137 protein-coding genes, 1 tRNA gene and 2 pseudogenes are annotated in these 166,675 nt (G+C 50.9%); 71 read left to right on the top strand and 69 right to left on the bottom strand.

Going from position 1 to position 166,675, the window contains the following annotated elements; translation table 11 throughout:
• The 6 genes from CFLAV_RS12070 to CFLAV_RS12045 all read left to right on the top strand — a co-directional run.
• A partial coding sequence (locus CFLAV_RS12070; RefSeq protein WP_007415006.1) for a CgeB family protein occupies window positions 1–523 on the top strand: 523 nt, incomplete at its 5' end.
• Window positions 520–1,785 (top strand): CgeB family protein, encoded by a 1,266-nt coding sequence (locus CFLAV_RS12065; RefSeq protein ID WP_007415005.1) that lies wholly within the window; start codon window positions 520–522, stop codon window positions 1,783–1,785. The genes CFLAV_RS12070 and CFLAV_RS12065, both read left to right, overlap by 4 nt.
• Complete coding sequence (locus CFLAV_RS12060; protein ID WP_007415004.1) at window positions 1,782–2,879, top strand: CgeB family protein; 1,098 nt, start codon at window positions 1,782–1,784, stop codon at window positions 2,877–2,879. The genes CFLAV_RS12065 and CFLAV_RS12060 overlap by 4 nt, the downstream gene beginning before the upstream one ends.
• A gap of 3 nt (window positions 2,880–2,882) precedes the next feature.
• Window positions 2,883–3,734: a sugar phosphate nucleotidyltransferase gene (locus CFLAV_RS12055; protein WP_007415003.1), complete on the top strand. Its 852-nt coding sequence runs from the start codon at window positions 2,883–2,885 to the stop codon at window positions 3,732–3,734.
• A complete protein-coding gene (locus CFLAV_RS12050; RefSeq protein ID WP_007415002.1) occupies window positions 3,731–4,468 on the top strand; it encodes a TIGR04290 family methyltransferase in 738 nt (245 codons plus the stop codon). The genes CFLAV_RS12055 and CFLAV_RS12050 overlap by 4 nt, the downstream gene beginning before the upstream one ends.
• Window positions 4,469–4,818: 350 nt before the next feature.
• Window positions 4,819–6,582 carry an ABC transporter ATP-binding protein gene (locus CFLAV_RS12045; protein WP_007415001.1) on the top strand — a complete coding sequence of 588 codons (1,764 nt, stop codon included), beginning with the start codon at window positions 4,819–4,821 and terminating at the stop codon, window positions 6,580–6,582.
• Window positions 6,583–6,593: 11 nt separating this feature from the next.
• Here the strand turns inward: CFLAV_RS12045 and CFLAV_RS12040 are convergent, their stop codons facing one another.
• The 3 genes from CFLAV_RS12040 to CFLAV_RS12030 form a co-directional block, all read right to left on the bottom strand.
• Window positions 6,594–7,085 (bottom strand): DUF6789 family protein, encoded by a 492-nt coding sequence (locus CFLAV_RS12040; RefSeq protein WP_007415000.1) that lies wholly within the window; start codon window positions 7,083–7,085, stop codon window positions 6,594–6,596.
• Window positions 7,086–7,142: 57 nt separating this feature from the next.
• A complete protein-coding gene (locus CFLAV_RS12035; protein ID WP_007414999.1) occupies window positions 7,143–8,318 on the bottom strand; it encodes a zinc-dependent alcohol dehydrogenase in 1,176 nt (391 codons plus the stop codon).
• A gap of 129 nt (window positions 8,319–8,447) precedes the next feature.
• A complete protein-coding gene (locus CFLAV_RS12030; protein WP_160164567.1) occupies window positions 8,448–9,362 on the bottom strand; it encodes an SRPBCC family protein in 915 nt (304 codons plus the stop codon).
• Between the two features lie 284 nt (window positions 9,363–9,646).
• Between CFLAV_RS12030 and CFLAV_RS12025 the strand changes: the two genes are divergently transcribed.
• Window positions 9,647–10,105, top strand: a complete 459-nt coding sequence (locus CFLAV_RS12025; RefSeq protein ID WP_007414997.1) for an Hsp20/alpha crystallin family protein — start codon at window positions 9,647–9,649, stop codon at window positions 10,103–10,105.
• Window positions 10,106–10,343: 238 nt separating this feature from the next.
• On the opposite strand, the gene CFLAV_RS12020 is transcribed toward CFLAV_RS12025, so the two are convergent.
• Together CFLAV_RS12020 and sufT are read right to left on the bottom strand one after the other, a co-directional pair.
• Window positions 10,344–10,419: transfer RNA gene (locus CFLAV_RS12020), tRNA-Ala, on the bottom strand.
• 121 nt (window positions 10,420–10,540) lie between these two features.
• Window positions 10,541–11,089 (bottom strand): putative Fe-S cluster assembly protein SufT, encoded by a 549-nt coding sequence (gene sufT, locus CFLAV_RS12015; protein WP_007414996.1) that lies wholly within the window; start codon window positions 11,087–11,089, stop codon window positions 10,541–10,543.
• Between the two features lie 128 nt (window positions 11,090–11,217).
• On the opposite strand from sufT, the gene CFLAV_RS12010 reads away from it, so the two are divergent.
• The 3 genes from CFLAV_RS12010 (at window position 11,218) to CFLAV_RS12000 (ending at window position 15,257) form a co-directional block, all read left to right on the top strand.
• Window positions 11,218–12,213: a glycosyltransferase gene (locus tag CFLAV_RS12010; RefSeq protein WP_007414995.1), complete on the top strand. Its 996-nt coding sequence runs from the start codon at window positions 11,218–11,220 to the stop codon at window positions 12,211–12,213.
• An 11-nt stretch (window positions 12,214–12,224) separates the two neighbouring features.
• Window positions 12,225–13,682, top strand: a complete 1,458-nt coding sequence (locus CFLAV_RS12005; protein ID WP_007414994.1) for a [protein-PII] uridylyltransferase family protein — start codon at window positions 12,225–12,227, stop codon at window positions 13,680–13,682.
• Window positions 13,683–13,802: 120 nt separating this feature from the next.
• A complete protein-coding gene (locus tag CFLAV_RS12000) occupies window positions 13,803–15,257 on the top strand; it encodes a [protein-PII] uridylyltransferase family protein (protein WP_007414993.1) in 1,455 nt (484 codons plus the stop codon).
• A gap of 16 nt (window positions 15,258–15,273) precedes the next feature.
• On the opposite strand, the gene CFLAV_RS11995 is transcribed toward CFLAV_RS12000, so the two are convergent.
• Window positions 15,274–15,930 carry a DUF4339 domain-containing protein gene (locus tag CFLAV_RS11995; protein WP_007414992.1) on the bottom strand — a complete coding sequence of 219 codons (657 nt, stop codon included), beginning with the start codon at window positions 15,928–15,930 and terminating at the stop codon, window positions 15,274–15,276.
• Window positions 15,931–15,996: 66 nt separating this feature from the next.
• On the bottom strand, window positions 15,997–16,914 hold the full coding sequence (locus tag CFLAV_RS11990) for an MBL fold metallo-hydrolase (RefSeq protein ID WP_007414991.1): 918 nt from the start codon (window positions 16,912–16,914) through the stop codon (window positions 15,997–15,999).
• 155 nt (window positions 16,915–17,069) lie between these two features.
• Here CFLAV_RS11990 and rpoN point away from each other — a divergent pair, with 155 nt between their 5' ends.
• Window positions 17,070–18,566, top strand: a complete 1,497-nt coding sequence (rpoN, locus tag CFLAV_RS11985) for an RNA polymerase factor sigma-54 (protein WP_007414990.1) — start codon at window positions 17,070–17,072, stop codon at window positions 18,564–18,566.
• A 26-nt stretch (window positions 18,567–18,592) separates the two neighbouring features.
• On the opposite strand, the gene def is transcribed toward rpoN, so the two are convergent.
• The 3 genes from def to CFLAV_RS11970 are packed head-to-tail and all read right to left on the bottom strand — an operon-like array spanning window position 18,593 to window position 21,301.
• Complete coding sequence (gene def, locus CFLAV_RS11980; protein ID WP_007414989.1) at window positions 18,593–19,168, bottom strand: peptide deformylase; 576 nt, start codon at window positions 19,166–19,168, stop codon at window positions 18,593–18,595.
• A gap of 42 nt (window positions 19,169–19,210) precedes the next feature.
• Window positions 19,211–20,332, bottom strand: a complete 1,122-nt coding sequence (locus tag CFLAV_RS11975; protein WP_007414988.1) for a PfkB family carbohydrate kinase — start codon at window positions 20,330–20,332, stop codon at window positions 19,211–19,213.
• Between the two features lie 48 nt (window positions 20,333–20,380).
• Window positions 20,381–21,301 carry a ParB/RepB/Spo0J family partition protein gene (locus tag CFLAV_RS11970; protein WP_007414987.1) on the bottom strand — a complete coding sequence of 307 codons (921 nt, stop codon included), beginning with the start codon at window positions 21,299–21,301 and terminating at the stop codon, window positions 20,381–20,383.
• A gap of 286 nt (window positions 21,302–21,587) precedes the next feature.
• Here CFLAV_RS11970 and CFLAV_RS11965 point away from each other — a divergent pair, with 286 nt between their 5' ends.
• The 7 genes from CFLAV_RS11965 to CFLAV_RS11935 all read left to right on the top strand — a co-directional run bounded on the left by CFLAV_RS11965 (window position 21,588) and on the right by CFLAV_RS11935 (window position 27,008).
• A complete protein-coding gene (locus CFLAV_RS11965) occupies window positions 21,588–22,022 on the top strand; it encodes a DUF309 domain-containing protein (protein ID WP_007414986.1) in 435 nt (144 codons plus the stop codon).
• A 67-nt stretch (window positions 22,023–22,089) separates the two neighbouring features.
• A complete protein-coding gene (locus CFLAV_RS11960; RefSeq protein WP_040548216.1) occupies window positions 22,090–22,626 on the top strand; it encodes a GbsR/MarR family transcriptional regulator in 537 nt (178 codons plus the stop codon).
• 22 nt (window positions 22,627–22,648) lie between these two features.
• Complete coding sequence (locus tag CFLAV_RS11955; protein ID WP_007414984.1) at window positions 22,649–23,089, top strand: thiol-disulfide oxidoreductase DCC family protein; 441 nt, start codon at window positions 22,649–22,651, stop codon at window positions 23,087–23,089.
• 107 nt (window positions 23,090–23,196) lie between these two features.
• On the top strand, window positions 23,197–23,631 hold the full coding sequence (locus tag CFLAV_RS11950) for a hypothetical protein (RefSeq protein WP_007414983.1): 435 nt from the start codon (window positions 23,197–23,199) through the stop codon (window positions 23,629–23,631).
• A gap of 12 nt (window positions 23,632–23,643) precedes the next feature.
• Entirely contained in the window at window positions 23,644–24,426 is a 783-nt protein-coding gene (locus CFLAV_RS32220) for a DUF2071 domain-containing protein (protein ID WP_007414982.1), read from the top strand.
• A gap of 316 nt (window positions 24,427–24,742) precedes the next feature.
• Window positions 24,743–25,357: a glycerol-3-phosphate acyltransferase gene (locus CFLAV_RS11940; RefSeq protein WP_160164565.1), complete on the top strand. Its 615-nt coding sequence runs from the start codon at window positions 24,743–24,745 to the stop codon at window positions 25,355–25,357.
• Window positions 25,358–25,361: 4 nt separating this feature from the next.
• Window positions 25,362–27,008 carry an aminotransferase class V-fold PLP-dependent enzyme gene (locus tag CFLAV_RS11935; protein ID WP_007414980.1) on the top strand — a complete coding sequence of 549 codons (1,647 nt, stop codon included), beginning with the start codon at window positions 25,362–25,364 and terminating at the stop codon, window positions 27,006–27,008.
• 12 nt (window positions 27,009–27,020) lie between these two features.
• Here the strand turns inward: CFLAV_RS11935 and CFLAV_RS11930 are convergent, their stop codons facing one another.
• Complete coding sequence (locus tag CFLAV_RS11930; RefSeq protein WP_007414979.1) at window positions 27,021–27,389, bottom strand: rhodanese-like domain-containing protein; 369 nt, start codon at window positions 27,387–27,389, stop codon at window positions 27,021–27,023.
• Window positions 27,390–27,470: 81 nt separating this feature from the next.
• Between CFLAV_RS11930 and CFLAV_RS11925 the strand changes: the two genes are divergently transcribed.
• From CFLAV_RS11925 to CFLAV_RS11915, 3 genes are read left to right on the top strand one after another with little or no spacing between them, the layout of a single operon-like run.
• A complete protein-coding gene (locus CFLAV_RS11925) occupies window positions 27,471–28,394 on the top strand; it encodes a DMT family transporter (RefSeq protein ID WP_160164564.1) in 924 nt (307 codons plus the stop codon).
• A gap of 30 nt (window positions 28,395–28,424) precedes the next feature.
• Window positions 28,425–28,790: a cupin domain-containing protein gene (locus CFLAV_RS11920; RefSeq protein ID WP_007414977.1), complete on the top strand. Its 366-nt coding sequence runs from the start codon at window positions 28,425–28,427 to the stop codon at window positions 28,788–28,790.
• 56 nt (window positions 28,791–28,846) lie between these two features.
• Complete coding sequence (locus CFLAV_RS11915; protein WP_007414976.1) at window positions 28,847–29,215, top strand: hypothetical protein; 369 nt, start codon at window positions 28,847–28,849, stop codon at window positions 29,213–29,215.
• A gap of 72 nt (window positions 29,216–29,287) precedes the next feature.
• Here CFLAV_RS11915 and CFLAV_RS34875 read toward each other — a convergent pair whose 3' ends face one another.
• Complete coding sequence (locus tag CFLAV_RS34875) at window positions 29,288–29,476, bottom strand: hypothetical protein (RefSeq protein WP_150107375.1); 189 nt, start codon at window positions 29,474–29,476, stop codon at window positions 29,288–29,290.
• Between the two features lie 174 nt (window positions 29,477–29,650).
• A complete protein-coding gene (locus CFLAV_RS11905) occupies window positions 29,651–30,376 on the bottom strand; it encodes a YggS family pyridoxal phosphate-dependent enzyme (RefSeq protein WP_007414974.1) in 726 nt (241 codons plus the stop codon).
• A 109-nt stretch (window positions 30,377–30,485) separates the two neighbouring features.
• Here CFLAV_RS11905 and CFLAV_RS11900 point away from each other — a divergent pair, with 109 nt between their 5' ends.
• The 3 genes from CFLAV_RS11900 to CFLAV_RS11890 all read left to right on the top strand — a co-directional run bounded on the left by CFLAV_RS11900 (window position 30,486) and on the right by CFLAV_RS11890 (window position 33,677).
• Complete coding sequence (locus CFLAV_RS11900) at window positions 30,486–30,905, top strand: EVE domain-containing protein (protein WP_007414973.1); 420 nt, start codon at window positions 30,486–30,488, stop codon at window positions 30,903–30,905.
• Between the two features lie 208 nt (window positions 30,906–31,113).
• The gene (locus tag CFLAV_RS11895; protein WP_007414971.1) at window positions 31,114–31,461 is read left to right on the top strand and encodes a DUF485 domain-containing protein; all 348 of its coding nucleotides are present in this window, start codon (window positions 31,114–31,116) and stop codon (window positions 31,459–31,461) included.
• A complete protein-coding gene (locus tag CFLAV_RS11890; protein ID WP_007414970.1) occupies window positions 31,458–33,677 on the top strand; it encodes a solute symporter family protein in 2,220 nt (739 codons plus the stop codon). The genes CFLAV_RS11895 and CFLAV_RS11890 overlap by 4 nt, the downstream gene beginning before the upstream one ends.
• 19 nt (window positions 33,678–33,696) lie before the next feature.
• On the opposite strand, the gene bioA is transcribed toward CFLAV_RS11890, so the two are convergent.
• The 4 genes from bioA to hpf all read right to left on the bottom strand — a co-directional run bounded on the left by bioA (window position 33,697) and on the right by hpf (window position 38,189).
• Window positions 33,697–35,139, bottom strand: a complete 1,443-nt coding sequence (bioA, locus tag CFLAV_RS11885; RefSeq protein ID WP_007414969.1) for an adenosylmethionine--8-amino-7-oxononanoate transaminase — start codon at window positions 35,137–35,139, stop codon at window positions 33,697–33,699.
• 3 nt (window positions 35,140–35,142) lie between these two features.
• Window positions 35,143–36,336 carry an 8-amino-7-oxononanoate synthase gene (gene bioF / locus CFLAV_RS11880; protein WP_007414968.1) on the bottom strand — a complete coding sequence of 398 codons (1,194 nt, stop codon included), beginning with the start codon at window positions 36,334–36,336 and terminating at the stop codon, window positions 35,143–35,145.
• Window position 36,337: 1 nt separating this feature from the next.
• Entirely contained in the window at window positions 36,338–37,618 is a 1,281-nt protein-coding gene (locus CFLAV_RS11875) for an amidohydrolase family protein (protein ID WP_007414967.1), read from the bottom strand.
• Between the two features lie 178 nt (window positions 37,619–37,796).
• Window positions 37,797–38,189: a ribosome hibernation-promoting factor, HPF/YfiA family gene (hpf, locus tag CFLAV_RS11870; RefSeq protein WP_150107374.1), complete on the bottom strand. Its 393-nt coding sequence runs from the start codon at window positions 38,187–38,189 to the stop codon at window positions 37,797–37,799.
• A 179-nt stretch (window positions 38,190–38,368) separates the two neighbouring features.
• Here hpf and CFLAV_RS11865 point away from each other — a divergent pair, with 179 nt between their 5' ends.
• The 5 genes from CFLAV_RS11865 to CFLAV_RS11845 all read left to right on the top strand — a co-directional run bounded on the left by CFLAV_RS11865 (window position 38,369) and on the right by CFLAV_RS11845 (window position 42,805).
• On the top strand, window positions 38,369–39,163 hold the full coding sequence (locus CFLAV_RS11865; RefSeq protein WP_040548204.1) for a ParA family protein: 795 nt from the start codon (window positions 38,369–38,371) through the stop codon (window positions 39,161–39,163).
• A 165-nt stretch (window positions 39,164–39,328) separates the two neighbouring features.
• Complete coding sequence (locus tag CFLAV_RS11860; RefSeq protein WP_202796891.1) at window positions 39,329–40,444, top strand: MlaE family ABC transporter permease; 1,116 nt, start codon at window positions 39,329–39,331, stop codon at window positions 40,442–40,444.
• A gap of 2 nt (window positions 40,445–40,446) precedes the next feature.
• Window positions 40,447–41,226 carry an ABC transporter ATP-binding protein gene (locus CFLAV_RS11855; RefSeq protein ID WP_007414963.1) on the top strand — a complete coding sequence of 260 codons (780 nt, stop codon included), beginning with the start codon at window positions 40,447–40,449 and terminating at the stop codon, window positions 41,224–41,226.
• Complete coding sequence (locus tag CFLAV_RS32215) at window positions 41,223–42,224, top strand: MlaD family protein (RefSeq protein ID WP_007414962.1); 1,002 nt, start codon at window positions 41,223–41,225, stop codon at window positions 42,222–42,224. Before CFLAV_RS11855 ends, CFLAV_RS32215 begins: the two co-directional genes overlap by 4 nt.
• A gap of 83 nt (window positions 42,225–42,307) precedes the next feature.
• A complete protein-coding gene (locus CFLAV_RS11845) occupies window positions 42,308–42,805 on the top strand; it encodes a PqiC family protein (protein ID WP_040548201.1) in 498 nt (165 codons plus the stop codon).
• 394 nt (window positions 42,806–43,199) lie between these two features.
• On the opposite strand, the gene CFLAV_RS11835 is transcribed toward CFLAV_RS11845, so the two are convergent.
• From CFLAV_RS11835 to CFLAV_RS36920, 19 genes are all read right to left on the bottom strand, one after another.
• Window positions 43,200–43,979, bottom strand: a complete 780-nt coding sequence (locus CFLAV_RS11835) for a hypothetical protein (RefSeq protein ID WP_007414960.1) — start codon at window positions 43,977–43,979, stop codon at window positions 43,200–43,202.
• A gap of 172 nt (window positions 43,980–44,151) precedes the next feature.
• A complete protein-coding gene (locus CFLAV_RS11830; RefSeq protein WP_007414959.1) occupies window positions 44,152–44,916 on the bottom strand; it encodes a 2-phosphosulfolactate phosphatase in 765 nt (254 codons plus the stop codon).
• Window positions 44,917–44,963: 47 nt separating this feature from the next.
• Window positions 44,964–45,845 carry a DNA-3-methyladenine glycosylase family protein gene (locus CFLAV_RS11825; protein ID WP_007414958.1) on the bottom strand — a complete coding sequence of 294 codons (882 nt, stop codon included), beginning with the start codon at window positions 45,843–45,845 and terminating at the stop codon, window positions 44,964–44,966.
• Between the two features lies 1 nt (window position 45,846).
• Window positions 45,847–48,051: a glycosyltransferase family 39 protein gene (locus tag CFLAV_RS11820; protein ID WP_007414957.1), complete on the bottom strand. Its 2,205-nt coding sequence runs from the start codon at window positions 48,049–48,051 to the stop codon at window positions 45,847–45,849.
• A 65-nt stretch (window positions 48,052–48,116) separates the two neighbouring features.
• Window positions 48,117–48,653, bottom strand: a complete 537-nt coding sequence (locus tag CFLAV_RS11815) for an adenine phosphoribosyltransferase (RefSeq protein ID WP_007414956.1) — start codon at window positions 48,651–48,653, stop codon at window positions 48,117–48,119.
• Between the two features lie 25 nt (window positions 48,654–48,678).
• The gene (locus CFLAV_RS11810) at window positions 48,679–49,737 is read right to left on the bottom strand and encodes a sigma-70 family RNA polymerase sigma factor (RefSeq protein WP_007414955.1); all 1,059 of its coding nucleotides are present in this window, start codon (window positions 49,735–49,737) and stop codon (window positions 48,679–48,681) included.
• A 162-nt stretch (window positions 49,738–49,899) separates the two neighbouring features.
• Window positions 49,900–50,580: a zinc metallopeptidase gene (locus CFLAV_RS11805; RefSeq protein WP_007414954.1), complete on the bottom strand. Its 681-nt coding sequence runs from the start codon at window positions 50,578–50,580 to the stop codon at window positions 49,900–49,902.
• Between the two features lie 223 nt (window positions 50,581–50,803).
• Window positions 50,804–51,946, bottom strand: coding sequence for a M24 family metallopeptidase (locus tag CFLAV_RS11800; protein ID WP_040548280.1), 1,143 nt, complete (start codon window positions 51,944–51,946; stop codon window positions 50,804–50,806).
• 37 nt (window positions 51,947–51,983) lie between these two features.
• Window positions 51,984–52,610, bottom strand: coding sequence for a uracil phosphoribosyltransferase (upp, locus tag CFLAV_RS11795; protein WP_007414952.1), 627 nt, complete (start codon window positions 52,608–52,610; stop codon window positions 51,984–51,986).
• A 3-nt stretch (window positions 52,611–52,613) separates the two neighbouring features.
• Window positions 52,614–53,786 (bottom strand): signal peptide peptidase SppA, encoded by a 1,173-nt coding sequence (gene sppA, locus CFLAV_RS11790; protein ID WP_083808874.1) that lies wholly within the window; start codon window positions 53,784–53,786, stop codon window positions 52,614–52,616.
• Between the two features lie 80 nt (window positions 53,787–53,866).
• Window positions 53,867–54,742 carry an alpha/beta hydrolase gene (locus CFLAV_RS11785; RefSeq protein ID WP_007414949.1) on the bottom strand — a complete coding sequence of 292 codons (876 nt, stop codon included), beginning with the start codon at window positions 54,740–54,742 and terminating at the stop codon, window positions 53,867–53,869.
• A gap of 30 nt (window positions 54,743–54,772) precedes the next feature.
• Window positions 54,773–55,876 (bottom strand): aminotransferase class I/II-fold pyridoxal phosphate-dependent enzyme, encoded by a 1,104-nt coding sequence (locus CFLAV_RS11780; protein ID WP_007414948.1) that lies wholly within the window; start codon window positions 55,874–55,876, stop codon window positions 54,773–54,775.
• A 57-nt stretch (window positions 55,877–55,933) separates the two neighbouring features.
• Window positions 55,934–56,296, bottom strand: coding sequence for a hypothetical protein (locus CFLAV_RS11775; protein ID WP_007414947.1), 363 nt, complete (start codon window positions 56,294–56,296; stop codon window positions 55,934–55,936).
• Window positions 56,297–56,309: 13 nt separating this feature from the next.
• Complete coding sequence (locus CFLAV_RS11770; RefSeq protein ID WP_007414946.1) at window positions 56,310–56,792, bottom strand: MogA/MoaB family molybdenum cofactor biosynthesis protein; 483 nt, start codon at window positions 56,790–56,792, stop codon at window positions 56,310–56,312.
• A 6-nt stretch (window positions 56,793–56,798) separates the two neighbouring features.
• Window positions 56,799–57,251 carry a cyclic pyranopterin monophosphate synthase MoaC gene (gene moaC / locus CFLAV_RS11765; protein WP_007414945.1) on the bottom strand — a complete coding sequence of 151 codons (453 nt, stop codon included), beginning with the start codon at window positions 57,249–57,251 and terminating at the stop codon, window positions 56,799–56,801.
• 3 nt (window positions 57,252–57,254) lie between these two features.
• On the bottom strand, window positions 57,255–58,016 hold the full coding sequence (gene panB / locus CFLAV_RS11760) for a 3-methyl-2-oxobutanoate hydroxymethyltransferase (RefSeq protein ID WP_007414944.1): 762 nt from the start codon (window positions 58,014–58,016) through the stop codon (window positions 57,255–57,257).
• 9 nt (window positions 58,017–58,025) lie between these two features.
• Window positions 58,026–59,042, bottom strand: coding sequence for a bifunctional heptose 7-phosphate kinase/heptose 1-phosphate adenyltransferase (locus CFLAV_RS11755; protein ID WP_007414943.1), 1,017 nt, complete (start codon window positions 59,040–59,042; stop codon window positions 58,026–58,028).
• A 66-nt stretch (window positions 59,043–59,108) separates the two neighbouring features.
• A complete protein-coding gene (locus tag CFLAV_RS11750; RefSeq protein ID WP_007414942.1) occupies window positions 59,109–59,897 on the bottom strand; it encodes a thiazole synthase in 789 nt (262 codons plus the stop codon).
• 237 nt (window positions 59,898–60,134) lie between these two features.
• Window positions 60,135–60,269 carry a hypothetical protein gene (locus CFLAV_RS36920; RefSeq protein ID WP_272941472.1) on the bottom strand — a complete coding sequence of 45 codons (135 nt, stop codon included), beginning with the start codon at window positions 60,267–60,269 and terminating at the stop codon, window positions 60,135–60,137.
• Window positions 60,270–60,310: 41 nt separating this feature from the next.
• Between CFLAV_RS36920 and hisA the strand changes: the two genes are divergently transcribed.
• Window positions 60,311–61,078, top strand: coding sequence for a phosphoribosylformimino-5-aminoimidazole carboxamide ribotide isomerase (hisA, locus tag CFLAV_RS11745; protein WP_040548271.1), 768 nt, complete (start codon window positions 60,311–60,313; stop codon window positions 61,076–61,078).
• A 20-nt stretch (window positions 61,079–61,098) separates the two neighbouring features.
• On the opposite strand, the gene CFLAV_RS11740 is transcribed toward hisA, so the two are convergent.
• Window positions 61,099–62,907 carry an ABC transporter ATP-binding protein gene (locus tag CFLAV_RS11740; RefSeq protein WP_007414940.1) on the bottom strand — a complete coding sequence of 603 codons (1,809 nt, stop codon included), beginning with the start codon at window positions 62,905–62,907 and terminating at the stop codon, window positions 61,099–61,101.
• 220 nt (window positions 62,908–63,127) lie between these two features.
• Between CFLAV_RS11740 and CFLAV_RS11735 the strand changes: the two genes are divergently transcribed.
• On the top strand, window positions 63,128–63,382 hold the full coding sequence (locus tag CFLAV_RS11735) for a hypothetical protein (RefSeq protein WP_007414939.1): 255 nt from the start codon (window positions 63,128–63,130) through the stop codon (window positions 63,380–63,382).
• Between the two features lie 71 nt (window positions 63,383–63,453).
• Here CFLAV_RS11735 and CFLAV_RS11730 read toward each other — a convergent pair whose 3' ends face one another.
• Both CFLAV_RS11730 and CFLAV_RS11725 read right to left on the bottom strand, forming a co-directional pair.
• Window positions 63,454–64,122, bottom strand: coding sequence for a response regulator (locus tag CFLAV_RS11730; protein ID WP_007414938.1), 669 nt, complete (start codon window positions 64,120–64,122; stop codon window positions 63,454–63,456).
• The gene (locus tag CFLAV_RS11725; protein ID WP_040548190.1) at window positions 64,119–67,169 is read right to left on the bottom strand and encodes an ATP-binding protein; all 3,051 of its coding nucleotides are present in this window, start codon (window positions 67,167–67,169) and stop codon (window positions 64,119–64,121) included. The genes CFLAV_RS11730 and CFLAV_RS11725 overlap by 4 nt, the downstream gene beginning before the upstream one ends.
• A 210-nt stretch (window positions 67,170–67,379) precedes the next feature.
• Between CFLAV_RS11725 and CFLAV_RS32210 the strand changes: the two genes are divergently transcribed.
• From CFLAV_RS32210 to CFLAV_RS11710, 3 genes are all read left to right on the top strand, one after another.
• Window positions 67,380–68,186 carry a type II secretion system protein gene (locus CFLAV_RS32210; RefSeq protein WP_007414936.1) on the top strand — a complete coding sequence of 269 codons (807 nt, stop codon included), beginning with the start codon at window positions 67,380–67,382 and terminating at the stop codon, window positions 68,184–68,186.
• A gap of 221 nt (window positions 68,187–68,407) precedes the next feature.
• Window positions 68,408–73,426 carry a PVC-type heme-binding CxxCH protein gene (locus CFLAV_RS11715; RefSeq protein ID WP_007414935.1) on the top strand — a complete coding sequence of 1,673 codons (5,019 nt, stop codon included), beginning with the start codon at window positions 68,408–68,410 and terminating at the stop codon, window positions 73,424–73,426.
• 98 nt (window positions 73,427–73,524) lie between these two features.
• Window positions 73,525–74,829, top strand: a complete 1,305-nt coding sequence (locus tag CFLAV_RS11710; protein ID WP_007414934.1) for an SGNH/GDSL hydrolase family protein — start codon at window positions 73,525–73,527, stop codon at window positions 74,827–74,829.
• 40 nt (window positions 74,830–74,869) lie between these two features.
• Here the strand turns inward: CFLAV_RS11710 and CFLAV_RS32205 are convergent, their stop codons facing one another.
• The 4 genes from CFLAV_RS32205 to CFLAV_RS11690 form a co-directional block, all read right to left on the bottom strand.
• Window positions 74,870–77,917, bottom strand: coding sequence for an immunoglobulin domain-containing protein (locus tag CFLAV_RS32205; RefSeq protein ID WP_007414933.1), 3,048 nt, complete (start codon window positions 77,915–77,917; stop codon window positions 74,870–74,872).
• Between the two features lie 5 nt (window positions 77,918–77,922).
• Window positions 77,923–78,780: a serine hydrolase gene (locus CFLAV_RS11700; RefSeq protein WP_150107373.1), complete on the bottom strand. Its 858-nt coding sequence runs from the start codon at window positions 78,778–78,780 to the stop codon at window positions 77,923–77,925.
• Between the two features lie 17 nt (window positions 78,781–78,797).
• Window positions 78,798–80,105 carry a GumC family protein gene (locus tag CFLAV_RS11695; protein ID WP_007414931.1) on the bottom strand — a complete coding sequence of 436 codons (1,308 nt, stop codon included), beginning with the start codon at window positions 80,103–80,105 and terminating at the stop codon, window positions 78,798–78,800.
• A 364-nt stretch (window positions 80,106–80,469) separates the two neighbouring features.
• On the bottom strand, window positions 80,470–81,285 hold the full coding sequence (locus CFLAV_RS11690; protein ID WP_007414930.1) for a GumC domain-containing protein: 816 nt from the start codon (window positions 81,283–81,285) through the stop codon (window positions 80,470–80,472).
• Window positions 81,286–81,452: 167 nt separating this feature from the next.
• Between CFLAV_RS11690 and CFLAV_RS11685 the strand changes: the two genes are divergently transcribed.
• The 6 genes from CFLAV_RS11685 (at window position 81,453) to CFLAV_RS11660 (ending at window position 88,385) form a co-directional block, all read left to right on the top strand.
• Window positions 81,453–82,772, top strand: a complete 1,320-nt coding sequence (locus CFLAV_RS11685; RefSeq protein ID WP_007414929.1) for a Gfo/Idh/MocA family protein — start codon at window positions 81,453–81,455, stop codon at window positions 82,770–82,772.
• 34 nt (window positions 82,773–82,806) lie between these two features.
• Window positions 82,807–84,354, top strand: coding sequence for a sulfatase family protein (locus CFLAV_RS11680; RefSeq protein WP_007414928.1), 1,548 nt, complete (start codon window positions 82,807–82,809; stop codon window positions 84,352–84,354).
• A 337-nt stretch (window positions 84,355–84,691) separates the two neighbouring features.
• Entirely contained in the window at window positions 84,692–85,537 is an 846-nt protein-coding gene (gene ku / locus CFLAV_RS11675) for a non-homologous end joining protein Ku (RefSeq protein ID WP_007414927.1), read from the top strand.
• Between the two features lie 198 nt (window positions 85,538–85,735).
• Window positions 85,736–86,326: a signal peptidase I gene (gene lepB, locus CFLAV_RS11670; protein WP_160164563.1), complete on the top strand. Its 591-nt coding sequence runs from the start codon at window positions 85,736–85,738 to the stop codon at window positions 86,324–86,326.
• Between the two features lie 67 nt (window positions 86,327–86,393).
• Entirely contained in the window at window positions 86,394–87,491 is a 1,098-nt protein-coding gene (gene bioB, locus CFLAV_RS11665) for a biotin synthase BioB (RefSeq protein WP_040548255.1), read from the top strand.
• A 120-nt stretch (window positions 87,492–87,611) separates the two neighbouring features.
• Entirely contained in the window at window positions 87,612–88,385 is a 774-nt protein-coding gene (locus CFLAV_RS11660; protein ID WP_007414924.1) for a M14 family metallopeptidase, read from the top strand.
• A gap of 15 nt (window positions 88,386–88,400) precedes the next feature.
• On the opposite strand, the gene gcvP is transcribed toward CFLAV_RS11660, so the two are convergent.
• The 5 genes from gcvP to lpxB form a co-directional block, all read right to left on the bottom strand.
• Complete coding sequence (gene gcvP / locus CFLAV_RS11655) at window positions 88,401–91,340, bottom strand: aminomethyl-transferring glycine dehydrogenase (protein ID WP_007414923.1); 2,940 nt, start codon at window positions 91,338–91,340, stop codon at window positions 88,401–88,403.
• Window positions 91,341–91,413: 73 nt separating this feature from the next.
• Complete coding sequence (locus tag CFLAV_RS11650; RefSeq protein WP_007414922.1) at window positions 91,414–92,760, bottom strand: cytochrome P450; 1,347 nt, start codon at window positions 92,758–92,760, stop codon at window positions 91,414–91,416.
• Window positions 92,757–93,764, bottom strand: coding sequence for a lysophospholipid acyltransferase family protein (locus CFLAV_RS11645; RefSeq protein ID WP_007414921.1), 1,008 nt, complete (start codon window positions 93,762–93,764; stop codon window positions 92,757–92,759). Before CFLAV_RS11645 ends, CFLAV_RS11650 begins: the two co-directional genes overlap by 4 nt.
• Window positions 93,764–94,810, bottom strand: coding sequence for a lysophospholipid acyltransferase family protein (locus CFLAV_RS11640; protein WP_007414920.1), 1,047 nt, complete (start codon window positions 94,808–94,810; stop codon window positions 93,764–93,766). The genes CFLAV_RS11645 and CFLAV_RS11640 overlap by 1 nt, the downstream gene beginning before the upstream one ends.
• A complete protein-coding gene (gene lpxB / locus CFLAV_RS11635; protein ID WP_272941471.1) occupies window positions 94,797–95,981 on the bottom strand; it encodes a lipid-A-disaccharide synthase in 1,185 nt (394 codons plus the stop codon). The genes CFLAV_RS11640 and lpxB overlap by 14 nt, the downstream gene beginning before the upstream one ends.
• A 193-nt stretch (window positions 95,982–96,174) precedes the next feature.
• Between lpxB and CFLAV_RS11630 the strand changes: the two genes are divergently transcribed.
• From CFLAV_RS11630 to CFLAV_RS11600, 7 genes are all read left to right on the top strand, one after another.
• Window positions 96,175–96,795, top strand: coding sequence for a hypothetical protein (locus tag CFLAV_RS11630; protein ID WP_007414918.1), 621 nt, complete (start codon window positions 96,175–96,177; stop codon window positions 96,793–96,795).
• Window positions 96,792–97,367, top strand: coding sequence for a prepilin-type N-terminal cleavage/methylation domain-containing protein (locus CFLAV_RS11625; protein WP_007414917.1), 576 nt, complete (start codon window positions 96,792–96,794; stop codon window positions 97,365–97,367). Before CFLAV_RS11630 ends, CFLAV_RS11625 begins: the two co-directional genes overlap by 4 nt.
• On the top strand, window positions 97,364–98,314 hold the full coding sequence (locus CFLAV_RS11620) for an ABC transporter ATP-binding protein (RefSeq protein WP_007414916.1): 951 nt from the start codon (window positions 97,364–97,366) through the stop codon (window positions 98,312–98,314). Before CFLAV_RS11625 ends, CFLAV_RS11620 begins: the two co-directional genes overlap by 4 nt.
• 5 nt (window positions 98,315–98,319) lie before the next feature.
• A complete protein-coding gene (locus CFLAV_RS11615) occupies window positions 98,320–99,159 on the top strand; it encodes an ABC transporter permease (protein ID WP_007414915.1) in 840 nt (279 codons plus the stop codon).
• Between the two features lie 413 nt (window positions 99,160–99,572).
• The gene (gene gyrB, locus CFLAV_RS11610; protein WP_007414914.1) at window positions 99,573–102,134 is read left to right on the top strand and encodes a DNA topoisomerase (ATP-hydrolyzing) subunit B; all 2,562 of its coding nucleotides are present in this window, start codon (window positions 99,573–99,575) and stop codon (window positions 102,132–102,134) included.
• 74 nt (window positions 102,135–102,208) lie between these two features.
• On the top strand, window positions 102,209–104,890 hold the full coding sequence (gene gyrA, locus CFLAV_RS11605) for a DNA gyrase subunit A (RefSeq protein WP_007414913.1): 2,682 nt from the start codon (window positions 102,209–102,211) through the stop codon (window positions 104,888–104,890).
• A 139-nt stretch (window positions 104,891–105,029) separates the two neighbouring features.
• Window positions 105,030–105,632: a TIGR04282 family arsenosugar biosynthesis glycosyltransferase gene (locus CFLAV_RS11600; RefSeq protein ID WP_007414912.1), complete on the top strand. Its 603-nt coding sequence runs from the start codon at window positions 105,030–105,032 to the stop codon at window positions 105,630–105,632.
• 24 nt (window positions 105,633–105,656) lie between these two features.
• Here CFLAV_RS11600 and pdxH read toward each other — a convergent pair whose 3' ends face one another.
• The 3 genes from pdxH to CFLAV_RS11585 are packed head-to-tail and all read right to left on the bottom strand — an operon-like array spanning window position 105,657 to window position 108,911.
• On the bottom strand, window positions 105,657–106,307 hold the full coding sequence (pdxH, locus tag CFLAV_RS11595) for a pyridoxamine 5'-phosphate oxidase (RefSeq protein WP_007414911.1): 651 nt from the start codon (window positions 106,305–106,307) through the stop codon (window positions 105,657–105,659).
• A 38-nt stretch (window positions 106,308–106,345) separates the two neighbouring features.
• On the bottom strand, window positions 106,346–108,301 hold the full coding sequence (locus CFLAV_RS11590; RefSeq protein ID WP_160164561.1) for a beta-N-acetylhexosaminidase: 1,956 nt from the start codon (window positions 108,299–108,301) through the stop codon (window positions 106,346–106,348).
• A 55-nt stretch (window positions 108,302–108,356) separates the two neighbouring features.
• Window positions 108,357–108,911 (bottom strand): LeuD/DmdB family oxidoreductase small subunit, encoded by a 555-nt coding sequence (locus CFLAV_RS11585; protein ID WP_007414909.1) that lies wholly within the window; start codon window positions 108,909–108,911, stop codon window positions 108,357–108,359.
• A gap of 380 nt (window positions 108,912–109,291) precedes the next feature.
• On the opposite strand from CFLAV_RS11585, the gene serS reads away from it, so the two are divergent.
• Window positions 109,292–110,593 (top strand): serine--tRNA ligase, encoded by a 1,302-nt coding sequence (serS, locus tag CFLAV_RS11580; protein ID WP_007414908.1) that lies wholly within the window; start codon window positions 109,292–109,294, stop codon window positions 110,591–110,593.
• Between the two features lie 71 nt (window positions 110,594–110,664).
• Entirely contained in the window at window positions 110,665–112,113 is a 1,449-nt protein-coding gene (gene glgA / locus CFLAV_RS11575; RefSeq protein ID WP_007414907.1) for a glycogen synthase GlgA, read from the top strand.
• Window positions 112,114–112,222: 109 nt separating this feature from the next.
• Here the strand turns inward: glgA and lepB (CFLAV_RS11570) are convergent, their stop codons facing one another.
• The 8 genes from lepB (CFLAV_RS11570) to tilS all read right to left on the bottom strand — a co-directional run bounded on the left by lepB (CFLAV_RS11570) (window position 112,223) and on the right by tilS (window position 121,250).
• The gene (gene lepB, locus CFLAV_RS11570) at window positions 112,223–112,750 is read right to left on the bottom strand and encodes a signal peptidase I (RefSeq protein WP_272941474.1); all 528 of its coding nucleotides are present in this window, start codon (window positions 112,748–112,750) and stop codon (window positions 112,223–112,225) included.
• Window positions 112,751–112,755: 5 nt separating this feature from the next.
• Window positions 112,756–113,448 (bottom strand): S26 family signal peptidase, encoded by a 693-nt coding sequence (locus tag CFLAV_RS37845; RefSeq protein ID WP_007414905.1) that lies wholly within the window; start codon window positions 113,446–113,448, stop codon window positions 112,756–112,758.
• A 23-nt stretch (window positions 113,449–113,471) separates the two neighbouring features.
• On the bottom strand, window positions 113,472–115,262 hold the full coding sequence (gene lepA, locus CFLAV_RS11560) for a translation elongation factor 4 (protein ID WP_007414904.1): 1,791 nt from the start codon (window positions 115,260–115,262) through the stop codon (window positions 113,472–113,474).
• Between the two features lie 214 nt (window positions 115,263–115,476).
• Window positions 115,477–116,895: a phosphoglucomutase/phosphomannomutase family protein gene (locus CFLAV_RS11555; RefSeq protein ID WP_007414903.1), complete on the bottom strand. Its 1,419-nt coding sequence runs from the start codon at window positions 116,893–116,895 to the stop codon at window positions 115,477–115,479.
• 17 nt (window positions 116,896–116,912) lie between these two features.
• Window positions 116,913–117,296: a ribulose-phosphate 3-epimerase gene (locus CFLAV_RS36915; RefSeq protein WP_040548179.1), complete on the bottom strand. Its 384-nt coding sequence runs from the start codon at window positions 117,294–117,296 to the stop codon at window positions 116,913–116,915.
• Window positions 117,286–117,654, bottom strand: coding sequence for a ribulose-phosphate 3-epimerase (locus CFLAV_RS36910; RefSeq protein WP_007414901.1), 369 nt, complete (start codon window positions 117,652–117,654; stop codon window positions 117,286–117,288). The genes CFLAV_RS36915 and CFLAV_RS36910 overlap by 11 nt, the downstream gene beginning before the upstream one ends.
• A gap of 135 nt (window positions 117,655–117,789) precedes the next feature.
• Window positions 117,790–119,820, bottom strand: coding sequence for an ATP-dependent zinc metalloprotease FtsH (gene ftsH, locus CFLAV_RS11540; protein ID WP_007414900.1), 2,031 nt, complete (start codon window positions 119,818–119,820; stop codon window positions 117,790–117,792).
• Between the two features lie 65 nt (window positions 119,821–119,885).
• A complete protein-coding gene (gene tilS, locus CFLAV_RS11535; RefSeq protein WP_160164559.1) occupies window positions 119,886–121,250 on the bottom strand; it encodes a tRNA lysidine(34) synthetase TilS in 1,365 nt (454 codons plus the stop codon).
• A gap of 769 nt (window positions 121,251–122,019) precedes the next feature.
• Between tilS and CFLAV_RS36490 the strand changes: the two genes are divergently transcribed.
• The 3 genes from CFLAV_RS36490 (at window position 122,020) to CFLAV_RS11510 (ending at window position 127,088) form a co-directional block, all read left to right on the top strand.
• Complete coding sequence (locus tag CFLAV_RS36490; RefSeq protein ID WP_040548171.1) at window positions 122,020–125,322, top strand: PAS domain S-box protein; 3,303 nt, start codon at window positions 122,020–122,022, stop codon at window positions 125,320–125,322.
• Window positions 125,232–126,107: a sensor histidine kinase gene (locus tag CFLAV_RS11520; protein WP_237712393.1), complete on the top strand. Its 876-nt coding sequence runs from the start codon at window positions 125,232–125,234 to the stop codon at window positions 126,105–126,107. Before CFLAV_RS36490 ends, CFLAV_RS11520 begins: the two co-directional genes overlap by 91 nt.
• Window positions 126,108–126,662: 555 nt before the next feature.
• On the top strand, window positions 126,663–127,088 hold the full coding sequence (locus CFLAV_RS11510) for an acyl-CoA thioesterase (protein ID WP_007414895.1): 426 nt from the start codon (window positions 126,663–126,665) through the stop codon (window positions 127,086–127,088).
• Between the two features lie 47 nt (window positions 127,089–127,135).
• Here CFLAV_RS11510 and CFLAV_RS11505 read toward each other — a convergent pair whose 3' ends face one another.
• Complete coding sequence (locus tag CFLAV_RS11505; RefSeq protein WP_007414894.1) at window positions 127,136–127,996, bottom strand: DUF1559 family PulG-like putative transporter; 861 nt, start codon at window positions 127,994–127,996, stop codon at window positions 127,136–127,138.
• 298 nt (window positions 127,997–128,294) lie between these two features.
• Here CFLAV_RS11505 and CFLAV_RS11500 point away from each other — a divergent pair, with 298 nt between their 5' ends.
• The 11 genes from CFLAV_RS11500 to CFLAV_RS11450 all read left to right on the top strand — a co-directional run bounded on the left by CFLAV_RS11500 (window position 128,295) and on the right by CFLAV_RS11450 (window position 138,888).
• Window positions 128,295–128,825 carry a PH domain-containing protein gene (locus tag CFLAV_RS11500; protein WP_083808866.1) on the top strand — a complete coding sequence of 177 codons (531 nt, stop codon included), beginning with the start codon at window positions 128,295–128,297 and terminating at the stop codon, window positions 128,823–128,825.
• Between the two features lie 515 nt (window positions 128,826–129,340).
• Window positions 129,341–130,144, top strand: coding sequence for an RDD family protein (locus CFLAV_RS11495; RefSeq protein ID WP_007414892.1), 804 nt, complete (start codon window positions 129,341–129,343; stop codon window positions 130,142–130,144).
• Window positions 130,145–130,151: 7 nt separating this feature from the next.
• Complete coding sequence (locus CFLAV_RS11490) at window positions 130,152–130,748, top strand: hypothetical protein (RefSeq protein WP_007414891.1); 597 nt, start codon at window positions 130,152–130,154, stop codon at window positions 130,746–130,748.
• A gap of 20 nt (window positions 130,749–130,768) precedes the next feature.
• Window positions 130,769–131,362 carry a hypothetical protein gene (locus CFLAV_RS11485; protein ID WP_150107372.1) on the top strand — a complete coding sequence of 198 codons (594 nt, stop codon included), beginning with the start codon at window positions 130,769–130,771 and terminating at the stop codon, window positions 131,360–131,362.
• Window positions 131,363–131,380: 18 nt separating this feature from the next.
• The gene (locus tag CFLAV_RS11480; protein ID WP_007414889.1) at window positions 131,381–131,707 is read left to right on the top strand and encodes a hypothetical protein; all 327 of its coding nucleotides are present in this window, start codon (window positions 131,381–131,383) and stop codon (window positions 131,705–131,707) included.
• Entirely contained in the window at window positions 131,704–133,377 is a 1,674-nt protein-coding gene (locus CFLAV_RS11475) for a DUF4129 domain-containing protein (protein ID WP_007414888.1), read from the top strand. The genes CFLAV_RS11480 and CFLAV_RS11475 overlap by 4 nt, the downstream gene beginning before the upstream one ends.
• The gene (locus CFLAV_RS11470; protein ID WP_007414887.1) at window positions 133,377–134,708 is read left to right on the top strand and encodes a DUF4350 domain-containing protein; all 1,332 of its coding nucleotides are present in this window, start codon (window positions 133,377–133,379) and stop codon (window positions 134,706–134,708) included. The genes CFLAV_RS11475 and CFLAV_RS11470 overlap by 1 nt, the downstream gene beginning before the upstream one ends.
• Window positions 134,709–134,712: 4 nt before the next feature.
• The gene (locus tag CFLAV_RS11465; RefSeq protein ID WP_040548166.1) at window positions 134,713–135,672 is read left to right on the top strand and encodes an AAA family ATPase; all 960 of its coding nucleotides are present in this window, start codon (window positions 134,713–134,715) and stop codon (window positions 135,670–135,672) included.
• On the top strand, window positions 135,669–137,063 hold the full coding sequence (locus tag CFLAV_RS11460) for a DUF58 domain-containing protein (protein ID WP_007414885.1): 1,395 nt from the start codon (window positions 135,669–135,671) through the stop codon (window positions 137,061–137,063). The genes CFLAV_RS11465 and CFLAV_RS11460 overlap by 4 nt, the downstream gene beginning before the upstream one ends.
• Window positions 137,060–138,088: a stage II sporulation protein M gene (locus CFLAV_RS11455; RefSeq protein WP_007414884.1), complete on the top strand. Its 1,029-nt coding sequence runs from the start codon at window positions 137,060–137,062 to the stop codon at window positions 138,086–138,088. Before CFLAV_RS11460 ends, CFLAV_RS11455 begins: the two co-directional genes overlap by 4 nt.
• Before the next feature lie 8 nt (window positions 138,089–138,096).
• Complete coding sequence (locus CFLAV_RS11450; protein ID WP_007414883.1) at window positions 138,097–138,888, top strand: RDD family protein; 792 nt, start codon at window positions 138,097–138,099, stop codon at window positions 138,886–138,888.
• A 41-nt stretch (window positions 138,889–138,929) separates the two neighbouring features.
• On the opposite strand, the gene CFLAV_RS11445 is transcribed toward CFLAV_RS11450, so the two are convergent.
• The 3 genes from CFLAV_RS11445 to CFLAV_RS11435 form a co-directional block, all read right to left on the bottom strand.
• Window positions 138,930–140,279: a DUF1501 domain-containing protein gene (locus CFLAV_RS11445; protein ID WP_007414882.1), complete on the bottom strand. Its 1,350-nt coding sequence runs from the start codon at window positions 140,277–140,279 to the stop codon at window positions 138,930–138,932.
• A 16-nt stretch (window positions 140,280–140,295) separates the two neighbouring features.
• Window positions 140,296–141,783 carry a DUF1800 domain-containing protein gene (locus CFLAV_RS11440; protein WP_050785710.1) on the bottom strand — a complete coding sequence of 496 codons (1,488 nt, stop codon included), beginning with the start codon at window positions 141,781–141,783 and terminating at the stop codon, window positions 140,296–140,298.
• A gap of 193 nt (window positions 141,784–141,976) precedes the next feature.
• The gene (locus tag CFLAV_RS11435; RefSeq protein ID WP_007414880.1) at window positions 141,977–142,402 is read right to left on the bottom strand and encodes a response regulator; all 426 of its coding nucleotides are present in this window, start codon (window positions 142,400–142,402) and stop codon (window positions 141,977–141,979) included.
• A 434-nt stretch (window positions 142,403–142,836) separates the two neighbouring features.
• Between CFLAV_RS11435 and CFLAV_RS11430 the strand changes: the two genes are divergently transcribed.
• Genes CFLAV_RS11430 through CFLAV_RS11415 form a run of 4 tightly spaced genes read left to right on the top strand, consistent with a single transcriptional unit; the run spans window position 142,837 to window position 146,784 of the window.
• Window positions 142,837–144,018: an ABC transporter ATP-binding protein gene (locus CFLAV_RS11430; protein ID WP_007414879.1), complete on the top strand. Its 1,182-nt coding sequence runs from the start codon at window positions 142,837–142,839 to the stop codon at window positions 144,016–144,018.
• On the top strand, window positions 144,015–144,947 hold the full coding sequence (locus CFLAV_RS11425) for an ABC transporter permease (RefSeq protein ID WP_063816426.1): 933 nt from the start codon (window positions 144,015–144,017) through the stop codon (window positions 144,945–144,947). Before CFLAV_RS11430 ends, CFLAV_RS11425 begins: the two co-directional genes overlap by 4 nt.
• A complete protein-coding gene (locus CFLAV_RS11420) occupies window positions 144,944–145,738 on the top strand; it encodes an ABC transporter permease (protein ID WP_007414877.1) in 795 nt (264 codons plus the stop codon). The genes CFLAV_RS11425 and CFLAV_RS11420 overlap by 4 nt, the downstream gene beginning before the upstream one ends.
• An 11-nt stretch (window positions 145,739–145,749) precedes the next feature.
• Window positions 145,750–146,784, top strand: a complete 1,035-nt coding sequence (locus CFLAV_RS11415) for a polyamine ABC transporter substrate-binding protein (RefSeq protein ID WP_007414876.1) — start codon at window positions 145,750–145,752, stop codon at window positions 146,782–146,784.
• Between the two features lie 266 nt (window positions 146,785–147,050).
• Here the strand turns inward: CFLAV_RS11415 and CFLAV_RS11410 are convergent, their stop codons facing one another.
• The 4 genes and pseudogenes from CFLAV_RS11410 to CFLAV_RS32200 form a co-directional block, all read right to left on the bottom strand.
• Window positions 147,051–148,715 carry a cyclic peptide export ABC transporter gene (locus tag CFLAV_RS11410; protein WP_040548163.1) on the bottom strand — a complete coding sequence of 555 codons (1,665 nt, stop codon included), beginning with the start codon at window positions 148,713–148,715 and terminating at the stop codon, window positions 147,051–147,053.
• Window positions 148,712–149,530: a thioesterase domain-containing protein gene (locus CFLAV_RS11405; protein WP_160164558.1), complete on the bottom strand. Its 819-nt coding sequence runs from the start codon at window positions 149,528–149,530 to the stop codon at window positions 148,712–148,714. The genes CFLAV_RS11410 and CFLAV_RS11405 overlap by 4 nt, the downstream gene beginning before the upstream one ends.
• Window positions 149,433–149,786 (bottom strand): annotated as a pseudogene (locus tag CFLAV_RS37840) (phosphopantetheine-binding protein); the annotation flags it as partial. The gene CFLAV_RS11405 and the pseudogene CFLAV_RS37840, both read right to left, overlap by 98 nt.
• Before the next feature lie 333 nt (window positions 149,787–150,119).
• Window positions 150,120–159,107, bottom strand: a pseudogene (locus CFLAV_RS32200) (amino acid adenylation domain-containing protein); the annotation flags it as partial.
• 826 nt (window positions 159,108–159,933) lie between these two features.
• Here CFLAV_RS32200 and CFLAV_RS32195 point away from each other — a divergent pair.
• The 3 genes from CFLAV_RS32195 (at window position 159,934) to CFLAV_RS11380 (ending at window position 164,227) form a co-directional block, all read left to right on the top strand.
• Window positions 159,934–162,237: a PAS domain S-box protein gene (locus CFLAV_RS32195; protein ID WP_050785709.1), complete on the top strand. Its 2,304-nt coding sequence runs from the start codon at window positions 159,934–159,936 to the stop codon at window positions 162,235–162,237.
• A gap of 243 nt (window positions 162,238–162,480) precedes the next feature.
• Window positions 162,481–163,665 (top strand): hybrid sensor histidine kinase/response regulator, encoded by a 1,185-nt coding sequence (locus tag CFLAV_RS11385; protein WP_007414871.1) that lies wholly within the window; start codon window positions 162,481–162,483, stop codon window positions 163,663–163,665.
• Window positions 163,598–164,227, top strand: a complete 630-nt coding sequence (locus CFLAV_RS11380; protein ID WP_083808862.1) for a response regulator — start codon at window positions 163,598–163,600, stop codon at window positions 164,225–164,227. The genes CFLAV_RS11385 and CFLAV_RS11380 overlap by 68 nt, the downstream gene beginning before the upstream one ends.
• Before the next feature lie 14 nt (window positions 164,228–164,241).
• On the opposite strand, the gene CFLAV_RS37590 is transcribed toward CFLAV_RS11380, so the two are convergent.
• Window positions 164,242–164,409 (bottom strand): hypothetical protein, encoded by a 168-nt coding sequence (locus CFLAV_RS37590; protein ID WP_202796889.1) that lies wholly within the window; start codon window positions 164,407–164,409, stop codon window positions 164,242–164,244.
• Window positions 164,403–165,695, bottom strand: coding sequence for a ribonuclease catalytic domain-containing protein (locus CFLAV_RS11375; RefSeq protein WP_007414869.1), 1,293 nt, complete (start codon window positions 165,693–165,695; stop codon window positions 164,403–164,405). The genes CFLAV_RS37590 and CFLAV_RS11375 overlap by 7 nt, the downstream gene beginning before the upstream one ends.
• Window positions 165,696–165,801: 106 nt before the next feature.
• Here CFLAV_RS11375 and CFLAV_RS11370 point away from each other — a divergent pair, with 106 nt between their 5' ends.
• Window positions 165,802–166,572, top strand: coding sequence for a glucose 1-dehydrogenase (locus CFLAV_RS11370; RefSeq protein WP_007414868.1), 771 nt, complete (start codon window positions 165,802–165,804; stop codon window positions 166,570–166,572).
• Window positions 166,573–166,675 lie beyond the last annotated feature (103 nt).

The raw sequence follows: 166,675 nt of genomic DNA, 5'->3' as shown, positions 1-166,675 counted from the left end.
TCTAGGTTTCCTCGGCAACCGTCTGCCAGATCGTGAAACCAGGGTGGAAGCATTCTTTCTTCAGGTTGCCCAAAAAATGCCTAACCATTCTTTCCTCCTTGGAGGCAATGGATGGGATGACAAGCCAAAATCCAAAAACGTTCGTTATGTCGGACATGTCTACACACGTGACCATAATGCCTTCAATCGTACGCCAAAAGCTGTCATTAATGTGAATCGAGAGAGCATGGCCCGATATGGCTTTTCTCCCCCAACACGAGTGTTTGAGGCAGCGGGTGCCGGAGCCTGCCTTATAACAGACCATTGGGAGGGCATTGCCCTGTTCCTTGAACCGGGCAGCGAAGTTTTAGTCGCGAGAAATGGTGATGAAGTTGCTCAACATATTTCCGAGCTCTCTGCCGAAAGGGCGCATTCGATTGGCAGGGCAGCGTTGCGTCGCATCCTTTCTGAGCACACCTACGCACACCGTGCCCTTCAACTGGAGAATTTGCTCGCCGGAAAATATCAGGAGGTGGCTTCATGAGCAGCGTATCCGGGACAGTCATGAATGAAACGGTGACGACTGCCAATCATTCGGAATCTGCAAGAAATTCCGTTCGGAAGCTAAGCACTCGGTCAAATGCCCGGCTTAAAAATGGACACGGAAAAGTTGGGGCGCGAATCACCCGGCTATCAGAGCTTTCGCAAATCAGGCCATTGCGCATTGTTATACTGGGGCTTTCGATTACTTCATCCTGGGGCAATGGACATGCGACCACTTATCGGAGTCTAATCCGTGAGCTGGCCGCCCGCGGACACCAGGTGCTTTTTCTGGAACGGAATGTTGAGTGGTATGCCTCGAATCGGGACCTTCCGAACCCGCCTTACTGTAAAACTGCACTTTATCAAAACATCACGGAGCTAAAGCGGCGGTTCACAAATGACATTCGAGAAGCGGACTGCGTGATGCTGGGTTCCTACGTTCAGGAAGGCGCCATGATTGGGAAGTGGGTGACCAAATTAGCAGGAGGCATCACGGCCTTTTATGACATCGATACGCCAGTAACGCTCAGCCGTCTGGGTAATAGTGATCTAGACTATCTTTCCAAAGCCCTCATTCCCCGGTATCATCTTTACCTTTCCTTCAGCGGTGGCCCGATGCTTGAAAAAATAGAGGAGAAATTTGGCTCGCCCATGGCTCGCCCGCTTTACTGTTCCGTAGATCCAGACCTTTATTTTCCAGAATCATCTTCAGCACGATGGGATCTCGCTTATATGGGGACATATAGTGAGGATCGCCAACCGGCATTGGAATCGTTGCTGATCAAGCCAGCCCGACAATGGAGGGAGGGCCGCTTTGTGGTTGCCGGGCCGCAGTTCCCCGGGACCATTGAATGGCCTCGGAATGTCAAACGCATTGCACATCTGCCTCCAGGCAAACACCGAAGCTTCTATAACGCCCAAAAGTTTGCACTCAATGTTACCCGCACACGGATGGTGGAAGCAGGATTTTCACCGAGTGTGCGGCTCTTTGAAGCGGCGGCCTGCGGTACCCCGATCATCAGTGATTACTGGAATGGTTTGAGCACGGTCTTTGCCGTAGGAAAGGAACTGCTCGTTGCAAAATCAGACAACGAAACCTTGCAATACCTTCTCGACCTGCCGGAATGCGAACGTCTCCAGATTGGTGAACGTGCACGGCGCCGGGTTTTGGCTGAACACACCGCAGCGCATCGAGCACGCGCTTTGGAGGGATATATTCAGCAGTTGGTTTCAAAACCTAAACAACTAGAGGACCATTCATGAAACTGGTTATTTTTGGGCTTACGATCAGTTCGTCCTGGGGAAACGGCCATGCAACCTTATGGCGCAGCCTATGTCGCGCCTTGATGAAAAGAGGCCATCAAGTGGTATTTTTTGAAAGGAATGTTCCTTACTACGCGAACCATCGCGACCTGAGCGAGATTCCAGGCATGAAGTTGGTTCTCTATGCTGAATGGGAAAAAATCATGCAAACTGCAAAAGTTGAACTCTCGGATGCAGACGTAGGCATGGTCACTTCCTATTGCCCGGACAGTATTCCCGCCTGCGAACTTCTTCTTTCCTCGACCGTCACATTAAAAACTTTCTACGATCTCGATACCCCGGTGACTTTGCATGCTTTGAAGAATGGCAGGGAGGTGTCCTATATACCTCCGCAGGGTTTTGCTGATTTCGATCTGGTCCTGAGTTACACAGGAGGATCGGCCCTGGAGGAACTCAAAACGAGGCTCAGAGCACGTCGCGTCGCCCCCCTCTACGGCTGCGTAGATCCGGAAGCTCATCATCGGGTGCCCCCAGTCCAGACATACCGCGCCGACCTCTCTTACATCGGTACCTACGCTGAAGACCGGCAAACCAGCCTCCATTGTCTTCTTATTGAACCGGCCCGCAGTTTGAGGAACCAGAGATTTGTCATAGCAGGAGCCATGTATCCGGAACAATTCCCTTGGACCGACAACATCTATTTTGTCCACCATCTGCCGCCACCTGAGCACCCGGTCTTTTATTCCTCCTCCCGTATCACCCTAAACGTCACGCGCCGAGCCATGGCTGAAATGGGATTTTGTCCATCCGGACGGCTTTTTGAGGCCGCAGCCTGTGGCACGGCAATACTCAGCGACTGGTGGTCGGGGCTAGATCAATTTTTCGAACCCGGTTCAGAAATCATTGTTGCAAACCAGACTCAAGACGCCATCAACGCCCTGGAAATGTCCGAGGAGGAAATTTCCAGAATTGCGACAGCTGCGCAGCAAAGAACACTGGATCAATACACGGCAAATCATCGTGCAAGGGAGTTGGAGGCAGCTTTGGAATCTGTTTTGCACTACAAAACAAACGTTGAATTCACGGAGGCATAAATCATGTGGGGTATTATTCCAGCGGCAGGCGCGGGCAGCAGGATTCAACCGCTCGCTTTCTCAAAAGAGTTGCTCCCGGTGGGAAGCCGGTTGGACGGTGACACCGAACGTCCTCGCGCTGTGAGCGAATACCTGGTTGAGCGCATGCTCTCCGCCGGTGCGGACAAGCTATGCTTTGTCATTTCACAGGGCAAATCGGATATCCTGGAATATTATGGCGGCAGTTTTGGGACGGCAAATATCAGCTATGTCGTGCAACCGAAGCCTTGCGGGTTGTGCGACGCCATTTTTCGCGCACTGCCTTTTATTCAACCCGAGGAGCAGGTTCTCATCGGCCTGCCCGACACAATTTGGTTTCCAGCGGACGGTCTGAGCAATCTGCCCGATGATGTTCTCTCATTTTTACTTTTCCCGGCAAAACGTCCCGAATTCTTTGATGCAGTTGTCACTGACGAAGAAAATCACGTCAAAGAAATCCAGGTGAAACAAAAGAATGCGGCATCTCCCTGGATTTGGGGTGCATTCAAAATGCCCGGCTTCGTGCTGCACAAGCTCTTTCAATTATGGCGCGATCGTGAATGTGTGGATGAATACATGGGTACTCTGGTAAATGCCTTCCTGGCTCAGGGAGGAGAGGCATACGGAGTCCACGCGGGAGAGGCCTATGTAGATGTCGGCACACTGCATGGATATCGGGAGGCCATCAAGCTTCTCACCGGGAAACCTCTGGCGGGCGCGGCTCACTGCCGGGCTCGATCGCGGGTAACGTCAGTAAAAAAAGGATCACCACGGCAATGCCGCTCAGCATTGAGAAGCAAGTCTCGGAATCCGGAAATGAATGAAACGCGACGATGAAAAACGTAACTTCTACTCTGCCCAACGTTCTGACTCAGGATGAAATTCAGCTCAGAGTTAAGCAACTGGGCAAGTGGTTTCATAACCTGGATCTTAAAGGTGTTTCAACTGCGCCGGACCATTTCCTTGGAGATTATCCGCGCATCAAATGGCAAAGTATTGCTGACATATTACCCAGGAATCTAAGTGGCAAAACAGTGCTGGACATCGGTTGCAACGCTGGCTTTTACTCGATTGAAATGAAACGACGCGGAGCCGACCGCGTACTCGGTATCGATCATGACGACTGCTATCTTGATCAAGCGAAATTTGCAGCTGAGGTATGTGGAGTGGATGTTGAATTCCAAAAACTTTCAGTCTATGACCTTGGGCAATTAGGCGAAAAGTTTGATCTGGTACTTTTCATGGGAGTTCTCTATCACCTGCGCCATCCCTTGCTTGCTTTAGATTTGATCTACGAACATGTGGCTAAGGATGTGCTGCTTTTTCAATCCATGCAGCGCGGCAGCAACACCATTGAACCAATCAAGGATAATTACTCATTCTGGGAAACAGAGGTCTTCAACGCACCGGGCTATCCAATATTGCATTTTGTGGAAAAGAAATATGCAAATGATGCAACTAATTGGTGGATACCTAATTGTGCCTGCTCGGAAGCCATGCTTCGCAGTGCTGGCTTTGAGATTGTGGAGCATCCTGAAGCCGAGACATTTGTTTGCCGCCGTAAGCAATGAGGCGATATCTGTAGTTTTGATCCTTTAGTCTGTGTGCGAAAAATTGAAACGCGCCAACCCGATTGGAAAGCTGCCAAATCCTTTTGCCTTAAATTTGATCCAAACTCGCAAGATTTAGGCGGGCCCGGGAATTGCAAATCTAATCATGAAATAATCTGCAAATGACTTCTGTTTATCGCTAAATATTTGATTTCGCGTTCAAATGAGGAAAGTTTGAATATGCGCAGTTATTTCAGTATTAGGCTTTGGCGCACTGACTCCGCTGGCAGAAAAAGACTCCAAAATTTCTCAATTACAGTTTTTTTGTGAATGATCGAGGAAAAAACAGAGCATCCAAAGTACGTGGCCGAATGCGGCGGGCATTAAAGCTGGCTTTTCCTTTCAGGAAAGCCGTTTTGGGCATTTTGCTTCTTACTTTACTGGTGGCAGTGATCAATGCCATCGAACCACTTGTTCTAAGGTATATTTTTGATAACCTGACCACCCATCAGCTAATGCGCTCGCTTATGATTGGCATAGGCGGTTTGGTGGGGTTGGGTATCTTTCGTGAAATTGCCACAGCTTTCTCCAACCAGATGACCTGGCATTGTCGACTCGGCCTGCATTACAATCTCTTGGATTCAACCGTTGAGAGACTCCATCGTATGCCCTTAAGTTTTCACCGCAAAGAAGGTGTCGGGGCAATCATGACTAAACTGGACCGAAGCATTCAAGGATTCGTCGGGGCTGTCAGTCAAATTTTGTTTAATATATTTCCAGCGGTTCTCTATTTGCTGATTTCCCTGGTCATCATGTTTTATTTAAACTGGAAGCTGGCTCTTTTAGTCCTGGCCTTTCTTCCTCTTCCCGCCGCCATCGCGGCGTTTGCAGGCCCCGAGCAAAACCGCCGCGAGCGAAGGCTCCTTGATAGATGGTCCCGCATCTACTCTCGCTTTAACGAAGTTCTATCGGGCATTGTCACTGTCCGCAGCTTTTCCATGGAGGAAGCTGAAAAAAGGCGGTTCCTTGAAGATGTTCACGAGGCAAATCAAATTGTGGTCCGTGGGGTCGGTATTGATGCCGGAGTTGGAGCAGCCACAAACCTGGTTGTCACGGCTGCACGCATCGCGGCAGTTGCCTTTGGAGGGATGCTTATTGTGCAGGGAAAGTTAACCGTGGGCACGTTAATAGCCTTTTTGGGTTACGTTGGCGGCCTCTTCGGCCCGGTTCAAGGATTAACCGGCATCTACCAAACCATACAAAAGGCTTATGTCTCTCTGGATGAAATATTCTCCATTCTTGATGAACAGGAGCATTTGGGGGATGCCATCAATGCCAGGGAAGTGATACATGTGCAAGGCGAGGTCATCTTTAAAGGCGTGCATTTCCGTTATGAAGAAGCTTCGCGTCCCTTGTTGCGTGGGATAGATTTGGTCGTCAAGTCTGGTGAAACCTTGGCCATCGTAGGCCCGAGCGGTTCCGGCAAGACCACTCTCATGGCTTTGTTAATGCGCTTTTACGATCCTGATGAGGGTGCCATTTATCTGGACGGAGAGGATCTGAGAAAACTGAAACAACGCTCTTTGCGAACCAATATCGGCACAGTGTTGCAGGACCCGCTTCTGTTCAACGACACGGTCCGTAATAACATCGCATACGGGCGCCCTGAGGCTTCACTGGCCGAGATAGAAGCGGCGGCCAAGGCAGCCAATGCTCATGACTTTATTTCTCACCTGCCCGAGGGTTATGAAACGATGGTGGGAGAACGTGGTAGTCGGCTTTCCGTTGGTGAACGACAACGGATTACTATTGCGCGTGCGCTCATCAAAAATCCGCCCATCCTGGTGTTGGATGAAGCGACTTCATCCCTGGATGCAGAATCAGAAGCTCTGGTGCAAGAGGCCTTGAATCGCTTGATGAAGGAGCGCACGACGTTTGTCATCGCGCATCGCCTTTCCACTGTGGTGAATGCCAATCGCATTATCGTCCTCAAACATGGATTGGTTGTCGAATCAGGAACCCATGCAGAACTAATGAAATTGGGCGGATACTATGCTGCTTTAGTAAAGCGCCAAACGGGTGGACTTATCCATAATGAAGGCGAATGGAGTCAATCACTCGCGACGAAAACATAGGAAAAAATTTGTTAGCGTAATAAAACGGTGGATTTTCGAGGTTCACCTTTCATGAGGTTAGCCAGGACCGCACCATAGACCATATGTGCTGCTATCATGGATTTTACCCGACCGGGCCGATCACGTTCCGGTGGCGGTAGAATATTGAAAGCCGGAATCCAACCTTTGTAGCTTGCAGCCCATACCAGAAGTCCATAACCGATACCATGGAGAATCTGTAGCTTCTTTGAAGAAGACCTTGGTTGGATCAAGGCAAAAGCCCCGCCGGCCACCATGCCAAATCCTAAATGTGCAGCGACAGCTGAAGCATTCAGCTTCAGTTTTTGTTGTTCGGATTGCTCGCTTCCTGCGAGGGCGAAAGCAAATTCGGCAATACGCTTTGGCGGATGTTCTCCCTGAATGCCCAGCTTTTTGGAGCCGAACATGAACAAACTCATCCAGATCGTGGCGAGACCACCGGCCACCGCACCTTGAATCAAGCGGGAACTTTGCTTCCTGTCCATAACATGAAATCTGCTTGTCAGCCAGCTTCAAGGAAGTCAGCCGAGGCGATTGGCGAATCAGCTCCAAGGCTTCAGCACAATCTTCACACAATTATCCTCCTTGTTTTTGAATATCTCATAACCGTGTGGTGCCTCGTCAAGCTTCATGTGATGAGTGATTACGAAAGTCGAGTCAATTTCCCCCTTTTGAATTCTCTCCAGCAGCGGGCGCATATAACGCTGCACATGGGTCTGTCCGGTCTTGATAGTCAATGAACGATTCATGATCGCACCAAAAGGCACTTTATCCAAAAAGCCCCCATACACTCCGGGCACTGACACGGTGCCTCCATTGCGACACGACATGATAGCCTGGCGCAGAACAATCGGCCGGTCCGTTTCCAGCATGGCGGCCTGCTTCACCCGGTCGTAAGCGCCAGCGAGGCCATGGGCATGGGCTTCCATGCCTACCGCATCAATGCAACGATCGGGGCCGCGACCCCCAGTCATCTCCTCCAGGGCGTCATATACATCCACACGTTCATAATTTAGCGTCACTGCTCCGGCTTTCTCCTCTGCCATTTTCAATCTTTCTGGAAAGCGATCAATGGCTATCACCCGTTCCGCTCCCAGCAGGTATGCGCTCTTGATTGCGAACTGGCCAACTGGTCCGCATCCCCAGATTGCCACCGTATCTCCAGGCTCGATGTCGCATTGCTCTGCTGCCATATAACCTGTGGGCAGGATGTCGGACAGGAACAGCACCTGATCATCTGGCATTCCCTCTGGAACCTTGATCGGGTTGACATCCGCATACGCCACACGGGCGTACTGTGCCTGCCCACCGGCATATCCTCCCAACAGGTGTGAGTAACCATAAATTCCTGCCGGTGAGTGTCCCCACATTTCTTCTGCCAGGGCAGCATTTGGATTGGAGTTTTCACAGAGGGAGAACATTTTCTTTTGGCAGAAAAAGCAGTTCCCGCACGCAATCGGAAAAGGAACCACCACCCGGTCTCCCACTTTTAGATTCTTTACCGCGCTCCCCAACTCAACCACCTCACCCATAAATTCATGGCCCAAAATGTCTCCCTTTTCCATGGTCGGAACATAACCGTCATAAAGATGAAGGTCAGATCCACAGATTGCTGAAGAGGTAATCTTTACGATGGCGTCCCGTGGATTAAGAATTTGTGGATCAGGAACATTTTCCACCCGCACATCGTTTTTCCCATACCAACAATTTGCTTTCATCGCTCTTTCCTTCGTTTAAATTGGTTAAGTCATGCTTGTTTCCTCCAGATTGGAGAACAACTTTCCCTGGATCGTTTCAGGTTAGCCTGCTGATATTGCTCCTTGATAAGGCGGCTTCCGGCAGCTTGTTCATGTCCGAATAAAGTCGTCAAATTTCCAGGAAGTGCTCCGGGAGCGTCCTGCCGGTTGTCCAGACGTGGTTGGAATTTCTCCCGTTTCCATCATCTGCTTGAAGCGATGCAAATCAACATTCAGTTGCATTTCCGGTTCTTCCCCGAACAGTTTCGCAAATCGTGCGCCGAGAATTCCTGCTGGCGGACGATAATCCATCACTGCTCGTATCACCGTCCCGCGTCCACCCGGCGCAGGTTCAAAGTGCACCGCCCCGGCGTTGTCCACATCAGCCCCCTCCAGTGATCGCCAGGCGATATACTCATTAGGTTTTTCATCCACGATTTCTGCATCCCACTCCACATTGAATCTTGCCGGTCCCTTGGCTATCCAATGCCAGCGATTTTCTCCGGTTTCTTTGACTGATATCAAATGATTCATGAAGCGGGGCAGGCTTTCGAAATTGTGCCAGAAGTTGTATAATTCTTCGGGTGGACGATTAATGGTAATGCTCTTCTCCACATGAATGGCGCCGCTCTTCGCCCGACTGCGGGTTACCCGCTGACTGCATATCACATCTAAAGCGGTGACACCCAGCACTGCCGCAGTGGCCACACCCAGCCTGTTCCTTTTTGAATTCGCCGAGCCCATCTGCTTCAATAAAAACGTCAAATCCATCGCATCTCCCGCAACCCGCGACCAAAGCCACACTTGAGGCCGGCGTTGATTCAGAATGCCAAACCCGCTGGCCATCTCCCGCAAACCAAATGCTCGCAAAGTTCCTTTTTGATCTTCGTCCGCTCCAATCAATCTCCCCACACCCTGAGGTGCCAGCACTTCCGCCAGTCCCAATCCAATGCTGAACCACCCCAATCTGCGTGCGAGTCGCTCAGTGGCATCATCGACATTATTTGCTACTTGAAATGATTCCATGATATTCCTCTCCCTCTTCAGAATTAATGCGTTTTCGAACTCGAAAACTTTGCCCATCCTTGACTCAAATACGGCTTTAATGTCCGTCAAATCAACAGGGGTGATGAACCCAGAGAGGGAAAGATATTCTCCAGCGCCCACTTGAACTGCCGCCATAAAGATATTTGTGAAGGCTTATACCAACCCTTGCGACCGCTTTTGAGCAGAATATATTTTAATCGAGAAGAATCACAAAGAAAGGAGTACCTACTAAACTTGTAAAACGTGAACAACCAAATACAAATGTGCTGGCCCCCGTGTCACTGGCTTGGTCGCCGTTGCGGCAACTGAGTCGGTTGCAGGACGAGATTAATTGGCTGCTTGAGAAGCCTTTTGACGGGTGGTTGACATCCACTATGCCTCTCTTTGATGCAGGATGGATCCCCGTGGTTGATGTCTATGAGGACAAAGACAACGTCGTGGTGAAAGCCGAACTTCCGGGCGCGAAGAAAGAGGACATTGACGTGTCCGTTTCTGGAACCATGCTCAACCTTGCCGGTGTGCGCAAGGAAGAGATTGAGTACGAAGGCACCGAAGGCTATCGGGCCGAGCGTTATTTTGGCCGCTTCCAAAGGGGCATCGTTCTGCCGGTACCGGTGGAAGGAGATAAGATCCAAGCCGAATACAAGGACGGAGTCCTGACAATCACCTGCCCGAAGACCACGGAGGCCAAACGCAAACAGATCGAAATCAAAGTGGAGTAACGCGCCAACCGCCTGGCGACGGTTGCTCTCGCGCGAAGTGCCAGTGCACAGCCGCCAGGCAAACAGCGATGTGCTAATGAGGGGGAATTCTATAAACCGACTGGATAAAAAGGCCGAGAGCCTCAATATCCCCGCGTTTTGCGTTTAACACACCCTTAAACACCAGTGATATGGCAGATCACCAGCGGATGTATTGTTACTTGCAGATGGAAATAACGTAAACCATTGAACAAAAGGATGGTGGAGCCGAGGGGATTCGAACCCCTGACCCCCACAATGCCATTGTGGTGCTCTACCAACTGAGCTACGACCCCATCCAAAGGGCGGCGAAAATTTATTGGCGGGACGAATGTTTGTCAAAACAAATTGTCCACCTTTTCCGAGAAATACTCATCAAGGCTATTAAACTCAGGTCTCTGAACAAGAATTTACTCTTTACTCCAAACCAAGAATCTTACGGCCCTGTTCCGTAATCATGGATTGATGCCAGGGAGGATCCCAGACAATTTCAACCACCGCTTCTTCAACTCCAGGCAGATTCAAAATCTTCTGCTGTGCATCACCAGCAATAACCCCGCCCATACCGCAACCAGGAGCAGTCAACGTCATTTTGACTGAAACCAGGCTATTCCCTGATGTCATGGGTTCAATATGCAGGTCATACACCAGGCCCAGGTCAACAATGTTGACCGGAATCTCAGGATCGTAACAGGATCTTAGCGTCTCCCAAACAAGCTTTTCATCCACAGAACCTTGAGTTTCCGGGCTGGCTGGAGCAGCTTGGGAATCATTTTGGAGTCCCAAAGCATCGGCGTCTTTGGATGCGACTCGAAATAGTCCGCCCCGGGCGTGAATAGTAAATGTTCCGCCTAAAGTTTGCGTGATATCGACGGGGGTCCCGGACGGCAAGGTAACGGTTGTGCCAACGGGAATTTGAACAGCTTCACAATCCCGCGTTAGTTCAACCGAGGTAACATTATGCATAAAATTCAGGTGTCAGCCACTCAGGCTGAAGATTCTTTAATGTAAAGGATAGTTGATGAGGGTGCCAAGTATTCTGTCTGCCAACTTTGAACCTTGAACTTTATGGGGTGCGCCTTAGTTTATGCGCCGTGAGCGAAACGCTTCCGAGTGTGACAGTTGTGATTGCCGCCAGGCCCGGCCAGGCGGAGATCAAAGCTGTTGTTGCCGGGCGTCAGTTGGATTATCCAAGAGATAGACTTGAGATTCTGGTGGCGCGCGGAAAGCAACCTTCAGTGCAACGCAACCAGGCCATCCGTGCGGCCCAAGGGGAACTTATTTATTTTCTGGATGACGACTCTGTTCCACCACGCGAAAACTTGCGTAAAACGATCGGCGTTTTTGCCGATCCCCTGGTAAAAATGGTCGGAGGACCCAATTTGTGTCCGCCAGACGCTCCATTCATCGAACAAGTATTTGCTTTGGTCCATGCGAGCTTCCTCGCTTTTGGACCAAGTCGTGCCAGATATGCCGCCGTGGGCAAAGTTCGAGAATCTGGTGAGAAGGAATTGATTCTTTGCAATTTGATTGCACGAAAAGATTCTCTGCTAGAACTGGGAGGCTTTGACGAGTCGCTATATCCCAATGAGGAAAATGCCTTGATGGATGAGGTACAAAAACGTGGCGGGAAGTTGCTCTACGATCCTCAGCATATCGTCTATCGCAGGCCTCGGCATGATCTCAAAGCATTTTGCAAAATGTTGCTGAACTACGGGCGGGGCAGGGCGGAGCAGTTCAAGCTGCATCCCACGATGGGTTCCGCACCCAATTTTGTTCCGCCATTATTTTGTATTTATCTGGTACTGTTGGCAGTCTATATGGTGTTATTCGCATTTTCCTTCCGGCTGCCATCCTTACTCGCGAAAATGGCCTTGGTGCCCTTGGGAGTCTACGCGCTGGCACTGATCGTTCAGGCGATGGCTCTTATTGGCAAGGGAGGAATCCTAAAGAGTTTCTGTGCAATTCCCTTTATGTTCCTAACGCATCTTCTATATGGGATCGGTTTTCTGCGCGCACTCTTCAAACCTATAAAAAGTCCTGAAGCCCGGCCCAAGGTGGAAGTTGTGCTCGAAAGAATTCAGTTGTAATTATTTTGGTCATGAAGAATCCGGTTTGGGAAAAAGCCATCAAGTCCAGTCCTGTCCCACAAAGAGCAAGGCATGAGCTGGGACTTCTTGCTGCCACGAACGCAGTCAGCAGCCTGGAAAACGCCTCCGAGGAACAGGCCCGAATTGTCTGCGCATTATTGAGTGGTTCCCAGGCACTCAGCGGATGGTTGGTGTCAAATCCTGAATTGATTTCGGTTCTGACTCCTGAGCATTTGCAGTTTGCACGCCGCGAGCAGGGCCTGCGGCGGGAGGTGAACGAATGGATGACGCCTCTGCTGAAGGCGCAGGATTATTCGGGGGGGCTCAAACAACTCCGCCTTTTCAAGCAACGGGAGACTTTGCGCATTGCCGCCCGGGATTTGGCCAGATTGGGTGGAGTGGTCGAAATTACGCGCGAGATTTCCGATCTGGCCGACGTCTGCCTGAGCACCGTTTTTCAAATCTGTAATCAACAACTCATCGAAAGACTGGGCCAGCCTTACCATCAGGACATGGACGGTCGCTGGCTTCCGACCAGGTTTTGTGTGTTTGGAATGGGTAAGCTCGGTGGCCAGGAACTTAACTACAGCTCTGACGTGGATGTGATTTTCGTCTATAGCGACGAAGGGCAAGTTTTCAAGGCTCCTCCAGCCAAGCCGAAAGCGGTTTCCGGAAGTTTTTCAAACCATCAATTTTTCATTCGTCTGGCGGAGACGTTCATTGCAGAAGTTGGCCGGATGACCGCCGAAGGCACACTTTATCGGATTGATCTGCGCTTGCGACCTGAAGGCGACGCCGGACCGCTCGTCAGGTCTCTGGGTAGTTATGAGAATTACTATGCGCAGTGGGGACAAACCTGGGAGCGGATGATGCTGATAAAAACCCGTTGTGTGGCCGGGGATCAGGCTCTGGCCGCGGAATTCCTCGAAATGATTCAACCATTCCGCTACCCGCGCTCATTGGGTGGAGGAGTTATTCGAGAAATAGCGGCAATGAAGGATCGCATCGAAACGGAGGTCGTCAAAGCCGGCGAACTGGACCGCAACGTCAAGCTCGGACGAGGTGGGATTCGAGAAATTGAGTTCGTTGCACAAACGCTTCAGCTGATAAACGGCGGCAGGATTCCTTTTTTGCAAGGTGCACAAACTCTTCCAACTCTGGACAAACTGGTAAGCTACGACTTGCTTCCCTCTGCCGAAGCCAAGGTTTTGAAGGAAGCCTACTATTTCCTGCGCGACGTGGAGCATCGCCTCCAAATGGAGAACAACCTACAGACTCACACCATCCCAGTATCGCGAGCGGCACAGGAATGTCTGGCCGGATTGATGGGTTACTCGAGTTTGAAGGAGTTTGAATCTGCCCGAAAGAACACACCCAAAACGTCCGCCGGATTTATGGTAAATTACTTAAATCTGAGGGCGCGGAGCCGGAGGAGATTTTGCCTCGCGAATTCGATAGGCCGAAGCTGATGGAAAGCGATTCTGGAAAGGAACTCCTTCAAACAGATTGACCGAGCTTTCAAACTACTGGGTGAATTTGTTTATGGCCCGGGATACGTGCATGTCAGTAACCGGACGGTGGATCTGGCTATGCAGTTATTGCCCAGGTTTTTTGCACTTTGTCCCAAGCCGGACAAAAAGCCTGCCGACAGAAAAGTAATTGAAAGAAGATTGTCCGATCCCGACCGGGTCCTAACCCGCCTCGACAACTTTATCGCTGCTTATGGCGCTCGATCAACCATGTTTGAGCTATGGAATAGCAACCCTTCCATTTTCGAGCTGCTCCTGCTGCTTTTCGACCGGTCTGAGTTTTTGGCCGAGGTGGCGATTCGGACACCCGATCTCGTTGATGAGTTGGTTATGAGTGGTCGCTTGCGACAGCGGAAAAGCTCCGAGGAAACACTGGTTGATCTTCGTTATGGGAAGGATGATCCTGACCAGCGACTCTGGCTGCGTCGATACCATCAAGCTGAACTGATGCGAATTGGGTTGCGCGACATTCTTGGTCTGGCTGATTTCGAACAGAATCTTACCGAACTTTCCGGTCTGGCTGATGCGTGTCTCCGATACGCATTGGAAGTGGTTTTGCGTAAACATAAAATCAGAAGTTCGCCGTTCGTGATTGTCGGACTCGGCAAGCTGGGTGGCTCCGAGATAAATTATGGTTCGGATCTGGACATCACCTTCATCACTGATGTTTCACCAAAAGATCTGCCTAAACTTCAAAAAATGGCGACTGAGGTAATGGACATGCTTTCGGGAAGGACAGAACAAGGAATTGTTTTCCTGACCGATGCCCGGTTGCGTCCCGATGGAGAGAAGGGTTTGCTGGTTAACACCCTGGAGGCATACGAGGATTATTATCGGCACCGCGCGCAATTGTGGGAGATTCAATCGATTTCCAGGATCCGTGCTGTGGCAGGAGATATGGAATTGGGCCGACGCTTTCAGGAGTTAGTTGCGGTCCTGACAGATTTTCGTCCAGCGAATGTGGCTGCTAATTTCGTGGAAACTGCGAAACGGACTTCGAAGAAGCACAGTAAATTGCAGAAAGCCAAACCTGGAGCCTCAGCAAAAACCAAATCTGGTTTGGTCGCTTACGTACCGGCGTGGAAGGAAAAGATTCGGCACATGCGTTATCGCATCGAAAAGGAGCGCACGCCGGCAGGTCAGGATACCCTGGCTATTAAGACCGGGCTTGGTGGATTGATGGATGCGGAGTTTATAGCCCAGACGCTCTGTTTGGCGAATGGTTGGCAGGAACCGAATACTCTTAAGGCGCTCGAAAAGGGCAGGGACAACGGTGTCATTGATAAGCAGGACGCTCACCTGTTGATTGAAAACTATAAGAAACTTCGTCGCATTGAAGGAATCTTAAGACGCTGGAGTTTTGAAGGTGAAACCGTCCTGCCAACGGAAGAGGCTCCTTTTTATCGTGTATCCATTAGGTGCGGTTTTTTTTCTCCAGAGGAATTTCGCAAGGAATTGCAGAGAATACGCAGTGCTATTCGCCAGGTTTACGAGAAAGTTTTGGTATCTGAATAGTCAGACACCCTCTGATTTACTTTTGGGTTGGTGGAAAAGTGGAAAGATAATCGGCGCAGGCACCTTTTAACCACACACGTTCGTCAATTCTGCTGGCATGGACAGTTGTGTTTGAAATGGCCGCGTAAACCAATGACGCCAGAATGCCGATTCCCCCGGCAAGTGCGGGCCATCCATTCTTGAGGCTAATTGCAAAGCCGATCAAAACCAGTGACAAGGCAAATATGCCCCAACTTATCCAGATGCCGTTTCTTCTCTTTGTGGAATGGAGATCGCATAGCCCGACTTCAATGACAGCAGTTTTTCGAATGGCCATCGCGACAATCGCATAAACCAGCACGCCGGCAACAATTAGTAAATAATAGGCGGGGCTGTGCCAGTAGAGCTTTCGTTTCAACCGGATTTTGGACTGAGCGTTACATTTTATGCAACGATCCGGCAGTTGGGCACTATGGTCCATAACCAGTAATTTTTTACTGTGCCAAATTCGTAGCTGAGGAGGTATTGGAGGGGGAACGGAGGCATCGAGCCTGCCATAGGGTAACCAACCTGGTAGTCCAGCCCGCCATACCAACGTTTCTGAAGTAATTTGTCCTGAGCTAACCAACAATTTAAATTGAGCGTCAATCACCGGCCCTGTTTTCTGACCGTTGCGCGAGTAAAACCATTCCATAAAGATTTTTGAGATTGGGGCAACGGTTCAATCACTGCAATGGAAAAACGATTAACCAGACCTGACCTAGAACAATGTCTGTTGAATCTGGATCGGGGACTGAACAGGTGGTTGGGGTGCGGCTAATGGTGCCGGAGGGACCAGTGTCAAAGTTGAGCAGGGGAGGTCTTGAGATGTCACCTCGATGCGGACATGAGTGGCGCCAATTTTCTGCAATTTTTCGTGCATCGTGCGTTCCGCAATTTCAGGGCGGTTACACTCGCGGCTAAGATGGCCCAAATACAGGTGCCGCAGGTCAGCCGACATGATTACTTCAGCAGCATCAGCAGCTTCTGTGTTCGAAAGATGCCCATGGCGCCCGGCAATGCGTTGTTTCAAACTCCAGGGACGGCTGGACTCCTGCAACAGTTTGAGATCGTGATTGGATTCAAGCACCAGAACATTGGACGCACGCACGCGCTCCAGAACCAACTTGGTGGCATGCCCGAGATCGGTCAAAAAGCCAATCTGGCCGGCGGTGGTACGCATAAAAAATCCCACCGGGTCGCTGGCATCGTGGGGGATGCTGAAAGTTTCGATAATCACATCGCCCAATTCAAAGCTGCTGCCGGTTCCAAAAATACGGCAATCAAGCTTGGTTTGAAATTGGTATTCGATGGCGTCTTTCGTAAGGCGGTTGCAATAAACGGGAATGTTCAGTTTCGTGGCCAGGCCCAACAAGCCGTTAATGTGATCCGTGTGTTCGTGCGTGATAAGAATCCCTGAAAGGCCTTCGGGTGCCCGGCCAATGGTAGCCAGGCGCTGGCGAATCTGGCGGACACTGAATCCCGCATCAATAAGAATGCGGGCATCCTCGGTCTCCAAATAGGCGGAGTTACCGCTTGATCCGCTTCCAAGAATGGTCAACTGAACGGCCACAGCCTGACCGTAAGGGTGCCAAAGGGGCGGAGCAACTTTTTTCCATCGGGAGAATGCTTTTTGCATGCTCTTTAGCCTGGCGTCGGGTCGAATTTATTTTCCCGAGACAATTAATTTAGGATTGACAATCACAAATCACTGTATGGCACGAAGGCGGCTAAAGCAATTATCAGACCAGTTCATGCTTGAGCTATTGGGATTATTCCTTAGAATCTATTTACATGGCACAAGGCTTACAACTGGCACAGCGCCTGACGCAGTCACTGGTGTTATCGCCCCAGATGCAGCAGTCACTGGCATTATTGCAAGCGCCGACGCTCGAACTTAAGGCGTTGGTGGAAACCGAATTGCAGCAAAATCCGGTCCTTGAGGAAGTGGCGGCCCCGGAAACGGATCAGTCTGAGCGGGCAAAAACAGATGATGGAGAACAGGTTGAAGCCGTTGATCCGACAGAGCCGCCGGCAGATGTGACTTTTGATCCGGCGACGGAAAAGGCCGATCCTCAAACCGAGGAGTTTTTGGCGGAGTTTGAGAAATTATCCCAACTCGATCAGGAGTGGCGCGATCATTACGCCTCAACCAATGCTCCTACACGCCAGTCGGCTGATGAAGAGGAGAAACGGCAGTTCATGTTCGATTCCCTGGTGGCCGGAACTTCGCTTCAGGAGGTGCTTTTGGAACAAGTTCGGGAATCCGGTCTTCCTGAAGATTTGCGGCCGATTGGGGAGATGCTCATTGGCAATATTGATGACTACGGATATCTCAAGGCGAACATTGATGAGCTTTCCTTTTCCACCAATATCCCGGCGGTCAAAATCGAGGAAGTTCTGAAGGTTATCCAGACGTTTGATCCTCCAGGAGTCGGTGCCAGAGATCTGCGTGAGTGTCTGCTTCTTCAGTTGGAACGAGCAGGTGATCAGGAATCAATTGAATACAAGATCATTCGTGATTACATGGACGCGCTGGGCAAAAGGCGCATACCGGAGATTGCCCGCGGTTTGGGGTTGGAGGTAGATGAAGTGCAGGAGGCAATTGCCAGCATCGGACGGCTGGAGCCTCGTCCTGGCCGGGCTTTTCTGGCGGATAACCACCAATACATTCTCCCTGAAGTTTTTGTAAACAAGGTCGGAGATGACTTTGTGGTAACCACCAATAATGAGCAGATTCCTCATTTGCGCATCAGCAACACATACAAGGATCTCATGGCGCAATCGGGTAACTCCTCCGAGGTAATCAATTATATTCGCGAGAAGATTCGCGCCGGAAAATTCCTCATCAAGAGTCTGCATCAACGGCAGCAAACAATTCTCAACATAGCCATTGAAATCGTAAAACGTCAGCGCGAGTTCATGGAAAAAGGCGTTTCCCTGCTGAAACCAATGACGATGGTGCAAGTGGCAGAAGCCGTGGGGGTACATGAAACCACGGTCAGTCGTGCTGTCTCCAGCAAATACATGCAGACACCGCAAGGCATCTTCGAAATGAAGTATTTCTTCACCGCAGGCATCCAGACTGCTTCCGGCGAAGGTCTGTCCAACACCAGCGTGAAGGACATGATTGCGGAGATGTTCAAGAAGGAAGACACAACCAAGCCACTTTCAGACCAGGAAATCGTCAAAATGCTGCAGGAAAAGGGAATCGTAATCGCCCGCCGTACCGTTGCGAAATACCGCAGCGAATTAAACATTCTACCTTCCAATTTACGGAAGGTATATTAAGCCAAAGCGGAACAGGCCTTAAAGCCTTATTCCTTTGACTTTTTCAGCTCTGCCTTCGTGCGTGCCTGAAGCTCCTCCAACTCGGGCTTGAGTTCCTGTTTCGTTTCCGTGTCCATCCGATCTATGAATAGAATTCCATTGAGGTGATCGGTTTCGTGCTGCACGGCGCGAGCCAGCAATCCGCCGGCCCGGAATTCGATACGCTCGCCATTCTCATTCATCGCAACCACATCCACCGTTTCCGGTCGGGTGATTTCGGCGAAAATTTCTGGAAAACTGAGGCAACCTTCTGTGCCTGCAACCTTCGGGCCGACAGGTTTTACTTCCGGGTTAATCAAAACCAAAGGCATAAACTTCTCCACACTGGCTGGCTTGCCATTGAGCTCAAGCGTGGAGGGACGATCGGTGATTCCACGAACATCGATGACGGTAATTTGGACCGCCCTGGCGACCTGTTGCGCTGCCAGGCCGATGCCACGAGACTCATACATGGTTTCGAACATGTCCTTGATGAACTGTTTGATCTCCGAAGTCACTCGCGTGACCTTTTCACCCTTTTTACGCAAAACAGGGTGGCCATATTTGATAACTTTCAAGCTCATTTGCTGATGTGATAGTATCGATGTAAATGCCTGGGCCAATCCCTATTTTGCAGGCCAGTTCTGTAGCATCTGTAACAGATCCTTGATGCCGGGGCTGTGGGCGGTGCGCACATAGTGACCGCTGGTGGTTACACCGAGTAAAACGCAAAGTTCATTTTCAAAACCGAGTAATTTGCCCAGGCAAAACCCGGAGTTGAAATGATCACCCGCACCAGTTGTGATGAGGGGTTTGGCCACGTACGGTCCCTCAACCAATGATACAACCTGCTTGCTTGAGGCCAGAGCATAGGTAACTGGATGCACAACCACTGTGCTAACGGGGACCAAACGATTTATCTCTGCGGTCAGTTTGGCCATGCCCTCGGGTGAATGATCACTTGTTTTTACCCCCACAACCTCACCAATTGCGACAGCTTCCTTTTCATTCAGGCCGAGCACCACGTCGAAATATTTTTCAAAGCCTGCAATCAACTGAAGCGCACGCGAAATGTCTTCCCTGGTTCTCTTTTCAGGATCAGCCAAATCAATGAACATGGTGCGCCGTCTGCCATTCAGAGCGGGGCAGAGCTCTTTCTGAAGCGAAGCCCAAACATCACTCATATATGGAAGCATGGTCCAATTGACAAATCCCACCAAATCAGCACTCCTAAATTTGGATTCGAATTTCTCCCGGCCAAATCGCGCCTGTATATTCGGCCAGGTTACATCCTTCAGAGGATAATGTTTGCCCAGCATGATCTTGCCATCTTCAAATTCGAGGGCATCCGTGTGTCCGGGTTCAGCGATGGAATAGACCTCCGCCTGTTGGGCAAAGTTTGAGAAGACCGGATGCAAGGTGGGATAGCCAAGCGTGCCGAGGTAGGTGACACGCAATCCAAAGCTTGCCAGGGCATTGGCCATGATGGGGCCATTACCACCGAGTTTAATTACCTGATTTACCAACTCAATGTTGGTGCTCATTCCCGCCGCTCCGTGCAGGCGTTCGGCGAGTTTGGCTATGGTGGGAAGACGCTGATAGTTCTCGGCGTTTTCACGTTTATCTACAACATGAATGATTTCATCGACAAAGCCATCAAGGCCAACGAAGGCGGAAAGTGTTGAAGGGCGATTGCTGGCAGCAAGCAACTGCTGTGCACAACGGTCACGTAGTTCGGGCGAGTTCATCAAGGGATAATTTTTGCGTATTTTAAAATGCAGGTAAAGTCGCGAGGATCAATCCACCTTTACACCGACGATTTGCAGCAGCCTTTCCAATTCGTCATCACTAAAGAAGGCGACCTCCAGTGAACCTTTGCCCTGGGCATATTTCAGGCGGACCTTGGTGCCAAAGCGTTCGCGCAGTTTGCTTTCCAGGTCCAAAATATTTGCATCAGGTGCGACGGGCGAGGGTGGAGTGCTGGTGGTCGCACGGCCCAAGGCCTGAAGGTGGGCCACCAGTGTTTCCGTCTGGCGGACGTTCAAGCCGTCTCTGATGACTTTGTCAGCGGCTTGCTTTTGTAATTTCTCGCTGGGAAGCCCCAGAATAACTTTCGCGTGGCCTACGGAAAGCTTGCCATTACGAATTAGCTCCTGGATGGAGGGAGCCAGTTTCAGCAACCGGAGCGCGTTCGCGACGACGGCGCGGCTTTTGCCTACTTTAGTGGCGACATCATCCTGCTTTAGTTGGAATTGCTCAATGAGCTGTGAATAGCCCTGGGCTTCTTCCAGTGGATTAAGGTTTTCCCGCTGCAGGTTCTCAATTAGGGCCAGTTCCAAAACTGACTTATCGTCAGCCTCGCGCACGATTACAGGGACTTCCGCCAAGCCGAGCAATTGAGAGGCCCTCCAGCGACGTTCGCCGGCTATGAGTTCAAAGTGGTCGCCCCGATCACGAACAATCAGGGGTTGAACGATACCCTGTTCCTTGATGGAGTCGGCTAGTTCGCGTAAAGCCTCATCTGAAAACGCCTTCCGAGGCTGAAAGGAGCAGGGACGGATGCGATTCAAAGAAATGCGTTGCACTCGATCCCGCGTGTCGGGCACGGGTGCTGCGCTGGTCGTAATGGCCGCTGGAGCAGAGGTGGTAGGCTTTCCAGGAGTATTGGAGCCTCCCAACAGTGCGCCGAGACCGCGGCCCAAAGCTGGTTTTGCCATAAGCTCAGAGTGTCGCAGGGTGGGGGTGGTTGTCAACTTTAGCCGGTTGGTCTAAACAGGTCAGACGCAGCTCAATGCCAGCGCAATCCGATGGAAAAACACTTGGTTTTGCGAATCCGCGCAGCCCCGGAATGCCACCTCCGCTAATGCTTCATGGATTAATGCGCCCAGCGAGCATGCTTTAGACGAACCATCCACGAATGACGTAAACTACCCGCAATAAGGTAATTGTCAGAAATTTAAGCTGGTATTGCGGCAAACGAAGCAGATGGATTAGAGTTTTTGAATGAGCAAAAAGAGCGCGAAGATTGCAGCGTTAATCGAGGCCTGCCGAGGCCAGGAGCTGGATGCACATTACCTCGGTTATTTTGAATGCTTCAATCAAGGTTTGTACTTCGAAGCTCACGATGTCCTGGAAGAACTTTGGCTGGTCGATAGAAAAGGGCCGAATTACTCATTTCATAAGGGTATGATTCAGCTTGCCGGCGCCTTTGTGCATCTACAGAAAAACCGGCTCAAGCCTTCGGCTGCACTGTTCAAATTGGCTCAAGCCAATCTGCAAAAATATCCGGCAGTGCATGAACGACTGGACTTGTCAGTTGTACTGCAACTCATTGAAGATTGGGTTTATAAACTCGAAGCCGCGAACTTCAGCAGCAATCCTTTAAACTCGACCAGTTCGCCCAAGCTATATCTTACGGGTTCCGTGAAGATTCAGTAGCCACATAAAATTGTTGACGTGACGCTTCGTGTTATGGTAATTTCTGAATAGACAGAAATAGGTGAATATGCCTGCTCTATCAACAGTTCAACAAAAGTTCATCCTCCATTGGGGGGAGATGGGCACTCGCTGGGGCATCAATCGCACTGTGGCGCAAATTCATGCTCTGCTCTACATCTCACCCAAACCCTTGCACGCTGAAGATATCGCCGAAACCCTGTCAGTGGCTCGTTCGAATGTGAGCACCAGCCTTAAGGAACTTCAAGGGTGGGGTATCATTCGAATGGTTCATGTCCTGGGGGATAAGAGGGATCATTTCGAGTCGATGAAGGATGTGTGGGAAATGTTTCGCCTGGTTTTGGACGAGCGGAAGCGGCGGGAAATCGACCCGACTCTCGCCATGCTGCGCGAGTGTATCGCCGAAAGTGAGCAGGAGAAGGAAAAGGACCCGTACACGAAGGAACGGCTCAGGGAGCTTTCCGATTTTTTCGAGACCACCAGCAATTGGTACACGCAGATTCGCCAATGGCCAGCCAGTGCACTGGCAAAGTTCGCCAAACTGGGTGATAAAGGGTTAAAGCTTTTGGGATTATCCGCGAAGTAAAATTTTTTACGAAAGGATTTCTGTGAATACGGAAATTACAGAAAGATATAAAGGGTGGGTGGTTTACGATGCTGATTGTGCTTTGTGCCGCACATGGGCGGGACGCACCTATCGAATTCTCCGAGGTCGCGGTTTCAGGCTCGTTCCTTTTCACGTGGAATGGGTTCGAAAGGAACTCGGGCTGAAGGAAGGCCAACTGCCGGATGAAATGCGGTTGCTTAATCAAGATGGGAAAAACATCGGTGGAGCGGATGCAGTGGTTGAAATCGCGCGAACGATTTGGTGGGCATTTCCTATTTATGCAGTTTCACGCTTTCCAGGTATGCTCCTGGCTTTTCGCACCATTTATCGAACATTGGCGAAACGTCGCAACTGCATAGGCAAGGTTTGCAGACTCCCACAGCACGATGCAAAGCATGCCCCAGAGCACAGCATCACCAGTGCATTTTTCGAATTACCATGATCCATCTCGCCGCGCGGATCAACCCGATCCAATACCGTTGGCGACTTGGACGCAAGGTGCAGATTCAGAGGGATTGATGCTCACGTGGCGGCTAGTTCAAATGACTTATGGACATGTCCAGTTCCAATCTTGAGGTTGCCCTTCAAATTGCAGCCGCGATGCAGCTTGGGATTGCGATATTGAACCTGTTCCTGGTTCGCCTAATCAAATGGAAGGTCGAATTGGGCAGGATGCCGTTACTCATTCGTGAGGTTTTTCATGTGCACTCATGGTTTATCTCTGTCACGCTCACGATCTTTGCGGTGATGACACTTCGCTTTGCAGGAGAAATGAGCAGTCACGTGGCAAACTCGGTTTACAGGTGGCTGGCAGGCTGCATCGGCATCTTTTGGGGGTTCAGGACTATTCTGCAAGTGGCTTACTATAGTTCGAGCCACTGGAGAGGAAATATCCGGCGCATCTGGATTCATATCGCCTTGTTGTTTATGTATGGCGGGTTTGCGGTCGCCTATTTGATATCTGCTTTTGGAGTAATCAAATGAAGGACGAAACTTATGAAAGCCACTCTCAATCGGGAAGAGGGAAGGGGGCCGCAAGGTGAAGATGCGAGACAAAGGTTGCTGTCCAGGCGAGGTGAACCATTATTCTACAGCGATTGGTTAAGGCCGTTGTTCATCCACTATGAAGTGGATCCTGAAGTGCTGCAAAGAGAGGTGCCATTTCCCCTGGATTTGCGGGATGGCAAAGCGTACGTGAGTGTGGTGGCATTTACGATGGCAAGACTCCGCCCCGTGTTTGGAGGAAAGATTGCAGAGTTGGCGTTTCTGCCAATTGCCTCGCATGGCTTGCTGAATGTAAGGACGTATGTGCAGCATGAGGGAGAGCGCGGCATTTACTTCCTGTCCGAGTGGATTCCCAACCGACTAAGCGTGGCGCTCGGTCCAAGGACATTTGGCTTGCCATTTCTGTCGGGGAAACTCAGCTATTTGCACCATCATGAGAGTGGGATGGTCCAAGGTGAAGTAACATCCAATAAGAACTGCTTCGCGTACGCTGCAACATTTGATTCGGAAGTTAAATTCGATCTTTGCGCGCCTGGGTCATTGGATGAATTTCTCGTTGAAAGGTACACAGCTTTCACATGCGTCAAAGGGAAGAAGAGATTCTTCAGGATTTGGCATCCGCCATGGTCGCAAAAAAGGGTGAATGTATCGGTTCTCGAAGAGGGCCTGTTAATGAACAAATGGTCTTGGTTTAAGGGAGCAAGTTTAGTGGGAGCGAATTATTCGGAAGGTGCCAAAGCGGTGTGGATGGGACGACCGCATCGAATCCATTAGGATTCTGTTGTGAGGAACGCGATGGTCACAACAAAAGGGCCAACTTTGAAAGCGGCGTTTTCTTGTTAAAATTAGACTAGCTCCTGCTTATTTGTTTGATTATTCTCCTGCAAAAGCCATTCCTAGGGTGCGCTTCAAGTATCGATTAATTCGATACCTGCGACAGTTTTATGAATTAACACCCCAGGCATGATTTTGGTATTCTGTTCAAAGAGTTACAGTCGCAAAATGTTCAAGCTTGAGAACAGAACTATCGGGGCGTTTGGTTTCTTGATTTATGCTGTGGTTTCAACAGACATTCGGGCCATCAATGCAAGTGAGTCAACTCACTTGGATCTTGATTGCCAGTTATTTTCTGGGGTGTATCGCAACGGGCTTTTACTTGGTGCGCATCCGCATCGGCAAGGATGTCCGGGAAATGGGTAGCGGAAACATTGGTGCCAGAAATGTTGGTCGTGTCCTGGGCTCATCTGGGTTTTGGATAACCCTGGTGGGAGATTTTGCGAAGGGGGCGGCAGCAGTCTGGGTGGCCAGATACTTTACCGCAGATAACCATGTAACGGCACTCGCGATGCTTGCCGCGGTTCTTGGTCATGTCTGGCCAATTCAGCTAAGATTTCGTGGTGGAAAGGGGATTGCGACTTCCTTGGGTGCACTCGCGGTTTGCGATTTCCATCTGGCTCTTACTTTTGTTGGTTTGTTCGCGGTTATTTATCTCATCCTGCGCCGCACCACTCTCGGCGGCCTGGTAGCTTTCGCCTGTCTCCCCCTGGCCAGCATGTTTATGGATCATGATCCGCTGAAAGTTGTGTTGATTTCGATATTGGCGGGCCTCGTCCTGTTGGCACACCGAAAGAATTTGGTAGAGGAAATCACTTCCTTCGTATTACGCCGAAACCCCGAAACGAAAGCGGATCAACCAATCAAATAACCTCATGGAAACGCGCGCTCCACTTATTTTCAAGATCGCCAACGAGGACTGGGAAATTGATCTGATCCATCAACTCAATTACAAGACATTCGTCGAGGAAATCCCACAACATGCCCCTTCCGCGAGTCAACGGTTGGTGGATAGGTTTCATGCGGAGAATACTTATTTGATTTGCCTGAGCGGTCGAAAACTAGTGGGAATGCTGGCGGCTCGCGCCAACCGCCCGTTTTCACTCGACCAAAAGATGAGCAATCTGGACTCCTACCTGCCACTTAATCGATCTCTTTGCGAAATTCGCCTCTTGTCCGTCGATAAGAAATACCGAACCGGCCAGGTGTTTCAGGGTTTGCTGTCCTTAATATGGCAACATTTTGTGGAGAACGGCTATGACATGGGAATCATCTCTGGGACCACCCGGCAATTGAAGCTATACAAGCACCTGGGTTTTATTCCTTTTGGACCTTTGGTTGGTCCTGAAGGAGCCCAGTATCAACCGATGTATTTGAGCATCGAGTCGTTTGAGGCTGGCGTTCGAGAATTTCTTAGTGCGCGGGCGCCACGCCACGTCCAACGTCCAACGGTGAATTTTCTGCCGGGACCTGTTGCCCTCAGTCGAAACGTCCGCAGGGCTTTTGAAGCGGCGCCCGAGTCACACCGTTCCGAAGGCTTTGTAACGGACTTTCAAGCGACCAAACAGATTCTTTGCGAGCTTACCGGCGCGAAGAATATGGAAATTCTTCTCGGTTCAGGCACTTTAGCCAATGACGCAGTGGCAGCTCAGTTGTCCCTGGAGCAAAAGCCCGGCCTGATCGTCACTAACGGTGAGTTTGGTGAAAGATTGGTGGATCATGCGCGGCGTCAAGCGTTGGATTTTGAGTTGGTGCAATATCCTTGGGGGAAATCATTCGACTTGGAACTCATCAAACAGCGTATCGCCGCGGTTCATCCGAGTTGGCTATGGTGTGTTCATTGTGAAACCTCTGCCGGTTTGGTAAACAACCTAGAAGCGTTGAAGCGGATTTGTGCGGAACACAACGTGAAGCTCTGCGTGGATGCGATTAGTTCGATTGGCACGCTGCCCGTAAACCTTGAAGGAGTGTTTCTTGCCTCCTGCTCGAGCGGCAAGGGATTACGATCATTCCCTGGCTTGGGAATGGTTTTCTTTAATCATCAAATTGAACCTTCCACCAAATTGCCTCGTTACCTCGACTTGGGATTATATGCGAAGAACCTGGGAGTGGCTTTCACACACTCATCCAATTTGCTCTATGCCTTAAATGCCGCGGTCAAAAAGGTCAATTGGGCCGAGCGATTTTCTCTACTAAGTCAAACCTCAGCATGGCTGCGGAGCAAATTGAAAGAAATTGGATTCAACCTCCTGGCGGAAGATCATGAGGCTTCTTCCGCAGTGGTTTCAATCTCACTTCCGTCGCAGATCAATTCTTTAAAAGTAGGTGCACAACTTCAGGAAGCCGGGTTCCTGTTAAGCTACAATAGCGACTATTTGCGAAGGCATAATTTGATTCAGATTTGCATCATGGGCGAGTTTACCCAGGAAAAGTTGGTCTCACTGCTGAACCATCTGAACCGAATTTGTTTCCGCCGGACGCAATCCACGCCAACTCCGAACGTTCCGATTGCCGGGAGTTAGAACTGGCCAGGCTTAAGTCTTCATCGGCCATTGGCCTTGCAGCATGGCTTTGTACCCCCCTGCCAGCGAATAGACATTCTTGTAGCCCATCTTCTGGGCATTGTCTGCGGACATGATGGAACGAAAGCCGCCGCCACAATACATGATCAGCTCTGTATTCTGATCGGGAATGGCTTTCTCGATATCACGTTCCAGAATGCCTTTTCCCAGGTGCATCGCTTCAGCAGCATGCCCTTTCTGCCATTCGGAATCCTCACGCACGTCGATAAGGACGGCCTTGGGATTTTTCGCAAGGCGTTCGCGGGCCTGCTCGATGGTGATTTCTTTGACGCGTGGTTGCGCCTCGTTAACGATCTTCAAGAACCCAGGTGAATGATCCATGGATAAAAGTTAATGAGTGGACCACAGAGGTCAAATGAATTTCCAATTGCCTGGAGGACACGTAAACCGCTTACTCATACGGTGTCTGGAACAAAGTCGAACGGAATTATTACCAGCTGGTTGATGCTGGCGGTATTTTTGTGGGGTGCGAGCAATGCAGGAAGCAAGTTCGTCCTCGCTTCGTGGCCGCCAATCTGGGTTGGAACCACACGATTTTTGTGTGCGGGATTATTGATGCTCGCCATTTTACGCTGGACCACGTGGCTAGGAGTTCCCAAACCGATTAAACCCGCGTTGAAGCGGGATTTGTGGCTGCGGGGGGGATTGAGTCTGGCGATTTACATTGTCGCATTCAATTGGGCCATGCAACTTACGTCGGCCTCACACGTCGCCTTATATCTCGGAGCTTCTCCAGTTTGGGCACTTCTTTGGGAGGAAAGGCCGTCCAGAAACTGGCGGTCTGCTCAAAGATATGGGGCTACCCTGCTGGCTTTGAGCGGGGTAGTGGTCTTGGTATGGCCATCCTTGAAGTTTGGCAACACCAGGTTGGGCGGTGAAATGCTTGGGTTGACTGCCAGCATCATGTGGGCAAATTATGGTCGTCAGGGACGAGTTTTGGCTGCCTCGCTTACCGGTGCCGAAGTGAGCGCGCATACCATGTGGCGGGCTGGTTTGCTGCTGCTTCCACTGGCTTTAATTGAAATCTTCGGGCGCGAACTGGTCTGGCGGGCAGATTTGGTGCTCGTGCAGACTTATTGTTTTGTGGGTGGCGGCGTGTGTGCCTATGCACTTTGGAACAACGCACTCATGCACTGGCCGACGAGCCGGGTTTTTTTGTTTAACAATTTAATTCCCCTCAGTACGATGTCATGGGCTTATTTCTGCCTCAACGAACCATTCACCAAAACCTTTCTGGAAGCCATGGTTTTGATCGTGAGCGGAGTCGTTTTAGGCCAGGTGAAATGGGAGAAAGTAATGGGACGATGGTGGGCTCCCATGGATTAATGATTACCACGAAATACCAAAGGACGAATCATGGATATAAGAAACATTGCAGAAATGCAGGCGTTCAAAACCAAGGATGGATCGGAAATCCGGGAACTCCTGGCTTACCGGAATTCAATCATCAAAAATCAAAGTCTGGCAGAGGCGCGTGTTCCGGTAAATCAAAGTACGCAGGAGCATTATCACTCCAAGGCAGAAGAAATTTATTTTATTACATCGGGCGTTGGAAGGATCCGGATTGAAAACGAAGTCCGGGACGTGAAGGCGGGCGACGCGATCGCCATTCCGCCGGGGCAAAAGCACAAACTTTGGAATACGGGCCAGGAAACGCTCAAACTGCTCTGCTGCTGCGCTCCGGCATATGAGCATAGCGACACAATCATAACGGAGCCTTAGGATTGCCTGTTATTTTGTGAGTTGACCAGAAAGCGCTCGAACACTTTACTCCTGCCATGCGATTCTTGATATTTCTGTTACTTTTAGGTGGCATGCTTGTCACTGGATGTGCTGGAAGGAGAGCAGGCAAGGCTCCCGAGGGAACCCTGGGAACTGCCTATCCGCGGAAACCGAATGAAAAATTTATCGTAACCCCCGAGAACATGATGACGGGACGGGTCGCGATGGTAGGGGAGAATGCCCGATATGCAGTGCTTAGTTTTCCAGTTGGCACCATGCCAGCGAACGACACACGCTTGAGTGTCTATCGCCGTGGACTGAAAGTTGGAGAAGTAAAAGTAACCGGGCCACAACAACAGGAAAACATCGTTGCTGACATCGTCAATGGTGAAGTGCAACCAGGAGACGAACTGAGGGGGAATTGATTGCTTGAAAAGACGGTGCGCATGGCCAGCTTGAAATAAAACCATGCGTTCCGAGGCAGCTTAGGCTTCCGGTTATTTATGGGCGCCTGTGGCTTTGGCAGTTCCCTGTTTTTGGTAGGGAGAGTGGAGGTTAAAATAGATTCCACACAAGGGACGTTCTTCGTCCGTCTGGCTGAGAATGATCGTTACCTGCCGGTCCAGAGCAATTCCATGCCGGAGAGTGGGGCCGCGAGTTTCATAAGCCTTAATGGCTTTTTGCATGAGCGAATACAGTGACTCTTCAAATTTGTCCGGCGTTTTATCTATGCATATGATGTACTTTTCATATGCCTTGAGAGCTTCTGCTAATTCAGTTCTGAACATTTCAACGGTCACAACGATATTTTACCGTGATCTGGCAAAAGTTAAATCTAAAAGTTGAAGCCGAACGCCAATCTAGACCTCACCGTTTTGCTTGGTCTCCCTGGTATCCTTGGTAGCCCTGGCACGCGGACCAAATAAGGCGGTACCGATGCGAACAATGGTGGCGCCTTCTTCAATGGCTATTTCGAAATCGCCGCTCATCCCCATGCTCAGATGCGGCAACGGCGCACCAAGAATTTTTTCGCATTCTTCCTTTAGCAGGCGGAGTTTCTGGAAGATGGGGCGCACTTTCTCGGGCTCAGGAGTCCACGGGGCAATGGTCATCAGGCCGTGAATTTCAATTTTGTGCAGCGCATTGATCTGGAGGAGTTCCGAAAGCAATTGGTCAGGCCGGTAGCCAAATTTGCTCGACTCGCCCGCAATGTTGACTTCCAACAATATGGGCATTGTTTTGGCTGACTTGTCAGCCCATTTATCGATTTCCTGAGCCAGGGCAAGGCTATCGACACTTTGGATCATCTGAAAGAAGTGGACTGCATCACGGCATTTATTGGATTGCAAATGACCGATCATATGCCAGCGGAGATTGGCGGGACATTGTCCGATTTTTGCCTTGGCTTCCTGCACTTTATTTTCGCCAAAGAGAGTTAATCCCAGTTTGCTGGCTTCCCGGATGGCAGCCGGCAACTGCCCCTTGCTGACTGCTTGAAGTGTAACCGTCTCCGGCTGCCGTCCGGCCCTTTCACAAGCAGCGTTGATTCGTTGTTGAATTTTTTCCAGGTTTTCAGCTAAAGCCATGATGAAATTAAGCCATAGAATGGAGCGGTGGAAAACAAGGAATTTTCCGGGTAAATCCGGAAGGCATGGCGTTGCAAGAATTTGTGGAGATAGGTAAAACAGGAGAACTATGGCGAAAAACTATTGGCTCGTAAAACAGGAACCCGAGGCTTATTCCTGGACAACCTTCGTGAAGGACGGAAAAACCGCTTGGACCGGGGTAAGAAATTTTCTGGCTCGCAATAATCTTCGATCCATGAAAAAAGGGGATTTCGTGCTTTTTTACCATAGCGTCAGTGAGAAGCAGGTTGTGGGGTTGGCCAAAGTGGAAAAGGAAGGCTATGCCGATCCAACTGCGACGGAGGGAGATTGGGTCGCGGTGGACTTGGTTCCCGTAAAAACTTTAGGAAAACCGGTGACCCTCGAGGTTATTAAAGCGGATAAAATTTTGAAAGATATGCTGCTTGTCCGTCAGTCGAGATTGTCGGTCACTTCCTTAAATAAAGAACAGTTTGAGCATCTGATGAAGCTGGCTGAAACCAAATGCTAGCCGATACGATTAACAAAGGCATTTCTGGTTTATTCTTTGAGATTGGACGTGTTGGCTTTAACGACCATGACAGTCTTCATTTTCCGGCGAAGGCCCATTCCTGATCATTGATGGAGGAATAATCCGGGACTGAATGCCGATATGGCCATCTGCTTTACGAAGCTAATGCTTGGACTTCGAAAGGCTTTTTGGTAGAAAATTACCATTCATGAAAAAGCCGAAGAGACTTGACCCACATAGTGAAGAGTTTTTGCATCTGCTGATGCGGCGGCAACTCACACTTTCAGTTGCTTGTGGAGCTGCCTTTCTGATGGCGCTGCTCGGACTGCCATTGCTCAATTACTTTTATCCGGAATTGATGGCAACACGCATGGCAGGTTTCACGCTGACCTGGCTCATTCTCGGAATTTTGTTCTTCCCATTCGTGTGGGTAATCGCCTGGGTGTTCATCAAACGTTCCATTTCGTTGGAGCAGAGTGAAGTTACGGCGATTGAAAAGGCGAAACTCAAGTATCCGGTCGAACAGGAAGAGGAAGTGCAGGAACACAGATTATGAACCTTATGCTCGCCATGGTGGTCGATCCCTGGATTCTGATCTTTTCGCTCGTAACTGTGCTGGTAACCGTCGGCATGGGATTTTGGTCTGCGAAGAAATCAAAGACGGCCAGTGACTTCTTTGTGGCTGGACGGTCGGTTTCCGTAGGTTGGAATGCTTCCGCCATATCCGGAGAGTATCTCTCTGCAGCTTCATTCATGGGCGTGGCAGGCATGGTGATGAAAAATGGTTACGATGCCCTCTGGTATCCGGTGTGCTATGCCTGTGGTTATCTCTTTTTGTTGCTCTTTATTGCCGGTCCATTGCGAAGGTTCGGAGCGTATACCATTCCGGACTTTGCTGAAGGCAGATATGACTCACCGGTATTTCGTAAAATCGCTGTCATCTTCGTTCTCTTTATTGGGTTCTTCTACACCATGCCACAGATGAAGGGTGCAGGGACGACGCTCTCGTACATTTTCCCCGGATTGGATTACAAGGTGGGAGTCATTGTGGTGGGAGCCGTGATCACGATAAACGTGGCCCTTGGTGGAATGAAGGGGATAACCCTGGTGCAGGCGGTTCAGTATTGGATCAAGATGTTTGCGATTTGCGTGCCCGTTTTTGTGTTGATGAGTGTGTATGGATTTTACGGAAGCCAAATTTCCGTTAATGGTCCTGAGCTGCCCGCAAAGGATAAGCTTCTCAATGTCGCGCCCAAAGATACCGATGGTCCAGAATTGTTGCGACGGGCTGAAGCGACTCACCGTGTAGAGAAATGGCAGGTATATCCGGAGAGAAAAGCACTCCCAGAGAAGGCCCCAAGAGACGATGCCTGGTTGAATCCGTTTGGATCTCTGACCACCAAAGCGGTGAAGACGGCTTCGGCTGCGATTACACCCGATGCCAGTCAGTTCAAACAGGTGCCTACGAAACCAGGTGTTACACCGGAGGAAGTAGGGCTGTTTGATCTCGGTAAAATGGACGCCAAGCAGGCACTGGCGATTTATGGTGAGTTGACCGGGCGCACTTTATTACCCCGCGATAATCCACATCAGGAAAAGCTCGACCAAAAACTGGATGGTCAACTTACCCAATGGAAGGACCTGGCACCTCTAAATCTGGGCCTGCAATCGAACGCAAAGAAACCGACCACCGGAACCGAATTCAAAACGTTAGTGGACGAAGCTTTTGGAAAGCTCGGTTTAAGTTTCGTGCCAGTCGAAGAAAATTTCTTCAGGATAGTAAAGACCAGCGAGATGGAGCAATACAAGGCAGCCTTGACGAAACAGGTGCAGCAGGAATGGTTCGACAATCATCAAAGGCCCTATTCACTACTCTACACTTACTCACTGATTATCGCCTTGGTCTGTGGGACCGCAGGTCTGCCGCACATCCTCGTGAGATTTTATACAAATCCTGATGGAGTCGCCGCAAAACGCACCACCATGTGGGTGATGATTTTGATCGGGGTGTTTTATGTGTTTCCGCCGGTGTTCGGAGTTCTGGGAAGGAATTTATTGCCTGAGCTTTACTCTGCCGTGGGGGCAAAGGGGACGGACAAAGTCGTTTTGGAGTTGCCCAGTTTATTGAACCAGAAATATCCAGGTCTAGGTTCCATTCTGAGTGGGATTACCTGTGCCGGAGCCTTTGCGGCATTCATGAGCACTTTCAGCGGACTGCTGGTCTCGATGACTGGCGCTTTGGCGCATGATGTTTATGGGCGCATTCTCAAGCCACAATCCACAGCGGAGCAAAGACTCAAGGCTTTCAAAGTATGTGCCGTGATTATTGGCATCATAGCCATCCTGCTGGGAACGCAGGTCGAGAAATTCGACATTAATTTCATGGTGGGACAGGCGTTTGCAATTGCCGCAGCCAGCTATTTTCCGTTGCTCTTTCTAAGCACCTGGTGGCGTGGGATGACGATGAAAGGCGCAGCCTGTGGAATGTTGGGTGGCGGACTGCTGGCCTTGGGCGGCATTTCACTGACCAGCTTTAGCGATCTGAAGTTGCTGCCGTTGGAGCACTACTGGCAGGCCAATCCATTGATTAGAATCCTGTGCGAGCAACCAGCTATATGGGCTGTTCCTTTGGCGATTGGATTGATGATTATTATTTCAAAGCTGACCAGCAAAGATGTCCCGAAAGATATCCGCATGAAAATGCTGGTTTTGCACGCTCCCGAAAAACTTGGGCTGAAGCAGGAATACATACAGGACCAGCAGATGCACTGAGCGGGCGATGACCGAAGCGCTATCTCTTCTGTGTTGAAAAAGTTTCCTGAATGGATTCCCCGAGCGCACGCACCATGGTCCGCGCTTGAGACAATGTGCTGCAATAGGGAGGCATCAGGACGACCACGCTCCCGATTGGACGTGTGAGCACACCTCGTTTAGCCATGGCTTCGCAGACTCGAATGCCGGCACGTTCGCGAAGATGAAATTGTTCCCGGGTGGTCCAATCTTTTACCAACTCAATGCCAGCCACCAAACCGACCTGGCGAATATCACCCACTTGTGGAAGCGACCAAAGTTTTTGCAATTCCACGCGCAAGGTCTCTTCAAGTCTCTGCCTTGCCAAAAGGCTTTGCTTGCTTTCCAAGACATCCAAGCTGGCTAAAGCGGCAGCAGCACCGAGTTGATTGCCCGTAAAACTGTGGCCGTGAAAAAACGTTTTAAACTCTGAATAATCGCCCAGGAAGGCATCAAATACCGCCTGGGTGGTGAGCGTGGCTGCCATCGGTAGATAACCGGCGGTCATTCCTTTGGCGACCGCGAGGAAATCAGGTTGAACACTTTCCTGGTGGCTGGCGAAGAGCGAACCGGTGCGTCCGAAACCAGTCATGACTTCATCGGCAACAAGTTGAGCACCGTGGCCACGAACAATCTCAGCAACACGGCGGAGCCAGCCCGTGGGTTGGGGAATCATTCCAGCAGCGCCTTGCATCAGCGGTTCAACAACCATGGCGGCGTAGGGATTCCCCGTTTTCTTTTGCGCAGCAAATTGCTCTTCGACGATGCCGGTGCACTCGAAGTTGCACTTACGATAATCCCGCGCATCGGCGCGCTCCGGTTTGGCGCGATTAAATGGACAGCGGTAACAATAGGGAGCCATCACCTTATCCGTTTGAAAGAGGAGGCCTGAATACGCCTTATGAAATAGATCGATATGCCCCACGCTGACCGCACCGACAGTGTCCCCATGATAGGCGCCTTCCAGAGAGAGGAACTTTGGCTTCTTGCTGCGACCGGAACGACGAGCATATTCGTAGGCAAGCTTAAGAGCCACTTCCATGGCAGTGGAACCATCATCTGAATAGAAGATTTTGCTCAGTTTGGGATTTAATAAGGAAGACTTTGAGCTCCCGCGAGGAGCATTGGCGGAGGGTAACGCATTGGCGACGGTTATAAGACGTTGAGCGAGCAGGGAAGCTGGTTCATTGGCGAAACCCAAAGCGGAGGAATGAGAGATTTTTCCTAGTTGCTTTTTAATGGCGGCATTGATCTTTGGATGATTATGGCCATGTAGATTTGTCCAAATGGACGAGTTGGCGTCGAGATATTCCTTTCCTCGCGCGTCCTTGAGAACAACACCGTGGCCAGAAGTGATCACGATCGGCTCCTGTTTCAGCCAATCGCGCATTTGCGTGAAGGGATGCCAAACGTAATCATGATCGAGTTGGGCCAGTTTGTGCATGATTTAGATGGAAAACGCCAACGCCTTGAGGAGCTGTGCAATATCTTCTGTCGTATGACCGGCGGTGAGGGTGACGCGGAGCCTGGCTGAACCACGAGCAACAGTAGGATATCGAATTGCAGGAACAAAAAGCCCTTGTTCGCGAAGTTTGGTTGCCAGGGAGACAGCCTTGACTTCTTCACCAAAGATCAGCGGAACAATGCTGCTGGAGAGAGCCTCAAAATTCCAACCTGCCTTATTGAGCCCCTCCATCAAACGACCAAGAAGTTGTCGCAACCTGGCGCTTCGTTCAGCACCTTCTGAAGACTGCACCAACTGAATGCCGGCTGTCGCAGCAGCGGAGGCCGCAGGAACTGGCGCGGTTGAAAAAATAAAGCTGCGGGCGCGATTGACCAGGTAATCGATAAGCACTTTTGAGCCGCAAATGTAACCGCCGCTGGCCCCAAGAGCTTTTCCCAACGTGCCCATCTGAATTTCAATACGATCTGAGACCATTGCTTCCTCGGCGAGGCCGCGTCGGTTCGGACCAAACAAACCGGTGGCATGAGCTTCATCCACCATGAGCCACGCGCCATATCTTTCTTTCAGCTCGACAATTTCCCGAAGTGGAGCGAGATCACCATCCATGGAGAAAACGCTCTCGGTAACAACTAGTGTTCGTGGGCGCTGAGTTCCAGAAACTACAGAAATGCGTTCATTTGCCCAGCGGAGGATTTCTTCCAGTTCGTTCAGATCATTGTGGGCAAACACGCGGAGCTTGGCGCCGCAGAGGCGTGCGGCGTCCACGATGCAAGCATGAACCAGCTTATCCAAAATAATTACGTCATCCTTCCCGAGCAGAGCGCAAATAGTGCCCACAGCCGCAGCATAACCGGAAGAGAAGGAAAGCGCAGATTCCGTACCCTTGAAAGCGGCAAGGGCTGCTTCCAGTTCGAAATGGGGCGTCAACGAGCCACAGATAAGGCGTGAAGCTCCGGAACCGGCTCCAAACTTTTCAATCGCTTTGATCGCGGCTGCCTTTAAATCTGGATGGTTTGCGAGTCCGAGGTAATCGTTAGACGAAAAGTTCAGGAACGGTTTGCCGTTCAGTTCAATCCGAGGCGATTGAGGTGAATCCACCTGTCGAAGTTCGCGATATAATCCTTGATCGCGAATTTGGTCCAGGCGGCACCGCAATTCATCGTTGAAATCTTTCACGCTATTTATGACTCCCTGGAGTAGGTGTGTCTTGCAAGCCGAGTGGCTGAATAGCCCAACGTCCGTTGATCATACTGCTGGTCACGTCCCCAGGATGTTCCAGAACCGCATCATAAACAGCTGAGGTCCTCCCCGAGTACGGAATGGCAATGAGATCGGCAAAGGCTCCAGCGACGAGTTGACCTGCTTCGCCTTTCATGCCCAAAGCCCTTGCTCCGTTGATGGTGGCCATTTTGAGAATGGTTTCAGGGGACAGGTTGGGGGATGTGGCGGCCAACTCGCGCATTTCTTCGAACATGTTCAGTTCGACGGTTTTCTTGCGACCTTGGTAAACACTGGCCAAGCTGTCAGTGCCGAGGCAAAGGTTCACCCTGGCTGCGGTCAGTTCATGCAAGGGAAAGGCTTGGTGTTTGAAATAAGCATGACTACGGGGGCAATGCACAACACTTACTTTGCGTTTTCCGAGAAGCAGGGCGTCGCCGGGAGCAGTATAATTTACATGGACTGCCAGGAGATTCTCGCATAGGGCACCGGCGCGTTCCATGTGTTGGATGGGTGAGCCGAGGCCGCAGTCAGACATATCGCGTTCATTGCGCGCGAGCCAATCAAAAAGCTGCCCGCGGCGGTGCATGAACATGTCGTACTCCTGGTCGGATTCGGATACGTGAGTCACGACCCGGAGGTGTTTCTGTCTGGTCACTTGGGTGGCAAGATTTAGCAATTTTGGAGCAGTAGAGTAAGGAGAATGGGGCGACAAGCCAACCCGGCAACGATAGATGGGCAGGGAACGAAGCTTCTCCATCGCCGTTTGCACAATTTCCTCCGGAGGACGACGACTTTTTACGCCTGTCATTTCCAGGAAGGAGAAGATGCGCATTGGAGTTGAAGCCCAAACGTCCGGGAGGAGCTCAGGAATGGCCTCAATGTCGCCCACAGTGGTGGTGCCGGTGCGGAGAAGCATCTTTGCCCCCTCGATCCAGGAGAGAGCAAATTCTGAATAGGACCATGTTCCCTTGCCCGCAGTGATTAGTTTGATCCAATCCGTAAACACCTTCGGAGGTGGAAACTGCCCAGCCATGTGAGTGTAATCCAGGTGACAGTGCGCATTGATTAACCCAGGTAAAAGGATGACGTCACCCAAATCAATGGCTCGACGCTGGCTTGTGCGAGAAACATCCTTCCATGGGCCCACGAAGCGGATTCGATGGCCGGAAATGGAAATAGCGCCGTCCTCAATCGGAGGTCTGGAGACAGGAAGGATGGTGCGGGCACGTACGAGCATCTGGAAAAAGTCAATGTGCTCCGCGCAAATTACAGCAGCAAGCAGAGTGGGAGTTGTTGTGCAAAATAGTTCTCAAGAGATTACCGAAAGGGAAAAGGTCAAGTTATCCAAGGCCAGGGAAGTGATGCGGGTAAGGCATCCAACTTCCCCTTTTCCCAAATGAATTATGGACTGCAACTTAAATTTCTGCTTCCTGGCGACTGCGTTTGGTGCGTGAGGCGACCGTATGCTTGCGCGCTTTATGTTTGCTTTGACGCTTACGAATTTGCTGTTCAATTTTTTTGGTAACCAAATCAATGGCGGCGTACATATCGCCTTCAGAATCCTCCGCAAACAAATCAGGTCCTGGGACAGCTAGACGCATGGAACATTTGAACTGACGGTTTACAGCTTTCGTGGAATCGTGGTCCAAAGTAACCCGGGCGTTGATGGCGAAGCGGTCGAAATGCTCGAGTTTATCTATCCGGCTTAAAATATGATTTTCAATGGCTTGAGTCAGGGTCAGATTGTGCGTCGTCAGAATCAATTTCATACCAGTACTTTGCGACGGGAAATGAAGAAAATCCAGCAAAAGTGTTTATCTAATTTTGTTAAAATTATTTTAGAATTCAGAAATAGGGAAACCTTCCAGACTTACACAGCACTGTAAAATGAAAATAGACGCAGTTAATGCGTTTTTTTGAGGCCTACGCGCGGTGAAAAATGTGCGAAAACCTTGAATAAGCCATCGGTTAACATTACATCTTCACCGTGCCAACGAAAGTCATAGCGGTTGCCAATCAAAAAGGCGGGGTGGGTAAAACCACTACTGCGGTCAATTTAGCTGCCTGTATAGCGGCAATGGGAAAAAAGGTTCTACTGTTCGATCTGGACCCCCAGGCCAATGCCACCAGCGGTGTAGGCGTTGAAAAGACGGAGGGCGGCAGTGCTTACAAACCGTTACTGGGCGAAGGCACTTTGTTGGAAAAGGTGCAAAAAACCGCCTATAAAGGATTGGATATCATTCCCGGCGAGGTGGATCTGTGCGCAGTGGACATTGAACTTGCTCGGACGGAGAATTACTTGCTGCGAGTGAGTCAGGCTCTAAAACCGGTTATTGATTCGGGTCGCTTTGACATAATACTTTTGGATTGCCCCCCTTCGCTGGGCATTCTCACCATGAATGCATTTGCTGCTGCGGATGGTCTGTTGGTTCCATTGCAATGCGAATATTTTGCCTTGGAGGGTATTTCCATGGTAAACCGGATTTTAACCCAGTTGCGTGATAATGGCGTAAATGCACGGCTTGAACTGCTCGGGGTGGTCATGACCATGTATGATGGACGGACAAAACTGGCTCAGACCGTCGTCAGCGAGGTGCGGGAACATTTTGGCGACAAGGTTTTTGAAACCATGATTCCGCGCACAACAAAGTTGGCAGAAGCTCCAAGCTTTGGAAAACCGATCATTTACTATGACAAATATAATCCCGCCTCGGCCGCTTATGAATTATTGGCGCAAGAAGTAGCAGAAAGGTTACAAGCTGGAGAGCGAGCGACCGAATAAGGCTTGCTCGCGGGCTTGCAATCGTGGCGGGGAAATGGCCCTATTCCTCTGGACGCGTTCCCTAGATAGTAATACTTTTGAGCAAGTGGTTGGGACGCTGGAAGTTGGGAAATAGAGGAAACAGGCATGCCGGAATCGACGGTTTCTAAAGATTCACAACCTAAATTGGAATTTCGCTCTCCTGAAACTGGAAAGCTGCAGGTTGTGGCATCCGGTGATTGGAAATCAGGAGAGGTCTTTCCTGACGTCGGAGGTGTGTCCAATAAACTCGATGTGGACGAATCGATCCGGGCGCTTTCGTTCGACGTCTCGAAAGTTACCTCGTGGAGCTCTGGACTGATTGGCCTGGTCATGCGGTGCCGGGAACTTGCAATGGAGCGGAAGATCGCATTCGATCAAAGCGGCCTTCCCCAATCCGTGCAACGCCTGATAGTCCTCGCGCTCGCCGTTCCGGAAAAGAAGGACGCCAGATCTCTTCAGACCAGGCCTGGCATTTTTGAGAAGATCGGACTTGGGGTGCTTGGGTTGAGACGTTCCGGGGAAGAAACCCTGAAATTCATTGGGGATTGCACCATTGCATTTCTCGCCCTTGCCAAAAGGAAGGCAAGATACCGGTGGACCGAAGTTTGGTTGATCATGCAGCAGTGTGGACCGGATGCACTTCCAATCGTCGCCTTAATCAATTTCCTTGTCGGAGCGATTCTGGCATTTGTTGGCGCTGTGCAGTTAAGTAAATTCGGAGCTGCCATCTACGTGGCTGATTTGGTGGGAATTGCAACAATGCGGGAAATGGGCGTCATTATGATGGCGGTAATTATGTGTGGTCGGACCGGTGCCGCCTTTGCAGCTCAACTGGGTACCATGAAGGTGAACCAGGAGATAGACGCCTACAAAACCCTGGGGATCTCGCCAATTGAGTTTTTAGTCATGCCCAGGATAATGTGCCTTTGGCTCATGTTTCCAGTTCTCTGCATCTTTGCGGACCTTATGGCCATTGTCGGGGGAGGCGTTGTTGCCCTGGCCATGCTTAATTTCTCGTTCGCAGAATATTGGCAGGAAACTGTGGCAGCGGTCACGTTGACGCATTTCTTCATTGGCATCGTGAAGAGTTTTGTATTCGGCGTACTGGTGGCCATGACATCCTGCCTGCGCGGCATCCAATGCGGGAACGATGCCGCGGCCGTTGGATTGGCCACGACTTCCGCAGTCGTTACGGGAATCACCGTCATCGTCATCGCCGACGCAATTTTTGCAGTGATTTTGAACGTATTCGGAATTTAAACATGGGCGAACAACCAAAAATCGAAGCCAAAGATATGGAACTCCGCTATGGTGCCTATGTCGTGATGCGCGATGTGAACGTCCAGATCAAAAGGGGAGAGATTTTCATCATCATGGGCGGGAGCGGCAGCGGGAAGAGCACGTTGCTGAAAGCGATGACTGGCTTGCTGGAACCTGCGCGAGGAGCGGTTTACTTTGATGGCGTTAATTTCACTGCAGCCCCTCCTGAGCAGCGCAATGAAATGGTTCGACAATTCGGGGTCCTGTTTCAAAGCGGCGCGTTGTGGAGTTCAATGACGTTGGAGGAGAACGTTGCTTTGCCTTTGGAACAATTCACCCGGCTTGCACCGGCGCAAATTAAGGAGATCGTGCGGCTAAAGCTCGCACTGGTCGGGTTGAAGGGTTTTGAAGAGTATTATCCTTCGCAGATATCGGGAGGAATGGCCAAGCGGGCCGGTCTTGCCCGTGCCATGGCCCTGGATGCAGACATTTTATTTCTGGATGAACCGTCGGCGGGTCTCGATCCGATCAGTTCACGACGTTTGGACGAATTGATTCTTCAATTGCGCGACAGCCTGCAGACCACGGTTGTTGTGGTGACTCATGAATTGGCCAGCATTTTTGCAATCGGGGATAACTCCATATACTTGAGTGCCCAGGCGAAGACGGTGACCGCCAGGGGAAATCCCAGGCGATTGCTTGAGGAAACGACCGATCCGGAAGTTAAAGAATTCTTATCCAGAGGTGCAGAAAACCTGGGAAAAAAGGAGGCCGTCTTATGAGCATGAAAGCAAATCCAGCCAAAATCGGCGCATTCGTGGTAGGTGGTTTGGTCCTGCTGGTGGGGACAATCGTCCTCTTTGGATCCGGCAGATTCTTTTCACACCGTGTCCCATTGGTGGTATACTTCTCGGATTCGGTTAATGGTTTGGTGGTGGGTGCGCCGGTAAAATTTAAAGGGGTTCCGGTCGGCACGGTCAAGAGGATACAGATCAAAGTGGACGACACCGGGGAAGCCTCGCGAATTCCAGTGGTAATTGAAATTGATGAGAAGCAGGTGCTCTCAAGCGGGGGCACTTCAGAGATTTTCAAAAATCCAAATTATGTAAAGGACCAGATCAACAAAGGATTGCGAGCCAGCCTGGAGTCAGAAAGTTTCATCACTGGAAAACTTTATATCGCCCTGGATTATTATAAGAACGCAGGGCCGCCACAGTTTGTGCAAAAGGAAGGTCCCTATCAGGAAATCCCTTCCATTTCCACAGGCTTGTCCGAATTCATCAAATCGATTGGTCGCATTGATATTGTGGGAATATCGACGAAACTGGATGAGACACTCACACAACTGAACCAGTTGGTGGGACAATTGCAAGTGAAGCAGATGAGCGAAGGAGTGGTGAAAGTCCTGAATTCCGCCGACAAACTGATCAATTCCAGTGATCTTAAGGATGCCATCATCTCGCTTGGAAAAACCTCTGAGGAGACGCGAAAGGTGCTTACCAGACTGGACCAACAGCTTGATCCTCTTACGACCGGCATTAACACTACAACCGCTGAGGCGACCAAAAGCCTCACCGAACTGCGGCAAACATTGGAACAAATACGCGGCTTGGTGGGGAGCGATTCGCCGCTCATCGGTCAGATAGATGGTGCCCTGCAGGAATTTTCGGATGCCTCGCGCTCGGTCCGTATTTTGTCAGATTATCTTGCACGGAATCCCAAAGCCATTCTTACCGGCAAAAAAGGCTCTGCCCAACTCAATGAACATCCACAAAAATAGTCTCGCAATATTGTTGGTTTTAACAGGCGCATTTGGAACGGGATGCCTGGGCTTGAAACCGACTGCTGATCCCACCAAATTTTATGTGCTCACCAGCGAGCGCGGCAAAGGCGAACTCAAGTCCAGTCGAAACATATCAGTGCAACTCGGCCGCGTTGATTTGGCTTCGTATGTGGAGAATCCTGGGATTCCCGGTACGCAAAGGCGAGAACCAGATCGATTACCTTCAGTATTATAATTGGGCGGAACCCATTCACGCTGGAATTGAGCGGACCATGCGTGAAAACCTTTCCGAGGAGTTGGGAATTTTGGTTGGACGCAATTCGGTTGCGCGGAGTTCAGACGAGAATAACTTTGAAGTGCGCATCAACATCTCACGATTTGAACTGACGGACAAAAACCAAGCCATCGTTTCCGGGGATTGGATGATTTTGCATGGCAACGGTGTCAGAAAAGGACGGGTTGAGTTGCGAAAGAATTTCCCGGGCTCAAAAACCGACGCGGGACCGGGTGTTGCCGCCCTAAGCGGGGCGTTGTCGGAGTTGTGCCAGCAGATTGCCAAAGAAATTCAAGGGCAGTAAGGCATTCCGGGAAAATCAACGCCGTCGAGAACCGGAACGAGAAACGGTGGAGACGAGTTTAGTTTGGCTGGCAGCAAAGATTAAGCGCCATTAACCAACTTTGTCTCGACGAATGGGATACGTTCGCTTCCCGGTGTACATTTCCTTCTCTTTGAGAAGCTTTCTTCTGTGAAGAACAACGTCCACAATTACAAGAATGGCGAAAGCAACGGCGATAAATATGGCAAGCACACAGAGGCCCAACGCGGGATTGTCCTCGAAGTGTCGAAGGATTACTGCAATACGATGTTTAAATGTGTCCACTGTCTTTCTACTACCCCTCCTTAATCAACAAAGAGGGAAGACAAGAATAGCCGCAGCTTTTAGAAAAGGCAATTTGATTGTTAAGAATCTCCTACCAATAATAATTCAGTCCGACAATTTCACCCGGTTTGAGGTTGGAAAAGCGTGCGCAGAGAGTGGTGGCGTACGATCCCTGTCCGCCGGGGGTGGGTTGCGGAGCGCTGAATATCGGTATGGCATCAGCGTTGATTTTGCGCCAGACTGCATTATTAGTGGCCTTTATCCGGGTGGTGGCTGAGGATAGCAAGAGGGTCACCTGGGCAATGTAGTCCTCATCGTTCGGGTAGACGGCTGCGTATGCGTTTGGAGCGAAGTGAAATCCACGGAGCGTACGATCCTGCAAGGGTAAATCCTCCGTAATACGCATCCCGGTGATAATGGTATAAACATCTCCTTTTTCGGCATTGAGCTCCACATTAAAAGTGATCTCATTGTTTTTGAGGCTGATGGGCTGTTGGGGGTTGGAGCCTTGAAAATATTCCAGCTTTTTTCCGAAATGGTTGTGCAGGCTTTCCGTGAAAGAATTGTCTGACGCAGCTACTTTGCGCAACGCACGAATAGTGTAAACATATCGGAAAGTCGTGGTTCTACTCACCGGTTTTTCCTGTGGCAGGTCTTCCATGTCGATGAGGACTGTTGCTGACTCTATGATATAAGGACGATCATGGGTCAAGCCGGAATGAATAGCGGACTTCAGATTTCCAGACTGAAGGCTTTGACTCCAGGCTGGGAGAAGAGGCCAAAGCGGGTCATAGCCCCGCAGGCGGAGCATGAAGCAGGCTGCAAATAAGGTGATCAAGACGGTCAGAACTAACTTTGGCCAGCGGTTCATGTCAGCAGACTAAAGACTTGGAAATCCGTTCGCAAGATGCCACTGATGCGCTGGTTGAATTGGAACTTTCCTGGCATTGAGCTTAAAAGCTTCATGATCGCTGTCATAGAAAAGCTGCAATTCCGGGTTCACGGATTTGCACGGGTCACTGACTGCAAGGATACAGTTTCAATCATCTGAAAGTAGCTTTGATTTTACCGTCGGCTTCAAGTGCTGCCACCAAAGCGTAAACATTTTTTTGCAGACACCAGGGGACATCCTCTCGCAGATCGGGCATTGCAAGCAACCTGCGCCCATTCCGTGAGTGTTTCAAAGCGTTTAGGAGATTCTTGGAGTGTTGCAGGTAGATTTGGTGCGCCACGATGACGGAGTCGGCCATAAGCATTTCATCGTAATCCGGCCACAGCTCCTCCACCAGCGCGCCGACACCCAGGATATCTTCGAAGGAGGCTTGGTCGCCGGTTCCGCTGCACACCAACAGGAGTTCTTTAGGGCGATGCCGGCGCAAATAGTCGGACGTGGCAGTCAGGTTTAGGAGTGAACCCACCAAAACCGTTTGCGCGCCCGTACAAGCTCGCAAGGCACGAGAGCCATTGGTGGTCGAAATCACGATGGTGTGACCTCGAATTCTCTCCGGCGTAAATTCACGCGGCGAATTACCGAGGTCAAAGTCAATTCCACCGGTGAGATTGGCCTGAATCCGCAAGCCGTCACGCTCGCCCGCGAGCAGAACTTCAGGATGCTTCTGTCGCCATGATAGCGCCTCAGGAATATCAGAAACGGGAATCAGCGCGTTTGCTCCGTGCGCCAGGGCAGTGACGATCGTACTGGTAGCCCGAAAGACATCAAACACCACACACGTTGTTGCGCTGAGATCGCGCCTGGATAGTGCGTCGAACTCAGCCGGAGCAAAGAGCACTTCAAAGTTGGTTGACATGTCGAAATCAGAATTGCGTCTGGCGAGAATACTTCAAGCAACAAAAATCACGGTCGGTCCGATCTCCTGGAGACTTGTTTGGTCCGCATATAATGAAAAAGGTACTGTTGGGCATATCCAGCGTTGGGACCAAAGTAGGTCTGTGTGAACTTTTCCAGCCTCTTGCGGCTTGGACGACGTTTGGGAAAGTAAAGATGCTGTAAAGCCTTCATCACCCAAACATCGACCGGAAAAGCTGCCTGAAAACCGTAGGCAAATAGGAGCACGCAGTCTGCTATTTTTCGTCCGACGCCGGGCAGCTTTAACAATTCTGCACGCGCATCGTCCACGTCCATCCCGTACAACCGCTCCAATATCACCTCACCCGAGTGGATCATACGTGCAGTTTCCCTCAGGTAAGGGGCGCGGAATCCCATTTTACAATCCCTTAGTTCTGCTTCAGTGGCTGCGGCCAGTCGCATGGCAGATGGGAAGGCATATGCTGGACTGTGCCCCGGCGGAACCGGGACCGGTTCTCCGAACCGGATGCAAAGCAACTCCACAATCTGCTGAATTTGCACGATCTGCTTGGTAGATGATAAAATAAACGAGGCCAGGCACTCCCACGGATTCTGCCTTAACAGTCGCAAACCATGGCACGCTCTGATGGCATTTCCCAACGGTTCGTCTTTGGGGAAGGTGGCCAGCACGCTCTTCAGTTCCAGATGAGTTTGCAGAAAATCGACAAGCCAACTCCAATCTGTGACCGGCTCAGCAACCTCGGCGATAATTGAATTGGAAGAAGACCGGAGTCGAACCCAATGATTTCCGATCACGCCAATCCATGAATTGTGCTCTTCACGCCAACGAAAAGCCTGCCCGGAGGAAAGCGTGCCCGGCAGATCGTAATCTGTAGCTGGAATGATTATTTCACGTTCGGTAATCCGCATCTTAGCGTAAGCCCCGGCATTCGCAAATTTGGATGCGTCGGATTCGCTGGTCCCGGTAAAGCACATAGACTGCGTCTAAATCCGTTACTGATTCGAACTCATCTTCCAATTGCTCGGGTGGTGATGGAGGAGGGGGACCTATCAAGTCGAGTTCCTGAACGTAGATGGCGTTCTGCCCTTTTCGACTTTCGTATCCAGGCCAGAAGTAAAATTGGTTCACCGGTTCCTCGCTGGTAATGAAGTAAACCAGCGGATCATCGGCAGTCGCACACTTCCTCGCTTCCGGTAGATTGAAAGCAATCTGGCTGGCGATCCCATAATGACCGCCGATGATAAAGACAGGTTTTCCTTCCTTACTCAGCTTTTGCCGGGCGTCCTCCACAACTTGAGCTGTGTCGGTCCATGCCGTTAGCCTTCGCAAGGGATCCTTATTAGGCGGCAAGGTATAGCCTGCCACACCCACTATGCGGTTTATAAGCTTTGTCTCATGAAGAAAGATTGTAGCCAAGCTGCCTAACACCAATCCAGTGACCAGCAATAACAATATCCTTCGTGAGCCTTGCTGCCACCTGAGATCATAATAAACGACCGCGAGACAGAACATCGGAATAATGGAGGGAGCGATCCAGTTGGGCAAAACGCGCGCATGGAACGTCAGCAGAAAATAAGCTGCCACGATGGGCGCTCCCATGCTGAAAAAATACACCAGAATTGGTTTCTCAGATTTATACCTCCAGAAAACGAAGGCCGCGAAAATCGTGGGAATCAAAAAGAATGGATTGAGAAGAACAAGTTCCGCGCCAATAAAATTCAGGGTAAACTGTTGAAAGGAATGGAGCAGTTGAGCAGGTGAAAGATTCCAATCCTGCTGCAAGCTCCCGTCATTGGCCACATGTTGGACGGTGATCCAATGGTGCTGATAATTCCAGATCAAGACGGGCAGGGCACAAATCAGGTTGATAAGCAAGGCCACATAGGGGCCTGGCTTGCGCAGCTGTTTCCGTGCAGGAGGCCATAAAACAAATAACAACACCCAGCTTGCCAGTTGAAACAGGCCGGTATATTTGCTCAGAAATCCCAGCCCCATCCAGAGTCCAACCCAGCTCCAATTGCGGATGGTGGCATTTTCTTGAACCGCACTCCATCCGGCAATCATGGCCAGGGTGTAAAACATCACGGACAATGGATCAATGGTCATCAGTATCGACCCGATCAACATGAAAGGGATGGCGAGACGAAGAGCAGACATCCAGAAGGCGGCGCGCGCCCCGACCGTTCGGGCCATGAACCTAAGCAGCGCGACACTGACTATGGTGGAAATGATGGGCGAAAAGAAACGGACTCCAAAGACATTGTCTCCCCAAATGTGCGTGCCGAGCCATTGGACATAGGCGATTAACGGCGGCTTGCTATAATAAGAGAGTGCAAGGTGTTTGGACCACAGCCATTGATAGGCTTCGTCTTCAGAGATTTGGAGCCTGCCAGACGCTATGTAAATAAGCCGGGCAAACAATTGAGCAAAAATCAAGACGTAGCCCAGACGGATTAGGTGCTGGTCGAGGGTGCCCGGAGTTGCCAGTTGAATCTGACTTTCAGAAATTTTTGCATCGGGTTGCAACAAGGAAGGTAATTTCTGCCACCAAAGCGGAAACCATCTTTTTCCCGCTGAGATCCAAAGAAAATTCAAGGTCCAAACCAAGGCAGCGGCCGAGCCAGCGCCGAGGATGGCGCCGACCAATACATCGCTGGGATAATGCATTCCGCAGTACACCCTCGAGAAGGCGACCAGGCACGCAAGGGGCAGCATGAAGCGCCAACTCCGGCGATAGAAGATGAAGGTAATCATGGCAGCTGTGAACCAGTTGGTGGCATGCGATGAAGGCATGCTAAAACTGTTCGAAACACCCATGCCGTGAGGAATGTGGACGGCCGCCAGGGTGTTGAAAGGACGAGGACGCGCGATGGCGTGCTTAATGGAATTTGAGAGAAGGGAATCTCCCAGAAGAATACCGAGCAGCAAAAAGGCAACGCAGATGCGCCCGCGAGCACCACCAGCAATGACCAGAATTGCACAAACCAACAACAACGCAGGCAAAAATAAAGGATTGCCGCTAAGGAACGGCATCACCACTTCAAATAAGCTGTTGCTCAGTGTTGAATTAACAAAATGAAACAGCTGAGCATCCAGTGCTTGCAACCAGTGCATCAGGAAAGACTCTAATCGACGCAAACCGCTTGCAAACTAAATAAAATGCAAGCGGCCGGCGGGAATTAATAAGAGATGATGGAGCGGACCGGATAATTCTGCAGCTTATCACGGCCGGCCAGGAACTTGAGTTCAATGAGAAAGGATATCTCAAGAATTTCGGCCCCCACCTTTTGCAGGAGAGAAGCGGCCGCAGCAGCCGTCCCGCCGGTGGCAAGCAAATCATCTATCAGGAGCACTCGACTGCCTGGTTTGACCGCGTCGATATGGATGGCGATCGCGTTGGCGCCGTACTCCAGATCATAACTCTGTTCGTGAGTCTGATAAGGCAGTTTCCCTTTTTTTCGGACAGGAACGAAACCAGCTTCGAGCTTTAAAGCTGCAGCTGCGGCAAAGATGAAGCCGCGGGCATCAATGCCGACAATGGCATCCACCATTCCGGGTTTGAAGTTTCCGATCAGGAGATCGATGCTGCCAGCGAAGAGACGCGGATCAGCCAGCACTGGTGTGATGTCTTTGAACTGGATTCCAGGCTTGGGAAAGTCAGGAATATTCCGTATGGCGCTTTCGATATCCGAACGCGTCGGCTTTGCTTGTGTCATGAGTGGTTATGGTTGAATCAGGTTCTCAAGCCTTTTTGGCTTCGATCTTTTCTATCATCTTGCGTAATTTTTTCAGAGCAATATTTTGGATTTGTCGAACGCGCTCACGGGTGACGCCAAATTTTTGGCCGACTTCCTCGAGCGTTTTCTGGTTTCCGCCATCCAGACCAAAGCGTGCGCGAAGTATGGTTGCCTCCCTTGGATCCAGGGTTTTTACCAATTCCTGCAGCATCTTGGTCACCGTTTTCTCTTCCAGTTGCTCGTATGGCGTGTCGGCGTTCTCATCCTGAACGACTTCCGCAAAATTGTTCGAGTCTTCATCGCCGATCGGGGCATCCAGAGACGCCGGGCGGATGGCCGCAGTGCGCATCTGGCTGACTCGCATCGCTGAGATGTTTAATTCGTCGGCTAATTCCTCATCGGAAGGTTCACGGCCAAGGATCTCCTGAAGCTTCAGGGCCGTTCGACGCATCTTCGAAATCTTATCCACCAAATGGACTGGAAGTCGAATAGTTTTCGATTGATTTGCCAGGGCTCGCTTGATGGATTGTTTAATCCACCAGGAACCGTAGGTGGAGAGTTTACCACCTTTGGCAGGGTCAAACCGCTCCACAGCCTTCATCAACCCAATGTTGCCCTCGCTGATGAGGTCCAGCAGTGGAAGCCCGATCCCTTCGTAGTCGCGCGCAATCTTTACAACCAGTCGCAGATTCGCCTTGATCATGAGTTCGCGGGCCTTCTTGTCGCCTTTTTTGATGCGAGCTGCCAGTTCAATCTCTTGCTGTGGAGTCAGGAGTTGAACCTGACCGATCTCCCTGAGATAGAGCTTGATGGCAGTGTCACCGTCGTAGGAGGTGCGTTCCCGTTCGTGTATGGGAGCCAGATCTTCCACAACCGCTGGTACCGCATCAATCACGGGACTGGATTCCTCCAATTCAACCGGTTTTGACTTGGCAGAAATTTCATGCCGTGGTGCAGGCATGTGAGGAACGGATACTGTAGTTGCCCGGGCCCGCTTATGTTTGCTGCTCAGTCGGGATTGATCCCGGTGGATCTTGATGGGGCGTTTGGATTTTGCAGCCATATGAGATTTAAAAATAAGAGTCAGTCCCCGCTCGCAAGTGTCCAGATAACGTTTTTAGTTCGCTACTCTGTCCCAAGTGAATAACAAGAATCCGAGCGCGTGTGTATGGGGAATAATGCCCACGGAACCCCGGGAAACAGGGGCATCTGTGCGTGGAATGGCCTATCTTCGATCATTGCGGGCTATCATCACGAACTGAAGGAGCTGCATCATGGAGGTCACGAGGGCGGCCACGTAGGTCAACGCCGCAGCGCTCAAAACCTTGCTGACCGCAGGTCCTTCCTCCGCTCGCACGAGACCGAGTTTCAATAATTGTTGTTTGGCCCGGCGGCTGGCGTCGAATTCAACGGGCAGGGTGACCAATTGAAAGAGAGTCATTACAGCAAATATGCCGATTGCGATCGGGATAAGTCTGCTCAGATGCAAAATAAAGCCCAGGATGAAAAGTCCCATCCACGCCATGCTGGCGATTTGTGTCACCGGAACCAACATCATGCGCAGATTGAACAAGGCATAGGCAGCCTTCTGTTGCAGTGCATGCCCGGCTTCGTGCGCAGCAACTCCAACTGCAGAGATGGATTGCCCATGAAAATTCTCAGAAGATAGAAAAAGCGCTTTTTTGCCCGGGTCAAAATGATCGGTTAAACGTCCGCCAATTTCCTCCACCGGCACGTTAACCAACCCCGCATCACTAAGAATTTCCCGGGCTGCCTGCGCTCCCGTTAAACCGGAATAGGTTCGGACTTGTAAATATTTATTGTACGCTGCCGTTAGTTTAATTTGAGCATAGATACCCAAAAGAAATCCCGGGATAAGCAGCCACCAATATGCACCAAAAATCATAAGTTTCCTTTATTGCCAATCACGCTCCAATCTAATCCAAAATCACCTTTTTGAAACCCGGGATCAATAATCCATCCAGAGATAGACTTCGCGAGCAGGAGAAAAGGAAAATTTATAAGCTAAACTGGCTATGGATTAGCCAGTTAGGAATTTGGCTGCCAAATGGATTGGTGGCAGGAAGTGCAGCTATAAAGCTACAGAAGGCAAAGGCTGGGAGACGGGCTCAGACTTCGAGCACCTTTTCAAAGCGGGTCAGATTTTTTGATTTGCCGGTTGTAATCAGCGCTACATCCTCAATTCGCACACCGCCAATTTCTGAATAATATAGGCCTGGTTCCACCGTGATCACCTGGCCGGCCTTCAGAACCCCAGTCGAGGTGGCTCCAACGCGGGGTGACTCATGAATTTCCAGGCCGAGCCCATGCCCAGTGCCATGGAAGAAGCCTTGCATACGCCCATCGATTTTCCCAGTTTTGTAACCTTGCTTGTTGAACAAGCTCAAGACAGCTTCATGCACTGTTGCGGTGGGGGTGTTTGCTCGCATCAAAGTAAAGGCGAGTTTTTGGCCTGCATACACTGTATCGTAAAGTTTCCTTGCTGCCTCGGTGGCCCGCCCTTTCACGACGGTCCGGGTAATATCCCCAAAATAGCCGGTCTTTTGTGCACGGGGGAAAATGTCCAAAATGATCAACTCATTGGCACGCAGAGGGCCATACCCGCGCTCATGGGGATCACATCCCTGCCTGCCGCCAGCGACGATCGTGTTAGCCGCGAAACCACCTGCCTGCAATACGGCAGTGTCAATGATGGACCGGAGTTTTTCCGAGGTCAGAGGAGAGTTTTGGTGGAGGAGGCGATTACCTTTGCCTACCTTTGAAGTTTTTAATGCCTCAATTCCAGCTGCCATTCCGATTTCAGCCATCCGCAGTGCAGCAGTGAGCTTTCTAACCTCGTCAGCGGTTTTAATTTCCCGCTCAGGAATAAAATTACCAAGCTCAGGCTTTACACTTATACCCAAGTTTTTGAGTTGGGTGGCGAGACCAAAAGGAAAATTGTTAGGGACAAAAACCGAGCTGGTTTTGTTTTCGCGTAAAATCAACTGAATGACTCCAGCAAAATCGGGTGTTTTACCTTTGCTGCGCAGATTCTGGTAGTAATCACTCAGAGGAAGAACCTGACAACGAGGGGCTTGCTTTCGAGCCCGGTCAATCTCCAGATCGCTCATCACAATGAATTCCCGGCCGCTGAGGCGAAGATAAATGAATGGGTCCGGAACGAACATGCCAACCGTATACAACATGTTGGCGTCGTGTTCGCTATCGGCGACCATCAAAAGATTCTTTGTCTTTGCTTTGCTAGGAGCCATGGCAGTTCGAGAATGGAGTGATTGGAAATTGATGGGATTAAACGCCGAATAAACGGTCACCTGCATCACCCAGCCCAGGAACGATATACCCTTTGGCGTTGAGCTTCTTATCGATTGAGGCAGTGAAGATCGGCAGGTCAGGGTAACTGGCGCGAACCCTGCGGATTCCTTCCGGTGCGGCCACGAGGTTTACCATGCGGACATGTTTGGCTCCGAGCTCAGATAACAAATTCAAGGCCGCAACAGAGCTGCCTCCGGTTGCCAGCATGGGATCGATCAAAATCACTTCAAATTTGCTCAGATCCTTTGGCAGACTTTGGTGATAGAAAAGGGCCTGGAGACTTTTTTCCTCGCGTTTCAAACCGATGAATCCGACTCGCGCATGCGGGATTAATTGCAGGATGGAATCGAGCATGCCCAGACCGGCGCGAAGGACAGGAACGAGAATAACCTCACGGCGCAGACGTGAACCGCGCGTCCTGGCAAGAGGGGTCGTAACGGTGGTTGGTTCAACGGCGAAGGTGCGGGTAGCCTCGTAGATCATCAAAGCTGCAACCTCACTGAGAACCCTACGGAACTCCTGAGGTTCAGTGCGTTCATCCCGCAGGCGCGTGAGGTTATGTTGCACCAATGGGTGCGAGATTACGGTAACACTTTTGTCCATGCTTTAGTGAATATAGGTGGATGAGAGAAAATATAGATATCCGGCTTTGATATTGGGAGCATCGATGCCGATATCCAGCTTGATGGTTGCGGATTTGGCATTGCTCTCGCCGAAAAGACGAAAGAGATTTGAGAGGTCAAAGAGGGGTTGGTATTGGATTAAGTTGGCCTGGTCCTTGGAGACGTGACCCAATTCCTCGGCCTTGGTCACTGCGACTTCAAGATCGCCAACCTGATCCACAAAGCCCAACTTTTCCGCCTCTTTTCCAGATAGAATGCGACCATCGGCGTAGTCTTCCCAGTCAGAACTTAATTTCCTTCCTTGATGTGCCTTGTAGGCTGCATTGCGACCAGATCGCACTACATCCTTAAATTTGTTGAAGGTTTCATCAATGAGGGCCTGCACCATTTTTCGTTCCTCCGGCAGGACTTCTTCCGGACTTTTAGTGCCGCTCAACATATCCTTAAATTTACCGCTCTTGTAAACTTCGGGACGCACGCCAACCTTGTCCAATAGGCTGCGATAGTTGAAGCCATGCATGATCACCCCGATACTGCCGGTGATGGTCAATTCATTGGCAACAATCCAATCGCATGGGGCTGAAACATAATAACCGCCGGAAGCGGCCAGACTGCCCATGGATACAACGACAGGTTTTTTTGATTCCGTGCGGAATTTGGTAATGGCATTGGCAATTTCGTCTGAGGCAAGGACTTCTCCGCCGGGCGAGTTTACTCTCAAGATGACAGCTTTTACGAGGTCATCCGCCTTGGCGCGTCGCAACTGCTCCTTGATGGAGGAAACCATGCCGATGCTCCCTTGTTCGGAGGCACCGCCGGCAATCACACCTTCAACATCAATGACAGCGATCTTGTTCTCAGCATCATTGTCCCGCATCACAACTTCTTCCATGCGGGGGCCGCTGGATGAACGAGCTGATTTTCCGCCGCCCTTCAATCCACTAGTGAGAGAATGGCCAATGTTCAGCAGAACGCTCAAACCCAGGAGCACCAACAACACAATGGCGAAGACCATCCAGCCGGTTCCCTTTCGCGCAGGTCCCGGCATGGGAGATGGGCGCACAAAGGGAGGGGGATTATTGGAGATCGGAGGTGGCGGCGGAACCGAATGTCCTGGCGTCGGCGGATTATTTTCCGGAGGCAAATTACTATCCATGGCATGAAAACTACTTCAAAGAAGCTGGAGGGGCAAGTGCATTGCAATGTCTTGCGGCGGCGATGGGTTAACTTATTCAACTACTGGCCCGCATAATCACGCCAAAGCCATCGAAGTGATTCAGGCAGAATCGCACCGCCATGCTTGCCGTTGTGGGCGCCATCTCCAAAAACGAATTTGTAATCATATTTGGCGAACTTCAAGGCCGCGGCCATTTCCTGGTTGGCGAGCGGCCAGTTTCCATGGGCGTTGTCCAGGTCGTTGGCGCCATCCTGAAGAAAAACCCGAATGGGCTTGGGAGAGGTTTTGCGAATAAGGGATGGATAAACATATCCGCCGCGGATGTTGGTGAAGCTGCCCACGTGACTTATTACTTTGCTGAAGGTGGTGGGACGTTCCCAGGCAGCGGTAAATGCACAGATACCGCCTGAACTGGCGCCACAGATGGCGTGGCTTTCGGCATTGGTAGCCAGATTGACCTTCTTCGAGACTTCCGGAATTATTTCTTCCAATAGAAAACGGGCGTATTGGTCGCTCGGTGTGTCATATTCAAAGCTCCGATTTTTGCTGGCCGGTTTTCCCGATTCACCAGCGGGAATTTCACCTGGGTTGATAAAAATTCCAACTGTTACGGGCATTTCCTTTTTGTGGATCAAATTATCGAAGACTACCGGGACGCGGTAATCACCATTCGTGTTCACATAGGATCCACCATCTTGAAACACCATGTAACAAGCAGGTTTCTCAGGCGAGTATTGGGCCGGGACATAGACCCAATAGTCGCGTTCCGTTCCGGGAAAAACTTTGCTTGTCCAATGATACTTGGTAACCGTTCCCTGGGGCACGCCTTCATGGGGCCTGGAATCTTCACCGAGTTTGTAATTGTCGGCCGAGAGCGCGGGTATGGTTGAGAGAAGCAAGGTTAACTGGAGCAGGGCAATGAACTGATATTTCATATAAAATTTTGAGTAGGAATCGGCGCTCAATCACCGTTGGCAAAGGGAAGAAGCAAGGACATCGATGAGATTGTTCAACTGCCTTTCAGTGTGTTCACTCGAAACAACAAAGCGAAAGTAGCCGCTTTCAGGTCCTCCCGGGTATTTGATGAACGGAGGATGAATTCCAGCCTTGAGGAGGTTTGATTTTAAACGCCCGGCCGCCAGCGCGTTTTGAGGAATGATGGGAACCACCGGACTGGGCGTGTTTACGATATCGTAACCGGCGTCGCGAACCTTCGTTTTTAGATATTCAGTATTTGCGTTCAAACGCTGGCGTAGCGTCTTGTCGGTTTTGAGCAGCTTTACGGACACCGTGGCAGCATGGGCCAGTGGTAGAGGTAACGGAGTATTGCCGACGAAGAGTCTGCTCTTATCGATTATGGTTTCCTTTAATGAAACCGGTCCGAGCACGGCACCCCCATACACTCCAAAAGCTTTGCTTAAAGTGGTTGTTTGGATGATTTGCTTCCGGCTCACTCCGGCGAACTCAGGAGTCCCACGACCCATTTTGCCCAGCACTCCGGCGGCATGGGCATCATCAATCAGGAGGACTCCTTCGGCAGGAATGAACTGCAAGTAGTCCTTAACCGGCGCAATACTTCCATCGTGCGAAAACATTCCGTCTGTCATCACGATCGGTTTAATTTTTCCCAACCGTTGGAAAATGCGGCCCAGATCTTCGGGGTTGCGATGTTTGAATTTGATAACCGGGCAGTCCAGCAGTTTAGCGGCATCGACCAGACAGCCGTGGGCGCGCTCATCAATCAGCGCATGGGAATATTGACCGGTGCAGGCTTGTCCCACCATCAGGGTGGGGGCATATCCGTTCGAGGCGAGGAGAGCGCTTTCCGCAGCAAAGAATTGCGCCAGCGCCTTTTCCAACCGGCCATATACTTCATGGTTGCCCGTGGTGAGTCTTGAGGCCGAGACGTTGAGACCGTAATTAACCACTCCCTGTTGAACCGCTTTCAAAACTTCAGGATGGCTGGCCAGCCTGAAATAATCGCAGCCAGCAAAATAAGAAAGCTTGCGGTTCTTAAAACGCACGTAAGTACGATCAACCTGCTGCAATGGCGGCGGAACAGTTGTCATTCTTGAGTTGGTATAGGGGAGTCGGGATTTAAGCGCACGACAAAAGTAATTGCTGCCTCAAGGAGCAAGCTCGATCCGGTCTCCCGCTTCCAAAGGAAAGTCATAGCCACGAAGCACGCGAATGGGATCTACCTTCACCGCTTCACCATTACGCGTTACCGTGATACTCACAGGATTGCCCAAACCCTGGTATGAAGCTTCAATCAGTGCCTTGGCAAGCGTGAGTTCGATCGTCCAGGGAATCGTATGATTGGCAACGTTACCGAGGACCAGCACGGTGAACTTGGGTGCCTGACCTTGAGCTGTGCCTTGTTGCTGGCCGGTCCAATAAGCTTTTACCTCTCTCCTGCGGGCTTCCTTCTCCGAGGTGCATCCAGCCACTGAAATGGCGAGAATTAGAAAGCAAACCATGCATTTCATAACTACGTCTAGTTTAGCAACTGGTGGGAACTTCCTGCAACACTTCAACGCAATGTGGAATTGCACCGACCACGAAGCTTAGGCATTCGGTGGCACCACTGGGTTTGCCGGGCAGGCAGATTACCAGAGTCTTTTCCACCACCACCGCAAGGTTGCGTGATAGGATGGCGTTCTTTGTGATCTTCATGGATTCCAGGCGCATGACTTCGCCGAATCCCGGCAACTCGCGGATGGCGATTTCGCGGACTGCTTCCGGGGTAACATCACGCAAAGCTACTCCGGTGCCGCCCGTCGTCAGAATAAGCTGACAACCTTTGGCTATCTGCTCCCGAATGGCACGTTGAATGTCACGCTTTTCATCGGGAACCAAAGACTCCGCCAAGACCTTCCAGCCATAATCCAAGGCAGCTTTTTTAAGCGCCGGCCCGCCAAGGTCGTCATAAAGGCCTTTTGAAGCACGATCCGAAATGGTGATAATTCCAACCAGAAGTTGCATAAAGAATTATTTTTTTGTTTTCGAAATCAATTTTATATCGGTAATTCGCATTTGCTTATCCACCGCTTTACACATGTCGTAAATGGTCAAAGCGGCTACACTAACCGCAGTCAACGCTTCCATTTCAACACCGGTCTGGGCGGAAATCTTCGCAGAAGCTTTAATTATAATGCGGTCCCTGGTCTCGGGGAACTCAAAATTAACCTCACAGTGGGAAATAGGTAGAGGATGACAAAGAGGAATCAACTCGCCGGTTTTCTTTGCCGCCATGATGCCTGCCAACCGGGCTGCCGCGAGAACATTTCCCTTTGCAATGTTTTCTGACTGTATGAGTTTGAGCGTGTCGGTTTGCAACCAAATTTCACCGGAAGCGACGGCTTCACGCAATTGGACCGGTTTTGAGGAAACATCCACCATGCTGGCTTCACCCCGGGAGTTGATGTGCGTAAGTCTGCCCATATATTAGAGGGATTTTTTCCAGTCCTGGACGGCGGCACGCATTTGCTCGGCTCCATTCATTCTCGGGGTCACGAACCGTGGCGTAAACCAGGGAAACATTCCAACCAGATCATGGGTGACCAGAATCTGGCCATCACATTCCGAGCCTGAGCCTATGCCGATGGTTGGAATCGGAACGCTGCGCGTCAACTCTCCAGCAACGGTTTTGGTTACCAATTCCAGGACGATGCCAAAAGCGCCTGCTTCAACCAAACTTTGCGCGTCGGCCAGCAACGATTGCCGTTCGGCTTCAATTTTGCCTTTGATATGATAACCACCTTCTTCGCGAACATGCTGCGGCAGCATCCCCAGATGGCCCAGGAAGGGGATTCCGTCCGCGACAATGGCGCGCACTTGCTTCTCGATGCTATGGCCACCTTCAGCTTTAACGGCTTCGGCGCCAGCCAGCATCAGGCGACGCGCACTCTGAAGAGCGTCCTCCACGGTCTCGTAACTCTTGAATGGAAGATCGGCTACCAGGAGAGCACGGGGTTTGGCTCGTGCAGCAGCCCGGACGTGATGCTCCATCTCCTCCATGGTGACCAAAGTTGTGTCTGAATATCCGAGGACGACCATACCCAGGGAGTCGCCAACCAGGAGCAGAGGAATCCCGGATTCATCCAGGAGTCGCGTCATGGGAAAATCGTAAGCGGTGAGCGCGGCGATTTTCTCACCACGCTGTTTCATCGCACGAATATCTTTGGCCGTGATCTTATCCGCACTCATCAAATGAAATTAGGCTCTTTGAAAGCTTTTGACCAGTTCTGCAGGTGAGGTAACGGCAGTGCCCACCTTGCCGACGACGATGCCTGCAGCATGATTCGAAATCATGGCGGCTTCCACCGGAGATGCCCCGCCCGCAATGGCGAGGGTAAATGAGGCAATCACAGTATCGCCAGCGCCAGATACATCGAAAACTTCCTGAGCCTGGGTGGGGATATGAAAGGGTTTCTGACCTTCGCGGCAGAGGAGCATTCCAAGTTCTCCCAGCGTGACCAGAAGAAGAACGGGTTTCAGTGCCTTCAGTAATCGTTCTACCACCAACATCAGGTTTTTGTCGGCCAATGGATTTGGGTCCTTGGTATCATCCGGAAGATTTGCCAATTCAAAGGCTTCCTTGCGATTTGGTGTGATCAACGACAACCCGGTCAGGTTCAATTGATGTACCGGTTTCGGATCCAAACTTAGCCAGACGCCATGTCGCCGACAAAGGAGCCTGGCTCCATCGAGGAGATCCTGGGTGACCACACCTTTCCCATAATCGCCGATAATAACCGCGGCAGTGGTCGTGATTTGTGCTTCCAATGCAGCAAGAAGGCGACGAGTCATTTTATGATCGAGTCTGCCCCGGGTTTCCCGGTCCAGCCGCACCACCTGTTGCTGATGGGCGACGATTCTGGCTTTCACGCTGGTAGCGCGAGTGGCATCGGGCAGCAAGCCCGTACAACCGATTCCCGTTTCAGTAAGCAATTGTTTCAACTGCAAGGCTGCCTGATCGCGGCCAACCACTCCGAATAAATCTGTGGGAACCTGGAGAGCCGTGAGGTTGCGAGCCACATTGGCAGCTCCGCCCGGAATGAAACTTTCGCGGTCAAAATCCACCACCGGAACAGGAGCTTCGGGTGAAATCCGCGCCACATGACCCCAGATAAAATGGTCGAGCATGACATCACCGATTACAAGCGTGCGTGTCCTGCTTGCGGCGGCGAGTATGTTGCGAACCCTTGCCAACGATAAAGCATTTTGCTTCATACGAAACCCAGATGTTTATCAACTTCCGAAATAATGTCGATGAACCATTTTTTGAAAAAAAGTAGTTCAGCCTAAAAAAGCCGTAAGCGGACTGGTGGGGCTGGCGGCATCTTGTTGTGGACCGAGCCCAATTTCATAAGCTGCACGTCCAGCTTCGACCGCACTCTTGAAAGCGATGGCCATGCGGTTTGGATCGCTGGCAATGGCGATGGCGGTATTTACCAGGACTGCGTCGGCTCCCAACTCCAGCGCCTCGGCGGCGTGACTCGGGGCGCCAATTCCGGCATCAACAACCACCGGCACTGTGGCTTGTTCAATAATGATGCGAAGTTGATCACGGGTTTGCAGACCGCGGTTGGAACCGATTGGCGAACCCAAAGGCATGACAGTGGCGGTACCCGCTTCCTGCAGTCGTTTGGCGAGTACGGGGTCGGCGTTAATATAGGGAAGCACTGTGAAACCTTCTTTGACGAGGATTTCAGCGGCCTTCAGAGTTTCGATTGGATCCGGCAGGAGATAACGCGGATCAGGATGAATTTCGAGCTTTACCCATTTAGGCAAACCTGCAGCCACTGCCAGGCGGGCCAAACGAACAGCTTCCTCCGCGTTCATTGCACCACTGGTATTGGGCAAAAGCAGGTACTTTTTGGGATCAATAAATTCGAGGATGTTGGCGAATGGATCACCTTTGCCAGTGAGGTCAGCGCGTCGAAGCGCGACAGTGACCATTTCTGTCCCGCTTGCGGCGAGAGCATCACGCATCGCCTCCGGAGAAGAGAATTTGCCCGTGCCCAGAATCAACCGGGATTTAAACTCTCGACCGGCAATATTCAATGATTGAGTCGCCAAACGCATCGGACACAGTATTAGGCAAATTAAGGATTTGTCGAGAGGGTAGGCGTTTCATCAGATTAACTGCTAAGGCATTGTAGTTTAGCTTCAACGTCCATGAGCAAGGGCAGGAAACTTTCAAGTCTATACCGAATGCCAAATTAATTTCCGAAATGGGGAAAAGAAACAGAATGAACGAAGGAAATAAATTTGTGGAAAATGGAGACTGAAAAGTCATGGTTTTAGGGACCAGAAAATTCATTAGTGATTGGGAGCAGGGTGCTTTTGATTTGAGGCGGCGTTGTCGCCCTGGTCGCTATCTACTGATAGCGCCTGCGGGCTCCGCCTTGCCTCAAACCAAAATCCCTCCTGCCATTCGGAAATTTCTTTCGGCATTCGGTATAGACTCATGGCAACGAAGCATCTACTTTGGCAACATGTTTCGTCCGTGCATCGATCTGCATGAAGGTAAGGTAAAGCAAATTGTCGGTGGAACGCTGGAAAGCGGCGCCTCGGCATTGCGCACGAATTTCGTCTCCGACCGCTCCAGCGCATATTACGCTGAAATGTATAAGCGAGACGGACTGAAAGGCGGCCATGTGATCATGCTCGGGCCTGGAAACGAAGAGGCGGGGAGGGCGGCATTACGGGCCTACCCGGGCGGGCTTCATATTGGTGGTGGAATCACCATTGATAATGCTGCGAGTTTCCTGCGTGAAGGCGCTTCACATGTCATTGTCACATCGTGGGTGTTTCAAGGGGGGCGAGTTGATTGGGATCGGTTAACACGATTGGTGAAGGCCATTGGGAAGAAGCAACTTGTTTTGGATCTGAGTTGCCGTCGCAAAGGCGCAGACTATTTTGTGGTTACCGATCGTTGGCAAAAGTTTACGGAGTTAACCGTTGCCGAGGAGTCGCTGCAGCGATTTGCCGACTACTGTGCTGAATTTCTTATCCATGCGGTGGATGTTGAAGGTTTGTGCCGGGGCATCGACCATGAATTAGTGGAGAAATTGGGTCGCTGGAGCCCTATTCCCACAACTTATGCGGGTGGTGCGAGCAGCCTTCAAGATCTTGAAGAAGTCACCAGGCTGGGCAAGGGCAGGGTGGATCTGACAATCGGTTCGGCACTCGATATCTTTGGGGGCACTGGCGTGCGTTATGAAGATGTTGTCGCCTTTAATCGCAAGCCAGCCAGCACGTGAAAAGATAATTGTGGAAGGCCTTATCGGTGGGCCCGGGAAGAGTCGGCAAAATAACCCTGCTGTGCAATCAACGCCTCGGGGGTTCCGATCTGTGTCACCTTCCCGTCTTGAAGAACTAGAATTTTATCCACACGCTGGATGGTGCTTAAGCGATGAGCCACAATCAGGGTCGTACGTTTCCGCATGAGTTGTTCGACACTGGCGATCACGGAGGCTTCACTTTCGGCATCCAAGGCACTCGTGGGTTCATCCAGGAGCAGAATCTGAGCATCTTTAAGGAAGGCGCGTGCAAGATTTAGCCGCTGTCTTTCGCCAACACTTAAAGGGGCGGCTCCTTCTCCAACAACTGTGTTGTAACCTTGGGCAAGCTTTTGAATGAAGCTATCAGCATTTGCCGCCCGGGCCGCATCGCGAATTTCCTCCAATGAAGCACCAGGCTTTCCGTAGGCAATGTTCTCAGCGATGGTCAGCGGGAGAAGGATCGGTTCCTGTGGCACGACTGCAATATGGGATCTTAGATCAGCAAGCTTCAGATCCCGGGTATCCACTCCATCGAGCCGCACTGCACCCTGGATGGGATCAAAAAAACGGGGCAGGAGGTTCAGCAGGGTTGTCTTGCCAACACCGCTTGGACCGATAATGGCCAATGACTGACCCGCCTCCAATGCAAAATTAATGTCGCTGAGAACCGTTTGATCTTTTTCATAACCGAAGGATACGTGGTCGAATTGCACACTGCCGGTGAGTTGTAGGGAATTATCTGGTGAAGTGGAGCGGGTGGTTGAGTTGGAACCTGCAATTGCTCTGGCATTCGGCGAATCAATAATCTCCTCCTTCGTATCCAATATCTCGAATACCCTTTGGGTTCCGGCACTGGCATTGGCAACCGTCGCACCAACATGGGAGAGTTGATTGAGTGGCTCATAGAGCTGCGCCAGATAGGCGGTAAAAACGAGTAATTCTCCAACCGTCAGTTTATGATTTATGACCTGCACGCTTCCCAACCAAACAATTGCTGCGGTGCCAATGCTGAAAGCAACAGCAATGGCCAGCCAGTAAAGCAATTCCCAAGCATGTTGCGAAAGTCGCTTTTGCTGGGCTTCGGCAGTTTGAGATTTAAATTTTCGTTCTTCATCCTGTTCACTGGTGTAGCTCTGGATGAGTGGAAGTGCATGAATGGTTTGTTGTATGAAGGAGGTCACCTGGCTGTCAGCCTGCTGGGCTTCGGCACCGCGTTCACGCATCTTCTTTCCAAAGTATTTCACGGAGATCACCAGCAGAGGGGCGGTGGCCAGGGAAGCAAGTGTAAGGGAAACGTTGATCTGACACATGACCACAACCATCAAGATCAAGGTGAGCAGGGCAGTAAAGAATGTAATTAGACCTTGTTGGAAAAGCGTCTGGAAGGAATAGGTGTCCCAGGTGGCGCGATAAATCAGGTCGCCGGTTTTGGAACCGTGGTAAAACTTCATCGACAACTTCTCCATGCGACCAAATACCTCATTGCGAACGCGACGCAGGCCTTGAAGTCCGACCTTGATGGAGAGGTAATTCGTCGCCGCGGAAAGAAATCCCTGGCTCAGATGCAAAATCAAGGTGGCAACGCTCAATAGAATCAAGAGCCTGCTCTTCGGCCATGCATTCAATCCCGCTCCAAACCAGCCTGGCAGAGGTTTGGTTCCTAAAACAGCATCGACAATAATGGCCAATGGCCATGGTTTAAGCAGATTGGTAATGATGCTGGCCCCCAGCAACAAGGCCATGACCGCGATACGCGGCGCATCGCGGCGGAAGTAACGTAAGGCGCGGAACGAGTTGTTCATCAGCATGCCGACTGTATAGGGTGCCAGCAGGTGAATCCAGTTTTAAGCCTTTTTGAGCCACAAAGATAATAAGCTATGAGAGAGTAATTTGGATGAGATTCACGCAGTATGCGTGTAAATTTTGCTTTCCCTATGAGTCTGAAGGTAAAAATTGCAGGTTTTTCGATATTTATGGAGTTGGCATTGAGGTTGCTGAAAGCAGGCAGAAGCATAACACCAGACTAGTATGGCTAGGAAACTATACATATTTAATCCGACGGGAAGGCAACGAGCCAACTGGAACTCGAACGCGCCGATCAAGGTTCTGGGTGGTTACAGCACAAATTACACATTACTGGGAGACCAGTATGCAAAGATATTAGGCGTAGGACACCAGTTTGACAGTCGGGTAAAGCCTTGGGCTTTGAATTTTGCCGCAGTTGCGAAACCCGTAAAAGGTGGCGCCAGCCGCCTGGATCGCAATTTTAGGGGGTGGGGATAAACCCATCTGGGCGCATGCCTCAGCAGGAATGCGCCCAGATGGCCGTTTATTGTGCCGGGTCAACCTCCCGGTCATTCTTCTGTATCAGCGTTTTCCCATTCCGGATATTTTGCCGGGGATACCTGGCCGCGTCTGATCAACTCCTGTAAATCACGAATGATGGTTCGCCGGGCGACATTGAATTCCCTGGCCAGGGCTGAAATGTTGGGTCGCCCTTCAGATTTGGCTATGATGTCGCGAATTTTGTTCTGGCGACTCAACCTATCGGTGGATCGGCTCAGTAACTCGTGAGCGTCGATCCGTTTAGACCGTTCCAAGGCTTCAAACTGGCGAATGACTTCAGCGGCTCCACATTCCTTGAGAGCGGTTTCGACCGTGCGACGAAGTTCATGGACATCGACCGGCTTGGGAAGACAATAGTGAGCCCGTCGGGGCCCCTGCAATGCTTGAAACTGTTGATGCACCTCCAACGCCCCTGAAACAATTATGATCGGGGCAAACGGTTGGAGTTCTTTTAATTCCGGCAGGAATTCCAATCCCAGTTCGCCATCAGCTAAAACATGATCGAGGATCACAGCATCGGGGATAATTCCAGGGATCAGGGAAATAGCCTCAGTCCCTTTCATCACACGAGTGAGCTGATATCGGGAGAGAGCGTCCTCGTAGATCTCGTATTGGAGATCATCGTCCTCGATTATTAAAATTTTAGCAGCGTCCTTAGCCTTTGATCCGGTCGTCATAAGTTCTCACCTGCTCGGGTATCGACGGGCAGAAGCAGAGTAAACCTGCTTCCTTTGTCTACCGTCGAGGTAACTGCGAGTCCAGCATCAATTTTCTTTGCCAGTTCATAGACCATTGAAAGTCCCAGCCCTGTGCCGCGCCGGGCTGAAAACGCCTTGGTGGTAAAGAATGGTTCAAATATCCGAGGCATGATCTCAGCCGGAATTCCCGTTCCCACGTCCGCCACCGAAACAGCAACATACCGCAATGCCGATTTTGGTGCGAGGGCCAGGCTGCCGGGTAACTGGTTAATTAATTCCGAGCTCAGAATGATTTGCTTATGATGCGGCATCGCTTCGGCTGCATTAAATATAAAGTTTAGCAATATTTGCTGAATGAAGTCCTTGGATACCCGCACAGACGGAAGGGATTCCGCTTTTCTCACCTCGACTTCGACTTCCCGCAGAAACCGATCTCCAAGCAAGCGGACTGTTTCGTCCACCACCGAATTTACGTCTGAGGTGAGTTCCTGCTGGTCGGGACCGCGACTAAACCCCAACATGGCCCTGACAATGCCTGCTCCCTGTTCCACCACCGTCTTGATGCGACCGATGCGGACGCGAATCTTATCCTGATTTTCCACATTCTCCTCAATAATTTGAGCGGAGCCTTTAATGATGGATAGGATGTTGTTAAAATCGTGTGCAATTCCTGCCGCCAGAGTTCCCAAAGCATTCATTTTTTGACTGTGCAGCAGTTCCTGATTGGCAAGTTCCAACTCTTTGGTGCGTTGAGCGACCTTCTGTTCGACTTCAGAATAACTGCGCAGCAACTGGCGGTGCCGATTGAGTGCCAAGCCACCAAAAACCAAAGTTGCAGTAGCGGCCAAGGCAGCGACAAGCAGCAGACGGGTTTCCTGATACCAGCGTAGTGTGATGGCGAACTCAAGGATGGATGGTTTAGGATCAATATTCCAATTCCGATCCATCGATCTGACCTGAAAGTAATGTTTTCCGGCAGCGAGGTCCTGAAAACTGGCAGTTTTCTCTTCGGAGAAAGGCGACCAATCCCGCTCATCCAATCGGTAGGAATAAAGCAGCCGTTCGGCGGGAGTGTATTTCCACTTATCGCGTCCCGCATATGAAACGGGTACAATAGCTCCCTCGAGAAGACTGTTATTGTCCTCTCTCAAAGGGTTAATGATGGTCTGAGGAGGGTCTAGATCTGCATCTGCATGATAAATGCTTAAGCAGTGTTCAGTGGCAACCCAAACCCGTCCCCGGCTGTCCTCAGAGAGATGTTCGATATTCTCGTCCGGTAATCCTTCAACCGTTCCGTTTAGTGCCCAGGTTCCCTGGTAAAATCGATAGAGGCCTTTGGCAGTCGCGACCCAGACACTTCCCTCACGACTTCTGACGAGCTCATTGATCTTTCCGAAGCCCGAACGAATTAATGACCACGATTTGCCATCGAATTCCCAAATCCTGTCCATCATACCAAACCAGATTTTATTGTCGCTCACTTCAGTCAAACAAAGCGCTCCTTCGGGCACGAGTCCATCGGCGGGCAAAAACGTCTGCCATTCTTTGCTATGGTACCTGGAAAGGTACCGTTCACCGGTTAGCCATAGGTCTCCATTACCGGAAGCGTAAAGATGCTGAACCTGCCGATTCGAACTCAAATCGGGTTGAGCAAAGGGAAAACTTCCCAAGGCTTCGCCATCGAAGGTTACGAGCTTTCGAGACTCACCGTTGGCTGATGAGGGCAGTTCCAAACAGAGCGTTCCATCGCGCAAAAACCCGAGCGGCTTAAGCTGCTTCCCGGTAATTGCTGACAGCGTTCTGAATTTGGAGGTCCTGGGTTGGAACTGAATCAGATCCGCTTTCGTTTCGATAATCAGGCTGCCGTCGTTGAGAGCGAACAATTGCTTGGCGGTTTCCGAGCGTGGGAAGATTTTTGGGGGAATGACAAAGGTTTCCCAGGCATCTTCATGGAACAAGAAAAGGGAATTGTCCTGCACCAGCCAAATCCGGCCTCGTGCATCTTGTGTGACGGACTCACACTTGGAGTCAAGTCCCGAGAATGCAGCCGGCGTGCTCCAGGCGGGCGGAGCATAACGGAAGAGTCCATCTAAAGATGCGATCCAAAACACGCCATGTGGCTCAATGGCGAGGTCAACGAGCTTATTGACTGGTAACTGTTGATTTTGACGAAAATCACCCCCGTTCTCTTCAAAAGCCAGCAAATAATCCCGGGTTGCCGCCCAATAGATATTCCCTACGCCACGCCACGCACGGACATAATCGTCCTGCCTGATGGATAAAACCGACCAACGTTTGCCATTAAAGTGCACCACTGCTTTTAAGGAACCTTGTTTCGTTTGCCCCAGAAGAATGAGGCCGCCTTCTTCATCAAGCGTAGGTGCCTCCAGATAGTTAAATTGCTCAAATCCTTTGGTTGAGGGAACGTAATCCTGCCATCGGCTATTTCGTGTAATAGTCCGAATTGGTCCCGATAATTTGACCACTCCTCTTTGCCCGGATATCCAGAGTCCACCATCATCGGCGATAACCATTCCTGTAAATGAGCCTACGCGACTTTGTTCGGAAAGGTGGATAGTGCTGGTTTTGGGAGTTTCCGAACGTTCATTGTTAAACTCACACAACGCATCCGCCAGCAGGAATAGGACATGCCCCTGTTTGGTAGGCAACAATTGCATATCCTGTAGAATGGCAGGATTTCTTGCGTATTCTTTTTGAATTTCGAGTACCTTATACTGGTGCCAATCCTTTCCGTCGTATTCCTGCAATCCGCCTTCCCAGAGACTCCAAAGTTGGCCGCCAGGACTCTCGCAAGGTTTTCCACCAAACTTCGGCGGTGCTGGAATCTTTCTGACCGTATAACCATCCAGAGAACTAATGGATTCTGAGCCGGAATGTTTTACCAATGCTCGTCCGCGGGGGCCGGAACTAACCGATAAACAGGAATTAGCCGCCAGTCCGTCCTCGACCCCATACTTCCGGATAACCGGAATGCTTTGGCTCCAATCCGGAGTTGCCATTGCCATGATTGCCACTATAACTAGCCAGTGCTTAGCCATTCGCTTGGGGCAGGGTTTGCCGCTTGCAATGGATATTATCCAGACAACATTCATGCGGTGCAATCAAAACAAGAGGTGTGCATTGAAACACACAGTTCCCAACCGTAACACAATGCCTTAGAACTGAAATCTATTGCTGTGGAAAACTGCCTTAAATCCGCAACCTCAAGTCGGGTTATGAAATACCCGGACGGGAACAGGAACGGATCGTGCCGCCTGGCAGCCTTCACCCTGATCGAACTCCTGCTGGTGGTCGCCATTATTGGCATACTCGCAGGTTTGTTACTGCCGGCGCTTTCATCTGCCAAAGCCAAGGGAAATACAGTGGCATGCCTGAGCAATCTAAAACAGCTTGGACTCTGTTTTCAGATGTATAACGCAGACAACGATGGCAGGTTTGCGGATAATCTTCCGAACTTCTATACCGGGACGGACCCGGGCTACAGCAACTCCTGGGTGGTGGGCGACATGACTCGAATTGCCGAGGCTACCAATCAGAACTTGTTGCGGCAGAGCAAATTCTTTCCTTACGCAACATCCGCGAAACTTTTTCATTGCCCGGTTGATCAGGCTAGGTCAAACGGGTTTGATCGGTTACGCAGCTACTCGATGAATTGTTGGATCGGAAGTCGATACATGAACAATAGTACCTATGCAAACGGTGCATACCGCACTTTTCTTAAGGAAAGTGAGCTGACCTCACCAGCGCCTGCCGCATTATGGGTGATGATGGATGAATCCGAAGCCACGATTGATGACGGTTGGTATCAAATCACGTTCGACAGCAGCACTTCGCTATACGCTAACGACAGCTTCTTTGGAACACGGCATCAACGTGGTTATACCATTGATTTCGCGGATGGACATGGAGAACTTTACAAACTCCGAGATCCGGGCACGCAGATTGGCAAACAACTCTCTCCGACCAATTCTGATTTGGTAAGGTTAAGGAATGTGACCACCAGTGCTTATGGAGCCCCATAGCAGCAGACAATTTTCGATGGTTGCTGGATGGAACTGGTTGTATTTTAAACCAAGCCAATTCTTTCTCTCACCTCATCAACGAATAATGTGACGGGCCTTTTTGTCGATGGATAAAAGCTCCAATTGCGAACTCGTGCAAACGTGGCCAAAATATGCGACACAAAAATTCTTTTTACCTTCGTGTTTTTCCGGTATGATTACTGACCACAGCTCTACGGAACATGAAAAATCTGATCCTTTGCATAATAATTTTGGCTTTTGGCAGTCTGGCCGCAACAGCGCAGGTGGAGAAGCCATTACGGATTTTTATCCGTGCCGGCGTGAAGACGCACGGCCCGGGACAGCACGACCATCCTCGCTTCCTCAAAGAATGGACCGAATTGCTTAATCAGCGGGGTGCCAAGGCTGATGGGGCCTTGAATTTTCCGACAGCAGAACAGTTGGAAGCCACGGATGTGCTGGTGCTATATGCCCAGGAAGGCGCGGACATTTCGTCGGAACAACGGGTGAACCTCGACAAATTCCTCAAGAAAGGTGGAGGCATCGTGGTGCTTCATGATGCCATCTGCGGAAAGGATGCGCCTTGGTTCAAGACAGTGGTAGGCGGCGCCTGGGATTATGCCCACGCCAAGTATTTTGAGGGAGACGTTTCCATTTATTTTCAAGACTACCACACACCGATTACGAAAGGTGTATCCAATTTTGATTTCGAGGATGAGATTTATTATCAACTCGACCTGATGCCGGAGGCACACGTTTTGGCTTCAACGTATAAGCCCGATGAGCGCAATACACATGACGGCAAGCTTTATCCATCAGTTTATGAGATCGTCCCGCAGATGTGGACCTATGAGAAGGACAACTACCGCGCATTCGTTTCGATTCCCGGCCACAATTACAAAAGCTTCGAACTGCCGCACTTTCGGGCTTTGCTGCTGAGAGGTATTGCCTGGGCTGGCAAGCGGGATGCAGACCTGTTGGTCAGCAAGGAGGAACTGGCAAGCCTTCGATATCCAGAAGGTGGGCCGACGGTTCCGGAAAAGGCGGTTGCGAAAATTGTGGTTCCTCCTGATTTTAAAGTAAATCTCGTGGCGTCTGAGCCTTTGATCGATAAGCCCATCTCCATGGATTGGGATGCCAAAGGACGCCTCTGGGTCGCCGAAACGCCGGAATATCCCTATCGCCAGGATCGTTCCGTTGCTCCTTATGATCGCATCTCCATCCTGGAAGATACCAACGCAGACGGCATCATGGACAAGAAGACAATGTTTTACGAAGGACTGGATTTGGTTACGAGCATGGTTTTGTACAAGGATGGAGTGATTGTATCACAGGCACCGGATATTTATTGGTTGCGGGATACAAAAGGCACAGGAAAGGCAGACACGAAGGTGTTGCTTTATACGGGTTTTGGGAATCGAGACACGCATGCCGTGCTTAGCAACATGCGCTGGGGATTCGATGGTTGGGTTTACGCAACCGTTGGTTATAGCAAGGGGGATATTTATTCGGGCGACAGGAAGCAACATTTCGGCACCGTGACCGAGGGAGTGTTTCGATTCAAGCCGGATGGCAGTGCATTGGAGCAGGTGGCCTCCAAAGGTGGTAACACGTGGGGCGTGGATGTGGCTCCTGACGGCGAAATTTTCTTCAGTCAGGCGAATGGGAACCACGTGGACCATGTGGTGATGCCAGAACCGATTTTGGCTAAAGGAAAGATTGGAAACGCTGTCAGCGGATTGAACATCGAAGATCACAAGCGGAGCTATCCGTTGATGAGTTGGACAAAGCAGGCTTACGTGCAGATTGACTGGGTGGGCAATTTCACCGCGGCTTCCGGCTGTTGTATCTACGATGGCGGCGCCTGGCCGGAAAAGTATAATTATACTCACTACGTAGCCGAACCAACGCTTAACATTGTCCATCAGGACGTGCTTAAGCCTCATGGTGTCACTTATGTGGCCAGCAAGGATCACGAAATGGAGGAGCAGGAATTCATTGCCAGCAAGGATCTTTGGTTCCGTCCCATTCACCAACGTGTTGGCCCGGATGGGGCGCTTTATATACTGGATTTTTATAATCAGGCTGTGGTTCATAACGATACACGCGGTACAAGGCATGACCCCCAAAGCAACGCCGCGATTCGTCCCGATCGCGATCATTATTTCGGACGGATTTGGAGGGTGCAGTATCAGGAACCAAAGAAGTTTAACCTTCCCAAACTGGATGGAGTGAAGCCAGTCGAACTGGTCAAAGCTTTGGAACATCCCAACGAATGGGTCAGAGCCACAGCCCATAGATTGTTGGATGAGCGCGGAAAGATGGATGTGGTGCCAGCTCTGGAGAAATTAGCCAGATCCGAAAAAGCGTCGGAGTCTGCCCGTATTCATGCCCTTTGGGTGTTGAACAATCTCGGTGCAAAGGAATCAACCCTCCTCGTTTCCTCGCTCAATTCGAAAGATTCAGGAATAAGGAAAAACGCACTTAAGATTGCTGCGCTTGGAACGGGCAGCGATGGCGAATCTCAGACAAAAATTGAGGAGGCTGTTTTGCAGCGTGTGAAGGATTCTGATCCACGTGTGCGGTTAGAGGCGATCATCGCACTGGGTGACTTTCCAACGGACGAAAAGATAGTGAAGACTTTGGTCTCCGCATATCCAGAGCTGAAAGATCAGTGGTTGGAATCAGCGGTGGCCGGCGTGTCATCAAAGAGTCCTGAGAACTTTATCGCTGCGGCTTGCGAGGCTGGAACTCCGCAGGAATACGCTGCCTTGGTTACACTGCTCAGCAATCAGTTTGCGTCAAAGCAGGATGCAAACGGAGCTGCCCGACTGTTTGAATTGGTAGCTTCCAAGCCTGCGGCAGCTGATCCGCTCAAGGAAATTGTGTTGAATAGTTTGGTCAGAGAGTTGAGGCCTGGAACAGCACCCGACTGGTCGCCCGAGTTGCAAAAGGCATTTCAGCAACTCATGGCTTCTCCCAATCCAAAACTTACAACAATGGCGCTGCCGCTGATGTCGCGTTGGGACAAGAATGGTGCGTTGGCGGGGGAGGCCAAGGCAATTGTTGCCAGGCTGATTGGAGAACTGAATGACGCGAACCAGCCAGAAGAAAACCGTGCGCAAATTGTAAACAGCCTATTGGCCATCAGGCAGATGAATGCAGAGATTGTGCCATCGGTGGCAAACATTCTTGGTTCATCCAGTTCGACCAGTTTGCAACGAAAAGTGATCGAATCCCTGGGTAGTTTGCCGGATGCAAGTTTGGGTGACACTTTCATAGCCGCATATCCCAAGGTCAGCACTGAATTGCAGGATGTCTTGGTTAACCAGCTTTTGAAACGAGGCGACTGGTCACTCACTCTGGTGGATGCGATCAAAGGAGGGAAAGTGAACTTGTCTTCCATCGGGCCGGTCAACATCAACCGTTTGCGGACACACAGCGACCCGGCGGTGGCGGAGAAGGCGAACAAAATCATAGATGAATTACGCGGTCCGGAGGCGAAGGAGAAAAATGAATTGATCGCAAAGTTCACCCCGCTGGTCACGCAGCCTGGGGATGTCACCCGTGGACATCAATTGTTTTTACAGAATTGCGCGGTTTGCCATCGTCTGAATGGGGAGGGGAAAGATATTGCTCCGGACCTCACCGGCATGGGAGCGCACGGGTCGGCGGAATTGATCGTTCATGTGTTGGATCCGAATCGGGTCGTTGAACCGAACTTCTACGCTTATAGCGTTGAAACCAGGGATGGAGAGATTTATGACGGGATAATTGCGCGTGAGAATAGCGCCAGCATCACTTTGCGCAATGCCGCCGGGGATACAGAAATCAAAACTTCCAACATCAAGAGCCGTCGCAACACCGGGCTCTCGTTGATGCCGAACGGATTTGAAGCACTCGGTGCGGACAATCTCCGGGATATTCTCAGCTATCTTTGCGCTGGAGAATCCAACTATCGACTCGTGGATTTGCAATCGGCATTCACCGCCAACAGCCTGAAGGGATTGTTCAACGGCCCCGAGCTAGTCGATGAAACGCTGGCATTCAAGCACTTTGGAATTACGAAAGTTTCAGGAATTCCTTTTGATGTCGCCAACCCGCTCAAAACGACAACCGGCAGAAATCTTGTCGTGTTAAAAGGCGGAAACGGATTTGCGAAGACCATGCCACAGCAGGTTGTGGTGGAGAAATTGGATCTTAAAGCAAATCGCCTACACTTCCTGGGTGGAGTTGGCGGCTGGGCTTATCCAATCGGAGGAAAGGATTGGGAGAATATTCCAGTCGCTAAAATCACGGTGTTTTACGCGGACAAGGAAAAGGAGGAATTCATCCTTAAAAACGGACAGGAAGTTGCGGACTACATCGGTGCTTATGATGTTCCCGGTTCAAAATCAGCGGCTGATTTAGTCAAGCATGGTCAGGTGCGCTGGTTCACCAAATCGCTGAAGCATCATGATGTCATTAGCAGCATATCGCTGGAAAGTTTTGACAATCTTGTGGCGCCGGTTTTTGTGGCGATCACGGCAGATAATGGAGCCGGGGCAGAAACAGAAACTGTCGCATCACCTGTTAAGGCCGAACCTTTGCACTGGGATAATGGCAAGCATCTTTTGATCGTGGGCGGTGGCAGTTCCCACGATTTCAACCGTTGGTTCAAGGAGGCTGATTCAGCAACACTGGCTGAAAAGGACAAAGTCGCAGTCAATTATCTCGATCAGGTGGATGCGGTTGAGTCCAACCTCAAGGATGTCGATGTCTTGTATCTCAGCACGAATCAACAGATGACTGATCCCGGGTTGCGAAAAGGCATATTTGATTTTGCCAACTCGGGACGTGGCATGCTGCTGGTGCATCCGGCGCTCTGGTACAATTGGAAGGACTGGCCAGAATATAATCGCGTGCTCGCAGGTGGCGGAGCGACCAGTCACGATAAGTATGGTGAATTTGAAGTCACGGTCACGGACTCTGGTCATCCCGTCATGGCAGGAGTGCCAAAAACCTTTCGCATTTCGGATGAGCTGTATCACACAAAAATTGATCCGACGGGAACACCCATCGAGATTCTGGCTACTGGAAAAAATCTGGCGACAGGTGAGACTTATCCGGTTCTTTGGATAGTGAAGCACCCGAAGGCCCGGATCGTTTGCTGCACCTTGGGCCACGATAGCAAGGCTCATGACTTGGATGCCTACAAGGCGATTCTGCGCAATAGCGCGAGTTGGGTTTCCAGCAAATAGCTCCCAAACAATTATTTTTAGATTTCGAAATCGAATCCGCCGCGAGTGCTGGCTTGACGGATGAATGTGGTACACGAACAATCCTTCCGATTCTACTTATGGGTTCTAAAATTGTATTTAGCTTTACCGGTTTGTTCGTTTGCTCTGCGGCTTTGGCCCAACCAATCGATACAAAAGGAAATGATTCTTATCTGGCGAAGTTTAATCCTTCGCCAGCACCTGCGGCAAAAAAGCAGCTCCTGAGGAAGGATGATCGCCTGGCAATTTGCGGCGATTCCATCACCGAGCAGAAGATGTATTCGCGAATCATGGAGACTTACCTGACGGTTTGTCAGCCTGAGTTAAATGTTTCGGTGCGCCAGTATGGATGGAGCGGGGAACAAACGCCGGGATTTCTCGCGCGCATGACGAACGATTGTTTGAGGTTTCACCCGACCGTGGCGACGACTTGTTATGGAATGAATGACCATCATTATCGTGCCTTCGAGGATTCCATTGGGCAGGCGTATGCCTCCAATACCACGGCGATAGTTGAGGCCTTTGAGAACCATGGCACGCGCGTGGTGCTTGGCTCCGCGGGTTGTGTCGGTAAACGTCCGAGTTGGGTGGGAGATCCAAATGCAACCAAGGATGATTTGAACCTTAATCTTTGCAGGTTGCGCAATATTGACGTGGATATTGCAAAAAAGGAAAAAGTAACTTTCGCCGACGTGTTTTGGCCGATGCTTACGGCTGAACATTTTGCCATTCAAAGTTACGGGACCAATTATGCGGTGCCGGGCAAGGATGGGGTACACCCAGGGTGGGCTGGCCATGTGGTGATGGCTTATGCCTTCCTGCACGCTTTTGACATGGATGGCAACTTGGGAACTTTTAAGGTCGATCTTAAGTCCGGCAAAGCCGAAGTTTCAAAAGGACATGAGGTGGTCAGCAGCAAGGATGGAGAGGTGACGATTACCAGCCATCGCTATCCGTTCTGCACAGGAGAAGGAGACGTCACGAAGGATGACAACGTGCTCTCAGGCACCAAGCTGATTCCTTTTAATCAGGAGTTGAATCGCATGATGCTGGTAGTGAAGCATGCCAAAGCCAAGTCTTATCTGGTTACCTGGGGTGCGGAGACCAGGTGTTTCAGCGGCGACCAACTGGAAAAGGGAATCAACCTGGCGGCGGAGTTTGCGCGCAATCCCTTCCTCGAGAATTTCAAAAAGGTGGATGAAGCAGTGGCGGCAAAGCAGGGCTACGAAACCAAACAGATAAAGCAGACGTTCCGTAGCACGGAGGCCAGAAAGGACATGGAAGCCGTAGTAACTCAGACTGAGAAGGAACGCGATCCATTGGTTGCTGCCATCAAGGAAGCCTTTGTGCCGGTGACGCACACAATCAAGATTGTGGCACAGTAAAAGCACCACCAGGCACTGAGCCTTGAGTGTGAAGGCAAGTCTACGGGCCGAGATCAATTGTCTGGAAGTTATCGAAGTAAAGATTGTAGATGCCTGAACCACCGGCAGGGACCAGGCAGAGGTGTTCCAGAACGCCTTTGCCGCTGCTCGTTTGCAGAATCCCATTGCCGGTGAATGCACGGACGGGTTCATAAGGGATCAGGAACTGCACGGTTGTCCATTGTCCGGCTGATATCCATCTGCCCTTCGGGGGAGGTTGTGAATTATCTGTCGAGCCCCCCACCCATTCAATGCCTCCGCTCGTTCCACCATCGAATCCAATGGGATTGGTGGTGCTGGTTTCACGGAAGCCAAAAGCAACATAGACGTCCTTATCGGTGTAAACATCAAATGCCAATGCCATGTTGGTGGCAATGGTCGGATTGGGAAGATTGGTTGCCGCGAACGTAGTCAGGCGCAACCATGGGCTGGTGGTTCCTGATTTGAACGCCCAGGAAACCTCGAGGACATTGGAACTCGAGTGACCAACTGGAAAGTTGTTGGTGACGCAAGCAAGAGAGTTGAAAGTGAGGTCGAGGAAATTTGAAGTGGAGCCGGAGTAGGAAGGTTTTTGAAATATGACCAGAGCTCCGGAAGGGTAAGCCTCAAAATCCGTGAGGAGATTGGCGGTTGCAAGATAGGCTCGGTAGTAGCGGGAGGAAAAGCTGGGTGCGTTGGTATCGACAAAGGGCAAGGGGCCGTTGGTGCCGGGAAGAACGACGATGGGAGTCCAGTTGACGAGATTGGTGGAGGCTTCAATTACGTACTGAGTTCCAGCCGAACCACTGAAAATCAACAACACCCAGCCGTTGGAAAGTACGTTAGCCGAGGCGAATTGAAAGCTGCCGCTGGTGACAGTCAGATGAGCGGGAGCACTGGCAAGACTGCCGGCGGGATTGGTGACGAGGACATCGTAGTCGCCGGCGTTGGCGGGTTGAACATTGGTCAGGGTGAGAGTGCTGCTGGTAGCGCCCGAGAGGTTGGAGGCGTTGAAACGCCATTGATAACTGAGAGGAGCGGAGCCGGTCGCGAGGACGGAGAGCGTTACGTTAGTGCCAGTAGCGGCGTTTTGACTTTGAGGCGGCGTGGTGATGGAGGGAGGTGTCAGAGAGTTGGTGCTGAGATTTTCAACACGGACATTATCAAAGATAACGAAGGCATTCGAAGCAGGGCTGGCGATGGAAGGAAAGACGTCCATAAAACCAAGCATGATGTTGCCCGAAGCGAACGCAGAGGCGTTGGTACGCTGGGCAATGAGGGTGTCGTCCAGTTTCCAGGTGAGGATGCCATTCATCTGGGAAACTTCGGCTGCGACCCAGTTCTTGCCGGGTGCGCCAACGGTTTCGAATCGCGAATTGGCAAAAAGAGCTGGGTAGATACCACCGGCAGCATCTGCGGAAGCCATGCCGTTGGTGGTCGGATTCCATTGGGCTTGGAGTCCGGAGGGATTGCCAATGTAGGAGCGATAATCGGCGGTGGTGCCGCCTTCACCATCAACCCCGAACCAGAGGCCATCGGTCGAGGAAGCGGAGGTAGCAGCCCAGTTTGCCTCAGTGCCAGAGTGATTGATGCCGAAAATTCCAAATTCCGTGCTGCCCGTGGCACCGCTACCGACCGCTCCACCAGGATAGTTGATCCACATATCGAACTTGAGAGCGAAGTTGTTGGTGAAAAATTGGTTCTTTGGATAGATATTGACGCCAGCGATTACGCCGTTAGTGTCGTTATTATTGACGGTGAAACGAACGCCACGAGTGGTGCCGCTGATGGAATTAGGCGCTGGAGGAATTACGTAGGTTGTCCCATTAAATGTATAAGGGATGGCTCTGTAGTCGTAAGCCCAATCGGCTGTATAATCAGGAACGTTGTTGCCTGAGCCCCAGAAGAGATTCCAATTAGCGGAAGTGTCGGTGTCGAAGTTATCCGAAAACAGAAGAGGGTAGGCATTCGTATTGATGCGCAGCAGGGCGGGAATGGTCGTATTAGAACCGGAAATGTTGGTGATGACAGCGGTGTAGGTTCCGGAGTTGGCCGTCGAAACGTTGGTCAGCGATAGAGTTGAGGTTGTGGCACCAGGAATGGAAGAACCATTGAGTTTCCATTGATAGGCAAGTGGTGCATCGCCGACGGCGATTACGTTGAAGCTGATGGTTGAGCCAGCGTTTACAGTTTGACTGTAAGGTTGGCCGGTGATCACGGGAACTGTTGCGTAATGCGGGTAGTGCGGAGTCGCGATGACGCCTTCATCGCTGAGGAGGGGCCACAGAATTGAACTGGTCAGGATATTTGTGATTGTGTTTGGTGAGCCATCGAGAGTGACGGCCATTTGAACCATGCGAATGCCGTGGCTGTAATCAGCATAGGTTTCCTCGTGCACGGCAGTGACATCCTGAATCCAGGAACCGTTGGGATAGTGCCAGCCGTAAATGACAACACGTCCAGGCGCAGGATTACCATAGATGCGGGTTGAAATAATCACATCCTTCTTATCACCATCGACCAAAGCTCCCAAAGGGAAAGAATTAGTGGTGGCATTCCGTTGGCCTCGGACAGTGGTATTATGATCAGCAAAAACAGGAACTGTGGTCATGGCACCACTGGGGGGAATCGGTGAAGGATTCAGATGCACCGCGGCATTGGTGTAGTGATAATCCACCATCATGCGAGTCGGCAGAGTGCAATTGAGGAGATCGGCTACGCGCTGGGCGAGCAGGGGAGTCATCGGTTCAAGGAAATAATCCTGGTCGGAACCGATGGCCATATAATCAGGCGTGACGTAGTAGGTGAGCGTGTGTGGTGTGCCGCTGATGGTTTTGGTGATCGTGATTGGAACGAGATTAGTCAACCAGCTGGGGACGTTGCCAATCTGGATTTGTGAGAGGATCCAATTTTCACGCTCGGTAAGTCCCATGGGGGAAATGATCTTAATGAATTGGCTTCCTGTAGGAGCGCCGGGCGGACGGGGTGGAAGGTGGAGTGTTTGAGAGAAAGAAAATGCCGTGGAGACAAGGAAGGCCAAGCTTGCCAACCAATATATCAGTAAGCGCATCGGTTTTATCTTTGTACTGAGGGAGCCACGTAGGCCCCGTATTTCGTGGCACGGCTGAGGCGTGCAAAGTATTCGTGAAGGGTTTGCGAAATTGCCTTCATGGCATCAGGGGCATCGTGCTCAACGCCATAATTTTCCATGATCACAACAATGTAGGGACGGTCTTTGAGATATACAATTGCCCACTCCGTAGCTACACCTGAGATATTTCCAGGTTTGGTGGCGACGACCGTGCCATCAGGAAGTCCGGCGGTAAGGTTGGTCGGCTTTGGCTTCTTAAGGATCGCGAGGATATCATCGCAAATAGACCTGTTGATGAACTCACCTTTATGGAGGAGTTCCAGGATGCGGACGCCCTCAGCCGGTGTGGAGAGATTTTCATCTCCGCGCAAGGAAGCGGCGGCGTCCATCATTCGACGTTGTAGCCGTGTTTGCTCAAAGCCAAGAGAGTTGAGGGTTTGATTGACATTGGTGATGCCGACGAGGTCGATCAACAGATTGGTAGCCGTGTTGTCGCTGATGAGAATCATGAGAATGCAAAGGTCATGAATGGTCATTTGGACCGTGCCGTCACCCAATTCAAAAAGGATGCCGCTACCAGAGGTCTTGTCCTGCTTCTCGATGCGGCGCGTGTCAGTGAGACTGAATTTCCCTGCGTGTGCCTGCTTGTAAACTTCCATGAGCACGGGGATTTTGATGGCGCTGGCCTGGGGGAAAACCATCTCAGCATTGATGTCGAAGCGGTCGTTACTGGTGAGGTCCAACACTGAAATTCCCATGGCGCCACGCGTGTGACTTATGATTTCCTGTAGTTGGGTTTCGGTTTTTGTGCGAATCAGTTGCATGTGCTCGAGAGATGTCACGGGGAAATAAGATGTGGTTACCTGATTGATGATCCGGTTTCCGGCTTCAGCCCCTTTCCCAGAATGATTAGGAACAAACCACAAACCGTGATGGCCAGGCCGCCCCAGATGGTTTTGATGGCGGCGGGGCGATTGGGTGAGATGGGCTCGGAGGGTGGGTGCGCCGGTGCCAGGACTTCAGAGGAAATTGGCGGAAGAACGGCTGAAACTTGTTCCCGATCGAGTTTTGATTTCAACTGGTCGCGTTCGAGTTGTAGTTTTTGCACGTCTGCGACGGCCTTATTGTACGCAGGATCCTCGATGGTGATCTTATTGTTGGAGGACCGGGCGCGTTTGAGCAGGTCAATGGTCTTATCCAGTTCGGCCTTGGTGCTGGCCAGTTCGAGGACTTTCTGCTCGAGGGCGGTATCGATGATGGCGTCGGCTCGTTTGTTGAGTTCTGCTAAAGTATCGGCAGCGTGTTTGGCCTCACTTGAGGCAGGGCCTGAGTTGGTTTTGGCAAAAGTTAATTCGGCTTCGGCTGCGGAGACCTGGTCCATCATTTTGGATACCATCTCATTGGTGGTCATGGTGGGAAAGACCTGGCGCAATTTATCATGGTCGAGACTTTTCAGGAATTGGAGCAGGTTTTGCTTTTTGACATAATCAGTTTCAAGCTCAATGCGCTTTTGTTGCAGGCGGACGAGGCCCTCGGGGTCGATGACGGTAACTGGATTGGTGCTTTGAGCCATGAGGATTTGATAGCGTAGCTTTTTGGCCAGGTCTTGAGCTTCAATCAAAGTCTGGCTGTGGGCTTCCCATTGTTTTCGTAAAGTCTCGATTTTGGCTTCGGTGGTAACTTTTCTCTCGTTGGCGCGATAATCACGATAGACGCGAGAGATTTCGTTGGCGATGGTGGCGGTTTCTTCGGGGTCTTCGCTGGTAACTCGAATGCGAATAATGGCGCTGTCGGGCAGTAGGTTGATGGTTGTCTTTTGATGAAAGAGAAGGCGGGTTTCGTTGGTGGTCAGGACGGCGCCTTGTTTGTAGCGTTCACCCCAACGTTGCGCAAGATGGAGGTTCTCCATGACCGGATTGAGAATCGTTTCAGAACGGATGAGACGGAGTTCCCTGGGAACGGCTTCGGGATCGCGCGGAGTGTAAACTGCATTGGTGGAGAGCAAGTCGGTTCGTTGGAAGCGGATCTCGATTTTCAGGTCAGTGGTGGCTTGATAAGTTTTGGGAGTAATGAGCAGATACAAGGAGGCGGCGATACCGGCAAGGAGTCCGCCGAGGGCGAGGTATTTGCCAAAGCGAGCCACTGCAACTCTGGGATTGTTTCTCATTAATACTGTGGATCAGTGTTTACCGGCAGGTCGAATTAGGCAAGCGAAGAAGGGGCGTGAGCAGCACAGAAAGTCAGGAATGACTTGATCCAACAACGGCGAAAGCTGGAAGTGGATGGCCAAAATAAAAGATGACCGATCCGCAATCAGCGACCTGAAAACAGAAGCCAGTTTGAGAGCAGGAATCGAGAGCGCAATCGTCGGCGGCGGTCAGGGTTCGGTAGTTGATCAGCATGAGGGACGATTAGTGGCCAGTTTATCGAATAGTGTCGTTTTATGAGGAGACCTTTGCGGGTTGGGTGGCTTTGGTCAAAATCGTCACAGCGCCTGCCAGCGGTAAATGGATTTCAGATGAATTGGCACTTTAGGTTGAGAACGTTTGGTGGCGGGTTTGCTTGAAGCAGAGCAGGCCGCTGATTTGGGAAATTATGCCGAGGGTAATGAGGATTTTGGCGGTTGAACGGATAAAGCCGGAAGGTTTGGTGGGTGGTTCGGCAAGGTCGATGAATGAGCCCATTTTATCCCCAATCATGTCGTGGTCGGTTTGTCCATCTATTTGACTGGCGAGTTTCTGCCGGAATTTTTGGAGGTGTGCGAAAGCCTGAGGATTTGTTTCGGCATGGCCTACGTTGTTGGTGGCGTCGGCAAGTTGACGGTCAAGTGCAACGAGTTCGTGTTGTAGCTCAGCGAGGTGAGCCTTGGTGAGCTCGACTCGGACATTTTCCTCATAGTGGACATAGGAATCGGCGATGGCGTTGGCAATTTGGGCAGCTTCACCTGGGTCGTGGCTGGTAAACGTGAGCTCGATGAGTTGAGCGTTGGCAACCGGTTTGAGTTGGAGTTGGTGTTTTAGAAGGGCGCGGGCTTCGGAGGTTTTAAGGGGTGTGGGGAGATGGAATCGTTGAGCCCACGTGTCGCGGAGGTGAAGGGCTTCGATGGCGGAGTTGAGGATAAGCTCGGATTGGATAACTTCGAATTCTGTTTGGATGAAGTAGCCGCCACCATAGGATTCGTGAGGCGAATCGTCGACGGAGAGGGCAGATCTGTCAGTAACAGAACGGAATCGGGTAGTGGCTTCGTATTGCTCCGGAAGAGTCAGCAGATAGCCGCCGATGCCGAGAATGGCGGTTCCCAGCACAAGCAGGAGGAGGCCAAGAGTGCTCAGGTGCTTTGTGGTCACGGAGGGTTGACCGTTTATGTTGAAATTTGTTCAAGGAGGCCGGCATTTTGGACTGGAGACGGACGAAATACGTGGTGAAACCCAACATGGAGAGCAGCTCGGGAAATGTAGTGCTTGTAACATAAACTGCCTCCACATAGGATTGCGCGTTGAATCCGAATCTAGTTATGACCAAGAAATCACTGACCCGGCGCGAGTTCATTGGGAAATCCACGATAGCAGCAGCAGGCTTCTGGATTGGCACGCACAGCCTTTCTGCCAAACAGGAAGATCTCATAAACAAGCAGGAGCCGCCAAGTGACCGTTTGAACATCGGAATCATCGGCACAGCGAATCGTGCAGCATCGAATATAACGGGGGTTTCGAGCCAGAACATTGTGGCGGTATGCGATATTGACGACAATTACCTGAGCGCGATTTCACAGAAGTATCCGGATGCCAAGTCGTATAACGATTTCAGAAAGTTGCTTGAGCAAAAGGATATTGATGCGGTGGTGATCAGCACGGCGGATCACACTCATGCAGTGGCGACAATCGCGGCGTTGAATGCAGGGAAGCATGTGTATTGCGAGAAGCCGCTGGCGCATACGGTTTTCGAAGCGCGCGCCGTTGCGCAGGCGGCCGCGAAGAATAAGAAGTTGGCAACGCAGATGGGCACGCAAATTCATGCAGGAAACAATTATCGCCGGGTCGTGGAACTGGTGCAATCGGGAGCGATTGGAAAAGTAAGCGAATGTCACGTTTGGTGCGAGAAGAGTTGGTCTGGTGGGGAGCGTCCGGCGGAGAAACCAAGTGTGCCGAAGAATTTGCATTGGAATTTGTGGCTTGGGCCAGTGGTTGAGAGGCCATATCACCCATCCTATCTGCCGAAGACATGGCGCCGCTGGTGGGATTTCGGCGGAGGGACATTGGGGGATATGGGTTGTCATTACATGGATCTGGCATTTTGGGCTCTCAAGTTACGCCATCCATTGACGATCGAGTCGGAAGGTCCACCGGTGAAACAGGAGACGACACCGGCATGGTTGATTGTGCGTTATGAGTATGAAGCGCGTGAAGGAATGCCACCAGCGCGTGTCACTTGGTACGATGGCGGCAGAAAGCCCGACCTGGTCATGGAAGGGAAGGTTCCACTCTGGAAAAACGGAGTGCTGTTTGTGGGGGACAAAGGAATGCTGGTTGCGGATTACGACCAGCACAAATTGCTTCCAGAACCAGATTTCGCGGGATTTACGCCACCACCGCAACGAATTCCAAACTCAGTTGGACATTACAATGAGTGGATTCGGGCCTGCAAACATGGCTCTCCCACGACTTGCAATTTCGACTACGCGGGAGCGCTTTCAGAAGCGATTTTGCTGGGGAACGTAGCTTATCGCACTGGAACCAAGCTGGAATGGGATGCAATTGCATTGAAGGCAAAGAATTGTAAAGACGCTGCAAATTATATCAAAAGTGAATATCGCAAAGGTTGGTCACTGGTGTAACCAACTGCGACTTTGTCTCGTCTGGTGTTTAACTATGATCCATGCGCAGATTTCTGAGGTCCTGACTTGTCCGCCATCTTCCCGCGTTGGCATGCAGCCGCTGGGGAGTTTTGCTACGAGGAAACGGAGGTTCTGGTGTAACCTGATTTGCTTTTTATTTACCGGCGCATTCGGACTCGTCCCATCGTCAGCACCTGCTGAGGGGAAGAGCGCGCGGCCAAACATTCTGTTTATCATGGCTGATGATCATGCGGCGCATGCCATAGGCGCTTACGGCAGCAAAATAAATCAGACGCCAAATATTGATAGCATCGCGAAAGCGGGCATGCGCTTCGATAATTGTTTTGTGGTGAACTCCATTTGCACCCCCAGCCGGGCGGCGATTCTCACCGGCAAATACAGTCATATCAATGGAGTGACAGTTTTTAATCGGTTTGATGGAAATCAGCCGACCGTAGCAAAAATGTTACAGGCTGCCGGCTATTATACAGGAATGGTGGGCAAATGGCATTTGGAAAGCGACCCGACGGGGTTTGATTACTGGAACGTGTTGCCAGGGCAGGGCAAATATCATGACCCGGATTTTATCGAGATGGGTAACAGGAAAAAGATTGAAGGATATGCGACTGAGATCATCACCGATCTATCAATTAATTTTTTAAAGAACCGGCCGCAGGACAAACCATTTTTTCTTATGTGCCATCACAAGGCGCCGCATCGTCCATGGGAACCCGATGAAAAGCATGCGAAAATGTATGAGGATGTAACCATACCCGAACCGGAGACTTTCAATGATGATTACAAAACCAGGTCCAGCGCTGCAACCGAAGCAACGATGAGAATTGATCGCGATCTTACACCGAAGGATTTGAAGCAAGCTCCGCCACCTGGTTTGGCCGGCGAGGCACTGAAGAAATGGAAGTATCAACGTTACATTAAAGACTATCTGCGCTGCATTGCGTCAGTGGATGACAACGTTGGCAGGCTACTGAAATTTCTGGATGATTCAGGCTTGGCGGAAAACACCATCGTGATCTATACATCGGATCAAGGGTTCTTTTTGGGAGATCACAATTGGTTCGACAAACGGTTCATGTATGAAGAGTCGTTAAGAATGCCTTTTATTGTGCGCTATCCAAACCACATTAAACCGGCGACCGTAAACAAAGACATGATTCTCAATGTTGATTTCGCGCCCACTTTTCTGCAGTGCGCAGGGTTGGAGGTTCCCAAAGAAATTCAGGGGCGAAGCATCCTGCCGCTCCTTCAAGGCAAAGCCCCCAAGGATTGGCGCACGTCAATGTATTATCGATACTATCACTATCCAGCTGATCATAGGGTTCAACCCCACTATGGTGTTCGCTCCGAGCGTTACAAGCTGATTTACTTCAACAAAATCAATGAATGGGAATTCTATGATTTGAAGAGAGATCCACATGAGCTCAAGAACGTTTACGCCGATCCTGCTTACGCCAAGGAAGTGCAGCGAGCCAAAGCAGAGATGGAACGTCTTCGGAAGGAATTAAATGATCACGATCAGTACGCAGACCATCCACCAAAATCCGTGACATCCATTCAATAGTACCTGCTGGCCCTCTGCAACCTACGATGCGAACCTTAGTGGCAATACGCCGCTTTGTGCTATATTATAACGATTAGCCGTTACCGGCTGGTCGGGAACATGAGCACGATTCTGGTGAAAGAAGAGCGCTTTCCGAAAAGACTTTCCGGGTCGGAGTTGGGGGACAGGGTGAGTTAGTCGAGGATGGAGGGGAATGAAAACGTCTTGAGATTTGGATCAAGCGCTACACCAGAGCAATTTCTTCAGAGTTTCAGGCCACTTCCTCCTTGGGGGACTGTGGCTGGACTTGAACCGATGGCCGGTCATTGTTCATTTAAATCAAAAGGAAAATTTGTTTATGAGACCAATCTGGAAAGGAAGCATTAGCTTCAGCTTGATTACCATTCCCATCGCACTCTATCCCGCCTCGCGACGGGAGGAGGTGAGTTTTCGCCTATTGCGAAGCTCTGATCTCAGTCCGGTGAATTATAAGCGGGTCGCGGAAACCGATGGTAAAGAGGTTCCGTGGGATAAAATTGTAAAGGGTTACGAATACGAAAAAGGTAAATTTGTAGTTTTAAAAGATGAGGATTTTCGGCGCGTGGACGTGGAGGCTACGCAGACAATCGATATCATCGACTTCGTTAAATTGGAGGAAATCAATCCGATCTTTTTTGATAAACCGTATTTTCTGGTTCCGCAGAAGGCTGGCACAAAGGCTTACGCGCTCTTGCGAGATGCGCTGCGGAAAACAGGCCGGGTTGGCATTGCCAAGGTTGTCATCAAATCCCGGCAACATCTGGCAGCCATCAAACCCCAGAACAATGCACTTGTATTGGAACTCATGCACTTTGCGGATGAACTGATCAAGCCGGGCAATCTTAACATTCCAGCCAGTTTGGACGTTGGAACGAGGGAGTTGGAAATGGCCACTGACCTCGTGGAAAGAATGACGGATGCCTGGGATCCAGAGAAGTATACGGATGATTATAGATCCGCCTTGATGAACCTGATCCAGAAGAAGGTTGAACATGGTGGAAAAACGCCTCCAGAGGGCCCGACTCAAAAAAAGAAGAAACCGTCCAACGTCATCGATTTGGTGTCGGTTTTGCAGGAAAGTTTGGACCAATCTCACGCAGCAGCTCACACTGGGAAAACGACCAAATCGCCATCCCGAAAACATAAAACGAAAAAGGCTGCCTGATTTGTCCAGCCGGATGGAGCCACGTTAGGATATCTTGGATCAGACAAACCGGGACAGGAACAGGGACTTGGATTGCAACTTCATAGCAATAAGATAGCAATTCCGTAATTACCCCGAAGGCTTTCCGTATTCATTCAACTTTGCCTGGTCGTTATGAATGTCGATATTCATTCGGCAAAGAAAACGACTAAGATATTTATGAGTACGCCGTTGTGCATGGTTGCAGTTCAGGAAAATGAGAGTCCCTCGCCAGGATTGCCGAAGCGCAGAAGGAGAGGGGCTAATATTAACTGGGTTCACGTCTTTAGGCAGATGGCTCTTTGTGCAGTCGGAATTCCTTTGGCATTTGGATGCTATTTGATCATCAATCAACATTTTTTCGGTTCAATCCAGATCGTTGGACACAGCATGTCCCCGACGTTGCGCGAAAATGGCCAGTATTTGGTGAAACGATGGAAACTACGGGATTACACTCCAAAAGCACAAGATATTGTTGTGATAAAGGATCCCGCCGATCAAGGGCTCTCAGTAGAGCGGATTGTTGCTGTCGAAGGCCAGAGCGTGCATTTTAAGGACGGGAAGGTTTTTGTGGATGGAAAAGAACTGCAGGAGCGGTATCTTTCGCCGGGCACTCTGACCTACACATACTCGCAAAAGCATGAGCAGTTAATCCTTTGCGGCCGGAATCAATTTTTTGTGCTGGGCGACAACCGCCTGGCAAGCATCGACAGTCGTTCTTATGGTCCAGTTCCCAGAGCGAACATCCGGGGATTGTTGTTGGCTCGCTAAGCATGACTCACTCCTCAGGAGATTGGATAAGCTTGCCTAAATTTTGCCACCAGATATGCTGTCAACCATGATTGGAAAATTGGTTGACGGCAGCACGCGCGAAAAGTTGAAGGAATTCGGCGAGCGAGTAGTGAATGGAGGTTCCATCTCGCGCGAGGAGGCGAACTGGCTATTTGCTCTGGAAGATACTGCTGACATCTTCGATCTGCTTTCCTGGGCCAATAGAATCCGCGAGCATTACAAAGGGAACAAGATTCACCTTTGTTCCATCGTGAATGCCAAAGCCGGTGCATGCTCTGAGAATTGCAGCTTTTGTGCACAATCCGCGTTTCACCAAACCGGTTCGCCTCGTTACGGTTTCGTTGATCCAGAACCGGTTTTAGAGGCTGCTGAGGAGGCAAATAAGCACGGAGTAACAGCGGTTGGGTTGGTCGCAGCCTGGAAAGGTCTCAATGAAGGCCCAATGCTGGACGAGGTTTGTGATCGAATTCGCGATCTTAAGAAAACCACGAAAACCCGTCCCGACGCCTCCCTTGGCATTATCAAAAGCCAAAAAGTTGCTGATCGATTGAAAGAGGCTGGCCTTGAATGCTACGGGCACAATTTGGAAACCTCCAGGCGATTTTTCCCCAGCCAGTGCACAACTCATACCTATGAGGACCGTATCGAGACCATTGGCTATTTAAAAAAGGCAGGCATCAAGATTTGTTCCGGCGGCATTATCGGAATGGGTGAAACACGGCAGGATCGTTGCGATCTTGCCTTTGCATTAAAGGAAGTCGGGGCGAACGTGGTTCCAATTAATATTCTTAACCCGATTCCCGGCACTCCCTTTGCTGATAAGCCGAAGCTTCCGCCGATGGAAATCCTAAAGACCATTGCGTGTTTTCGTTTTATCCTTCCGAAAAAGGAAATCATGATTGCCGGTGGTCGTACCGTAAACTTGCGGGATATGCAGAGCATGATTTTCATGGCGGGTGCAAGCGCGCTCATGGTCGGCAATTATTTGACCACCTTGAATCAGCCCGTGGAGAAGGATCTCCAAATGTTAAAGGATCTTGGTCTTGACCCTAGCTGGGATAAGCACGATTTCGTTGATCAAGAAGATGAAACTTCTGCCTGTGGTTGCAGCCAGGCGGAGACTGCCAAAACAGCAGCAGTTTAAATCCGGTTCACTGAGCCAGGTCTTGCCGCTCGCTGCTCTTGCGGTTTTGTTCATTCTGAATTATTTCTTAACCGCATAACTGCGGCTAAACCCTGCTGGTTTTGCCTCAGATGAATCACCATGCAACGCTTAGGCATTAATAAGGGAAAGTATTTTGGCGAAGGCATTGATATCTCCCGCCTGCTGGATCAGATGGAACACATCGGTGAGGATTACGGCTGGAAGAGTGAGGTGTTTTTCAGAACTGCATCCTATCGGCTTGTGGCAATGACTCGCAGAGTCACGAACCCGCAAAAGCGAATTTATATTTCCACAGGCATCCATGGCGACGAACCAGCCGGTCCTCTTGCTGTTCTCCAACTGGTCCAGGAAAATCGTTGGCCTGATAATGTCGAAATCTGGCTTTGCCCCTGTCTCAACCCCACCGGATTTCCACTGAACAGCCGTGAGAATATTCATGGCTTGGATCTTAACCGGCAGTATCTCAACCCTGAAGCGGAAGAGACAGCTGCTCATATTGCATGGTTGGAAAAACAACCTGACTTCGATATTTGCCTCTGCCTCCATGAAGACTGGGAGTCTGAAGGATTTTATATCTATGAGTTGAATCCTGACAACCAGCCTTCGTTCGCAAAATCCATGATCAGCAGAGTGGAGGAGGTTTGTCCGATTGACATGTCACCCACGATCGAAGGTCGTCCCGCATCCAATGGAATCATAAGACCCAGCATGGATCCAAGATCCCGCCCGCAATGGCCGGAGTCATTCTATTTATTAACCTGCAAGACCAGGCACTCTTACACCGTTGAAGCGCCATCAGATTTCCAACTTATCACGCGCGTTGCCGCTCTCGTTGCTGCGGTACGCGCCGTGACCGATCCGATGACTACCTGATTGCGGGTTGGCTGATCAGGAAGTGTAAGCATCCATGCCGATGCAGGAGCAAACGAGGTTTCGGTCCCCGTAAACGTTGTCAATGCGGCCGACGAAAGGCCAGAACTTGTATTCGTGCAACCACTGGGCAGGATAGCAGGCCTGTTCCCGGGAATAAGGATGGTCCCAATTCTCGCTGGCCAGCATATCCGCAGTGTGGGGTGCGTTCTTAAGCAGGTTGTTCTGCTTGTCTACCATGCCGGATTCAATGGCCTGGATTTCGGCATGAATGCCGATCATTGCCTTGCAGAATCGATCCAACTCTTCCTTGGACTCACTTTCAGTTGGCTCGACCATCATGGTGCCGGGCACAGGCCAGGAAATCGTGGGCGCATGAAAACCATAATCCATCAACCGCTTCGCCACATCCTCCACCGTGACGCTCTTAAATTCACGCAAATCCAGGATGCATTCGTGCGCAACCAGATTGCCATGTCCCTTGTAAAGAACGGGGAAATAAGACTCGAGGCACTTTGCGATGTAATTGGCGTTGAGAATCGCAATCTTGGTCGCCTGAGTTAAACCTGCGGGACCCATGGCTGCGATATAAACCCAGGAGATAGGCAGAATGCTGGCACTGCCCCAAGGCGCTGCGGAAACGGCTCCGATGGGATTTTCACCGCCGAGCTTCACCACTGCATGCCCGGGTAGAAAAGGGACGAGATGTTCAGCCACCCCAATAGGTCCCATACCAGGACCACCGCCGCCGTGGGGAATGCAGAACGTTTTGTGCAAATTTAAATGGCATACATCTGCGCCCATATCGGCTGGCCGGCAAATGCCGACCTGCGCGTTCATATTCGCGCCGTCCATGTAAACCTGTCCGCCATTGGCATGCACGATCTGGCAGATTTCAAGAATGGTTTCTTCAAACACTCCGTGTGTGGAAGGATATGTAACCATCAATGCCGCCAAAGTTTCCTTATTTGCCTCGGCTTTGGCTTTGAGGTCGGCGACATCAATATTACCCTCCTGGTCACAGGCGACGGCAACAACTTTCATTCCGGCCATGACAGCGCTGGCGGGATTGGTTCCATGAGCGGATTGCGGAATCAGGCAAATATCACGATGCCCCTGTCCGCGATCCTGGTGATAGGCACGAATCACCAATAATCCGGCGTATTCACCTTGCGAGCCAGCGTTTGGTTGTAATGAAATTCCAGCAAAGCCGGTGATTTCAGCCAACCAATCTTCCAGTTGCTGGAACAGAATCTGGTATCCCTTCGTCTGGCGAACCGGGGCAAACGGATGGATGCGATTAAACTCCGGCCAGGACACCGGAAACATCTCAACGGTCGCATTGAGCTTCATCGTGCATGAACCCAGGGGGATCATGGATGTAGTCAAGGAGAGGTCTCGAGATTCCAGTCGGCGCAAGTATCGCAGCATTTCTGTTTCACTATGATAACGGTTGAAAACCGGATGCTGCAAATAAGCCGATGTCCGAGTGAGCGTGGCAGGATATTCGATGTTCACCTCAGCAGCCAACTCGGTGAGAGAAAACATTGGAGCTTTGCCGCCGTTAAAGAGATGGAAGAGATCAACCAAGTCTTTTTCCATCGTGGTTTCATCAAGTGAAATGCCGATGGAATGGGCATCAATGTATCGGAAATTCATCCGATGCGTTTCAGCAACCTTGGTAATTTCGGCCGCAGTCTTTTTGCCAAGATCAATTTGGATGGTATCAAAAAAGGAGGAGGTGCGCACCGTGTATCCAAGGCGTTCCAACCCCTTGGCCAGAATCTGCGTTAGGAACCGGAGACGTTGGGCAATTCGTTTCAAACCCTCCGGGCCGTGGTAAACTGCATAAAGAGATGCCATGTTCGCGAGCAAGGCCTGCGCCGTGCAAATATTGCTTGTGGCTTTTTCACGGCGGATGTGTTGCTCACGCGTTTGCAGGGAGAGGCGCAGGGCGGGCCGTCCCCGTGAATCCTTGGACACACCTACAATTCGTCCGGGCATTTGTCGCTTGTATGCGTCACGAGTGGCGAAATAGGCAGCATGAGGTCCGCCATAACCGAGGGGAACACCGAATCGTTGCGCGCTGCCAATGGCAATATCCGCCCCAAATTCACCAGGAGGCCGAAGCAAGGTCAAGCTCAGAAGGTCGGCAGCAACAACCGTCAGAGCCCCTGCCGCGTGCGCCTGCTTGAAGAATTCGGAATAGTTATGGATGTCCCCAAATGTTCCCGGATACTGCACGAGAACGCCGAACACCTTCTCATCCACCGGGAAGGTTCGATGATCTCCAATCACCACCTCCACACCCAGCGGCAGCGCGCGGGTTTTTACAATATCAATGGTTTGGGGATGACACTCGGAGGAGACGAAGAAAACGTTCCCGTCAGCCTTGATTGCATTACACATGTGCATCGCCTCGGCTGCCGCAGTGCCTTCGTCCAGTAGCGAGGCATTGGCAATATCCAGGCCGGTAAGATCCACGATCATGGTCTGAAAATTGAGCAAGGCTTCGAGCCGTCCCTGCGCAATCTCAGCTTGGTAGGGCGTATATTGAGTGTACCAACCAGGGTTCTCCAGGACGTTCCGCTGGATGACTGGTGGAGTAATGCAGTCGTGGTATCCCATTCCAATGAAGGAACGGAAGACCTGATTTTGCGAAGCAATCGCTTTTAATTCCGTGAGCACGTGATGCTCCCCGCGGGAGGCCGGCAAATGGAGTGATCGCTTAAGCTGAATCTGTTGGGGAACAACTGTATTGATCAGTTCGTCGAGTTCCTTAAAGCCAAGCGCGGCCAACATTTCACGTGTTTCATTGGAGCTTGGCCCGATATGCCGCGGAACAAATGAATCAGGCTCCAACAGCGAATGAGTGTTGGAGAGCACAGCCTTCGAGGATTGCTCGTTGCTGGATCGGCTTTGATGATCATGTTTAGCAGGTGTTTCGGTGACGAACATGGGAGCAAAATAAGGTTCGCCGATAACAAATCAAGAGGCATTTCTCTTAATTTAACAGAGAAGAAATCCTGATTTAAAGATTTTGGCGTTCATGCCTCGTTAACTTCAGCAAAATGCCATTTCGTGGACGAAGCGTAATCAGCGGCTCAGGCACAATGTCCTGTCCAGGAACCAATTCCAAATTGAACTGCTGAAGAATGGTGGTAATTAACAAGATTGCTTCCATCCTGGCAAAGGATTCACCAATACAAAAACGGGGACCGGCCCCGAACGGGAAATAGGCGAATTGTGGCCATTCCTTTTTGACCTCGGGATTAAATCGCTCCGGGTTGAACTGCTCCGGGTCCGGGAAATACCTTTCATTTCGATGGCAGACAAACTGCACCAAAATAACTTCGCTTCCCTCTGGAAGTGTCAGGCCGCTTGGCAGGTTATCTTCCTTTAAAACCCTTCTTGCCAGAATCCACGCTGGCGGAAAAATGCGGAACGCTTCTGCGAGCACCATTTCCGTATATTTAAAAGATGGGAGATCGGCCATTGTCGGCAATCTACGGCCCAATACAGTCTCAATTTCTTTTAAAACACGTGCCTGTATCTCTGGATGCCTGGCGAGCAAATAAAAGGTCCATGACAGGCCATTGGTGACAGTTTCATGACCGGCCATCAGGATAGTTACGGCTTCGTCCCTGATTTGCTGTTCGCTCATGGGCGATCCATCTTCATAGCGAGATGCCAGCAGGAGAGTCAGCAAATCATCCGGCGGGTTGGTGTCCCGTCGTCGCTTATTGATTAGATCGTGAATAAAACCATCGATGGTCTTCCTGGCCTGCTCGTACCGACGATGACTAGGCGTGCGAATGAATTTAGGCAGGGGCAGTCCTCTTTGAATGCGGGTAATCTCCACCTGTGCCGTGATGAAGGCATTTCCTATCTCCTGTGCTTCGGCGACGAGATCGATGCTAAAAAGGGCCTTGCCCACGATGGACAAGGTGAGCTGCATCAATTCCATGCCAATGTTAATTGTAGCATCTTCCTTCCAGTTCTTGATCCACCCGTGCGTGGTGTTGGTCATGATGTCGGCAAAGTTGGCAATGCTCTGCCGGTGAAACATCGGTTGCATCAACCGACGCTGGCGCGTATGCAAAGGCACTTCGCTCGTCACGAGACCTTCTCCAAAAAGTTCCTTGCCGATTCTAAGTCCGCCTGTCTTGTGGTAGTTTGTTGGATTGGAAACCAGGATGTATTTGATGTCAGCCGGATTGCTGACCATGTATGTGGGATAAATCAGGGGCAGCAATACTGTCTCGCCATGTTGCTGGTACAACTCAACCAGGTATCGTGTAAGATCGCGACGTACTTTGGGATAGTCCCGAAGCAACTGGAGTCGGGAAGGTCCGGGAACTTTAGCAGCATTCTTCATTTCGAATTCGGGCCAGCATTGCAGGTTTCATCAACTTCGCGCAACTCAGGATTGTTCAGAACAGTTTTATCTGCCAGTGCGATGTAATTCAAAGCCCACCACTGTTCAGGCTGTGCTGAAACCGTTTTCTGAAACTGGGCCAGCCAGGAATGCATGAGTTTTTCTGCCGATGGCTTTTCCATGGAGCTGGACAAGGCATCGGCTGCGGGAGTCAGAGTGATCTCAGCGCCGCGTTCCGTAAGTGTGTTTTGTGCGTAGAGAACAGGAACCCGATGCCGCAGAGCCATAACAGCAGGGCCAAGATCTGCAAGGATGGCAGCATTACCAAAAGGAAACCATTTCGTGTGCCTGGTTCGGACGGCGATGTCAAAATTGAGATAAAAGATCTGGTTGTTTCGAAATGATTCCTTTGCTGATGAATAAGCATCCTGTCCAACAAAAGCGAGCTTAATCCCCAACGCCTTACCGGCTCCTTCGTGAAGCATTCGGAAGTTGGCGCCACGAAGAGGATTGGGATTGATCACAGCGGTGACCGGGTAGCCGAGTGCGCACAGCAATGCCGGAGTGCAGTTCCAATGACCTGAATGTCCTTCTATAATCAAGACGCCTCTACCTTTCGATAAAGCCGCTTCCAAATGCTGTCCGCCCGAAAGCGAGGATCGTTGCCGAACATCCTCGGGCTTCATGCTTAGGAAAATGTGAGCCATCTCCGCCCTCACAAACGCGAGATATTTTAAGTGATCTTTTTCGAGCTGACGACGCTTCTGTGGAGTGTGTGCAGGGTCAGGAAAAAGCAGCGCGAAGTTTCTTCTTCTTTGATGGCGAATGGGAAAAGTGAGCAGGGGATTCACGAGCAGAGACACAGCAAAGGCTCGTGGCATTGCGAGTTTGCTTAAGAGCCGAAGTATCAGCAGATAGAGTCTGAAAAAAACTGACGCCACAGCTTGCGCAGTTGCGTCATCTGTACTCTTGGCGCGCTGGTCTGCCTGACTTCCCGTTTTCATCAATGAGTTTGGCTAACCACCGATGCATTGACAAAAATATCCTGGGCTGCCTGCACATTCGGTTTAGGGCGAAGCTGAGCGCAATCCCATGGCCACCATTGCTCCGGGCGAAGCTGCAGTTCACGTGCAATGAAATCGATGGTACTGGTTGTCACCGTCAAGGCATCAGGGATTGTATCTCCTGTTGGAGCAAATGCGTCTGGTCGGTGGATCGTTAGACAGTGGCCCCGATGAGGCAACCGGCGACAGGTCGCATAGAGGATCGTTGCATTATTCCGCAAAGCTAAAATCGCCGGACCAATGTTGGTGTTGAGTTCGGCGTTTCCGAAAGGCAGCCAGTAATTCAACTTCTCAACCACTGTGTAATCCATGAAGGTGGCGAAAATCCCGTTTCGCTTAAAGATCCGAGCAGCTTTGAAGGGCAATTGTTCCCCAACCAGTATTCTCTTCACGCCTCCGTGCTCGTAGAGTTTGGTCACTTTCTTTTCGAGGTAAGGACGGGGCATGGCGTTTCCTGTGATGGACAGATCATAACCTCTTGGCCCGAGCGCCGCAGGTATGCAACCGACGTTGCCAACATGATTGAGGAAGAGCATCACTCCCCGACCTTGATTCAAAGCGGCACGCAAATGGTCTTCGCCTTCCAGCCGAACGCGGTCGAGAAGCTCCTCGCGGTCCATGCTTCCGAAATGAATCGATTCAATGGCGGTGGTTCCAACATGTCTTTGGTGCTCTGCCCACAACCTTTTCCAGTCATGCGTGGAACGCCCCTCCATCCCTAAAACAAAGCGCATATTGGTCATGCTCCGACTGGCAGCACCCAGACGTTGAGCAACGCCTGCCGCCATGGAAAGCGAAAAGGCATGTTTATGTGGCAGACAGTTCAGACCGTTAAAAAAACTGGCGTCCAATGCCGTGGCCAATCCATCCATACAGGATCGCAGCAACCTCCTGGGGAGTGGGGGCTTCGTTTTAGTGGACGGATGCCCCAGGCGCTCCAGATGCCAGCGATGAATTAATCCTGGTTGGCTTTCAGGGCGAGGCATGTTGGGCTCCTTGATGTGCGCAGGTCAGCGCCACGGTCGAAGATGCCTCGTTTAAAATCAGGGTGGCCGCCCGGGCGATGGCGCCTTCGGTCCCCAGCATGGAAGGAATCTGGCGAAGCCTGTTTCGAATCATCTGGGCACGAGACTTATTCTCGAAAATATCCAGAGTCTCGGCAACCAGGCGTTTAACGCTAAAATCCTTCTGAATAAGTTCAGGAATGACTCTTTCACTCAGAAGGATATTCGGCATGGCGACATATTTCGTGCTCACAATCTGCCTTGCAACCAAATAGGTTAACGGAGTGACGCGATAACCAACCACCATTGGCACTCCGAGCAAGGCCGCTTCCAAGGTGGCGGTGCCGGATGAGAGCATGACTACATCGCAGCGACTCAGACAGGTATATACGTGGGAGGTGATAATTTTGACGTGCTCCGTCATTAATGCTTCACCGATCTGCCTCTGTAGTGCCGGTAGAAGATGAGGCGCGGCGAGCGGCAGAATAAATTGAACTTTGGGATGCCTTTCCTTGATCTGACGGGCAGCGGCCAGCATCGACGGTCCCAGTTCTTCCAGTTCCTGATATCGGCTGCCCGGCAGGATACCGATCGTTTGTAAGGTCGGATTCAAACCCGATTCTACAAAAATTCTGGCGTGATCCTTCTCGGGCTTGACCAAATCAAGCAGCGGATGTCCGCACCATTGAACGCGACCACCTTTGGCACGGTAAATGTCCACCTCTTCTGAAAACGCCGGGATGATCATCCTCGACTGTTTAGCCACCGATCGAGCTCGCCATTTACCCCAAAGCCAGACTTGCGGTGGGAAATAGTAGATGAAAGGGATCTGATGCCGGGTTAGCAGTTTGGCAACAGAACGGTTAAAATGTTCGCTATCGATTAGAACCGCCATATCCGGCCGTTCCTCCTGGATCATTTTGGCTATTTGATCGAGGGCATTTTTCAGAGGTCTGGTGAAGCGGAAGGATTCCTGGAAACCAACGTAACCAAGATGTGCCGTCTTTATCTTTATATCAACACCGGCACTTTCCATCTGTGTGCCGCCGCACCCATAAAGCCTGATGCTGCTGTTGAGGAGAAGCAATGTACGCGCAAGATGCGCAGCCTGCCGGTCTCCGGAGACTTCTCCAGAGCACATCAGTATTCGCAACGGACGCCCATCTGTAATGCGATTAACACCTTGAGCCGCCGTATAATTTAGAGTTGGCTTCAGATTCTAATTCCAAAATTTTCCCTTATCATTAGTACAAAATGAAACCGGTCAAGCTTATGTAGTATGCACTTGGGGGGGGATTGCCGACTTTTTCATGGCGAGGAAGCGCCCGAACCGCTAAAATGCCAATATGAATCGCAAAACACGCCCCATTTTACTGGCGGGAATTGCCATTGTTACGGCATGGCTACTGGCGTGGGGAGGATATACCATCGCTCAGAATTCCAAGATGACGGCGGAAAAGCTGAGGAAATATGTCAATTCCGTTGATTTTGCCAAACTTTCTGCCGCCGATCGGGCGAAGGCCTTACGGGAACTCGCAAACAAAATCAATGCGCTCTCGGCAGAGGAACGACGCCACTGGCGACTGGATCAGGATTGGAAAGACTGGTTCCAAGATATGACCGAGGATGAGAAAGCGCAGTTTATCGAGGCCACGCTGCCTTCGGGTTTCAAACAGATGCTTACCTCTTTCGAACAGCTCCCCGAAGCCAACCGTAGAAAGACCATCGATAATGTGTTGAAGAAGCTTAAAGAAGAGGGCCAGATGCCTGCCGGCCAAGGTGGTCAGAATGGGAGTAACTATGGCACGAACGGGGCACCTGTTTTGAGTCCTGAGTTGGAGCAGAAGGTTCGAGCGATAGGACTGAAAACTTTTTATGGCGAAAGTTCCGCGCAAACCAAGGCTGAACTCGCACCCGTCCTGGAGGAATTGCAGAATCAAATGAAGAATGGCCGCGCTTTCCGATGAAGCCGCTTTCCAACCCACGCAAACCAAGCTCCCTCGGGTCGGGTCGTTTGGCCTTCACCCTGGTTGAATTGTTGGTTGTATTAGCCATCATTGCAATTTTGGCGTCCTTGCTATTTCCCGCAATAGCGCGCACGAAGGAGAGCGGGCGTTCGGCGGGTTGCCTCAGCAACCTGCATCAACTGGGAATCGCCTTGCAGCTGTACGTGCAAGACAATGAAAATCACCTTCCCAAGATGTATGATTGGTCCACTAATTTGCTGTTAAACACCATCGGGCCTTCCATGGTGCAGGTGCTCTCTAATTACGCCAGCTCGGCGAATGTTTTCCGATGCCCTTCAGACAATCAAAAGCTATTTGAAATAACCGGCTCCAGTTATTCCTGGAACTTTCTCCTAAATGGCGAGGAAGCTGAACATTTGGAGGTTTTTACCAATGCCTACAATCCTCATCAAATACCGGTGTTTTTTGACAAAGATAAATTTCACATTATTCGAGGCCAGAGCAAGGCGGTAAATTACCTGTATGCTGATGGCCACATCAAGAACCTCCTCGAAGTTCAGGGAACGAAATGATTCGACTTACTGGCATCCGAAAAGTATTTGGCCGGCATGAGGCGGTGAAAAACCTCGACCTCGAGGTTCCCGCAGGCGAAATCTTCGGACTGCTCGGACATAATGGGGCTGGGAAGAGCACCGCCATTGGAATGATGTTGGGCCAGGTTTGGCCGACTGAAGGGGAAGTCCGGGTTTGCGGACATGATGTGACCAAACATCGCCAACTCGCACTTCAAAAGGTGGGTGCGATTTTTGAAACACCTGTTTTCTACGATTACCTGAGCGGCTGGCGAAACCTGGAAATCCTGACGCATTACACAGCGCCCACCTCCCCGAAGCGCATCCGTGAGGTAATAGAATGGGTAGGGCTGAGCGGACGCGAGAAATCGAAGGTCAAAACGTATTCCCATGGCATGCGGACTCGATTAGCGCTGGCGCAGGCGCTACTTCCCAAACCGGAATTGCTCATTTTGGATGAGCCAAGCGATGGGCTTGACCCGGAGGGCATTCATGAGATGCGCCTAACCATTCAACGGCTTCACAAAGAGATGGGATTGACGATCTTACTTTCGTCTCACCTGCTCAATGAAGTCGAACAGCTGTGTTCCCGCATAGCAGTGATGAACAAGGGGAAGAAAGTTTTTGAAGGAGCTTTGTCCTCAATCAGCCAAACGGAGACTTGGGTAAGACTGCGGGTGAACGATTTTGGTGCCGCCGTAACACTATTGCGCGCTGAAAAGCTGATTGTGAACCACAGGGATGACGGCTTGATCACCCTTTCGGAGCGGACTCAGACTGACCGCATTGTTCGTTGTCTGGTGCAGAACAATATCTCGGTATTTGAAATTAGTCCCCAGGAACAGACGCTTGAGGATTTTTATTTATCACTCATGAAATCAGGTGCATCGGGAAATCCAGGCACGGAGAAAGTGGCAATCACGCCTGCTTCAATTGATCGGCAATAAATCTTATGCTGCTCCTGCAACTGCGCAATGAACTGTGGAAGCTGTTTGGAAAAAAACGGACCTATATTGGTTTTGTTATTCTTTTACTTGCCCAGAATGGAATGCTGCTTTTCTTTAGATTTTCAAATTTTTCCAGGCACATCACCCGAATGCTGGAGGGCAACGGCTTTCTCGCCAAAGATTTTATTTCCTGCTTAACCGTTGGAATCGTCATGCTTTATCCACTAGCAATTCTACTCCTGCCACTTTACGTCACATTGATTGGAGGCGATCTGGTTGCCAAGGAATCCGAAGATGGAACCTTGCGGATGATTTTGTCACGGCCCATTTCCAGAATGCGTCTTCTGCTCGTGAAATGGATGGCCGGCGGTATATTTTCGCTTATCCTAGTTTTTACCTTGGGGGTGATGGCTCTTTTGTTTGCCGCCCCCTGGTTTCCGTGGGGAGGACTTTTTGTCTATGTGCCTGATCAAGCATTCAGCGTATTTGATCCTGGCTTGGGACTTCAACGCTATGCGCTGGCTCACCTTTTTCTTGCTATAAAAGCGTTCACCCTTATGGGGCTGGCGTTGATGTTCTCCTGCTTCAATATTAAACCGGCTGCCGCGACCATTCTCGCGCTGTCAGTCCTTTTCGCCAGCTTCGCGGCGCAAATGGTGCCTTTCATGAAGGAATATGAACACTGGCTCTTAACCGTTCAGCTCAGCAATGTTTGGTTTCCCATTCTTAGCTCGCCGATTCCGTGGTGGAAAATCGGGAGTGCTTTAAGCATTTTGATGGGCCTCAATCTCACATTTCTGGTGGTTGGATGCTCTGTTTTTCAACTCAGAGACATCAAATCGTAGCTTGCACGTAAACCATTGAAAGTTAGATGATTCCATGGTGACTATTGTGCGTATTTGGCATTGCGAAACGCACCTTCTATGGAATATTAGAAAACTGAGATTCAGGCCGGATTTACAGAACCAGCAACTGAGTGTTCCAGTCTCGCTGCAGAAGTGGTGACGACTTCTTAAGGGTTTAATCTCGTCTAGCTTTTTAGACCTGATATCTGCGTGGCATTTTGGCGTGCTGAAGGTGAAAAGTTGTATTTACCACCAAACAAATGTGATCCAATTTTCATCATCTCAAACAAGATGATTTAGAACACTTTAAGCGTCTAAAAAAGCTCAGATTATCATTGTGTTTGGACCCTTTTTTTAATAGTATTTTTGAACCAATTTGGGGTCGCACAAATGCGCCGTTAGTATCAATTTTTATGTCAAAAAAACCAGAAGTTTTGGAAGAAGAATTAGCCGTTGCGAAACCAGAGGCGGGTGATAGTTACGACGCCTCAAAAATCGACAAGCTTGAAGGTCTGGACGGTGTTCGCAAGCGCCCGGGCATGTATATCGGCCCCACGGACGAGAGAGGTCTGCATCACTGCGTTTTCGAGGTGATGGACAATTCCATTGACGAACATCTCGCCGGCTTTTGCTCCAAAATTGAAGTGACGATGCATGTGGATGGTTCGGTTTCCATCCGCGATAATGGGCGCGGCATTCCGGTCGATTCCCATGAAAAAACCAAAGGTATGCCAGCGGTTGAATTTGTGCTCACGCATCTTCATGCCGGCGGTAAATTCGGCCAAGGCGCGTACAAATATTCCGGCGGTCTTCACGGAGTGGGTGCGAAGTGTGTCAATGCCTTGTCTGACTGGTTCAAGGTGGAGGTTTCACGAGATAGCAAGGTCTACCACATGGCTTTTGAGCGGGGTAAGACGACCGAAACGCTCAAGGTGATTGGCAGTTCCAAAAACACTGGAACTTTGATTACTTTCAAGGCTGATCCTACTATTTTTACAATCACAACGGAATTCAAGTTCGAGATTCTGGCCAACCGTTTGCGAGAGTTGGCCTTTTTGAATCCGGGCCTCGTGATTCAACTCACCGATGAGCGAGCGGAATCAAAGAGCGAGAAGTTCTTTTTTGAAGATGGTGTTCGTGACTTTGTTGAACAGCTCGGCAAGAACAAGCAGGTCATTCATCCAAAACCGATTGTTCTGAATGGCAGGCGCCCGGTAAAATACAAGGGCAAGGACGGTAACGAGGTGGAAGCGGACATGATTTTGGATTGTGTTCTTCAGTATAATGACAGTTACTCCGACCAGATTCTTTGTTATACAAACGCGATTCCAAACCCTGATGGTGGCTCACACTCAACGGGTTTCCGTACCGCACTTACCAGGGCCATCAACCAATACGCAAAGGCAAACAATCTCATCAAAGAGAAGGATCCTTCGCTCACGGGTGATGATGTGCGGGAAGGTTTGGTTGCGGTGGTGGCCATCAAGCACCCGAATCCAAGTTTTGAATCACAGACCAAAGTAAAACTGGTTACTCCGGAAGCGGAAGGTATTGTATCCTCGATCACGTATGACGGTTTGATGGCTTATTTCGACGGCAATCCTTCTGCAGCCAAGAAGATCGTTGATAAAGGCCTTACCGCAGCCCGAGCCCGTGAAGCGGCCCGTAAAGCCCGTGAAACGGTGCGGAAGAGCGCCCTTACCGGTGGTGGTCTTCCTGGCAAGCTTGCTGATTGCTCCGATCGCGATCCAGCGAATACCGAAGTTTACATCGTCGAGGGTGATTCAGCAGGTGGTTCTGCCAAGCAAGGTCGTGACCGTAAATTTCAGGCAATTCTTCCCATTCGAGGCAAGCTGATTAACGTTGAAAAGGCACGCCTGGACAAGGTTCTCCAAAACACCGAAATCCGCACGATGATTACTGCCGTTGGCACGGGCATTGGCGATGGTGAAGGGGAAGGATCCTTCAATATCCAGAAGCTGCGTTATCATAAGATCATTATTATGACCGACGCCGATGTGGACGGCTCCCATATCCGGACACTTTTATTGACGTTTTTCTATCGGCAGATGCCGCAATTGATAAAGGGTGGTTTCATTTATATAGCTCAACCGCCATTGTACCAAATCAGCCGCAAGAAACGGGTGGAGTACGTGGAAGATGATGCTCAGTTGAATAAGATTCTGATTCAAATTGCCACTGACGAAGTGCGTTTGCGCAACATCACCGATGGCAAAGAGATGTCGCGAAGTCAACTTGCGGAAATTCTGGAGTTGCTGGAATCATTGGATAAATTTGCACGTGCCATCCGGCGTCACGGAGGCGACTTCAGTGATTACATTGAGCACCGTAATGGTCAAACGGGAGAACTGCCTCGTCACCTGGTCAAGGTTCGTTCCGGAAACGACGAAACAGTTCATTTTTTCCATACGGAAGAGGAACTTGCAAAGTTCAGCAGTGAGAATTCCGATCTACGGTTATTTGGCAACGAAGAGGAAAGCGACACCGAAATCCTGGAAAAGGAGAAGATCAAAAATGGTCCATCACGCCGCGCCCGCCATGTGGAGTTGCATGAGAGCAAGGCCATTGTGGAACTGTTGGGTAAATTAAGAAGCAAGGGCCTGGATATCGAACATTACTCCGCCCAGGACAAACCGTTGTTCGAATTGATTGAAGGCGAAGGAGAAAAGCAGACGGTTAAGCCATTATTCTCAATCGCCGAGATACTGGATAGCGTCCTCGAAGTGGGGCGCCGTGGCATCCAAATCAAGCGCTTCAAAGGTCTGGGTGAAATGAATGCAGCCCAGCTCTTCGAGACCACCATGGACCCTGCAAAGCGTAAGTTGCTGCGGGTGGATTTGGCTGACGCTGTGGAAGCTGAAGAGATGTTTTCCAAGCTCATGGGAGATGAAGTGGAGCCGCGTCGTCAATTCATTGAAGACAACGCTCTGAACGTTCGCAATCTCGACGTTTAACCAGTTGGACACTCCCTCGAGGTGTGTTCCTGACATTCCACGCTGAATTTAATTTATAAGATTGTTAATTTGTTATGCCTGATACCAAAGACGAGAACAGTTTACCGATAAGCAATACCCCGCTGTTCGCCGCCAACGAAAAAGTCGCAAAGATTAATGTTGCTGACGAGATCAAGAACTCATTTCTGGATTATTCGATGTCGGTGATCATTTCCCGCGCGCTGCCTGATGTGCGTGACGGGTTAAAACCTTCTCAGCGGCGGATTCTTTTCGCCATGCATGATCTTTCGCTCTATCCGAACCGGCAGCATCGTAAATGCGCGAAGATCTGCGGTGATACGAGCGGAAATTATCATCCACACGGCGAAGCAGTGATATATCCCACGTTGGTTCATATGGCCCAACCCTGGGCGATGCGCGAGCGTTTGATCGATGGGCAAGGGAACTTCGGTTCCATCGAAGGCGACCCGCCGGCCGCCATGCGTTATACAGAAGCCCGCATGACGCATTTGGGGGCGGCATTGATGGCTGACATGGAGAAGGACACGGTTGATTTTGTCCCTAACTACGATGAGACCAGCAAGGAGCCCACTGTCTTTCCAGCAGCCTTCCCGAATTTATTGGTTAATGGTGGCACCGGCATTGCCGTCGGCATGGCAACCAACATGGCCCCTCACAATCTTGGTGAGGTGATCGATGGTATTTGTGCTCAAATTGATGATCCCACCATCACAGTTCCGCAATTGATGAAGTACATCAAAGGCCCCGATTTTCCGACGGGCTGCATGGTTTGCGGTTTGGAAGGAATTAAAAAGTATTTTGCAACCGGCCGCGGACAGATCAAAATGCGCGGCAAGGTGGACGTGGAACAGCTCAAGAATGGACGTGAGCAGATTGTCATCAGTACCGTGCCATTCAACGTCAACCCGGCGCAACTGGAAGAACGCATCGCCGAGTTGGTGAACGAAAAGATCATTGGTGACATTTCCGCATTGCGCAATGAGTCTGATGAAAACACGCGCATTGTAATCGAGCTGAAGCGCGATGCTTCGCCGAAGGTGGTTATCAACAACCTCTATAACCACACCTCGCTGGAATCCAGCTTTGCAGTTAACGCTCTCGCGATTGATCACGGCCGGCCCAAGACACTCGGACTTAAAGACCTCATCAATGCGTACATCGAACATCGGCGTGAAGTGATCATGCGCCGCACCCGCTTCGAACTGCGCAAGGCAGAGGAGCGGGCCGAGACTTTGGAAGGTTATTTGATCGCGTTGTCGAATATGGATGAATTCATTCGAATCATCCGTAGTTCGGCAAATCGCGAGGAAGCCAGAATTAAATTGCTCGCTTTTGACTTCAACCGACAGCAGGTCGAACAAATTGGCATACTAATTCGGGACGAAGCGCGTTTGACCAATGGTCGGTATGCCTTTAGTGAGGCACAGGCAAATGCCATTCTGGATCTGCGCCTGTATCAACTCACCGGTTTGGAAATTGACAAGGTGAGAGCCGAATACACAGCATTAATCGAGAGGATCAAGGATCTTTTGGACATTTTGGCAAAAGAATCACGCGTCCTCGAGATCATCAAGGCTGAGTTGCGCGAGATTAAAGAAAAGTATGCCACTCCGCGCATGACGGACTTGGTTCCTGACGAGGGCGAGATGGCTCTTGAGGACCTGATCACCAATGAAGGCGTAATCATCACCATCACTCACGGCGGTTTGATTAAGAGAACGAACGTGAGTTCTTATCGCGCCCAACGGCGGGGCGGCAAGGGCGTTATCGGAATGGCCACCCGCGAGGGTTCCGCTGCCGATGGTGACAAGGACGATTTTATTGAGCATCTCTTTTCAGCAGGCACGCACGATTATTTAATGTTCTTCACGAACAGTGGGCGCGTCTTTGTTGAGCGAGTGCATGAGATTCCAGACATGGCTCGCGCTTCCAAAGGTCGTAGCATAGCAAATTTGCTGGAATTGAAAGCTGAGGAGAAAATTGCGGCTCTGATTCGCATTGTTTCCAAAAATGGTCCGAACAAGGAAGATCAGACGTGGACTCAATCGGGAGAACTGTTCTTTGCCACCCAGCAAGGCACGGTCAAGAAGACGTCTCTGGCCGATTTTGCTAACGTGCGCAAAGGTGGAATCATTGCGATCAGTATAGAACCTGGCGATACACTGATTGATGTGAAGCTGACCCGGGGAAGCAAGGTTGAGGCTGACGGCACGGTTAGTGATCCGGGGGAGGACGTTGTTCTTATCACGCGCGAAGGAATGAGTATTCGGTTTGCCGAATCGAATGTCCGTTCGATGGGGCGTAACGCCACCGGAGTGCGCGGAATAAACCTTGAAAAGACCGATGCCGTTGTGGCTCTGGCCGTGCTGGTTCCTGATGCCACATTGCTGGTGGCTGGGGAAAACGGGATTGGCAAACGCACGGATTTTGGAGAATACCGGGTTCAATCGCGTGGCGGAAAGGGCATCATCACCATGAAAACGAATGACAAGACTGGTGGTGTTGTAGGTGCGCTTACAGTTAGGGATAATGACGAAATCATGCTGATTACCGAAGCTGGTCAGATGGTGCGTATTTCTGTCAAAGACATTCGCGAGGCGGGCCGCAACACTCAAGGTGTTAAACTAATTAACCTTGAGGCAGGAGACAAATTGCAGGCTATCTCTCCGGTGATCAGCGAAGAGAAGGAAGAAGCTGAAACTGGCGATGCAATCGAACCTTTAAAGCAGGAGTGAGATAATCCTGGCTTGATATCAAAAGGCGACGCTCAGGCGTCGCCTTTATGCTTTCAGCAACTCAATTTAAAAAACAGGCCAAACTTAAGATGGGTCCTTGTAACTAATGCCAACATTTTTTTAAACCTGGCGAGCAGTCATGAGTGATCTGATTATCTTTCTTAAAACTCCGAAACCCGGTTTTGTAAAAACCAGACTTGCATCGACCTTGGGCCCGGAGGCAGCCTGTGCAGCCTATTGCCAGCTTGTTGAAACGGTGATTGATCACGTTTCAGAATTAAACCAGGTTGTCCTATGTTTTACCCCGGATAACGCTGCAGACCAAATCATGCCATGGCTACGAAGTGGCTGGGCTCTTGTGCCTCAAGGCGCCGGTGATCTTGGGAAAAGGCTAAACAGAGCATTCGAAGCGGCTTTTAATTCAGGGAAGAAAAGAGTTGTGATCATTGGTTCTGACTGCCCTGATTTGAGTGCTCAGGACATTAGAGATGCGTGGACGGCACTTGAAACCCATGAACTCGTGATTGGCCCGGCAAATGATGGAGGATATTGGTTGATAGGGTTAAGCCAAACGCAACCGGAGCTTTTTGAAGACATGGCATGGAGTACTAATCAGGTTTTTTTGGAAACAATGAAACGGGCCAGGAAAATCAACTTGCGGGTGAAGGTTTTACGAGAGCTTGCCGACATTGATACTGAGATTGATTGGAGTCGATTTCTTGCCAACCGGAAGCATTCGTAAATCACCCCCATTTGAGACCACGATTTACGGAGCTAGCCGGTCAATAGTCCACTGCCCATCAGCTTGTCTGAGATAGCGGAACCGGTCGTGAAGACGATTGGGGCGGCCTTGCCAGAATTCAATGCGGGAAGGATTCAGGCAATAACCACCCCAAAAAGGCGGCAACGGAACTTCTTCACCGGCATGTTGAGAACTCAGGGAAGTCAGCTTTTCCTCAAGCGCAGCACGATTTTCAATGACCTCGCTCTGAGCTGAAACCCAGGCGGCTAGGCGGCTGCCTTTAGGGCGGCTGTTGAAATATAGAGCAGATTCTTCGCGTGAAACTCGGGTGACTGTTCCAGCAATGTTTACCTGCCTTTCCATTTCTGGCCAATAAAGCACCAGGGAGGCATTTGGATTTTCCGTTAGTTCGCGGCCTTTGCGACTTTCGTAGTTGGTGAAGAAAGTGAAGCCACGTTCATCGACGCCCTTTAGAAGGACAATCCTTGCGGACGGAAAGCCTTCCTTGTTTGCAGTTGCCAGCGTCATGGCATTTGGTTCGGTAAGCTTGCCTGCCAGCGCCTGCTGAAACCATTTCTGAAACTGCTTTATGGCATCCTGATCCAAGTCAGCACGACGTAGCCCAGCCAATGTGTATTCGCGACGAAGATCCGCGATGAGTAAATTGTCAGTCACAATAAATTAATTGTCCACAAGTGAAATCAAGGCCAGCCTCATTCTCCCTCGGGCACGTCATTGGCGGGATATTGCCGTTCCATCGCCGCGACTTCCGGAGGGAAGTGCAAAGTGCCGCGACGATAATCCTCGACCCGCCATTTAAGGAACATGGAGGAGGTTTTTGTTGAGCCTTTGTTCCGCGCTGGCCAATAGGCATCAAATTCCTCGTCGAGTTGGCGCAGTTCGGCGATGCCCCTCTTTGCCAGAATGGAAGCCTGGCCCGTTTTGCCGACTGCCAAGGCCTGCTGCCAGAGCATGTATTTACAGGACTGCGCAGCCATGCGTGCGGCAAAATCCAGCTCGGTGGCTAAAACGTCGGCAGCCCTCGTTTTGGGCGCAGACCGGTGCAGGACGCTGCGTTGCGCCTCAACTTCCTCCAGGGCCGCTTGAATATGTTTAGCGGAAATCCGAGCGTAATATTTCAAGCCATCACGGCAGAAGAGTTCACGATCTTCCGGACGCGGGGCCGCAATTACTGCGCCGAATGGCGTGATATTAGGTGCTGTGTATTTGAACTTGCGATGGGCAAAACCCAATGCATTGGCCGCCTGGCCAACCCTTCCAGTTTGATCTTCAAACACATCCCGGTTTACGACCGGAACCAGATGCGCTTCATTGAAAGTCTGTGCGCACCAACTTACAGCAGCGCCCAGGATAAAGGGCAGGTAGCTTACTGCCAGAGGTTGTGGGTGACCGCCATCCCCCCAATCAGTGTTGAGATAACCAATGGCGCCGTGTTTATTCCCAACTTCCGCCGCCAACTGCAAATTGGCATAGGCGTTATCGTGTCTGCCTAAAAGTGTCATCCAGGTGGAGGTGCCGGGACAAACGTAGAAAGGCACTTTGGATTTGGCAAAAACTCCTGCTTCGCGATCGAATGGATGATTCGCCTCGTAGCCCCAATTCAGTGCGACCAGATCCTTTGGTAATTCACGGACAAGTTCTGGATGATGAAGAATGATGTCTCCCCAAAACATCATTTGCTTTTTGCGCGAGCTGGTCTCGGTATAAATCTTTTTTAAAAAATCGACGTAAACACGACCTTTGCCTCGCTTTTCACAGAGACTTTTACTCTGACCCCGGCCCAAGTCCCACGTTTCATCGCAACCTACATTGATTCGATTACTGGTAAAATGTGGCAGCAACTCATCGTACAATTCGCGGAGGAAAGGAATTGTTCCCGGATGCTCTGGAGCCAGGGTTGAGGGATAGCGCAAAAATGAACCACCATGATCCGGCCAAGGCTTGTCGGTTTCCGCCAACTTGTGCAGCGGGGGGTAGTTCAGCCAGTATCGTAGGTGCCCGAATGAGTTCTGATTTGGAACCAGTTCGACACCCAGCTGCCGACAGAAAGCGTCCAGCTTAAGAATCTCCTCGCCGGTAATTGCACCCCATCCCCGCCAAACCGGTTCATAATTGCGGTAGGCAAAAGTATGTTCGGTGTAGAGTTGAAACTCGTTTATCTTAAAGTCTGCGAGATGGCTGACCAACTCCATTAATGTTTCCAGGCGAGGCACCTTGCCACGCGAGATGTCGAGCATCACTCCACGTTTGGCAAAATCAGGATAATCCCGAATAATAAGATGCGGAAGGCGGCGACCGAATTCGCGCATCAATTGCCGCATGGTGGCTACCGAAGCGCGCAAACCTTCTTCATCAAAATATTGAATGAGGATGCCTTTTCCATCAATGCGCAGAGTATAGCCGCCCAAACGCTTTGGTGCATTGCCGCCTTGCGCAGCACGTATCGCTAGAAGCGGATGTTTGGGTGGACCGCTTACCAACTCGAGCTCGCTGCCAATTTGATGTGCTGCCGCTTTCAGGCGCTCAGCAACCGGAAGAATTACCGTGTCTCTCGGCAAGGAGGCATCCAGGTGCAAAACGGCTCTCGCAGGCAGAACATATGTACCTGCGTGGCGATCAACCAGTCGAGGGCAGGGGAGTAATTTCAAAGTGTATGCTGTATTTGTTTGTGTGCGCTCCAAAGGCAGTTGGGGCGCATTGAATTTAGCTCTGGGCGGCAATCATCCCCGATTTGCGGGCAAAATTAAATAATCCGCCAGCATCGACCACAGGACGGACATCGCCGAGAGCTTTGAAGGAATATACTTTGCCAGTTTCCTTCACTTTCACGGTTGCAGCATCCAAATCCACCGTAACCACATCCCCAGTCTTAAGGATGTCGCAGAGACGATCTTTACACTCGCAAGGATACAACTCCCCGGTAGCCACACAATTGCGGAAGAAAATGCGGGCAAAACTCTCCGCAAGAACAAGTTCGCAGGCAGCCGAGCCCATGGCAATAGGAGCATGCTCGCGAGAACTGCCGCAGCCGAAATTTCGCCCCGCCACCACAATAGGATATTCGCTATCGAGCTGGCCTTCCTTAACGTAGCGAGTTGAATAAAGTGACTCAGGCAAACCGCAAAGAGCGTAGGAGCCAAGCTTCACGTACTCTTCCTCAATGGTCGGCACCAAATTCAAATATTGTGCAGGAATGATTTGGTCCGTGTCGATATTGTCACGCACCACATAAACAGGTCCGGTAAAAACAGATTGCATGAGGCACAATTTGGAGGCAGATGCGTCAGTTTTCAATCAGATAAATGCATTCCAGCTGGGAATGTTGCACCTGTATGCGAATTCCCATTTCTTAACCAAATAGAAAAGACGCAGGTGCGAAGCGCAAGGATATGCAAGAGAATGCTTAGCAGCATTGTTGAAATGGATCTCTTGGGCGCAGCAATGACGTAAAAGCTAAGCAAAGCACCCCATTATTTGCTTGATTTCACCGAGCTTTTTGGGAGATGCCCAGCCCCGTAATTTACCGCTTCCCCGGTGGATTTTGTTCGATAGTAGCTTTCTAATCGATTCCGTTTGCTTTCGGCCCGGCGGGCAATCATCCCTCTTGCCCTCTCCGGCTTGGTTTATATAATCCCGCGATGCTGGATATTAAATTGATTCGTGAGCGACCGGATTTCGTGCGTCAGCGGTTGGCCACGCGGAACGCAGGGGATGAAGCCCGGATTGACGAGGTATTGAAATTCGATGAGCAACGTCGCAAGTTGCTCGCGGAAGTCGAAGGATTGAAGGCGCAACGCAATCGTGTTTCCAAAGAAATCGGCGCGTTAATGGGGCAAAAAAAACTCGACGAGGCCGAGGCAAAGAAAAAAGAGACTCGCGATTTGGGAGATCGCATTGCCGAGCTGGATAAACAAGCTGCGGCTGCCGAGACAGCGCGCGATGAAATTTTATTACGCCTTCCAAATCTCCCACACGAATCAGTAGCCATTGGAAAAACTGCGGAGGAAAATCCGGAAATCCGAACCTGGGGGGAAAAGCTGTCGTACGAATTTAAACCCAAGTCACATATCGAATTGTGTGAAAGGCTGAAGCTGGTGGATTTTGCGCGCGGGACAAAACTCTCCGGCAGTGGATTTCTCCTTTATACAAACTGGGGTGCCAGACTGGAGCGTGCGTTGATTCAGTTTCTGCTGGATCTGCACACGACTCAACATGGCTATACTGAGGTTTCACCGCCGTATATTGTGAATCGGGATTGCATGGTTGGTGTCGGACAATTCCCGAAATTTGTCGATCAGGCATATGCCGTACGTGAAGGTGAAGACAATAGTACTTTAGGTTCACTCTACCTCGTGCCAACTGCCGAGGCTCCGGTGGCGAATATTCATCGGGGAGAAATTTTGGCCGAAAAGGAACTGCCCATTTTTTATTGCGCATACAGTCCATGTTTCAGGGCTGAGGCCGGGGCAGCCGGCTTGGGCACACGTGGAATGATTCGTGTCCATCAGTTTGATAAGGTGGAGTTGATCAAGCTGGTCAGACCGGAAGTCGGCTACGAAGAATTGGAAAAGATGGTTGGCAACGCTGAAAAAGTGTTGCAGCTGTTAGACCTCCATTATCGAGTCATCAATCTGTGCACGGGTGATATGGGCTTTGCGAGTGCCAAGACCTATGACATTGAAGTTTGGGCACCGGGGCAGGGACAATATTTGGAAGTTTCAAGCTGCTCGAATTGTGAAGACTTCCAGGCTCGCCGCATGAATCTGCGCTTCAAAACAGAAACGAGCGAAAACCGCTTTCCACATATTCTGAACGGTAGCGGCACGGCCCTGGCGCGTTTGTTTGTTGCTTTGGTGGAAACACACCAGCAACCAGACGGAAGCATCTCGATTCCAGCACCATTACAACCTTACTTAAGGGCTGATTCAATCAAGCCTTAACGCACCCCAGGGACAAAAGGGAAGATATGGTGAAAGTTTGTTTGGCGGGCATCTGCGGGTAAGTTAATTGCATGAAGATTCTGCTGGCGAGCAGTGAGATCCATCCGTATTCGAAAACGGGTGGGCTCGCTGATATGGTCGGGGCATTGGCTAAGACTCTCGCTCATTCCGGGAATCGAGTGGGGGTTGTAACTCCGTTGTATCGGGGCATTCTGGAAAAATACCCGGATGTCAAAAAGGCGGACTGGTACATGGATCTACTCGTAGGCAGTCGCCGAATACAGGGAGAACTTTGGATCGCTGAGCCTGCACCCAACCTGACCATTTACTTTGTCCATCAGCCCGAATTCTTTCAGCGTGCGGGGTTGTATCAGGAGCACGGCATCGATTATCCGGACAACGCCGAGCGCTTTATCTTCTTCGCCAAAGCCGTCACACACATGGCACGCTACCTTCCCTGGCAACCCGAAATAGTGCATGCAAATGATTGGCAAACTGGATTGGTCCCACTGCTCATTCAACATCTAAAATTATCTGAAGGGTGGGGGAATGTGCCCCGCACCTGCTTTACCATTCACAATCTTGCCTACCAGGGAATTTTCCCTGCTGCAGATTACAGCTTGACCAACCTGCCCTACGATTTTTTTAATCCGAACGGCGTGGAATTCTACAACAGTATGAATTGCCTGAAGGCCGGGATCGCATATACAGATGTCATCACCACCGTCAGTCCACGCTATGCGCGCGAGATTACAACTCCCGAGTTCGGATGTGGTCTGGATGGATTATTGCGTAAACGGCAGAATTCGCTTTTTGGCGTCCTGAACGGTGTTGACTACGAGGAATGGAAAACTGTAGGAAATTCCTACCTCAGGCACGCTTACTCAATCCAGCAGTTGGGTGGCAAGCTTCAGAACAAACTTGAATTACAACGCGAGGTTGGACTACCCGTGGAACCGTCCATCCCATTGTTCGGCAGCATTACACGTCTGGCTGACCAGAAAGGATTGGACATACAGTTGGGTGCATTGGAGGAAATGTTGAGCACCAGGATGCAGTTCGTACTCCTTGGCAGCGGCGCACCGAGATATGAAAAGGCTTACCTCGACCTGGCCCGACGCTATCCCACCAAGGTAGCTGCAAAAATCGGCTTCGATCAGGGATTGTCCCACCGAATTGAGGCAGGTTCTGATTTTTACCTGATGCCATCCAGATTCGAGCCTTGTGGCCTGAACCAGATGTATAGCCTGCGATACGGGACGCCTCCAATCGTGCGTGTCACTGGAGGCTTGGATGATAGCGTGATCGACGTCTCAGAAGATTCGGAAAATGCCGATGGAATAAAGTTCATGGAATATTCAGCCCGTGTGCTTGCCAAAGCCATGAGAAAGGCACTGGTGCTTTACCTTGAACCTGAATTGCTCGAGCATTATCGTGAGAATGCAATGAAAGCCGATTTTTCGTGGCAACGCGCGGTTCAGCAATATCAGCGCATTTACAAGGTTAGCCAAAACCAGTAACTGCACATCCAACCGATTCTGAAGATGATTGTATTAAATATAACAAACATTGTGCGCGTATATTATCAGCTAGGAGGAGAATCAATCAATCGCGCCTTAGACTCCTTGATTATCGAACGTTATTGAAACCGAATCTTGGGCTGACTGGCCAATACACAAAAAGATATTTCCCAATCACATTCGTACGTGTGAAGTCGCCCCAAGTACGGGAATCTGAACTGTTCATGGTATTATCGCCCATGACCATATAATGGTTTGAGGGAACTTGATAGACGGAAGATTCGTCTGGAAATAGAGGTGCCAATGGATAGGTGTATCCATATTCGTTGGCAACAAACTGATTCACATGACCCGAATAGCGGCTTTCCTGCGGCGGTTGCTTGGGATCGAATGAATAAACGTTCTCAAAATGCGGTGTGTGCTCATCCAGGCGTTTACCGTCAATCACCAGGTGACGATCATTACCAATTCGAACTTTTTCGTCACCCAAGACCACCAGGCGCTTTATGTAAAATTCCCCTTGTTGCCGGATGTCCATTCGCTCGATTCCCTTGGTCTCAAAAACGATGATTTCGCCTCGTGTGGGATGGCGAAAATTGTAGCTCACACGATCCACAAATAAATGGTCACCAGCCAGAACCTTCAGCGAAGAATTGGCTCGCCGGCCTTCATGTGAGGTGGATCGATGATCTCACCGCTGACTTCATTCACTCGGTAGCCAGCGCGCTTGAATAATTCATCTTCCGGAAACCAAATCGTGTGAGTCTTGTTATTAAACTCGTAATCCTGTTTGAGATTAAACAATAGAAACTTAACCGGCTTCTTGAAACCCTGGAGTTCACCGTCTTCAGGTGCAACCTCATCGTAATAAGAAACTCCGTGTACCCAGTAATCAGCGAGCCGGGTAAAACGATTCGGAACCTTTAAATCAGGAATGTTTCGCGCTGCTGGCGTGTAAGGCGAGGGTGTCACACCGAATAGCGTGGGCTGCATTGAACCAGTCGGAATCTTAAATGGTTGCAGGAAAAATGTTCGAATCCCGACTGCCACGGCGAGGGCCACTAAAAGCACTTCCACATTCTCCCGGATTCCGGCGTTCGGATATGGCTTCAAAAACTTATTTGCCGCAGCCTCCAAACCGGTCATCTGCTGCTTTAAATTGTCCTCGTCTGCCTTGAGCGCCACGGCATTTTGAAGATTCTGAATTGCAGTTCCCATGCCTGAGACAGCCGGCTCTGGAAGGATATCCCGCTGTGCGTTAAATATTTTACGCACTTGCTTTAGCATTTCCTTTGCCTGCCGTACAGACTTGGAGACAAACAAGTTTGGAATCATAATTGTGGGCAACCCTGGATGGCCTAGGCTTTTAGCACCTCGATAAATGCCTCTTGAGGAATATTTACAGTACCGAAAGATTTCATCCGCTTCTTACCTTCCTTCTGTTTTTCGAGCAATTTCCGCTTACGGGAAATATCGCCGCCATAGCATTTTGCAGTCACATCTTTACGCATGGCGCTAACAGTTTCGCGGGCGATTATCTTGCCACCAATCGCGCCCTGGATGGCGACCTGATATTGCTGGGTGGGGATGACTTCCTTAAGCTTTGCAGCCAGCGCACGTCCCCTGCTCTCCGCCTTGTCCCGATGCACGATACAGGAAAAAGCATCCACTGATTCGCCATTCACAAGCATATCCAACTTCACCATGTTTGATTGCGAATAAGTGGCATGCTCATAATCCATGGAGCCGAATCCGCGGGTGATACTCTTGATACGATCATGGAAGTCGATGAGAATTTCATTCAAAGGAAGCAGTGAAGTCAGCATCACGCGCCGTGAATCAAGAGTTTCCGTGTGATCCAGGTTGCCACGCTTTTCGGACACCAGAGCCATCATATCGCCAATATATTCGTTGGGACAGATGATAAAGGCTTTGACCATTGGCTCCTCAATCTTCTCAATGTAATTAGCCTCAGGGAGGAACGCAGGATTATCAATTTCCTTAACTGTGCCATCGGTCATTGTGACCCGATACACGACGCTGGGATAAGTCGCGATGATATCCATGTTGTACTCGCGACGGAGGCGTTCCTGAACAATTTCAAGATGGAGCAATCCCAGAAAGCCGCAGCGAAAACCAAACCCTAGAGCGACTGAGCTTTCAGCTTGAAATGCGAAGGCTGAATCATTGAGCTGCAGTTTGGCGAGGTTCGCTTTCAGATGCTCATAATCCGCGGTATTGATCGGATATATGCCGCTGAATACCATGGGATGGATTTCTTTGAACCCGGGCAATGCAGGTGAAGGATTTCGTGAATCAGTCAGCGTGTCACCCATCTTGACGTCTTTCGGACTTTTGATGTTCGCAGTGAAGTAACCAGTTTCGCCAACCAGAAGCTTTTCCCGAATGTACGGTTTCGGATTAAAGCTGCCGACTTCCTTCACTTCAACATTCTTGCCCGAGTGAAGCAACTTGACCGTCATACCGGCCTTAAGCTCGCCATTAAATACCCGAACATGCGTGACGACACCTTTATAGGTGTCAAAGAATGAATCGAAACCAAGTGCTTGCAACGAAGGAGCATTAGTAGGCTTGGGAGCTGGAATCCGCTCGACAATGGCCTCGAGGATTTCTTCAATACCGATACCTTCCTTGGCGCTGGCCAGAATGGCGGAATCCCCGGGTATCGCTAAAATGTCTTCCAATTGCACCTTGGCTTGGGCCACGTTGGCATGAGGCAAATCGATTTTATTGATGACCGGGATGATGGTGAGATTCTGCTTCATCGCCAAATGGACATTGGCCACGGTCTGAGCTTCAACACCTTGAGCAGCATCAATAATTAAAAGCGCTCCTTCACAGGCACTCAGGCTGCGGGAGACTTCATAAGAAAAGTCAACATGGCCTGGGGTGTCGATGAGATTTAACTCATAGGTTTCTCCATTCTTGGCGGCATAGGTCATTGTAACCGGATGCGCCTTGATGGTGATGCCGCGCTCGCGTTCCAAGTCCATGGAGTCAAGCAACTGTGCCTCCATGTCCCGCGTGGCAATCGTCCCAGTCCGATGCAATAGTCTGTCTGACAACGTGGTTTTCCCATGGTCGATATGGGCAATAATACTGAAATTTCTAATATGTGCAGCGTCCATCAGTTTAAATTCTTAAATCAAACAATAAACCAATTCCGGGTGCTTGCCCAGAGATTCCGCGAAAAGATAACGACCTTAGGGGATTAGGAAAGGGGAATTTTCGCTCTAAAACCGCCCCGATCCTAATTGGCGTAATGCGTCCGGCAATCTTTTCCAGGATTTCTATTCCTACTTTCCGACTTAAAACCTCTGCCTCAAATTCCTAAACGTGGTTTCAAACCTTCCTGGTGATTTCCACACCTGCGCGCAGAAGCTTCTGGGCATCCGCATCCGTCCTTGCTTCTGCGTAGATGCGTAAAATCGGTTCCGTGCCCGAACCGCGCAACATCAACCAGGAACCATCCTGGGCCACGAACTTGACGCCATCGTAGGCTTTTACGTCTACCACCGGCGACTTAAGCAGTTTCGAAGGAGGATTTTTGGCGCAATAGTCCATCAGTGATGCGCGCTTTTCCAAAGGAAAGTGTGCGTCGATTCGCCCGTAGCGGTGCGGACCAAACTGTTTCTCCAGGTTTGCGATCAATTTGGTGATGGATGTTTTTTCCGTAGCCAGGAGCTCCAGCAACATCAACCCGGCAAGAATGCCATCGCGCTCGGGTATATGACCGGGAAAACCGATGCCGCCACTCTCCTCAGCCCCAAGAAGCACATCACCTTTAAGCATCTCGGAACAGATGTACTTGAACCCGACACCAGTCTCCACCAGAGGCAGATTGTATGCAGCGCACATTTTGTCGACCATGGACGTGGTGGTTAAAGCTTTAACCACGCGCCCCCTGCCTTTCCTGTTTACAACAAAGTGGTGCAACAACAGGCAAATCAACTGATGGGTCGAAAGATAATTACCCCTCCCATCCATGCCGCCAACGCGATCCGCGTCGCCATCTGTTACCAGGCAAATGTCGTGCGGATGCTTCTTCAAATACGCAGCGCTCCTTACATAATTCCTGGCGATTGGTTCAGGGTTGATTCCACCAAACAGTGGATCATGGTTGGCATTAAGCGTGGTAACCCGGCACGTAGTTCCGGCCAGCAATTCGTCGAAGCATCCTGCTCCCACTCCAAACAGAGCTTCATGGGCAAACCGCAGCTTTGATTTGGATATTAATTTGAAGTTTACCAACTTCTTAATCGCCTTGTAATGCGCGGCGCGAATATTGTTGATGACTGCCCTGCCCTGCTTTACAGCGCTGTCCAAATCCAGTGCCTGGACCGGATTGCGATCGATAAAGGTCTCCACGTCCGAGCAGGTCGTTGGATCAGCAGGGCCACCATAGAAGGCTTTCAATTTATACCCATTGAATGCCGGTGGATTATGGCTGGCCGTGATCATCACACCACCAATCGCCTTCTGGTCCTTGACCGCGAATGAAACTGCCGGCGTGGGTGTCGGTTCAGAGGTTAACACCACCTGATAACCGTTGCCGGCAAAAATCTCAGCCACGCGTCGACCAAATTGATCGGACAAAAAACGGCGGTCATATCCAACTATGACCTTCTGCTCAGTGCCTGCAACGGCATTGGCCTTCCAATAATCCGCTGTCGCCTGGGTGACGCGGTCAAGGTTTGCAAAAGTAAAATCTTCAGCGATTACTGCGCGCCATCCATCCGTGCCAAATTTTATCCTGCCCATATTTGAGAAATTCAGTTCTAAGTCTCATGTCCAGCGGACACTACTTGATCATTAAAATCCAAATCGTTGGTTCGTGCATTCTGAGTTACGATTCTACGCATTTTGGTAACCGCGACTTTGAGGCTTCGTTCACCAAAAACTCCTGTCCCGCTAATGAAGGCATCCGCTCCGACGCGCGCACATTCCGCAGCTGTTTTGAAATTAATGCCGCCATCCACACCAATGTGGTAGTTCAGCTTTAAATCGCGGCGCCATGCATAAGCCTGTTGAATTTTAGGCAAAGTTTCCGCAATGAAAGACTGTCCACCGAAACCGGGGTTCACAGTCATTACCAAGAGGGAATCAATTTGTTCCAAATAAGGCTGCACCATGCCGATGGCTGTGGGTGGATTAACTGCCAAACCAACTTTTTTTTCCTACGCGCTCGGACTTTTCCAAAAGCAAAGGCGTGACTTGTTCCCCGAGTTCAACGTGAACATTTATTTGATCCGCCCCGGCCTTTGCAAACGGTTCCAATAGAATTTCCGGCTTGGAGCACATGAGGTGCACATCAAAAAACAGCTTGCTGAAAGGCCGGACCGTACGCACCACCTGAGGACCGAAAGAAATGTTCGGGACGAAATGGCCATCCATGATGTCCAGATGGAGCCAATCTGCTCCGCTCTTATCGACACGGACGGTTTCACTCCCGAATCGGGCAAAGTCCGCGGCTAAAAGCGAAGGTGCAATAATCATTGGCGACAAGCTAATAAAATCCATGGCTTGCAGTCAATCACTGGCAATCCAGCAACCATCCCGCCAAGCATTTCCATTGCACTACATTTCTTCATTTTTAACCCGGCAAAACAAAAGTGCGGACATTTGTCCGCACTCGCGTTTTGAATATGTTTTCGTTTAAGCGGCTGCTGGTGCAGGCGAACCTAATCCCGGCAGGTGCGGAGGCACCGGCTTGGGAGGAACTTCCGGCAACGGAGTCGCAGCTTGCGCACCTGATGGCGGTTCAACCTTTGGTGTTGGAGGTGGCGCAGTAAACTTGCCAGTACGCACGATTTCCTCTACCTGACCGCCTTCAAGCGTCTCGAATTCCAAAAGCGCATTCGCAATCAATTCGAGCTTGTCCCGATTGGTTTCGATCAGCTCTTTTGCCACTTTGAAACCATGATCAATTATGCGACGAACTTCGGTGTCGATTTCTTGAGCCGTCTGTTCGCTGTAATCTTTGCTGCGGCTCATTTCGCGACCAAGGAATACATATTCGCTCGAATCACCATATTGAACCATGCCCAATGTATCGCTCATACCCCACTGAGTGACCATCGCCCGGGCCATTTGAGTGGCTTGTTGAATGTCGCCCATTGCCCCGGAGGAAATATCCTCGGAGACAATTTCTTCAGCGATACGACCAGCCATTGTTACTGCAATGATATCGGACAATTCTTTGCGACGACGATTCAGAATGTCATCCTTAGGCAAAAACATGGTGGAACCCAACGCCTGTCCGCGCGGAATGATGGTGACCTTGTGCAGCGGATGAGTGTGCTTAAGCATCACATTCACCAACGCATGGCCTGCCTCATGCCAGGCGGTAAACTTCTTATCCTCGTCGGTCATCGCCATGCTGCGGCGTTCACGTCCCCAGCGGACCTTGTCACGAGCCTCTTCCAGCTCCAACATTCCTACAGCCTTCCGGCCAGTCCGTGCAGCCAATAACGCGGCTTCATTCAAAAGATTGGCCAACTCTGCGCCTGAATAACCAGGAGTTCCGCGCGCGATGACGCCGAGGTCTACGCCTGGATCCAATTTAACATTCTTGGCATGCACCTTCAGAATTGCCTCACGTCCGCGCACATCCGGCAAATTCACCGTGATCTGCCGATCAAACCGTCCTGGACGCAGGAGTGCAGGGTCCAACACATCAGGACGATTCGTCGCAGCGATGATGATGATACCCTCTTGCGTATCGAAACCATCCATCTCCACGAGCAACGCATTGAGTGTCTGCTCACGCTCATCGTTCCCACCGCCAAGCCCATGACCACGACTGCGGCCCACGGCATCGATTTCGTCAATAAAGATCAGGCACGGCGTGTTTTTGCGAGCTTGTTCGAACATGTCGCGCACGCGGCTCGCGCCAACGCCCACAAACATTTCAACGAAGTCCGAACCGCTAATGCTAAAGAATGCCGCGTCTGCTTCGCCAGCAATTGCCTTGGCGAGGAGCGTTTTGCCAGTTCCAGGAGAGCCAACCATCAATACGCCTTTTGGGATGCGCCCACCGAGCTTCTGAAATTTCTTGGGATCTTTCAGAAATTCCACGAGTTCCGAAACTTCTTCCTTCGCCTCTTCGATACCGGCCACATCCTTGAAGGTGGTCTTGTTTTTTTCCTTGGCCAACATGCGGGCCTTGCTCTTGCCAAAGCTCAAAGCTCCCTTGCCGGCCATTTTGATCTGCCGGATAAAGAAAAACCAAATCAAACTCGCGATGAGCAGGATTGGCAGCACGCTCCAAAGGAAACCCAACAATACGGTATTGGCTTCCTGTGGCTCAAATTTCTCGCTCTTGTTTAGCACTTCACTTTCCTGCTCCGGCGTGATTAAAACTCGCGCACGAAAAGGCAACACACTATTCGTGTCAACCTTTCCTTCTTTGTCCAGAGGATGATAAGTGCCCGTTATTTCTTTTAGTTCTGAAGATTGCGGGCTGTGTTTGATGGTGGCTTTTGCAATCATATTGGATTGCACCAGTCCACTGAACTTGTGTTGGCTAATGAAATCTCCCTGAGTCTCCATTTTGTCCTTCAGCAGGACAACGAGCAGCACGCTGCAAATAATGGCGATCCAGATGATCCAATTCCGGGATGGCATTTTAAAATCGCCATTCTTCTTCTGGCGATCGTCTTCGTTTGTTCTGTTATCGTCTGACATTTGCTTACTTATATTGGTGTTGGTGCCAAGCTAGCATGAGAGGCCCAGGCTGGCAACTGCGGGAACTATAACCTGTCCCAGCTCCATTTCAACCGGCACTCAGTGCCTTTGTCGAGCTTGAAACGTTCCCCGAGCCGCAAACCTTCTACCCAGAAGATTTCCCCGTCAAGTGTTGTTGCAAGAATCAACTTTCGTCTTTTTTCCTTCAGAACCTTCTGATTAGTGAAAAAGTCTTGTAATTTTACCGCACCTCTCATGCCAATCGGCCAAAACCGGTCCCCTGCCCGCCAATGCCTCAAAATCACCTGTTTACCTACTTTTTCCAAGTCCAAAAACTCTCTTCCTGCCTCCGCTTGAGGCACTTCGAACTTTTTGCCCATGCTCTCGAACGCCCAATATACCCTTACTCCATCCCAAATGATCTCATTCTCTCGACTTAAATTGATCTCTATTTGCCCCGAATTGAATCCCATCCTTTCAATCTGTCTGGTTTTGACCACTCCCGCCTCATCCCTTGTAACCACCATGTCCTTCGACACGGTCACGGGACGACTCGCCCTTAATCTTAGCTTCTCCACCAGTTCAAAATCCCCTGCCACACCCAATTCGAGTAGCTGCCTATATATAACTCTCCGCTGCACCGCGACCGCCAGGTTACCAAACAGTCCGTCCTTCTTCCTTAACCAATTACCAGCCACCTCATCGATAAAATCTCCCTCCGCGCCCAAAATCTCCATCTGACGCATGATCACTTTGCCAAGTGCCGGTTGATACCCATTCAACAGTGGCACTAATTCATGCCGCACCCGATTTCTCAAAATCTCCTGACTTTCATTCGTCGCATCTTTGCGAAACTTCACACCCTCCTGTTGCGCGAATCCCTCCAATTCCGACTTCCTCACCTCCAACAACGGCCTCACCAAACCCAATCCCTTATCCACCGGCGATGCCACCTTCCAATCCATTCCTGCCAAACCCTCACTACTCGCCCCTCTCAGCAACCGGAGCAGAAACAACTCCACTTGGTCATCGGCATGATGCGCCAGCGCCACCACCTTTATTCCCAATTTCCGCGCTGACCTGGCCAAAAACTCATGCCGCAACCGCCGCGCTGCCATCTCCAACGACAACCCGGCTTTGCGACCGAACTTTCTCACCTCCGCCCGCTCCACCACACATTGGCAACCCAACCGCTCCGCCGTCCTCCGCACCAGCCGTTCATCCGCATCACTGCTCCTCCCGCGCAGAGAATGATTCAAATGCGCCACCGCCAGCGTCCAGTCATGCTTCGAAGCCAGTTCAGACAACACTTCCAACAAAACCATCGAGTCCAACCCGCCCGACACCCCAACCAAAATCCTCTCCCCGCGACCAAATAATTGCCTGGCCTCGATCACCTGCTCCACCCGTTCCATTAAATCTGGACTCATCGACTTCATTTAAAACTCTCTCGCTTCTCGCTTCAATACCCGACTCCCATTTCTTGTCTCATAAAAAAACTTTGTGCTGCCATTAACTGCCGGTAGCTGCCGTTGCCTTACTAATCCTTCATCAATTCTTTGCGACATGGACTTGATCGGCTCTGCACCCCGGCGAGGCGAAACCGGCAAGTTTTGGCAACGCAGTCCATCAGTTATCACGGCGCATAATCAATCTTCCTGTTTGATTGCCTCTCGAACATCCTCGATCTCAAATCAATCTTACCCGCTTTCAAACCTTAAAAATCGACATCAAAAACCAGTTGCCCTTGCTGCCGTCCCACCCATCAAGCGTCAATTGTAATCAGGAATATCGGAGGTCGTCTGGGGCATTAAATCCAGTCTTCCGCTTGATCAATTTCGGAGTTGCAAATTAGGCCGTGAAGAGCATTCTCAGATCGTGAGTTAATTGGACTGGGGCTCATAACACCCGCTGTTTGGTGACACTACCTAACAAGCGTCAAAAAAAGTAGCGCTCTTTGGTAATTTGGTCTCTGGAGGTTTTCAAGTATGCAAGAAAGGTTATCTTTATTCAGGTTAAATGGGTAAACCAGATGAGTCCAAATAGACTCATTCACAAGTTATTTATTATCAAGAGGCTACCATCTCTGGCGCTAATCACCGGCGATTATTTCCTCTCAAAAGAAAACTTGTGATCGCCTGAAGAATGCGAGGGTTCGAGTAAGGATGTAGGCCAAACATGCTCTCAAAGAATGCTCAAATGAGTCTCAGTGAAGAGCGCTATCAGTCGCTGGGCATCGCGACCGGGCAGATCGTCTGGGTCATGGATGCTTTGGGCAACATGACTGATGACCAATCCAATACCACCTGGCGGACATTCACCGGACAGACCAGGGAAGAGGCCAGAGGTTTTGGCTGGATGAATGCTTTGCACCCCGATGACCGTGAGCGCGTCGCAAGGATTTACGCGCAAGCCATCAAGACGCGCTCCGTCTATGATGCGGAATACCGTTTACGACGGCACGACGGCAAATATCGCTCCGTCTGCGCGCGAGGTGTCCCGGTATTAACCGAGGATGGCAAAATCAGCGAATGGGTTGGCAGTTGCCTGGACATCACCGAACGCAAGCGGGTGGAGGAAGAGCTACATTACAAGACAGCCTTTCTTGAAGCCCAGGTGCACCATTCCATCGACGGGATTCTGGTCGTCAACAGCCAGGGGAAAAAAATTCTCCAAAATCAGCGAATAAGCGATATGTGGGAAATTCCCCAGTCGATTGCCGATGATCCCGATGACAAGGTCCAGATCCGGTTCGTTATGAACCAGGTCAGGTATCCGGAACAGTTCGTCGAAAAGGTCAATTACCTTTATTCCCACCCGAACGAAGTGAGCCGAGATGAAATCGAGCTGAAAAACGGCAAGGTGTTCGATCGATATTCCTCCCCCGTTATTGACAGAAACGGAAAACACTACGGTCGAATCTGGACCTTCCGCGACGTCACCGAGCGCCGGCGGGCGGAGGAAGCGTTACGCGAGAGCAGACAGGAACTCAACGAGGCACAGCGCCTTGCCCGAGTGGGTAGTTGGGTGTGGGAGCCGGAGACCGATGTTGTAACCTGGTCGGAAGAGCTGTACCGAATGGTTGGTCGCGATCCAGCCTCGCCCGCCCCCAGTTTCCGGGAACAATCCCGCCAATTCACCGCTGAAAGCTGGAAGCGACTGACTGCAGTGGCGGAAAGGGCCTTGCAAAGCGGCGCGGCTTATGAACTCGAGTTGGAGATGATCCGCAGCGATAACCAGCGGATATGGGTCATCGCTCGTGGCGAGGCGCAACGCGATGTCAATGGCACGATCGTGAGACTGCGAGGCACAGTTCAGGACATCACCGAACGCAAGCGGGTGGACGAGGCATTGCGAAAAGCCCACGGTGAGATGGAGCAACGAGTGGAGGAACGAACTCACGAACTTAAAATCGCCAATGAACAACTAAAGCAGACCAACCGCCTCTTCCACATCCTCAGCGAATGCAACCAGCATGTGGTTCGCGCCGTCAGCGAAGCTGATCTCATGTTTGGCATCTGCCGCATTATCGTCGATATAGGAGGTTACCCCTCTGTTTGGATTGGTTTTGCTGAAGATGATCACGGCAAGACGGTGCGTCCGGTTGCTCAACGTGGCTTCGAGGATGGATATTTAAACACCCTCAGGGTTACGTGGGCTGACACTGAAATGGGATGGGGTCCCGCCGCGACTGCAATACGTTCGGGCCAGCCCCATATTGTTGAAGATATCCAAACATCCGTTAGATTCGCGCCTTGGAGAGCAGACGCGATGCGGCGCGGTTATGCCTCTGCCATCGGACTGCCTCTGGCTGGCAATGGCCGGGTATTTGGCGCTTTAGTTATTTATGCCATGACGCCGGATGCGTTCCATGCCCGGGAAGTGGGCGTTTTGATGGAGCTCGCCAGTGATCTGGCATATGGCATTATGGCCATGCGCGGACGGGAGGAACGCCGGCAAGCCGAAGAACAGGTGCGTCGCCTGGCAGAGCTCCAAAGCGCCATTCTCAATAACACGACCTACACCGTAATCTCAACCAACGCGCAGGGAATTATTACCAGCATCAACCCCGCCGGGGAACGGGCACTGGGTTATTCCGCTGAAGAGTGTGTCGGTAAAGTAACGCCCACCGTTTTCCACCATCCGGATGAAATGGCTGAACGCGCCAGAATTTTTTCAGCAGAACTTGGTATTCCAATAGAGCCCGGGTTTGAGGTTTTTGTTGCCCGTGCGCGGCGCAACTTGCCCAATGAATACGAATGGTTGTACCGTCGCAAGGACGGCTCCTCCTTTCCCGTCCTGCTTTCCGTGACCGCTCTGCGCGATTCGCAAGGGAGTATTATGGGCTTCCTCGGCCTTGCCAACGACATCACCGAACGCAAACGGGCTGAAGAAGCATTGCGGGAGAGCAGACAGGAACTGAGTGAGGCACAACGGATCGCCAAGGTCGGCAATTGGACGTGGGATCCGGAGACTGATCGTGTCACCTGGTCGGAAGAGTTATATCGCATCTCTGGCCTGGATCCGGCGATGCCCACTCCCAGTTACAGGGAACTACAACGCCATTACACTCCTCAAGGCTGGGAACGGCTCAATGCGGCGGTGGAACAAGCCCTGCAAAGAGGAACACCGTACGAACTAGATCTGGAGTTTATCCGTGATAACGGCGAAAGAGGATGGATAATTGCTCGTGGAGAAGCGCAGCGGGACGCCACTGGTCGAATCGTAAAATTGCGCGGCACCGCTCAAGACATCACCGATCGCAAACGGGGCGAGGAAGCCCTGAGCGAGAGCAGGCACGAACTGACTGAAGCCCAACGTATTGCCAAGGTGGGCAACTGGTCGTGGGATCCGGAGCTTGACGTTGTAACCTGGTCAGAAGAGTTGTGCAGAATCAATGGGCGCGATCCGGCGTCCTCCCCGCCAAAATTCAGTGAATTGCAAACGGTATATACTGCAGAGAGCCTGCAGCGCCTCCGGCCGTTTGTCGAACGAGCCTTGCAAACAGGAATGCCTTATGAACTTGAGCTGGAGATGATTCGCGCCGACGGCGGGCGGGCCTGGGTTACGACCCGCGGCGAAGCGCAACGCGCTCCCGATGGCCGGATTGTGAAGCTGCGCGGCACCGTCCAGGACAACACTGAACGCAAGCAGGCCGAGGAGGCGCTTTACCGTTCCGAGCAAAAGTTCGAGACTATTTTCCGGGGAAGTCCGGTGGCGCTCTGCGTAAGCGAGCTTGAAACCGGCCGCCTCATTGAAATCAACGAGGCTCTGCTGCGGCTCATGCATGGCACTTCCTTCGATCAAATGGTGGGTCATACCTCCTTGGAAATCGGGAATGATCTCTCTGGAGGAGCGGCAAAAAATGCTGGATGCCTTGGCTCGCACCGGCCCATGTGGATCGCCTCGAGATGGTTGGCCATCGTCTGGATGGTGAACCCCTGCCTGCCGAGGTGTCGTTGTCGCAGTATGAAATCAATGGGAAGCACTACTTGCTGGTAAACATTGTGGACATTACGGCGCGCAAGCATGCCGAAGCGGAAATCAATCGACTTAATGTGGACTTGGAAAAACGTGTGACGGAACGCACCGCGGAACTGGCCGCGGCCAATCGGGAATTGGAGACCTTCAGCTATTCTGCCTCCCACGACCTGCGGTCGCCACTCCGCACCATCGACGGATTCAGCAAGCTCTTAAAGGAGGAATATGCGGCCAGGCTCGATTCCGAAGCCTGCGATTACCTCAATTATATCTGCACAGCCGCGGAGCGAATGGACCTGCTCATCCGGGGGTTGCTCAATCTCTCGCACATCACTCGCTCGCGGATTCAACGCCGGCCTGTCGACCTAAGTGCCATGGCGAACACCATCGCCAGGGAATTGCAGGAGTCCGAGCCGCAACGGGTGGCCCGGTTTGTGATTGCCCCCGGCCTCAGCGCAGAAGGAGATCCGGACCTTCTACGCTCGGTTTTGCAAAATTTGCTCGGCAACGCCTGGAAATATACCAGTAAACATCGGCAGGCGAGGATTGAATTTGGCACCGACAATTTCGATGGCGAGACCGTATTTTATGTGCGCGATGATGGTGCCGGGTTTGACCCTCAGAATGTGGGCAGGCTCTTTAGCGCATTCCAACGCCTGCACGGAACTGAGGAATTTCCCGGCACTGGTATCGGTCTCACTACCGTGCAACGAATCATCCAACGTCACGGTGGGCGCATTTGGGCTGATGGAGCGGTGGAAAAAGGCGCAACGTTCTACTTCACCATTCCCTCGCGAGGGCAGTAACGGTCCTCGCACACGCTTTGGTTATTCGACCGGGCCACTTGTTCATGAAAATGAAATTCTTACAAATTACTTGTGGATGGTCTCGTCTGCCCGGTTGACTGGTGTGCTTGATGGCTGTTTGAATTGAATCCTAACGCTACGTAGCCGACGGTCCAGACAGCTAGATAAATAAGCACTACCAGGACCGAGCGCCAAAATTTTAGCCGTAGAAGGGTCATGGCCAGCAGCGTGCAGGCGAGAAAGTAAGCGACGACGTACCAATTGCCAATAACCGGGGCGAGAAACACCTTTGTCACAAAGTTGCACACTCCCATAAGAATTATCGTACACACAGCGCGAGAAAGTGATACTTGGTAACCGATAGGTGCCATCTGGTGGGCAACAAACCACATAACTCCGCCTGCAATAATAAATGGAATGAATAAAAACATGACCTTTTTTGGCAGGCAGGACTTATGCCGGATTTGTGGCCAGTGCCCATTGAAGCTGCTTAGTCCGCATGGGTTCAAAATTCGTGTTCATTCTCGTTGATTAGTGGTTAACTCCCTTAGCTGAATGAATCCGACCACGGAACCTTTCGAACTGCCCATCCTGGTTCAGGATGCAGATATCGACCAACTTGGTCATGTCAACAACGTCGTCTACGTCCGCTGGATACAAGACGTCGCCATTGCTCACTGGCAATCCGCCGCCTCTCCTGCTGAACAAGCCAATCTCCTGTGGGTCGTCGTGCGCCATGAAATTGATTACAAACGCCCCGCCTTTCTCCAGGACCGCATCATCGCCCGCACCTGGGTCGGCGCCGCCTCACACTATCGCTTCGATCGTCACACTGAAATCCTCCGCGCTGCCGACCGACGTTGTCTCGTTAGCGCCCGCACCGTCTGGTGCCCCATCGACGCCCAAACCGGCAAACCCGCCGATGTCACCCCCGAAATCCGCGCCCGCTTTTCCACACCGGAACCGCCCGCAATACTGTGAATTCTGGGTGCCGACAAAACCTCCGGCACTTGACAGCATCGACACAGCTAATAAAAGCTGGTATCAGAATAAGTACCATGGACTGCTCCAACCGAAGTGCTGCTGGAATTAAGATTGGGGAGATCGAATTTATGGACGGACTTCCAGACCACGCTCCCATCTCCAAAAAGTTCATTCAACCCTGTGAACGCAGGGGGACCCGGATCATGTTGCCCCGGGGCTGAGAGTTGATGATAAGAAGACCCTCGACTGCCGTGATTATAAAACCATGCTTGGGTGACCCACCAATAAAAGAGTGAATCGGTCATCATAAGTTTGTCGGCACGCAGTCCATTGTCGACAATATCCTCAGGGTGGCTGGCGTCGCCAGGTTTCCATCGTCCCACCCGCCCGAAATACGAATAGGAAGGGAGGAAATATCCTTCCTGTTGCACAGCCATTTTGACCTGAGCCTTCTGATAATCCACCCGCGCACTCGGACACCACCAGATGCTCCCAACTTCAAAAGTGTTCGTGTTCACGCCCGGAATATATGGCGCCATCGCCTGCACATTAAAATATTGCGAACCGTCGCTGCTGTAGAAGAAAATAGCGGTTGGATAACGGTTGCCGAAGTTGCGATTGACTACGGTTTCGGGCAATTGAGACTGGTTATCGTCACTGTAAAGGCTGATGCTGATTCCAAATTGTCGCAGGTTGGACATGCAAGCCGCCCGCCTGCCTTTCTCTTTGGCCGCAGCAAGGCTTGGCAGCAACAATGCAGCCAGTATGGCGATGATGGCAATTACCACCAGTAACTCGATTAGGGTAAAGGCTACCCTGCTTTGTCCGACGGAACGGCTTTCAACCCTCCGATCTGCATTAGTTTCACCGACGCCCCGCCCCCCATTGGTCCGTCCGATTCTCATAGACAACTACAATGGAAGTTGCATGGTTATTGTTCAAACAAAATCGTCCACCAAGAACAGAAGATCATCCATCCTAAACCGATTTCTCCCAAATATTGTGCCTTACACGGAAGCAGAAAAGCAACACGTCAAATGAAAATCCCCTGACACCAATCTTTCTTCTTATTCTGGTTTTCGCACGACGAACGGCTTCGGCGCAGTTGCCATGCGTGTCAGTGCTGCCCACTGATTTCATTTGGATTTGTAACCCTTCGCCTTTCCTGTAATACTGGAAGCTCGTGGTGCAACCACGAATAGCATGCCTACACCGATGTTAAAGCTCGATGGCGAAAGAATCATCCTTCGACAAAGGATGCATCGGGCGTTTTTCATCCTTCCGCTACTGGCCGGACTGCTCCTCAGCACGCCCCTGCTGCTGCTCAGTCTGGCCGTCGAAAGACTTGCTGGGAGATCTCATTCCCACCTGCCCCACTCTGTAGCCTGGATATTACTTGCCCTCGCTGCCTTACCGATATCGATCTTTTTTTTCATGGCCCTGGGCTCTTATCTACGATGCAAAATTGTTTTGACGAGTGTGCAATTTGTTTATGCCACCGGACTGCTCTTCCGCCGCTCGGGCCAGGTGGAGCTCTCAGAGCTCCAATCCGCCTCACTCCAACAATCCTGGTCGGGTCGTCTGCTGGACTACGGCACGATTTCAATTAACACCTCAAAGAAAACTCTGGTGATTCTTCCCTACATGAGCAACGTTGGCAGGCTCCTTGCTGAAATCCAGGATGCCATCACTGCTTTCCACAACCGCAAGCAGCACGGGCCTCTTAGTTCCTAGTTTGGCTGCTTCGGGGTGACAGTGGTCCTTGTTTCTCTCCTTACAAAAAAATATTCGGGCAACAGACGCCAAGGAGGTGGGGATGGGGAATCCCGCTGAAGAAACGTTCTGTCGCCCGAACGGTTATATTTTTCTCAGATAATTACCAAACTGGCAAGACCCAGAATGAAGTTTTTTTCAAGATTACTTTTCCTTACGCGTTAGGTCATTAGCATAATGTTTTCAAATCACAAGCTGCTGGCAAATAATTCGTTTTTTGCCGAGCGGTTCAGGCAACTATTCTGATTTTTTTGACTCGAGGAGGATGAACTGGGTTTCAAGCTTCACGCGCCAATTCCGCTCTCAAAAACCGTCATTGCAACTGTCTGTTTTTGAGACAGTTCAGAAATAATTACCTGCTTGAAAAGTCGAAACGAACTTAGCAGAATTTCACTGATTTAATTGGGAGGGTAACCACCCTTGATGGAAGACCAGGGGGAACAATCCTGGCTCCAAGCGAAGGACCTAAACTGACTATGAACTGGTATTACGTTGACGCAGGACAGCAAGCGGGCCCCGTGGACGATGCCGGGCTCAATTCTCTTGTCACTAGCGGCAAGATCACTCCTGACACGCTCGTTTGGAACGAAAGTATGTCCAACTGGCAACCGTATAGTTCCATTCACCCCCCCGGCCTGCGGATGGAGTCGCCACCATCGGCTCCTCCCATCGTGGCCGCGCCTCCGATTGCGGGCAACGAAGTCGTTTGCGTTGAATGCGGCGGCATTTTTCCTGCCGACCACACCATCTCCTACGGTAATGCCCGCGTTTGCGCCAAATGCAAACCGATCTTTGTTCAAAAACTCAGCGAAGGCGTCGCCTTAAACACTGGTTACGGCGCAATATCGATGCACTACGCCGGCTTTTGGATTCGCGCGGCAGCTTATATCATCGACATCATCATTCTTTCCGTCGTGAACGTAATTTTAAATCTCGTTCTCGGTGTAGGCACAGCCGCCACCACTGGTGCTGGCCACTCAGCGAACGCAGCTTCAATTGTCCTGACCTTTGTCGTCTTGGCGGCGGAACTGGCTATCGGCATAGGTTACGAAGTTTTCATGATCGGTAAATATGGTTCCACCCTGGGAAAAATGGCCTGTCGTCTTCAGGTGGTTAATCCAGATGGCAGCAAAGTTTCCTATGCTAAGGCGTTCGGAAGATACTTTGGTAAGATCCTGAGCGGATTAACGTGTTCTATTGGTTATATCATCGCCGCTTTCGATGATGAAAAACGCGCGCTGCACGATCGTATCTGCAGCACCCGTGTGATCCATAAGTAAAGTCACGATGAACACTTCCCTGGTTTCCTGCAGCAATTGCAACGCGTTCTTATTGACCGATGTCTTCAATCTGGGTCGCTTTGTACCCTGCCCCAACTGCGGCACTCCCATCCAGGTGCAGGTGTTTCCTGCACTGTTCCGCCGTGCCTTTGAGGGTAAGGAAGCTGAAACCATTATCGAGGAAACCGAAGCCAGTTGTTTCTACCATCCGGAAAAGCGCGCCGCTCTCCCTTGCGATGCCTGCGGACGCTTTCTCTGCGCTTTGTGCGACTGTGAACTAAATGGACAGCACCTCTGCCCTGGCTGCCTGGAAAGCGGCAAAACCAAGGGAAAGATAAAATCCCTTGAGAATCACCGAACGAGATACGACAGCCTCGCCCTCCTGTTGTCCCTGGCTCCGCTTACTCTTTGCGGCTTATATGTTTCTTTTATTACCGCTGGTTTATCCCTCTTTGTCGCCATTCGGTACTGGAACTCTCCCACCAGCATTGTGCGGCGGTCCAAAATTCGATATATACTCGCGATCGTTATCTCCACCCTTACTTTGGTGGGTTGGGGGTTCCTGATTTACGCGCTAATTGGTTCTAAAATGACTTCCAAATAACTTTATTAACGATGCCCGGCGTGAAAGAAAAAGAATATAAAAAGCTACCCGGAATAAGTGCGCCGGGCATTTTCGTCTACTCCAAACTCTATTTGGCAAAGGATCACCTGCTGCGGGTTTCAAATATCGGCTTCTCCGAAGATTACAAAAGGTTTTTCTTCAAGGACATCCAGGCTATTACTCTTCGAAAAACTGCCACAGCCAAGATCATTAGTTATGTCCTTGCGGGATTGATTGCCTTGCTGGCCACGGCGGCCATTCTTTTCAGTGGAGATGGAACCATCCTCTACAGCTCTATTGGAGGTTTTTTCCTCATCATACTCGTAATCAATCTTCTCCGGGGCGCCACCTGCGTTTGCACCCTCAAAACCGCCGTTCAAATTGAAACCCTCGGTTCCCTGGGCCGTTTGCCACGGGCACGCAAGGTCCTCGCCCGCTTGCAACCATTGATCGCTCAAGCTCAAGGTGGTGAACTGACGCCTGAGGAAGCTTCCTCCCGCATGCAGGAACTCGCAAAACCGCCTGGTGAGGAAAACTTCTCCGCTCCTCCAATCGCTTCCGATATGCTGGCTTTCATCGAACCTCCGGTGGAACCACCGCCCGCAACCATTTGACGAAAAGCTTAAGAAACCATGCAAACCCTGGCTCAACAACGGTGCTTCAATCACAGCCTTCGTGAGGCCGCCGCACGTTGTCCGCAATGTCGCCAGTTCTTTTGCCGTGAATGCATTACTGAGCACGACGACCGGGTCATCTGCGCTTCCTGCCTCAAAAAGCTTGAGACCACACCCGTGACGCAACGCCGCGTCTTCGCCACTCTCATGCGCTGGGCCTTTTGCCTCCTCAGTGTGGTGATGCTTTGGTTCGTATTTTTTCTGATAGGCGACAGCCTGGCTTCAATTCCAACTTCCTTCCACGAAGGCACCATTTGGAAAACAAAATGGCTGGATTCAAAATGAAGCCATTTAAAAAACGCGCACGTGGTCGAGGGTCTCTCGAGATAATCGAAGAAGCAGTGCACCTCCTGCGAATGAGCCCGGGCTCCACCCTGGCGATCTATTATATTGGTGCCCTTCCCTTTGTTCTCGGTCTGCTTTATTTCTGGGCCGATATGAGCCGCAGTCCCTTCGCCTCACATCATACAGTCGAAGCTGCGCTCGGCGTGACCGCACTTTTCCTCTGGATGAAGTTCTGGCAAACGCTCTTTCTCCACGCACTCCGGGCACAGATATCGTCCCAGCCTCAACCGCCCTGGACGTTTAGACGGATTGTGCGAATTCTCCTGGTCCAGACAATCATTCAACCTTCCGGGCTGCTGCTCTTACCGCTGGCCCTCATCCCCATCGGCATCCCTTTCATCTGGTGCTATGCGTTTTACCAGAATGCCGCTGTTTTGGGTGACGGAGAGTCGGATGAAATCAAGACCGTTCTAAAACGTTCCTGGCGTCAATCCACCCTCTGGCCTTCTGAAAATATCGTCCTCCTCATAATCCTGTTTGCCTTTGGCTTCTTCCTCTTTTTGAATTTGATGACAGTCACGCTCATGCTTCCCAGCCTTGTTAAAATGCTGCTCGGGATTGAATCAATTTATACGCAGAGCACCATGAGCATGTTGAACACCACGTTTTTTGCGGCCGTATTCGGGTTCACCTATCTTTGCCTGGACCCGCTCATAAAAGCCTGCTACCTCCTCCGTTGTTTCTATGGTGAATCCCTGCAGTCCGGGCTCGACCTGAAAGCAGAGTTGAAACAATTCTCGCCGACCGCTTCGACTGTCGTTGCCATCATGCTCCTGGTCGCTTCGTTGCTGTCTGCAACTACCCTGCGGGCCCAGCAGGAACCCGCAATCCCAAAGGATGTTTCCAAACCTGCTATTACCACTCCGGGCATCCCTGCGCCAAAACTCGACCAGGCAATCCAGGAAGTAATCAAGCAAACCAAATACACCTGGCGAATGCCCCGTAAAAAGGTTGTTGAGGATGACACAGAATCCAAAGGCCCCATCGGCCGCTTTCTTGATAAAGTCATCCACAGCATCAAAGGATGGGCTGTTAGCATTCGGAATTGGGCGCGCGATTTATGGGATCGTTGGTTTAATAACCGCAAAGTGGACGTTCAACACAAGTCGGGCAGCTCCGATTGGAGTGCTCCCCTTAAGGTATTTCTGACAGTGCTTCTGATAGTGGTCGCCGTGGCATTGGTGATCTTACTGGTCCGGGTTTTTCAAAAGCGCCAGTTCACTCCCGTTACGGTGAACAGCGAAGCCATTCCTTCCACGCCTGACCTCGCTGATGAAAATGTCGGCGCTGAACAACTGCCGGAGGATGGCTGGATCAAGCTGGGCCGCGAATTGCTCGCCCGCGGTGAACTGCGCCTTGCAATGCGGGCCTTTTATTTCGCCAGCCTCGCGCATCTCGCTGCCCGCAACCTCATCACCATCGCGAAATTTAAATCGAATCGCGATTACGAGCGCGAACTCCGTCGTCGCGGTCATTCACTCCCTGACCTCTTGTTGATTTTTGGTGAGACGGTTTTAGTTTTCGACCGCTCCTGGTACGGCATGCATGAGGTCAACCCGGAACTCGTTAATCAATTCGCCTCATATGTGGAAAGGATCAAAGGAGTCTGATGAACCGGAAATTCACCCTCATCATCCTCCTCGTCTGCGCTCTGACTTTTCTGTTGGGCATCGCTCAGCTTTTTAAACTGCGCTTCGAAGGGGGCGATGTTTATCCCGAATATTCATCATTACGTCCTGATCCCCTGGGCACGAGCGCCTACTATGAAAGTTTGGAAAGAGTTCCCGCTCTTTCAGTTCGACGCGATTATACGACCACCGATGAACTGCCCACCGGCAGAAATGTTGCTTACCTTCATCTAGCCGGCAGCAGCAGTGACTGGGCTGAAATTCCCCAGTCCACCTTCAATGAAATTCAATCGTTTTTGATGCGTGGCGGCCGCCTTGTGGTTGCTTTCTTTCCTGAGACGGAAAAGCCTTACGAGTCGGTTTATAAACGAGACGGTCAGAAGCAGACGAAATCTGATTCGAAGAAAGAGCAGCCTTCGGATTCCAAACCAGAGGATAAGGATAAGGATACCTCCGAATCCAAGCATGATAAGCACGCCAAAAAACCCAAAAAATATGATGACGAACTCGGCCTCTCTTACCGCAACGTTTCCCTGAAGGAGCGTTGGGGCGTGGAATTCAAATTCAAGCCCTTAGTTCAAAACGAGGGCGCCTATGAACCAGTTACCGTCGTGAACGACGAAGAACCTTCGTTACCAAAATCCATCTCCTGGCATAGTGGACTCGTGTTTACAAATTTGCCCAGCTCGTGGCATACCGTGTATAGCCAGGGCAACAGCCCGGTGCTGATTGAACGTAAGTTCGGTCCCGGGTCGGTGGTGTTCTCCACGGATTCCTATTTTCTGAGCAACGAAGCTCTGCAAAAAGAACGTCACGCAGAGCTCCTTGCCTGGTTGATTGGTCCCGCCCATGAAGTCGTATTCGATGAGGCGCATTTGGGCATAACCCAGGACGCCGGAGTTGCCACTCTCATGCGACAATACCATCTCCATGGTTTAGTCCTCGGCCTGCTGCTATTGGCTGGCCTATTCATTTGGAAAAATTCCTTCAGCCTGGTTCCAATTCACGAGACCTCCAGCGCCGAGGCTTATGTAGCAGGAAAGGATTCCGGCGCCGGTTTCGTCAACCTGCTTCGCCGAAACATCAATGCGCGCGACCTGATAAAAATTTGCCAGGCCGAATGGAAAAAATCCCAGCCCAAAGATAAATTTGCTGAAGCCAGACTTCAGCGGGTTACTGAATTCATCAATGCCGAGAGTAGTCTGCCCGAAAACCAGCGTAACCCGGTTAAAACCTATTTGGAGATTTGCCGCATATTGAATGAGAATCGTGGTTTGCGGACTGTTGACGCCGAACCCAAATCAAATACCTAAGAACATGAATACCGATCATCTAAAAGAAGTGCTCGCACAGGCGCGACAGGAAGTAGCCAAGGTCATTATTGGGCAGCATGACGTCGTGGAAAAAGCGCTTATCGCCATCTTCACCGGACAACATGCGCTTATTGAAGGCGTGCCCGGTGTCGCCAAAACCTTGCTGGTACGCACTATCGCGCATGTGCTGGGCAGCGACTTTTCCCGCATCCAATTTACACCCGACCTGATGCCGGCCGATATCACCGGCACAAACGTCTTCAACCTGCAGCGCAATGAGTTTTCGCTCATCAAAGGCCCGGTATTCAGTTCCTTTCTATTGGCTGACGAAATTAATCGTGCTCCGGCCAAGACCCAATCCGCCTTGCTCCAGGCCATGCAGGAACGAACCGTGACCATCGATCAAACGACGTATCCGCTGCCAGTTAATTTCGCGGTGTTCGCGACACAAAATCCCATCGAATACGAAGGCACGTATCCTTTGCCGGAAGCCCAAAAAGATCGCTTCATGTTGAAGATTATCATGAAGGCTCCCGATCGCGCCGAGGAACTGGCCCTTGCACAACGCAGCATGGGCAAGGAATCACCGGAATCAGTTTTGAATAGCGGAGCCGTAAAAGCGGTTATCAAACCCGAGGACCTGGTCGAACTGCGCCAACAACTCGCCGGCATTGTCATGCGGGACGAGTTGACCGCTTATCTGGTTGATATTGTCCGGGCCACCCGCCAGCACGAAAGCATTCTGGTCGGTGCCGGCCCTCGTGCCACTCAATCGCTGATGATGGCTTGCCGCGCTTACGCTGCCATCTCGAGCCGAGACTTCGTCACTCCCGACGACATCAAATCTATGGCAGTGCCGGTACTGGAACACCGTGTTATTCTTCGGCCGGAATTCGAAATTGAAGGTCTCGGCATTCCCGAGGTCATCCAACAGATTCTGCAGCAGATTGCTGTGCCGAGATGATAGTTCCGCGTTCCAGATTATTGTTGTGGGTGGCGTTGATCGTGCTTCCGTTTTCTCTGCTGGGAGCCGTTGAGAAATCCGCCGCCCCCTTCTCGTTTGTGCTCATCGCAGCCATGATCCTGGCCGCCCTGCTGGATGCTCTGCTTGGACGAAACAGCCTGGCAGGAATCGAACTTCAACTTCCCCTGATCGTGCGCATGTCCAAAGATCGCGACGCAAAGATTGAAATCCGCATAAAAAACAATTCGCGGAAACCCCGTCGCCTGCGCCTGGGCTTGCCCTTTCCCCGGGAGATTCATTCTCCACTGGAGGAAATGGAGGTCAATTTGCCAAAGGACGAGGAGTGGTCACGAATGACCTGGAGTTGCCAGCCAATCAGGCGCGGAAACTACAGGCTCCATTCCTCATTTGTGGAAGGTATCTCTCCTCTCGGTTTCTGGGGTATCCGTCGTCAGTTGCCAACCCCATCTGAAATTCGCGTTTATCCAAACCTCCTCACCGAAAGAAAGAGCTTGGCAGCGCTGTTCATGAACCGCGGTGCCATTGGCATCCATGCCCAGCGTCAAATCGGAAAAGGCAGGGACTTTGAGAAACTCCGCGAATACATCCCTGGCGACGGGTACGACGAAATCCACTGGAAAGCCACTGCCAAACGTGGTCGTCCCGTAACCAAGATCTTTCAAGTGGAACGAACCCAGGAAATCTACGTCATCATTGATTCCTCCCGACTTAGTTCGCGACTCCAGCCCTCGGCACGCACTTTAATTTCCGCTTCTGGAGTAGTGCCCGCGAACATGACCACCGGGGAGACGCTTGTCGGTGAAACCTCCATGCTGGAACGTTTCGTTACCGCGGCACTTGTTCTTGGCCTGGCAGCGGAAAAACAAGGTGATCTCTTCGGCCTTCTGACCTTCTCTGACAAGGTCGGCACATTCCTCCGGGCCCGCAATGGCAATGCTCATTACAACGCCTGTCGCGATGCGCTTTACACGCTTCAGCCGCAATCAGTAACCCCGGACTTTGACGAACTCAGCAGTTTTATCCGTCTGCGACTTCGGCGCCGCGCGCTGTTGGTTTTCCTGACTGCGCTGGATGATCCTTTGCTGGCCCAGAGTTTTGTTCGCAATATGGATTTAATCTGCAGGCAACATTTGATCCTGGTGAACATGATTCAACCACCTGGCGTCGCTTCATTGTTCTCACGTCCGAATGTAACCTCAACGGATGACATCTATCAGCAATTGGGAGGCCATCTGCTCTGGAACAATTTGCGTGAACTGGAAAAGGTTTTAAAACGTCGCGGCGTTCGCTTCTCGCTCCTGGAAAATGAAAGGATGAGTTCACAACTGGTTTCGCAGTATCTTGGCGTTAAACAAAGGCAACTCCTGTGATTATCAACCTTGAACGCTTCATCGCTGGCGAACGGGCCTACTGGACCGAGCTGGAAGCCATTCTCGACGGACTGGAAGCCGACCCGCATCGGCGCATGGATCTGGAGAAGTTGAAGCATTTCCATTATCTTTTCGAACGCACAGCGGCTGATCTTGCCAAAATCACCACGTTCTCCTCTGAGCCGGAAACCAGGCGTTATCTCGAAAATCTCGTCGCCCGTGCTTACGGCGAAATCCACGAGACTCGTGAAAAGCAGGGCCGCATTTCACTTCTGAAATGGTTTTTCCAGACCCTGCCCCAGACCTTCCGTCGTCATGTCAGGGCTTTTCACCTCTCTCTTGCCATTACCATGGCTGGTTGTGCTTTTGGAGGATTTGCCATTGCCCTCGATCCCGGTTCCAAACACGTGTTCATGCCCTTTTCGCATCTGCAGGGCGATCCTTCTGAACGGGTGGCGCGTGAGGAATCAGCCAAGAATGACCGGCTCGAAGGTGTGAAGACTTCATTTTCCGCGGAACTCATGACGCATAACACGAGGGTATCCATCCTTACGATGTCCTTGGGCATGACTTGGGGCGTGGGCACCATCATCATGCTTTTCTATAACGGCATAATCCTGGGTGCGGTTGCCGTGGATTATATCCGGGCTGGCCAAACCAAATTCCTCCTTGGCTGGCTTATGCCTCATGGTGTGATCGAAATTCCCGCCATTCTTATTGCCGGCCAGGCGGGATTCATCCTGGCATTTGCGTTGATCGGCTGGGGCCGGCGCAATTCGATGAGCGAAAGATTGCGAGCGGTCTCACGTGATTTGGTTACCCTGATCTTCGGTGTCGGCTTGATGCTGATCTGGGCGGGTTTCATTGAGGCCTTTCTCTCGCAGTATCATCAACCAGTCATACCTTACTCGATCAAGATTGTCTTTGGTTGCGTGGAGCTTGTTCTTCTCTATTTCTATCTGTCAAAATCCGGGAAAAATGCCGTTGAATCCGGAACAATACCGTCGCCGCCGCCATCCCGATAATTCAGACCATGCCAGGCAAAACCAATACGCTCCTGATCAAAACGCCGGAAGGGATTGTTTTCTCTCAACTACTCGCCAGTCCGGTTAGTCGTTTTATGGCTTGGATCATCGATCTGGCTGCCATATCGGCAGCGATGACAGTTCTCGGATTTGTTCTCAATGTGCTGCAGGTGCTGAGTGCCGATATCGCCGGAGCCCTCCTCGCCCTCGCTTATTTCGTTCTTTCCATCGGATACGGCATTACTTTGGAATGGCTTTGGCGGGGGCAAACCATTGGCAAGCGAGTTCTTCGATTGCGCGTGGTCGATGCCGAGGGGATGCGCCTCCAATTCCATCAGGTGGTGATCAGAAATCTGCTTCGCTTTGTTGATTCCCTGCCGGTTTTCTACTTTGTTGGCGGTGTTGCTTGTGTGCTGAACAAAAAGACTCAGCGCCTCGGTGATTTTGCAGCCAATACGGTCGTCATTCGCAATCCAAGAATAAGTGAACCGGATCTGGATCAGCTACTTACCGGTAAGTTCAATTCGCTGAGGCAATATCCCCATCTGGAAGCACGGCTTCGCCAGCGTGTCACCCCCATGGAAGCAAGTCTTGTCATTCAAGCACTGCTGCGTCGCGATGAATTTGATCCCAAGGCGCGCATTGAATTACTTGGCGAAATCGCCGCTCATTTCCGCGAAAAGTCCGGATTTCCTCCTGAGGCCACGGATGGCATTACCGATGAACAGTTCATCCGCAATATTGCGGACGTTCTCTTCCGCACTCGTCGTGGGAAAAAGCTCGAAAAGGAAACGGCTTAGAAATCCATTGACCTGCTCACTCTTGTTCCGCTAAGAGCCGGCTATACACACATAAGCGGCTCAAACTTCCGTCCCAAAACCGGTTCACTCGACGTTTTCAACCAACCTTCCAGCAGACCGGCATACACTGACCGGAAATCAACATTGTATTTAACATCTCCATTTACCAGATCACCGGATGCAAGGCTCGGATATTTGCCGAGCAATCCCGCCTTTACTTTGTTTCCAATTACGAACATTGGCGCTGCCGCTCCATGGTCGGTTCCGTTATTGGCATTCTCTGCCACGCGACGTCCGAATTCACTGAAGGTCATTACCATTACACGCTGCATATTTCCCTGGACGTTCATGTCATCCGTGAATGCCTTAACTGAATCACCCAGATCCTTCAACAGCCTTTGATGCGCCTGGAGCTGGTTCGTGTGCGTATCGTATCCACCCTGCGAAACATAAAACACCCGGGTCGGCAAACTCCCGCCAATCAGTCTAGCCACCATCTTCAAGGACGTGCCCAGTTGTGACTGCGGGTAATTCGCCTTGTTCTCCACGCGCTTGCTGATCTCCCGAATCTTATCAGAGCTGATCTGGGCATCCATCGCCGTCCGCTCCAGAAAGTCCAGAGCCGAGCCGGCATGATGCACCGTTCCACTGATCGAGCCAATACTGCCACCCGAGTTTCCGTCAGCTTCTCCCGCCATCATTCCTGCCTCGTCTGGCTGATTCAACTTGCGATACGATTCCTCACTTGCTGTCATCTCGTTTCGCTTTCCTTTTTCGGAACTGATAAAACGGTAACTCTCCGGATTATCGAGGCTCACTCCCATCGGATGCCTGGCCGCAAAAGCTTGCGGCATCTGCCGGCCGATATTAATCCCCACAGTCGGATCAGAACCGGCGCAGGCATTGTCAAAATAACGCCCCAACCAGCCATATTTCTCGAACTTTTCCGAATCACTCGCGGTCTGCCAAATTTCCGTGGATCTGAAGTGTGACCGATTCGGATTCGGATAACCAATGCCTTGAATTACTGCCAGGCTGCCACTGTCATAAAGCTCCTTGAACCCGGTCAAACTTGGATGCAGGCCAACCTCATCATTCAGCTTAAGCACCTCCTTCGCGCCCAACCCAATCCTTGGCCTGGCTTTGTGGTAATGATCGTCAGCAAATGGAACGACGGTGTTTAGTCCATCATTCCCGCCAGCCATTTGCAAAATCACGAGGATGGTCGAATCCTTTCCCGTCGCGATTTGTGTCGCCGAATCCGCGGCATCCGCCTGCAAGGTGGAGAATGTGTTTGCCAGGAAAGCTGGAACCGTCCATGACAGGGCTCCGCCCAGCACCGTGGTTCGCAGAAATTCCCGTCGAGTGTGCAATGATATCTCTTTGCTCATAAATTTTCCTTCCGCGTTAAGTCAATTGATACTCTGGCGTGCTCATGATGAGTCGAATGGTATTTAAAATCACGCTGTCATCCAGCGTGGCCTGGCCATCCAAATAATCCTTCAAAGTTGCCTCCTGCTTGCCTCGCAATCGAGTCTGCAACAATCTTTTTTCAAGGGCCGCAACCAGTTTCTCCTTGCTCGCACGCTCTTCAGCGGAGAGCAGCTTTTCCGCGTCCACCGGCCGCAACTTCATATTGGCCATCCGGTCCATGAACCCTTTTCCAGCAGCACCACCTGCATTTGGGTTGGCCGCCAGATTAATTCCCCGGACCATCGAAAGATCGCCTTGCACCAGCACTGCCGCCTCGTTGTAACGCGCCAACAGATTGTTCGTGGTTATCCAGCTCAAGCCGCCGTCCCAACCCTTGACGTTGGGCGGTTGGAATAAATCCTGCCCCAAATTTTTAGTTAATCCAAAACATACAAAGGGTGGCGGCAACTCCCGCTGAAGAATTCGAACGCTCCCAACCAGCCATTGAACCGGACTTTTCACCTGGTTCCGAACGATGGTCTCAGCATAAAATTCCTCACTTAGGAAAATGGTCTTGAGCAGCGGTTTGAAATTATTGCCCGATTTCCGGAACACATCCGCCAACGCCGTAGTCAGCTCCTCGGAAGGCATTTGACCGGCAAAGAAGTTCCAGATTTTCGCCGTGATAAACCTGGCCGCCTGAGGTTGCGCGACAATTTGTTCCAAAACATCCTCACCCGTCAAATCACCAGCCTTGCCCAATACAGTTTTGCTCCCGCCATCGTGCAGCCGCGAACGCTCTTCAAACTGCTGGTTAATTCGGTCGTAAGTCCATCCAGTCAACGCACGAGCCGCCTCCGTAATATCTTTTTCGGTATAATGCCCCTCGCCCAAGGTAAACAACTCCATTACTTCGCGGGCAAAATTTTCATTGGGATGCTCCTTGCGACTTTGCGCCTGGTCCAGCCAGATTAGCATCGCCGGGTCTTTGGCGACCGCAACGAGCAACTTCAACCAATTCCCCGTGGCCTGCTCCCGAAAAAGCTCGTTCTGCTTCCACATCAGATAGGCGTCTTTTACCTTTTCCACGCTCGTGGCAAAATGGCCGTGCCAGAACAGCGTCATTTTCTCCTGCAACGGCCGCGGCCCCTCTGCCATGCGCTTCAACCACCAATACTTAAGCTCGACCACGTGCTGACGTTGAGTTCTTTGCTCCTCGCGAATCAATTCCTGGCGCTTGCTGGGTTCCGCTTTGCGAATCTCCATGTATCGGTCCACACGGCCAGGATCTGGCTTTGCCCATTCCGGCGGTGTGACACTCTCAGTATTACTTTCATAATCCACGAACGATATTACTGCCTGAGTCGGTCCAAGCTTGGTTAAATGCTCAATTTCCGCAGGTGCGCCTCCAAATCCAGCCCGATTCAGCAAGTGGGCGGCTGCGTTAAAATCCCATTTCTTTTTGGAGATCGGCTTTAGCATATACCAACTAAGACGAACGAATCGCCAATAAGGTTTCAGCCGTAAAGTGATGTCCAGCAATCCCCCTACCAAAATTTGAAACTTATCGCTCCAGAACACGACCCGTCGTCAGATGCCAGGGCTTGTACCAGATGGGACGGAGTCGAGTCAGACTCACCTCAGTACTCATTACAACGCCCCAAGCCGGGCAGCATCAACCCTGCTCTGAGCCGCTCAAAATGTTCTCCACGTATCGCGCCATTTCGCTCCAACCTGTCAACTCCATCGGCTTCTCAAAGTAACACCAGGCGCCAAGCTCAAGCACGCGTCGCTTATTCTCAGCATCGAGCGATCCAGAAATCACCATGACTTTAAGTGGCGGCAGAGCCTGCGTCCGCAACCATTCCAGCACCTCCACCCCGGAAATCCGTGGCATTCTATAATTTAGAATGACAACCTCAGGAAAGGGATACTTCTCACGGTCTGCGTATGGTCCTGTGCCTTTAAGGTAATCCATGGTTTGCTCGCCATTCTCAAGCAAGCCACCAATTCGCAACTGCGTCGATTTTTGGAAAGCAAGCTCCAGCAGCCGACGATCCGATTCCAGATCATCCACTATCAAAATTACATGAGGCTGCATTTGCACGTAAGTCAGTTAGCAAGCCTAATACCATGACGTAAATGCATGGTAATCAAGCCAAACCTTGGTAGTCTCCATTATAAACCCCACTTTTCCAAGGTAAATTTCCAATATTTGTCACATTTCATGACAGTCATTAGCTCAAGTCTCTCCTAGCTCTCGCCTGGATCGTCTCTTCGTTGAGGAAAAATCGGCCAGATGCTCCGGCCTTATGGAGTTATACCAGTAACATTCCCACGAGCAGAAAATGGTTTTCGCATTAATTCGCACGACTAAAAGGTCGGATATAAATGTAAATCTGACGACTGAACTTGCCGGTAAAAATCCGCCAAACTATCCAGGCAGGCATGACTGCCGAAGTTTAATTTCCATTCTGCGAAATTTTTTTATAAATTCTATTGCATTCCGCGTGCACTTTGTTACATGTCCGCACAGTGCAAGAAAAGTTAGCGGTCCCATATGTTTCCGGAGCTGAAAAACAGTCCGGAAAAGAACCGGAGGTTTTTGCCATTCAAGCGGAAAGTTTGGTTCGCCGTTTTGGAAAAGTCGAAGCCCTCTCTCATGTCTCGGTGGAAATTCGCAAGGGCGAATTCTTTTCGCTGCTCGGTCCATCGGGATGCGGCAAAACCACCCTGCTGCGCCTGATCGCCGGGCTGGATCTCCCGGACGATGGCACCCTCAGAATTGCCGGAAAGGACGTCACGAACGTTCCCGCCCACAAACGCCCGGTGAATACCGTGTTTCAATCATACGCATTGTTCCCACATATGACGGTACGCGACAACGTTGCCTTTGGTCTGCGCATGAAGAACTTTTCCGCGGCTGACATTTCCCGGCGCGTCGACCGGATTATGGAACAAGTGCAGATCACAGAATTTGTTGATCGCAAACCCGCCCAACTCTCGGGCGGCCAGAAACAACGTGTTGCGCTTGCCCGGGCAGTGGTGAATGAGCCCGAAGTGTTGCTGCTTGATGAACCGCTCGGGGCTCTGGATCTCAAGCTGCGCAAACAATTGCAGATTGAATTACATCAACTTCAACGGCGCCTCGGCATTACGTTTGTCTTTGTCACACACGATCAGGAGGAAGCTCTGGTGATGAGTGACCGCATTGCCGTTATGAACAAGGGTAAAATTGAGCAACTCGACGGAGTTGAAGAGATCTATGAACGTCCAAACACACGCTTCGTCGCCCAGTTTCTCGGCTCCTGCAATCTGCTTGAAGGGCCAGTCAAGGCTTTGCACGAATCAATTGCCACCGTGGAAACCTCCATTGGCAACCTGAATCTTGATGTCACCAATGCCTCTCGCGACCTTCGTATCGGAGATAAAATTACGCTTGCCATCCGGCCGGAAAAAGTGGCTCTCATTCGTGCAGACATCATACCTGCATCGAATCATTTCACCGCCCGCGTTGAGGATCTTGTCTACAGCGGGAGCCGAAACTCAATATCACTTGCGAATTGGAGAACACAGGCTCAATGCCTGCAGTCTGAACTCCCGTCCGGGGCATCAAGGACTCCAAGCTGGCCAAACACTCGTGGTTCATTTGCCATCCAGTTCTTTGATTGCATTGGAAGACTAACAGACTCCTGCATCTCACGAATAAAAAATTGAATACCTCTGTTGATCCCAAACCCTCCGAGACCCATTTCGGACAACATCTCTCACGCGCCGGTCATTTTATCCGCGCCGCCTTTACCGCCGGTCCGGCAACACTGTGGTTGGTGGTTCTGCTCCTGGTCCCCCTGGCTGCCATTGGCGCGATCAGCTTCATGTCGCGCGGTGATTATGGTGAGATTGAACTTCCATTCACCATTGAAAATTATAAACGACTGCTTGGTTTTGGCATGCTGGGATTTGATTCCTTGTATCCAATCATTCTCTTTCGCAGCCTGACGCTTGGTATCGGAACTGCCCTGGCATGTGTCATCACCGGGTTGCCGCTCGCGTTCTTTATCGCCCGTTTGCCGGCGCGATTCAAAACTCCGGCCCTCACCCTGGTGGTAATTCCATTCTGGACCAACCTGCTCATTCGCACCTACGCGTGGCAGATTCTGCTGGCGCCCGAAAGTTGGATCACTCAGTTTGTTCACGCAATCGGCATTGGCAAAGTTGATGAACCACTCCAACCAAGCACTTTCGCCGTTGGCATTGGGATGATTTGTGATTACCTGCCGTTCCTGGTTCTGCCGCTCTATACATCCGTGGAAAAGTTGGATTGGAGTCTGGCTGAAGCTGCCATGGATTTGGGTGCCAATCGGATTCAGGTATTCCGCCACGCCCTGCTGCCCCAAATCATGCCGGGTTTATTTGCAGGCATGATTCTTGTTTTGCTTCCTGCGACCGGTCAGTTTGTCATCCCAGACCTGCTCGGAGGCGCCAAAACCGTGATGCTCGGCAATGCCATTCAGCAACAATTTGGGCAGAGCCGCGATTGGCCTTTCGGATCAGCCATTGCTTTCGTGGCGCTCGGCCTCGTGATGATGGGACTTTGGCTGTATGCCCGCAAAAGCCAGGGGAAAGGAGAGCCAACACTGCTGTGAAACGCACCTCAATACCTCTAAGCATCGTGGCAGGTCTGTTGTACCTGTTTCTTTACGCGCCTTTGGCCATAGTAATTGTTTACTCCTTCAACGCCGCCCGATTTGGCGCGGGCTGGAGCGGATTCACCACTCAATGGTATGCCACGCTGTGGGAAAACTCGCTCGCACTTTCAGCCACCAAAAACACGTTGCTGCTCGCGGTATTTAGCACGTTGATCTCCACCGTGCTCGGCACCATGCTCGGTTACGGATTGAATCGGTTCCGTTTTCCAGGCAAGAGCCTGCTCAACTGGTTCTTATATGTTCCGGTGTTTATACCAGACATCATCATGGCGATCTCCCTGTTGCTGTTTTATTCCCTGATAAGAAAATGGCTTGGCCTGTTTGAACTGGGCCTTACTACCATGATCCTGGCACACGTAACCTTTCAGATTCCCTTCGTCGCCATCGTGGTTCGTTCACGACTCATCGGGCTCGATCCGGCACTTGAGGAGGCCGCTCACGATCTTGGAGCCAACGAGTGGCAGACATTCCTGCATATAACCTTTCCACTCATCATCCCTGGCATCGTTGCGGGCGCCATGCTCGCGTTCACCCTTAGTCTCGACGACTTTGTGGTGAGCTTTTTTACCAGCGGGCCAGGCTCCACCACCCTGCCCATTTTCATCTATTCCTCGGTGAAACGTGGCATCACTCCGGATATAAATGCCCTCTCCACCTTGATCGTTCTCGCCTCCATTCTCGGCACGATTATTGCAACCCTGTTGCAACGCAACAGAAAATCGACATAATTATAAAATTGATGAAGAGATACCTGATCATTGCCATCACGACGCTGCTTGCGGCCTATTCCGGCTTCGCAGAGCAACAAAAACTAAACCTTTTTATCTGGAGCGAATACATCGATCCCAAGATCGTCACCCAGTTTGAAAAGCAGTTTGATTGCAAGGTCAACATCGACCTCTATGAGGAAGCGGAAAGCATGCTTGCCAAAATGCAGGGCGGCGGCGCTTCGCTCTATGACGTTGTCGTGCCGCCGGACCATATGATTCCAGCCATGGTAAAGCTGGGATTGCTCGTTCCATTGCGCCACGAACACATTCCCAATCTCAAAAATCTCGATGAAACATTCGCCAATCCGCCCTTTGATCGGGGAAACAAATACACGGCTGCGTATCAGTGGGGCACGGTCGGCATTTTCGCCCGGCAATCCAAAGACCAACCTTTCACGCCGACGTGGGGATTGCTCTTCGATCCAAAACAACAAGCCGGTTCCTTTATCCTGATCGATTCCGTTCGTGACATGGTTGGCGCCGCTCTCAAATACAAGGGTTACAGCCTTAACTCGACCGATCCTAAACAATTGAAGGAGGCGCGCGATCTCATCATCGAGGCCAAGAAACGTTCCACCGGATTTGAAGGGAGCGTAGGCGCAAAGAACAAGGTGCTTGGCAAGAGTGCCCGGGTCGCCATCGCCTATAGCGGTGAAGGTGTCCGTGGCATGACCGATGACAAGGATACCATTTTCTTTATTCCCAAGGAGGGCAGTCAGATCTGGCTCGATAATCTGGCGATTCCCGCGCAAGCACCCCATCGTGAGCTGGCGGAGAAATTCATTAACTTCATGCTCGATGCAAGAATTGGGGCTCAACTCTCGGGATACACTCAATTTGCCTCACCGAATAAGGCGGCCATGGCCTTCATCCCGGTTCCCGACTTGAAAAACCCCGCTATTTATCCTTCGACAGAGGTGAAAGCGAAACTCGAATTCCTCGAAGATCTTGGTGGTAAAACTCGTATTTACGACGAGATTTGGACTCAAATTAAAGCCAAATAATAATTGTTCAAGCCAGCCGGGTGTACTCGACTTTTCCGAGCACATCCGTCCATTGGAAAGGAGATGCAGCATCGTTGCATGTAACTTCATGGACGTGTACGCTGTCTCTCAAGGCGTTGAATTCCGGTACAAAGCGGTTCACCGTTTACTCAAAAGTTTGTCACAGACTACTCGCTTCAGTTTAAGAACAACTACCCGCCGGACACGTTCACACTCGGGCCTTCAATGATAGGCAGGAGTTATTATTTAACCCTTGGAGTGTTCCGTTAGCGGGTTGCCGGAATCAACGTTCCCAGAGCCTCACCATCTAATTGATTTAAATGCTCCATCTTGCCGTAATCGAGCTTGATCACGCGGTCAGCCATATAGAAATACTTGTCGTCATGAGTAATAACGAAACAGGTTTTTCCCCTCGCTTTAAGCTCCGGCAGCAAGCGGGTGTAGAACACGTCCTTGAACAAGGGATCCTGGTCTGATGCCCATTCGTCAAAGAGATAAAATGGCCGGTCTTCCAAATAAGCTGTAAGCAATGCCAGCCGTTTGCGTTGACCTTGCGATACCGAAGTAGTGGAGAGCTTGCCGTCTTTGACGGAAATCTTATGATCCAGGTGTAACTGGACGAGATATTCCTTCGCTTTTGCATCCAGATCAGGCCGGTTCAAGCCCATTAGATTATCGAACAGGTAGAAATCAGAGAAAATGGCTGAAAACAGTTGGCGGTAATCATCGCGATTCGAATTGTCCACCCGTTTGCCATTCCAACGAATCTCGCCGACTTCAGGAAAATAGAGGCCGGTTACAATCTTGGCCAAGGTGGATTTGCCACTGCCATTGCCACCGACGAGAAAAACCAGTTCCCCAGGGCCAAACTTTAGATCGATTGGCCCCAGCACAAAGTTGGTATCCTCTTTCTCATGCCGGTAGGCATGTTGCACGTTGATCAATTCCAAACTGCGAAATGGAACTTCGCGTTCAGTTTTATTGATGACAGCCTCTTCGGTGGAGGCGGCTGCCAGTGACAACCCAAGCTCTTCCACCTTTTGAAGCGCAATGCTCGCCCTGCCAAAAAGCGACATACTGCCCATCACTCCCGCGAGTGGCCCCATCAAGTAAAGAATGGTGATTACGTATCCAGTCATTGCGGCATGACTTACCTGCCCCATTTTGGGCATCATAAACAAAACACATCCCACCAATAGATAAAACAGGAGGTGATTCCAATTTTGCGCATAAATGAAGCGGCATTCGGCTTCCACATTATATTTCTGGAAGGTTTCCGTGGTGTCGTGAATGTTTTCCGCAAGGAACACTTTGCGCCGACTTCGATGCAGCTTCAGTTCCTTGATTCCATCCGTAAGCGCCCGGAAATAGCTAAAGAGTTTGTCCTCCTCCTCACGCGCTGCATTCAGGCTTTTGAAAGCGCTCGTCATCATGATTCGATAACTGATGCCTCCGAAGACCACGAGCACGCCAATCCCCAGCAAGATTTTCCAGGATAGCAGCCCCAGATAAACCGCTCCTCCCACGAGGATCGCTACATTCACTGTGATAATAGGTATGGCCAGCAGCGCCTGGGTGATATTGAACACGTCATCGGTAAGGGCAACCAGAATGCGATGAGTGCCAATGCTTTCGACCTGGCGCAGGGGCACTCCAAGAATTCTTTTGGTCAGATCGCGCCTCAAGCCGCTTACGGCACCCTGCGCAAATCGAGCGAGCAGCACTTGTGACAAAATGTTCGTGATCGTTTTCCCCAATACCAGGGCCACAAACCCTCCGACCAGAACGGCCACGGACCATTTGGCATTATTTAGGGAAGTGTTGACCAGGGCAATCAAGGCCGCGTTACAAGCACCGCTCAAGAGTGCAGTTAGCGTAGTTATGATAATCATCCCTCTACAGGTTCGTAATAAAAACTTAATCAAATTCATACAACAGTCAGTTCCAGGTTTTCTTTCTTTTCAGCAGTGGTTTGAGAGCAGGTTTCCACAAGACATGCCTTCAGTTCATTGGCCAGTTCCTTAACATCCGGCTCCATAAAGATGCTTTCGTGAGAGCCGGGGATTCTTCGTATTTCCAGTGCGCCCACCAGTGCGCCCCAGCAAAAATCATCATCGAGAGAACAGAATAGCGGCTGGCCCCGGGTGCGGAATAGGGTAACCTTCCCAGCATAGGGCTTGGATACATGCCGCACCAAAGCATCCAGATGAAGCTGCCAGAGACGCAGTTCGTGCTGGGGAAATTTGGTAAGGTCAATGACTTCCTCCAAGTCAACCTGTGGCTGGCCCGCGCCAGATCGGAATATCTTCTTAAGGAATTTCCGTCCTAATGACCTTGCCTTGCGTAATACAAATTCGCGTCGTTCCTCGGGTTTGGACTTGAAGAAATCGTCCAACCAAAAAGAGAAATTTTGGGCAAAGCGAAATCCATATGCCGGTTTCCACCACGGCACCTGTTCATAGCCACGGTTTGAAGGCGCGGCGTCGAGGAGGGCCAGCAGTGCCACTTCCTCGCCCTGCTCCTCCAACTGCCGGGCCATCTCATAGGCAACGTTTCCTCCGAAACAGTATCCACCGAGATAATACGGTCCTTCCTTTTGCACCAAACGTATTTGCTCGATATAGAAAGAAGCCATGTCCTCGAGGGATTTAAATTCCTCGGCTCCGTTCAAGGCCCTGGATTTGATTCCATACACGGCCTGATCCGCGCCGAGATGGGGCGCTAAATTGGCATATCCCCAGAGCACGTCCCCCCCGGCTCCGTGAACGAGAGAGAGGAGGTTTGGAACCTTGTGGATTGGCACAACTGACGAACGGGAATACCCCCGAGTTCTGGCACAATACATCAGCCAGCTGCTTTACGGTTGAATTCTGAAACAGGGTTACCAGGGGCAGCTTCTTGCCGGTCAGTTTTTCCACCTGGGCAAAAAGTCTGACTGCGAGAAGAGAATGTCCTCCCAATTCAAAAAAGTTGTCATGGATTCCAACCTTGTCCACACGCAGGAGTTCCTCCCAAATCTTGCTGAGCATGCGTTCTGTCTCGGTAGTGGGCGCACTGTAAGTCTTGCGATCCCGGGAGCGCGTGCGAGACTTTGCCGCCATCGCCTGTTGGATCTGGCTCACATCGTTTGCCGCCAGCGCGATCTCACGACAACAGGTAAACTTGACCCTTCGTTCCGAAGTTGAACTCTTCACTTTCACGTGTTCGGCGGTGAAAGAAGCTTTGGCAGGCTGCTGCTTTTCTGCAACTTCCGGTGTGAAAACAATTCCTGCAGCAAACTCGGCAGGAAATCGATATATATAGCCTCCGTTTGTAGGCTGTCGAAACCGGGCTCCCACAGTTTCCAGGAAATTAAATGCAGGTTTGTTCTTCTCGCTGGGAATAAAGTGGAAGTCAACCCAGTCAAGTCCCTTCGCCAAAGCGAGTCTCCCGAGTCGAACAACCATCTGATATTCCACTCCCCTGCCCAATACCCGGCAACTCAGAAGGAAAGTATCCACCTTTATCGCATTCCCAGCCGCTTCGTGGATTATCAAGCCTACCAGGCCATAATCACCAAAACGATCCCGGACGCTTACCGTGAGCACACCACTCTTTCCCTGCCGCCACATGCTTTGCAGATCACTTTCCGTGCGCCGGCGCGTCGTCATGTTGAACTGGTTCGTTCGCAACGTCAGTTGTGCGGCACGCGTAACCTGGTTGCTGGTTAAATCCGTGATTTCGACACGCAGCTCCAGCCCGGCGAGGAAATCTTGAAGACCGAGCGACTGCTCGCGGAATTGTTCCCGTTCCTTCTCCTGGCGATACATTGCTGTTCGGTGCTTATCCTCAGTGGATAATTTCAAATGATCAAACACCCAGCAGTGCTCCAGAAATTTCGGAATTTGCCCGGACTCAGCCGGCAGGAGCAAGGTCATTACTTCCGGGCAGTGAGACTCCACCTCTGCGCATTCCACCGGATTATCGTCAACAAAGATGAAGCTCTCCAATCCCAACTTCAATTCATCAGCCAGGGAGCGGATGTTTTCGGATTTGGGCAGCCAGTTAATGCGCGAGGCAGTAAAATGTTCGCGTTTGAGCGGCATTTCACGTCGTTGTTCAAAGACAGCCGCAACATCCTCCTGCTCGTTTTTGCTACAAAGGCACAGAAGCATGCCGGCCTCTCCCTGTTTGCGCATAAATTCTTGCAGCGCGAAACGTGCCTCACCCAGTTGTATCCCGTCAGGACCGTCCTCCCCCGCCACTCCAGACCACAGTGTATTGTCACAATCCAACACAATGACCTTATAAGCCGCGCGCTTCAACGCATGGAACCTGCGCGCAATGATCGTACTCAATGCTGTGAAAAATGAAGTTGTGTATGGAATATGTCCCAGTTCCTCAGCTTGAGGATCATTATACTCTTCAACCGGATAAAGTTTGGCGATTTCCTCAAAGGTCGTTAAATGTACACCCGGAATGCGGTGCAGTTCTCCGGCAAGCCTCGTCTCCATTTGGCGATAGAACTCGGCCCGCTCGGGTTGAGCGGCAATATTCGCCGAGCCTGGGCACAAACAGACAAGGTAGGGAGTGGCATGCCGTGCCGAAGCCGCTTTCAATGCCATGGTCAATTCATCCACACTACGCTCGACTCGCTGGTCCCCTGAGGACGACGAAGATTCCTCCACTCCCTCGAACCTGGCCCAGTCTTCCAACCGGATCAGGATCGCGTTCAAGCCATTTTGATTCAGAGCGAGTGAACTCCCCGGATTCAACAACTCCTGGAAAACCTGGTTATAACCCGCAAACTCAACCGCCGCCGGTATTCCCAATTCCTTCATCCAGTATTTGAGCCCCTCTTCGAGCGGTTCGGCAGTAAACGTTGCTGCAATGCAAATCGTTTGACGATTCTGTCTGGCCTTTGCCGCCTTAATCTGGGCCGTCAGATCCTGGGATTTTTCTATTTCCGCGATCTTCCTTTGGGGCTCCCTCGTTAGAGTTTCCAGATTCTTGCAGAAATAATTCAGCAGATGCTGAATCGTGGCGGGTTCGAACAGTGGCATTTTATACTCACAAGCAATCGCAAAGCCGCCAGCTGTCTCCTCGGCTATAAACCGCAAATCCAACAGGGCTGCCTGCAAATCGACCTGCATCATCTCTGCCTTTAGACCGGCGGCATTAAATGCGCCGCCCGGAAAGTTCTGAAACAAAAGCCCAACATTATACAACGGGTTCTGGGCTGTCTTTCGCTCAGGATTGATTGCTTCCACAATCTTCTCAAATGGGCAGTCCTGGTGGGCGTGGGCTTCGAGAACCGCATGTTTAACATCTTTAAGAAACTCGCTGCTGGTTTTTTGTTCAGCCACCTTTATGCGAACCGGCACAAAATTCATGAAACAGCCGATGACATCTTCAATTTCCTTCTGATTTCTCCCCGCCACCACTGTTCCAATAACCAGATCAGATTGCTGCGACCATTTGTGCAAAGTGGTAGCCAGGGCCGCTGTCAAAACCATGAAAGGGGTTGTTCCTTCCCGGCGGCTCAGGCTGCTCAACGAATCGGTGAGTTCTCCGGGCAGAATCACTTGATGCAGTCCGCATTTGGCACCCGGTTCAGAATCCTCCATGTGGTCACCGGGCAGTTCAATGGCACTCGGAGCACCGGCCAATCTCTCCCGCCAAAAAGTGACTTCCTTCTCCAGCACCTCGCCCTGCATCCACTGATTTTGCCAAACTGCGTAATCAACATATTGGACGGTCAGTTCTGGCGGTGCGGGAACTGTTTTTCCTGAAGTGAAGGCGGTATAAAACAAATCCAGTTCCGTAAGAATAAGCCCGAGTGACCAACCATCTGAAATGATATGGTGCATGACCACCAACAACTCATTTCTCACATCATCCAACTTTACCAGAGTGCCACGGATCAGCGGGCCACGCTCCAGGTCAAAAGGCTTTCGCGCATCCTCTTCGATAACCATTTTGGCGTGAGCATCGCGGTCGGCTTCATCCAGTTTCCGCAAATCTGTTATGGCCAGCGCCAGCTTCAGGTGTGGAGTGGTTACCTGTGCAAGACTTCCGTCCACAAACGAAATCGTGGTGCGCAGGGCCTCGTGACGTTCAATGATTTTATTCAGGCTTTGTTCCAGCGCGGCGACATTCAGAGTGCCTTCGAGACGGATGGCCAGAGGAACATTGTAGGCGTGACTGCCCGGTTCCAATCGATCTATGAACCAGAGCCGCCGCTGCGAAAAGGAGAGCGGAGCGTTGGTCTTTTTCTCGGTTGGTTTAATTGGGGGCGCCGCCATGCCTCCCTGGTTCCAGGTTCCGGCCTCAATTCCCGCCGCCAAACTGGCAATGCTCGGCGCGTCAAACAGACTGGACAAAGGCAGTTCCACTTTGAATGTCTGTCGAATGCGGGAAACCACCTGCGCCACAAGCAGGGAATGGCCGCCCAGTTCAAAAAAATTGTCCCGCACACCGATTTTCTTCAAGTTCAGGACCTCTGACCAGATTGCCGCAATGCGCTCTTCTGTCGCATTTCCAGGAGCAACATACTCGGCTCCGAGTTCTGGACGGCCTTGGTCTGGTTCCGGCAGAGCCATGCGGTTTACCTTGCCGCTCGGTGTCAGGGGGAGTGAATCAAGAATCACATATGCCGAGGGCACCATGTAATCAGGCAATTCCGATTGCAAAAAGTCCCGCAAATCCTTCACGGTTACATTTTGACCAGGCTGAAGGACAAGGTATCCGACAAGGCGTTTTTGCCCCGGAACATCTTCTCTGGCTGAAACTACACATTCTCTGGCGGCGGGATGCTTTCCAAGGACATTCTCCACTTCGCTTAGCTCAACGCGATAACCACGAATCTTCACCTGGTGGTCTACGCGGCCCAGGAACTCAATGTTGCCATCGGGAAGCAGGCGCGCCAAATCTCCGGTTTTATAAAGCCGCGCACCCTGCTCCAGCGCCGTGGGATCAGCAATGAAGCGTTCCGATGTTAAATGCGCCTGATGCAAATACCCGCGGGCCAGACAAACACCGCCGATGTAAAGCTCACCGGGTTCGCCAGCAACCACCGGCTGAAACTGATCGTCCAATAAATGGATCTGTGTGTTCGCTATCGGTTTTCCAATCGGAGGCAAAGCCGGCCATTGGCCGGGGGTACCCGGCAGGGTGTAAGCGGTCACCACATGACTTTCCGAAGGCCCGTAATGATTGTGCAACGTGCAATTCGTTAGCTTTTCGAAAAGAGTTGTGATTTTGCCGGTGATGCGTAGCTGTTCACCCGCAGTGATGACCTCTCTCAAACTCTCTGGAAGTAAATCCTCTTCCGTCACTGATTCGGCCAATTGATGCAGTGCGATGAAAGGTAAATAGAGGCGGTTTACTTTTTGTTCACGAATAAAACGCAGCAATTTCGGTGGATCATGCCGAACTTCTTCATCAATCAACATTAGCACACCGCCAGAACACCATGTCGAAAAAATCTCCTGAAAAGAAACATCAAAACTGGGGGAGGCAAACTGCAACGTCTTGTCACCCTTGCCCATCGTAGAAGACTTCAGTTGCCACCAGATGAGATTGACCAAAGGACGATGGCCCATGGCCACGCCTTTCGGTTTACCCGTTGAGCCGGAAGTATAGATTACATAGGCAAGGCTCCCTGGAACCGCGGTGCTGACTGGATTTTGTTCCATGAAGGCAGTCGGCAATGTCTTGTCGATACAAACCACCTGGCATTTGTGATCAGGCAATGTGATGAGCAGCTTCTCCTGGGTAACGAGCACCGGTGCTCGCGAATCGTCCAGCATCATGGCCAGTCGTTCCTTTGGGTATGCGGGATCGAGTGGCACATAGGCGCCGCCTGCCTTCAGAATGCCCAAAATGGCAGTAACCAGTTCGATCGAACGTTCCAGGCATAATCCGACCGGCACGTCTGAACTCACTCCCAGGGATTGCAGGTGGTGGGCAAGCTTGTTTGCAGACGTGTTTAGTTCGCGGTAAGTCAACTGTTGTTCGCCAAAAATGACAGCACTCGCATCCGGAGTCCTCTTCACCTGTTCTTCAAACAACTGATGGATGCACATTTCTGCCGGATAATTTGACTCGGTATCATTACACATCGGCGAGCTGCCAACGGGTGCAGTCGATATCTTTTTCGCCGCTGAGGCCGCCGAGGCCGAAACCAATTCAGGGATTTGCATTTTCAATAGACACGCCTTTATGTTTTCCGCCACTTCCCGCACGTGCGGTTCCTCCAAAATGCTTTCGTGCGCACCGGGAACCACATGAACTTCCACTTCGCTGGCAAACTCATCCCAGCCATACTGATTGTCATAAGAACAAAACAATTGATGTCCCCGACTACGGAACAGCGTGGCTTTGCCGGCGTAGGGCTTCGGGAAAAATTCTATGAGCGCATGGATATGCGTTTCCCAAATTTCCTTTTGGTCTTTGGGGAAAGCTGACAAATCCACCATGTCTTCCACGTTGATGCGTTTGGCACTTTCACCTGTAAGCCTGAAAAAACGTGCCATTCTTCGCCTGATCAGCGCTGCTTTCCAACGCAGAAATTCATTTCGCTGCTGAGCTCCCCACCCAAGTGACCGGACAATCAGGTATCCCACATTGCGTATGAACTTGAGCGCGATCTTCGGTGTCCATTTGACACAGGTATAAGTAGAATTGGGTGGTGCGCAGTTCAGTAACGCCAACATTGCCACTTTCTCTCCCTGGGCGCATAACTGGCGTGCCATTTCATAGGCAACATTCCCACCGAAACAGTAGCCCCCAAGATGATAAGGTCCTTTCGGCTGAAAAGCGCGTATATCAGCAACATACTGCGCCGCCATTTCTTCGATGGATTTGAATTCCTGCTGCCCATCCATGGATCGAGACTTGAGCGCGTAAACCGGTTGATCGAGCCCCAAACTCCGTGCGAGGTTTGTGTAGCCCCAGAACATACCGCCACCGACACCATGCACAAAAAACAGGGCTGGTTTGCTTCCGCGCGGCTGAATCGCAACGATGGAAGAACTCGGCTCGGGTGTCTTCTCATCCCGAACATAGCCTGCCAGCTGGCTCACAGTCGGAGCTTGAAACACCACTGAAACCGGAAGTCTTTTGTTAAATTTCTTTTCTATCTGCGCCAAAAGTCGTACCGCAAGCAGTGAGTGGCCACCCAAATCAAAAAATCGATCTTCAATCCCAATCGGTTGAATACCCAAAACAGATTCCCAGATGCCGATAAGTTCCTTTTCAACTGAATCGCGCGGTCCTAAATATTTTTTTTCCGATCTGTCTCTGCCGGTTTCAGGAGCAGGAAGGGACCGGCGATCCACCTTTCCGTTTTGATTCAGCGGAATTGCCTCCATGGTGACGAAAGCCGACGGGACCATGTATTCAGGAAGTTTTTCTCTCAGGTGCCTGCGCAACTCGGTTGAACCCGGTCCTGGTTGAGAGTGTGGCACGAAGTAGGCAGTTAGCTGTTTACTGCCATCTCTGCCTTGATGCGCATTGACCACGCACTGCTGCACCCCCGGGTGCCGTGCCAGAACCGCCTCAATCTCCCCGGGTTCAATCCGGAAGCCACGCACCTTCACCTGATGGTCCACCCGCCCAATAAATTCAATTTCCCCACTGGCCAGATACCGGCCCAAATCCCCCGTCCGATACAACCGCCCTCCGGCCACCTTACCAAAGGGATTGTGCACAAAGCGCTCTGCCGTCAGGGCCGGACTCAGCAGGTAATCCCGCGCCAGCCCGTCCCCACCCAAGTAAATCTCCCCCGTCACCCCCACCGGCACCGGCTCTCGCTCTCCATCCAGGATATAGGCCGTCGTGTTGGAAATCGGCCGGCCAATTGGCACCGTCAATGCCCCTTCCTCCACGCTCTCCACCAATTTCCACGTCGCAAAGGTCGTGCATTCCGTCGGCCCATATACATGCAGGAGCCGCCGGGGTCTGCCTGTCTGCAGCACCTTCCGCACCGCTCCAGGATCCACAGCTTCCCCGCCAAAGAGCACATTCTTTAAGGCCGCAAATCCCCGGGGCACTTCCGCCACCAGCTGGTTGAAAAGCGCAGTGGTCAAAAACAATGTCGTGATCCTGAAGGCCTCCAATTCGGCCGCAAATCGCTGGGGCGTCAACATGCTTTCCCGCGAGAAAATATGCACCTGGCCTCCATTTAACAACCCGCCCCACACCTCGAAGGTCGCCGCATCAAAGGACACAGTGGCGCACTGTGCCATCCGGTCCTCCGGACCCAGCGTGATATACTCAGTGTTGCGCACCAAACGCACCACCCCACGATGAGGAATGCATACTCCCTTGGGTCTTCCGGTGGAGCCTGAAGTAAAACAAATGTAAGCGATGCTTTCCGGATTAGTTTCGCAAACGGGATTTTCGCCGCTTTCCTTCTCAATGGCAGGCCAATCTTCATCCAGACAGATCAACCTCGGGCGAATTGTTTTCTCCGAACTGCTGCTTTTCGGGAGCAGCGCTGCCGTGGTAGATCGTGTTAGCACAACCGGGGAGTTCAGATCCTCCAGCATCAGCTCCAAACGCTCCATGGGTGAAGACGGATCCAAGGCTGCATATGCTCCGCCCGCTTTCAGGATACCCATAAGGCCTATGATCAGTTCGAGAGACCGGTCCATCAAAACACCAACAATGCTGCCAGTCCGCACACCCGCTGATGCAAGATGGTGCGCCAGCTTATTGGATCGCTCGTTCAACTCAGCGTAGGTCAAATGTTGCAGCTCAAATTTAAGTGCGACAGCGTGAGGCGTTAATCGAACTTGCTCCTCAAACAGGTCCTGAATGCATTTGTTGGCGGGATAATCCGTGGTTGTATTGGTCCAATCATTTAGGAGTTGCTGCCTTTCCAAATTGGTGAGCAGCCGAAGTTTCGAAATTCGCTGTTCAGGGTTATGGATGATTTCCTCGAGCAGGGTTTGGAAATGCCCCCACATCCTGGTTATCGATGAATCATCAAAAAGACTGACACTGTATTCAAAACTTGCAGTCAACCCATGTTCGCGTTCCTCGATAAATAACGAGAGATCGAATTTTGAAGTTTCACCTCTAATCTCCAGCGGGATGACATTGAGTTGTGGCAACCTCAAACTTTCCGAGGGTGAATTTTGAAACACGAACATCGTTTGCACGAATGGCGCATAGCTGGAATTCCGTTCGGGATGCAACTCTTCCACCAGTCTATCGAAAGGCATGTCTTGATGAGCAAAGGCGCCCAGCGCGACATCCTTCACTCTTCCAAGCAATTCTTTGAAAGTCGGGTTGCCCGAAACATCCGTCCGCAAAACCAAAGTATTAACAAAAAAACCTATGGATTGCTCTGTTTCCACCCGGCTTCTGCCCGCAATGGGCGAGCCGACCAAAATGTCTTCCTGCCCGGAATAGCGATAGAGCAGCGTCTTGAAAGCCGCCAGCAGAGTCATGAAAAGTGTTGCCCCGGATTTTCGGCCAAGCTGTTTCAGTCCCTCAACGAGTTCAGGCCGGATAATGTAGGACTGGGTGCCCCCACGAAAGCTCTGCACCAGGGGACGCGGCCGATCGGTGGGCAATTCCAGGAAATCCTTTGCACCTGCAAGTCGATTCTTCCAATAGCCGGCTTGTTTGGCCAGCACGTCACCCGTCAACCATTCACGTTGCCAGACTGCGTAATCGGCATACTGAATTTTCAGTTCAGGCAGGTCTGCGCTTGTTCCAGAACAATTCGCGGCATATAGAGTGGAGAGTTCTCTGAAAAATATCCCCATCGACCATGCATCGGTTGCAATGTGATGGATGGTGACCACCAGGATGTGCCCTGCAGAGTCCAACTTGATAAGCAGAGCCCGCATCATGGTATCCTGGGATAAATTGAAAGGGCGCCGGGCTTCGACGATCATCAGGCGTTGGGCTTCGGCCTCCCGCAAACTGGGTAGAGTTTTCGTTAAATCCACCAGCGGTAAATCCACGGCTGAAATGTCGCTGATTACCTGCACGGGAGTTCCCTCCACCGAAACAAATCGTGTGCGCAAGGCCTCATGTCTCGCAACGATTGCATCGAGGGACCGCTGAAGAGCCAATACATCCAGGTTCCCAGCCAACCGGAAGGCGGTGGGAAAATTGTAGAGCGGACTTTCGGGAGTCAGCTGGTCGAGAAACCACAATCGTTGCTGGGCAAACGCGAGGTCAATGTGATTTGGCTTCAAACGACGTGGAATCGAGGAGGCCCTGGCGTTACCTTTTCCAACACCTTGCAAACGTCTTTCAAGAAGAGTTGGTTTTTGGGTTGAAGCTTCTGGTTGCCCGGAAGCCAGTTCGTTTTCTAGTAACATTTTATTGTTCAAGAGGTAGTTGATTGCAATCCCGAGCCGGCAACCTGGGATAGGTTAATAAATCCGGCAGCCAGTTTCTCAAACGGCATCTTCGTCGGAGAATGATTCCCTCCTGCCGGCTGCAAAAGCCAAGCAGAGGGAAAAAATGCTCCGAGTTCATCAGGCAGATTTCCAGCCGCATACTTTGGGAAGAGCTCATGAACATTCTAGTGGATAAGCAGATATTGGCTCTTTCGATAAACCCAGATTGGCTCTGCCGTTCACTTTCCCTCCTTGTCTCTTCCGCTATTTAGCTTTCCCAAATGTCCTGGCGGCGGCAAAACAGAAGCCCTGAACAGATGATCACTCCTGATTGCAAGGCAGTCGCCGGGTCCTGCCAAAGCAGCCGGGCGACGCATCCCCTTACGATAAAAGCAAATCTGTTGACTCCGCCAGTAACCGAGCGATGTTGGGTCCAATGAAGCTTTACTCACCATAATCGTGGTCAAATGCTACTGACGGAATAGTGAAATCGTAAGTAGGTGAATACCGCACAGCTGCAGGAGTAAAGAACCCAATGATAAAACGAATGGGCGAAGATTTTAATACTACTACTTTGATACATGGCGTGGGTTAACCGTGTCTGTGCCGGAATGATTTACCCGGATAAAACATTTCGACTGCTCCCTAAAGAGCGACTAAGTATGTGAATAAGAGACAGATTGATAAAACCGTGCTAAACTGAGTTGTTAATCATGATACGTAGAGATTTTGTAGGTCTTCACCCCATTGGACGTGGGGACTCGCTCGTCTACTTTCGAGTTTTTATAGTGGAATCCCTTTACTGGTGAAAAACGAAATTCGCATTTTGATGCTGGAGGATGAGGCCAGGGATGTTACCCTGGCAAATCGTGCTCTTAAAGAAGGAGATATTCCTTTTTCTTTAAAAAGAGTGGTAACGCGTTCGGCCTTTCTCAATGAATTACAAAAGAATACGCCTGATCTGATTATTTCAGATCATGCGCTTCCGGACTTCGACGGATCGGCAGCTTTACAGCTGGCGAGAGAGAAATCACCTGACATCCCGTTCATTTTCTTTACGAGTTCGCTCGGTGAGGAAAATATTCTGGACAATCTCAAAATGGGAGCCAGCGACTACGTCCTGAAGCACCGAATCAATGATCTCGCACCGGCTGTTCGACGGGTATTACGTGAGAAGGAGGAACGGATTCGCAGAAAGCAGGCTGAAGCCGCGCTACGAAAGAGCGAGGAACAGCTTCGGGCATTAATCGAAAATGTAACTGATTACGCGATCTACATGCTGGACATTGAAGGCCGCGTGGCAAGCTGGAATGCGGGGGCAGAACGCATGAAGGGCTACCAGGCCGAGGAAGTTATCGGCAAACCATTTTCCGTATTTTTTAGCGGGGAAGATGCCGAAAGCCGCATTCCCGAATCTCTTTTAAGGCGCTCGCCGATAGAAGGCACTACGAAACATCAGGGATGGTGCGTTCGCAAGGACGGAACCCGGTTCTGTGCCAGTTGGAGCATTACCCCAGTGCGGGATGGTTCGGGAAAAATCAATGGCTTCAGCACCGTAACACGTGATGTGACCGAGCAGGCAAAGGCTGAGGAAGCATTGCAAAAAAGTGAAGAGCGGTATCGATTACTGGTTGAATTTTCCCCATGCGGGGTACTCGTGCACAGCGGTGGACGCGTGATTTTTAGCAATTCGACAGCGGCAAAAATGCTGGGCGCAAAAGATCTCCAGCAAATGCTTGGCAGATCAATTCGCGACTTCATCCATCCAGATTGCTGGGCGGCCGTGGAAAAACGCATTGAATCGCTGCATGCAGGCAAAATCGTGCCTTTTTTGGAAGAAATCTGGGTCGGATTTGATGGAAGGCCCGTGGACGTAATGGTTGGCGCCACGCCGCTTGTATTTGAAAAGGATTTTGAGAACCCGGTGATCCAGGTCATCGCCCTTGATATTTCCGAGCTCAAACGAAGTGAAGAGGATCTTCGCAAAAGCGAGGAACGTTTTCGACTGGCCGTGGAAAGCGTCAAGGACTACGCCATTTATATGCTCGACAAGGATGGACGCGTAACGAGCTGGAACGAGGGAGCCGAACGAATTACCGGCCTTGGCGCAGATGAGGTTTTGAGCAAAGTTGTTAATCATTGCGAACCCGATAATAAGAAGGCCAAAAAGGAGGCGGCAAAGGAACTGGAACGAGCTGCAATGGAAGGAAGAATCCAAAACGAAGGATGGTGCCAACGAAAGGATGGTTCGAGTTATTATGCCATCTGGACAGTCACGGCAGTGAAGGATGCCGCCGATACAATTACCGGCTTTTTAAAGGTGGCCAGGGACGTCACGGAACGAAAACAGCATGAGGAACAGGTGGCGCGCTGGAACACTGAATTGGAACAGCGAGTGGCGGAAAGAACAGCACAATTGGAAGCCGCCAATAAGGAGTTGGAAGCCTTCAGCTATTCGGTTTCACACGACCTTCGCGCACCGTTGCGCCATATAGATGGGTTTGTAGATATACTTCAAACCACTGCCCTGGAAAAACTGGACGAGGAGAGCCGCCAGCATCTTCAAACCATCGCCGATTCCGCAAAGCAAATGGCCAAGCTGATTGATGATTTGTTGGGATTTTCGCGAATGTCGCGCGTGAAGATGAATAAGCGTCAGGTTAACCTCGCCACGTTGGTGCAGGATGCCGCCCGGCACTTGCAAGGCGATATGAAAGGCCGCGCAATTGAATGGGCGATCGGCGACCTTCCCACAGTTGAAGGTGACCCTGAAATGTTGCGTCAGGTCTTCATGAACTTGATTGATAATGCACTCAAATACAGTCGCAACCAAAAGAAGGCCCGCGTCGAAATCGGTTCCTTTCCGGAGGAGGACGATAATGTGGTATTCGTTCGCGATAATGGTGTCGGCTTTGACATGCGATATGCCGACAAGTTGTTTGGCGTTTTCCAACGTTTGCACAGGGCCGCTGAATTCGAAGGGACGGGCGTGGGTCTGGCCAATGTGCGCAGAATTATTCATAGGCATGGCGGGCGCACCTGGGCCGAAGGGGAAATTAATGCGGGCGCAACGTTTTATTTCACTCTTCCAAAAAAGGTTATTGAGTGAAGTCTATTGAATGCCATCACCACCAGTTGAATGAAGTCAGGATATATTCAGGCATTGCGGCTTTGAAACGGCTTGCAATCGCTGCTGCAGCGTTTACCATGCAATCGTCGAATTGCCTTCAGCCCACGCTTTCGACCAGCGGTTTCGGCCGTTGCCTAATCAGAAGGAGAGGCTTTCGCCCTGATTTAAACACATCCAAATGGTCAAATTTGTGAATGAGACGCTAATTGCTTATTTTTGCGCGTGAAAAAACAGATTCGTATTTTACTAGTTGAGGATGATGCTACGGATGCTGAATTGATCAAGCATGCGCTCCGGAAGGATGGCTTCATTTTCACATTTCAGCGTGTGGAAACCAGCGAAGATTACATGGAAGCAATCGATAAGGAGGTGCCGGACGTGATCCTTTCCGATTATGCGCTGCCTTCCTTCGATGGTTATACCGCGTTGTCAATTGCTCAAAAAAAATGCCCGGATGTTCCATTTATTTTCGTTACGGGAACAATGGGCGAAGAAGTTGCCATTGAAACGTTGAAGAATGGCGCAACGGATTATGTGCTCAAGCTGCGCCTGGCCCGGCTGGCTCCTGCAGTCACGCGAGCGTTACGTGAATCAAAGGAGCGTTCAGAGCGCAAACGCGCAGTAGAACAACTGCGTCAATCCCACGAACAATTGCGGGCTCTATCAATCTATTTACAGGAAATCCGCGAAGAAGAGCGCATCCGCATTTCGCGAGCAGTCCATGATGAACTGGGACAAGCGCTAACCGGATTGAAGATCGACCTTTCGTGGCTGGCCCATCGCCTGCCGAAGGAAATGACCCCGGTTTTGAACAAAGCCAGGGACATGTCGGCGCACATCGACGAAACCATTCAGACGGTGCGCCGCATTTCCACGGAACTGCGCCCCGGGATTCTCGACCATCTAGGCCTAGTGGCAGCCATTGAATGGCAGGCAAATGAACTTCAAAGTCGAACCGGCATCCATTGCAAAATTAGCAGTTCCCTGGACCACACGGTACTGGATGAGGATCTGAATACAGTGTTTTTCCGCATTTTCCAGGAAACCCTCACCAATGTGGTTCGTCATGCACATGCGACCCGGGTGGACGTGAACTTGAGGGAGGAAAATAATCGGCTTATTTTGGAGGTAAAAGACAACGGCAGGGGCATTACCAAGGAACAGATTTCAAATTTCAAGTCCATTGGGCTGTTGGGAATGCGTGAGCGGGCATCGCTTTTAGGCGGTGAAGTCGTCATCACCGGGGTCCCCAAAAAGGGCACCAGGGTGATAGTCTCAATCCCGTTGCCACTTCCAGCAACCCGGACCAACAAGCGTCACCAACAGCAACATCCTCACCATGAGAATTCTCATAGCAGACGATCACGCGGTAGTGCGACATGGGTTGAAACAAATCCTCGCCGATGAATATAAGAAGGCAACCTTCGGTGAAGCCCGCAATGCCCAGGAAGCATTGAACAAGGTTTGGAAAGAGACGTGGGATGTGGTTATCCTGGACATCACCATGCCAGGCCGCAGCGGACTGGAAGTCCTGCGCGAGATTAAAAAATCCTCACCCAGGTTGCCAGTGCTGGTATTGAGCATGCATCCAGAAAACCAATTTGCCGTGCGCGTGCTAAAAAGGGGTGCCTCGGGCTACATGACCAAGGAAAGCGCACCCGAAGAATTGGTTGGAGCCATGAAAAAAGTCCTCGCCGGGGGGCGTTATGTGAGCACCGGTCTGGCTGAAAAACTTGCCTCCTATCTCTCAGCCGACACACAGAAGCCGCCGCAGGAATTACTTTCGGACCGCGAATTCCAGGTATTACGACTTATCGCTTCCGGCAAGATTGTCAGTGAAATTGCCAAGGAACTTTCTTTGAGCGTTAAAACCATCAGCACCTACCGCACTCGCATCCTGGAAAAGATGGGGATGAAGAATAATGCTGAATTAATGCACTACGCCATCCAACATCAGTTGGTGGAATAGGCGGGCTCTCAGGATTATCGGCGCGCAAAGTCGATAAAACCTTGATTTAAATCGACCGAAAGTAGTTGCACTTTCAATTTGTCCCCAACGTCGATGCCCTGCATCCCCTGCACGACCCGGCCTTCAGCAGGAAATTTCAAAAGCCTGACGTAGGTCCCTTTTGGAGCCGCGCCGGTTACCACGCCCTCGAAGGTTTCACCGATCCGGTTACGGAGCAGGTCCGCAGCGACATCTTCGCATCAGCGTTCCACTTTCGTGCGGCATTTCGCGTTCCGTGCAGTGGCAGCAAGCTCCAGCAGTTCAGCTTCGGAATAAGGACCAGATGGCCGGCCGCAGCAGCCTTCAGAAGGCGCTGGGTAACCAAATCGGCGAAGCGACGATTGGGGGCTGTTGAATGAGTGTAATCATTCACCGCCAGACCGAAATGGCCTTCCTGTTGAACACCCGTTTTTTCCAGCACATACTCCCCCGGCCCGAGCAGCTTTACGATCGACAGGGAAAGGTCTTGAAAATGATCCGGATCAGCGGCTTGGCGGTCCAACAAAAAGTCAGCCAGAGCTTTCGGGTCTGGCACGTCGGGCAGATGCACCTGGAATTGCACGGCTATCGCCTGAATGCGATCCCACCGTTTTGGGGTTCGCACCACGCGCTGGATGGACATGCAGGCATTTTCCTTCAGGTGCTGGGCCATGGCCACATTCGCAGCCACCATGAAGCTTTCAATAATGTCATGCGCGACATTATGCTGCCTGACTTTCAAATCGGTCACCGCGCCATCTTTAACGACCGGTACAGCTTCGGTACTGCCGAATGTCAAAGCCCCCTTTTGTGAACGCAGGGTTCGTAGGCGTTTGGAAACTTCGAATTGCAGTTTCAATTGCTGCTCCAGACCCGGCACATCCGCCACTTCCTTTGGGATTGGGGTTTTTCCCTCCAACCATGGGCCCACACCTGCATAATTCAGTTTTCCAAAATTTCGGACCTGGGCACAGTAAACATCGTAACAGTTGACTTCTCCAGACGCACCCACATGCATTTCAATGATGATGGAAAGCCGATCCTGATTTCCCACCAGCGAAGTCAAATCTGTGGAGAACTCCGGTGGCAACATGGGAAAGGTTCGCACCCCTGTATAGACAGAGGTTGTGTTCAGTGCTGCGTGAGCGTCGGTCGCCGTCCCTCTTGGAATGCTTGTATCCACGTCTGCGATGGCCACGCGGAGGTTTATGGTGCCGTCCGGCAACTTTTCGGCGAACTCAATTTGATCCAGGTCACGAGATTCGGTATTATCGATTGAGGACCAAAGGAGCGAACGTAAATCCTTCAAAGGTTTAACCGAAGGTTGATTTTGCGTTTGCCGCAAACTCTGAATTTCATTCGCAATCTGCAGGGTAAAATCTGGTTGAAAGCCAGCCTCAATCATGGCTTGATGAGCCCTGGCCTTTAGATCAAACGACGGATTAGACATGTGACCATTTGATTGGAGCAAACCGGAGCTGGCAACCCAAAATAATCGGAACAATGGCTCACGGCAAAGATTGTGTTATAGTGGACTGTTTACGAAGGAAACAATTATGAGATTAAAGGGAAAAGTCGCGATCGTGAGTGGAACCAGCAGCGGTATTGGCAAGTCCATATGCGAGCGCTTTGCTGCTGAGGGAGCGCAGGTGGGAATGAACTACCGCCTGGGAGGCAAACTGGATGCAAAAGGAGCCCAGGCAGCGGCTGCGAAGATGGGGCCGAATGTAATTCCAGTGGAAGGAGATGTCAGCAAGCGAAGCGACGTTGAGAGAATGATCCAGGAGATGGTGCAGAAGTGCGGACGCCTGGATATTGCGGTGAGCAATGCGGGGATCGAGATCAAGCGACCTTTCATTGAGGTGACCGATGAAGAATGGAACAAGGTGCTTTCGGTGAACCTGTATGGAGCGTTCGTATTCACCCAGATTGCTGCGCGGCAAATGGTGAAACAAGGCCAGGGAGGCAAAATTATTTACATCTCTTCCGTGCACGAGGATATCCCCCTGCCCGAATACACTCCTTACTGTGTCACCAAAGGCGGCATTCGGATGATGATGCGCAACAATGCCATTGAACTGGCTCCGCACAAAATTAATGTAAACAACATAGCTCCTGGAGCCATTGCAACTCCCATCAATCAAAGTGTGCTCGACGATCCGGAAGCCATGAAGAAGGCCACCAGCGATATTCCTTTGCGTCGCTTCGGCACATCCGAGGAGGTAGCCAACGTGGCTTTATTTCTGGCGAGCGATGAAGCGGATTATGTGACTGGGAGCACCTACTACATCGATGGAGGGATGACGCAAAACGTCACCAAATATTAAACGGCGCATCAGCTACTCGGAATTAAGCTCGTTGTTGGGTACCGGAGTCAAGACGGGCTCGTTGAGAGGAATATGGAGTTTTTCCAGCAGTGGCGCTGCTTCC

It is taken from the genome of Pedosphaera parvula Ellin514 (assembly GCF_000172555.1).
Lineage (GTDB): Bacteria > Verrucomicrobiota > Verrucomicrobiia > Limisphaerales > Pedosphaeraceae > Pedosphaera.
This window is presented reverse-complemented; position numbering and strand designations above follow the sequence as displayed.

Coding starts and splice junctions, on each gene's coding strand:
- CFLAV_RS11855 (WP_007414963.1), top strand. CDS start 40,447: ATGGGCGAACAACCAAAAATCGAAGCCAAAGATATGGAACTCCGCTAT.
- CFLAV_RS11965 (WP_007414986.1), top strand. CDS start 21,588: ATGAGCAAAAAGAGCGCGAAGATTGCAGCGTTAATCGAGGCCTGCCGA.
- CFLAV_RS11775 (WP_007414947.1), bottom strand. CDS start 56,296: ATGAAATGCATGGTTTGCTTTCTAATTCTCGCCATTTCAGTGGCTGGA.
- CFLAV_RS11450 (WP_007414883.1), top strand. CDS start 138,097: ATGCCAGGCAAAACCAATACGCTCCTGATCAAAACGCCGGAAGGGATT.
- CFLAV_RS11645 (WP_007414921.1), bottom strand. CDS start 93,764: ATGAAAACGGGAAGTCAGGCAGACCAGCGCGCCAAGAGTACAGATGAC.
- glgA (WP_007414907.1), top strand. CDS start 110,665: ATGAAGATTCTGCTGGCGAGCAGTGAGATCCATCCGTATTCGAAAACG.
- CFLAV_RS11615 (WP_007414915.1), top strand. CDS start 98,320: ATGCTGCTCCTGCAACTGCGCAATGAACTGTGGAAGCTGTTTGGAAAA.
- CFLAV_RS11475 (WP_007414888.1), top strand. CDS start 131,704: ATGAAGCCATTTAAAAAACGCGCACGTGGTCGAGGGTCTCTCGAGATA.
- CFLAV_RS12060 (WP_007415004.1), top strand. CDS start 1,782: ATGAAACTGGTTATTTTTGGGCTTACGATCAGTTCGTCCTGGGGAAAC.
- CFLAV_RS12000 (WP_007414993.1), top strand. CDS start 13,803: ATGCAGTTATTGCCCAGGTTTTTTGCACTTTGTCCCAAGCCGGACAAA.
- CFLAV_RS11480 (WP_007414889.1), top strand. CDS start 131,381: ATGCAAACCCTGGCTCAACAACGGTGCTTCAATCACAGCCTTCGTGAG.
- CFLAV_RS11650 (WP_007414922.1), bottom strand. CDS start 92,760: ATGAAGAATGCTGCTAAAGTTCCCGGACCTTCCCGACTCCAGTTGCTT.
- CFLAV_RS11585 (WP_007414909.1), bottom strand. CDS start 108,911: ATGCAATCTGTTTTTACCGGACCTGTTTATGTGGTGCGTGACAATATC.
- CFLAV_RS36910 (WP_007414901.1), bottom strand. CDS start 117,654: ATGGATTTTATTAGCTTGTCGCCAATGATTATTGCACCTTCGCTTTTA.
- CFLAV_RS11900 (WP_007414973.1), top strand. CDS start 30,486: ATGGCGAAAAACTATTGGCTCGTAAAACAGGAACCCGAGGCTTATTCC.
- sppA (WP_083808874.1), bottom strand. CDS start 53,786: ATGGATAGTAATTTGCCTCCGGAAAATAATCCGCCGACGCCAGGACAT.
- CFLAV_RS11815 (WP_007414956.1), bottom strand. CDS start 48,653: ATGACACAAGCAAAGCCGACGCGTTCGGATATCGAAAGCGCCATACGG.
- CFLAV_RS11835 (WP_007414960.1), bottom strand. CDS start 43,979: ATGAACCGCTGGCCAAAGTTAGTTCTGACCGTCTTGATCACCTTATTT.
- CFLAV_RS11695 (WP_007414931.1), bottom strand. CDS start 80,105: ATGAGAAACAATCCCAGAGTTGCAGTGGCTCGCTTTGGCAAATACCTC.
- CFLAV_RS11735 (WP_007414939.1), top strand. CDS start 63,128: ATGGCTAGGAAACTATACATATTTAATCCGACGGGAAGGCAACGAGCC.
- lepA (WP_007414904.1), bottom strand. CDS start 115,262: ATGGACGCTGCACATATTAGAAATTTCAGTATTATTGCCCATATCGAC.
- CFLAV_RS11830 (WP_007414959.1), bottom strand. CDS start 44,916: ATGTCAACCAACTTTGAAGTGCTCTTTGCTCCGGCTGAGTTCGACGCA.
- CFLAV_RS11710 (WP_007414934.1), top strand. CDS start 73,525: ATGGGTTCTAAAATTGTATTTAGCTTTACCGGTTTGTTCGTTTGCTCT.
- CFLAV_RS11640 (WP_007414920.1), bottom strand. CDS start 94,810: ATGCCTCGCCCTGAAAGCCAACCAGGATTAATTCATCGCTGGCATCTG.
- CFLAV_RS11930 (WP_007414979.1), bottom strand. CDS start 27,389: ATGGATCATTCACCTGGGTTCTTGAAGATCGTTAACGAGGCGCAACCA.
- CFLAV_RS12045 (WP_007415001.1), top strand. CDS start 4,819: ATGCGGCGGGCATTAAAGCTGGCTTTTCCTTTCAGGAAAGCCGTTTTG.
- CFLAV_RS36920 (WP_272941472.1), bottom strand. CDS start 60,269: ATGCCGAAAGAAATTTCCGAATGGCAGGAGGGATTTTGGTTTGAGGCA.
- CFLAV_RS36490 (WP_040548171.1), top strand. CDS start 122,020: ATGAGTCTCAGTGAAGAGCGCTATCAGTCGCTGGGCATCGCGACCGGG.
- lepB (WP_160164563.1), top strand. CDS start 85,736: ATGAGTACGCCGTTGTGCATGGTTGCAGTTCAGGAAAATGAGAGTCCC.
- gyrA (WP_007414913.1), top strand. CDS start 102,209: ATGCCTGATACCAAAGACGAGAACAGTTTACCGATAAGCAATACCCCG.
- bioB (WP_040548255.1), top strand. CDS start 86,394: ATGATTGGAAAATTGGTTGACGGCAGCACGCGCGAAAAGTTGAAGGAA.
- CFLAV_RS11990 (WP_007414991.1), bottom strand. CDS start 16,914: ATGCAAAAAGCATTCTCCCGATGGAAAAAAGTTGCTCCGCCCCTTTGG.
- CFLAV_RS11995 (WP_007414992.1), bottom strand. CDS start 15,930: ATGGAATGGTTTTACTCGCGCAACGGTCAGAAAACAGGGCCGGTGATT.
- CFLAV_RS12005 (WP_007414994.1), top strand. CDS start 12,225: ATGAAGAATCCGGTTTGGGAAAAAGCCATCAAGTCCAGTCCTGTCCCA.
- CFLAV_RS11555 (WP_007414903.1), bottom strand. CDS start 116,895: ATGGGCAGGATAAAATTTGGCACGGATGGATGGCGCGCAGTAATCGCT.
- CFLAV_RS11905 (WP_007414974.1), bottom strand. CDS start 30,376: ATGGCTTTAGCTGAAAACCTGGAAAAAATTCAACAACGAATCAACGCT.
- tilS (WP_160164559.1), bottom strand. CDS start 121,250: ATGAGTCCAGATTTAATGGAACGGGTGGAGCAGGTGATCGAGGCCAGG.
- CFLAV_RS11820 (WP_007414957.1), bottom strand. CDS start 48,051: ATGCACTGGTTGCAAGCACTGGATGCTCAGCTGTTTCATTTTGTTAAT.
- CFLAV_RS11800 (WP_040548280.1), bottom strand. CDS start 51,946: ATGGCTCCTAGCAAAGCAAAGACAAAGAATCTTTTGATGGTCGCCGAT.
- CFLAV_RS11780 (WP_007414948.1), bottom strand. CDS start 55,876: ATGACAACTGTTCCGCCGCCATTGCAGCAGGTTGATCGTACTTACGTG.
- CFLAV_RS11715 (WP_007414935.1), top strand. CDS start 68,408: ATGAAAAATCTGATCCTTTGCATAATAATTTTGGCTTTTGGCAGTCTG.
- rpoN (WP_007414990.1), top strand. CDS start 17,070: ATGGCACAAGGCTTACAACTGGCACAGCGCCTGACGCAGTCACTGGTG.
- CFLAV_RS11415 (WP_007414876.1), top strand. CDS start 145,750: ATGAAGAGATACCTGATCATTGCCATCACGACGCTGCTTGCGGCCTAT.
- CFLAV_RS11625 (WP_007414917.1), top strand. CDS start 96,792: ATGAAGCCGCTTTCCAACCCACGCAAACCAAGCTCCCTCGGGTCGGGT.
- CFLAV_RS11660 (WP_007414924.1), top strand. CDS start 87,612: ATGCAACGCTTAGGCATTAATAAGGGAAAGTATTTTGGCGAAGGCATT.
- CFLAV_RS12055 (WP_007415003.1), top strand. CDS start 2,883: ATGTGGGGTATTATTCCAGCGGCAGGCGCGGGCAGCAGGATTCAACCG.
- CFLAV_RS11825 (WP_007414958.1), bottom strand. CDS start 45,845: ATGCGGATTACCGAACGTGAAATAATCATTCCAGCTACAGATTACGAT.
- CFLAV_RS11725 (WP_040548190.1), bottom strand. CDS start 67,169: ATGGCAATGGCAACTCCGGATTGGAGCCAAAGCATTCCGGTTATCCGG.
- CFLAV_RS11410 (WP_040548163.1), bottom strand. CDS start 148,715: ATGAATTTGATTAAGTTTTTATTACGAACCTGTAGAGGGATGATTATC.
- CFLAV_RS12040 (WP_007415000.1), bottom strand. CDS start 7,085: ATGGACAGGAAGCAAAGTTCCCGCTTGATTCAAGGTGCGGTGGCCGGT.
- CFLAV_RS11620 (WP_007414916.1), top strand. CDS start 97,364: ATGATTCGACTTACTGGCATCCGAAAAGTATTTGGCCGGCATGAGGCG.
- CFLAV_RS12035 (WP_007414999.1), bottom strand. CDS start 8,318: ATGAAAGCAAATTGTTGGTATGGGAAAAACGATGTGCGGGTGGAAAAT.
- CFLAV_RS11770 (WP_007414946.1), bottom strand. CDS start 56,792: ATGCAACTTCTGGTTGGAATTATCACCATTTCGGATCGTGCTTCAAAA.
- CFLAV_RS11440 (WP_050785710.1), bottom strand. CDS start 141,783: ATGCTAAAGCCGATCTCCAAAAAGAAATGGGATTTTAACGCAGCCGCC.
- CFLAV_RS11445 (WP_007414882.1), bottom strand. CDS start 140,279: ATGAGCAAAGAGATATCATTGCACACTCGACGGGAATTTCTGCGAACC.
- CFLAV_RS11465 (WP_040548166.1), top strand. CDS start 134,713: ATGAATACCGATCATCTAAAAGAAGTGCTCGCACAGGCGCGACAGGAA.
- CFLAV_RS11950 (WP_007414983.1), top strand. CDS start 23,197: ATGGACATGTCCAGTTCCAATCTTGAGGTTGCCCTTCAAATTGCAGCC.
- CFLAV_RS37845 (WP_007414905.1), bottom strand. CDS start 113,448: ATGATTCCAAACTTGTTTGTCTCCAAGTCTGTACGGCAGGCAAAGGAA.
- hisA (WP_040548271.1), top strand. CDS start 60,311: ATGTTTCGTCCGTGCATCGATCTGCATGAAGGTAAGGTAAAGCAAATT.
- CFLAV_RS32220 (WP_007414982.1), top strand. CDS start 23,644: ATGAAAGCCACTCTCAATCGGGAAGAGGGAAGGGGGCCGCAAGGTGAA.
- CFLAV_RS11915 (WP_007414976.1), top strand. CDS start 28,847: ATGCGATTCTTGATATTTCTGTTACTTTTAGGTGGCATGCTTGTCACT.
- ku (WP_007414927.1), top strand. CDS start 84,692: ATGAGACCAATCTGGAAAGGAAGCATTAGCTTCAGCTTGATTACCATT.
- CFLAV_RS11975 (WP_007414988.1), bottom strand. CDS start 20,332: ATGAACTCGCCCGAACTACGTGACCGTTGTGCACAGCAGTTGCTTGCT.
- CFLAV_RS11890 (WP_007414970.1), top strand. CDS start 31,458: ATGAACCTTATGCTCGCCATGGTGGTCGATCCCTGGATTCTGATCTTT.
- CFLAV_RS11630 (WP_007414918.1), top strand. CDS start 96,175: ATGAATCGCAAAACACGCCCCATTTTACTGGCGGGAATTGCCATTGTT.
- CFLAV_RS11370 (WP_007414868.1), top strand. CDS start 165,802: ATGAGATTAAAGGGAAAAGTCGCGATCGTGAGTGGAACCAGCAGCGGT.
- gyrB (WP_007414914.1), top strand. CDS start 99,573: ATGTCAAAAAAACCAGAAGTTTTGGAAGAAGAATTAGCCGTTGCGAAA.
- moaC (WP_007414945.1), bottom strand. CDS start 57,251: ATGGGCAGACTTACGCACATCAACTCCCGGGGTGAAGCCAGCATGGTG.
- CFLAV_RS11805 (WP_007414954.1), bottom strand. CDS start 50,580: ATGATTTTTGGTGCATATTGGTGGCTGCTTATCCCGGGATTTCTTTTG.
- CFLAV_RS11490 (WP_007414891.1), top strand. CDS start 130,152: ATGAACACTTCCCTGGTTTCCTGCAGCAATTGCAACGCGTTCTTATTG.
- CFLAV_RS11505 (WP_007414894.1), bottom strand. CDS start 127,996: ATGAGAATCGGACGGACCAATGGGGGGCGGGGCGTCGGTGAAACTAAT.
- CFLAV_RS11875 (WP_007414967.1), bottom strand. CDS start 37,618: ATGCTCGTACGTGCCCGCACCATCCTTCCTGTCTCCAGACCTCCGATT.
- CFLAV_RS11935 (WP_007414980.1), top strand. CDS start 25,362: ATGGAAACGCGCGCTCCACTTATTTTCAAGATCGCCAACGAGGACTGG.
- CFLAV_RS11750 (WP_007414942.1), bottom strand. CDS start 59,897: ATGCGTTTGGCGACTCAATCATTGAATATTGCCGGTCGAGAGTTTAAA.
- CFLAV_RS11510 (WP_007414895.1), top strand. CDS start 126,663: ATGAATCCGACCACGGAACCTTTCGAACTGCCCATCCTGGTTCAGGAT.
- upp (WP_007414952.1), bottom strand. CDS start 52,610: ATGGACAAAAGTGTTACCGTAATCTCGCACCCATTGGTGCAACATAAC.
- CFLAV_RS32210 (WP_007414936.1), top strand. CDS start 67,380: ATGAAATACCCGGACGGGAACAGGAACGGATCGTGCCGCCTGGCAGCC.
- CFLAV_RS11970 (WP_007414987.1), bottom strand. CDS start 21,301: ATGGCAAAACCAGCTTTGGGCCGCGGTCTCGGCGCACTGTTGGGAGGC.
- CFLAV_RS32205 (WP_007414933.1), bottom strand. CDS start 77,917: ATGCGCTTACTGATATATTGGTTGGCAAGCTTGGCCTTCCTTGTCTCC.
- CFLAV_RS11520 (WP_237712393.1), top strand. CDS start 125,232: ATGGTTGGCCATCGTCTGGATGGTGAACCCCTGCCTGCCGAGGTGTCG.
- CFLAV_RS11470 (WP_007414887.1), top strand. CDS start 133,377: ATGAACCGGAAATTCACCCTCATCATCCTCCTCGTCTGCGCTCTGACT.
- CFLAV_RS12030 (WP_160164567.1), bottom strand. CDS start 9,362: ATGGAATCATTTCAAGTAGCAAATAATGTCGATGATGCCACTGAGCGA.
- CFLAV_RS11785 (WP_007414949.1), bottom strand. CDS start 54,742: ATGAAATATCAGTTCATTGCCCTGCTCCAGTTAACCTTGCTTCTCTCA.
- CFLAV_RS12050 (WP_007415002.1), top strand. CDS start 3,731: ATGAAAAACGTAACTTCTACTCTGCCCAACGTTCTGACTCAGGATGAA.
- CFLAV_RS11920 (WP_007414977.1), top strand. CDS start 28,425: ATGGATATAAGAAACATTGCAGAAATGCAGGCGTTCAAAACCAAGGAT.
- CFLAV_RS11845 (WP_040548201.1), top strand. CDS start 42,308: ATGTGCTCACCAGCGAGCGCGGCAAAGGCGAACTCAAGTCCAGTCGAA.
- CFLAV_RS11810 (WP_007414955.1), bottom strand. CDS start 49,737: ATGGCTGCAAAATCCAAACGCCCCATCAAGATCCACCGGGATCAATCC.
- CFLAV_RS11435 (WP_007414880.1), bottom strand. CDS start 142,402: ATGCAGCCTCATGTAATTTTGATAGTGGATGATCTGGAATCGGATCGT.
- bioA (WP_007414969.1), bottom strand. CDS start 35,139: ATGCACAAACTGGCCCAACTCGATCATGATTACGTTTGGCATCCCTTC.
- CFLAV_RS11380 (WP_083808862.1), top strand. CDS start 163,598: ATGAGAATTCTCATAGCAGACGATCACGCGGTAGTGCGACATGGGTTG.
- CFLAV_RS11500 (WP_083808866.1), top strand. CDS start 128,295: ATGCCTACACCGATGTTAAAGCTCGATGGCGAAAGAATCATCCTTCGA.
- CFLAV_RS34875 (WP_150107375.1), bottom strand. CDS start 29,476: ATGCAAAAAGCCATTAAGGCTTATGAAACTCGCGGCCCCACTCTCCGG.
- serS (WP_007414908.1), top strand. CDS start 109,292: ATGCTGGATATTAAATTGATTCGTGAGCGACCGGATTTCGTGCGTCAG.
- CFLAV_RS32215 (WP_007414962.1), top strand. CDS start 41,223: ATGAGCATGAAAGCAAATCCAGCCAAAATCGGCGCATTCGTGGTAGGT.
- CFLAV_RS11375 (WP_007414869.1), bottom strand. CDS start 165,695: ATGTCTAATCCGTCGTTTGATCTAAAGGCCAGGGCTCATCAAGCCATG.
- CFLAV_RS11495 (WP_007414892.1), top strand. CDS start 129,341: ATGAACTGGTATTACGTTGACGCAGGACAGCAAGCGGGCCCCGTGGAC.
- CFLAV_RS11680 (WP_007414928.1), top strand. CDS start 82,807: ATGATCCATGCGCAGATTTCTGAGGTCCTGACTTGTCCGCCATCTTCC.
- CFLAV_RS12065 (WP_007415005.1), top strand. CDS start 520: ATGAGCAGCGTATCCGGGACAGTCATGAATGAAACGGTGACGACTGCC.
- CFLAV_RS11960 (WP_040548216.1), top strand. CDS start 22,090: ATGCCTGCTCTATCAACAGTTCAACAAAAGTTCATCCTCCATTGGGGG.
- CFLAV_RS11740 (WP_007414940.1), bottom strand. CDS start 62,907: ATGCTGATGAACAACTCGTTCCGCGCCTTACGTTACTTCCGCCGCGAT.
- CFLAV_RS11730 (WP_007414938.1), bottom strand. CDS start 64,122: ATGACGACCGGATCAAAGGCTAAGGACGCTGCTAAAATTTTAATAATC.
- ftsH (WP_007414900.1), bottom strand. CDS start 119,820: ATGTCAGACGATAACAGAACAAACGAAGACGATCGCCAGAAGAAGAAT.
- CFLAV_RS11685 (WP_007414929.1), top strand. CDS start 81,453: ATGACCAAGAAATCACTGACCCGGCGCGAGTTCATTGGGAAATCCACG.
- CFLAV_RS11460 (WP_007414885.1), top strand. CDS start 135,669: ATGATAGTTCCGCGTTCCAGATTATTGTTGTGGGTGGCGTTGATCGTG.
- gcvP (WP_007414923.1), bottom strand. CDS start 91,340: ATGTTCGTCACCGAAACACCTGCTAAACATGATCATCAAAGCCGATCC.
- CFLAV_RS11895 (WP_007414971.1), top strand. CDS start 31,114: ATGAAAAAGCCGAAGAGACTTGACCCACATAGTGAAGAGTTTTTGCAT.
- CFLAV_RS11755 (WP_007414943.1), bottom strand. CDS start 59,042: ATGAAGCAAAATGCTTTATCGTTGGCAAGGGTTCGCAACATACTCGCC.
- sufT (WP_007414996.1), bottom strand. CDS start 11,089: ATGCATAATGTTACCTCGGTTGAACTAACGCGGGATTGTGAAGCTGTT.
- def (WP_007414989.1), bottom strand. CDS start 19,168: ATGAGCTTGAAAGTTATCAAATATGGCCACCCTGTTTTGCGTAAAAAG.
- CFLAV_RS11600 (WP_007414912.1), top strand. CDS start 105,030: ATGAGTGATCTGATTATCTTTCTTAAAACTCCGAAACCCGGTTTTGTA.
- panB (WP_007414944.1), bottom strand. CDS start 58,016: ATGAGTGCGGATAAGATCACGGCCAAAGATATTCGTGCGATGAAACAG.